Raw genomic sequence first — 222733 nt, forward strand, 5'->3', positions numbered from 1 at the left:
AGTGCAACGTACCGATAACACTACACTGTCAGGACATCAACAAGAAATCGGTACACTGTCACGATGCTAGCTGTGCAATGCAAGATGGCCCGGTCCGCGATTGGCTGGGGGGTTCGGGATCTGGCGCGGGAAGCGTCTGTCTCGGTCGATACGATTTCGCGCCTGGAACGAGGCGAAGAATTGATGCCCCGCACGGTTGAAGCGATCCGCGCGGCCCTCGAATCCGCCGGCGTCGAGTTCATCCCTGAGAATGGTGGCGGCGCCGGTGTGAGGCTGCGGAAGACCTAATCGTCGCTTGCTGGGTACGCCCTTCTCTTGCCAAATATTGAATATTAGCAGATGCTCTCACTCTGCCTTGTGGGAGGGGCTGGGGGATGAGTAAAACGGCGTTTACGACCATTCTCGGTCTAGCAATACTTGCCGGTTGCCAGTCAGCTCCGCAACAGCAATCTGTCCAGGCACCTGCCGCTCCTCAGTCGTACCCGCAGCCGCAAGGCTTTCCGACGCCACCCCCGGCCCCGCCGGGCACACCTATGCAACTCACGGCTCAACAGGTAGCCAGCGTTCAAGACGGTGTCCGCGCTGCTATGAAGGACCCGGCAAGCGCGATCTTCACCGGCCCGACCTTCGCTGCCCAACGGGCAGACGGCGAGATCACCGCATGCGGGACGGTGAACGCCAAGAATAGCTACGGCGGCTATGTCGGTGCCAGTCCCTACATCGCCAAGCTGCGAGGCGGGGTCGTGGTCGACTCGGCGTCCGGCGGGGATGGGCAGATCCTGGTCCAGATGTGCCGCGAAAGTGGCGTTGCGATCTGATCGATCGTGAAGCAGTCAATCCCAAGGGGTTGTCTGGCTTCGCGCGTTCCGACCGATGCGGTAGCGCCCGGAAGGCTTGCTCGACGTCGGAGACATCACAGACGAGGCGACCCTCGATCACCCTGGCGTCAGGCATCCGCGCGTTCGAACAGGGTTGCGCTGATACCAACCAATGCGGTTCGCCAGCCGCTCGCGCGCTGCTCGACCGCTTCAAGTCCTGATTGCCCAGCCGCACGCGCCGATTGAGGCGCAAGCGACGCGCAAGCCCTATATGTGATAGGCCTGCCTTGGCAAAGTATGTCACGGGGGGCCGAAGTTGGACGAGATGAGCAAGTCGCGGTTTACGATCGCCTATGACGGCACGGCACTTCGCGAGGGCACGATGGACGTCCGCGACCTCGCGCCCGCTCTGCTTGCTGTAGGCACGCTGTTTGAAGCCGCCAATCGAACGCTGAATGGTCCGGACGCCCCGAAGATATCGGTGAACGTCGTCGCAACGGCGCCGGGATCCTTCGAGATCGTGCTCGACGTCATCCAATCTTTCTACGAGCAGGCGAGATCCTTGCTGGTCGGTAATGATGTCGCTGCGGCACTCAACCTCACCAGTCTGATTTTTCTTGGAGGCACTGCCGGCGGCAGCCTGATCCTGGTCATCAAGAAACTGCGCGGCCGCAAGCCTGACCGGATTGAGCGGCTAAGCCCCGACACCGTCCGCCTGACGATCGATGGGGAATCCATAGATATCCCGATGCAGTTGCTTCGTCTCTACCAGGACATCGCTGTCAGGAAAGCACTCGAGGGTGTCGTCAGTGATCCACTGAAGAAAGAAGGTATCCAGAGGTTCAAGGTGCTTGAAGCCAAAAAGGTCGAGGCCGAGATCTCGTCTGGTGAAGCGACATGGTTTGTGGCGCCGGAGCCCGAGGGAACCGTCGTTTTGGACGACACCCGAAAAGCGGCCTTCTCTATCGTGTCCCTTGCGTTCAAGGACGACAACAAATGGCGGCTTCATGACGGCAATAGCCAGATCAGCGCGACCATCGCCGACGACGACTTCAAGCGGCGTGTCGACAACAATGAGATCGCGTTTTCAAAGGGCGATGTCCTGGTATGTGAAGTCAAGGTCACTCAGACGCAAACCGCCTCGGGATTGAAGACAGAATATACGGTGGTGAAAGTGCTCGATCATATCCCGGCCATGAAGCAGCTCAATCTGCCGATCGAGGAGCCGAAAAGGCTGGAAGACGATGACGACGACGAGCGGGTCCCCACTAGATAAGCCCTCGGCAGCTTGTGTGGATTTCCAGCCGAACTGGCCCGCTTAGATCGTAGCTGGTGCAGAGCCGCCAGAACTGTCATGAAGCGATAAGTGGAGAAGTTGATGCCGCGTGTGCTCATCAGCCGATAAGTTCAAAGCGCATATTAGGTTCCGCTACTTGACCCGTGAGACGGCCGCGCCAGACTCCAGTGCATGGCTGGTGGTCTCAAGATCGGCGATGAGGTGGCGATCGACGCCACCATTATTCGACGCGTCACTGACGACAGGATCAGCGTGTCGATCCCGACCTATGGCTTCCCGCATTCCGTTCGGGATAGCACCACGAAGGTGTTCAAAGGCCAGACTATGGAATTGATCGGCAGCGTCACAAGGGTCGAGAAGGACGCCGTTACTGTCAGCCTGGGTGGCCCGGTGGTGACGGTCGCGCTTGATGTTGTGCGGCTGGTGACGCCCAGAGTTGAGTAGGAACAAACGGCAGGAACACTTTACAGGGAAGCCCGCCAGCGCGCGTTCCCGCTGGCCGCAATCCCTACGCCGCCGAAGGGCCCCGCGCGTCCTGGCGCCCGCGTGATCGACCTCTCTGCAAAAACAGCTCTGCCGTGATTTCGTCTCTGTCTCCACTATGCCTGGCGATCAGATCCAGCGCTTCCTGGCGGCCCAAGTTGCCGAGCTTCATGAGGTACGGAACCTCAAACGTTCTCCTTTTGAGGCGCCATTCTGGCACGCGGCGTGTTGCTGCTTTTCGTACTGTTGTTCCATCTTGACGCATCATTCGATTGCTCTTTCCCGATACGATGGTGCAGTCGCAAATTCCGTGCCTCGTCCCGGTTGGCCCTAGCAGGCGCGCTCTGCAGCTTGCCTTGTAGCCAGCGCCATGCATTGCGAAGCCATGTGCCGGGAAAGGCCTTCCTGCTTGTCGAGCCATGGCCCGAAGTGACCGTGCGGCAACTCTGCCTTGATGTGCAGCAGCCAGCGACCGATAGCGAGCTTCTGGTCAATCGACAGATGCCCGCGCGGGATCACTCGAGTATCGGCCGGCCCCGGATCCGCGGGCACCACGACATTGCTCGGCGACATCAATGTCAAATAGGCGCGATGCACCTCGGCTTGCTTGTCCGCGGGCAGCTGATTGAACTGGCGGACAGTCATACCGCAACCGATCGCCAGAACGGCCGTGTGCCGCTGATCGCCGCGGAGGCGCTTGAGGCGATGCCCCTGCCATTGGTTGGGCAGGCGATAGGTGCCAACGCCGTCGATCTCGACTTCGGTGAAGGGAGTTCTCGCAAGCATGCCGCGCCTCGCTGTGAACGTGGCGGATATTGCATAAGTCGCGGCTTATAGGCAAGGCTGGAACGAAGCCCGCCCCAGACAGTTTTGCCCCCGTCCGAGGCGGGCTGGTTGGAAGCTGGAGGGGACAGCTTCCTTGCCTTGGAGCGAAGGGAACAACGGGGAAACCAAGGCAAGTGCCAAACTTCACCCGGCGAAGAATGTTCCAGCGGTGGGATTCACGGATTCGCCGGTTCGACCTGACGATCTCACGAGCCCTCAGAGCGCCCCGCACAGACGTTTGGCGCCCCTGTCCGCCTCATCGCCCTAGACTTTGCCGGCAAGCTGCTTATGGGCGTTGCTATCGGTCTTGGCGTTGGCATTGGAATGGCGATCGCCGGTGCTGCCCTTTGCCTTGCAATAGGCGTTCGGGCTGGTGTCAGCGTATAGATCAGCCCGACTTTCTTCCCGCCACACTTGGCGCATTTCAGCTTGGGAATGAAGTTCGACGCGCGCCGGTGCTAGGGGTCAACGGGCTGCCCACAGGAGCAGCGCGACACCCATCCCGTAAGAAATGAACACAGCCCCCAACGCGACCCAGATGCCCGGATCGGCGAACACCTGCGTCATCTCCCTGAAAAGCTGCTCCATCGCACCCAACCACAAAACGCCCGCTGTGTTCCCCGCAAAAGCCCGCTTCGCGCTTTGGTGGTAGGCGCGGCCAATATGGACACGGGGACTGGCCTTGGGAGGTGGGAGCTATTCGGCGGGTTGACGCCTCCAGATTCGTCAATTTACCAATTGCTAATGCACCACTTGCCGCCGCTCACCGCCCCGCCTATGCTTTGCGGCACGAGGAACTATAAGCGGCTGGCCTAGAGGGAGGGGCTGCGATGTTTCGTGTCTTGCGTAAATTCTGGGATGACCAGCGCGGCATCGCGTTGATCCTGCTCTCGATCTTATTGCCGGTGCTCATCGGCTTTTCGGTCTTGGCGGTCGACATGAGCCGGGCCAACAACCTCCACAACGATATTCAAAAGGGCTCCGATGCCATGGCCCTCGCCGCCGGGGCCGAGCTTGACGGCCGCGCCGATTCCATAACGCGCGCCGATCGCGCGCTGGCGACCCTGGTGTCGAACGACTATGTCTTCTCCGGTGCTACCGGCGTTCCTCAGACGCTTAGAGCCGCCGGTGTGACAAGGCGCTATCTGCGCTCCCTGCCCGCCTCGGACGATTTGCCGATCGCAGCCGCGAACGTCATCACCGATGAAGTGGCTGGCGCCATTGCAGCCAGATACATCGAGGTCACGGTAACGCCGGTCGGCTTCTCGTCGCTGTTTCCGGTCTCGTTCATCACAAACAATGACAGCGACAATTCTTTCAACATCGCAGCAGACTCTGTCGCTGGCTTCAATCGCGGGGTCTGCGATTTCACGCCGGTCTACATCTGCAACCCATACGAGACTACGACGGACAGCATCTACGATGTCGCGGCCGACCCGGCAAAGCGCCGCCGCATGATTGAACTGCGTCAGCAGGGCGGCAACACGGCACAGAATTCGCCGGGCAACTACGGATTTCTCCAACCACCAGACAGTTCCGGCGGTGCAAACGCGATCAGGGATATGATCGCCAAGACGAAATCGCAGGCATGCTATAATTCACGCGGCGTTTCCCTACGCCCTGGCTTTCTCGCGACTGTTCGGGATGCCCTGAACGTCCGGTTCGACGTCTACAATGGACCGATGAACGGCAACAAGAACGATCCCAACTATGCGCCGGGCGAAAATGTGCGCAAGGGTTACCAGGCTTCCGGAAAGGGCAGTGGCAGCGCATGCAATGCTGATATCGCTAGCCCGGTCGACCCGACCCAATTCGACGCCTTCCCGCACGATGACTGCTCGACCGGCGGGTGCACCAACACCAACCGCATTGGGAACGGCAATTGGAATTTCGATCAATATTGGAGCACCAACTTCGCTACCACCACGAACCCGGTGTCTGTTCCTAAGCCCATTGGGGCGGATGGCATCAACCCAGCCAGCAACACAAACCAGCCGACCCGGTATAGTACCTATCGCTATGAGATCGCGCAGGGCATCGTCAACCATCCTTCGAACGGTGGCGAGGTCGGCGCGCCAGCCTGCTCGTCGAACAAGGTTTCAAACCCGGACCGGCGCATCCTCTACGGCGCCATATTGAACTGCCAGGCATTGGCCGCAGCAGGATTGATGGCTGGCGGCAACTCATCGCCGCCTCTGCCAGTCGAAGCCTTCGGCAGCTTCTTCATCACCGAGACAGTCGAAAGCGGCCCGGATCAGACCATCCGGGTCGAGTTGGTCGACGTCACCGGACGAGGGGGCCAGGGCACGCTTGATCGTTTCCTTCGTGACGAGGTACAACTCTATCGATGATGAGAGCCATAGCCTTCGCCAGTATCCTGATCGCAACGCCAGCGTCAGCCGCCATGTCGCCATCGGCCTGTGATGCTCTTGGCGATGCTGCCAGCAACGCCGCGCAAAACATGGCTGGCGTCATCGACCAGATGAAGGGTGAAGCATTTCGCGCGGCGATGCCGGTTATGCCGGATCACGCGAAGGCCACGGCCGCCGACGTCGAAGACGCAAGGATGGCGGCAAAGACAGCCCTCCAGAACTATCAGCAAGCACTGAGGATGTTCTCCACGGCCATCCAGAACTGCGGCCAGTAGAAACACACACCTCGAACACGGGGCAATATCGCCGAATGGGGCGGGGCAGACTTTACGGACTGGATGCTTTGCGCGGCGTCGCGGCTTTAGCCGTGGCTACCTTCCATTTGGCGTACACGTACAAGCTCCCGCCCGTTCCCATCGGCTTTTCGGTGGCTGTCGACCTGTTCTTCATCGTGTCCGGTTTCGTCATGACCAGGACCTACGAGGATCGCTTGCGAGACGGGCTGACGACGCTTGGCTTCATCGGTCTACGATATCGCCGACTGTTCCTTCCGCTCGCCATCGGCTCGACGATCGGCCTGGCTGTGACGGCCGCCATGCTTGGCCCGTCAATCCCGATGGCGGTGGCCTATCTGCTCATCCTGTTGTTTCTGCCGGGCGGCGGTCCACATGCATTCGCCTTGAACGTCCCGGCGTGGTCGCTGTTTGTGGAGATCGTTGCCAACGCGCTTCACGGCGCCATCTTCGCGAGGCTGTCCAATGCGCGGCTTCTCGTGCTGGCAGGTCTGTTCGGCGTTGTCGCCGCCGGCGCCGCTGAAGGCCATATGAGTTGGGGTGCCGATATCAAGGCGATCGTGTGGCTGATCCCGCGCGAACTGACCTGCTACCTCGTCGGCATCTGGATGTTCCGCCGCTATGGCGATGCGCCGCTCGGACACCATCCTGTTGCAGCGGTCGTTGCCTTGGCGGTCCTGCTCAGTGTCGCGTCGACCAATGCAGTATTCGAAATCGCGGCGTTGGTCGCCTGCCCCTTCATCGTTCGGGCGTCTCTCGGCTTGCCGCGCACCCAATGGGCTGTCTGGGCCGGCGCACTGTCCTACCCGCTTTATGCCACGCACACTCCGGTTATACTGGTCTCGTTTTGGACCGGCTTTCATCCTGCTGTTGGTGCCGCCATGGTAGCCGTGGTCGCGATTGCGGTGACGCTGGTCTTCGAAATCCCGCGCAGGCCCCATGTTTTTGGAGCCGAGCGGTCCTCAGCCCCAGGCGCTGAAGCCTGATGGTAATACGGCCGTGCAGAAGCGCCGTCGCCATGGTTTGTTTGCGTCGTGCAGCCCGGTTTCACGGCCTGGGCCCAGGTCGGCGTGGATCTCGACGAGACCGGGAGATCACCACCACGCACCTTCATACCGAAGACCTCGAAAATGCTGCCGTCGGCACAGCAAACCCGGCATCCGAGCCATAGGGCGTGTAGCCCTTGATCACGCGCAGTTCATCGATGTTGCCGTTGAGATCGGCGAAGCCGGGAAAATCCGGGACCAGCCCGATACCCATGCGAGAGCCTGTGCCAGAGTGGTTCTGCATCGTCTGGGCATAGGTCTGGCTGGCAACCATGGTGCCGTCAATGTAGATGCGAAATTTATTGCTGGCGTCGCGGTCGGCCGCGAGGTGATACCAGACGTTCTGCGTCGGGGCCCAGGCAACTTGCGTGTCGCGCAAAGCCGCCGTTGTATCGTTCATGCGAAAGATGAGATTGCCACTCGCGAGGTAGAAAAACCACGATGGAAGGACACCCCACTGGCCGCAAATCGCCCCCGAGGTTGCACCGACCGTCGCGAACCTGACCCAAGCCTCGACGCAGAACGGTCCAGCTACGAAGTCGAAGTCGTTAGCCCCAGCTCCCGGTTGCTGGCAAGAAACCTCATCCCCCGAACCGTCGAACAGCGCCGAAGAACTGCCGAATTTGAATTGAGCCGTGCTGATCTTGGCGTTCGATCCACCGCCGTTCATCGTCATGGCATTGGCGGAATTGCTCTCGTCGGTAGTCGTGGTGGCGTTGTTCGCGCCCTCGAAACCGAGCAGAAGCTTGACGGCCGAGAAGGGGAGGCCGCCAGCGGCCGCTTCGAACCCGCCGATGGTCGCGCCAATGCCGGGGATCATGCGACGGCCTTCACGAGGTTGGCATAGGTCTTGCCAGTCGAAAGCACCTGGTAGAACAGCAAGTCCTTGGTGCCGGCCACCATCGAAAGGACCGGATCGCTGCCGCCGGCAAACAGCCAGTCGGCGTGGTAGGCGAGCGTGCGGGTGCCGGTGCCGTCCTGAATGATCTCGATGCACCCGCTCTGGCCGTTCTTGGGATTGGACGGTGCGCCAAGGGTGCGATTGCCGCCGAGCGTCACCTTGGCGTTGAGGAAGGTCCCCATGTCGACGGCGATGGTCGAGGCATCGGTAAGCGTAACCGGATCGGCCGCTGCAAAGATTTGGTCCGGAGCGGTCGCCTTTGCGGCCTCGGTGCCCGTGCGGATTTCGGCGGCCGACGCGAAGGTGATGCCACCGCCGAAGGTGAACGACACCCAATCTGCGCCGTCATAGTATTTCAAGGAATTCGAGGTCTGATCCCAGGCGAACATGCCTTCAATCGGCGTGAAGAACAGCCATGCGGCGTTGTAATAGATCGCCACATTCTCATTGTGGCCGCTCCACGCCCCGGAACCGGCCGTGCCGACGACATAGAGCTCGCCCTCCGCAGGCGAGCCGGGAGGCGCGTTGAGCAAAACCTGCACGGCCGGGAAGAACATGGCCCCCGCCTCCAGTTTGGCAATCGCCTCGTTGATGGTGACGGAACGGTTGTTCTGCGTCTCGGCGAGCTCGGTGATGCCGAGCCGGTTTGAAGTCGTCATCGGCTCGCCTCCCGCTCGCTCAGAGCCGGAAACCAGGTCGGCGCGGCCCGCATTGAAGTCGCAATCGCTTCATCCGTAAAACCAAGTTCAAGGCAGCGCTCGCGTACCTTGAAGAGTTCGGCGAGGATTTTGCCTTCGACCATCGGAGGCAATTCGGAGGGCTGTGGCACCGTGTTTTCCTTCTCGTTTGTCATGAACGCGTGCGCGGCGATCTCGTCGGGCGTCATCCGAGCGTGCGCGGCGGCGAGCAGTTGGCGGGCCGATGTCATCGTCTCTGCCTTTCCAAGGTGGATTTTTGCCGATCGTGAAGTTGAAGGGCGTGCTCGAGCCGTTGGGCTTTGTCGACGGTGGCGTTGATCTGGCCGTTCAGAGAAATGGCGAGGCTGACGTCCTTCTCACGCATTGCCGCCCGCATCATCTTGCGGAGGCCATCGATCCTGGTGCGGAGGTCGAGGTAATCAGCAATTCGTGCTTTATCGACGCCCGTGGCGTACCCTTTCCATCCGTTTTCCAGCACTAGAATCGCCGAAAACGTCCGTTTCTGCGCGGAATTCATCCATGCTGGCGCGTCGGAAATCGCGGTTTTCTGCGGCTTTGCGGGCGCTTTGGTCATTCAGCGGCCCTCAAAACCCGTTTCGATCGGCAAAAAAAATCGAACGGCAGAAAAAAATTCTGCGCATGACCCCGGAGCGGTGTGTCGGGGGTAGGCCGGCCAAACATTCGAGACCCGCCCCCCCTGTCAGTCATCAATGCACCGTCGTCTCGGCTGCGCGAGCTTTCAGCCAGCGATTGATCTCGATGATGATGATGTCCATCTCGTTGTCCGCGAGCTTGCGGCTGATCGCGTCCTCTACCTGCAGGAGGGCCAGGAGCATCGCTGTTTTGGTGGCTTCGGACACAACCATGATCAAGGCTTCAACTGGCGCCTGCCAGCGGGCATCCGAACGCGCGGACGGTCCGCTGACATGATCTTCGCAGTGGATAGAGCGCGAAGCTCAACGGCCCCGACCCGCTCCTCGAGCTCGTAGCGCTTGAGATACTGGCCGGCGCCTCGCGATGCCATCTCGCCAAGCAGGAAACCGACCGCCGTCTTGAGGGCGACGATCGGATTGCTCGCCTCTTCGTCGATCCTTTTGAGCAGATCCTCGAGCGACTGGAGGGCTTGCTCTCGATTGACTCTGGTTGCCTGGTCCGGCGTAAGCCGTTCGCCGTGCTGATGTCGGGTTATGAGCGAGCGGGCTTCCATCCGGACCATCTCTTCCTTCGGGACATAGCGCGTCGTGTCTGGCGCGTTGATCGAGGTCATGGCGCCGTCGAAGGCGTGGATGGCTTTGCTCATCAGATTCTCCCGTCCTGTGGCTTCGATTGTGGCCAGCCGACTATCGGCACGGGTCGCGATGCTCCCCTGAGGTAGTAGCGTGCCTGCTCAACGCCGGCTTTGATGATAGCGCCACAGTCGCCAGGCAGTCGGGTTGGAAGTTTTACGCCGGCAGCTACTGAAGCCGCGTGCAAGGCGCTTCCGTAACCGAGCAGAGTTTCCAACTCGGATATCTTTTCGGCGATCGCGATCGCGTATTTCTCCAGAGCCGCTGATAGTGTCGCGTTGGTGTCTTCTTCGTACCGAGCCCGCAGTCTGGCTCGATCCCCAGTCGCGATCTTCTCGGCGTTGAGTAAGGGCACGAGCGCAAGTCCAAGTTCCTCGACTTCACGCATCGTGATCGTCGGCGGCTGGCCTGGAATCTGTGCCTGCAACTGGCGTGTCGCCTCTATGTGCCGCGCTTGGCCAGCCTCTCGATCTGAGACCGCATTTCGCCAAGCTGCATCGGCTTCAGCGATCGCGGCCGGCTTCGGCGGGATCGTTAGAATGTTGGCGAAGTCGATCTCAGTCGTCTTTGGTGTCCGCGCGAGCATGACGCTCCTCCTGTTCGACTGATAATTTACGCCCAGAAGCAACGGCTGTGACTAACGCGTTATTCAGGATGCGCAGGATCGCGTCGCCCAGCCGCTTGCGGTTGCGGCTGCCAACTTCATCCACGGCGCCGGTTTCGAGCATCAAGCTAACCGTGACATGGTTGATCAGGAGATCCGCCAAGTAGCTGGTGGCATCTTGGCGTGCCTTGAGGCGATTTTGCCTCTCTCGGCCAAGCCGACGACGACGCTCGATGCGCTCTTCCGGCGTTCCGATCGGTGGGCGCCCGCGAGCCATCAGGCGATTCCGAAAATCACGGCCAAAATGGTGGCGAAGGCCAATGCGACCAGGATGCCGGAGGCGATCATCAGCCGCCTCTCGATGCCGAGGCATGCGGGGGGCCACCCGCCACGACTGCAGCGGGAACGAAAGTCGTTGAGCAAGGTTTACTCAGCGAAGGGCGTCTCAGTTTCTTGGAGAATTCGAAATGAAAACCGCAATCGTTCTTAGCGCCTTGGCGCTTTCCCTGGCAGCACCTGCGATCGCGTCCGCACAGAACGTCGTCATCCAGACCCACCGACATCACCGCCATCACTGGAACGACGACAACGCCGTGATCATCAACCGGGACGGGCAGCGTCTCCATCACCGCCATCATGGTCAGGTGACCTTCTACGATCAGGGGCGCCGTCACCACCGGTCCAGCGACGTTGTGGTCACCGGATCGGTCGACCGTCCAATGCATCGTCACCGTCACGTCGTCATCCAGCAAGACGACAACAACGATAGCGATACCGACTATTGATCTCTGACTGCCCGGCTTCTGCACCGGGAGCCGGGCATCATCGGAGCGAAAGGTTTCGCCATGATGATGCTGTTTCAACCTTTGGACTCTAATGGTCGCAAGCGCAGCGGCCTTTATCATGCCGCGCGATTGTCGATGCTTCATGATCGAATGATGATGCGCTTTGACAAGGTCGACGAAGCGGCCGACAAGGTTGAAGCCGCGGCGGCCGTGCTGGTCGATGTCACCCATGGCTCTGCCGTCGACGCGTTCCAGGACGCGGTTTACAGAAATCCTTCGGCGGGTTTCCTTCAGTTGGAAACGGGCCAGACGCTCGGTTTGTGAGCACCAAGTCAACTTCCCGTCACGCCGTTTCGGCCGATTGTCGCGTCGGCCACATGGGGTTAGGGCTGTTTTCCGGCGACATCCCCCCATCCGAAATTTCGTCGCACCGCGAACGGCGGGGCATGGCGGTTCCAACGCCGTTCGTTGAGCATCGCTTAGACCCGCTCGGCGCGGCGCTATGTCAAACTTTAATGCCGGCGGGCTCGAGGCCGTGCTATGGATAATCTGCGGGCGGGCGTTTCTCGGGGGGAGACGCCTATGGAAGTTAGAGACCTTGTGGCCAAGATGTCGGCGGCTTTGCTGAAGCGGCGGGCTGCCACGCCAACCATTCCAATTAAGCCAATCGCCAACTCTATGGGACGCTCCGTCGCACCCAACTGGCCGACGCGCCGGACGACACCGCACAAGCCGAGACCGCCGGTGCCGCCCTGCAGCAATATGTAGGACGCCGGTCATCAGTCGCGGCCTTCTGGGTAGCGCCGCCACCATTCCCGCTCGAGCACCGTGGCCACCATGTCGACAGACGGCGAGCGCGGCGCGTCGTGTGCGGCCTGATGCTCGGCCAAGAACGTGGCGTCCGGCATGCGTTCGACGGCTTCGGCGAGGTGGCCCAACGCCTGGTCGATCCATGTTGCGGCGGAGCGATAGGCGGTCATGCGGCGCTGCCTCCGTGGTGGCCGCCCATGGGCACGCAGCAGAACACAGCATCGGCGAAGACGCGCAGTTCACGATCGATCACGTCGACGTCGATGCCGGCCTGCATCATCTGGCGACGCATGACCATGACTTGCTGTCGCCAGTAGCGGTCTGCATCAAGCCCGTGCTTGCGCCGAAGGATGGCTGCAACGTGCCGAATGCGGCCCTTGCGGAAGGCTGCCGGGAATGGGATCACCTGGGCTGTCATCGGCCGAACCCTCCCGAGATATAAGAGATCATGCCCATATGGGCACTAGTGACACTGCAGGAATGGGCACTGGCAACGCCCTTTTGTCTGCAGGAATGGGCACTGGTTTTTGCAGGAATGGGCACTGGGAAGCTGTTTTTCATGCCGCCCTCTTTTGTCTGGATTTCCTCGATTGCACCTCGGCTCGCTCGGTGTTGTGGAAAGCGTCGATCAGTTTCGTTGCGCGGTCCTCGTCGATCTTTTTCCATTCGTCCGTTGGCACCGAGGCGCCCTTCGCGGGTACATATGTCAGCCTGTAGGCGTTCGGCCCTCGGAGGTCTCCCGACGGCTCCTGAGGCCGGATCGTTTCCATCAGGCCTAGAACTGCCCCAAGCGCCTGGGTGGCAGTTATCTTGCGGCGGGAGATGTTGGCAGCTTCGAACTGGCCGAACGAGACGAATAGCTCGCCGTTGTTCATGCCACCGTGGCGCATGTGCTCGATCTCTAAACGCTCAAGCATCCGCCTAAGCGGGACCGGCGCCAGGTGCCAGGAGGGGCTGATCAAAAGCTCAAGTCGATGCGGCACCCAAGACGTGAGCCAAGCACGTTTTCTGCTCATGAGGCGCGCGCCCGGATCTCATGCGATAGGCGAATGGCCTGGCAAGTCTCGACGGCGCTGAGGCCGAACATCGCGCGTAGGCCTGGCACCAATGGCCGAGGTCTCGCGTTGGGTTCGGTGATGGCAAGGAAACGCGCGGCCTCGTCGATCGCCGACGTGCTTTCGTGGCACAGGCCAGTGCTGCCGCCGACGGGCAACTCCGGGGTGGACACCGGGGATAATTCCGAAAGGGATTCAATGCCGGGATTTGGAGAGGTTGGACGAGCTAAGCGGTTGATTTCAGAAGATACCGCTACGCCCCTTGGGCGTACCAGATTTTTTAACGGCTTAGCTCGAGTGAGCTTGGTTTCCGTCCAATTTCTGGCCAATTCCCCCCTTGAAAAAGCTGCTTCGAAGCCAAATCGCAAGCGAGGAGCAATCGGTCCCTGATGCCCATTGAAGTGAGTAACAACGCTTGAGATTTCGCACTTCCCGTCTGCGATGTGGGTCACGATGGGCAAGGAAAAGCTGTTCGAGATCGTTCCCGTCTGATCGGTACGTGCTTTTTGATCGGAATGCGCGGATACGCGCTTACGGCAGCACACGTCTTGCACAATCGAACCAGAACCTTGCTAGCGTTATTGTGCGAGATTGCGAAGGATGGGCCTGACTTCAATCGGTCCGCGGTTTACTTTCGCGGATATATAAGGCGGAAATTGCCCTATTCACCCAACCCGAGTTTCAGGAGCTGCGTCGGCACTTCTTTTTATAAGGTCAGCGAAATTGCTGGGGCCTGCTGCTCGGGCGCCCCACTTTCCACTATGGATCAAGTGCCGCGAGTTTTTGCAATTTATGTAGGTGAAGAGAGCACGTCCAGGCGGTGCGGCTACGCGGTTAACTTGACCCGCTTCGTGAATTGGGTCCCCAAATGCCTAGTAAAGGCGATGTCGTCAGAGACAGTCGGCCCTTGGGATGACGTATAGACGGAATTTAGGCCCGGAAGCCAAAGCCGCCGGGCCAATCTCAATACCTGTGGCGGTAATAGTGCCTGTGGTGGTGCCTATGGTGGTGCCTGTGGTGGTAGAAATATCTGGGATAATACCTGTGGTGGTATCTGTAGTAGGGCCGGTATGGTCCCTCGTAATACGGGTCGCCATAGTAAGGCCCGACGTAACGGTGGGGGAACGGGAATCCTCCGAGCCCACCGCCATAATAGCCGCCAAAGGGGCCGCCAAAAGGTGAGAAGAGAAATTGCGCCTGGGTCGGCGAGGAGACAGCGGCAGTAGTGGCAAGCGCAAGAACGGATGCGAATATCAGCTTCCTCACGGTTACCTCCATCGGTTTGATGGACAATAACGCTACCGCTGGCCGACTCGTTCCTTGCGCCACACGCAAAGCCCACCACCGTGAGGCAGCGGCACCGGCTCAGACGTTCCGCCGCGCATATCCATACCCAACATAGTTAGGAACGCATGTGAAGAACACCGGCCATGGTCCCTGGCGGCCGACTTGCATCGCAATCCCTAGATGCGCGTGGTGCTATTCTCCCGGCTACCAAAATGTCGCGTCGGCGCCGGCGGCCGATCGGAGCTTCGCTCTTGGTCCGATCCTTCGCCTACAACCTCAATGATTCCAACCAGTGCGCGAACAAACTGAACCATATTGTTTGCCGTGATGGCTGCCTCGTCAGGACTTTGCCCGATGTGCTCGGCGGCTGCGCAACATGACAGGCGGAGGAGGTCGTAGTGTGAATCCCTTTCATCCTCCGGCAACGCCGCTATTTTAAGGGCTCGGCGATGAATCAACTGCAGCAATCGTTCGAGAGTTGCTCTGACGACACTCATGCGTTTGCTCCGCTCCGCATTGGTCGAGCGGCGCTCCAGGTGCGCGCGCGTTGTAACGTCGATGAGGGAGATGCTTTCCCGTCTTCATTATGTGGAAGGGTGCGTCACAGTCCTTAATATATCGTTGCTTGCTAATATAAGGACACATCGCAAGAAAGCCGCCCTGCGCACCAGGCTGGGCGCTTGAGCGCTAGGCTGAGCAGCCCTGCCTGGATAAGAAAAGCGCCCAAACCACGTTTTCCGCACCGGGCGCTAGTTGGGGAGGTATGAACCGCGTCGCGGTCAGGGGGCATCCCCTTTGCCCGATGGTGACGGTACGCCTCGCTTAGCTGGACAATAAGCGCTCGCAGGTTGAATCCCCGCATTTCAAAGTTGCGTGACTTTTCCGCCACATCACGTTCTTCAATGATCAGCACCGGCGCGCTTACCGGGACACCCATCTGAAACTGCCGATGCGAGAAATTCACACCTACTTCCCCGGACTACCGCAGCGATGCCGAATGGCAAGCGACCCTCGAAAAGACTAAACCGACGTGAGTTCCTGGTTTCTACCGCTGTGTTTCCTGCAGCTAGGATGATGATGTGGCCTGCGGAGCAGCCGTGCTCACGCCGCCCTTTTCCGGCAAACGTAAGCGTAGGTTCGCTTCCCGCCCCTTATTTCGGTGACACGCAGCCAGTCTTCCTCCTGGTGCCTCAATGTGACCCGCTGGCCGACGTGTAATTCTGCCGCCTTGAATGGCACCTGGGCCATCACGACCTGCGAAGACACAACCGACCCGCCGGCCATAATATCAACTCGATACTCCAACACTCACGCCCTCCCGATTGTTACCCAACCGCGATTCAATTAGTTCGAGCTAAAATAGTTCCGGAACATTTGGCATGGTCGGATGTTGCAGCCCGCATGATGAAGCTATCTGACCTTGGCCCTCCGATTCCCGGCAAACTGCATGGAGGGCAGCATATTGAGGAGCATCTTCACTTCTATAACTGCCCTAGATGTGGCCAGCGGGTCGACCAACGCGATCTGCGCCAAGTCTTCTGGCATGACCGGGCTGGTCATGAACCGCTGGAGCCGGAGCCTGAGGCGAAGGTGATCGAATTTCCAAGGCGGAAATAACAGAGTACAGGAGGTTAGGTCCCGGTGTCGCGCGGACCGGTACCCAACCTGAAAATCTCAAGCTTTTCGCTGTAAGACAGCCGTACCCTTTGACCGCATCGCTTACAGGTGAACGTCGTTACCGACTTGATCCAGGAGCCTTTCCTGACCAGTGGGGTTTTGCAGCCCGGACACTGAAAGGTCAGGTTTTTGTCGAGCAGTTGATTGGATAAAGCCATTCTGTCTTCTCCCACGACAAAATGGCGTTGCAAGACGAATGCCACAGCGGCGTGTGCTGGATCGACACAGTGGCGCTGCCGAGCATGCCCAGTTTGCCCAATGCTTATCCAGCCGCCGAAGGGCGGCCTGCGCGGATTTCAGGTTTTCGAATGAGCTCACGAACAGCCGCTCGCCTTGGGCACCGTACGCCTTTGGAGGCAGATAGTCCCGAGCGATCACATTGACGGCGTGACGAAATTCTGGCTTGTGGGCGCACGGCGGACCTGTAAGGTCGCCTGGCCGCACGGTAGCTCTCAGGCAATGCGTCGGCCTTCACTTCCGCTTGAACCGGTGCTGGATCGCTTTTCGAGAGCCGCCTGCAACCTTGCAGCGGCCAAGAGAATGCTGTCCGGGATCGGTTCTGGAGGATCGGCCTTTTCCATAAACGCCCCAACAAATGTTAATGCCGATTGTTCCGCACCGTACAATTGCAAAAGCCCGCCAGCCGGAGCCAGCGCGCTTGATTGTTGCACTAAATTGGTCAGACGTCGCTCGGGCCGGATACAGGGACGATCTGAGCCGAGATTGACGCAAGCTTCTCTCGCTTGATCAGCGCTGGTTTCTGATAGGTTTTCTTCGCAGTGGTGCTCACCCGTCTGTAATCGGGCCGGATATGATGACCAACAGGGCCACGATCCTTCAGCTAATCGCAGCGGTCATCACGATCTGCCTGATGGCCGTACTGCATGACTGGCTGGGCTGGTATCTGCACAGGTTGGACCCAAAATTCTTGCAGGGGTTGGCCGTTGGCATATGCCTAACAATCGTCATCGTCCTTATGGCGCTCTGGTACGATCATCGCAAATCAGTGGCGCTGACCAACGTGAGCAGCAGCGCACGCGCAACATTATCGATCTCTGAAGTCTGTAGCCGAGAGCCGGCATTGGCCGTCAGAAGCGCGCACCGCGCTGTTGTTGCTGGTCAAAGTCCGCGCGATATCGGCCCTTGACGCCTCCGTCTTCAGGCCTTTCAAGGCACCTATCACAGCATTCGTGCCCTTCAGTCCGCTGGCCCGAACCGCCCCTGTACGTCGGCGCACAATGGCGGGAGCAATTTCCTCAACATCTTTGTTTAATATGGACAATCGCGAACAACAGCGCGGACTGATTCTTGGGCATACCAGACTTTTTTCAGGCCTCGATCTCTCCTTCCCGATTCTACACAGCGAGTGCCCGGCAGATTTGGCAGGGCGGCACCGCATCGACAATTTGAGGATCACGGCGTCCGTTGCGGCCGATGCTCAAGCCCGTTGCGGTGACCGTTCGGATTCTCGATCTTGTCGAGCAAACGGGCCGGTGGTTAAATGGACCGTAAGGGAGCGCTCATATGGCAGTTCACCTTTCGGCGGATACACGCGCTCCTGCGGCAACGCCTCCAAAATATCTCTTTGGTCCGCTCACGGACTTTCTGATGCTTGGCGGCAGCGCATTCCTGATTTTGCCGGTGCTGTATTTCGTGCCGCTGAGATACGAAGGGCTCGTTGCGGCGACGATGCTTTTCCTGGCTTATCTGATCAACTATCCGCACTTCGCCCACTCCTACCAACTCTTCTACCGCAATTTTGGGCGGAAGCTACGCGGCGACGGATACGACAGGAACCTGCAGATCCGCTACATCTTCGCCGGCATCGTCGTTCCCCTGCTCATGGGCGCATTTTTCGCTTATGGCTCGATAACGGCTAACGCCCGGCTCTTGGGGAACGCAACCAACGCGATGTTCTTTTTCGTGGGTTGGCATTACGTCAAGCAAGGCTACGGCATGTTGATGGTTGATGCCGTTCTGAAGCGCCGGTTCTTCACCGATCCGGACAAGAAAATCCTGCTGGTCAACAGCTATGCCGTTTGGCTGTTCGCATGGCTTCAGACGAACACGGCGGTCAGCCAGGGAAAATATCTGGGGCTGGAATATTATACGTTTGCCACTCCTGCATGGCTCAATGCGATTGCACTCTCGGCCGCGGCCGCTTCCACGGCTGCCACCGTTGTGATGCTGATCAATCGCTGGACCAGGAATGGCGGCAGCCTGCCATATAACGGCATCATCGCCTACAGCGCGTCGCTTTATCTTTGGATTCTGATCGTAAGGATAAATCCGCTCTGGCTGCTCGTGGTGCCGGCGCTCCATTCCTTGCAGTACTTGGCGGTGGTCTGGCGCTACCAGAGCAATGTCGAGCGTGATGAGCGCGATGCCGAAAAAATTCCGCAATCCAGAATCCTGTCGATCCTTGGTCCGGCCTACAGAGTGCGGCTCCTGGAGTTCATCAGTGCTGGCCTCCTCCTCGGCGGTCTGGGTTTCTGGCTGATTCCGACCGCGCTGACTGCCATTGTCCCCTATGACCGGGAGGTCCTTGGATCGTCGCTGTTCTTCTTTATCGGGTTGATTTTCATCAACGTACACCACTACTTCCTCGATAACGTGATGTGGCGCCGCGGCAACCCCGAGGTGTCGAGATATCTGTTCCGTTAGAGCTTTTTGCACCCAAGCGGAACCGCTTGGCGTAATGCGGAATGGAACCAGCCGCATCGGAATTTGGAGGCCTCGCCTCGGAATCGAACCGAGGCTTCCGAGATTTGCAGTCTCTAGCGTAGCCGCTCCGCCACGAGGCCATACGTGCTTTCGTAAAGGGCAGACGTTTAAGGATTCTTGATAGCTTGGGTAAAAATTTCGGCAATCCCGCCCTGGCAAAAGAGTCCGTTACTGGGCGGGAATGGAACAGTTCCAAGACTCCTTCGCCGACATGGCAGGGATAGCCTACGTGTCTAACTGCCGACCAGCGGCACGGTAACCGTCGTCGCGTAGTTGATCGGGAAGACGTTGAAATAAGGAAAGTCTATGACGAAGGCATAGGTGGCGGTCAGATGCGCCATGCGAAAGCCGCCGCTCACGGGATCGATAGCGATGGTGACGTTGACATCCTTCAGGCCCAGGGCCTGCAGTTTCTGCGTCGCGATCGATTGCAGGGCGGCTTGGGACAACGTGTTCTGGAGTTGCAGCGAACGCGACGTCGTCTCCAGCGTATAGCGAACGCTGGAGACGGCGTTCATCGACCAACCAAAGGCAAAGATTCCGAACAACAGCATGACAAGGAACGGCGCTATGAGCGCGAATTCCAACCCGGCCCCGCCGGACCGATCCCACCTGAACGCGCTTGCTCCCGAGTTGCCTATCGACGCAATTCCGAAAGGAAACCCACCAGGCACCTTTCCTGCACTACCCCTAGCGGACACGGATCACCTCCAGGTGGCCGATGGTGCTGGAGGCGGAAAAGACGCCGAAGGTGACGGGCGGCTCCCAGGTGGCGGACGCCTGGATCTGAACAAAGACCGAGGGCGCCTTCGGCCCGCTGCACAAAGTGGACGCGTCGACAACGGTCGTCCCGCACATATAGATCCGACTTAGGGCGACCTGGCCGTCCGCCGGCCGCTTTTCCCAGCTCGCAATGGCAACGGCCTGGGTCGCCGTATCATTGGTCGACCCAGCCATGATCAGGTTCGCGGCGGTCTTCACGCCGGCGCGCATCGACAGCGAGCTGGTCACATAGGACCAACCGTCCAGGATACCAAGCAACGCCACGCACAGGAAAGGGAGCACTAGTGCGAACTCGACCGCGGCGACGCCGGCATCATCGCTCAGGATCGGCACGGATGGTCGTTCCATGGAAGGCTACTCGACCAGCGCTACGGATTGCGTGGCGGGAATGTCGCGCATTCCGAGACTTGTGCAGTCCTGATTGATGGTCGAGTTGCCGGACCATTGGATCATATCGGCGACAACCTGCGTGCATCCGTTCTGGCCAGAGAAATTGCCGAGATAATTGACCTGCTGCTTGGGAAAATAGAGCGCGCCCGTCAGCAGCGAGGTTGCCGTGCCGTTGAAGGTGCTCTGTCCGCCGGTGGCCGTTCTGTCGCCATACATCAGCACGCCCGAGTAGATGCCGGATGTCGCCGCGCTCAGATTGACCGTGGCGTTGCCATTCATCGACACACGCGATCCAGCGGCGAGGTAAATGAGTACGCCATTGCCGGCTATGTTGGCGTTGGCGTTCACTTTGAAATCGCCACCCTGGATGACATAAACGCCAGGCTGCAGCGTCACGCTGCCGCTCAAGCTCAGTCCATTGCAATATGTACCCGGTCCCAGCGCTGATTTGTTGGCATTCTGACAGGGGTTCGAGGCCGCCGGGGCCGGCAGGCCGGCAAATGGATCCGCGGCAGGCAGCGCCTGTGTGATCGGGGCCGCGCAAACGGTGGTGACGGGGTTGCTGAGGGAGATGCCGCCCGCCGTTATCAGGCAATCGGCCTGGAGACCCGCCGATCCCTGAAGCTTGATGGCATCCGAGGCGATCGAATTGGCCATCACCGAGCAGCCTGTGACCTTCACGCTGGTGTTGCCTGAAAAGAGGGCAGCCTGCGAGGCGGTCGGATCGAGCGCCAGCATGCAGGCCTTCGAAGCATTGGTGATCAGGGCCACCGCCCTCGCCTGTTCTGGAACCTGGGTCTGAGTGAAGATCAGAGTGAACATCCGATTGAGCTTTTGGCCGACGATCACTTCAACCGCTTTCTTGGCCGTGTTCGGTCCGGATGCGGGCGGCGTGTTGACAACGATGGTGCCCACGCCAAGCCCATTCGTCGCTGCCGACTGGGTCGCCGCCGCGACGATCGTCGGCGTGTCGGAACCCGAGATCTGCTCCAGCGCGCCGGCATAGGCCGCGGCATCCGCCGTGGCCTGCAGTCTCAAGCTATTATAGTACCAATAGGAGGTTTCCACACCAAAACCCGCCGCGCCGACAACGATCGGCAGGGTGAGGGCAAAGATGGTGGCGACGTTCGCGGCTCTGCTGCGACCTATGCCGGCCGCCGTCAGCCGTATCCGGGTGAAGCAGTTGAACACCATGATCAATTAGAAAGCACGCATATATGAACGAAAGGCTAAAAACTTAGGCTCATTTTCGATCAGGGGTGCCATTGTTTGATTGGCGGCCGCCGCCAAACTGGAAGAACGGGAAGCCAACGGCCGGCAGGCAGGAATGGTTTACCGTTGCCTGATGACAGACACCGCGAATGACATGCCCCGATGGGCACGAGACATTCCCTGGGCACAGTGTTCTTGTTTGCCCGTCTCGGCCATTTGTCCAAGACTCCGGCGCAAGGCCTGAATGGCATGCGCGTCAACAAGGGGATTGCACGAGCCTCTTCGCTTCTCCCGTACCGTTGCCTACTAGTTCACCTTGAAGCCGACATTGCCGCCATAGGTCTGCACGCCGTCGCCGAACTTGCCATCGAACGTGGCAAACATCCTGGTGTTGTTGCTCCAGTTCATCTTCAGGCCGGCGTTGACGGCGACCGCGTCCTCGGCTGCCGCGGCGCCCTGGACCACGAAGGAATAGCCCGGCGCTGCCTGGAAGCTCGGCCTGACGGAACGGTCAGGTTCGAACTCGTGGACCCATGCCGACCCCAGGCCTGCAGCGACTGGTCGCCGCCGATGGCGATCGTCGTGTCGAGTTGCAGGCCGAGGGAGACCGGCAGCGAGGTGACGACGCGGTGGTCGAAGCTCAAGCCGAGCGCGCCGGTGCCAAGCGACGTTTGCTGGCAGGCGTCGCCGGCGTGATCGTTCACCGCGCTGGATCATTACTGCTGCAGGTGTAGTGCTGCACGCCCGCACTTGGATCAGCGGGGGCAGCGCCTGTCCCGGTAAGCGATATCCGGCTGGATTGATCGTCAGCTTCTTCAGGCAGAAAGAACTGGCACGGACTCGCCGTTCGACTCAGCCAACAATTCTCTTTGCACTGCCAGGAAGAACCTGCGTACTTCGTCGCTGGCTGCCGTTCTGTCCCTGCCCGTCCCGACAACGAGATCGAGCAACTCCGTCGCTTTTGCCTTCCAGAACGAAGTGGCGGTCTCGCCATGCAGATTGCCGAGCTTGGCGGCAACTTCCCTGACCAAGAATAGCTGACGATCGATCGGGAACGCACGGACTTTTTCTGGGTACATCTTCCGAACCATGAAACTGACGCAACGAATCAACCATTGCCGAACAAGCAATGGCTAAACCCGAAGGTGGAAACGGAAGCTTAACGGTGACCGGCCGATACGTCGCGCACGCGAATTGTCATGTACTCTCGAAGCCGGACTGATTCACCCGGCCATTCGCTGCGGCCCTCAGGCCTCCAATGCTCTCGCCTCGCCGCCGCGCTTGCGCGGCACCATCATGTCGCCGGCCATCAGTCCGGTGACACGGCAGAACGCCATGAATGCCCGGAAGGCGTCTTCGGTCTCGACCACATCCACCGTGGCACCGAAGCAGGCGTTGAAGGCTTTCTGATACACTGGCCCCTGCCGGCGTGCCGGCCAATCCTGCAGAAAATCGAGCGCCTGCTCGACGCTGTAGATTTCCTCGACGGGCAAGCCAGGGCCTGGTGCGATGCGCACCGGCACCTCGAATTGCAATCTGTCCATTCGACATCTCCCGAACCGGCATCGCCCAAGCAACGCCGTTCGTGGTCAAAAGTTGCTTTGTCCGTTTTGTGCCACGGAAATGTGTCGTCACTGCGGAAAGCCGCCGCTTTGCTGCAGCGGGCAAAGGCCAAGCCTGCCCGCACCAGGCGGCCCGGCAGTGCTTTCCTTCGCCCCTGCAGCGATTACTGGTTTGCCGGATCGGTCTCCGCGTCGAAGGCCATGCGTACCGCCATCAGCAGAACGTAGGTCGACGGCAAGGCAAACAGCACGCCAAGGACGAGCGCTCCGGCTCCCGACAAATAGAGCGTTTCCGCGATTGCCCAATAAACGGTTCCGATGCCGATGAAAGCCTGGACGGAAAGAAATGAAGCAGCCGAGGCCGCGCCTGACAGGCTTTTGAATGTCTTGATACGCTGTTGCATTGCAATGATCCCAAAATGACGCGCTTCGCCACCAATGCGCGGCTCTCGGCCGCCGCACGGGTCCCGACGCGAATGGTTTGGAATGAAGGTGAACGTGCGGTCCCGGACCGCTCAGGGTCGTATGGACGGTGGCCGCACGCGGCTGGTTGGTGCTCACGCCAGGCGCGGAGACCGGCCCACGGCCGGCAACACACATCTCCCGCGACGTCGGGGCCAACCGACGGAAGACAGCCTGCGGAACCGACAGGGTCGGATGGCCGCCGGCGAACTTGGCGATCACCGGCCGGGCGCCGCGAACCTCCAGCGCCTGGGCCTTGCTGGTGACACGCAGCAGCGCTGCCACCTCCCCCGACCGTTCCAGGCCGATGCTGGCACCGCCTTGCGCACGATCCCAGGAAATGGGCGTGTGCGGCCGGCCGAGGCACAGCATCGCCAGCAGCACAAGGCCCATCAGACATGAGCAGGCTGGCGTCAGTGGCGCTTCAAGCGACTTGAAGCGCCTGGTCGCCGCGAACGGAAGCGATCTCCAAAACATTAACCCGCCCTAACGCACGATTGCCTCAAAGGAAAGCAACGCCGCGAAAAACGGGAAAAAGTATAGCCTCGGCAAGCGAATATCCGGGCGGCTGGGGCCGCATCAGGCAGTTCTTCCTTGAACCATTCGCCCCCAAGTGCCAAATCTGGTGGGATCCACGCGCCTGCACTCCTGCCGCGCGCCACCTTCAATATGGACAAAATGGTCACCTATCTCGACGCCGCCACGGCACCGCTCAGAAACACCGGCCAGATCCGCCTCTATGGCGAGGAAGGCTTTGCCGGCATGCGCAAGGCATGCGACCTCACCGCGCGCTGCCTGGACGAGCTGGTGCCAATGGTCGGTCCCGGCGTCACCACGGACACGATCGACCGTTTCGTCTTCGAGTTCGGCATGGACAACGGTGCGCTGCCGGCCACACTCAACTATCGCGGTTACACGAAATCCTCCTGCACCTCGATCAATCATGTCGTCTGTCACGGCATTCCCGACAACAAGCCGCTGAAGGATGGCGATATCGTCAACATCGACGTGACCTATATCCTCGATGGCTGGCACGGCGATTCCTCGCGCATGTATCCGGTCGGCACGATCAAGCGCGCCGCCGAACGCCTTCTCGAGGTCACCCATGAGTGCCTGATGCGCGGCATCGCCGCGGTCAGGCCGGGCGCGCGCACCGGCGCCATCGGCGCCGCCATCCAGACCTACGCCGAAGCGGAGCGCTGCTCCGTGGTGCGCGATTTCTGCGGCCACGGCGTCGGCCAGCTGTTCCATGACGCCCCCAACATCCTGCATTATGGCAGCGCCAATGAAGGTGTGGAAATGCGCGCCGGCATGATCTTTACCATCGAACCGATGATCAATCTTGGCCGGCCGCATGTGAAGGTGTTGTCGGATGGTTGGACGGCGGTGACGCGCGATCGCTCGCTGTCGGCGCAGTACGAGCACACGATCGGCGTGACCGACACCGGTTGCGAGATTTTCACGCTGTCGCCCAAAAAGCTCGACCGTCCGGGCTTGCCGGCTTAGGACGACGTGGCGAGGTTCTTTTTATAGCGGCCTATTCCCAGTGCTTGCGTGGCCGCCTGTCTTCATCCTCGTCCATATCTCGTAGCCAGCGCATTATTTCCTGGCAACTGCGCGGTCGGCCATCGCTGACCCTGCCATCGGTGCAGGGATCGTAGCGTTCGCGCGGGTAATTGTCGTGCCGTTCCCGATAACGATCCCGGCGGTCCAGTAGGCGCAAGAGCTCCCGGCAGCTATGCGGCTTGCCGTCGCTGTAACGCCCGTCCGTGCAGGGATCATCGTATTGGATGAAATGGATCGGGAGGTTCTGATGAGAGCGGCTACCGGCGGGTACGGCATCGATCACCGGGGCAGCCATTGCAGGACCGAAGCCTAGAAACAGTCCGACGTATAGCAGGATACGAACGAGGCTGGGCATCTTGGTTCTCCGATGCGGGCCATTAATGGCAATGCGGTGAGCTTGCGCGACCCCCATTGCCGCAACATTGCGTCGAGGTCGGAGGCTACTCATTCCTTGCCGCCGAAAAGACCTCGACCGCACCCTGCCCGCCGTCCTAGTATTTCGCGGGGATCAGCGATCATTGCTCGGGCTGGATGGGCGGCACATGGCGACACAAGGCGATGACGACGAACGGAGTTTCTTCTCCGAGGCGCCGGTGCGGCAAGCCACGAAGGCCAGACAGGCTCCTACCGAAAAGCCTCACTATCTCGGCCATCGCGATCGTCTGCGCGAGCGCTTTGCCTCGGCCGGCCCAGATGCCTTGCCCGATTATGAACTTCTGGAACTCCTGCTCTTCCGCCTGATCCCGCGCGCCGACACCAAACCGGTCGCGAAGGCGCTGCTGGCCCGCTTCGGCACGTTGGCCGAAGTGCTCGGCGCGCCCGTCGGCCTGTTGCAGGAGGTCAAGGGCATCGGACCGGCCGTGGCGATCGAGCTGAAGGTCGTCGCGGCGACCGCCCAGCGCATGGCGCGCGGCGAGATTCAGGGCCGCGAAATCCTCTCGTCGTGGCAGCAGCTTCTCGACTATTGCCGCTCGGCAATGGCGTTCGAGGCGCGCGAGCAGTTCCGCATCCTATTCCTCGACAAGAAGAACGCGCTGATATCAGATGAGGTGCAGCAGACAGGCACGGTCGACCACACGCCCGTCTATCCCAGGGAAGTGGTCAAGCGCGCGCTCGAACTGTCGGCTACCGCGATCATTCTGGTCCACAATCACCCCTCCGGCGACCCGACTCCGTCGCGTGCCGATATCGAGATGACGAAAGAGATCATCGACGCCGCCAAGCGGCTGGGCATTTCCGTGCATGACCACATCATAATCGGGCGCAAGGGCTATTCCAGCATGAAGGGCCTGCTGCTGATCTAGGTCTTGTATTCGCGAGACGGCAACGCCACGGCGCCGGTGTTTATCCTGGCCGGAATTTGAGTTCAATCGTTGAAAGAACGATGCTGATACCGCGCATTTCGCGGATCAATCTTCCAGCGGCGACAGCCCAAAAGATCGCCACTATTCTAAAATCAAGGCCGATCGGTCTTGCAGCTGCCGGCAATCTGGCTGACCGCCTCGTCGAAGCCGGCGAGGTCGAAATCGGCTTGGCCCCGCCCGGACAACAATCCGAAGCGCCATGACAGCAGCAGGCGGTTTGCCGGAACGAGGCGCTTGATGCCATCGGCGCCGTCGCGCATCAGCTGCCTGCCGCGCGTGCCGACGGACCAGCTCTCGTCGAATTTGCCGGCGCCGTCGATGGTAACCGACATGGTGATTTTCCGGCTGGCGGAGACCGCGTCATTCAATTGCAGCCATTCGGTCCAGGCCGGCTCCCCGTCAGCCCGGCAAGCGATGGTCAGCACCGGGCTGTAGCTCAGCGCGCCGCCTCCGGTGATGAGCTTGTTGGTGGCATAGACCGAGGCAGTGACAAGGCCGTCATTGGCGGTGTCAAAAAGCCAATTGTCCGTACCGGCCCCCGCAGCGCCGCAGGCCCAGGCAAGGAAAAGCACCGTGGCGGCAGCGCGCCTCATTCCCACGAACACCCCAACGACATCACCAATTACCTCTGGTCTTCCAACCAACCAGATAATGATCAAGGCTTCGTATCGCCACCGGTGCCATCAGGAAGGAATCCGATGTTGCAGTTTGGCAACGAAAAAGGCCGCCCAGAGGCGGCCTATCGGAATTCGCTGCAATGAGCGACCTATTCGGCGTCCTTGGCGGCCTTCTTTTTCGGCGCGGCCTTTTTCTTCGGCTCTTCCGCCTCGTCAGCGGCATCGCTTGCCTTGGCTTCGCCCTTCTTCGACGCGGCCTTCTTGGCCGGCTTCGCCTTGCCCTTGGTGTCGTCTTCCTCGTCGTCGGCCATCAGCTCTTCCTTGCTGACCTTGACGTCGGTGACCGAGATCTGTTCGAGCAGGTGGTCGACAACCTTCTCCTCGAACATCGGCGCCCTCAGCGCGTTGAGCGCCTCGGGATTGCTGCGGTAGAACTCGAAGGCTTCCTGCTGCTGGTTGGCCGGGAAGCGACGAACCTGCTCGAACAGGCCGCGCTGCAGTTCCTCGTCCGAAACCGTGACGCCCGCCTTCTCGCCGATCTCGGCCAGCACCAAGCCAAGGCGCACGCGGCGCTCGGCAAGGCGCATGTATTCGGCGCGCGCTTCTTCCTCGGTGGTCTCTTCGTCGGCGAAGGTGCGGCCAGCGGCTTCCAGGTCGCGGTTGACCTGCGCCCAGATGTTGTTGAACTCGGCTTCGACGAGCTTCGACGGCGCTTCGAACGAATAGGCCGCATCGAGCTGGTCGAGCAGCTGGCGCTTGACCTTCTGGCGCGTCATCGAGCCGAACTGGTTCTCGATCTGGCCGCGCACGATGTCACGCAAGCGCTCGAGCGATTCCAGGCCAAGGTTCTTGGCGGTCTCGTCGTTGATTTCGAGGTCGCCGGGCTTCGATACGTCCTTGACGGTTACCTCGAAGGTCGCTTCCTTGCCGGCCAGATGCGCCGCCTGGTAGTTTTCCGGGAAGGTCACCGTGACCTGCTTCTCGTCACCGGCCTTGGCGCCGATCAGTTGATCCTCGAAGCCCGGAATGAACTCCTTGGAACCCAGCACCAGCGGCTGGTCAGTGCCGGCGCCGCCAGCGAAAGCCTCGCCGTCGATCTTGCCGACATAGTCGATCGTGACGCGGTCGCCTTCGGCGGCCTTGCCGGTCTTCGGCTCGTAGCTGCGCGCCGATTCGGCGACGCGCTTGACCTGGTCGTCGATTTCCGAATCCGGCACGTCGAACACCTGGCGCGTCACCTTGATGTCGGAGAAATCCTTGATCTCGATCGCCGGAATGACCTCGTAGTTGAGGCGGAACTCGAAGTCGGCGCCGCCGGCCAGGATCTTCTCGGCTTCCTTCTCGTCCTCGGTCATGATGACCTCGGGCTGCATGGCGGCCTTTTCGCCGCGCCCGGTGATGATCGAGCGGGTCGAGTCGTTGAGGATCTCGTTGACCACTTCGGCCATGAACGACTTGCCATAGACCTTGCGCAGGTGCTGCACCGGCACCTTGCCCGGACGGAAGCCGTTGATGCGGACCTTGTTGCGGGCGTCCGACAGCCGCGCCATCAGCTTGGCTTCCATATCACCGGCCGGCACGGTGATCTTGATCTCGCGCTTGAGACCGGAATTGAGTGTTTCGGTGACCTGCATCGTAAAACCTTTGTTTTCACCAATGAGGCTGCCAAACGGCTCCCTGCCGTTCACAGCCTGCCGGTAATTCTTGCCGGGAATGGCTTTTGGTACGGAACCTGGCGATTTGACCGGAAATACGGCTCAAACTCTCCCAAACTGCGTTCCAAAATGTGAATAAGTTCTTGTTTTTCCTACTTCTTATCACATTTTGTAGAAGCGGATCGTCGCGTTCCGTCACATTTGACACGCCTTTTGTCACAGGCGAGCCGAATTTTCAACAGTCTTCGCGTTCAGGCGAATAACCAACATTTCGGCTCTGAGCCGACATCTTGTCTCCGACATTGACAGAATGATGGCTACATGGGATTGCCGGGCCACGCGGGTATGGCGGAACTGGTAGACGCACCAGATTTAGGTTCTGGCGAGAGATCGTGGGGGTTCGAGTCCCTCTACCCGCACCACCCTTCGCGCTTCGAGCGTCGGGTGGCAGGCCACCCGACGCTCGCTAGACGAAGGACTGTGCTCCGAAGCCTGGCGAAGGAGGACCGGCCTCGTTATCGCGCGTCCCACGACCCTAATAAAGCGGCTCCTCGAAAAGCGTCTTGTCGCCATCCATCAGCGCCTTGATCTGCGCCGTGCCGTCGGCGGCGAGCGCCAGCTTGATCCCGAACGGGCGCACCCGCATGTCGCTCTGGACCGCCATCCCCTCGCCTTCGGGCAGATAGAAGCGCTCGATGCCGTAATCCGGGGCGATCGTCATGCCTTCGCCGCGAAGGTCCCAACCTGCGGCGACATGGCCCGAAATGTCGGCTTCGTCCGCGGCGGCCGGCGTCGGCGCCGTGCCGAACCAGGCGGCGGTCGGCGTCCAGTAGCCGTCGGCGCCCTTCTTTAGCCGGACCACGATCGAGGTGTCGTCGCTGGACTGTTTGTCCGGCGCAATGTTGGCGATCATTTTCACCGGTATGCGCGAGATGTCATAGCCAAGGACGATATAGTCGCCGCGCAGTAAGTCGCGCGGATCGACTGGTTCGATCTTCAGCAGCACTTCCTTGCCGTTACGCAGGATCGCCGCCCGGCTGGCGATGATCCAACTGAGAAAACCGAGCTGGGCGAACGCCAGCACCAGCGCCGAGATGACAAGCCTCTTCCCGGTCATCATGCCGTGGCTCCCCCAATGGCAGGACCCTTCATGCGTTTTTCGACGCGGATGATGACGATAGCAAGCACCCCAAGCAGCAGCGCCGCGGCAAGGAAGAAGCCGGCGGTGTCTAGCATCGACTGAAGCGTCACGACATAAATCATGGCGAGTTCGAAGGCGAAGCCGAGATAGGCCAGCCAGCGCAGGCCACGGCTCTCACGGCCTGCGAACACGATTGCCGCGACGATACCAGCCAATGCGACGACCGAAGCGGTCGCGAAACCGCTGTTGTAGGTGCTCTCGTCAGCCAGTTCGAACTGGATGATGGCCAGGCCGGTGAGAAAGCCAAGCAGCGCGTGCAGGGGCAAACGGCCGCCAAGTTGCACGATCCTGTCGACCGGTTCCGGCGCAAGGACGGCAGCAGCGAAAAGCACGACAGAGACGATGACCAGAGGGATCGCCACTGGCAGGGTCGCGTGATCCATGGCCAACAGCACGAGATAGAAGAGCAGCGACAGGATGATCAGGTGCCTTGCCGACTGGCTGCGGGTCCAGAACGAAACGGCAAACAGCACCACCGCCATGACGACGAAGGCGTGCGGAAACTCGCTGCGGCTGTAATAGTCGAACCCTTTCAGGAACAGCCAGGCATCGGCGATACCGACCGCTGCCACGGTCAGCGCGTTGGAGCGCAGCGCCACCGCGGCCAACGCCGTTCCGGCGCCCCAGGTGACCAGGGCGGAAGCCTGGTCGCCGGACAAATGGTACATCTGCCCGATCAGGGCGATCGAACCGCCGAACGCGGCAGCAGCCACGATCCACAGGGCTTCGCCGATCGCCGCATGGTCGCGCGTCTTCAGCACCGCGCCGCCGACATAGCCGCCAAGGATAACCGCGAACAGCGCGGCCACCCGCGCCAGTCTTGGGATCGCTTCCCAATTGGCTGCGACGAAGATCAGGATCGCCGCGCCAAAGAGCAGGGCCGCCATCATCGCGAGGATCGAGCCAAAGCTGAGCGACCGGCGGGCGTTTGCGTCGACGTCACGGGTCAGGGAATCGGCTGTGGCGGCGTCGATCAGGCCTGCCTGCCGCCACCGCGCGATATCGGACTTTAGTCGTGATGAATAGCCCGCCATTCCCCTTCCTCCCCCAGCTGGTTTTTTTTCAGCCGATCAGGCCAAACCGTTGACGTTACGGCACTTTCTGATTCCGACTTCCTTGCGTCGGGTCGGTGAAGCCGCGTTAATGCTGCATTGCACAATTTGCATTGCTGCCATGCAGCTATAGCGCTTTTAAATCGATATGGGTCCCCCTACTTATGGTTCGTACACAAACGGAATGATCCGCAAGAAAGACGAAACGAGAACTACCATGAACCTGATCCGCAACTACCGCAACTGGCGCCGCTACCGGGACACCGTCTCCGAGCTGAGCCGCCTGAGCAACCGTGAACTGACCGACCTCGGCATTAGCCGCAGCGACATTCCTTACGTCGCTCGCAAGGCGGTCTAATTCTTCGGACCGCGAATGGTCCGAACAAGTTTCTGAAAAGAGAACGACAATGAACTTGATCCGCAACTATCGTAACTGGCGCGTTTATCGCGAGACGGTTACCGAGCTGGGTCGCCTTTCGAACCGCCAGCTGCATGATCTCGGTATCGTCCGCGACGAAATCAAGATCGTCGCCCGCCGGGCGATCTAACCAAGGAATTTCGCTGGGGTCGACCTCCTCCCCGACCCAGGCGAATACGGTCAGCCCTTACCTCCTCCCAAGGGTTGACCACCAAAACGGCGCCCGCCGCACCTCCTCCCGCGGCGGGCGTTGTTCCCCCCGGGCAAACGGATTTTGCCCCAGAGGTTTCGCCCTCTCTAAAAATGCGAAGAGAATTTCGTCTGAGCCGACCTCCTCCCCGGCGATGACGAATAGGCCCAACCTTCACCTCCTCCCGAAGGTTGGCCACCCAAACGGCGCCCGCCGCACCTCCTCCCGCGGCGGGCGCTGTTTCCCCGGGGCAAACGAATTTGCCCCAGAGGTTTCGCCCTCTCTAAAAATGCGGAGAGAATTTCGCCTGAGCCGACCTCCTCCCCGGCGATGGCGAATACGGTCGGCCTTCACCTCCTCCCGAGGGTCGACCCCCAAAACGACACCCGCCGGACCTCCTCCCCCGGCGGGTGTTGTTGTATTCAGGGGCAGATGTTCCCGACCCGGCGTTTCGCGTTACCGCCACGCGACAATTGCAATCGCGGCGGCAAGCGATTATTCCGGCGACCATGAGCAAAAATCCAATCCATATCATCGGCGGCGGCCTCGCCGGTTCCGAAGCGGCATGGCAGGCGGCCGAGGCCGGCGTTCCCGTCATCCTGCATGAAATGCGGCCGGTTCGCGGCACCGATGCCCACAAGACCGACGGCCTGGCCGAACTCGTCTGTTCCAATTCCTTCCGCTCCGACGACGCCGAAAACAACGCCGTCGGCCTGCTGCATGCCGAAATGCGGCTGGCCGGCTCGCTGATCATGAGCGCCGGCGACGCCAACCAGGTGCCGGCAGGCGGCGCGCTTGCCGTCGACCGCGATGGTTTTTCCGACGCGGTGACGAAAAAGCTCGAGGCACACCCGCTGATCACTATCGAGCGCGAGGAAGTTCCCGGCCTGCCGCCGGCGGAGTGGGACCAGACGATCATCGCCACCGGGCCGCTGACCGCGCCATCGCTTGCCCAGTCGATCGCCGAAGCGACCGGCGCCGATGCGCTCGCCTTCTTCGATGCCATCGCGCCGATCATCCATTTCGACACGATCGACATGGATACCTGCTGGTTCCAGTCGCGCTACGACAAGGTGGGGCCTGGCGGCACCGGCAAGGACTACATCAACTGTCCGATGGACAAGGATCAGTATCTCGCCTTCGTGCAGGCGCTGGTCGACGGCCAGAAGACCGAGTTCAAGCAATGGGAAGGCACGCCCTATTTCGACGGTTGCCTGCCGATCGAGATCATGGCCGAACGCGGCGCCGAGACGCTGCGCTACGGACCGATGAAGCCGATGGGCCTCACCAATGCGCACAATCCGACGGTGAAGGCCTATGCGGTCGTCCAGTTGCGGCAGGACAATGCGCTGGGCACGCTCTACAACATGGTCGGCTTCCAGACCAAGCTAAAGCATGCCGAACAGGTGCGCGTGTTCCGCACGATTCCGGGCCTCGAAAACGCCGACTTCGCGCGCCTGGGCGGCCTGCACCGCAACACCTACATCAATTCGCCGACCTTGCTCGACGGCTCGCTGCAGCTGAAGTCGCATCCCGGCCTACGCTTCGCCGGCCAGATCACCGGTTGCGAGGGTTACGTCGAAAGCGCCGCCATCGGCCTGCTCGCCGGGCGCTTCGCCGCCGCCGAGCGCCTTGGGCACACACCATCGCTGCCGCCGCTCACCACGGCCTTCGGCGCCCTGCTCAACCACATCACCGGCGGCCACATCGTCTCCGACGATGAACCGGGAAAGCGTTCCTTCCAGCCCATGAACGTCAATTTCGGCCTGTTCCCACCGGTGGAAGCGGTGAAGATCGAAGGCAAGCGCCTGCGCGGCAAGGACAAGACCGTTGCCAAGCGCCACGCCATCACCTCGCGTGCCCTGCAAGACTGCCGTGAATGGCTGGGCGTGCCGGCGCAAACGGCTGAGGCTGCCGAATAACCTCGCGGTTCTGATTGGAACGCTCGGTGTAAAGTATACACGAGCGGAGCCGTTCCATGGAAGCAGCCGAGAAACTATCCGTCACCGTCACACCCGCGATGGCACGCATGATCCGCGAACGAGTCGAGGACAGTTCGTTCGGCTCGGCCAGCGAGGTTATCCGCGCGGCTCTTCACGCTTTCCAACGCGAAGAAGAGGAACACGCCGAACGCATGGCCTCGATCAGGGCGCGTGTGAAGGCGTCGATCGAGGATACGAGACCCGTCATTCCACTCAATGAGGCAATCGACAGAGTTAAGCACCGCATTTCGCAACTGGCGCGAGACAATGATAAGTCAGCGTCTCGCCGTCGTTCTTAGTGAAGGAATATCCGAACCTGACCAGGTTGAAACCGAAGGTGAAGGCAATCACGGGCAAGCTCATGAACGGGATCTCCTCCGGGCCAGCCTGTCGTCTTCGGCGACAGTTCTCGGCAGGCGGACTTCCATCACGATTGACGTTTACGTCAATGTTGGCCAGCCCTTGCCCGCACGGCGCAACAGCAGCCAGTGCCGGCGCAACGCCGACAGCCGCGCCACGTCCCTGATCGGACCTTGGCGCGAGCCTTCCATCTTGTCGAGATAAGCGCGTGACAGCACCAGCGGCAGGAATGCCGGACGCAACGGCCCCGGCAGCGCGGCAGCACCCCGCTCGAAGGCGGAAAGATGTTCGCGCGCCAGCGAAATCATCGCGGCCACGGCGCGCTGCGCACCAGGGCCGCCATCGCCGGCAACGAATTCTTCCGGTGACGAGCCTGCCGCCGCCAGGATGTCAGCCGGCACAAAACACTGCCCGCGCCTGCGGTGCAGCGGCAACAGAAGCAAAAGGCCCGTCATTGCCTGCGCGCAGCCCGCCCTGCCCGCCAGTTCGGCGAACCTTGGCGCCTCGACAGGATCGAGCACCATTGCCGCAAGCTGGATCAGCGCGGCTGCCGTCTCGCCGCAATAGCCTTCCAGATCGGTGCGCGACGGCATCGGATCGTCGTAGAGGTCGAAGATGCGGGCTTCGAGCATGTTCTCGAAAGCTAATTTCGGCAGCTTGAACGCCGCAATGGTGGCGTTCAAGGCTTCGGCAGTGGGATGGCCCGCGCCCGTCTCGCCGCCGGCGGCGATGACATCGCGCCACCATTGCAGCCGCACTTCGCCGGGCAGCGGCTCGTGGATGCGGTCGCGAATGCCCGCGATCTCGGCATTGAAGGCGTACAGCGAAAACAGCGCGTCGCGCTTGTCGGCTGGCGCGTAGAGCGCGGTGAGATACCGATCATGATCGGCGACGCGCACCGCATCCATGACGATTTCAGTATTCTGCGACATATCAATCGACGGCGATGAGCGCGGCCGCCACGGCGCGGTTTTCGGCCAGAAGGACATTGTAGGTCCGCACTGCTGCCCCAGTCGACATCGGGTCGGACGCTATGCCGGCATCCTTCAGCGCCGCCCGCAGCACCGCCGGCAGCGGCCTGAGATCCCGCCCCATGCCAACCAGCAGGATCTCGACCTTGTCGGCCTCGGCGAGCAGCCTGTCGAAATCCGCCACCGTCAGCGCCAGCGGATTTGCCGGCTCCCAGCCATGGATGCCTGTGGGCAGGCACATGAGAGAGCCGCGATGCGACATGTCGGCAAAGCGGAAGCCGCCGTTGCCATAGGCCTCGATCGGCGCGCGGCCGGGGAAATGCGCCTCGCGGATGATGATGCCTTTGCCGCCCATCACTCTGCCACCCCTCGGGGCCGCGCGTCAGGTCGCGACGGCCTTGCCGCCGCTGACCGGCTTTTCCTCGTCGGCCGAAGCCTGCGGCCGCAGCTTGAACAGGATCAGCAACGGCGCCGCGATGAAGATCGACGAATACGTGCCGAACACGACGCCGAACAGCATCGCCAGCGTGAAGGAGCGGATCACTTCGCCGCCGAACAGCACCAGCGCCAGCAGCGCCAAGCTGGTCGTCACGGACGTCAGCGTCGTTCTCGACAACGTCTCGTTGATGGCGTTGTTCAACAGCTGCGGCAACGGCATTCGCTTGTATTTTCGCAGATCCTCGCGGACGCGGTCATAGACCACGATCGTGTCGTTCAGCGAATAACCGATAATGGTCAGGATCGCCGCCAGCGACGACTGGTTGAATTCGAGCCCGGTGATGACGAAGAAACCGAGCGTCATGACCACATCATGAACCGTCGCGACGATGGCGCCAACCGCGAACTGCCATTCGAAGCGGAACCAGACATAGATCAGGATGCCGGCCAGCGCGACGATCATGGCGATCGTGCCTTGCTTGGCCAACTCGCCGGAAACCGTCGGACCCACCACTTCGACGCGGCGGAAATTATACTGATCCTGCAGCTCGCCGCGCACCTTGTCGATCACGGTCTGCTCGGCATTTTCACCGGCATCCTGCGTGCCGACGCGGATCAACACGTCGTTGGGTGCACCGAACTGCTGCACCTGCACTTCGCCGATGTTCAGTTCCGTCAATCGGCTGCGGATGTCACCAATATTGGCATCGCCGCTCTTCGACTGCACCTCGATCAGGGAACCGCCCTTGAAGTCGATGCCGTAATTGATGCCGACGCTCATGAACAACACGACGGACAATATCGACAATGTGCTCGACAGCGCGAACGTCCACCGGCGGATACCCATGAACGGAATTTTCGTGCCGGGTGGAACGAAGGTCACCGGTGCGCGCGGCAGTTCCTTCGGACGTGCGCGGCGCAGCCAGATCGACACCAGCAGGCGGGTGAAGGTGAAAGCGGTGAAGACCGTGGTCAGGATGCCGATGGCATAGGTGATGGCAAAGCCCTTCACCGGTCCGGTACCGAGATAGAACAGCACCACCGTGGCAATCAGCGAGGTGACGTTGGAATCGACGATGGTCGCCAGCGCCTTCGAGAAGCCGGTGTCGATCGCCTGGATCACCGAGCGACCGGCGCGTCGCTCCTCGCGGATACGCTCGTAGATCAGCACGTTGGAATCGACCGCCATGCCTATGGTCAGCACGATACCGGCAATACCGGGCAAGGTCAGGGTCGCGCCGAGCAGCGACAGCAGTCCGACGATCATCGCCACGTGCACAGCCAGCGCGATATTGGCGAGGAAGCCGAGGAAACCGTAGGCGACGAACATGAATGCCACGACGAGGATCGAACCGATGATGCCGGCGACCTTGCCGGCATGGATCGAATCCTGGCCGAGGCCCGGACCCACGGTACGCTCTTCGATCACCGTCAATGTCGCGGGCAGCGCGCCGGCGCGCAGCAGCACGGCGAGGTCGTTGGCGCTTTGCGCGGTGAAATTACCGGAGATCTGGCCGGTGCCGCCAAGGATCGGTTCACGGATCTGCGGTGCCGATATCACCTGGTTGTCGAGGATGATGGCAAACAGCTTGCCGACATTCTGCGCGGTGGCCTGGCCGAAGCGGGCGGCACCCTTGGAATCGAAGCGGAACGAAACCACCGGCTCGTTGTTCTGCGAATTGTACGTCGCCTGTGCGTCGACGAGGTTTTCACCCGACACGATAACGCGGTTCTCGATCAGGTACGGAACCGGCGGATCGTCCTGGGAATAGAGCACCGACGAACCGGCTGGCGGGCGCGCCTTGAGCGCGTCCTGCACCGGCATCGACTGGTCGACCATCTGGAAGGTCAGCTTCGCGGTCTGGCCGAGAATTTCCTTAAGCCGCTGCGGATCCTGCAGGCCAGGCACCTGGACGAGGATGCGGTCCTCGCCTTGCCGCTGCACGATAGGCTCGGTCGTGCCGAGTTCGTTGACGCGGCGCTCGACCACCTCGATCGACTGCGCCAATGCGGTTGACGTACGGTATTTGATGCCGGCGTCGGTGACGGTGAACTTGAGCAGGCCCGGCTCGGAATCATCGAGCGCCATTTCCTGGATGGAACCGCCGGTGAACAAGCCAGCGGCGACAGGATCGGTCAAAGTCTTCAATGCCTTCTTGGCGGCATCGAGCTGGGCGGGATCGGTGATGCGGACCTGCAGGGTCTTGCCGCTGCCGGCAAGACCGGTATAGCCGATCTTGGCATCGCGCAGCAGTGTACGGATTTCGTCGCGCGTCGTCTCCAACCGATCCTTGATCAGATCGTTCTGGTTCATCTCCAGCAGGATATGCGAACCGCCCTGCAGGTCGAGGCCGAGCGTCATCTGCCGCTTCGGCACCCAACTGGGCAGCAGAGCCAGCGTGCTGGCGGGGAACAGGTTGGGCGCGGCGAGGATCACTGTGGCGGCCACGGCCAGCCAGATCAGGATCATCTTGAAGCGCGAGAAATAAAGCATAGGGCGTCGTCCGTCAGAGCGTGTCCGCGGATCGCTCCGCCTTGAATCTGGTTATTTCTTGGCGTTCTGGTTGGCCACCGGTTCGCCCTTGACGCGCACATCGGCGATCGTCGAGCGCAGCGCCGTTACCTTGGTGCCGCCGCCAAGATCGATCTCCAGCTCGTTGTCGTCGATCACCTTCGTCACCTTGCCGACAAAGCCGCCGCCGGTGACGACAGTGTCGCCGCGACGAACCGCCGCCAGCATCTCGCCGCGCTTCTTCAGCTGCGTGCGCTGCGGACGGATGATCAGAAAATACATGATCACGAAAATCAGGACAAACGGCAAAATGCTGATGAACATATCGGGAGAGGCGCCGCCGATGCCTTGGGCGTATGCCGGTGTCACGAACATCGAGGTACTCCTGAATTTTGAAAAACAGCCACCAAACGATCAAGCGAGATTTGGCGGCCCCTAGAAATTTGGCCGGAATATAGTCGGTAAAGTTGTCAATGCAACTGCGCGGCCAGGCAAATCGGCTGCTTTTCCGGCCTGTTTAGCCGTGTTAGAGCAGGATCGCGAAAACCGCGAGCCGGTTTTCGGAAAAGATCACGCTCGAACAAATGGTTGCAGCCGGTTTCGCAACCGCCGAAATCGAACCGGGTCCACCTGCCGCCCCAAAAACCGAAGCAAAAGACCTGACATGACCGACACCAGCATCGACGCCCTGAACCAGAAACTCGACCGCCTGATCGAGGCGGTCAGCCGCCTCGCGCCGCCGCCGGTGCCTGAAACCGACCTCAACGTGGCCGACTGCTTCGTCTGGCAGGCCGATCCCGGTTATCTGGAGCCGGTGCGCAAGGTCAACCGCGTCGATATCGGCCTGATCCGCGGTGTCGACCGCGTCCGCGACATCCTCGTCGACAACACCGAGCGCTTCGCCGCCGGTTTCGCCGCCAACAACGTCCTGTTGTGGGGTGCGCGCGGCATGGGCAAATCGTCGCTGGTCAAGGCCGTACACGCGCGGGTAAATGCCAAGGCCAAGCCCGGCCTGCCGCTCAAGCTGATAGAAATCCACCGCGAGGACATCGACACGCTGCCGAAGCTGATGGGCCTGCTGAAGGCGGCCCCCTTCCGCGTCATCCTGTTTTGCGACGATCTGTCCTTTGACCATGACGATACGTCCTACAAGTCGCTGAAGGCAGCGCTTGAAGGCGGCGTCGAGGGCCGTCCGGCCAACGTCATCTTCTACGCGACCTCGAACCGCCGCCACCTGTTGCCGCGCGACATGATCGACAATGAGCGCTCGACCGCCATCAACCCGTCGGAAGCGGTCGAGGAAAAGGTCTCGCTATCCGACCGCTTCGGCCTGTGGCTCGGCTTCCACAAGTGCTCGCAGGACGAATATCTCGACATGGTCAACGGCTATGCCAGCCACCATGGCCTCGACATCGACCCCGAGCGGTTGCGCGCCGAAGCGCTGGAATGGGCAACCACACGCGGCAGCCGCTCGGGCCGCGTCGCCTGGCAGTTCACCCAGGATCTAGCCGGCAGGCTCGGCAAGCCATTGAAGGATTGAGCCATTGGATCGCGTCGCCATCCCGATCGACCGGCAACGTCATTTGGGCGGCGGCGTCGGTCGCAAATCGCGCGGCGTTTGACCGATCTCGCGGCGCATCCAATGCGCCAGGTGTGACTGGTGCGCGAAGCCTGTCATTTCAGCTACTTCGCTTGTGCTGAGGTCGCCTCGCCGCAGCAGAACGCGTGCGCGCTCAACGCGACGCCGTAACACATACCGGTGTAGGGTGACGCCCGTCGCCACTTTGAACCATGTCCGCAAATGCGAGCTGCTCGCGCCGGCAACTCGGCTTAGACGATGAATCGAAAGCGGCTCGTGAAGAGCCGCCTCGATGTGCTCCAGCACGCGTTTGAGCTGGGTATCCGACAAACGGTTCGTTCGACCGATATCAGGTTCACCAAGGCCGAGCAGCCTCACCGCCAGTGCGGCGCCAATGCTGTCGGCAAACAAGGGGCCGCTCGGCGAATCTGCATTCAGTTCGCTCTCGAGCGCCCGGGCGAGATGTTCGATGCGCTGGTCGCGAAGCAGGTGGCGCGTGTCGAGCCGCAATGCTTGGCCCTTGCCACCAAGCTCCGCCACCACCCTTTCCATCAGCGCTGGTTGCAACGCAATTTCGATCGTGTCGAACGGGGTTTCGGCCTCGAAGCCGCCCTCCTGGCCGGCTGGTACCAAGTCGATATCCCCGGCGCGCCTGACGAAATATCGCCCAACCTGATTGCAGTAGGAGCGTGTCGCCGCGCTGGCATGCACCATGATGCGATGGTGTGGCGCCCGGGACAGGCGGTGGACTCCGGCTTCGATATGCCGGGAGGCCATTGTTACGTCGGACACGGCTTGAGCCGGAGCGTATTGCGACCGCATGCTCTCTCTCGATTCATGGCAGAACCTGTCCGAGATTTGGCAATTCCCGCGCGATTTTCAATGCCGTCGACCTGTACTCACGCCTCTCCATCAAACTTGGACGAGAGGTTACACCATGAGTTTCTATGTTGTTGTCGGAGCGGGCCCGGTCGGTCGCGAAACCGCTCGCCTTCTTGGCGAGGAAGGACATGATGTCGTTCTCACCAGCCGAAGCGTCGGCTCGAACGCATTGCGGAACGTGCGGGCCATGCAGGCCGACGCTACCGATGCGTCGGAACTCGCGCGCGTCTGCCAAGGCGCCGATGCCATCTTCATGTGCGCCATGGCTACGTATCACAGGTGGCCAACCGATTTTTTCCCCATCATCGACGGCACCGTGCGCGCGGCCGAAGCGGTCGGCGCGAAACTCATCGTGTTGGGAAACCTGTATGGCTATGGGGAAAATGCCGATAGCCCGCTTCGTTCCGACCTGTCTCTGAATCCGACTTCGAAGAAGGGGACGGCCAGGACGATCATGTGGCAGCGAGCCGCCCGTGCCGACGTACCGGCAATCGAAGTGCGGTCCAGCGACTATCTCGGCCATGGCGCGATCAGCTACTTCTCGCTGGTCGCTCTGCCATCCATCATCGAAGGGAAGCCTACCGCTTTCATTGGAAACCTCGATGCGACGCATGCCTGGGCCTTCACCAACGACGTCGCCAGGACGCTTGTCGCGGCTTCCCGCTACACGGGCGAATGGGGACGGGCGTTTCACGTCCCCTCGCAATACGCCTCACCCCGGGAGCTCATCCAAAAAACCGCTGCAATGCTTCGACAGGAGATCTCAGAAATCCGTTCCTATTCCATTGCCGAGATGGAAGCACTGGGCATGCATGAGCTTATCGAGATGAGCTATCTTTTCGAGAACCCCTTGCTGGTGGACTCTTCCGACGCCGAGGTCCTTCTCGGTATCAAGGCCAGCAGCCTTGAGGTCATGATCGCCGACACGCTGCGTGATCATCGCCGCGCTTGAGGGCCAGCATTCGGGAAAACTGAAAAAGCCCGCTCCTTGCGGAACGGGCTGAGCCGGCGGGCTGGACTGGAGGTCAGGCGGCCCGCATATCGCTTTTTTCTTCTATTCGAGATAGCCTGACGGATCGACCGGAGCCGAATTCTTGCGCACTTCGAAGTGCAGCTTCGGCGAATCCGTGGTGCCGCTCATGCCGGACAGCGCGATCTCCTGGCCGCGCTTGACCTTCTGGCCGCGCTGGACCTCGATCGAGCTGGCGTGGCCATAGACGGTGACCAGGCCGTTTTCGTGGCGCACCAGCACCGTGTTGCCGAATTCCTTGAGCCCGTCGCCGGCATAGATGACGACGCCGTTCTCGGCCGCCTTGACCGGCGTGCCCGTGGGCACGGCGATATCGACGCCGTCCTTGCCGGATCCGAAACCGGAGATCACCCGGCCGCGCACCGGCCAGCGCATCTTGCCGATGCCGGTGGCATCGGGTGCCACCGCGTCGTCGTCCTCGGCCTGCTGGATGACCTTGGCGTCCTTCTTCGGCGGCGTGTAGGAAGCCAGCGTTTCCGAAGGCGTGGCCTTTGCCGGGGCTTGCGTGGTTGCGGTGGTCACCGGATCGACCTTGGCCGGCTTGGCGCTGGCGACCGTCGCCGTTCCGCCGCCCGGCACCTTCAAGGTCTGGCCGATTTTCAATATGCCGTCCTTCATGCCATTGGCCTGCTTCAGCGCGACCACGCCGACGCCGGTCTTTCTGGCAATCGAGGACATCGTGTCACCCGACTGCACCGTATAGGTACCGGCGGCGCCCGTTGCCTTGGCCACCTGAGCCGGCTTGGGTTCCTTGGGCTGGTTCGCCGCGGCCGACGCATCGACCTGGGCGGCGGACTTACCCTCCTTCAGCTTAGGCTGCTGCGGCAGCACCGCCACCTTGTCCGGCGCGCTGGCCGGCAGGTCATGCTTGCCGTCCTTCGCCGGCTTCGCGTCGGCGACCTTCGTCTCGGCCTTGCTCGAATAGGCATAGGCTGGGATGACGATCTTCTGGCCGGTCTTCAGCCCCTTGGTCGGGCTCAGGCCATTCACTTTCATGATGACATCGGCCGGCACCTTATAATGCGCCGCCAGGCCGGAAATGGTTTCGCCGTCCCTGACGGTGATTTCGGTCGCGTGCGGCCTGCCTGCCTGGGCCATCCTCGGCTCGTCGGGCTGGGCATTCTTGAAAGGTTTGGCGGCCGGCGCGACAGTGCCGGTCGTCGTTCTGTCGACATGAGGGGCGGGCCGAACCAAGGCCGGCGCCGATGCGACGCGCACCGGATTGGCGGCAGGCGCGAGCGCTGGAGCCGGCTGCGCCTGCGCGGAGGCTGGCGGCGGCAACGGCCGGCTCGAAACCGGATCGAGGCTGGAACGGCTCACCGACTGCGTGTGGCTGCCATCAAGCGGAGCAGCCGAGACATCGCCTGGATAAGGCTGCACCGCATCCTGCTTGTTGATGATGGCGCGCTGATTGTTGGTCGAGGACGTGAAGACGTCGTCGACACTGTTGAACCGCGAAGCCTGGGAACTGCACCCGGCCGCCGCGCCCGCAATCATCAGAACAGCGCAGCCCCGCGCCAGATTGCGACTATTTGTCTTCAAAACACTGAGTTGCATCGCACTAACCCGCACAAACGCTGCACCAACTGGACAGGATTAAAGCGCGTTAATGTTACTGGCCGGTTAACCCATTAGAATCCGACGAAAATTTTCTTAAAACATTTGGGGACGATCAGCGGCACGATGGCGAGCCCGAAAGAGATCCTGCGACCGGCCGGAAACTAGATAACCGCTGCAATGCTGCGCAGGATCGGCTGCAGCCGCACGAGACCGATATCCTCGCGCTCGAAACGGCTGCCGACCTTGGTGAGCTTGGCCAGCACCTGCTCGCCCTCCTCCGCCCCGATCGGCGCGATGACGATGCCGCCGCTCGACAATTGGTCGAGCAGGAAGCGCGGCAGGCTGTCGAATGCCGCCCAAGCGACGATGCGGTCAAACGGCCCTTCATTGGGCAATCCGTTGGAACCATCGGCCTGCCGCACGATGGCATTGCCGATGCCGAGTGCCTCGAAACGCTGCCTGGCCTGCTCGACCAGCGTCTTGTAGCGATCCACGGTCACGACCCGCGCCGCCAGCCGCGACATGACAGCCGACGTGTAGCCGGAGCCGGTGCCGATCTCGAGCACGCGGTTTCCCGTTTCTATGGCGAGTGCGGCGATCACCGCCGCCTGCAGATCCGCCCCTTCGATCGCTTCGCCGCATTCGATCGGCAGCATGCGGTCCGACCAGGCGATCTGGTGATATTGCGCTGCCAGGAAGCCGCGCCGCGGCGTTGCCTCGAAAGCCGCGATCAGCGCCTTCGGCACCGTTCCCCTGCCGCGCAGGCGCAGCAGGAAGGCGGCAAATCCTTCGCGATCATCGATTGGAAAGCCCTGATTCATGCAAGCGCCTTGCTCAGCTGGTCGCGGATCTCATGCGCGGTAAGGTCAAGCTGCAGCGGCGTCACCGACACCAGCCTGTTGCGCAGGGCAAAGAGGTCGGTGCCCTGCTTGCCCTCGACCGGCTCGCGGCCGAAGCGCAGCCAGTAATAAGGCAGGCCGCGCCCGTCGCGGCGCTCGTCGACCCACAGGCTGTGCACCAGCTTGCCCTGCGTGGTGACCACCGTGCCGGCCACTTCCTCGGGAAGGCAGTTGGGAAAATTGACGTTGAGCAGGACGCCGTCCGGCAGCGGCGTCGCCACGAGCTTCCTCAGCAGTGCCGGCGCCAGCGCCTCAGTGGTCTCGTAAGGGACGACGCGGTCCTCGCCGACAGTGCTGTAGCCCTGGCTGAGCGCTATCGACCGGATACCGAGCAGCGCGCCTTCCATGGCGCCGGCGACGGTACCGGAATAGGTCACGTCGTCGGCGATGTTGGCGCCCGAATTGATACCGGACAGGATCAGGTCGGGCGCACCGGGCAGGATCTTCTTGACGCCCATGATGACGCAATCGGTTGGCGTGCCGCGCACGGCAAAATGCCTTTCGCCGATTTTCCGCAACCGCAGCGGCTCCGAGATCGACAGCGAATGCGCATAGCCGGACTGGTCCTGCTCCGGCGCCACCACCCAGACATCGTCTGACAGCGTGCGGGCGACGCGTTCGAGCGACGCCAGGCCCTCGGCATGAATGCCGTCGTCATTGGTCAGAAGAATGCGCATTATTTCGATTCGATCTTTTCCAGACCGCCCATGTAAGGCCGCAGCACTTCAGGAATGGTTACGCTGCCATCCTCATTCTGGTAGTTTTCGATGACAGCTATGAGCGCGCGGCCGACAGCGGTGCCCGAACCGTTCAGCGTATGGACGAAGCGGTTGCCCTTGCCATCCTTGTCCTTGTAACGGGCATCCATGCGGCGCGCCTGGAAATCGCCGCAGACCGAGCAGGAAGAGATTTCGCGATAGGCGTTCTGTCCCGGCAGCCAGACCTCGATGTCGTAGGTCTTGCGCGCGCCAAACCCCATGTCGCCGGTGCACAGCACCATGGTGCGGAACGGCAATTCCAGCCGCCTCAGCACCTCTTCGGCGCATTGCGTCATCCGCTCATGTTCGGCAAGCGAAGACTCCTGGTCGGTGATCGACACCAGCTCGACCTTGTAAAACTGGTGCTGGCGCAACATGCCGCGCGTATCGCGTCCCGCCGAGCCTGCCTCCGAACGGAAGCAGGGCGTCAGCGCCGTGAATCGCAGCGGCAGCTTATCATGCGCCGTGATTTCTTCGCGCACGAGGTTGGTGAGCGGCACCTCGGCGGTCGGGATCAGGCCAAGCCTGCCCTCCCCATGTGGCGTGAAGAACAGATCGTCCTCGAACTTCGGCAACTGGTTGGTGCCGAACAGAACGTCGTCCTTCACCATCAGCGGCGGGATCACTTCCTCATAGCCATGCTCGGTCGTGTGCAGGTCGAGCATGAACTGGCCGATCGCGCGTTCCATCCGCGCCAGGCCACTCCTGAGCACGGTGAAGCGCGATCCCGAAAGTTTCGCCGCGCGCTCGAAATCCATCATGCCGAGCGCTTCGCCGATTTCGAAATGCTCCTTCACCCAGTTTGGCCGCGTCGGCGCCTTGCCGACAAGATGCTTGACGACATTGTCGTGCTCGTCCTTGCCGACCGGCACGTCGTCGAAGGGCACATTGGGCAGCACCGCCAGCGCATCGTTCAGCGCCTTGTCGAGCTCGCGCTCGCGCGCCTCGCCGTTCTGGATGAAGGTCTTGATCTCGCCGACTTCGGCCTTGAGTTTCTCGGCAAGCGCGGCATCGCCCGAACGCATGGCGTTGCCGATCTCCTTCGAGGCGGCGTTGCGGCGCTCCTGCCTGGTCTGCAGCTCGGTGAGATGTTCGCGCCGCGCCTCGTCCTTGGCGATCAGCCCGTCGACCGTGGACTGCGCTTCATCCGCCGACCACGAGCGCTTGGTGAGCGCCTCGACAAGGGCCTTCGGGTTGTCGCGAATCCATTTGATGTCAAGCATGGTTGTCCGTCCTCAAGCTAGGTTTGAGGGGCGTAAACCGCATCCTTGATCAATGCAAGATGGGCAGGGCGGCGGTTGTCGTTTTCCGCCGCCGATGCCCTACGAGGCTGCCGGCGCTGGCGGCTCGTCCGGCGCCTTGTCGGCCACGGTCTCGCCGGCTTCCTGCTTCTCGCGCGCAAGCCGCTGTTTCTCCTGGTCGCGCTCGATCCACCGCGCGGCCCAGATGGAAACCTCGTAGAGAAGGATGGTCGGAATGGCCAGGCCGATCTGGCTCATCGGATCTGGAGGTGTCAGCACCGCGGCAACGATAAAGGCGATGACGATCGCCCATTTGCGTTTTTCGGCCAGCGCCTTGGACGACAGCATGCCGACGCGCGTCATCAGGCTGGTTACCACCGGCAGCTGGAACACCAGGCCGAAGGAGAAGATCAGCGTCATGATCAGGCTGAGATATTCCGACACTTTCGGCAGCAGCGAAATCTGTACCTGGTCGTCGGTGCCGACCTGCTGCATGGCGAGGAAGAACCACATCACCATCGGCGTGAAGAAGAAATAGACCAGCGAGGCGCCCATCAGGAACAGGATGGGCGATGCGATCAGGAACGGCAGGAAGGCATTGCGCTCGTTCTTGTAGAGGCCGGGCGCAATGAATTTGTAGATTTGCGTGGCGATCAGCGGAAAGGCGATGACCATGCCGCCGAACATGGCGAGCTTGACCTGCGTAAAGAAGAATTCCTGCGGCGCGGTATAGATCAGCTCGACCTTGTGCGGGTCGAGCCCTGCCCATTTCGTCGCCCATTTGAAGGGAACAACCAGAAGGTTGAACAGCCGCTTGGCGAAGAAGAAGCAAACCAGGAAGGCTACGAAGAAGCCGCCAAGAGACCAGATCAGGCGTCTGCGCAGCTCGATCAGATGCTCCATCAGAGGCGCCGACGATTTTTCGATCTCGTCCTTTTCCTTGTCCGAAACGCTCACTTGGCGGCTCCAGCCGTCTTTTTGGCTGCCGGCTTCTTGGCCACAGCAGGTTTCGGTTCGGTTTTCGCGGACGCCTTGGCAGCAGGCTCCTTGGCCACGGCAGGCTTCGTCACAGCCGCGGTTTCAGGCGCTGCCGGTGTCGTGGCCCTTGTCGAGGCCCTGGCCACGGGTGCGGTTTTTGCCGCCCCCGTGGGTAAAGCTTTTGCCGCCACCGCCTTCATGGATGCCGAGGCCTTGGACGGCGCTTTTGCGGCCGATACCGCCTTGGCGGTTTTCTTGGATGCCTTCGGTTCCGTGGAAGCCGCCACCACCGATTCATCAGTCATCGCCGGGAAAATCGATCCCGGTGTCGTGGCTTCCGGGCCATTGACGCCAGGCATGGTCGTTGCACCGTTCTTCAACGGCTCGGCCGCCTGTGGCGTCGCCGCGGCAGGGGCCGACGGATCGGCGGCCGGCTTCGGCTTCATCGCCGCGTCGACGCCGGCGCGCACATCGACCGCCGCCTGCTCGAACGGATTGAGCTGCTTCTTGATCTCGGCGACTGGACTGAGACCCCGGAGTTCGTCGACCGACTTTTTGACCTCGTCGAGCTCGGCTTCCTTCAAAGCCTCGTTGAATTGCTTCTGGAAATCGGCGGCCATGGCGCGCAGCTTCGCCGTCGTGCGGCCGAATGTGCGCAGCATGTTGGGCAAATCCTTCGGCCCGACGACCACGATCATGACGATCGCGATCACCAGCATTTCGGTCCAGCCGACTTCAAACATGGCAATCTGTTCCGACTAGAACTTCTGGCTCAGCTCTTGCTGGCCTTTTCCTTCGCGGCCGAAACGGTCTCGTCGGCACGGTGTTCGACGGTGCGCTTGTCGTCGGCAACGTCGTCGTCGGCCATGCCCTTCTTGAAGCTCTTGATGCCCTTGGCCATGTCACCCATCAGCTCGGGAATCTTGCCGCGGCCGAACACCAGCAGCACGATCACCAGCACGATCATCCAGTGCCAAATCGAAAATGAACCCATAGCCAAATCTCTCTCGAATGTTTTCCCTGGCGATGATCTATGCGTTTTCGCTTTGGGATTCAAACACAACCGCGACAGAGTTTATGAAAGGCCGACGGATGTCACGCATTTTCGCCGATGCGGCCCGCTACCAAACGGCGCATGTAAAGCCGGAAAGCAGCTTTTGAAAGGCGCTCGTGGTCAATCTTCCGTGACGCGCGGCGTCAGCAGACCGAGCTCCTCGAGGTCGATGTCGGTCAGCGGATCCTCGTCCTCGGTCAGCGCGTCGGGATCGGCCGGCGGTTGCGGGATGGAGAAATTCGACGGCATGCGGCCTGAAAGCAGGCCGGCGCCCTTCAGTTCCTCCATGCCTGGAAGATCACGGATTTCCTCAAGCGCAAAATGGTCGAGGAAGGTTTCGGTGGTGCCATAGGTGACGGGGCGGCCGGGCGTCTTTCGGCGGCCGCGCATGCGCACCCATTCCGTCTCGAGCAGCGTGTCCAGCGTCCCCTTCGAGGTCTCGACGCCTCTGATGTCCTCGATCTCGGCGCGCGTCACCGGCTGGTGGTAGGCTATGATCGCCAGCACCTCGAGCGCCGCCCGTGACAGCTTGCGCTGCTGCACCGTATCGCGGCTCATCAGGAAGGCCAGGTCGCCGGCGGTTCGGAAGGCCCAGGCATCGCCGACCCGCACCAGATTGACGCCGCGCCGGGCGTAGATCCGCTGCAGCTCCCTCATGGCTAGCGCGACATTGATGCCATCGGGAAGGCGTGCGGCAAGCTGCTTTTCGCTGACGGGTTCGGCGCTGGCGAACACGATCGCCTCCGCCATGCGCACGGCTTCCGCCATATGCGGACGCTCGGCCGGGTTTTGCACCTGCTCGGCCAAATCCTCGGAGAACGACTCCTGCCCAGGCTCGTCCTCGACGTTGAACGGGATAACCGAAGCGTTGGCGCGTTCGCTCATGGTGCCACCTCGACTGCCTTGATTGCTTGCGTGCGGCCGCGCAAATAGATCGGGGCAAATGTCTGATCCTGCCGCACGTCCATCGTGCCGTCGCGCACCAGTTCCAATGTTGCCGCGAAGGAACTGGCGATCGCCGTGCGCCTTTCCTCGGGGCTGGTCATGTACACGATCAGGAAACTTTCCAGTGTCATCCAGTCGCTTACAGCCCCGACAAGGCGGGTCAGGATGTCGCGCGCGTCCTTGAGCGACCAGACACCGCGCCTGGCGATCGTCACGTTGTTGATCGCCTGCTTCTGCCGCTGCTGGGCATAGGCCGTCAGCAAGTCGTAGAGCGACGCTGAATAGGCGTTGCGCTTCTCGATGATCACCATTTCAGGCATGCCGCGCGCGAACACGTCGCGACCGAGCCGGTTGCGGTTGACCAGACGCGCCGACGCGTCGCGCATGGCTTCGAGCCGCTTCAGCCGGAACTGCAGCACCGCCGCCAGTTCCTCACCGCTTTCGCCCTCCTCCCCCGGCTGCTTGGGGATCAGCAGCTTCGACTTGAGGAAGGCCAGCCAAGCCGCCATCACCAGATAGTCGGCGGCAAGTTCGAGCCGGAGCGCCCTCGCCGTCTCGACAAAGGTCAGATATTGCTCGACCAGTGCCACGATCGAAATGCGCGCCAGATCGACCTTCTGGGTACGGGCAAGGTGCAGGAGAAGGTCGAGCGGGCCTTCGAAGCCGGCCACGTCGACGACCAGCGACGGATCGCCGGTGACGCGTGAATCGTCATTCTCGGCCCACAGGCGGTCCATCGGTGCGGCCTTCGGAGCCTTGCTTTCCAATGCTTCCGCCACTGCCCTGTCGCTTCCCCTGGTTATGCCACCGCGTCGAAATAGGTGGCGAATTCAGCGCGTATCTCGGTTTCTTCTACCGTGTCGCTTTTCTTTATATAGGTCATTGCCCGCTTGGCACGCTCCAGCGACTTGCCTTCAAGCCCTTTGGTGCGCGATGCGATCCCCGCCATCTCCTCGAAAACGCCGTTGCAGTGAAGGACCAGATCACAGCCCGCCGCAAGGATCGAGGCGGCCTTTGTCGGGAAATCCCCAGAAAGTGCCTTCATCGAGGTGTCGTCGCTCATCAAGAGCCCGTCGAAGCCGATCTCGCGGCGGATGATCTCGTCGATGACCTTGCCGGAAGTGGTCGCCGGGTTCTTGGGATCGATGGCGCTGTAGACGACATGCGCGGTCATCGCCATCGGCAGATGGTTGAGTTCGCGGAACGGGGCAAAGTCGTGCCGTTGCAGATCGCTGAGCGACGCGTCGACGACAGGCAGCTCGAAATGGGTGTCCGCAAACGCCCGGCCGTGCCCCGGAACATGCTTCATCACGGGCAGCACGCCGCCCGACATCAGGCCTTCGGCCGCGGCGCGACCGAGTTCGATGACCGGACGCGGATCCTTGCCATAGGCACGCGCACCGATGACATCGCTGGCCCCTTCGATCGGGACGTCGAGCACCGGCAGGCAATCCGCCGATATGCCGTAGCGCAGAAGATCGAAGGCATGCAGCCGCGCCATCAGCCAGGCGGCGCGCGCGCCGGCGTCGTGATCGTCGCGCCAAAGCGCCCCCAGCGCGCCACCGGCCGGATAGTTCGGCGCCAGCGGCGGTCGCAGGCGTTGCACCCTGCCGCCTTCCTGGTCGATGAACACCAGCGCGTCCGGGCGCCCGATACAATCGCGCATCTCGGCGACCAGGTCGCGGATCTGTTCGGCCTCGCCGATGTTACGGGCAAACAGGATGAAGGCCCACGGGCACTCATTGCGATAGAAACGGATTTCTTCGCGGGTGAGCGTTTTCCCGGCACAGCCGAGGATCATGGATTTTGATTCGGTCATTTCAGGAGTCTAGGGCTTCGCGCGTTCAAAGGGAATCATCCCTGACCGCATGGCCGGCTGCAAAACAAGCTTCCCCATGAAAAAGTCGGCGCGGCCTTGGGGCCGCGCCGACTTTGAGAGATTCGATCGACGTCTAGCGCGAGACGAAGCAGTTGCCGCCCGCGGTCTTGTAGCTGGTGCACAAATTGATCGCATCGTTGCGCGACTGAGCCGGAACGCGCACGCGGTAGAACGTGCCCTTGCCGGCGATCTCGGCCTTGACGATGTTGGCCGTGCGGCCGGAAAGCACGCTTCCGTAGCGGCGCTGCAGGTCCTGATAGGTCGACTGGGCACTCTCTACCGTCGGCTGAGAAGCGATCTGCATCGACCACGAACCGCTGCCGGTCGCGGTCGAGGCGGGATCGATGGAAGCGACCTGATCTGGCTTGACCTCGCCGACCACGTCGACCGGCTGGTCGGACGGACGCTGCGGCGCGATAGCAACCTTGGCCGGCGTGTTGGCAGACTGCGCCTTGGCTTCAGCCTTGGCAGGCTTGGCCGCGGGCTTCAGAGCCGGCTCATCGTCGGCCTGCGCGGCGGCGGGCGCCACCGTGCCAGTCTGGTCGGTGCCAGCCTGGGCGGTACCGGTCTGGGCGGTGCCAGTCTGGGCGGAACCGGTCTGGTCGGCGCCAGTCAGGTCGGCGCCAGTCTGATCAGCGCCAGTCTGGTCGGCATTGGCCTGCGCGGCAGGCGCCACATGCTGTGGTGCCGGATCGGTCGGCTCCGCCGCGGCGACCTGGGGTGCCGCCGGCGTCGGATCCTCACGCGCCACCAGCGAGCCGTCGGACTTGACCACCATGGTCCTGACCTTGCGCGGCGCAACGGCAACGACGTCGTTGCTGGTGCCCTTGTCGGCTTCCTGCAGGACCTGCGCGATGCGATCCTCCGACTTCGGCGTGGGCGCTGCTATATTGGCGGGGGCCGCACCAGCGGTCGAGACGTCGCCTCCACCATCCGTGCCAGCAGCAGCGTTCTGGTCGGGAGAAAGATCGACAGCGCGGGCCGGGTCCTTCGCCTGCACATCCACCGGCTCCTCGGCGTTGGTGACGAGCTTCTGCTGGACCGGCTCGGCCGGCTTCACGCCCTTGACCACCGCGTCATAGACCTTGTTGTCCTGGTTCGGCACCACGGTGCCGCCCGGATTTTCCGGCTTGATCTTGATTGGTGAATTGTCGGCCTTGACGATCACCGGAGCCTCACTGCCGCCCTTGCCGCCGAAAGACAGCGCAAAGGCGCCGAGACCGCCCGCGACCGCCACGGCACCGACAATCGCCGCGATGAAGAGGCCCCGCCGGCCGGACGACCTGGCGGCTTCGCGCTCGCCGAGACCCGGAACCGACATCGCTTCGTCCAGTTCGGGATCGTAGTCGAGTTCATCGACGGTGAAGTCGTCCGCCTGCGAGATCGGCTGGCTGCCGGGCAGATCGTCGAACCCTTCAGCAGCGTCGGCATAGGTCGACGCCGCCGCCGCGCGGGCAGGCGTTTCCGCCGGCCGTGCCGCATAGGTCCGCGCTTCCGGTTGATAGGCCGGCCTGGATTCTTCATATCCCGGATTGACCGCGTCATATCCCGGAGTGGCGTTGCCGTATCCCGGAGTGGCGTTACCATATCCCGGATTGGCCGCACCGTATCCCGGATTGAACCCGGCATTATAGGATTCATCCGCATAGGCGGCGCTGCTGGCGGAAGCTGGCGCGACCTCCACCGAATTCATTTCAGTCAGAAGGCTGGCGAATTCAGCGTCGAGATCGTCATAACCGGATGCTACCGGCTCATCGTCCTCGAAATGCAACTCTGGAATGTCGAGATCGTCGGCCAGCGCCACGACGCGCTCCGGCACATCGACCGTCTCGACATCGGGCATCTCTTCGTAACGGGAGGACTGCTGCGCCTGCGGTGCCGATGGAGCCACGTAGGGAGCGGCCGCAACCGGCTCGGCCGGACGGTAGGACGGCACCGCGGCCATTTCCGGTGCTGCCGTCCAGGCCGCCATCGAGGCGGCAGGCTGCGCGGTAAATGCCGGCTGCTGGGGAACCGGTGTCACGCGGCTCCACGAACGGGCCGGCTCCGACGGCGCGGAGCGTTCCGCCAGCCAATCGAGCGAATCGGCTTGATCCTGCAGGGAAGCTGTTTCCTCATGCGGGTCGATGCCCTTGGCCCGGGTTGCGTCGGAGACGCCATTGTCGAAATCGACCTCGCCCTGTTCAGCGGCCTCCGAGCCGAAATCCTGATCCCGAAGCTCGTCGAGCAGCAGGTCATCGAGGTCAACATCGGCGGCCTGGGCGGAACCGGACTGATGCACATCCTGGGACGCTGCTTCATCGAGATCCCAGTCGAGATCACCAACAAGATCGACAGGTTCCTCCGCGGCCTTTGCAGTCGTAACGAGTGGCGGCTGAACAGGCGCGGCGGCCGGCTGGGTCACGACCGGCTGAGCCATGGCCGGCTCCTTGGCCGACGGCAGCGTGCGCGCGGTCATGGCGCCAAGAAGCGCGTTCAACTCGTCTTCGAGGCTTCGTTCGTCCGTGATGGGCGCCTGCACTGGCGACGCGATGGCTGCCGCGGGCGCCATCGGCAGCGCGGGAGCCGCTGCAATTCCGGCGACGGGCTCTTCGGCGGGCTCTGCAAACGCCTCGTCCAAATCCAGGTCGAAAGCGTCATTCGAAATGGCTTCAGCGCCTGGAATCTCGTCCTTCGTGCCGATGACATCGGCAAGCAACTCATGCGCTCGCGGCTCCTCAAAAGCCTCTGGCTCATCGGCCTGAACGTCAAAATCCACGTCGACATCGGCCATGGCGTCGTCGAACTGACCAACAAAATCGTCGCCGGAGATCGAGTGGGTCTCATTCGCGGCGGCCGGCGCCGGCTCTGGATATTCGGCAGCAGCCACTTGGCGCTGATCCGCCGAATGGTCGTCGAGCATCAGCTCGTCTTCGAGCGAGATCGCAACGGCATCGTCGTATTCTTGATGGAAAGCCGGCTCGGCCGCCGCCGGCACTTCCGCAACCGGCGATTCAACGGCATACAGGGGCTCGGCGGCCTCGTCCTCGATATGGAAATCCCGGTCGAGGGAAGCGGCAAGCTCGTCTTCCATCGGCAGATCGTCGTCAGAGGCCGAAACGTCTTCGAGCGAGCTGGCCACTGCATTGTCGAAATCGGCGTCGACGGCAGGCTCGACGGACGGCACGGCTTCCGCGGCGCCGGCATGGCTGGCGGCCACCGTCCGGTCATCGACCTCAGCCATGTCCAGGTGAAAATCGTCATCAAGCGACAGCGCGAGATCGTCATCCGACACATCGATTGGCTCGAATGCCGGCTCATGAGCCTCGACAAGCGGAGCGGCGACGCTATCGGCAGCGTCGAATTCGCCCATCAGTTCCTTCTCGAGATCGATGTCGAAATCGCCCTCTCCCGCAGCCTGATCGGCGACCGCGGCTTTCGGCTCCGCCGGCGCCTGCGGCTTGACCGGCTGGCGGGGGTCGAATCCCATGATCCTGGTCAGTTCCGCGAACGGATCATCGGCGGCGATGTCGTTGTTGTCGGCTACTCTCAGCTGGGTTCTGTCTGCCATTATTGTTCCCGAACTCGCACTCATTCGGACGCCATGGACGTCGCGCAGGGTTGGCCCTTACCAGCGCAATGTGGGCAAAAGGTGACAGGTTTTTTAGTCAAACCTAACGCATCTCGGTTGGCGCGGCGGCCCCGATCAACGTCAGGCCGGACGTCAGAACATCCGAAACAGCCTGCACCAGCCCTAGTCTGGCATGCGTCAATTGTCGGTTGTTAACCTTAACAAAACGTAAGTCCGGATTATCCGTACCCCGGTTCCAGTGTCCATGGAAACTGGAAGCAAGATCATAAAGATAAAATGCCAGCCGATGCGGCTCGAGCGCAAGAGCGGCGGACTCGATCAGGCGCGGATATTCGGCAAGCTTCCTGATCAAGCCGATTTCACCTTCGTCGGTCAACGACGTTGACGCTGCCGCCAGGCCGTTGCGGTCGAAATTCGCCTCACCCAATTGTTCGCTCGCCTGCCGGAACACCGAATGGCAGCGCGCCGAGGCGTACTGCACGTAAAACACCGGATTGTCCTTGGACTGTTCGGTCACCTTGGCGAAGTCGAAATCGAGCGGCGCATCGTTCTTGCGATAAAGCATCATGAAGCGGATCGGATCGCGTCCGACTTCTTCCACCACCTCGCGCAGCGTCACGAAGTCACCGGACCGCTTCGACATCCGCACCGGCTCGCCATCGCGAAACAGCTTGACGAGATTGCACAGGAGAACGGTGAGCTTGACATCGTCGCCGGCAATGGCCCGCGCCAAGGCTTCCAGGCGCTTGACGTAGCCGCCATGGTCGGCGCCGAGAACATAGATCAGATCGACGAAGCCGCGGTCGACTTTGTCCTTGAGATAAGCCACGTCAGCCGCGAAATAGGTGAACGAGCCGTCGGACTTGACCAGCGCCCGATCCATGTCATCGCCGACGGCGGTCGAGCGGAACAGCGTCTGTTCGCGGTCTTCCCAGTCGTCCGGCTTCTCGCCCTTGGGCGGCGGCAGCTTGCCCTTGTAGATGTGGCCCTTCAGCGTCAGGTCGTTGATCGCCGAGCGGATCTTCCTGGCACTGTCGGCATGCAGCGTGCGTTCGGAGAAGAACACGTCGTGATGCACGTTGAGCAGAGCAAGGTCCTCGCGGATCATCACCATCATCGCATCTATGGTGCGATCCTTGACGATGGCCAATGCCTCGTCATCGGGCATCTGCAGCAAGGAACGGCCAAACTCCCTGACCAGAGCCTCGCCCACGGAGACCAGATAGTCACCGGGATAAAGTCCTGCCGGAATCTCGCCTATATCGTCGCCAAGCGCCTCGCGATAGCGCAACATCGCCGAGCGCCCGAGCACGTCGATCTGCGAGCCGGCGTCGTTGATGACATATTCCTTGGTCACGTCGTAACCGGCGAACGCCATCAGGTTGGCGAGCGCATCCCCGACGACGGCGCCGCGGCAATGGCCGACATGCATAGGCCCGGTCGGATTGGCCGAGACATATTCGACATTGGTTTTCCGGCCGGCGCCGACCATCGAGCGGCCATAGTTGGGACCCTCGCCCAAAAGCGCCGACAGATGCGCCTGCCAAAAACCGTCCTGGAGCCTGAGATTGACGAAGCCGGGACCGGCGACCTCGGCGGCGGCGACATCCTTGTCGGCCCGCAGGGCGTCTGCCAATCTTTCGGCCAGCGCGCGCGGGTTCTGTCCGGTTGGCTTGGCCAGCACCATCGCCGCATTGGTCGCGAGATCGCCATGGCTGGCGTCGCGGGGCGGCTCGACGGCAATACGCGACAGATCAGGCGAAACGCCGTCCTGGTCCCTCAGATCAAGCGCTTGGACAGCCTTTGTGACTCGCGCGGTGAAATCGGCGAAGATGTTCATGGTGTATGCTCGGTGGCTTATGACGAATCCGGCCCTTTGGCCGGCAAATCGAGCCCGCCCTAGCTCAAATCCGGGGTGCGGTCAAACAAACGCCTATGTTCCTTGAGCGCGTAGGTGTCGGTCATGCCGGCCAGGAAATCGGCGACGCTGCGCGCTTTGATGCGATCCTCGGCGCGGTCCAGCCCTTCGCGCCAGCCGTCCGGCATGGCGCGCGGGTCGGCGAAATAGACGTCGAACAGGTCCCGGACGATCTGCTCGGCGTCCGCACGCACCCGCATGACCTCCTCGTGCCGGTAGAGATGTTTGTAGAGGAAGGCCTTCAGTTCCTTCTCGGCTTCCGCCATCTCTATCGAAAAGGTTACCATCGTTTCGCCAGCCGCCCTCACCGCGTCGGCGCTCAGCGGCCTGATCCGCTCCAGATTAGCGGTGGTCGACTTGATCACATCCTCGACCATGGCCGTGATCTGGCGTCGCATCAATTCGTGGCCGGTGCGCACGTCATCAAGCCTGGGATAGCGCTCGCGCACACTCTTCAGGATCGTCCCAGGCAGCGAAACGGCCTTCAGCATGTCAAGCGTCAGCAGCCCTGACCGCAGCCCATCGTCGATATCATGCGTGTTGTAGGCGATATCGTCGGCAATCGCCGCGCACTGCGCTTCGATGCCGGCGAACCGGTCGAGTTCGAGATCCTGCAATTGCGAGTAGTCGCGGATCGCCTGCGGCACCGGCCCTTTCAGGCCTTGGCCGTTACTGTCGGTGAGCGGACCATTGTGCTTGACCAGGCCTTCCAGCGTCTCCCAGCTCAGATTGAGCCCGTCGAATTCAGCATAGCGCGCCTCCAGCCTCGTCACGATGCGCAGCGATTGTGCGTTGTGATCGAAGCCGCCCCAGGCCGCCATCTTTTCGTTCAGCGCGTCCTCGCCTGTGTGGCCAAAAGGCGTGTGGCCGAAATCATGCACCAGCGCCACCGCCTCGGCGAGATCCTCGTCGCCGCGCAGCGCCCGCGCCAAGGCACGTGCGATCTGTGCCACTTCGATCGAATGGGTCAGCCTTGTGCGGTAGTGGTCGCCTTCGTGGGCGATGAAGACTTGCGTCTTGTGCTTGAGCCGCCGAAACGCCGTCGAATGGATGATCCGGTCGCGGTCACGCTGAAACGGCGTGCGGGTCGGACTTTCCAGCTCGTCGAACAGCCGGCCGCGCGACCGTGCGGGATCGGTGGCGTAGGCCGCGCGCGGCCGATAGCCAAAACCGATGTCGCCAAGCTCATTTGTCATGGCTGATGCTGCCGCAGTTGACTTGCCCCGTCGCGCTTCATACCTATCATGTGAAACCGAAAGCAAGGTGACGCCCATGGGCGCGGATGCCAAAACTGCCATGAAAGTCGACATGACCGAGGCCGCGGCCAAGCGGATCGCCAGGATTGTTTCGGCCGAAGCCGGCAAGACGGCGCTGCGTGTCTCCGTCGAAGGTGGCGGCTGCTCCGGCTTTTCCTACAAATTCGATCTGGTCGACACACGCAATGACGACGACATCGCCATCGAGAAGGATGGTGCCACGGTGCTGATCGACGATTTGTCGCTGGTCTATATGGGTGGTTCGGTGATCGACTTCGTCGACGATCTTATGGGTCAATCGTTCCAGATCAGGAACCCGAATGCGGTCGCCTCCTGCGGCTGCGGCACCAGCTTCTCCATCTAGGACCGAGATGCCCGCAACTGGCGCGGTTCGTCAGGTTGCGCTCTCGGCCGGTCGCGACCTTGACGCGACGCTGGCCTTTTGGCGCGACGTCCTCGGTATGAGCATTCATGCCCGCTACGATCCGCCCGGCATCGCCTTCATCATGGCCGGCGATGTCAGGTTGTTGTTCACCGATGGCATCCCCGCCGGCACCCTCTATCTCGACATGTCAGGCCTTGAAGCCTTCCACGCCGAGGCCAAGGCAGCCGGCATTCCCTTCACCGCGCCACCGGCGCTCGTCCATCGCGACACCGAAGGCCAGTTCGGCCCGGCGGGGGAAAGCGAATGGATGGCCTTTATAAAGGACCCGGCAGGCAATACGATCGGTTTGGTCGAACGCCTTCCGTCGCAAGAACAATGAGACCGTCATGAAAATCGTCACCTGGAACATCAACGGCGTGCGCGCACGCATCGGCAACCTGACCCATTGGCTGACCGAGAGCGCGCCCGACATTGTCTGCCTGCAGGAGATCAAGACTGTCGACGAGCAGTTCCCGCGCGCCGAGATCGAGGCGCTTGGCTATAATGTCGAAACCCATGGCCAGAAAGGCTTCAACGGCGTCGCCCTGCTGTCGAAGCTTCCTTTCGACGAGGTCATTAGGGGCCTGCCGGGCGATGACATCGACGAGCAGGCACGTTTCATCGAAGGTGTTTTTTCGACCGACAAGGGCGCGCTTCGTGTCGCCTCGCTCTATCTGCCCAACGGCAATCCGATCGATGACGAGAAGAAGTTCCCCTACAAGCTGTCGTGGATGGCGCGGCTGGAGCGGTGGGCGCAGGAGCGCCTGACGCTGGAAGAGGCGCTGGTGCTGGCCGGCGACTACAATGTGATCCCCGAGCCGATCGACGCACGGTTTCCGGAGAACTGGCTGGGCGACGCGCTGTTCCAGCCGCGGACGCGGCAGGCCTTCCGCCGGTTGCTGAACCTCGGCTTTACCGAAGCGGTGCGTGCGGTCACCGATGCGCCTGAAACCTACACGTTCTGGGATTATCAGGCCGGCGCCTGGCAGAAGAACAACGGCATCCGCATCGACCATCTGCTGTTGTCGCCGGAAGCAGCGAACCGGTTCTCATCGGCTTCGATCGAAAAGCATGTGCGCGCCTGGGAAAAACCGTCCGATCACGTCCCGGTAGCGATCAACCTCGCGCTGCAGCCGGCCGGATAACCAGAGAAACCCTCATATCGCCACATTCCGACGCATGATGGGAGATCATCATGGCGGCTGGGGTTCCCATGACCATTCGATCTGCTCTTTGTCCGATCGGCTTGGCATTCGCCACGGCCGCGATCGTGCCGGCCTTCGCCGCGCAGGAATGTCTTGCCAATGGAAAATCCTATCCGGTCGGCCAGGTCGCTTGTCTGACGGTCGCCGATCAGAGTCATTTGGCTCGCTGCGACATGGTGCTCAACAACACGTCGTGGACAAAGGTCGGCGATAGTTGCCCCGCAAACACGATGGCGCCGCACCCGCCCGTCACGCCGATCTCCACACCCGCGCCAAGCATGGTGCCGACGGAGCCAAGCGAAAACTGATTTTCTGGTTCTCGTAAGAACCTTACTGATCGGCGTTGCTGCCCTTGGTCAGGATATCGTCCGCCAGCGAGATCGCGGTGCGGCGGTCCGCTTCGCCGGCAGCGGCGAAGGCCTCTTCCTGCATGCCGCGGATCCAGGGCTGATCGGCCGGGGAAGCACGCTCGAGGGCCGCTGTCATCATCGCTAGGCCGCGCACGACCTTGCCGCTCTGGAACAAGAGATGGCCAAGCGTCGCCTGCGCGCCGGCATGGCCCTTCTCGGCGGCGAGTTGGAACCAGCGCCCGGCCTGCCTGACGCTGGCCTTCACGCCGCCCTCGCCCTTCAGGAACATCTGTCCCATCTCGAACTGGGCGTTCGGATTGCGGTAATTGGCGGCGGCGCGCATGTAGTATTCCTGCGCCGCCACCTCGTTCTCGCTGACCGGGCTGCCGGGAATGCCCTTGCGCAGATAGTCGCCCAGCGCCACCAGCGCGTCGGAGACGTAGCTTTCTTCAGGAGAGCCGGGCTCGACATCCTGGTCGACAATCTCCGAGAAGAACTTGAACGCCTCATAATCGTCGCGGGCCACGCCGTCGCCTTCGGCATACATGCGGGCAAGCTTCCAGGTGGCGCCGATCTGGCCGTTCTCGGCGGCGTATTTATAGGCCTCGGCTGCCTGTTCCTTGTGGCCGTTCTTGTAGGCGGAGAAGCCGAACTGGAACACCGCCCAGGGGCTCGACTGCGGCTTCACTCCGGTCTTGTCGTCGAACACCTTGTCGTCGAAAGCCATGGCCTGGCCCACGGCGCCAAAGATCGCAACCGCGACCAGTGCCGGAAGAACAGATGACCTCAGCAACTCTGGTGTTGACTTCAACAACTCAGATATCCGCATAGCAGTGTGTTTCTTTCGCACCGCCCGGATGGGTGACCGCGCCATCCCGGGCGGATCCCACCGTCTGTGCGTATTTCCATATCGCGCCCGACTGATAGTCGGTCGTACGCGCCTTCCATGTCTTCGCCCGAGCCGCCAGCTCGCTATCGGACAGCGCCACCTCTATCGTGCCGTTCACCGCGTCGATCGTGATCACGTCGCCATCCTTGACGAGACCGATCGGACCGCCAACGGCCGCTTCTGGCCCGACATGGCCGATGCAGAAGCCGCGTGTGGCGCCCGAGAAGCGACCGTCGGTGATCAATGCCACCTTGCCGCCCATGCCCTGGCCGTAGAGTGCCGCCGTCGTCGACAGCATCTCGCGCATGCCAGGGCCGCCGCGCGGTCCCTCATAGCGGATGACCAGAACCTCGCCTTCCCGGTAGTTGCGATGCGTCACCGCTTCGAAACATTCCTCTTCCGAATCGAAGCAGCGCGCCGGACCGCAGAATTTCAACTCCGCCATGCCCGCGACCTTCACGATCGCGCCTTCGGGGGCTAGGTTTCCCCTCAAGCCCACGACGCCACCGGTTTGGGTAATTGGTCTGTCGGCCGGGCGGACCACATCCTGGTGTTCATTCCAGACAACGTGCTCCATATTTTCGGCCAAAGTGCGGCCAGTGACCGTCAGGCAATCGCCATGCAGATAGCCATGGTCGAGCAGCGTCTTCATCAGCAGCGGAATGCCGCCGGCCTCGAACATGTCCTTGGCGACATATTTGCCGCCCGGCTTGAGGTCGGCGATATAAGGCGTCTTCTCGAAGATGCGCGCCACGTCGAACAGGTCGAACTTGATCCCAGCCTCATGCGCGATCGCCGGCAGGTGCAGGGCCGCATTGGTCGAGCCGCCGGTGGCCGAGACCACGGTCGCCGCGTTTTCCAGCGCCTTCAACGTGACGATGTCGCGCGGGCGGATGTTTTTGGCGATCAGCTCCATGATTTTTTCGCCGGAAGCGAAATTGAAGCGGTCGCGCATTTCGTAGGGTGCCGGCGCTCCGCAGGAATAAGGCAGCGCGAGACCGATTGCCTCCGCGACGGTGGCCATGGTGTTGGCGGTGAACTGGGCACCGCAGGAGCCGGCCGAGGGACAGGCGGCCTGCTCGATTTCGAGCAGCTCGGCATCGCCGATGGTGCCGACCGAGTGCTGCCCGACAGCCTCGAACACATCCTGCACGGTGATCTGGCGGCCGCGATAGCTGCCGGGCAGGATCGAACCGCCATAGATGAAAATCGACGGCACGTTGAGCCGCACCATGGCCATCATCATGCCGGGCAGCGACTTGTCGCAGCCGGCGAGCCCGACCAGCGCATCGTAGCAATGGCCGCGCATGGTGAGCTCGACCGAATCGGCGATGACCTCGCGCGACACCAGCGACGACTTCATGCCCTGGTGGCCCATGGCGATGCCGTCGGTGACTGTGATGGTGCAGAATTCGCGCGGCGTACCGTTGGCGGCCGCGACGCCCTTCTTGACCACCTGCGCCTGGCGCATCAGCGAAATATTGCAGGGTGCCGCTTCGTTCCAGCAGGATGCGACGCCGACCAGCGGCTGCGCGATCTCTGCCGAAGAGAGGCCCATGGCATACAGATAGGACCGGTGCGGTGCACGCGCCGGACCGACAGTCACATGGCGGCTAGGGAGCTTAGCCTTTGAGATGACCTTGGCGTCCATTCTCTTCCTTGCCGCGGGCGGTGCGGCCTGTCCCATCGCCGAGCCTTTTGGCGCGTGTCCCGAGACGAGGTTCGAGGTGCGCCGGGTTTATGGCGGGAAATGGGCAATTTCCTCGGCCTGACTTCTAGCGCAGGGGTTGTTCAGAAAGTGTTGCCAAAACGTCACAATTGCGGGAGGGGGTCTACAGCGCGGCCATATGCAACGCGCTTGCATAAATGGATTACCGAAAAAGCGGAGCTAAACGTAGAAGGCCGGACAGAGCCCGACCTTTTACTATTATTTTCAAAGACTTAGAACTTGATCTTGAGGCCACCGGAAATCGCGGTGACCAGGTCGTTGCCGAAGTCATAGCTGACCTCTTTGCCGGCAACGTAGCCGTTCTCACCGGCCACTGTGCCCGAATGGCCGCTGGTCAGGACGCCAATCGCGCCAGCCAGACGAACCTCGATATTGGGCTTGGGTGTGTAGGCGACGCCACCGCCCAGCGTCCAGGTATCGGTTTGCGAACCATAGCCGTGCGAGGTGCCGCGATCCCAGGAAAGCTGACCGGCCGCGCTCCAGGCGTCGTTGAATTTATGGCCGATACCGCCGGTCACCGTCCAGCCGTCACGGTACATCAGATCCAGCGAGGTGATCTGGCCTGAATGCAGAGCATCTCCTGTAACGCATGCCGCAGCGGGAGTGCCTTGGACGCAAATCGGAACGCTCTGCAACAGGCTCCAGTTGACCCACTTGAGCGATCCAAAGGCGAGCCAACCTGGCGCTATGCCTGACTGCAACTTCAATTCTACCGTATCCGGCATGTACTCGGTCGCGCCGTAGATCGGGAGCACGACGCTGCCAACATGTGTCAAATCCAGTGTGCCCGTGATGTTGTCGAGCTTGACCCGCGAATTATAGACGAGGCTCGCGCGCAGCGCGATCTCAGGAATTTCATAGGCCAAGCCGGCGCGCCAGCCCCAGCCCGTGCCTTTGAGATCAACACGGCCGGTGCCCTGGAAACCAGGCACCAGCGCCGATACCAGATCTTGCTTGAAGCCATAGACTTCTTGATAGTAGACGCCTCCGATAAAGCGGATCTGGCCCTTGCCGGCGTCCATCTTGTAAGAGCAAGTACCAGCATAGTTGTTGCTCTTGATGTCGGTTTCCATATTGGACTCGGCACCGGCCCACAGGCCTGGATTGGTGTGTGCACCCCAGGGCTGCGAATAGTCGAACATACAGTCGACGCCCTGGACGACCTGCGCCTTAACGCCGATGCGAGGCACCCAATAGCTCTCGCTGTCATTCGCCGTGCTGCCCAAGAACGTCACGTTTCCATCACTTGGATCTGTATCCACCGCATTCTTGAGCTTGCGTTGCGGCATCACATAAGTCGCTTCCGCTTCTGTCGCGAACGGCGCCGGATCGAAAAGCAGATCGATGTCGTAGCCGCCGCGCTCAATGCCGCCGGCATGCGCCGGGTTCATCGCCGCACCCACCAAAGCCAGCGAAAAGCATCCTGCTCCCAGCAGCGCTTTCAGACGCGAATTGTTCATGGATGTCCTCCCCGAATAACTAGTGCATCAAGCTAGAACCAATTCGGGTTAACGGTGCAATAACGAAATCTTGGGGCGTACATGTACATGCTTGCCAAACGCATTTCCGACAAAATGCTGAGGGCAACCGCAGGGCGGAAAAACGGCCCTAGGCGCACTTGTCCGACCACGAAATGAAGAAAAGCCGCCTCAAAAGGCTCAAAAACAGCCATTTCCAGGGGGTCTCGGCCCCATTGTTACATTATGGCAACAATGGGGCTAAAACTTCCGTTTACGTCAACATTCACGCAACGGAATGCCTGCTTTCGAGGCCGAAGCACTGCCATTTTAGACGGGGCTAAAGTCCTCGAATCTAGCCCTCAACCTGCGTCGCGAACCCTAGTCAGCGCCACCAAAAGCTTGTCCTGCGCGTCGCGATATTCGGCGAGCTTTTCCCGCTCGCCTTCGACGATCTCGGCCGGCGCGCTGGCGACGAACTTCTCGTTCGACAGCTTCTTGTGCAGGCGCGCGATTTCCTCGGTGACCTTGGCCAGTTCCTTCCGCAGCCGCGCGGCCTCCGCGGTGAGGTCGATCAGGCTGCCGAGCGGCAGGCAGATCGTCGCCTCGTTTAGCACGATCTGTGCCGACCCCTTGGGTGCCGCATCGGCGAGCGAGATGTCGCCGACACGCGCCAGCCGTTTGATCGCGGACTCTTCGCGAACCAGCCGCTCGCGCGTCACCTCGTTGGCGCCGACCACCACCAGCGGACCAATGGCTGCCGGCGGCACGTTCATCTCCGAGCGCACCGAGCGGATGCCGGAGACGAGATCGACCAGCCAGTTGATGTCGCCAGCCGCTTCATGGTCCTCGAAATCCGGCGACGGCCATGCGGCATGGCACAGCAGCGAGCCCCGATCCCTGCCCTCGCCCGCCGTCTGCGCCCAGAGCTCCTCGGTCATGAACGGCATCATCGGATGCAGGAGCTTGTAGATCTCGTCGAGCACAAAGGCGACGCAGGCGCGGCTTTCGGCCTTGGCGGCCCCGTCCGAGCCCATGAACACCGGCTTCAAGAGTTCCAGATACCAGTCGCAGAACAGGTTCCAGACGAAGCGGTAGGCGGCTCCAGCCGCCTCGTTGAAGCGATATGAGGTGATGCCGTCGGTGATCTCGCGCGCGGCGCGCGTCAGTTCGGTCAGGATCCAGCGGTTGACCGCGAGCTTGGCGTCGTTCAGCCAAAAATCGTCGTTGCGGGCGACCTCGTTCATCTCGGCGAAGCGCGTCGCGTTCCACAGCTTGGTACCGAAATTGCGGTAGCCGGCGATACGCGCCGGATCGAGCTTCACGTCGCGCCCCTGTGCCGCCATCACCGTCAGCGTGAAGCGCAGCGCATCGGCGCCATATTCGTCGATCAGGTCGAGCGGATCGATGACGTTGCCTTTCGACTTCGACATCTTGGCCCCGTTCTTGTCGCGCACCAGCGCATGCACATAGACGGTGTGGAAAGGCTCCTCATCCATGAAGTGCAGGCCCATCATCATCATGCGGGCAACCCAGAAGAAGATGATGTCGAAGCCGGTCACCAACACGTCGGTCTGGTAATAGGTTTTCAGTTCCGGCGTCTGGTCCGGCCATCCCAAAGTCGAGAACGGCCACAGTGCCGACGAGAACCAGGTGTCGAGCACGTCCTCGTCACGGGTCAGGATTTCGCCCGGCTTGAAGTTTTCCAGCTTGTCCTCGACCCAGGCCTTCCAGGGGCCTTCGAGCGCCAGATAATATTCGATCGCCGCACTCAGCGCCTCTTCCTCGGTCTTCTCGACGAAGACATGCCCGTCCGGCCCGTACCAGGCAGGGATCTGGTGGCCCCACCAGAGCTGGCGCGAAATGCACCAGGGCTGGATGTTCTCCATCCAGTCGAAATAGGTTTTTTCCCAGTTCTTCGGCACGAAGTTGGTGCGCCCCTCGCGCACCGAGGCGATCGCCGGCTTGGCGAGTTCGGCCGCGTTGGCGTACCACTGCTCGGTCAGGAACGGTTCGATCGGCACGCCGCCGCGGTCGCCATGGGGCACCGCGTGGCGGTGCGGCTCGACCTTGTCGAGGAAGCCGCCGGCCTCCATCAGCTCGACGATCTTCTTACGCGCAACGAAACGGTCGAGGCCGTCGAGCTGGTCCCAGACGGCCTGGCGCTCCGGTGTCACCTCGACGCCGGCGAGGAAGTCCTCATTATCCCTGAGCTTGATGGCGGCCTCGACGGTCAGGATGTTGATCGCCGGCAGCTTGTGGCGCTTGCCGACCTCGAAGTCGTTGAAATCATGCGCCGGCGTGATCTTGACCGCTCCGGACCCCTTTTCCGGATCGGAATACTCGTCGGCCACGACAGGGATCTTGCGCCCGACGATCGGCAGGACGACGTTCTTGCCGACGAGATGTCGGAACCGGTCGTCCTCTGGATTCACCGCGACAGCAGTGTCGCCCAGCATTGTCTCGGGACGAGTCGTCGCCACGATGACGAAGCTTTTTGGATTCTCGGGATCGAACGTCCCGCCTTCGACCGGATAGCGGAAGTGCCAGAGATTGCCGTTGACCTCCTGCTGCTCGACCTCGAGATCGGAGATCGCGGTCAACAGCTTCGGGTCCCAGTTCACAAGGCGCTTGTCCTTGTAGATCAGCCCTTCCTTGTAGAGCGTGACGAAGACTTCGAGCACGGCCCTGGACAGGCCCTCGTCCATGGTGAAGCGTTCGCGCGACCAATCGGCGGAAGCGCCGAGACGTTTCAGTTGATTGAAGATCGCGCCGCCCGATTCGGCCTTCCACTCCCACACTTTCTCGATGAATTCCTCGCGCGTGAGATCGCGGCGATGGATCTGCTTTTCCATCAATTGCCGTTCGACCACCATCTGCGTGGCGATGCCTGCATGGTCCATGCCGGGCTGCCACAGGACATTCTTGCCGCGCATGCGCTCGAAGCGGACCAGAATGTCCTGCAGTGTGTTGTTGAGCGCATGGCCCATATGCAGCGAGCCGGTGACGTTGGGCGGCGGAATGACGATGGTAAAGGCCTCCGCCCCCTCCTCCGCCCCAGCGCCCGCGCGGAAGGCGTCCGCCTCTTCCCATACTTTGGCGATCTTCGGCTCTACGGTCTTTGCGTCGTAGGTCTTTTCAAGCATGGGAAAACGGTCCGCGCTGTCGGGATTTTTGCTGGTTCGGTGTAAACCGGAAGGTCTTGGCCAAGTCAACCGCAAGGGCCGCCTCGGTTCATGAGAAGCAAATAGGTGTGTCCACGGTCATTTCAACGTAAGGTCGTGGCGCGTGGCATTCGCACCTTGACCGGCGTCGCAGCCATACCGTGCGGGCGCTGCAGTAGGGCGCATCGGCTTCCAGCCGGAGGGGCATTGCCCGCCTACGCCACCTCAACCCCACAATGCGTCCATGCCGACCCTCGAACACCACAAGAAACAGGCCAAGCTCTATCTGAAATGGCATCGCGAACGGTATTATCCCGTCGCCGCTGTGATTGGATGGCTCTTGCCGCGTTTCCACCATCTCAGCGACAGCCAGATCCTCGATCACGGCTTCAAGCTTACCGACGCCCAGGAACTCGTCGCCAGGAAGTCAGGATTCGAGAGCTGGCAGGCGCTGAAGGAAGGCCTTCAAACCGTGACCGATCATGGAGCAACAGACGCCGCAAAACCGCATCTCGCCTTTGCCGAGCCACAGCTCTTTGTCTGCGACATCGTAGCGGCCTGTAATTTCTACCGGCAAAAGCTCGGCTTCGAGACGCGCTTCACCTATGGCGAGCCGCCCTTCTACGCCCAAATCATCCGCGATGGCGCACGGCTCAACCTGCGCCATGTCGACAAGCCTCCACTCGCCGCCAATTCGACCGATGACCTACTGGCGGGGACGATCGTTATCGACAACATCAAGGCTCTGTTTCTGGAGTATCAGGCGGCCACGGCCCCATTCCACCAGACATTGCGTACCGAACCCTGGGGCGCCCGCACCTTCATCATCAAAGACCCCGACGGCAACCTCATCTGCTTCGCGACCAGCGCGGGCTGACCTCATCGACAAAAACGCCGCCTCATGGGCGGCGTTTCGAGAGTGGTCATTGGAGGAGATTATTGCGCGCCGCGCGCAACGCGCTCGATCTCCTCGCGCACCAGGCGCTCGACCAGCGTCGGCAGATTGTTGTCCAGCCAATCCTGCAGCATCGGCCGCAGCATTTCTTCGGCCATCTCGTCGAATGTCTTCTTGCTGCGGCTGGCAAAGGCGTCGGACAGCTCGCCGAAGGCGGCCGCGACCTGGCGGCCGGTATGTTCGGATAGAATCGCGGGACGCACCGCGGGCGTTTCGTTCGCCCCCGCGCGCGCCTCAGCCGTACCCGTTGGAGCATCGCTTGAAGGAGCCCGGTCGACCGCAGCTTCCGCCACCACTGGTTTGCTTGCCGAAACCTCCGGCTGTGCCGCTGGCTTGCGGATGCTACGATCCGGCATCGCCTTGGCTTGCTCGCCAACCGCCGCGATCTCGCGCCGCCAATCGGCGACGATGGCTTCACTTGTCCCAATCTCCGGGGGAGCCGCTGGCGCGTCCGCGGCAGGCTCGGCAGCAACCCGGGCGCCGACCTCGGCCAGTGTCATCGGCGTCCTGTCCGGCGCCGGATCGGCACGCGGCGGCGCGTCCATGCGCGCGATCGCCGGCTGCGCCTGGATTTTTTCGGCCGTAGCGACCGGATTCCTGACCTCGGGCACAGCATGCAATTCGGCGCGGAACGCATCGATGTCGGCGGCCGCGACAGCGCTCGGCGCCGGTTCCAGGTCCTGCTGCAATTCGTCGGCCTCGCCGGGCTGCTTGCGGCCATTGTCGCTGTCTTCGATGATCCTCCTGATGGAAGCCAGTATCTCTTCCATGGAAGGTTCGCGCTGCGCGCTGCTTGCCGTTGCCATCGTCACATCCGCCGCCCTTGTGACCCGTTGCAGATTTTCCGCTCCGGCAAAGCCGGATTCGAATCATGGCGACAGCGTAACTGACGGATCGCCGCACGAGAATCCCCAATCTGGGGACATGTGGGATTTCAACAGATTAGAGCAATTCCGCCAAAGCCGTGTGACGGTCCCCGTTAGCAACCGGCAAAAGGACAACGACGATTGTCGATCGAATCGCCCAGCCAGGAAACGCCGATCGAACGAACGGCCTAGCGGCCGTCCGGCGTGCGCAGGCCGAACCACTTGTCCTTGACGGCATTGTAGTGCTCTTCAGGCCTGTACTTCGTCACCTGCAGCGCAAGCCGGTCGACAGACAGGCGGCCGATCGCCTGAAGGATGGCATAGCTTGCCACGACCACATCGTGTTCGGAATTGGCCTGGTTGATCTTGGCGGTAATCACGGTGGCCTGCGCATTGAGCACGTCAAGCGTCGTGCGCTGGCCGACATTGCGTTCCTCGATGACGCCGTTCAGCGCCAATTGTGCGGCGTCGATAACCTGCCTGTTGGCGGATACGCTTTGCTGCGCGGCGGTGTATTGAGACCATGCCGTGGCGACGGCCTGGCGTACCTGGTCGCGGGTGACGTCGACCTGGATGCGCGCTTGCCCCAGCGATTCCTTGTTCTGCCGCACGACCGCCGACGTCCGGCCGCCGGAATAGATCGGGATGGTCAGCGTCGCGCCAATATTGGCCGAGGTCGAATTGCCGTTGGAACCCGTCACGTCGGGGATGGCGTTGCGGTAGTTTTCCGAAACGCCGGCCGAAGCAGACAACTGCGGCAACAGCGCGCCCTCTGACGATTTAACCGAGAAGGCCGCGGCGTCGACCAGATGCTGAGTGGCGAGGATGGCCGGGTGCTCGGCCGAGCCGACGGCGATCGCCGCGTCGAGGCTCGACGGCAGCAACCGACCCAATGGCGAAGCGGGCTTGAGCTTGCCAGGCTCGTCGCCGACGACCTGGTGATAGGTTGCAGCGCTGGCCAGCGCCTGTGCGCGGGCGGCACTGAGCGATGCCACCGCCGAAGCGCGTGACGCATCGGCCTGCGCGACGTCGGTGCGGGTGCCTTCGCCGACCTCGAAACGCGAGCGCGCGGCGCGCGCCTGCTCGCTCAAAAACTGCAGGTTCTGCTCGGTCAACACTGCGATCTGCCGGTCGCGAATCACGTCCATATAGGCCATGGCCGCGTTGAACAGCGTGTTTTCCTCGGTGTTGCGCAGGCTTTCTACCGACGCCTTGACCTGGGATTCGGCGGCCGCGACATTGTTCCTCGTCTGAAAGCCGTCGAACAGCGATTGATTGATTTGAATGCCGTAGCTGCCGCTTGTCAGCTTCGAACTGCCACCGCCATTTGCCTGGCGTGTGTTCGTATAATCGATGTTGGCTGAACCTGTAACCGTCGGGCGCCAGCCCGACTTGGCGATGGCCACACTCTCGTCGGTGACACGCACGCCAGCGCGCGATGCATTCAGCGTGGAATTGTACTGATAGGCTTTTGAAAGCGCGCCGGTGATGGTTTCAGCCGAAGCAGCCAGTGGGGATAGCGCGGTCGCCGAAACAAGGACGGCGGTGAAAAGTGACTTACGTACTGACGGCACGGTATATCCCTCATTCGTTTTCCATGGGAACCGCGCCGCGCCGGCTTCTCCTTCCAGAGCAGGCGGCGTGGCGTGTGTATGTTCCCTGTCGCTCAACCCAAAGTGCCCCCAGTCTGGGATCAACAACGATCGTTCGAACGCAAGCGACCATGACAAGGTCCTTGCTGCAAGGCAAATCATTCAGAATTCGAAAGCATGCTCACGTTCGAACCCGGGTAGTGGCTTAATTGCCGCATTAAACGCCCTTCTCCCGGTTACAACCCCCCCGGCTTTGACAAAAAGTCGCGCCACGCCCGAATTGCCCTGGCCCTCGACCGCCACCAGGCGGCCGCCTTCGGCGAGCTGGTCGAGCAGCGCCGACGGCACTTTGCTGACACTGCCGCCGATGAAGATGACCTCGTAAGGCGCCTGCGCGGCATGGCCTTGCGCCAGGGCGCCCTGAACCACGGTCACATTGCCGCAGCCAAGTCCAGACAGGGTCGACGCGGCGGTTTGCGCCAGTGCCGAATCGCTTTCGAGCGCCACGACGTATCTCGCCAGGCGAGACAGGATGGCCGAGGCGTAACCGGTGCCGCACCCCACATCGAGTGCCGAATCGGTCGGGTTGATCTCGGCCAGTTGCATCAGCTTGGCCAGCGGCGAAGCTTCCATCAGGTAACGCGGGCCATCGGCGCTATCGGCGATGCGGATGTCCTCGTCGATATAGGCCAGATCGCGCTGGCGATCGCCGACGAAAACCTCGCGCGGCACGGAAAGCATCGCGTCGAGCAGCGGCGCGCTGGTCACGTCGGTGGTGCGAACCTGACCATCGACCATCTTGACGCGAAGTTCGGAAAAATCAGCGCTCATGCTCCAACCAATCTGCTTGCCGCGTCAGAATCGCGGTTCATTTCGACCGGAACTTCAGGCTCCGGCGCCGACGCGCTGGAGCCCGGGTATTGGAGGCCTCGCCCGGAATCGAACCGGGGTGCAAGGATTTGCAGTCCTCTGCGTAACCACTCCGCCACGAGGCCTCATTGCTCCCGGCGTTCCACCCGGTTCCAATAGGTTGCGGCGAAAATGCCGTCAAGCGGCCACGCGCATTCCGAAACGGTTTCCTTGCGCCGCCTCCGCCCCCCTCGGATCGCCGTCAGAGCCGCCCATTCACATTGGCAAACCGTTAAGCATGGCGGATGATCGCGCGAAACTCCGCGCGCCGGCTTGCGTTGACAAACGGGAGGACTGCGCCATGGCCCTGGCCAAACCGAAGGACGAAACGCACGAAACCGAGAGCGTGCCGCTGCTGGGGTGCGAAGAATTGGTGCGCTACGCCATCGAGTGCCTGAGAATAGAAGACACAGGCAGGCTTTCCCCCGTGACCGGGCGCGCCTCGCCTCGGCTTCAGCCGTCCTGAAGGAGATCAGCGAAGACTTGGAGGCAGGCCAGCAACAGGACTCGGAAGAATCCAGCGACACCGAGGGACAGCGCGACGATTGATTCTGGTCGGAGGCCACCGCCGTGCGACATGCATCGGTATCAGCCGCTCAGTTCGGCCGGCGTCGCCGCTCCCACCAGACGACCAGGCGGCGCCGGTGGCGGCGCACCATGGCAAATTCGTAGGAGAGCACAAGCAGTCCGAGCGGCACCATCCAGAAGCCGAGGATCGGCAAGAACCCGAGAATGCCGCCAAGGGTCAATAGCACGCCGATCGTGATCCTGAGGCCGCGCGACTGCGGCATGGTGAATTCGCGCCCGAACACCGAGATCTTTCGTGCGGGTATCGGGTTTTCTTCCGCTGCCGTCATCGCGAAGAACTGCCTTTGTCAGGGCTCGACAATCTCATTTTACGAAAGCCGCGACCGCCCTTTCGGTTCCGCGCCCCGTTGCCAAGACGGCTAATATGAGGGTGGGCAAGACCGATTGCGAGAAACGCCTGAGCGAAAAAGTCTCGGAAAAATGCGAAATGCTTCTTTGCAAAGCCGAAACGGGTTTGCTATAGGCTGCGCCACTTGCTCAAAGAGCCTCCGTTCCCCGGTAGCTCAGTGGTAGAGCAACCGGCTGTTAACCGGTTGGTCGCTGGTTCGAATCCGGCCCGGGGAGCCAAAATCTTTTTATCGACTTAACGCCTTTCCTTATCCTGGAAATGCGATGCCCTGCCGCTAGGGCTACATATTGGGCTACATCAGCGGAATCTATAACCTTCGTGTTCTTTCCTTTTCCGTGCGATAAGCCTTTCCTTTTCCGTGCGATAAGGTAGCGCTGGCCGCACTTATTGTGGCCCTGACAGCACTCGTTGTGTCCGTCTACTTCTGGAGGCGGCAATTCAGAACGATCGTAACGGCGATGGTGAAGACCCATCATGGCGGCAACACCGGAATCACCTACAATCTCGTCTTGCTCAACTCGGGCACAATCCCAGCCAAGAATATCAAAGCTGACGGCCGCCGATCACGCGGCATTAGAAGCTGCTCTCGGGACAGGCGCCCATGATGAGACTAGAAACTCTGGCTAGCCTGTTTTGATCCGGGCACAAAAAAATTGATCCTACACAACGGCGAAAAAGCTTCTTGTCAGTTTGGCACGACGATGGGGATCAGAAACAAAGCTTCTGAAGGCCGATGGCGCAATTTCCCATCCGTATCGACCACGAAGGCTGGTTCGGAGCGGAGTACCATCAACTTCAGACTTTACAGATTGCCGACTCCGACAGCTTCACCGGAGGAATGTGGGCGCCAGTCAAATAGAAGCCCGGGCAGGCAGTCCGCTCAGCCGTTCCGCCGCGCATCCACCCCAAATAAGTCCTCCGTTCCATATTGCCATATTAGCAAAAGCGCATATACATTGCCATGCGGCGCCTAGATTGGAGTTCCAGATGGGCGGGCATAAGGGCTGGCATGATGCTATTCACGACCATCAGGTCGAATGTTTCGCTTCGGAGAACGGTTTGACAGCGGACGTGGTCTGGGAGTTGATCCTAAAACACGGTAACAACCGCAAGGCGGTGATCAAAGCCGCGCAGGGCTTAAAAGGTGATGTCAGGCTACACGGCCGATCAACACCCCGCTCCCCTGTGGAGCCGACGTCGACCCTGACGATGAGCGTGGGCCGACGAAAACAATAGCCGGCTTGCCGAAAGCAGGGCGCGGCGGCTGCTGCTGATGCTAGGCCAATGACAGATGAGCCCGCCACCGTAGCGGGGTTTGCCATGGCTGTGATTCGACCAGTATGAGACTTCGGCAGCGACACCCCTAGGCAGTGCCGCTGCCGTTGTCTCGGTTAGGCGGCCACCCCACCGCGGCCTGATTTGGTGCCGCTCATCCAGGGCAGCGGAGCAAGCGGCTCCTGCAGCATCTTGACGGATCTCGCGAACCCAGCGACGGCATCGCGCGCGACCGACAGTGGTATCTGGCCATCGTAAGCACGCTGGCAAGCCCGGAAGGCCGTTTCGAAAATCGGGCCTCGACGCTCCCGCGGCCACTCGTCCAGAAAATCGAATGCATCCTCAAGGCTTCCTATTTCTTGGATGAACTGGCCATCCTTGACCAGCACCGGCCGATCGAATGTCCTGTCGCTCATATAGTCCTCCATTCAGTTGAGCGAGTTGGTTTGTTTCAGCTTTTCACGCGACGGCATGCTCAGCCACCGCGAACATGCCGCCATCCCCACATCTGGGTGCGACTCCGGCATGCCGGAACCGGTGGCGGATCGTCGTCATCGTCATCTCGCCAGGGGTACCGCAGCCAGTAGCGCCTCGTTTTGTTGCGACGCCGGTCCGAGGATTGATTGCGATCAAACGGTGCCCTGGCGGGCGGCTTGCGCGCAATCTCGTCCAAGGTGTGGAGCGCACGAAGAATCTCGCTGACCTGCGCAGTCGCACCGTTGTCCAATTGACGTAGGGTTGGTTTGTCAGGAACCGCATGGGCGTCCGAGGCCCAGAAGGCGAGCAGAGCCCTCTTCTCGCCAATCGCCATGTTCTCGTTCAGGACGTCCTCGGGCGTACGCAGCGCAGCGAATTCCGCTGCGTAATCCGTCGGTTTGGATTCATGAAAACTGTAAGCTTGCGATCTCATCTCCGTTCTCCGCGATCTGTGCCTCCCGGCCGAGCCGGGAGGCGGACCACAGACTGAGGTTTCCTGTATCAGGCCACCTTGCGTTGCGGCCCGGCATCCACATCTATGGACTGCTTGTTGCCGCCATCCTGAAGCGGAACCGCTGCGGCGTTGGAACCGATCTCGATGCGCCGGGGCTTGAGTTCCTCGGGCACTTCGCGGACGAGGTCCACCGACAGCAGGCCATTATGGATATTGGCCGCCTTGACCTTGACGTGGTCTGCAAGTTTGAACACCTGCTTGAAGTTACCCATCGCCAGGCCCCGGTGGAGGATTTCCCGATGTTGCTGATCGGGCTTTCTCTGTCCGATGACCGACAATTCAGGGCCGTTCTGCACAAGTTCCACTTCGTCGAGACCGAAGCCGGCGACGGCCATCGTGATACGATAGTCGTTGTCGCCATTCTTCTCTATATTGTAGGGCGGCCAGTCGGAGCGCACGCTGTTTTCGAGCATGTCGAAGAGCCGATCGAAGCCCACCGTGGTGCGGTAAAGAGGCGAATAATCAAAGCTTCTCATAGCCATATCCTCCGTGAAGCAACATGGTTTACGGGTCGCCGCAGCGTCGCCGCGACGCGGTATGTCGAGCCGAAGCCTCGACGGAAAACGATCTGGGAATCACGATTTTTTTGTTCAAGAGGTCGCCCGAAATTTTTTTGAAGCGGCACCACGGCCATTCATGACCGGGCATGCATCACACCTTGCGGCGACAGCCTTCCGGTTAGAAGCGGGTGAGGAATATGGCCCGGGTGGATCAACTGCCGGTGCAAATGCACGCCAGTTCGGCCTCTGGTCACGAGCGACCTTGCACGCTGCCGCCGCCGCGCGATAGATGCGTCGGTCAAGGGAGGACATCGTGCGAAAAATCCTGGCATCAGCATTGCTGCTCACGGCAGCATCGTTCGCGACCGGCGCTCATGCGCTGGACAGCAGCGGAACCCCGGTCGTCGTGACGCCACTCGCATCACGCACCACCACTGCATCGGGGCAGCCGATCACGCTGCCACGGAAGAACGTGCAGGTGTTGGTCTCGGCCTATGACATCGCGCCCGGCGCGACCTTGCCGGTCCATCGCCATCCGTTCGCGCGCTACGCCTATGTCGAGGCTGGAACGCTGAAGGTTACCAATGTCGAAACCGGCAACAGCAACACCTACAAGACTGGTGATTTCATCATTGAAATGATCGGGCAGTGGCACCAGGCCACCAACATTGGCGAGGGGCCGGTCAAGCTCCTGGTGATCGATCAGGTCGAGGAAGGCGCCAAGAATACCGAATTGCGACAGTAGCCACCAAGTTGCATAGGTGTTTGCAGCGGGCGGGAAGGCAATGCGCCGCCCGCCCCTCGCCTCGTGGACCAGCCCCATTTGAACCAGGCGCTCAGCCCCAGGCGCCAACCGGCTGCCGGGTCGTCGCGTTCAGTCTATTGAAGGCGTTGATCACGGCGATCTGGATGACCAGTGCGGCAAGCGCCTTCTCGTCATAGCGCCGGGCCGCCTCCTCCCAGACATCGTCCGGCACCGCGTCCGGCCGGTCGGCGAGCCTTGTGCCGGCTTCTGCCAGCGCCAATGCCGCGCGTTCGGCGTCGGTGAAATAAGGCGTTTCCCTCCAGGCCGCGAGGGCAAAGATGCGCTCGTCCTTCTCGCCGGCTTTCTTGAGTTCGCGCGCGTGCATGTCGACGCAGACGCTGCAGCTGTTGATCTGACTGGCGCGCAGATGCACGAGCTTGCGTGTCGCATAGGGCAGGTCCGCTGCCTCGGTCGACTTGTCCAGCGCCAGAAACGCCTGCAGGGCGCCTGGGATGAGCATCACCGGGTTCTTGATTCTCGCTTGCATGTGTCTTCTCCTTTTGAACTGTTCTCCGGGCGTGTTTTCCCGGCCCGGACGCCCTCGCATCCAGGGATTCGACTTGATGAAACTGTTAGCTGCCTGCCGCGTGTCAGGTCTGTTTTGAGGTAACCTGTTCGAGCCGTTCGAGAATGCGCGGCCAGCCACTTCCCATGCCGATATAGCCACGCTCGTCGGCGGGCCGGAATCCCGACTGCTCCATTCGCACCCGGGTCGCCATCCCCTCGGGTGTCAGTGACCACGTCACCACGGTTTTCAACCCACTGTCCGATTCCGTCCCATCGCCCCAGCTATAAGCCAGCAGCCGCGGCGCCTCGACTTTCAGCACCACGCAGTTCGTCACCCCGGACCATCCGGGAACTGGCGTCGCACGGAATGAAGCGATGCCCCTCTTGGGCAGCGAAGTCATTCTGCATGAACCATTCGCCGACGAGTGCCGGCACGGTCAGTGCTCGCCATATCTTTTCGGCCGAATATGGAATCAGCCTCTCGACGACGATCGATTTGGTTTCCATCATGCCTTGATCCTCTCGTTGCTGTCGTGGTGCCATGCGCAAAATCATAACCCGCCAGCTATGTATCATCCATAACCCTGCAGTTATGCGACTGTCAAGAATGGAATCTGCCGTCTGGTCCAGTGGCGGCGTAGCGTTCACGCTTCCGCGCCCGGCGCCCGGGTGCTAGGGCTTGCGTAACACCATGGATTGGATCGCCCCTTGACCCCAAAAATTCGCCCGCCGCTTATCGAAATCTGTGTCGAGGGCATTGATGGCCTGCTCGCCGCGCAGGCTGCCGGAGCCGACCGGGTCGAACTCTGCGCCAGCCTTGTCGAAGGCGGCACTACGCCGAGCCTCGGCACCGTGCGCGCCGCTCTCGACCGGGCGACCGTGCCGTTTCATGTGATGGTACGGCCGCGCGGCGGAGATTTTCTCTACAGCGAGACCGAATACCGCTCCATGCTCGCCGACGTCGCCGCGCTCCGCGAACTGGGCGTGCCCGGCGTGGTGTTCGGCTGCCTGAACCCCGACGGCGCGATCGACGAGCAGCGCATGCGCGAATTGACCGAGGCCGCAGGCCCCTTGAACGTCACCTGCCACCGCGCCTTCGATATGGCGCGCGATCCGGCCGAAGCCCTGGAAGCGCTGATCCGCTGCAGGGTCGGTCGCGTGCTGACCAGCGGCCAGCGCGACACGGCGATCGAAGGCCTGGCATTGCTGCAAGAGCTGGTCCGGCTGGCCGGCGAGCGCATCATCATCCTCGGTTGCGGCGGGCTCGATCTCGGCAATATCGCCGAGGTGCGCGCAAGGACCGGCCTGGCCGAAATGCACTTCGCCGCCCTCAAGGACGTGTCGAGCGCCATGCGCTACCGCAATCCGAAGGTCGGCATGGGCGGCTCCGATCTCGACCGCGAGTATCGCAACACGCTGACCGATACAGCGCTGGTGGCGGCGACAATAGCGGCGGCCAAGGAATGACCTCGCCCATAAACCGCATTGCGCAGGCCGACGAAGCGGCCATACTGGCGCTCAACAACGAGCACGCCGCCGAATTGTCCTGGCTTGAAGCCGAACGGCTGTCGTTCCTGCTCGGCGAGGCCTTTTACGCGCGCCGCATCGGCGATCTCGAAGCCTTCATCATGACCTTCGACCAGGATGCGAATTACGACAGCCCGAACTTCGTCTGGTTCCGCGAGCGCTACATCAGCTTCATCTATGTCGACCGCGTCGTCGTGGCGGCGCACGCAAGAGGCCGCGGCCATGCTCGCCGGCTTTATCGGGACCTGTTCGACCACGCGCGGAGCGCTGGCCACGCGCTGGTCACCTGCGAGGTCAACACCGACCCGCCCAACCCCGCCTCGGACGCTTTCCACGCCGCACTCGGCTTCGCCGAAGTCGGCGACGCGGTGATCCACGGCGGTAAGAAGGCGGTGCGCTATTACGTCAGGCAGATAGCCACCTGATCGGGCGGCAACCGCCGACTCGCCTGGACGTTGCGCCAACCCGGAAAACAGCTAAGCGCTTTCTGGAGAAAAGGACCTCGCGTTCGTGCGGCTATCGTCTGGCCACTACCAAAACAATCGGGCGGCTCACCAATTGCGGTTGAGCCATTCGCGTGCCGGGCGCTCGATGAGGTAGTAGCTGCAGAGCGCGCAGGCAAAAACCCCGGCCAGCATCGGCCATGGATTGCTGCCCTGCTCGTAGACGAATTTGTAGAAGGGCTGCTGCCACAGATAGAGCGAATATGACCATAGACCCAGCGTCGTCATCGGCAGGGACGACAGCCATCCGGACAAGAACCGCGTGCTGAAATCCAGCGCGTTGACGGCAATCGCCAGCAATGGCACCGCGAGCAGGTAGTGGATCGGTGTCGGTACCGAGTCCATGAACAGGCAAACCGCGCCGACGGCCGCCGCAACGGCGACATAAGGCCCCTTCAGCAAGGTCGGCAGCTTGCCGTCCGCTTTGAGCAGGCAGATCGCGGCCGACAGCAGGATCGAGGCGATGTGCACGTCGGTGCGCCAGTACGTGGTTTCATAATCCATGTGCAGGACCCAGTAGGAAACCGCGCCATTGATCATGGCCAGCAGAGCCAGCACCAGCAGCAGCGGGATGACACGGCTGCGGCTGGCAACGACTGCGCTGATCGCCGCCAGGATGATGTAGGCATGCTCTTCGATGCAGAGCGACCAGATGTGGTCGAGCGCGCCGGCCCGATTCAAGAGAATTCCGGCATAGTTGTAGGTGAAGGTCAGCGCCGTCAGGGCCGCCTTCCATTTGAAGGCGATGAACGTGCCTGAGAGCGCGATCATGGCGACGACGACAAAGACCAGAAGCGCCGGATAGATGCGCGAGAACCGGCGTTTGAAAAATTTCTTCAGCGGATAGCGTTCGATAAATAGGATTTCGGCCATCAGCCGGCCGCTGAGCACGAAGAAGAATTCGACGCCCAGCACGCCCAGATTGATCCCGGGAACGGGAAAAAAATGCCCGATTAGCACCAGCGCGATCGACATACCGCGCCAGCCATCGAGATAGGCCAGTCTTGTCCTGGCCGTTCGCTCGACGATCGCTCGGGGCGGAACCAGATGGGTCGCGGAAATTTCGGACATGCCGATCCCTTCGCATTGTAATGCGAGCCGATCCCTTCGCATTGTAATGCGAAAGGCACGGCCAATTCCCGAACCCGGCTCGCATTCCCGCCCTGATCTATACTGCTGTGCAATATAAGTTTGTGCAAGTGCGAGATTGTCGCTGATGCATATCCCCGGCGGCATGGGCCGGAATTGCTTCAAGCAAGGATGGGCACGGCCGCCGGGAACCGAGCAACTACAGTCGCCGGGAATGAAAACGGGGCCGTGACAGCCCGTTGCCTCGTCCGTAATCGATCTTGCGTCAGGAGTTCGCTGCCGCCACCGCGCGCTTGGCCATGACCGTGATCAGATCGGCACGGTAGTCCGATGAAGCGTGAATGTCGCTCATCAGGTTCTTTGCCGGCACTTTCACACCATTGAGCGAAGCGGCATCGAAGCTTTTGGCAAGTGCTGCCTCGATCTCCTTCGAGCGGAAGACGCCGTCGTCGCCGGCGCCGGTGACGGCAACACTGACGCCGTCCTTGCCCTTGGCCACGAACACGCCGACGATCGCGTAGCGCGAGGCCGGATTGCGGAATTTTTGGTACGCTGCCTTCGCCGGTGCCGTAAAGGAGACCGCCGTGACGATCTCGCCGTCCTTCAAGGACGTTTCGAACAGCCCCTTGAAGAACTTGTCGGCCGACATCTCGCGCTTGTTGGAGATGATAGTGGCGCCGAGCGCCAGAAGTGCCGCCGGGTAGTCCGCCGCCGGATCGTTATTGGCGATCGAACCGCCAATCGTGCCCTTGTGGCGTACCGCCGGATCGCCGATCAGCGACGCCAGCTGAACAAGTGCCGGGCAGGCCTTGCGCAGCTTCTCGTCATTGGCGACGTCGAAATGCGTGGTGGCGGCGCCGATCGTGACCGTCTTGCCTGATACGTTGACCCCCTGCAGTTCCTTGATGCGGGACAGGTCAACGAGATCGGACGGCGCCGCCAGCCGCGTCTTCATGGCGGGGATCAAGGTCATGCCGCCCGAGAGCAGCTTGGCGTCGCCGTTCTTCACGAGCTTGGCGGCTTCAGTGAGCGAGGCGGCACGGTGGTAGTTGACTGCGTACATGGGATCCTCCCCCTAAGTGGTTAGTCAGCAGTGAGTAGTCAGTAGGGAGCAGGGAATGGCCGCTGCCGGAGGTGGCACGCTGCCCGTATCCGTAACTCCTACTTCCCTACTCACTCATTTCGCGGCGCGGATCGCGGCCCACACGGTGGACGGTGTGGCCGGCATGGCTATATCGACGATGCCGATGGCGTCGGTAATGGCATTGATCACTGCCGGCGGCGAGCCGATGGCACCGGCCTCTCCGCAGCCTTTGATCCCGAGTGGGTTGCTCGGACATGGCGTGTTCGACGTCGAGACCTTGAACGACGGCAGGTCGCCGGCACGCGGCATGGTGTAATCCATGTAGCTTGCCGTCAGCAGTTGCCCGCTGGCATCGTAGTGAGCGCCTTCCAGCAGCGCCTGGCCGACGCCCTGGGCGATGCCGCCGTGCACCTGGCCTTCGACGATCATCGGATTGATGATGTTGCCGAAATCGTCCGCAGCCACGAACTGGACGATCTCGGTCGTTCCGGTTTCCGGATCGATCTCGACCTCGCAGATATAGCAGCCCGCCGGGAAGGTGAAGTTCGCCGGATCGTAGAACGCCGTTTCCTTCAGGCCTGGCTCCATGCCGGCCGGCAAATTGTGCGCGGTATAGGCGGCCAAAGCCACCTGGAACCACGGCAGGCTCTTGTCGGTGCCGGCGACCTTGACTTCGCCGTTCTCGATGACGATATCGCCCTCGTCGGCTTCGAGCAGGTGGGCGGCGATCTTCTTGGCCTTGGCCTCGACCTTGTCGAGCGCCTTGGCAATCGCCGACATGCCGACCGCGCCCGAGCGCGAGCCGTAAGTACCCATGCCCATCTGCACCTTGTCGGTGTCGCCGTGGACGATCGACACCGAATCGATCGGCACCCCGAAACGCTGGTTGACCAGTTGCGCGAAGGTCGTCTCGTGCCCCTGGCCATGGCTGTGCGAGCCGGTCAGCACCTCTATCGTGCCGACGGCGTTGACCCTTACCTCAGCCGATTCCCACAGGCCCACGCCGGCGCCGAGCGAACCGACAGCCGCCGACGGTGCGATGCCGCAGGCCTCGATGTAGCAGCTCATGCCAATGCCGCGTAGCTTGCCATTCCTGACCGAATCCGCCTTGCGCCCGGCAAAGCCGGTATAGTCAGCGGTCTTCATCGCCGCATCGAGCGAAGCGCCATAGTCCCCGGCGTCATAGTTCATGATCACCGGTGTCTGGTGTGGAAACGTGGTGATGAAATTCTTGCGCCTAAGGTCTGCCGGAGAGACGCCGAGCTCGCGTGCCGCCGCTTCCATGGTGCGTTCCAGAAGATAGGTGGCTTCCGGACGCCCTGCCCCGCGATAGGCATCGACGGGTGCCGTGTTGGTATAGACAGTGCGCACATTGGCGTGGATGGCCGGGATGTCATATTGGCCCGACAGCAGCGTTGCATAGAGATAGGTTGGCACACAGGACGAGAACAGCGACATATAGGCGCCGAGATTGGCGATCGTATCGACCTTGAGACCGGTAATCCTGTTGTTCTTGTCGAACGCCATTTCCACCGTCGAGACGTGGTCTCGGCCATGCGCGTCGGTGAGGAAGCTCTCGGTGCGATCGGCGACCCATTTGACCGGCACGCCGGTCTTCTTCGAGGCCCACAGGCAGACGATCTCTTCCGGGTAGATATAGATCTTGGAACCGAAGCCGCCGCCGACATCCGGCGCGATCACGCGCAGCTTGTTTTCAGGTGCGACATTGTAGAAGGCGCTCATCACCAGCCGCGCGACATGCGGGTTTTGCGATGTCGTCCAGCAGGTGTAATGATCCTCGGCCCTGTCGTAATGGCCAAGTGCGGCGCGCGGCTCCATGGCGTTCGGCACCAGCCGGTTGTTGACGATCTTCATGCGCGTGACATGCGCCGCCGCCCCGATGGCGGCGTCCGTGGCTTTGGCATCGCCGATCTCCCAGTCGAAGATCAGGTTGTTCTCGGCCTCGGCATGGACCTGCGGGGCGCCCTTTTCGAGCGCCTTGGTCGCATCGACGACCGCCTTCAATTCCTTGTAGGTGATCTCGACCGCCTCGGCCGCATCGCGTGCCTGGCCCTTGGTTTCCGCCACCACCACGACGACCGCATCGCCGACATAACGGACCTTGTCGACGGCCAGCGGCGACCATGCGCCCATCTTCATGGGCGTGCCGTCCTTGGAATGGATCATCCAGCCGCAGATGAGATTGCCGATGCCGTCGGCCTTGAGTTCCTTGCCGGTCAAGACGCCGATGACGCCCGGCATGCCTTGAGCCGCTTTCACGTCGATCTTCTTGATCTGCGCATGAGCGTGCGGGCTGCGAACGAAGGCCGCATGCTTCATGCCGGGCACCACCATGTCGTCGACATAGCGGCCGGCGCCGGTGATGAACCTTTTGTCTTCCTTGCGCGCGACCCGAGCGCCGACACCTTCGATACCCATGCAGAGATTCCTCCCGAAAAGTGAATAGGAAGTGTGAATAGGAAGTGTGAATAGGAAGTAGTGAGGACAGCCGCCGGTTCAGAACGATTACTGACTCCCGACTACTCCACTCCTCTTTTCCCTCACGCCGCTTGCTTCGCCTTGCCCCTGGCCCCCTTCGACATCGTCGTCGATGCGGCGAGGATGGCTTTCACGATGTTGTGGTAACCTGTGCAGCGGCAGATATTGCCTTCGAGTTCTGCCCGCACCGTGGCCTCGTCGAGGCCTTCGGGGTGGCGGTTGATCATGTCGGTCGCGGCCATGATCATGCCCGGCGTGCAAAAGCCGCATTGCAGACCATGATGTTCCTTGAAGGCTGCCTGGACGGGATGGAGGTCGGCGCCGTTGGCCAGGCCTTCGATCGTAACCACGCTCGACCCCGAGGCCTGGGCCGCGAGCATGGTACAGGACTTCACCGCCTTGCCGTCGACATGGACGACGCAGGCGCCGCATTGGGAGGTATCGCAACCGACATGAGTTCCGGTCAGGCCGAGATTCTCCCGCAGGAAATGGACGAGCAGCGTTCGATCCTCGACAGCACCGCCGACCCGCTTGCCGTTCACCATCAACGAAACGTCCGACATAGCCCCTCCCTGGGTGTCAACCTTGGTCATTACGCTGCCGACGCGCCGCTGGCACTTCGGCCTTGCTAGTCGTACACCGCACAACGCACAAACAACAGCACGACGGAAAAGGCGGATCATTGTACTTTCGGTCATGGCCAGAGCACCAAAGCGCATTCCTCGGCCCCATTGCCAAAACGCCTCCTGGCGGCAACAATGCCCTCGTCGCCCGCGCGCCAGAAGCACTTGAAAAGCCGCGCACAAGAAGGCGTCGGAGGAAATGCGGGAGGACGCCGCTGACAAGCTCACGGACGCGCTACGCATGCGGCTTGTCGGTGCTGACCACGGACGAGCCCGACCCGGATGTCTTCGCACGAGCGGTAGCCGCCGAGGCCGCCGCCATCAATGCCGGCTTTGCCCTCGTGTTCTTTTCCCAGAGCCTGATCGAGGCCGGCGCCCTCTCACGGGCACTCTCGGCCCACGCGCCGTGTCTCCACCATGCAGGCTGTTCCACCGCCGGCGAGATCACGCCGCAGGGGCTCGAGGAAGGCCATATGCTGGCGATGCTGCTGCCCTCGGCGTCGTTCACGGCGGTCAGCACGATGGTCGACAATCTATCGACGTCGGGCATGGACAGGATCACCGAAGAGGTCGAGGCCCTGCGGCGCACACTGCGCGCCCGGCTCGGCGGCGAGCAGACCCGCAACACCTTCGCGCTCTGCTTGATCGACGGGCTGTCCTATGCCGAGGAAGCTGTGAGTTCGGCCATCCACTGGGGTCTCGACGACATACCGCTTCTTGGCGGCTCGGCCGGCGACGATTTGAAATTCGAGACGACGCGCCTGATCTCGAACGGCAGGGTCACTTCGGACAGCGCCATCATCGTGCTGGTCGCCACGGAAATTCCGTTCCACGTCTTCAAGACCGACAATTTCGTTCCCACCGACGAAAAGCTGGTGGTGACCGCGTCCGACCCGGATCACCGTGTCGTGCGGGAATTCAACGCCACAAATGCAGCGGAGGAATATGCCGCTTCGGTCGGGATCCTCCCACAGACCCTGACACCGTTGAGCTTCGCCTCGCATCCGGTGGTGGTGAAGGTGGGCGGAGAATATTACTGCCGCTCGATCCAGAAGATGCACGCGGATGGCTCGCTGTCGTTCTTCTGCGCCATCGACGACGGTGTAGTGCTGTCGATCGCCCAGCCCAAGGACATGGTGGACGCGACACGAGCGGCATTGCGCGAGGTCGAGGAAAGGCTTGGCGGCATCGATATGATCCTTGGCTTCGACTGCGTGCTGCGCCGGCTGGACGCACGCAACAGGCAGGTCTTTCGCGACATTTCGGAACTCTACCAGGTCAACAATGTCATCGGCTTCGGCACCTACGGCGAACAATATCGGTCGATGCACCTCAACCAGACTTTCACCGGCATCGCTTTCGGCGACCGCCAGGCGGCTGAATAGAGCGGCGCAACAGCATGCCGCTCAGGGACATAAACGATCTCGACAGGCTGAAGAAGATCAACGCCGCCCTGGTCAGCCGCGTCGAGCGCTCGATTGACCAGCAAGGCAATGCCTTTTCGCTGTTCCAGACCGCGATCTCGCTGGAAAGCCGAGTGCGTACGCGCACCGAGGAACTGCATTCGACGTTGCGGCGGCTGGAGCAGTCGAACATCGACCTCAGCGCCGCCAAGGAAAACGCCGAACAGGCGAACCTGTCCAAGACACGGTTCCTCGCCGCGGCCAGCCACGACGTACTGCAGCCGCTGAACGCCGCCCATCTCTCCGTCTCCGCCCTTGCCGAGGTGCAGACCAGCGATGAGGGAAAGAAGCTCGTGCGGCAGGTCGAGCGCTCGCTGGAAACGATGGAAGACCTGCTGCGCACCTTGCTCGACATCTCCAAGCTCGACGCCGGCGTGGTCCAGCCCGACATTGGCGACGTCAGCCTGGAGGCGCTGTTCTCGTCGCTGCGCTCGGATTTCCAGCCCGTGGCGGAATTGAAGGCACTGTCGCTGAAATTCCGGCCGGTCAACGCCGTAGTCCGCTCGGACCGAACTCTTCTGCGCCGCATCCTCCAGAATATTCTCTCCAATGCGCTGGGCTATACGCGCTCGGGCGGCGTCCTTGTCGGCACACGCCATCGCGGCGACACCATCCGCATCGATGTCGCCGACACGGGCTGCGGCATTCCCGAGGATCAGCGCGAAGCGGTGTTCGAGGAGTTCCACCGCGGCACCTTGCCGGCTACTGCCGAACTCGACGGCGGCGGTCTTGGGCTGGGGCTCGCCATCGTGCGCCGCATGGCCGGCGCACTCGGCCATCCCGTGACGTTTTCATCCAAGGTCGGCCGCGGCACCATCTTCCACATCGATGTCCCCGTCGGCCTCGGCGCGCCCGCCGATGCCATCGCCAGCGCCGCTAGCATGGAGCGGCCGCGCGGCTACGGCCTGTTCGGCAGCAAGGTGCTGCTGGTCGAAAACGACGCCGAAGTGCTGGAAGCCATGACCTTCCTGCTCGAACGCTGGCAGTGCCTGGTGCGCGCCGCGACCTCGACCGCCGATGCGCTGGACATGCTTGGCGACACCGACTGGGTGCCCGACATCGTCATCGCCGACCAGCATCTCGACGGCGGCGATCTCGGCACTGCTACCATATCGGAGGTCCGCGACTATCTCGGCCGCGCCGTGCCGGCGCTGATCGTCACCGCCGACAGCTCCGAAGCCGTGGCCAAGGCAGCACGGGCCGGCGGCATCGAACTGATGCGCAAGCCGGTGAAGCCGGCGCAGCTAAGGGCACTGTTGGCGCATCTGCTGGCTTAGCGGGAGGGTTTGGTTCAAAACCCTACCTGATCCCGAAACAGCTCGGCACTGTCCAGTTTCGAGACCTCGATCACCGCTTGCGTCCGGCTATACACATTGAGCTTGCGCAGGATCTCAGACACATGCGCCTTGACCGTGGTCTCGCCGACCTGCAGCTCGTAGGCGATCTGCTTGTTGAGCAGGCCCTGGCGCAGCATCTGCAGCACGCGCAATTGCTGCGGCGTCAGCTTGGAAAGCCGCTGCACCATATCGGCGCGATCGGTGCTGTCCGCCCCCGGCGGCAGGCCCTCATAGGTTTCAGGCACATAGATCGCGCCGTCCATCACCGAGCGAATGGCGGCGGCGAGATCGCTCTTGCGCGCCGATTTCGGAATGAAGCCGGCAGCGCCGTAGGACAAGGCCTCGGAAATGATTCTCGGCTCCTCATGACCCGACACGATCACCACCGGCAGGCGCGGATAGCGGGTCCTGAGCTGCAACAACCCCTCGAAGCCGTGCACGTCGGGCATGCTGAGGTCCAGAAGCGCAAGGTCGAAAGGCTTTGCGTCGGCCAGCAAGTCCAGCGCCTCGGCGATCGAGCGCGCCTCGACCGTATCGACCTCGGGATAAGCCATTTGAACGGCGCTGTGCAGCGCCTCGCGAAACAGCGGATGATCGTCGATGATAAGGAACCGGGCGCGATCGGTAGGGGCTGTCATGGGGCTCGTTCCGGTTTACCGGGCACACCATAGTCTCCTGACCATGGCCGGATTATTGGCAAATAGTCTATCGCCGTTGAACAGGATTCATCGCTGCAAAAATGATCGGAAGCCTGGATTCCTTATACAGCCACGGCGAAGGCCACGCTTTATGAAAAGCGACGCCTTGCCCGCCTCCGGAAATCGGCCGAATGTGCCGCCAACTCCCCATCAAACGCAGAGACCGTCATGACCGCCTTTGTCCTTCCCGCCCCGCCAACGCCTTCTGTCGCCATTGCGGGTTCCGGCGAACGCTTTGCCGTGCGGCGCATTTTCTGCGTCGGGCGCAACTATGCGGCGCATGCGCGCGAGTTCGGCAATGACGATCGCGATCCGCCCTTCTTCTTCACCAAGCCGGCCGACGCGGTGGTCGATTCCGGCACTGATATCCCCTACCCGCCGCTGACGGAAAACCTACACTTCGAGATCGAGCTGGTGGTGGCGATCGGCAACTCAGGCTTTCGCATTGCCCGCGGCAAGGCGCTGGATCATGTCTGGGGCTACGGCGTCGGCATCGACCTCACCCGCCGCGACCTCCAGGATGCCGCCAAGAAGGCGGCGCGGCCCTGGGACTGGTCGAAGGCCTTCGACCGTTCCGCGCCCTGCGGCCCGCTGGTTGCCGCGGAGAAATCCGGTCACCCGGCGAAGGGGCGCATCTGGCTCGCCGTCGACGGTGTGGTGAAACAGGATGCCGACCTCGCCGAACTGATCTGGCCGGTATCGGACATCGTCTCGATCTGCAGCGAAGGCGTGGAATTGCAGGCCGGCGACCTGATCTTCACCGGCACGCCCGCCGGTGTCGGCGCGATCAAGCCGGGTGAAACGATATCAGGCGGTGTCGATGGCATCGGCACGATCGAAGTGACGATCGGCCAACGGAAGTGACCGTATGAGCGCCATTGTCCTGCACAACTACTTCCGCTCCTCCACCTCGCACCGGGTGCGGATTGCCCTGGAGATGAAAGGTGTGGGCTATGACTACATCCCGCATCACCTGCGCCATGGCGAGCATCTCGAAGCAGCCTATCTCGCGGTCAATCCGCAGGGGCTGGTGCCGGCACTGATCTGGAGCGACGGCATGCTCCTGACGCAATCGCTGGCGATCATCGAGTTTCTCGACGAGACCATACCTGAACCCCCGCTATTGCCGAAGGATCCGCCGAGCCGGGCACGAGTGAGAATGCTGGCGCAGATGATCGCCTGCGACATCCACCCGGTGAACAATCTGCGCGTGCTGACTTCGCTGCGCACCCTGTTCGGCGCCGGCGACCAGGATGTCGCCAACTGGTTCCGGCATTGGGTCAATGAAGGATTTGGACCGCTCGAAAAATTGCTCACGGCGTCGCCCGAAACCGGCGCATTCTGTCATGGCGAGGCGGCGGGGCTGGCCGACATCTGCCTCGCCGCGCAAGTCACCAGCAACGCCCGCTTTGGCGTTGATTTGACGCCCTACCCGACAATCGCTCGTATCAATGCCGCCTGCATGGCGCTACCCGCCTTCCAGAAAGCCGCGCCACAAAACCAGATCGACGCCGAATAGAGTTGTCACCGACCCCGCATTCAAGGCGCGCCGGGCACACATACGCGGTCCAAACGCCGCGCTCGAATCGATTTCCGCTTGACCAGACAGGGAATCGGCTATCGTTTCCCTGAGTCCGTGCAAGGGTGGAGTTGCCGATGAAAGCCGTCGTCTTTGAACAGTTCGGCGAAGCGCCGACGATCCAGACCGTGCCAGACCCGAAGCCGGCGGCCGATGGCGTCGTCATCAAGGTCGAGGCGACCGGGCTTTGCCGCAGCGACTGGCACGGCTGGATGGGCCATGACGCCGATATCCGCCTGCCGCATGTGCCGGGCCACGAACTGGCCGGCGTCGTGGTTGCTGCCGGCAAGCACGTCACCCGCTGGAAGGCGGGCGAACGCGTAACCGTGCCGTTTGCCGTCGGCTGCGGCCACTGCTTCGAATGCACATCTGGCAATCACCAGGTCTGCGAACATCAGTCCCAGCCTGGCTTCAACGCCTGGGGCTCATTCGCCGAATATGTCGCTATCGAACACGCCGACACCAATCTCGTGCGCCTGCCCGATGAAATGGAGTTCGCGACGGCCGCCAGCCTCGGCTGCCGCTTCGTCACATCGTTCCGCGCCATTGTCGATCAGGGCCGGGTAAAGCCCGGCGAATGGGTGGCGGTGCATGGCTGCGGCGGCGTCGGCCTGTCGGCAATCATGATCGCCAGTTCGATGGGCGCCAATGTCATCGCCATCGACCTCACCGAGGAGAAGCTGGACTTCGCCAAACAGATCGGCGCCGTGGCGACCATCAACGCTTCGACGACACCGAACGTCGTTAAGGCCGTCAAGCAGATCACCGATGGTGGCGCTCACATGTCGATGGACGCGCTCGGCCATCCGACGACGTCCTTCAACTCGATCGCCAACCTCCGCCGGCGCGGCCGTCACGTGCAGGTCGGCTTGATGCTGGGCGAACACGCCCGCCCGCAGGTGCCGATGGACAAGGTGATCGCCTTCGAACTCGAAATCCTCGGCACTCACGGCATGCAGGCCTATCGCTACCCCGCGATGATGGAGATGATCCGCCACGGCAAGCTCAAACCCGAACTGTTGGTCGGCAAGAAGATCAGCCTCGACGAAGCGCCAGCGGCCTTGATGGCGATGGGCGGCTTCGAGGGTATCGGCATTGGGGTGGTGACGAAGTTCTCGTGAGGGTCGGGATCGCTATGCAGCCGCACGGCGCGGCAAATCCTGCTTGGCAAACTTCTTCGCGCCGAAAACGCAAAGCACCACGCCGAGCGTGACGACGATCATCATCGGACTGACCTGTTCATGCAGCAGCGTCGCCGCTAGTGCGAGCCCGAAGAATGGCTGCAGAAGCTGCAACTGCCCCACCGCCGCAATGCCGCCTTGCGCCAGGCCGCGATACCAGAACACGAAGCCGATGAGCATGCTGAACAGCGAAACATAGCCAAGACCGATCCAGGCATTGGAGCCGACGCTGGCGAAGGATGGCGGCAAGGTCGCAAAGGTCAGCACCAGCATGACCGGCAGGGACAGCACCAGCGCCCAGCAGATCACTTGCCAGCCACCGAGCCTGCGCGACAGCGCGGCACCCTCGGCGTAGCCAAGGCCGCAGGCGATGATGGCCGCCAGCATCAGTCCGTCGCCGGCCGGCGAAGCCGTCACGCCTTGCGCAAGCGCAAAGCCCGCCACCAGGGCACTGCCCAGGCATGAGAACAGCCAGAAGGCCGGCCGGGGCCGTTCACCGCCGCGCAGCACGCCGAAGATCGCGGTCGCCAGCGGCAGCAGGCCGACGAAGATGATCGACTGGGCCGAGGTGACATGCTTCAGCGCCAATGCCGTCAGCAAGGGAAAGCCGACGACCACGCCAAGCGCAACGATGATGAGCGACAGCAAGTCTTGACGCCCGGGGCGCTTCTCACGAAACACAAGCAGCAGCGCGAGACCGAGCAGGCCGGCAATGACCGCGCGGGCCGATGTCAGGAATATCGGATCGAGATCCATCACCGCCACGCGCGTCGCGGGCAACGAACCGCTGAAAATCAGCACGCCGATAAATCCGCTCACCCAGCCGCTCGCCGTCTTGTCCATCGCAGGCTCCGTTTGTCTCGCCCTCTATTGGGCCTGCAGCTATGGCGCCACCAGAGACAATGCAGTACAATTCGACAAAACTGTCATGGTTTTCTGGACGGTACAGATGGATGAAGCAGTCAGGCTCGACAGCGGCGGAACTCTCGTCGAAGGGGTCATGGCCGCCATCCGGCAGCGCATTGCCGCGCGCAGCCTGACGCCTGGAGCAAGGCTGCCCTCGATCCGCGCTTTCGCCAAATCCATGCAGGTGTCGAAATCCACGGTGGTCGAGGCCTACGAACGGCTTGCCGCCGAAGGCGCGATCCGTTCGCGGCCCGGTTCCGGTTTCTATGCCGCCGGGGCGCTGGCACCGCTGTCGCTCGCTGAGATCGGTCCCCGGCTCGACCGTGCCGTCGATCCGCTCTGGGTCTCGCGCCAATCCCTGGAGGCTGGCGACGAGGTCCTGAAACCCGGCTGCGGCTGGTTGCCGGCTTCATGGATGCCGCAGGCCGGGCTGCGCCGGGCATTGCGCACGGTCGCGCGTGCCGAAGATGTCGCGCTTGCCGATTACGGCACGCCGCTCGGGCTGCCGCCGCTGCGGCAATTGCTGGCGCGGCGCATGGCCGGGCACGGCATAGAAGCCACCCCCGACCAGATCATGCTGACGGAATCGGGCACCCAGGCCATCGACCTCTTGTGCCGGTTCCTGATCGAGCCCGGCGACACCGTGCTGGTCGACGATCCCTGCTACTTTAATTTCCACGCTCTGCTGCGCGCCCACCGCGCCAAGGTCGTCAGCGTGCCCTACACGCCGTCAGGGCCGGACATCGAGCTGTTCGCCCAGGCGCTCGCCGAACACCGGCCGCGCCTCTACATCACCAACTCGGGCATCCATAACCCGACCGGCGCGATCCTGTCTCCGGTGACGGCCCATCGTTTGCTCAAACTGGCCGACCAGTCGGATCTGACCATCGTCGAGGATGATATCTTCGCCGACTTCGAGCACATTCCTGCCCCAAGGCTGGCGGCGTTCGATGGCCTTAGTCGCGTCGTCCAGATCGGCAGTTTCTCCAAGACACTGTCGGCGTCGGTTCGCTGCGGTTTCATCGCCGCGCCCCGTGACTGGATCGAGGGCCTGACCGATCTTAAGATCGCCACGACTTTCGGCGGCGGACGGCTGGCGGCCGAACTTGTGCTGATGCTGCTGAAGGACGGCAGCTACCGTAAGCACATGGACTTGCTTCGCGCCCGCCTTTCGCGGGCCATGGGCGAGACCAGCGCCCGGCTGAAAGCGATCGGCATCACACCCTGGATCGAGCAGCCGGCCGGACTGTTCCTGTGGTGCACCCTGCCGGAAGGCGTGGATGCGGCCGAAATCGCCCGCCGTGCGCTCGCTGACAACATCGTGCTGGCGCCCGGCAATGCGTTCAGCCTGTCGCGGTCCGCCAGCCGCTTCCTGCGCTTCAACATCGCCCAGTGCGCGGACGAGCGGATTTTCAAGGTGCTCGAAACGGCGATGGCTCGCTGACATCGCACGCGCCTCCCGTTGCCTGGAAAACTTCAGGCTGCTAGTCGACTGCTCGCACATTCGAGGGAATGTCGGCGCAATCATTTTTCGGGACGGCGGTATGGCCTGGCGGGTCGCCGTTCAGGCCCCTGCCCGTTTGCGGCGCTCGTAGAGCATGACGAGTGTTTCAGCCATCAGCGCCGGCTTTTCCTCGCCTTCGATCTCGACCGTGTTGTCTGCCTTCATCAGATACTGGCCCGGGCCTTTGTCTTCCATGGAAAGCAGTGTCGTGCGCAGGCGAATGCGTGCACCGACCTTGACCGGCGCCAGAAAACGCACCTTGTCGAAACCATAGTTGAAGGCTGCCTGCGTATTCTCGGGCACGATCCCCATTTCGAGGGCCAGCGCGCCGATGATCGACAGCGTCAGATATCCATGCGCGATCGTGGTGCGGAACGGGCTTTGCCGCCGCGCCCGTTCAGGATCGACGTGGATCCATTGATGGTCGCCGGTGCATTCGGCGAACTGGTTGATACGGTTCTGGTCGACCGTGGTCCATTCCGAGACGCCGAGCTCCTGTCCGGACATCGTTCTCAGCTGCTCGTAGGTTGGCGGCGTTTTAGGCCGTACTTCCGTCATTCCTGCTTTCCCGATCGCTTCCAAAGCTTCCGGACCACGAACCGGCGGCCTCTGTCAATTCGTCCCGCGCAAAATCCGTTCCGGCGGATTCGCGCTCACTCGTGGCATGTCTTGCCAGGCGATGGCAGGCGAATTGGGTCTTTTCCGACCTTTTCGGACTGGCGGGAGCTTATGGCGTGGCGCTAATGCAACTGTGCGAAAGGTTGCGGTATCGGGAACGGGGTGTGCCCGGCCGAGAGCGGAACGACAGCCCATGAGAACCTACTTCTCCCCGTAACCGGCGCGGACCTCCTCCATCGCCTCCTTGATGCGCGCGCGCAGGATGTCGATCGATTCTGTGCCTGATTTCCTGGCCAGCTCAGCCACTTCCCCGGCGTTCTTGAGCGCAGCCTCGAAGGATTTTCTAGCAAACTCCGTCTGCCTGGCCATCAACTCCTGCGGATTGCCCGATGCGCGGTAGCTCTGCGCCATGTCGGCGATTTCACGCAGCGTGTCCTGCAGCATTTCGCGTTGCCTAGACAACAGCGAGGACGTCCCAGCCGCCCCGGCACGCGCGAATTTCTCCAAAGCTTCGAGATTCTTGCGGTGATGCGCAAGAATCGCTTCGACATCCACATTCGGCACCTTCAGGTCACGGCCGAACCTGCCGAACATTTCCATGAAGGAATCGGATTCCGATTGTCTGGCCATGATTCTCATCTCCCCTTTGCCGCGGTCGCGGTCGCCCTCATCGAGGAGAATAGCACTCGAACGCCTCGTGTCCATTTCGAACACGGGCCTAGGCGATCGATAGGGATCAATTGACTGGGAGCAGCAACTCGATCGTGTAAAGTACGATGCCCGCCAGCCCGCCGATGATCATGCCGTTGAAGCGGATATATTGCAGGTCCCTGCCGATGTTAATCTCGATCAGGCGGGTCAGTTGGGCGAGGTCCCAGCGGTTGACCTGGTCGGCGATGAATTTCGACACACCGCTCTTCTGGCTCTCGACAAAAGAGGCGAGCGCCATCACGAATCCTTGGTTCATGTCGGCCCGGATCTGCGCGTCTCCGGCAAGATGGCGGCCGACTTCGACGAACATGTTGGCTAGATGCTCCCTGATCAACGAATTCGCCGCCCTGGCGTCCTGCTCGATGAACAGGCTGAGGCTCTCCCACATGTCGCCGGCCAGCGCCCTGATTTCGGGTCTGGCGAGGAAGTCGCGCTTCATTTTCTCCGCTCGCCTGGCATATTGCTTGGACGTGCGCAGCTGCTCGACGAAACCTTGCGCGAAACGGTCGAACTCGGCACGCATCGAGTGGTCGGGATCGGCACGCACCTCGTCCAGCAAGGAGCCGGCCGAAGCGACGATCTTCTTCAGGAGATAGGCGTCGGCCCGGAACAGGTTGAACAGCGACGGCAGTTCCTCGCGGATCTTGTCGCGCATCGTCGCCAGCGCCTGTTCGTCGTTGAGAAACCGGCCGATGACCTTGATGAACTCGTCAAACAGCTTCTGGTGGCGGCGGTCGTCGGTGAGCGCCGACAGAAGTTCGGCCGCAAGCGGTGCCAGCGGCACCTTTTCGATCTGTTCGAGCATGCGGCTGGTGACGAAGCCGCGCAGACCGGATTGTTCGACGGCGGCAAGCGTCCGCGGAACCAGCCGCACGACGAAACGCGACAGCCCGGCGGCACGTTCGGCATCGGCCAGCCAATCGGCCACGAGCGCCGAAAAATCAACTTCGCCGAGTTTTTCACGCACCGGTTCCGGCGCCAGGAAATTGACCTCGATGAAACGGCCGAGATTGTCGGCGATGCGGTCCTGGTTTTCCGGGATGATGGCCGTGTGCGGGATCGGCAGCCCGAGCGGCCGTTTGAACAGCGCCACCACCGCATACCAGTCGGCGAGGCCACCGATCGTTGCCGCCTCGGCAAAGGCGGCGACGAAGCCGAGCCATGGATAGCTGCTTTGGAAAGACTTGGCCAAGGCAAAGACCACCACGCAGAGTGCCAATGCCGCCGTGGCGACGAACTTTGTCCGCCGTAGCGCGGAAAGCTTGTCGCCAGCGTCGGCATCGAACCGCACTGGCGCCAGGGGTTGGTCGGACTGAGCCATGGATGGGCCGCTCCTCGTCTATTTCAGGCCTATCTAGTGCCGCGGCCGGAATGCCCGTGGCAGCCGGTTTGTCTGTCCCGGCTTTTGCCCGGTGACGCACGTAAAGTTGACGAGCCTATTCATCTATGATGCCCGGCTAGTCTGGAATTATTCCAAGGTATAGGCCATATTCCGTCGAAACCAGTGCAGCGATCCGGATTCCGGACGAGGGCCGCGCCAGCAAAGTTTAGAATCTGGCGTGGTTGCATCAGATCAGCGCCGAGTGAGGACAAGATGCGGCTTACGCGCCAAACCAACTATGCCATGCGCATTCTGATGTATTGCGCCGCCAACAATGACCGGTTGAGCCGCATCCCGGAGATCGCGGCCGCCTATTCGGTGTCGGAACTGTTCCTGTTCAAAATCCTGCAGCCTCTGGTCGAGAACGGCATGGTAGAGACCGTGCGCGGGCGGAACGGAGGGGTACGGCTCGGTCGTGCCGCCGAATCGATCAGCCTGTTCGACGTCGTGCGCGTGACCGAGGAAAGCTTTGCCATGGCGGAGTGCTTCGAGAACGATGCCGCCGAATGCCCCCTGATCGACAGCTGCGCGCTGAACTCCGCATTGCGCGAAGCGCTCAACGCCTTCTTCGATGTGCTTGCCCGCTACACGATCGCCGACCTTGTGGCGGCACGGCCGAATGTGCGCGCCCTTCTCGGCATCGACATGCTGACGGAGCGCCGCGCCCCGGCGGCTTGATCACTGCCGCGTCGCGCGAGGATCGGCTGAATATCAGCTGACGGACGATTGCGGGAGCACGAACGGCATGTTGCCGGGCGGCAGCACGCCGACCTTGAGCCGGCAATCGAACACCTTCTCGATCAGCTCATCACTCAGCACGTCGTGGGGCGAGCCGCTCGCGGCCAACTGGCCGCGATGCATCACGAAGATGCGGTCGGCGTACACGGCCGTCAGATTGAGGTCGTGCAGGATCGCAACCACGCCCCCGCCCCTTCTGGCGAAGTCGCGGGCGATGTTCATGATGATCAGCTGGTGCTTGATGTCGAGGCTGGACACCGGCTCGTCCAGGAACAGATAGCGCGGCTTGCCGTCGAGCACCGGTGCCCAGACCTGGCACAGCACGCGCGCAAGCTGGACACGCTGCTGCTCGCCACCGGAAAGCTCCTGGTAGAAGCGGCCGGCAAAACCGTCGAGATCGACCCGAGCCAACGCCCGTTCCGGTAGGCGTCCGTCCTCGCCCGGCAGCACGCCCGAACGGCCACCGACCAGGCCAAGCGTGACGACCTCCCGCACAGTGAAAGGAAACGACAGAGTCGTCGCTTGCGGCAGCACGGCCCGCTGGACGGCGACCTCCACCGGCTTCATTGCCGCGAGGTCGCGGCCGTTGAGAACGATGCTTCCGATATAGGCGAGGTCCCCCGACAACGCCTTCAGGAAGGTCGTCTTGCCCGAACCATTAGGGCCGACGATTGCCGCCACCTCGCCCGGCCGCGCATCGAAATCGACACCGGCAACGATTCTCTTGCCGGCGATGTCAATCGAAACATCCCTCGCCTCGATCATTCCAGCCTCACAAATCGATCACGCCGCGCTTGCGCAGCAATATCCACAGGAAGAACGGCGCACCTGATATCGCGGTAACGATGCCGATCGGCAGCTCGGCCGGCGCCACGATGGTGCGGGCGACCGCATCGGCGAGCAGCAACAACGAGGCGCCGAGCAGCGCCGATGCCGGCAGCAGGTAGCGATTGTCGGGCCCGATCAGCAGGCGCAGCAGATGCGGCACGACGATGCCGACGAAGCCGATGCCGCCGCAGACGGCGACGGAGGCGCCGACCGCCGCCGAAACGCCGATGATGGCGGTGTATTTCAGCCGCTGCACCGGAATGCCGAGATGGCCCGCGGTCGCTTCGCCCAGCGCCAGCGCGTTAAGGCCGCGTGCCAGGAACGGCATCGCCGCCAGTGCCAGGACGATTATGGGTCCGACGGAAGCGATCTTGGCCCATGTCGCACCGCCGAGCGATCCCAGTGACCAGAAGGTCAGGTCGCGCAGCTGGCGATCGTCGGCCATGAATATCAGTGTTCCGGTCAGCGCCATGGCAAGTGCCGCCAGGGCTATGCCGGCGAGCAGCATGGTGGCGACCGAGGTTTGGCCCCGTCGCGTGGCGACCTGATAAAGCGCCAATGTGGTGACGAGACCGCCGACGAACGCCGCAAGTGGCAGTGCAAGCGTCCCGAGCAAGGCGGTCACTGGGGCCAGCGCGGTCCCGCCAAGCACGATGATCACCACCGCGCCAAGGCTGGACCCTGCGGAAACGCCGATCAGTCCGGGGTCGGCAAGCGGATTGCGGAACAGCCCTTGCATGACGGCGCCACAAACCGCGAGCGCCGCACCCACCAACATGCCGAGGATGATGCGTGGCATGCGGATGTAATAGACGATCAAGCTGTCGCGGGCGTTGGGCACCGCATCGCCGGGGGCGGAGCCAAAGAGCCAATACCTGAAGACGGTCACGGCGGATGCATCCGACGCCCCGGATGTGAGCGACAGCAAGACGGCGATCGCCAAGCACACGCACAGCAGAAGGATGACGGCACGGGCGCGGCCGGAACGATCCCCTTCGGATGCCCTCGTCGCCTTCACCGGACCGGCGATCGACTGGTCGGCCATGATGCTCGGTCCGTGACCTGTGCGCCATAGAGAGAAACGGCGAGATCGTGGATCGCGTCGGCCGTGCGCGGCCCGAAGCCGAGTAGATAGGCGCCATCGATTCGGATCAGCTTGCGCGCCGTTCCGGCCGGCGTTGAGGCGATGGATGGATTGCCGAACACTTCGTCGTCCGAGACCGGCGGCCCGGCATTGCTCATCATCAGGATCACGTCCGGCCTGGCGGTGATGATCGCTTCGTCCGACATTTGCTTGTAGCCGGAAAAGCCTTCCACCGCATTGACCCCGCCCGCCAGCTTGACCATGCCGTCGGCAGCGGTTTCGCTACCGGCCGCCAGGATCTTGCCACCCTGCGTCGAGAGAATAAACAACACGCGCTTGCGCTCCCTGATGGAGGCTGTCTGCTTTTCGGCGGCTGTGAGTTTCGCATCGAGCGCCTTGGCCAGCACCTCGGCCTTGGCCTCGACCCCGATCGCCTTGCCGACAATGCGAACCTTCTGGAGGATGCCTTCGCGGTTGTACTGCTCGGGCACTTCGATGAAAGGAATGCTCGTCTTCTTCAGCACGTCGACGGCTTCCCTGGGGCCGCTGCCGTGCAATGCCACTATGCCTGTCGGATTGACCGACAAGACGCTTTCCGGCGACAGCTGGCGCATGTAACCGACATCAGGCAGGTCGAGCGCGGCCTCTGGATAGAGGCTGGTGGAATCACGCGCCACCAAATGTCTCTCCTCGCCAAGCGCATAGACGATCTCGGTGATGGACCCGCCAATGGCGACGATCTTCGAAGGATCGGGAAACACCGAAACGCCTTCGCTTGCGCCAGCTGGTTGCAGCGCGGCGAAAGCCATGGAAAGGCCGATTGCACAACCGATCATCGATCCGCGCAGGGCGGACGGTCTCGAAACAAAACGCATCACACTTTCCTCAGGCTGCCGTCGGGTTCGGAATGCGCGGCAGGTGCTCGGCCAGAAAACGCCAGTCGTCGCGCTCGCTTTCGCCTTCATGGCGCTTGCCGAAGAACTGGATGATCATATCGCCATTGGCGGCATAGACCTCGAGCGATGTGACATGGCCGTCCTTGGTCGGCTTGCGCACTGCCCAGACTTCATGGATGTGGTCGGTGCGCAGGTGCAGGTGGAAGGTCTCGTCGAGCACGTTGATCCACGGGCCCATGGACTTGATCGATTTGATCGGACCGGAGTGGATCTGGATGCAGCCGCTGTTGCCCACGAAGCACATGATCGGCATCTCGCTTTCGGCGGCGTGATGGAACATGGCGCGCACCGCGTCATTGTCGAGCGGCCAGGCGTAGTCCTGGCCAACCATGCGCACCGCCTGGCGGCGGCTGAGCTTCAGCGTCTTCAGCATGCCGAAGAATTGGTGCACGTCCGTCAGCCGGCTCCAGCGGTCACGCAGGTCACGCAGGCTCGCCGTCGATGCTTCGGCCCCGCTTTCCTCATCGAGAACCGGCCCTGAAATGTCTATCGTCGGCTCCTGGTTCGGCGGTTCCAGCGAGGCGACCAGTTTCTGGTAGGCATAAAGGCTGGAGGCCGGGCGCAGATGCACCTTGTGCACGGCGTCGCCGGCCGCATCGAAGAACTGCAGGCTGCGGCGGATGTCGTCGCCGTCGCGCTTCTCCACGGCAAAGCCATGCGCCCAGACTTTCGGAAAGATGCGCAGGTCGATGTTCTCGCCGAGCACCATGGCATTATTGTTGCCGGTGACAACCTTGTCATAGACGCCGATCTTCTCGTGTACGGCGCTTTCGTTGCGGGTCAGCGCCATCACCTCACCAACAGCCTCGAGACCGGTCAGAAGGTCGTTGACGCGGGGTTCGACGCGCACGACGCCGTCGCCGCAATGCGCCGCCACCAGCTCGGCCTCCGAAATGCCGAGCTGCGCGGCAAGGTCACGCTCGCGCGCTTTCGGATTCTCGGTCCGGGCCCGCCGGATTTCATGCGGAGCGGGTTTTAGGCGCTGATCCATGTCTTTACCCCTGATGCCTTGCGTTACTTGTTGAGAATGAGCTTGCCCTGGCGGGTGATCTTCAGCCGGTAGAGCGCGCCATGATGCTCGATGCCGATTTCGTGCTCGCCCTGGAACAGCGTGTTGCTGGACAGTGTCCGCACCGCCAGCGAGACCCGATCGAAACGGGTGGAGGTGTCGTCGGAACGGCGGACACGATGGCGAAACTCGTTGGGATTGTGCGTGTTCATCTGGGTCGATCCCTTTCCTGTGCCGGGCATCTGGCTAGGCGTTGCGAACTGCCGATTAATTTCTTGACTCGATTAATCATGTTTACTAGTCAGTGCAATACCGGACTAAATGAGTCAACATTTAAGATGCCGGATACGATCAAAAATGCCAGCAAGCCCCGGGCCAGCCAGCATGGAACCTGGGATTTGGAGTTGGGGCATGGGGTTGATAGTTAGGGAATGGCGCGGCCGGTCGGCGGCGAACGGTGCGGCGGCTTTGCTCGCAAGCGTGGCGGCGATCGCTCTATCCGCGCCATCGGCGCACGCGCAACAGGTGACGCACCCCACTGATCAATCGAAAGAGGCTGAACAGCAAAGGGCAGCCCTAGCGGGCGCTACGCTTCTCGACAAGATCCTGGTGCTCAGCCGCACAGGCGAAACGGCGATTCAGTCGCTGGCCTCGGCCAGCCATGTCGACCAGGAACAGCTCGATCGCCGAATGGCGACGACGCCGAACGAGATGCTTCTCGGTGTGCCTGGTGTCGCTGCACAGGCCGACGCCAGGCGCGTCAGCACCAGCATCAACATCCGCGGCCTGCAGGATTTCGGCCGCGTCGCGGTGATCGTCGATGGCGCGCGTCAGAATTTCCAGCGTTCCGACCACGGCACCCAGTCGACCTTCTACATCGATCCCGAGCTCGTCAAATCCGTCGACGTGATCCGTGGTCCTGTCGCCAACACCTATGGCTCCGGCGCCATTGGCGGCGTCGTCTTCTTCGACACCAAGGATGCGGTCGATTTCCTCAAGCCCGACGAGACCTGGGCCGGTTCCGTCACCGGACGATACGAGAGCAACGGCAAGGGCTGGACCACCAGCGCCACCGGTGCCTATCGCATCAATGAGAACTGGGACGTGTTGGGCAACATCGTTTACCGCGACTACGACAACTACAAGGACGGCGACGGCGACAGCGTCAACGGCACCGGCTTCGACGTGCTGAGCGGCCTGCTCAAGACGACCGTCCGGCCAACCGAGAACAGTGAGCTCAAGCTCGGCTGGGTCGGTTCGAGCGACGACTGGGACGAGACCAGCGGCGGCGTGCCGGTCAACGATGTCGACCTGAAGTCGAACACCTTCACGGCCCGCTACATCATCACGGACGAAGACAAGAGCTGGCTCGATCTCCATATTAACACGTCCTACAACAAGACCAATCTCGACCTGACCAGTCTCGCGCCGCAGAACCGGTTCGATCCGGTGACCGGTCTTCCCGTGGTGCTGCCGGCAGGATCACTGTCGACATTCGATGTCGGCACGACCGGCATCGATATCTGGAACACGTCGCGGTTCGAAACGAACGGCATCGCGCATGAACTGACCTATGGCGGCGATTGGGTCGGCGACAACGTCAAGACGGGTGGCGCGGCCGGGGGCGACAGTTTCTACACGCCGTCGGGCAAGCGCAACGTGTCCGGCGCCTATGTCCAGGACAAGCTCACCTGGGACTGGCTCGAAGTCATCGCTGGCCTGCGCTACGACAGCTACAGCCTGAAGGATGACACGCATGATATTTCCGGCGACAGGCTATCCCCGCGCGTCACCGTCGGTGTCTCGCCATTCAACAGCGGCGGGCTTGCCGGCCTGCAATTCTACGGCACTTATGCGGAAGGCTACCGCTCTCCCTCGATCACGGAAACGCTGATCAGCGGCAATCATCCGGCCGGCGTCAGCTTCCCATTCCTGCCCAATCCAAATCTGCGGCCCGAGACCGGCAAGACGACCGAGCTCGGCGTCAACTACAAGCAGAACGATATCTTCGAGCCGGGCGACGCCTTGCGCCTGAAAGCAGCCTATTTCAACAACGATGTCGACGACTATATCGACGGCGTAACGCTGTCGCCGTTCGCTCCAGGCAGTGGCTGCCCCTTCGGCCCCGGAATCCCGATCTGCTTCCAGTATCAAAATTTCGCCAAGGCCAAGATCAACGGTTTCGAGCTGGAAGGCGTCTATGACGCGGCATGGGGCTATGCCGGCCTCTCGGCCTCGATCACGGATGGCCACACCGTTTCCTACAAGGGTGTGGAAGCCGACCTCGCCACTATTCCCTCCTCTCAGGTCACCGCTCAGCTAGGCCTGCGTTTCCTCGAGGACAAGCTGACCGTCGGCGGTGAGGTGCAGTATAACGGCAAGCCGAAGGGCAATGCCGTCGCGGCGGACTACACACTGGTAAATGCTTTCGCCAGCTATCAGGCGACCGACGATCTGAAAGTCGATTTCCGCGCCGACAATCTGTTCGACGTCAATTACGCCAATCCGCTGAACGGCAGCACCACAATTGCGGTCTACGAACCCGGTATCACGCTGAAGCTGGCGGCAACCATGCGCTTTGGAGGCTGACCATGACGCGCTTGACGACATCCCTTCGTCCGCTGACCTCGACGCTGGCGATGTCGCTGACGACAGTTCCGTGGCTGAGCAGTCCGCGCCGGTCCTGACCCTCGAACTTTAATGCCGCGCAGCCTTCCGACAAGGGCTGCCGGCTGACCTTCCTGGTCAGCAACAATCTCGGCGCCGACCTGACCAAGGCGGCGTTCGAGATCGCCCTGTTCAACGAGGCCGGCGTCGTCGACCGGCTGACCGTGCTCGACTTCAAGGACCTGCCGCACGGCAAGACCAAGGTGACGCGCTTAGACCTGGCCGGCACCGACTGCACCAGGGTGGGCCGCGTACTGATCAACAGCGCGACGGATTGCGCTGGCACGGGCGTCGAACCAACTGCCTGCGCGCGCAAGCTGAGGACGGACACCAAGACCCGCCTCGCTTTCGGCGCCTGAGGCGGGACCGCATCCCGCATTCCCAGGAAAAAGTGGCAGGGCCGCCGGCTTCGATTGGTTACCGGTTGAGGCAACCGATCTTGATTTGACAAGTCTAGGCGCATCGCTGCAGTTTCGCGCCCGCGACATGCAGGAAATCAGTCCTTCCCCCGACGCTGGCAACGAGCTGGCAATAGCGCCGGCAGAGCGACTTGCCCAGGCGCGAGCGCAAGCCAGCAACGGCAAGTGGCAGGCTGCGATCGCCATCTCCTGCCTGCTCCATGCCGGCGTGGCGGCGGTTTTTCTGATCTCGTCCGCCGGCAGGTTCGATTCCAGGGAGGCAGAGCAGTCGGAAGGCGGCGATCACAAAGGTGACAAGGTCGCAGGCAGTGCATTGGACAAGGACCCGGCGGCAATGAATGTCACGCTGGTGCCGCCCCTGCCGACGGCCAAGCCTCATCCGGCAAAGGCGGCCGGGCCGGCGCCGACCCAACCTTCTCAGCCCGCGGAGGAACCGATGACACACGCTCCCGAGCCTGCCCGGGACGCCGCGAAGCAGACTTCGGAGCCCTCGGCGGAACCGGTCAAACAGCCCGTGGCCACGCCGGACATACTGGTGGCGGCAACCCCGCGCCCGGATGACCAGAGCGTGGCTGCCAGGACAGAAACGCCGGCACAGCCGAACGCCCAGGCCGAAACCAGCGAAATGCCTGTCACCGTTCCGGACCAACCGCCGATCCCCGTTGCAAGGCCAACTCCAACGGCTGCCCCTGCGACTGCTCGAGCGGAGGAACGGAGCGGCACGGCCGATGGCCAGGACCGGCTGGCGGAAGCGGCCAGCAAGGGCAAAAGGCAAAAAGACCCGGGCGGCGCCGCGGAAGACAGTTACCGCGGCAACGTCTTTCGAAAGCTCGGCAGCGTCAATCGTACTCTCCCGCCTTCGCTGCAACTGGCCGCCCGTAACAATGCGGTTGTGGCATTCGCCATAGGCAGGAAGGGCAACATAGACCAGTTGCGCATTCTGGAAAGCTCGGGATCGCCGACTTTCGACGAGGCCGCGCTTGGCATCGTGCGCAAGGCCGCTCCCTTCCCTCCAATTCCGTCACAGGAATCGAACCCGAGCTTGGAGTTCGAGGTCGGGATCGGCCCGTTTTGACCAGGCCCGGAACAGACGTTGCGGCGCAACCATCAACATCCGCATGAAAGAGACCCCATGTACATCGCCATGAACCGCTTCAAGGTCCAGACCGGCTCGGAGCGCGCCTTCGAAGCCGTGTGGAAGAACCGCGACTCCAGCCTGGCCGACATGAAGGGTTTTCGCGAGTTCCACCTGCTGCGCGGTCCGGTCAACGAGACCGAGGGCTACACGCTGTTTGCGTCGCACACGGTGTGGGCAACTCACGATGATTTCGTCGCCTGGACCAAGTCGGAGAATTTCCGCGCCGCCCACCGGAATGTCGGCATGACGAAAGTCCACTATCTCGGCCACCCGCAATTCGAGGGTTTTTCCGTCGTCGAGGGCGCGTAGATATCGACCTATGCGGCGGCCAACAAGCTGGCATTGCCGCCCGCGGCGGTCGTGTCGACGCAGACCGCTCGCTCATGCGCATAGGCCGCGGGATAAAGCACCTCGCTGACCAGCGGGATGATCGGCCCGCTGCGCTCGGCGATGACCTTGCGCACGATGCGCGCCGCCTCGGGCGTGCCTGAAAAAGCAACCACATCGACGCGCAGCGAGCGCGCCTCGACAGGATCGGGGCGGCCGTCGATGGCCGCCAGCGGCAGGCCTTTGCCGGTCAATGCCGAGAGCACCGCCGGTGCACCAGGCGCAACGGCCAGCACCGCATTGCCGGCTGCGAGCGCCTGGATGGTCTGCGCCAGCAGCGTGTCGCCGTCCGGCCCCAGGCACAGCACCCGGCCGCGCGGCGACAGCGACAGCGTGTTGGCCTCGCCGGTCGGCCCGGGCAGATCGACCTGGCCGAAATCAATGCCGGCGGCGGCACCGATCGCGGCCGCGCCCTTGCCGCGCAGATGCTTCCTCAGGATGGCGACCCGGTCCGGCCGCGTCGCCCAGCCGCCTAGAGCGGGATCGGGCAGATTGTCGGCCAGTTCGGTCGCCGTCACCTTATGGCCTTCGCCGACTTCCGTGCCCGCTTCGGGCCCCTTGCGGAAACGCCTGAGATAGTGCGGCCCGCCGGCCTTCGGCCCGGTGCCGGACAGGCCCTCGCCGCCAAATGGCTGCGAACCGACGACTGCGCCGATCTGGTTGCGGTTGACATAGATGTTGCCGGCATGAATGCCGTCGACGAAATGCTGCACCCGGCCCTCGATACGGGTGTGCAGGCCGAAGGTCAGGCCGTAGCCCTTGCGGTTGATGGCGGCGATGACGCTGTCGATCTGGTCGGCGTCGAAGGTCGCGACGTGCAGCACCGGCCCGAACACTTCGCGCTCCATCTCCTCGATGCCCTTGACCCGGAAGACATGCGGCGCGACGAAGCGGCCATCCTTGGGCGCCTCAAGTTTAGCGATCAGCCGGCCCTGCAGGCCCATCGTCGTGCAATAATCGCGGATCGAACTTTGCGCTTCATCGTCGATCACCGGACCGACATCGGTCGAAATCCGCCAGGGATCGCCGACGTTGAGCGCCTCCATGGCGCCTTTCAGCATCTCCAACATCTTCTTCTCGACGTCTTTCTGGACATAGAGCACGCGCAACGCCGAGCAGCGCTGGCCGGCACTCTGGAAAGCCGACGCGAGGATGTCACGCACCGCCTGCTCGGGAAGTGCCGTGGAATCGACGATCATGGCGTTGAGGCCGCCGGTCTCGGCGATCAGCATGGCGTCCGGCGCCGCGGTCTCGGCCAATTGCTTTTCGATCAGCTTGGCGACCTCGGTCGAGCCGGTGAAGCAGACGCCGGCAATACGCGGGTCCGCTGTCAGCGGGCCACCGACCGTCGGGCCGTCCCCCGGCAGGAGTTGGATAACGTCTTCCGGCACGCCGGCCTCGCGAAGCATCTCGACGGCGCGGAAGGCGATCAGCGGGGTCTGCTCCGCTGGCTTGGCGATCACTGAATTGCCGGTGACGAGTGCTGCCGCGATCTGGCCGGTGAAGATGGCGAGTGGGAAATTCCACGGCGAGATGCAGACGATGGCGCCGCGCGCTTGAGTGCCCGTTTCAGCGTTCGCCGCCTCGGTGGCGTAATAACGCAGGAAGTCGACCGCCTCGCGCACTTCAGCGACGCCGTCGGCCAGCGATTTGCCGGCCTCGCGCGTGGCGAGCGCGAAGAACTCGACGGCATTGGCCTCGTAAAGATCGGCGGCGCGGTTGAGGATAGCGGCACGCTCGGCGACGCGGCGTTTAGCCCAGGCCGGCTGCGCCTCGACAGCGATGCGCACGGCGATCGCGACTTGCTTGGCGGCCGCCTCGTGAACCGTGCCGACCACCTCGGAAGGCTTTGCCGGATTGAGGATCGGGCGCTGCTTGCCGTAGCCGGCGGCGCGCGTGATCGGCTTGGCGTGCCAGCGATCGGGACCCGCGAATGCCGCTCTGGCCTGCTCGATCGCCGCCAGCGTCACCGTGTCGGTGATGTCGAACCCCTTCGAGTTGCGGCGCCCGATCCCAAATATCCGCGAAGGCCGGGCAATCGCCGGATTGATGGCGGACCCCTGGCTTTCGATCGTTTCCAGCGGATCGCGCGCGATATCCTCCGGCTCGACCTCCTCGTCGGTCAATTGGTGCACGAAGGAGGAGTTGGCGCCGTTTTCCAGGAGCCGGCGGACCAGGTAGGCCAGCAGGTCCGAATGCGCGCCGACCGGCGCATAGATACGGCAACGCGTGCCTTCGGCCTTGCGCACCGTTTCGTGCAAGGCCTCGCCCATGCCATGCAGGCGCTGGAATTCGAAGGTGTCACGATTGTCAGCCATCGACAGGATGGCAGCGACGGTGTGCGCGTTATGAGTGGCGAACTGCGGATAGATGCGGTCGGTCATGCCAAGCAGCTTTTTCGCGCAAGCCATGTAGGAGACGTCGGTGTTGGCCTTGCGCGTGAACACGGGATAGCCGGCAAGCCCGAGTGTCTGCGCCCGCTTGATCTCCGTGTCCCAATAGGCACCCTTGACCAGCCGGACCATGATGTTGCGATTATGCTTCTTGGCCAGGGCATACAGCCAATCGATGGTGAAAGCCGCGCGCGGACCATAGGCCTGCACGACGACGCCAAAGCCGTTCCAGCCGGCAAGTTCCGGCTCGGCCAGCACCCGCTCGATCACGTCGAGCGACAGGTCGAGACGATCCGCCTCCTCGGCGTCGATGTTGAGGCCCATCCGCGAATGCCGTGCGGCCAGGGCCAGCGACAACAGCCGCTCGGCCATCACAGGCAGCATCTCTTCCTTTTGCGCTTCTTCGTAGCGTGGATGCAGCGCCGAAAGCTTGACGGAGATGCCATGGTTCTGGCGGATATCTGGCCCGTTCGAGCCGGCATCGAGCGAGGAAATGGCGTCGGCATAGGCCTTGTGATAGCGCAGCGCGTCCGCCTCGGTGCGGGCCGCCTCGCCCAGCATGTCGAAGGAGTAGAGATAACCCTTCTGCGTCATCGGCCGGCCGCGCTTGACGGCTTCCGCGATCGTGCGGCCAAGCACGAACTGCTCGCCCATCTCGCGCATGGCGGCGGCCACCGCCTTGCGGATGACCGGTTCGCCCAGCCGGCGCACCATCGAGCGCAGCGTGCCTTCGATACCGCCCTCACCTTCCTCGAGCACGCGGCCGGTCAGCATCAGCGCCCAGGTCGAGGCGTTGACGAAGATCGAACTCGAACCGCCCGAATGCGCCGACCAGTCGTGCGGCGCGATCTTGTCGGCGATGAGATCGTCCATCGTCTCTGTGTCGGGCACGCGCAACAGCGCCTCGGCCAGGCACATGAGCGCCACGCCTTCCTTGGTGGAGAGGCCGTAGGCCGAGAGGAAGACTTCCATCAGCCGTGGATCGGACGAACCCCGCACCGCTCGCACCAGGTCGGCCGCCCGCGCCGAGATCGCCTTACGGTCTCCGGCCGAAAGCCCGGCCGCCTCGGCCAATCGCTTAACCGCTGCCTCTTCGTCGGGCAAATAATTGGCGCGGATCTGCTGGCGGATGGCGTCGAGCGGCATGGCGGTCCTATGAGCAAGCACAAGGGAACGGGCCGGCGGTCACCGGACCGAATGGCGCAAGCTAGCACAAGTACCAGTTTTCAGGCGGTCTGAAAAAATCGACAGGGCAGCTCAATTGACCTATGGTGTTGCCAAAAATTGCTCTTTCAGGCTGCTGTTTCGATGACAGAAGATCAATTGGACCGCATTGACAGGAACATCCTGTCGGCACTGGCCGGCAACGGCCGGCTTTCGATGTCGGAACTGGCGGCCAAGGTCGGCCTGTCGAAGACACCGGTGCAGGCGCGGGTAAAGCGGCTGGAGAAGGACGGCTATATCAGGGGGTACCAGGCGATCATCGACCGCGAGCGCATGGGCGAAGGCCATGTCGCTTTCGTTCAGGTGAAATTATCGGACACCCGATCCGCCGCGCTCGACGCTTTCAACCGGTCTGTCCAGGCCGTGCCGGAGATCGAGCAGTGCCACATGATGGCGTCGAGCTTCGACTATCTCCTGAAGGTCCGCACGAAGGACATCGCCGCCTATCGCCGCGTGCTCGGTGAGCGCATCTCCGCCCTGCCCCACGTCGCCCAGACCTCGACCTTCGTGGCGATGGAGACGGTCAAGGACAGGTAACCTATTCCGATAGCGTCTTCAGGAACGCCACCAGTGCGGCGCGCTCGCGGTCCGAGAGCTCCAGCGGGTGAATTTCAGAAGTGCCCTCGACGCTTGGCCCAGCCTTGGCATAGTGAGCGACGACTTCGTTGAGCGATGAAAATTGCCCGGCGTGCATGTAAGGCGGCCGCGTCGCCGCACCGCGCAGCGACGGCGTCTTGTAGGCGCGCACAAGTTCCGGCGCATCCTTGACCATGAAGCGCAGCTCGCCGCAGGCACTGGCCTCGCCATCGCGATAGGCGCCGAAGCAGTTGAACGGGTCGGCCTCGACCTGAGCCACCGCATCGACGCGCCCACGGTCCGCCGGCAGGTCGGCAACAGGCGGCACACCCGTGTTGTGAAAGCCGTTGTCGCTGAAGCGCGGGCCGTTGTGGCAGGTCACGCAATTGGCCTTGCCGACGAACAGTTTCAACCCAAGGATTTCCTCCGTGGAAAAGACGGCATCGCCTTTCGGCTCGGCACCTGTCGCAAGGTCCAGCGCAAAGCGGTCGAAGCGTGTCGGTGCCGGCTCAATCGAGCGTTCGAAAGCGGCGATCGCCTTGCCGATGTTGGCATAGACGCCGTTGATTGCATCACGCTGCGCGTCGCTCATCGCGTTCCAGGCGGTTTTTTCGGCATCGCTTCCAAGCGGGCTGGCATTTGGCGGAATGCTGGATAAATCAGGCAATGGCCCGAAGATGCGCTCATAGCGTTCGCCGAAACGCGCCTTCATGTAATGCGCGTAGGCAGCACGGTTTCCTGCCTGTTCCAACGGGTTTTCGAGCGGTGTCAGCGCCTGCGCCCACAGGCTGTCGCGCCGTCCGTCCCAGAAAAACCAGGGGTCGCGCGCCACGCCGGCCAGCGGCATGGTGCGCCGGTTGGTGTGGCCGACCCCGACCGCCTGCGGCAGGTCGTCCTGGAACTGCCGGTCGATCTTGTGGCAGGTCGAGCAGGACACCGTACCGTCGCGGCTCATCCCGACGTCGAAGAACAGCGTCGAGCCGAGCGCCGCCGCGGCCGGCTCATCGGCGAAGCGGTTGGTGGTATCAAGCTTCAGCGCCGGCAGCGTATTCAGCGCGAGCGATGCAATCGTCTTCTTCTCGGCATCCGAAAAATCCGGCTTGCCGCAACCGGCAAGGATGGCTGCCACCGTCAGTGCCAAAAAGCAGAAAAAGCGCTTCATCGACCGCTCACAGCACCACGTTGAACAGCACAGTGTCGGAGCCCGCGCCGGATGATATGGCGAAACGCAGTTGCCACCAGCCGCTCATCGTGAATTTCACCCCTTCGATGCGGTAGCGTCCTTCGCCTAGATAGTCGGTCGCCTGCGGGCTGGTCGGCAGACCGTGATTGTGTTGCGGCATGCCGCCGGAGATGGCAATCGCGGCTCGTTCCACCGAGGCCCCTGTCTTCGTCTTCAGCGTCAGCAGCCAGGATTCCAGTTCGCCCTGCCGCACGACGCCTCGTTCCGGCACGAAACTCGCTACGTACAGCCCGTTGTCGGTTTTTTTCGTCCGCGAGACATCCGGGCCGACGGGCTGTGCCGAATGCGGCGCGGTCAGATAGACGGCCGCGAGAACGCCGACCAGCAAAGCAGCCAGACCAAGACCTGCCAGGAGATAACGCCATAATGATGCCAAACCGGTTCCTCTTTCGCGGATAACGTCCTGCCGGGCGGATCGCATCCCGCCGGCCTGTGGGAAAACGCTGTGGCGGAAAAAAGCCTGCTTGCCAAGCATGGCGCCGCGTCCGGCAAAAAGCTACAGCACCGAAATCACTGGAGGATTGCAGATGGTGGGAAACGGCGTCGCCTCGATCGGCGAATGCATGCTGGAACTGTCGGGCCAGACCGGGCCGAACTGGCGCATGGGCTTTGCCGGCGACACGTTCAACACGCTGTGGGCCTTGCATGCGCTAAGCGCTGGCCGGCCGGCAACCTATGTCTCGGCCTTCGGCGACGACCCTTTCTCGCAGGGTCAGATCGACTTCTTCGCCGAAAACGGCATCGGCATCGGCTCCAGTCCGGTCATACCGGGCGCGCGCCCTGGCCTCTATTCCATCACGCTGACCGGCGCCGAGCGCTCCTTCACCTACTGGCGCGGTGACGCCGCCGCCAGGCAGCTCGCGTCGGACCCGGCGGCACTGGCGAAAAATCTGGAAAATCAGGCGCTTGTGTACTTTTCCGGAATCACTTTGGCAATTCTCGATGAGACCGCGCGCAAGACGCTGCTGGCCGCCGTGGCAAAGGCGCGCGCGGCGGGCTCGCTGATTGCCTTCGATCCAAATTATCGGCCACGGCTCTGGCGCAACCGCAAGGACGCGCAAACAGCGGTTGCCGAGGCGCTTGCGGTTACCGACATCGCGCTGCCGACGTTCCCCGACGAGCAGATGCTGTTCGGCGATGATACACCGCAGGCGACCGCCGAGCGCCTCGGGCAATTGGTCAAGGAGGTCGTGGTCAAGAACGGCGAGGCACCGGCGTTGATTGGCAAGGGTGGAGCGCCGCGGGAGATCGCCGCAATCCACGTGGCTGCGCCCGTGGACACGACAGGTGCGGGCGATTCCTTCAACGGCGGCTATCTCGCCGCACGGCTTGGCGGGATTGACCCGGCGGACGCTGTCCAGCGTGCGCACCGCGTCGCCGCCGCCGTCGTGCAGGTCCGGGGCGCGCTGGCGCCGTTCGAGACGCTACGGGCGGCGTTCGAGCAATCCTGAAAAAGTTAGCCCTGCCGGAAGCGATATTCCGTCACGTGGTGGTAGATCGCGCCAGGCCATAGCGTCGCCTGCGGGAAATAGGGCCGGTTCGGCGCGTCGGGCCATATCTGCGGCTCCAGACAGAAGCCGCTGAAGGCCTTGTAACCCCGTCCGTCCAGGCCGCTGCGTGGCGTCACATACTGCCCGGTATAAAGCTGAACACCGGGCTCGGTGGTCCAGACTTCCATCTCGACGCCGGAACTCGCCCCTTGCACCCAGGCTGCCTGCTTAAGCGGACCGCGCGCCGCGGCCAGGCAGAAATTCTGGTCGTAGGGCAACTGTTCGCCCTCGGTCTCCATGCGCAGCGGTCGCGCCTGGCGAAAATCGAAGGGCGTGCCGTCGACCGGCTTGACCACGCCCGTCGGGATCATGTCGCCGTCGACAGGCAGATAGGCGCCAGCGTTCAGCATCATCCTGTGGTCGAGAATGTCGCCCGTGCCGCCATCGTCGAGGTTGAAATAGGAATGCTGGGTGAGATTGCACGGCGTCGGCTCCTCGCAGGTCGCCGTCAGTTCGACGCTGAGCGTGCCGGGAATTTTCAGCCGGTAGGTGCAGGTAACGTCGAGCGCGCCGGGAAAGCCCATAGCGCCATCGGGATCATGCAGCGTCAGCGTGACGAAGTCCCTGCCATGCAGCGAAACCGTCCATGGCCGGTGGGAATAGCCTTGCGAGCCGCCATGCAGCGTATGCTTGTCCAGGAAGTTGCGCTCAGTCTGATAGCGGTTGCCGCCAATTGTAAAACGAGCGTCGCCGATGCGGTTGGCGTAGCGCCCAACCACCGCCCCGAAGAAGCCAGTATCGGTCTCATACGCTTCCAGAGTGCCGTAGCCGAGAACCAGCGGCGCATCATGCCCGGCCAGGCGCAGGTCCTGGACGATGGCGCCGAGCCCGATGATGTTGGCGGTGAGGCCACCGCCCGTGATCGTGAAGCGGCGGACCGGTTCGCCTGCCTGCGTCGTGCCGAAAACCTCGCCGTCCTTCATCATCATGCCCGCAAAACGTCAGTGGATCCAAAGGACTTCGGCTGGTTCTTCAGCCTTGAGGCAGGTTTACGAGCCTGCCTCAGGACTAGCCTATCAGAGGCCGAGGCCGCCGATGCACACATATTTCGTATCGAGGTAATCCTCGATGCCCTGATGTCCGCCCTCCTTGCCAAGTCCGGATTCCTTGACGCCGCCGAACGGTGCTTCAGGTGTCGTGATCAGCCCTTCATTGACGCCGACCATGCCGTATTTCAGGCCTTCCATGACCCGGAAGGCGCGGCCGAGGTCGCCGGTGTAGAAGTAGCAGGCAAGGCCGAACTCTGTGTCGTTGGCGAGCGCCACGGCCTCTTCCTCGGTCTCGAACTTAAACACAGGTGCGACCGGGCCGAAGATCTCTTCCTTCATGAAGCGCATTTTCGGCGTCGCGTTGGCGATGACCGTCGGCTGGAAGAACGAACCGCCGAGCGCGTGGCGCTTGCCCCCGGCGACGACCTTGCCGCCCTTGGCCGTGGCGTCGGCGATCAGCTCCTCGACCTTCTCGACCGCCTTCTCGTCGATCAGGGGCCCCTGCTGGACGCCCTCTTCCAGGCCGGAACCGACCTTCAGCCCGTTGCTGGCCGCGGCGAGTTTCTCGACGAACTTGTCATAGACGCCGGCCTGGACCAGGAAGCGGTTGGTGCAGACGCAGGTCTGGCCGGAGTTGCGATATTTGGCGGTGATCGCGCCGGCCACGGCACGCTCGATATCGGCGTCGTCGAAGACGATGAAGGGCGCGTTGCCGCCGAGTTCCATCGATACCTTCTTGACGGTCACCGACGATTTCTGGATCAGGATCTTGCCGACCTCGGTGGAGCCGGTAAAGGTGATCTTCTTGACCAACGGATTGGCGCAAATCTCGTCGCCGATCTCACCGGCGGCGCCGGTCAGGATGTTGACGACGCCCTTGGGAAAGCCGACTTCCTCGGCAAGCGCCCCCCAGGCAAGGCCGGAATATGGCGTCTGCGAGGCCGGCTTGACGACAGCGGTGCAGCCCGCGGCAAGTGCGGGACCGAGCTTGCGGGCCAGCATCGAGGACGGGAAATTCCATGGCGTGATGGCGGCGATGACACCGACAGGTTCTTTCGTCACCAGGATGCGGCGGTCCGCCCACGGCGAGGGCACGACATCGCCATAAGTGCGGCGGCCTTCTTCGGCGAACCACAGGATGTAGGCGGCAGCCGAACCGATCTCGCCCTTGGACTCGAACAGCGACTTGCCCTGCTCGATGGTGAGCAGTTCGGCGAGCACGTCCTGATTGTCCATCATCGCGTCATGCAGCTTGCGCAGCAGCTTCGAGCGCTCGAGCGCGGTCGTCTTGCGCCAGGTTTTGAAAGCTTCATCGGCGGCCTCGATGGCGCGGCGAGTTTCTGCCTTGCCCGACTTCGGTACGGTGCCGATCTTGAGACCTGTAGCCGGGTTGTTCACATCGACCGTCTGGCCGCTGTCGGCCTGCACCCATTCCCCGTTGATGAGATTGGCCTGCCGCATGAAATGGCTGGTTTTCTGAAGCATGGTCTAGCCTCCGTTCGGCGCTCACGGGCCGCTATCTGGATGTCTTCGGTAAAGCGCAGGCAGGACCGCGCGCTGGAGCCATTGCTCTTAACCTAGGGAAAGCCCCGCAAGCAATCGCAAGATGGCATATAGGGGTTGGACCAGCACAAGACGAGAGCGCGTTGCGTACGCCGTCGCCAACCTTATCCGAAAACATGCAGGACAACCGTCAGCCAGAAAGCGGTTGTGATCGCCGCGCAGGCCGTGGCGATGGTCATCTGGTTCGATGCCAGCGCCTGGCCGGTGTTGAACTGCACCGCGATGAGATAGGAATTGATGCCGGAGGGCAGCGCCGCCACCACGACCGCCACCTTGGCGGTCAGGGGCGGCAGGCCGAGCAGCCAGACGAAGGCAAGAACCAGTGCCGGCATCAGGAACAGTTTGAGCGCCGAAAGCGCCAGCGCCGGCCGGACATTGCCTGATATCCCGAAGCGGCGCAGGCTGAGCCCCATGGCAAACAGCGCCACCGGCCCGGCCGTATCTGCCAATGCATCCACCAGGCGCATGGCGAGACCAGGCAGCGGCACGCCGCTGAGCCGCCATGCCAGCCCCAGCACAATGCCGATGATCAGCGGATTGATGAACAGCCGCCTGAGGAAACTTCTGATAACACGCAAGGGATGGACGTGTTCGCCGCTGCCGCGCCCGAACATCTCGAACAGCACGATCGAAGCCATCATCATGATCGGCAGATGCACCGAGACCAGCAGCGACAGCACTTCGAAGCCGCTCGGACCGAATATGCCAAGGATGAAGGGAGCGCCGAGCAGCACGACGTTGGAATAGGCAGACGACACCCCGCCGACGACCCCGGCGCGCGCATCGCGACCGAAGACCCGCGTGGTGACGACATGGCCGGCGGCCCAGGTGATCGCCACGGCGGTGAAATAGGCACCCCATAGCGGCCATGGCGCCACGCCATGAAAATCGGCATTGACCATGGTCTGGAACAAGAGCAGCGGCATTGCCACCGAAACCGCGAAGTCGGATATCCCCTCGCCGCTCGCCGGTCTCAAATAGCCCGTGAGCCCGGCGAGATAGCCGAGCGCGACAAGACTGAAGACGAACAGGACGGTTTCGGTAAGCGGAGACATTTTTCAGGGATAGGCGAGCCACGGTCGCGGCGCAATCGCGCCCGAATTTGATCATCGTCGGCTGGCGGAGTTATAGATGGCTTGGATCATCAGGGCGGAACGACAAATGACCTTTGTCGAAACCTCGAAACCTCGTCTTTTCCTGCGTGCGTGGCTGACGTTGTTAGTCGCCATGCTTGTCTGCGTTGCCGCGTCGATGCTTCGGCCTGTCGAGGCAAAGGACCTCAAGGGCGTGGCGCTGATCGTTGGCCAGTCCAGATACGAACACCTCGCCGCCCTGCCCAACCCGGCCAATGATGCTCGCGACATGGCCAAGATGTTGACGGATCTCGGCTTCGACGCCCGCAACGTCACCGACCGCGATGCGAGTAAACTGAAGCGCGACCTCGAACGCTTCGTCGAGGATGCCGAGGGCGCCGACGTCGCCCTCGTCTATTATTCGGGTCACGGATCGAAGCCGGCGGCGAGAATTATCTGGTCCCGGTCGATGCCGATGTTGCGTCGCTCAAGGATGCCAATCAGGCACTGGTGCCGATTTCCGACGTCGTGGACGAATTGAGGAAAACCGTGCCGGTGACGATCATGCTGCTCGATGCCTGCCGGACCAATCCGTTTCCAGCCGATGCCATGGTGCGGCGCGCGCCAACCGCCTCGGCCGAGCCGATCGGAGCTGGCGGGCTGGAACCGGTGCGCGGCGCCAAGGCCCTCGGCAACGCGCCGGCGGCCGATGCGAGCCTCGGCACGGTGATCGGCTTCGCCGCGGAACCCGGCCGTCCGGCGCTCGATGGCGCCGCTGGTGAAAACAGCCCCTACGCGGCGGCTTTGCTGCGCCACCTCGCGGCGATGAAAGGCACCGAGTTCGGCTCGGTGATGCGCATGGTGACGGAGGAGGTCTATCTCGACACCAAGACCAAGCAGCGCCCCTGGGTCAACGAAAGCCTGCGCCGCCTACTCTATTTCGGTGTCGCGCCGCCGGAGCCGACCGGCGATGACGGGCTGATCACCGGCGAGCGGCGGCAGTTGCTGCTGACCATTTCCGATCTGCCCGACCCCAAGCGGGCACAGGTGGAGCTGGCATCGCTGCAGGAAGGCGTCCCGCTCGACGCGCTCTACGGCGTGCTGAAGGCGCTCGGCACCGAGAAAATCCCCGAAGATCCGACCGACCTGCGGAAAGTGCTCGATGCGCAGGCCGAGCGCCTGAAGAAGATGATGTCCGAGCGCGCCGCGTTGCGCACCGACGACCCGGATATCAAACGTCTGGTCGCCTCCGCCGACAAGGCAATCGGCCAGGGTGCGATCGCCACGGCGCGAAAATTCCTCGACGATGCCGTGGGGCGGGTCGAGGAGACCAACGACACGGTCGATCAGTCTGAGGAATTGATCAAGCGGAAGCGCATCGCCGATGCCGCGATCTACGCCAAGCGGGCCGACGCCTCGGCGCTGGTCTTCGACTACAGATCGGCCGCCAGCGACTACGCCAAGGCGATCTCGCTGGCCGAGAAATGGGATGACAAGCTTCGCTGGAACTACAAGAACCAGGAGGCGGAGGCGCTTAATTCCTATGGCTACGCCACCGGCGACCTGGATGCACTTCAGCACGCGATCGAAGCTTATCGCGCCATCTTGAACTTCGTTCCCAATGGCGAACAGAATCGCGACTGGGCCATCACCCGCAATAACATGGCCGTGGTGCTGCAGAACATCGGCGAGCGCGAGACCGAAACCGCGCATCTTGAAGAGGCCGCGCAGATTTTTCGCGATTCGCTTGCCGTGTTCGAACGTGTGAAAGACGATCTCAACTGGGCCGCCGCGCAGAACAATCTCGGCAACGTGCTGTTGAAGATCGGCGAACGCGAGAGCGACCCGAAGCGCTTGAACGAGGCGGTGGCGGCGATGCGCGCCACACTGGAGAAGCGCCCGCGCGACAAGGTTCCCCTCGACTGGGCTTCCTCGCAGAACAATCTTGGCCTCGCGCTCTATGCACTCTCCGAACGTGAACCCGGCGGCGAGCATCTGGCGCAGGCGGAAGCGGCCTACCGGCTGGCGCTCGAGGAATACACGCGCCAGAAAACGCCGGTCGAATGGGCGATGGTCGAGAACAATCTCGGCAATACGCTTGTGACCTTCGGCATCCAGCTCAACGACAAGGCCAGGATCAACCAGGCCGCCGACGCCTTCCGCGCCGCGCTCGAAGTGCGAACCCGCGACACATTCCCCGTCTCGTGGGCCACCAGCCGGCTCAACCTCGGCAATGCGCTGAGTGGTATCGCCCGTTTCGACATGGGCACCGGCACGCTCGAAGAGGCCGCGGCAGCCTACGACGATGCGCTGACGGTGTTCACCAGGCAGCGCTTTCCGATGGACTGGGCGTCGGCGCAGAACAATCTCGGCTCGATTTACCAGACACTTGGCCAGCGCACCCGCGATGCAGCCAGGCTGGAGCAGTCGGCGGCGGCGTTCCAGGCAGCCCGGCAGGTGTATGTCAGGCGAAAATTCCCGCTAGACTGGGCGATGAGTTACTACAATCTCGGCAACACGTTGCAGCTTCTTGGCGGCGTGTCGGACAAACCCGAGCACTACAGCGAGGCGATCGCCGCCTACCGCGACGCATTGCGCGAGTACAAACGCGACACCAACCCGCGGCAATGGGCGCTGAGCCAGGCCGGCCTCGGCTCGACGCTGCACTGGTTGAGCATGAGTAATGCCGACGCCGGGACCATGCGGGATTCGATCGCCGCACGGCGATCGGCACTTGAGGTGCTGACCCTCGAGACGGCCCCCGTCGACTGGGCCAACGCCCAGAACGGCATCGGCATGAGCCTGTTCAACCTCGGCAACATCGAACGGACCGGCAAATATCTCGATAAGGCCGAGGCGGCGTTCACGGCGACGCTGAAAGTGTTCACCAGGCAAAGCCAGCCCTTGCAGTGGGCCTTCGAACAGAACAATCTTGGCGATGTCAGCTGGAACCGCGCCAGCCATGGCGGCGGCAAGCCCGAATATCTCAAGGCGATTGCATTCTTCGAGAACGCCAAACAGGGCTTTGCCGAAGCCAGCTACACGATCCCCATCCCGCTCACCGATCAGAAGATCGATCTGGTGAAGCAGCAGCTCGCCAAAATGTGAGGCGTGAGACGCGGCTGACGCCCGGCTTGTCTTTGTGCCCGCTTTCCAATCCCTATATGCGAATGGTTGGAGCCCGATACGGACTCACGGAAGGGTGGCGATGATCCGGTTAGCCTTGGCGTTGTTCCTGCTTGTCGTCCCCGCTGCCGCGCACGCGACGGACGCTGGCTGGGCGCTGCTGCGCGATGGCGGCCATGTCGTGCTGCTGCGCCACGCCATGGTCACCGGCACCACCGACCCGGCCAATTTCGACATCGGCAATTGCGCCACCCAGGTCAATCTGTCGGCGCGCGGCAAGCAGCAGGCAAGCAAGATCGGCGCCCTGTTTGCCGCGCGCGCGGCTCCCATCGAGCGCATCCTGTCCAGCCGCTATTGCCGCTGCCTCGACACCGCGCGCACCGCCTTCGAGGCCGAGCCGGAGCTGTTCGCGCCGCTCGATCTCTTGAAAGGTGACGACGCGCGGAAAGCAGCGCAGATCGCCGCCATCATGAAGGAAATTCGCGCCTATTCCGGCTCCGACAACCTGGTCCTGGTCACCCATCTCGAAAACATCGTGGCGCTGACCGGCGTGTCGCCCCGCGAAGGCGAAGCCGTGGTGGTCGAGCCGCAAGGCGACGGCTTGCGCGTACTTGGCCGCGTCACCTTCTGAGGCCGCTGCTCCCGATCGCGGGCGCGGCAAATGAGTGTTGCCGAAATGCCACCCCGAAAGAAGCGGCGAATTCGAAACGACAATGTCGCTTGCGACAACCAGTCGCAGGGGCTATAGGCGCGCTCCCGGTCACGAAAACCGAAGCGAGCACAACGGTTGGAGCTTTCGTCTCCGCTCGTGCAGGCTGCTTTGCAGTCCTGTATACGGCGCCGTCTCGGGGATTGGGATTGAGGATGTAGCTCAGAGGTGAGAGCGCCGGATTTGGGTCCGGAGGTCGAGGGTTCGAGTCCCTTCATCCACACCACGGATAGCTCAGTTGGGTAGAGCATCAGATCGTTAATCTGATTGTCGAAGGTTCGAATCCTTCTCCATTGGCCTGATAAGCCAGCACCCTGCCAGGTGTTATCTGAACCGGTCCGGGGACTGCAATGCTGAAGACGTGACAGACGGCCGAAGCCTTCGGGCCAGGACGTATCGAAAGGTCCGATGCCATCGGCTCGCGGCCAGGCTCGCGGTAATGGTCAAGGCGCATCGATGCCGGCAAGGGAGGCTCGCTCCGGCGCCCGCTTCGCTGCCCCGCGATCCGCTCCCACAGGCCCGCCGCGCATCGATGCCAGTCCCCGGACCATTCGTGTCCGGAATTGGAAGTGAACGAGAAACGAAGGGAAGATCGACGCATGACGTGACGCCCGCATGGGCCATGCCCGACAGGAGTAAGACAATGACTATTCTCGATACAGTTCTTGAGCGCGAGCGCGTCCTGGTTAAGGAAAACGAACGTGCCCTCACTCTCTACAAGGGAGAGATCAAGGCTGTCCTGCTGCCGGGTGAGCACTGGCTCGCCAACCGGAACCAGAGCCTTGAGGTGTCCCGGCACGATCTGAAGAGCCCGGAATTCGTTTCGGCGTACGAGAAGGCGTTGTTCGACAAGCTCCCGGACGTGGCCGCGCGTCATTTCACCGTCGTGCGCACCGGGCGCACGGAAGTTGCGGTCATCGAGCGTGATGGCAACCTGCATTCCGTGCAGGCCCCCGACCGTAAGCTGGTGCTGTGGACGGACGCCGGACCGTGGAAGGTGACGGTGGTCGACACCTCGGCCGATCTTGGCATCGATCCAGCGGTCATGCGCCGGCTCGGCCAGGCTCGGAAGACGGAATTGATGTCCGTTCACCCGGTTGTCGACGGCCAAGCCGGGCTGCTGTTCATCGACGGTGTCCTTGTGCGGACGCTTGCCGCTGGCGTGCACGGCTTCTGGAACGTCGGACGGATGGTGCAGATCAAGGTCGTCGACCTCAAGCGTCAGTCGCTCGATGTCGCCGGGCAGGAAGTGCTGACCAGGGATCGCGTCACGATCCGCGTCAACATCGCGGCCGAATACCGGGTCGTCGATCCGGTCAAGGCGGTGAGCGCGGTGAAGGACTTCTCCGAGGCCCTCTACCGCGCCCTGCAGTACGCGTTCCGCAAGACGCTGGGCGCGCTCACCCTCGACCAGATCCTCGAAAAGAAGGTGACGGTCGACGAGGAAGCGGCGGCCAAGGTCCGTGCCGACATGGCCGAGATCGGGGTCGAGGTCAGCGACATCGCGCTCAAGGATGTCATCCTGCCGGGTGAGATGCGCGAGATCCTCAACCAGGTGGTTTCGGCCGAAAAGCAGGCCGAGGCCAACGTCATCCGCCGCCGCGAAGAGACGAACGCCACGCGTTCCCTGCTCAACACGGCCAAGGTCATGGCGGAGAACCCGGTGATGCTGCGGCTGAAGGAGCTCGAGGCTCTGGAAACCATCGCCGGCAAGGTCGAGCGGCTGACCGTCCACAACGGAACGGGCGGGCTGCTGAACGACCTGGTCAAGCTCCGCGACGGTTGAGCTTACGTTGCGTCAACGGAAGGGCCGCCGGGTCGACCGGCGGCCCTTCTTGCGTTTCCTGGGCATCCCACCCATCTGCGCCCGGCTTAACAGGCCTTTTCCTGCCGGGAAAAACCGATTAGACAGCGCCCAAACGAATGCGGACAGATTCCGCCCGCAAAGAAGGAAAAGCCCCTTGTCCACCACGAACTCCACCACGTTCGACAAAGTCGCCAAGATCATTGCCGACACCAGCGAGATCGATATCGACACCATCACGCCCGAGAGCCACACCATTGACGATCTCGGTATCGACAGCCTCGACTTCCTGGACATCGTGTTCGCCATCGACAAGGAATTCGGCATCAAGGTGCCGCTGGAAAAGTGGACCCAGGAAGTCAATGACGGCAAGGCTTCGACCGATGATTACTTCGTCATGAAGAACCTGTGCGCCAAGATCGACGCGCTGGTTGCCGCCAAGACCGTCTGAGGTCATCAGGGCGCGTGACTTGACGCGCTCCGTCACCTGACCCACAAAGCCGCTCATGAGCAGCCCCCACGACGTCGTCATCACAGGGATCGGCCTAGTTTCCTCGCTGGGGGAAGGTCCTGAAGCCCATTGGCAGAAGCTGGCGCAACCCGGCCCGGAGCCGGTGCTCGAGCCCGCGCGCTTCGCGCCCTACACGGTTCATCCACTGCCCGAGATCGACTGGAACCTGCAGATCGCCAAGCGCGGCGATCAGCGGCAGATGGAGACATGGCAGAGGCTCGGCACCTATGCGGCGGGCCTCGCGCTCGACGACGCCGGCATCAAGGGCAATGACGAACTCTGCACCACAATGGACATGGTTGTGGCGGCCGGCGGCGGCGAGCGCGACGAAGCGGTCGACGCCGACATTCTAGCCGCTTCGGAAAACCGCAACGACCGCGACGTGCTGCTTAACGAGAAGCTGACCACCGAATTGCGGCCGACGCTTTTCCTGGCGCAGCTTTCCAATCTGCTCGCCGGCAACATCTCCATCGTCCACAAGGTCACCGGCTCGTCCAGGACCTTCATGGGTGAGGAAGGCGCTGGCGTCGCCGCCGTCGAGACGGCCGCCGCGCGCATCCGCTCCGGCCAGTCGACGCACATCCTGGTCGGCGGCGCCTTCCAGACGGAACATTCCGACATGCTGCTGGGCTACGAGCTGGCCGGTTATCTGCATCGCGGCCCGTGGAAGCCTGTCTGGCAAAGGCAGGGCGCCGAGGGCGGCGGCGTGGTCTCTGGTTCCGGCGGAGCCTTCCTGGTGCTTGAGCAGCGCGAACACGCGGCAAGTCGCGGACGCAAGATCTATGCTGAACTCGGCCCCGTCGTCTCCGGCCGCGCCAGGCGCGCGCGCGGAGAACTCGACACCGAGATCGCTCTCCTCCTCAAACAGGCGCTGCCGAACGGCAAAATGCTCGCCATGTCGGGAGCATCAGGCGCGCATGCGGCAACAGGGGCCGAAAAGGCGGCGCTCGACGCCAATCCGGCGATATCGGCGCGCGGTTTTGCAACGTTGACCGGGCACATGAAGGAAGCGCAGTTTCCCTTCGCCGTGGCGCTGGCGGCACTCGCGGTCGACCGCAAGGCCGCCTACCCTGTCTTTGACGCCACGGCCGAAAAGCCATTTGAAGGCATTCCCGTGAGCGTCCTTGCAACGGCGATCGGCTATCACCAATTCGAGGGCATGGCGCTCGTCAACGCCGCTTGAGGCGGCGTTTGGCGAACGCACTGCAGAGATAAGAGGGCTCCCGGATGGCCAATTTCAGAGATCACATGGGCAGGCCCGTGGTTGCCGTCACCGGTATCGGGGTGGTGACCTCGCTCGGCGTCGGCAAATCAGACAACTGGGCCGCGCTGACCTCGGGCAAGTCGGGCATCCACCCGATCACTCGCTTTCCGGTCGACCACCTCAACACACGGATCTCCGGCATGGTCGATTTCCTGCCGTCGAGCTCAAAGGGAGCAAGCCTCCTCACCTATGAACTGGCGGAAACCGCGGCGCAGGAGGCTGTTGGCGAAGCCGGCCTGACTTCCGGCGATTTCGGCGGCCCTCTCTTCCTCGCCTCGCCGCCGGTCGAGCTCGACTGGCACGACCGCTTTTCGCTCTACAATTCCGACAAGCACGATTCCGGCGCCGAAAGGTTGCTGCGCGTGGCGCGCGGCCTGAAGGAATTCGATCTCTTCGAAACCACCCAGTTCGGCTCGATCGCCGACCGGCTCGCCGACCGGTTCGGCACACGTGGCCTGCCGATCACGCTTTCGACGGCTTGCGCCTCCGGCGCCACCGCCATCCAGCTCGGCGTCGAGGCGATCCGCCGTGGCGAATGCGATCGGGCGCTGTCGATCGGCGCCGACGGCTCGGCGACCGCCGAGGCGCTGATCCGCTTCTCGCTGCTGTCGGCGCTCTCCACCCACAACGACAATCCGGAAAAGGCTTCCAAGCCGTTTTCCAAGGACCGTGACGGCTTCGTGTTGGCCGAGGGATCTGGCGCTCTGGTGCTGGAATCGCTGGAGGCGGCGCTTGCCCGTGGGGCCGCCGTTCTCGGCATCCTCAGCGGCTGTGGCGAAAAGGCCGACGATTTCCATCGCACGCGCTCCAAGCCGGATGGATCGCCGGCGATCGCCGCCGTCCGGGCCGCACTTGCCGATGCGGGTCTCGGCGAAGACGAGATCGACTATGTCAACGCACACGGCACCTCGACGCCGGAAAACGACAAGATGGAACACCTGTCGCTGTCGACGGTGTTTGGCGAGCGCATCGGCTCGATGCCGATCTCGTCCAACAAGTCGATGATCGGCCACACGCTGTCGGCGGCGGGCGCTGTCGAAGCGGCGTTTTCGCTGATGACGATGCGCGAAAGCGTCATTCCTCCGACCATCAATTATGACAATCCTGACCCGGCGATCGTGCTCGACGTCGTGCCGAACAAGAAGCGCGATGCGCAGGTTCGCTCCGTTCTGTCGAACTCCTTCGGCTTTGGCGGCCAGAACACTTGCCTTGTCATGGCGCGGGAACCGGTCTAAGCGAGCCCTTTCCGCTTAACAGAACCGACAGGCTCCATGCGCGCACTGCAACTTATCGAGGACCGCCGCCTTGAAACGGTGGACCTGCCACTCCCGCCGCCTCCCGCGCTTGGCGAAGTGACGCTGCGCATCAAGGCGGTGGCGCTGAACCATATCGACGTCTGGGGCTGGCGTGGCATGGCCTTCGCCAAGCGCAAGCTGCCGCTGGTCGTCGGCGCGGAGGCCTCCGGCGAGGTGGAGGCGGTCGGTCCCGGCGTTTCCAGCCTGCTGCCCGGACAATTGGTATCGATCTACGGCGCGCGCACCTGCGGCCTCTGTCGTGCCTGCCGCGAAGGTCGCGACAACCTGTGCGAGCATGTTTCGGGCGTTCACGGCTTCCATCTCGACGGTTTCGCGCAGGAGAAGATCAACCTGCCGGCGCGCCTGCTGGTCCCCGCCCCGCCCGGTGTGACCGATATCGGGGCCGCGGTCGCGCCCGTTACCTTCGGCACCGTCGAGCACATGCTGTTCGACAATGCCAGGCTGCAGCCCGGTGAGACGATCCTCGTTCATGCCGGCGGGTCCGGCATCGGCTCGGCGGCCATCCAGTTGGCCAAGCGGATGGGCTGCACGATCATCACAACGGTCGGCTCGAACGACAAGATCGACAAGGCCCAGGCTCTCGGCGCCGACCATGTCATCAACTACCGCGACGATCGCTTCGAGGGCGTCGTGCGCAAGCTGACGAAGAAGAAAGGCGTCGACGTGGTGTTCGAGCATGTCGGCACCGACACCTTTGCCGGCTCGATGCTGTGCCTGAAGCGCGGCGGTCGCCTGGTGACCTGTGGTTCGACCTCCGGCGTGTCGGCACAGATCAACCTGATGCAGCTCTTCCAGCAGCAGTTGAAACTGCTCGGATCCTTCGGTTGCCGCATGGAGAACATGGCCAACGCCATGCAAAAGATGGCCGCGGGACAGGTCGCCCCGGTAATCGACACCGAGGTCGGCTTCGACGATATCGATGCCGCGCTGAAGCGCATGGAAGGCCGCGACGTTTTCGGCAAGATCATCCTGCGCGTCGCCTAGAGTCGGATGATTTCAGGTCGAATCGACTGAAATCTGAATCCGCCTCTAAATCAAGGAATAGAGCATGATGTCATCCGAAAACCGCTTCACACTTTTCGGCATCATGCTCTAGGGCCTCGATGTCCGTGCTCAAGAAGCTTCGCCGCGATCTGAAATTTCGCCATGGCAGACAATTGCGCCAGGTGAATTACTGGTTTGTTGCGCGTCTCGCGATGGTCATCATGTCGCTGCTGCGCCTGCTGCCGGTCGACAGCGCGCTGAATTTTGCCGACCGCACCGCACGCCTCATCGGTCCAAGGGTCGGGCGCCACCAGGTCGCCCTCGACAATCTGCGCAAGGCGTATCCGGAAAAGAGCGAGGACGAAATCCGAGCCATCGCGTCCGACATGTGGGGCAACATGGCCCGCCTTGCCGCCGAATACATCTTCCTCGACGCCCTCTTCGACTATGACCCAGCCGCCGGCAAGCCCGGCCGTATCGAGGTCAAGGGAACAGAGCATTTCGTTGAGATCGCGGCCGAGAAGCAGCCGCACATCGTCTTCACCGGCCATCTCGGCAATTTCGAGCTGCTGCCGGTGGCGGCCGCGACCTTCGGCATGAACATCACGGCGCTGTTTCGGCCGCCCAACAACCCTTACCTCGCCGACTATATCCTTTCGACAAGGCGATCGACCATGGGAGGCTTGCTGCCTTCGATGGCCGGCGCCTCGTTCGCGCTGGCGGGAGTGTTGGACAATGGCGGCAATATCGGCGTTCTCGTCGACCAGAAGTTCTCCAACGGCCTGGACACGACCTTCTTCGGCCGCCCCTGCCAGAGCAACCGCGTGCTCGGCACCCTTGCCCGCCACTATGACTGCGACGTCTATCCGGCGCGTTGTATCAGGTTGCCGGGCAACCGCTTCCGGCTCGATATCGAGGACAAGCTGGTCCTGCCGCGCACCGCCGACGGCAGCGTCGATGTCCACGCCACCACCCAGATGCTGAACGACGTTGTCGAGCGCTGGGTCCGAGAGGATCCAGGCCAATGGATGTGGTTCCACAAAAGGTGGGAGATCAGCAACTGGCGGCGAAAAAACCGCACCAAGCCGGCTCCCGCCTCAAACAGCTGAGCAGGCGGCTGGCGGGAACGTGCGTTCCTCCGCCAGCAAACAAAGCCGTATCAACAAACCGCCAATTGCCTAATTGGTGACGACAATGCGCGTATTGCCGAAGCCCACTTCGCGGACCATCGAATAGAAGGCCGCGGCATTGGCCGTATGCAGCCTTACGCAGCCATGCGAGGCCGGACGGCCGAGTTGCCTGACGGCGCCCGTTCCATGGATGGCATAGCCGCCACGGAAGAACACCGAGTACGGCATCGGCGACATCTCGTACTTGCGCGAATACCACATCCGCGCCGTGCGCTGCGGCCGGTAGGTCCCGCGCGGCGTGAAATAGCCCGGACGGGCGGTGGAGACGGCCCACCGATAGACAGAATCGCCATAACGAACGGTCATCGTCTGCGACGACACGTCGATGTTCGCCACCAATGTGGCCGCCTGACTTGCTGCCGATGCGCCAAACAGCGCAACGACCAATACTGCTGCCTTGAGAAATGACGTATTCATGCGATCAAACCCCTCTGATTGCCCATGCCTGCTCGCCATCACGTTGTTTTTCACCTCTTTAATGGCGGTGAACAGATAGCACACAGTCTTTGACCAATTCGCCAATCCGAAGCAGTGAATTTGAACGATTTCCCGCGATAGTTGCCACAACGACACGTTGCACGGTTTGATCGACGGGCTTGCAAAACCACTGGGATCGCTGCTCAACTCGCGGCATGAACGGGCGACTCCTCAAGGCAATCGACATCAGGCGCGACGAGTTGGTGGCGCTGACCGCCGACCTAATCCGCTTTCCGACCATAAATCCACCCGGCGAAGCTTACGGACCGTGCGCCCACTATATCGGTGAGCGGCTAAGGAAGAGCGGCTTCGAGACCGAGTTCATCCGCGCCGAAGGCACGCCCGGCGACACCGATCGCTATCCGCGCATCAATGTCGTGGCGCGGCTTGATGGACGGTCACCTGGTGCCTGCGTCCATTTCAATTCGCATATCGACGTTGTCGAAGCCGGCGACGGCTGGACCGTCGATCCCTTCGCTGGCACCGTCAGGGACGGCAAGGTCTATGGACGCGGCGCCTGCGACATGAAGGGCGGCCTCGCTGCCTCTATCATCGCTGTCGAAGCCTTTGTGGAAGTCTTTCCCGACTTTCCCGGCGCCATCGAGATCTCGGGGACGGTCGATGAGGAATCCGGCGGCTTCGGCGGCGTCGCCCATCTGGCCGGCCTCGGCTATTTCTCGAAACCCAGGGTCGATCACGTCATCATTCCCGAGCCTCTCAACAAGGACCGCATCTGCCTCGGCCATCGCGGCGTCTGGTGGGCGGAGATCGAGACCAAGGGTGAGATCGCGCACGGCTCGATGCCGTTTCTCGGCGACAATGCGGTGCGCCATATGGGCGCGGTGCTGCAGGCATTCGAGGACGAACTGTTCCCGGCACTCGACCGAAAGATCACCCGCATGCCGGTGGTGCCGGAAGGCGCCAGGCGCTCGACCATGAACATCAATTCCATTCATGGCGGCCAGACCGAGGATTTCCGCCCCGGTCTGCCCTCGCCCAACGTGCCCGATTCCTGCCGTCTGACCATCGACCGCCGTTTCCTCCTCGAGGAGGATCTGGCCACGGTCAAAGCCGAAGTGACCGGCGTTCTCGACCGGCTGAAACGCGAGCGCAAAAAATTCGACTACGAGATCCGCGATCTGATGGAAGTACTGCCCCTGATGACCGAGCGCGACGCCCCCGTTGTCAAGGCGGTGGCGCAAGGCATTCATGCGATCTTCGACCGCGAGCCCGACTACGTCATTTCGCCCGGCACCTACGACCAGAAGCACATCGCCCGCATCGGGCATATCTACGACTGCATCGCCTATGGCCCGGGCATTCTGGATCTCGCCCATCGGCCGGACGAGTGGGTTGGCATATCGGACATGGTGGAATCGGCCAAGGTGATGGCGATCGGGCTCAACGTGCTGCTGCGCGGCACGGCCACGGGATGATCCTGCATCGCGATAAGCTTCGGCCCGCCGACAGGGCTGGCACGGCAAAAAACATTCCCGGCCACCCTGCCTGGCAGCACGAAACGCAATTTACTCCCACGCGAAATCACGCTTCTATCGCCCGGCTTGAGCACGTATCCTGAACGCATGGGGAGTTGCACGATGAGATTGTGGAAAACCATTCTGGCCGCCGCGGTTCTCGCATTGGCCGCTGGAACCTCCGCCTTTGCGGCCCGAACCGACCTGGTCATCGGCATTCCGCTCGAACCGCCGCATCTCGACCCAACCGCTGGTGCCGCTGCGGCGATCAAGGAAGTGCTCTACGCCAATGTCTTCGAGGGGCTGACCCGGATCGGACCCAATGGCGAGGTGCTGCCGGATCTGGCGGAAAGCTGGACCATTTCCGATGACGGCAAGGTCTACACCTTCAAGCTGCACGCCGGCGTCAAATTCCACGACGGCGCCGATTTCAGCGCCGATGACGTGAAATTCTCGCTCGACCGTGCCCGCGCCGACAATTCGGTCAACGCGCAGAAGGGCCTGTTCGCGGCCATCGACAAGGTCGACGTCATCGATCCGGCGACGGTGAAAATCACGCTGAAAAACCCGCAAGGATCCTTCCTTTACAATTTGGGCTGGGGCGACGCGGTGATGGTGTCGCCGAAATCCGCCGACACCAACAAGGAAAACCCGGTTGGCACCGGCCCGTTCAAGTTCCAGAACTGGGCCAAGGGATCATCGATCACGCTGGTCAAATCTGACCATTACTGGGGCTCTCCGGTGTTCCTCGACAAGGTCGAGTTCCGCATCGTGCCGGATGCCGCGGCCTATGTGCCTGCCCTTTTGTCCGGCGACATCCAAGCCTTTCCCTTCTTCGATCCCGACAGCCTCGCACAGATCAAGGACGATCCGCGTTTCAAGGTGGTGATCGGTTCGACCGAAGGCGAAACCATCCTCTCGATCAACAACAAGAAGCCACCTTTCGACAAGCTGCAGGTCAGGCAGGCGATCTCCTATGCGCTCGACCGCAAGGCGATCATCGACGGCGCCTCGGCCGGCCTTGGCCTGCCGATCGGCTCGCATATGTCGCCGGCGAACAAGGACTATGTCGACCTCACCGGCCTCTATCCGCACAATGTCGACAAGGCCAAGGAACTGCTGAAGGAGGCCGGGCTGGAGAACGGCTTCAAGGCAACGCTGAAACTGCCGCCGCCCAGCTATGCACGGCTCGGTGGCGAGATCATCGCCTCGCAACTTCGCGATGTCGGCATCAACCTGGAGATCATCCCGGTCGAATGGGCGCAGTGGCTGGACCAGGTGTTCACCAAGAAGGATTACGACCTGACCATCGTCTCCCATACCGAGCCCAACGACATCGATATCTATTCGCGCAGGGACTACTACTTCAACTACGACAATCCGACCTTCGACAAAGTGATCGCCGACCTCAACCTCACCTCCGACGAGACCAAGCGCAAGGAACTGCTTGGCGAGGCGCAGAAGATCCTGGCCGACGACGCCGTGGTCGGCTTCCTCTACGAATTGCCCAAGGTCGGTGTCTGGGACGCCAAGCTACAGGGCCTGTGGGAAAATGCGCCGATCCAGGCCAACGACCTGACCAAGGTGAAGTGGAGCGAGTGAGGTTCTTGGTGCGCGCGGCACCCCCTTGCCTTCCATGAGCGCCTACCTCCTCAAGCGTCTCGCCGTCGCTTTAGCAACGCTGGTACTTGCCTCGATGGTGGTGTTCGCCGTGCTGGAGATCCTCCCCGGCGATCCGGCGCGGCTGATGCTGGGCATGAACGCCAGTGCCGACCAAGTGGAACTCTTGCGCAACCAGATGGGCCTCAACGCGCCGATCGTCCTGCGCTATCTGCACTGGGCCGGGGGCTTGCTCACCCTCGATTTCGGCCGCTCCTATACCTACTCGGTCCCGGTCATCGATCTCGTGCGCGAACGGCTGGCCGTCTCGCTGCCGCTGGCGCTGATCGCGCTCGCGCTCTCCACCTTGATCGCCATTCCGGTCGGCCTGTTTTCCGCCAGCCGGCGCGGACGGGCCGGCGATACGATTTCAATGGGCATCGCGCAGCTTGGCGTTGCCGTGCCCAATTTCTGGTTCGCGCTGATGCTGATCTATATCTTCGCGGTCTGGCTGCGTCTGGTCCCGGCCGGTGGTTTTCCCGGTTGGGGCGCCGGCGCCTGGCCGGCACTGAAATCGCTGCTGTTGCCGGCGGTGGCGCTTGCCTTGCCGCAAGCGGCAATCCTGGCACGCGTCACCCGCTCGGCGCTGATCGAGGTGCTCGATGAGGATTACATCCGCACCGCCCGCGCCAAGGGCCTGCCCTATCGGGCCGTGCTGTGGCGGCACGCGCTACGCAACGCCATGATCCCGGTGCTGACAATCCTTGGCCTGCAGTTCGCCTTCCTGCTCGCCGGCACCATCATCATCGAAAATGTCTTCTATTTGCCCGGGCTCGGCCGGCTGGTGTTCCAGGCGATCACCCAGCGCGACCTGATCGTCGTCGAGAGCGTCATCATGCTGCTGGTCGCCGCCGTCATCGCCGTCAACCTCGTCGTCGACCTTTCCTATGCGGTGGTCGATCCACGCCTGAGGACCCGGCAATGACGCTGCGCATCGACATCCCCGACGAGACGTTCCGCAGCATCCTGGCCAAGGCGTTTGGGAATACCGCTTTCGTTACCGGTTTCGTCATCACCGTGCTGATCCTGGCGATGGCCGTCGTGTCCTATGTCTGGACGCCCTTTGATGTAACGAAGCTCGTTATAGCGGACAAGACGCAAGGTCCCTCGCTAGCGCACTGGTTCGGCACCGACCATTTCGGCCGCGATATCCTGTCGATGATCATGGTTGGCGCCCGCAACTCGATCGCCGTGGCGCTGGTCGCCGTCGGGATCGGCATGGGTGTCGGCGTGCCGCTTGGCGCCTTCGCCGCCGCGCGCGGCGGCCTCGTCGACGAGGCGTTGATGCGCATCAACGACCTCGTCTTCGCCTTCCCCGCACTGCTGTCGGCCATCATGATAACAGCCATTTTCGGGCCGGGCGCCGTCAATGCGATCATCGCCATCGGTATCTTCAACATTCCGGTGTTCGCCCGCGTCACCCGCGCCGGCGCGCTGGCCATCTGGCCGCGTGAATTCATCCTTGCAGCGCGCGCCGCCGGCAAGAGCAGCACGCAGATATCGATCGAACACGTGCTGCCCAACATCGCCACGCTGCTGATGGTGCAGGGCACAATCCAGTTCGCGCTGGGCATCCTGGCCGAAGCCGGGCTCTCCTATCTCGGCCTCGGCGCTCAGCCGCCAATGCCGAGTTGGGGCCGCATGCTGTTCGACGCCCAGACGCGCATGGTGGTGGCGCCGTGGATGGCGATCTTCCCCGGCATGGCGATCGTCGTCACCGTGCTCGGCCTGAATCTTCTGGGCGACGGCATCGCCGACATTCTCGACCCGAAATCGCGGCGGCTGCGATGAGCCTGCTCGAAATCGATAATCTGTCGCTGGTCATCGGCGACACACAGATCCTGAAAAATATGGAGCTCTCCGTCGCGCCCGGCGAAGTGATGGGGCTGGTCGGCGAATCGGGCTCCGGCAAATCGATGACCGCGCTCACGGTGACGCGGCTCCTGCCCCATGCCGCACGCGCCACCGGGCGCATCACATTCGACGGCATCGATCTTCTGGGAGCGACCGAGGACCAGATGTGTGCCTTGCGCGGCGACGACATCGGTATGGTGTTCCAGGAGCCGATGACGGCGCTCAACCCGGTCAAGACAATCGGCGAACAAGTCGCCGAAGGCATACGCTGGCACACCGGGGCGAGCCGTGCCGACGCCGAGGAGCGGGCGCGAAAAATGCTCGACCGCGTCGGCCTGCCCGAAGCAAAATTCCCGCTGTCGCGCTATCCGCACGAATTGTCGGGCGGCCAGCGCCAACGCGTCGTCATCGCCATCGCCTGCGCGCTGAAGCCGAAGCTGCTGATCGCCGACGAGCCGACGACGGCGCTCGACGTGGTGCTGCAGGCACAGATCCTCGACCTCCTGCGCGATCTCGTGGCGGAGAACCGCATGGGCCTGCTGCTGATCTCGCATGATCTCGCTGTCGTGACAGAGATGGCCGACCGCATCACCATCCTGCGCCATGGCGAAGTGATGGACGCCGGCGACACGGCGCGCACGCTCTCCGAACAGTTCCATCCCTATACGCGCCAGTTGGCGCGGGCCTCGATGCATGTTCCGCCGCGCTCCAAACCTCATCGTGTCGGGATGGACCAACCCTTGCTGCAGGTTGAGGGCGTCAGCCGCGACTACCCCGGACGCCGCATCTCGCTGTTCCGGCGCGCGCCAGACATACGTGCGGTCGACGATGTCTCCCTGTCGATGGCGCCGGGGCAGTCGGTGGCGCTGGTCGGCCGCTCCGGCTGCGGCAAGTCGACCCTTGCCCGCATGATCCTGGCGTTGGACCGGCCGAGTTCGGGAACGATCCGGTTTCGCGGCGAACCCATCATCGGCAGGAGCGAGGCCGAGCTGAAGCCGGCCAGACGCGATATGCAGGTTGTCTTTCAGGATCCCTACGGCTCCTTCGATCCGCGCCAGAAGGTCGAAAAACTGGTCGCCGAACCCCTGCATGTCCTGGAAAAAAAACCGACGCGCGCCGAGCGCCGCGAGATGGTGGCGCATGCGCTCCACGAGGTCGGCCTCGACCAACGCGACATGGACAAATACCCGCACGAATTTTCCGGCGGCCAGCGCCAACGCCTGTCGATCGCCCGCGCCATCATCACGCGCCCCAAGCTTGTCGTCGCCGACGAGCCAGTCTCGGCACTCGATGTCTCGATCCGTGCACAGATCCTGGACCTGTTCGCCGGATTGAACCAGAAACTCGGCATCGCTTATCTCTTCATCACCCATGACCTGACCGTCGCCCGCGCCATCACCGACGACGTGCTGGTCATGCATGACGGCAAGATCGTCGAGCGCGGCAGGACGAGCGAAGTGCTCGACCATCCGCAATCAGAGGCGGCGCAAGCGCTGGTCGCCGCAGCGCCGGATCTTCGCCGGGCGATCGCGAAACGGATTCAGGAACAAGGGTAAGCTGCCGATCCGCCCGCTACTCTTCCGGCTTCACCACATCGACCGGGCTGATGTCGAGCAAATCGAGCGTGCGGCGCAACAGACGCACCTCGGTCTCGGCCAGTTGCGAATCCGCCTTGGCGATTTCCGCCATGTGCTGCGCCAATTGCTTGCGCCGCCCGACGTCGAGGTCGCGAAACAGCGCGATCGCCTGCGAGCCGTTGGTCTCATAGCCGTATTCGTTGAGATATTCGATGACCGCGTCGATGCTGGCCTCCGGAATGCCGAAAGCATCCTTACAGATGCGCCGGAAGGCAACCATCTCGCTCTCGCTCACCGTGCCATCGGCCAGGATCATCCGGAACAGCATCAGCAGTTCCGCCGACAGGACGGGATCGTCCGCGACCTTGCGCACGCCCGGGTCGCCGTCGAAGATCGAGCGTATCTGGTCAAGCAATGCGAATGCCATGAACGGGCCCTTTCCGATTCTTCTTCAACAGAATTAGCGCGGAATCGGCCTTGCGCAAACCGGGTCGGCGTGGTCGAACGCGCGCTACAGCCGACGGACATCTCGACATATCAGATGATCGACCTCACCGCCCAGACAATCGCCATGCTCGCTTTCGCCGCCTTTGCCGGGGGGTTTGTCGATTCGATTGCCGGCGGCGGCGGGCTGATCACCATTCCGGCGCTGCTGCTCGCCGGTTTTTCGCCGGTCGAGGCGCTTGGAACCAACAAGCTGCAAGGCATGTTCGGCTCCGGGTCGGCGACGATCCACTATGCCTCGAAAGGCCATGTCGACCTGCGCCGGCAGCTGCCATCGGCGCTGCTTGCCCTCGCCGGCGGCGCCATCGGCGCATTGCTGGCCACGATCGTGCCCGGCGACCTGTTGCGAGCGGCCCTGCCGCTGGTACTGATTGCCATTGCGCTCTACTTCGCGCTCAAGCCCAACATGAACGATGTCGACCGGGCCGAGCGCCTGTCGCCCTTCCTGTTCGGCGTGACCCTGGTGCCGGCTATCGGCTTCTATGACGGCGTATTCGGGCCGGGCGCCGGTTCCTTCTACATGCTGGCCTTCGTGACGCTCGCCGGCTACGGCGTGCTCAAGGCAACGGCGCACACCAAACTGCTCAATTTCGCCTCCAACATCGGCGGCTTCATCATCTTCGCCGCCGTCGGCGTCATCTCGTGGAAGATTGGCCTGGTGATGGGCGTCGCCCAGTTCCTCGGTGCCCGCGTCGGCGCGAGCTTGGCCATGCGCATCGGCGCCAAGCTGATCAAGCCGCTGCTGGTCATCGTCTGCATGGCTCTGGCGGTGAAGCTGCTGGCCGATCCGGCCAACCCGTTGCGCGTCATGATTGGTGTGTAATCACGCGCCTGTTACAATGCCGCTGTTCGAATCATGTTGGAGGAGCCAGACATGAATCTCAGCGCGCCTACCCAGATTGTTTTCATCGTCTCCGTTGTCATCGCCATCATCGGCATTCTTGCCGCGCTTGGCGTCCTTGCGTTCATTCCGATCGCATCGGTGTGGATCGTGCTTATCGCCTATATCGTGCTCGCCGCCGGCTGCCTGATGCGCGGCGCCTGACAAGTTTCCGTCGACAAGCGGGGACCGAGAGCGCCCGGCCAAAGCCGGGCGTTTTTGATTATGATGCGGGCTCTGCTAGATTCGCTTGGCGGAAGGACGGCCAATGCCAATCGAGATGCAGCGCCGGAAAGAACAGGATCGCTCCATATCGGGGCTTTTCGAAATGCGTCGACGGCTTCCCAATGCCGCGCTTGACGGCGTTGTCACCGATATCTGCGGTTATCGCGAAACCGCGCCCGGCTATTTCCATAACATCGAATATGCCTCGCTGACCGTGCCGCTGGTGATCAGCTTTGCCGAACCATTCGCTATCGGGCTTGGCCGAACCCCCGGCGATAACGACCGTTTCGCCAGCTTCGCCGCCGGCCTTTATGCCGGACCGGTGATGATCCAGTCTTTCGGTGGCGCCTGCTGCGTCCAGGTCAACTTCACCCCGCTGGGCGCACGCCGGTTTTTCGGCCGGCCGATGAGTGAACTGGCCGATCGCATGGTAGCCCTCGACGACGTGCTCGGTCTCGAAGGCATCGCCCTGCGCGAAAAACTTGGCAACGCGCCGGATTGGAACATGCGTTTCGACTTGGCGGAAATGTTCGTCGCCGGCCCGGCTGGCCGCTGCCCACGAGACCCGGGCCGAGATCGCCTGGGCTTATGACAGGATCATCTTTTCGGGCGGCCGCACGCGCATCGCCTCTCTTGCGGAAAAGCTGGGCTGGAGCCGCAAGCATCTTGCCGAGAGATTCACCGACGCCACCGGCATCGGTCCGAAAACCCTGTCGCGCATCGTGCGCTTCAACCGAGCCCTCGGCCTGTCCAGGCAACAGGCGAGCGGGTGGGCCGACATCGCCGCCGATTGCGGCTATGCTGACCAGGCGCATCTGGCCCGCGAGTTCCGCGACCTGGCCGGCGAAACGCCGACGACACTGTCGTTGGGGGTGTAGTTCCGAACAAGCCGCGGCGCACTGGCCGGCAGGTAACATTTCTTCAAGACGCCGGAACGGCCTTCGAACAGAGTGGGTTATCGACCAATCCGGATGAAGGAGGCAGCCATGCCCACAACCAATGAAGCACCACGGCTCTACCCTGCCCTGCGCTACAGAAACGCGGCGAAGATGATCGACTGGCTGGGCGAAGCCTTCGGCTTCAGCGTCCGCGCCCGCTACGGCGAAGGCGATGTCGTGCACCATGCCGAACTGGTCGTCGGCTCTTCGATGATCATGCTGGGCTCGGTCCGCGACGACGATTACGGCAAGATGGTAGGCGAACCCGGTTCAGGCGGCGGCAAGTCGATCTATGTCGCCGTCGACGATGCCGATGCCGCGTATAAGAGAGCCAGGAAGGCCGGCGCCGTCATCATCCAGGAATTGACCGACCGCGACTACGGCAGCCGTGAGTTCGTCTGCCGTGACCCGGAAGGCAATGTCTGGTCGTTCGGCACCTACTGGCCGAAGGCCAGTGAGAAGGTCTGACCTTCAACGCGCCAGCGAAAAAATCGCGTCGCAGTCGAGATGGGTCTCCAGCTCGGCCGCGACTTCGTCCAGCGCCCGCTCGACTTCGGAACGATAGTCGAGGCCACCGCCCTTGATGCCGAGGCTTTCGAGGAATTTTCCGCGAAAGCCGTCGGCGCCGAACAGGCCGTGCATGTAGGTGCCGATCACCTTGCCGTCGGCGGAGATCGCGCCATCCTCGGCGCCGTTGATGATCGCCGACGGGCGCCTGGTGTCGGGGCCCGTCGTGCGGCCGAGGTGGATCTCGTAGCCTTCAAGCGGCAGGCCGAACGGCACTGACCGGGCGCTGACATTTCGCACCGTCTTTTCCGGCTCCATCACCGTCTCGACATCGAGCAGGCCGAGCCCCTCGGCTTCTATGACGGAGCCTTCGATGCCGTCGGGATCGCGCACCATGCGGCCGAGCATCTGGAACCCGCCGCAAATGCCGACGACATGGCCACCGCGCTTGCGATGCGCCGCAAGATCCCGATCCCAACCATTCTCGCGAAACTTCAGGAGATCGCCGATTGTCGACTTGGAGCCGGGAATGACCACCAGCCCAGCATCGGCCGGCAGCTTCTTTCCCGGCGGCACGAACACCACCTCGACCTGCGGTTCGGCCTTGAGCGGGTCGAGATCGTCGAAATTCGCGATACGGCCGAGCATCGGCACCGCCACTTTGAGCGCGCGCGCCTCGCCGGATGCCAGCCGCTCCAGCACCACGGAATCCTCCGACGGCAGCCGTGCCGCGGCCTTCAGCCACGGCACGACGCCGAAACAGCGCCATCCGGTGAATTTCTCGATCGCCCTCAGGCCATCATCGAACAGGGAGACGTCTCCCCGGAACTTGTTGATGAGATAGCCGACGATCATGCGCCGGTCTTCTTCCGGCAGGATCAGATGCGTGCCGGCGAGCGAGGCGATGACGCCGCCGCGATCGATGTCGCCGACCAGCACCACCGGCACATCGGCGCGCGTGGCAAAGCCCATATTGGCGATGTCGCGGCTCCTAAGGTTGATTTCGGCCGGCGAGCCGGCACCCTCGACGATGACGAGATCGGCACCCTCGCCGACCCTGCCCCAGGACTCCAGCACCGCATCCATCAGCCGGCCCTTCAACGCCTGGTAGTCGCGCGCCCGTGCTTCGCCGAACACCTTGCCCTGGACGATGACCTGCGCGCCGACATCTGTCTGCGGTTTGAGCAGCACCGGGTTCATATGCACCGATGGCGGCACGCCGCAGGCGATCGCCTGCAGCCATTGCGCGCGGCCGATCTCGCCGCCGCCATGGTTGTTGTCGCCGGGAATTTCGGCGACGGCGGCATTGTTCGACATGTTCTGCGGCTTAAACGGCCGCACCTTCAGACCGCGCTTTTTCGCGACGCGACAAAGGCCCGCGACCAGCACCGTCTTGCCGACGTCCGACCCTGTGCCTTGCAGCATGATTGCCCTGGCCATCAGCCTCTGCCCTGCGTCGCCGTGCCGGTGATCGTGGATTTTTGCGCCAACGGCCCGCCGCGCCAGATGTAGAGCGCCAGCAGCGGCTCAATACCCGTACGCATGGCGTGGTTGACATTGGAGGCATGGTGGACGACCTCGCCGGCCTCCCGCCTGCGAAAACCGCCCTCGCCCATGCGCCACTCCGTGCCGCCGGTCAGCGGAATATAGATTTCCTCGGCGACATGATGATGGTCGGGGTAGACGATCCCGGGTCCGAGAATCAGCAGCCCCGCGGCAACCTCTTCGTTGACGAAGTGCCCACGCGTGCCGAACATTTCCAGCCAGCCGTAATTGTCGATGAAGGCCCTGCCGAAATCGGCCTCGGTGTAGGTCTGCCCCCAATGCAGTTCGTTGCGCTGCTCGGCCAGCAATCGCACCAGCGGCCTCGCATCCGGCGGCGCCAGTTTGGCCGCGCGATCGAGATGGCGCAGGCAACCAAGCCGGTGCGGCTCCAAATTTCGGGCTGGCATAACCCAGCCGATACGCGCCACCGCCTCGCGCACCGGAACGTCATCGACGGAAGCGAGATAGGCGTGGAACTTTTCCAGCAGTTCGTCGAATTTGGTCGTCACATCTTGCTCCGGGCATGCATCGATGCACAGCCGCTCCGCGATAGGTCGGGTTGCGCGGCGGCATCATTGGTCTAGATTGATGCGCGCGCAAAGCCAAAAACGACAGGCCAGCGGGCTAGCTGGCCAGCCTACAGGGAGCACGCCATGGACGCCGCGGTCGATGCGAGCACCAGCCAGTTCGAACTCAACGAGGAACAGCGTGCCATCCAGGAGATGGCCCAGGCCTTCGCCGCCGATCGCGTGGCGCCCAATGCGCTCGACTGGGACCGCAGGCGACATTTCCCCGCCGATGTGATCCGTGAAGCGGGGCCGCTCGGCCTCGGCGGCATCTATGTCAGGGACGATGTCGGCGGTTCCGCGCTCGGCCGGCTCGACGCCGTACTGATCTTCGAGGCGCTGTCGCACGCCGACCCGGCCTTTTCCTCCTTCATCTCGATCCACAATATGGTGGCCTCGATGATCGACCGCTTCGGCAATGATGAGCAGCGCCAGCGCTTCCTGCCGAAGCTCACCTCCATGGAATGGCTGGCGAGCTATTGCCTGACCGAGCCTGGCTCGGGTTCGGATGCGGCGGCGCTGAAGACGCGCGCGATGAAAATCGGCGGCGATTACATCCTCAACGGCGCCAAGCAGTTCATCTCCGGAGCCGGCGACAGCGATGTCTACGCCGTCATGGTGCGCACCGGCGCCGACGGCCCGAAAGGCATCTCCACCATTATCGTGCCCAGGGATGCGCCCGGCCTCTCCTTCGGCGCCAATGAGCACAAGATGGGCTGGCACATGCAATCGACCCGCCAGGTCATCTTCGAGGATTGCAAGGTGCCGGCGGAAAACCTCTTGTCGGGCGAAGGCGCCGGCTTCGGCATCGCCATGGCTGGGCTCGACGGCGGCCGCCTGAACATCGCCGCCTGTTCGCTGGGCGGCGCCCAGTCGGCGCTCGACAAGGCGCTCTCCTATACCGGAGAGCGCAAAGCCTTTGGCTCGAAGATCAACCAGTTCCAGGCGCTGCAGTTCAGGCTGGCCGACATGGAGACGGAGTTACAGGCAGCGCGCATCTTCCTCTATGCGGCGGCCTCCAAGCTCGACCGCAAGGCGCCGGACGCCGGCAAATGGTCGGCAATGGCCAAGCGCTTCGTCACCGACACCGGCTTCGACGTCGCCAACGATGCGCTGCAACTGCTCGGCGGCTACGGCTATTTGCATGATTACGGCATCGAGAAGCTGGTGCGCGATCTCAGGGTGCACCAGATCCTCGAAGGCACCAACGAAATCATGCGCGTCATCATCGCGCGCGCCCTGATCGGCCGCTGACGCCAGCAACTCCGGGAGAGAGACTATGACGACGATCGCCTTTATCGGCCTCGGCAATATGGGCAATCCGATGGCCGCAAACCTGGTCAAGGCTGGGCATGCCGTGCACGGTTTCGACCTGATGCCGGAAAACCTCGCGGTCGCGCGCGAACATGGCGTCGTCGTCATGGCCAATGCCGTCGCCGCCGTGAAGGACGCCGATGTGGTCATCACCATGCTGCCAGCCGGCAAGCATGTTTTGTCGGTCTATGGGGACATCGCTCCCAAGGCCAGGAACGGCGCGCTGTTCATCGATTCCTCGACGATCGACGTCGAATCGGCGCGCAAGGCGCATACGATCGCGGCAAAGCACGGCCTGCTGTCGATCGACGCGCCGGTTTCGGGCGGCACCGGCGGCGCCACGGCTGGCACATTGACCTTCATGGCCGGGGGAGCCGACGATGCCTTCTCGGCCGCCGAGCCGATCCTGAAGCCGATGGCCGGTCGCATCGTCCATTGCGGCGGTGACGGCGCCGGACAGGCGGCGAAGATCTGCAACAACATGATCCTCGGCATTTCGATGATCGGCGTCGCCGAGGCGTTCGTGCTGGCGGAAAAACTCGGCCTGTCGCATCAGGCGCTGTTCGACGTCGCCTCGACCTCGTCGGGCCAGTGCTGGTCGCTGACCACCTATTGCCCGGTGCCGGGCCCGGTTCCCACTTCGCCCGCCAACAGGGATTACAAGCCGGGATTTGCGGCGGCTCTTATGCTGAAAGACCTCAAATTGTCCCAGGAAGCAGCGCTTGGCGCGGGCGCGGTGACGCCGCTTGGCGCCGAAGCGGCGCAGCTCTATGCCCTGTTCAACGCCCAGGGCCATGGCGGCGCCGATTTCTCCGGCATAATTAATTTTCTGCGCGGCAACTCGGCGTAAGCAGTTAGTTTTTTCAGGTTCTTCCGGACTAAGGACCGCAAATTTAGATTTGCTTAAGCTCTCGATAACTCGGCGGTAACGATGTTCCTATAAAACGGATTGCGAGGCGGACATATCGCATCCGCCCGGCGCTCCGGATCAGGTCTCGCGTACCGGAGCCCGTAAGTTTCGCAAGTGTCTTGGTAGCGAAACGCCATGCGTATCTGGCAAAGCCGCGTTCCCGATGGGGCGCGGTTTTTGCATTTCCAGCCCTTTATTACCGACGATCCGTCTATATTCCGATCGCCGCACCCGGGATCGGCACATGGTCTTCATTGGTCAGCACCATCGGTGCATCGACGCCGTCCACGCGGACGACGAGCAGGCGCGTGCTCCATGTGCCGGCATTGCGAACCAGGTGGGAATAAACGGTGCCCTTACCCTTGGCGCCGTGGACGGGAATGCTGAACTGGGCGTCGCCCGCGCCATTCGCATTGACGTTGAGATGACCGCCGACCCAGAAATTGTCGGCCAAATCGTCGCCGATGGCGGCCTTGACCCGAACATCGGCGCGGACGACGTCCATGGTCATGCGGTAGGCGTCGCTGCCTTTGAGCACGAAAGGGATGCTGCCGACCATCGTCGCACAACCGCCGATACTGACCACCCATACGGCAAGGCCGGCAATCGCCCAATTGCGCTGCGTCTTGCGGAACTGCTCGGCGTCGCGCCAGGCCCGGTTCTGCCAGGCCCAGCGGCTGCCGCGCGCGCCGAGCACGAAGATCATGATGAAGTTGACGACCGGGATCAGCGCCAGCAGCGCGATGAAGGTCCTGTTGCCGATACCCCAAATCCAGTTGAGGAAGAAGGCGCCCCAGTTCCAGCGATCGAGTTCGGCTGGAATTTCAGCCGGTTGGTTGAGCGGTTGTCCGGCCATGTTGTTCCCCATCGGCGTGTATGCCGATTGGTTTTAGCGCAAGACTTCGACGATGCGCAAAAAAGTTCCGGGGCTTCCGCTTCAACCCTTTGTGGAAAGTCGGCGAAAATTTGCCCTCACCGCGCGGCCGGCCGGCTTCAGCGCTGCGCTGATCGACCGTTCGGCCGCGACGCCGTTGAACAGCGACGGCGTTCGACCCGAGAGAACCTCCGGCCAGAAACGCGACGCCGATTGCAGGAAAGACATTTGCGCCGCAAGCGCGCCCTCGGCCATGGCGACGGTCTTCTCGCTGACCGCCATTGCCGTCTCCGCGCTCCAGGGCTCGCCGCTTCGCGCCTCCACGGCCATCAGCGGCAGCCGCATCATCACCACCAGCGGCGCCAGCATCAGGTCCGCGCCAAGGCTGGCCGCCTCTTGCACGCGTCGGCTTTTGCCGGTCTTTCTCATGTGGGCAATCCCCTGTCGCGGCCGGATCGGCCGCCTCTTACACTACGCGCCGAAGGCGAAATTCGTTCCCGCTCAAAGAGCATTATTTCCGGGGATTGGGCGTTTCTTCGCAGAAACGCCCAATCGAGGGTTGCTCCTATCGCTTGCGCAGGTCCGCCTGAGCCAGGTCGAGCGCCTTGCCGATGCGCTCGCAAGCCATGTCGATCGTATCGCGGGTCCAGATCAGCGGCGGCGACAGGATCATCGTATCGCCGGTGGCGCGCAGCATCATGCCGTTGGCGATCGCGTGGTCGCGCACCGTCACCGCGGCACTTCCCGACGGCAGGAAGCGCTCCTTCGTCGCCTTGTCCTTGACGATCTCGATCGCGCCCATCAGGCCGATCGAGCGCACTTCGCCCACCAGATCATGCCCGGCTATACGCTCCTGCAATGCGCTAGCGAAATAAGGTCCGGTGTCGTTCCTGACACGGTCGACCAGCCCTTCCCTCTCGATGATCTCCAGGTTCTTCAAGGCCACGGCGCAAGCCACTGGGTGCCCTGAATAGGTGTAGCCATGGTTGAATTCGCCGCCCTTCTCCACCAGCGTCGAGGCAATGCGGTCGCCAACCAGCAGCGCCGAAAGAGGCTGATAGCCCGAGGTCAGCGCCTTGGCCGTGGTGATGGTGTCCGCTTCGATGCCGAAGGTCTGCGCCGCGAACCACTCACCTGTGCGGCCATAGCCGGTGATGACCTCGTCCAGCATCAAAAGCACATCGTATTTGCGGCAGATGCGCTGCACTTCGGGCCAGTAGCTCGCCGGCGGTATCTTGACGCCGCCCGCGCCCATCACCGGCTCGCCGATGAAGGCCGCGACCTTGTCGACGCCGGCCTCGAGGATGGCATCCTCGACGGACTTTGCCGCGCGCAGGCCGAAATCGTGGTCGCTTTCGCCCGGCAGAGCCAGCTCATAGGCATAGGGCATCATCACATGGACGATGTTGGGCACCGCACCGTTGAGCTGCTTGTGCATGGCATCCATGCCGCCGAGCGAAGTGCCGGCAATGGTCGAGCCGTGATAGGCCATCTTGCGCGAGATGACGCGGTTCTTCTCCGGCTTGCCCTCAAGCACCCAGTAATGGCGCACAAGGCGCAAGGCGGTGTCGTTGGCCTCCGAACCGGAGGAGCCATAAAACACCTGGTTCACGTTGCGTGGTGCGATCTCGGCCAGCTTCTTCGACAACAGCACCGGCGCCGGCGTCGAGCATTTGAAGAAGGAATTGTAGTAAGGCAGTTCCTTCATCTGTGCATAGGCGGCCTCGGCCAGCTCGTCGCGGCCGTAGCCGATATTGACGCACCACAGGCCGGCCATGCCGTCCAACAGTTCCGTCCCTTCGGAATCGTAGATGAACGGGCCATTGGCGCGGGTGATGACGCGCGCGCCTGCCTCACGCAGCTCCTTATGGTCGGTGAAGGGATGCAGGTGATGCGCGGCGTCGATCTGCTGAAGCTGCTTCAGCGAATAGTTCTGGTACGTCATTGATTTGGTCTTTCCTCTGAAATCATTCCGGCGGTGCCGGGGCGAATTCTTCAGAGGACGGCAGGCGGCGAATAGCCGATGCGGGCACACAGCCGCAAAAGCTCGGCGCGCAGCGTGCGTGACGACGGTGTCACCGCGACCCGGAATGCGCGAGCTGATAGTCTAGCGAGAGCCATGAAGGTACCTTAGAGCAAAGGCCGGTCGAGGTGAACCACCCTTTGCTCAGGGGTGCCATGGGGATGAGGTCAGGCTTTTCCGCTCAGTGCCCGCTGCAGGAAGACATATTTCATCGCCGTCTGCGCCGCCTGCGGCCGGCGGTCGCCGCGCCCGCCATGTCCGCCTTCGGTCTCCTCGAAGAACAGCGTCTTGCCGTGTCCTGCCTGCTGCAGGCGGGCCGCCATCTTGCGCGCATGGCCGGGGTGGACCCGGTCGTCGGCGGTCGAGGTCGTCAAGAGCACCGGCGGATAGGCGGCGTCGGCCTTGACATGTTGATAGGGCGAATAGGCGGAAAGCCACTTGGCGTCTTCCGGCTTTGACGGATCGCCATATTCGGCCATCCACGAAGCGCCCGGCGGCAATTCGGTGTAGCGCAGCATGTCGAGCAGCGGCACCTCGATGATGACGGCGCCGAAAAGCTCGGGATGCTGCGTCAGCGAAGCGCCGGTCAGCAGGCCGCCATTGGAGCCGCCCTGGATGCCGAGCGATTGAGCCGTGGCGATACCGCGCCTGACGACATCTTCGGCCACCGCCGAAAAGTCGTCGAAGCCGTTCTGGCGCTTGCCTTTCAGCGCCGCCTGGTGCCAGGCCGGTCCGAACTCGCCGCCGCCGCGAATGCAGGCCTGCACATATGCATTGCCTTTCTCCAGCCACAGCCTGCCGCGCACGCCGGCATAGCCGGGCAACAGCGGCACCTCGAAACCGCCATAGCCGTAGAGTAGCGTCGGCACCGGACCGTTCTGGTCGCGCCGCCGGACGACGAAATAAGGGATCATCGTGCCGTCCTTCGAGCGCGCCTCGAACTGCTCCGAGATCAGCGGCGAGGCATCGAAGCGGGCCGGTTGCGATTTCACGGTCGCCAGCGTCTCGCCATTGTCATCGGACCAGATGATCGAGCTTGGCGTCAGGAAATCGGTGAAGGAAAAGGAGACCGTGGAACCGAAATGCTCGGCATGGCTGATGCCGACAGTGCCGTTTTCAGGCAGCACGACTGACTTCAGCGACCAGGCGCCGCGCTCGCGCTCGCAGACGAGAACCTTGCCGCGCACATTGTCCATCAAGCTGATGAACAAGCGGTCCTGTGTTCTAGCCAGCCCGGCAATGGAAACCCGATGCGCCGGCGCCAACAAGGTTTCGATGGCGCCAAAACCGCCGGTTTCGATCCAATGCGCGAAGTCGAAGGAGTAAAGCCCGTCCGGCTGGCATGCGGTGCCGTCCGGCGCCGTCCATGGCGTGCGCACCCCGAACACCAGTTGATCCCGAAAGAGCGAGGTGTCGGTGACGTCGTCGGGCAGCGGGATGCGACGGTTCTCTCCCGAAGGCAGGCGCAGGAAACTGTGCGATGCGAAGAAGTTGAGTGTCCGCGCCAGAAACAGGTGACGCTTCTCGCCGTCGAACTCGACACCGGCGCCAACTGCAAGATCCTCGGTCTTTCCCTCGAAGATCGGGGTCGCCTCTTCCAGCCTTGTGCCGCGCTTCCAGAGCTTGACCACGCGCGGATATCCGGACTCTGTCTTGTCGGCCTCTTCGAAAGCGGCCGAGACGATGATCGTATCCTCGTCCAGCCAGCCGAAGCCCGATTTCGAGGCCGGCGCCTGAAAACCGCCTTTCACGAAGGACTTGGCAGCAATGTCGAACTCGCGCATCGCGCTGGCATCACCGCCATCGGGCGACATCGAGACCAGGCAGCGGTTGAAATCGGGATAGAGCCTGACGGCGCCGCCGAACACCCATTTTATCCCCTCCTTCGCAGCCAGCTGGTCGAAGTCGATGATTGTCTCCCAGTCGGGCTTGTCGGTCTTGTAGGAGGTGACCGTCGTGCGGCGCCACAGGCCGAGCGCATTGGTCTTGTCCTGCCAGAAATTGTAGACATGACCGGCGATCGCCGCGCCAACCGCGATATTGTCCTCGGCCGTCATCAGGTCGAGAGCCGTCTGGAATGACGCCTCATAGGATGGATCGCCCTGCAATTCCGCCACAGTGACCTCGTTCTGGCGATGCACCCAGTCGAGCGATTCCTTGCTTGTCCTGTCCTCCAGCCAGAGGAAGGGGTCCTGCATCTCGCCAACTGAATGTAGCTGCGTTTGTGCGATCGAATTGGTCATGTGGTCTCCGAAAAATTCGTCAAGCTCGGTGCCACAAACATCGGCACGACGCTACCGACATTCAACAGGAACACGTAAAACCAGCAGACTTAGTAGCCGCGATAGATCGGCCTACGGCGCAGCCCGCGAGGACACCCATGCAACAACTTTACATTGCGATGGAAAAGTTTGGCCCATCCGGGAGCGGATGGAATGAGTATATCGAGTGGTCGGGCCTCACTCAGTTAACCGAGGTGGTCACACTCGACGGGATACTTTGCCCGTTTGCACTCCCACAAATCAAGGATCACTACTGGCCTCACATCGTCTGCGAAGACAACATGCTCAATTTCTTCGTCGACCTGGATTTCCTCCTCTCGGAACTGCCCGATACCGGCAACCTCAATATCCTTGGGGTTATCCGCGGACCCACGGTGGACGTGCGCTCACTCGGTTGGGATGAGTTCGCCTTCATGGGCTATGACTTGCTGGACAAGGATGTCGGCACCAGCGCATTGAGCAATTGCGGCGGATTCGCCGACGTATTTGCAAACGCAGAGCTATCAAGCGTCGGACTGATTGATGACTTCCATCGAGCCGTGAACATTCGGAATTTGCTACATGAGATGTACCCCGAAGAGCATCATGCCGATTGTGACCTTTGGGCTATTTTCAGGCGGCAGAGCAGCTCGGGAGCATCCCGATAGTTCAGGCAACGGCTACACAACTCGTCTTCGCACGACGGTGGCGCCTGCGAGCATGGCGCAGATCGCACCAAGCGTGGCCGGCAGGCCACCCGCGCCGAGCACATCCATCACGCCGCCGGTGAGCGGCGGGACCAGAATGCCGCCGACACCCCACATCAGGGAGAATGCCGCATTGCCGGCAACCAGCGCCGAACCGGTGAAGCGCTCGCCAAGTTCGATGATCGACATCGTGTAGATGCCGTAGGACACAGCCCCCCAGACGAAGACGCAAGGCCAGATCAGCGGCGTTTCGATCAGCATCGGCAAAAGCACGCAGCCAAACAGCGTCAGCAGTACGCAGATGAAGCGTACGAGACGGGCCGTCAGCCGCTCGGCCAGCAGGCCAAGCGGAACCTGCATGGCGATGTTGCCGGCGATCATGACCGACAGCAGCGCCGACATGCGAGCCTCCGCGATGCCATGATGCGTGCCGTAGACGGGCAGCAGCGCCAGCACCGCCTGCTCGAAGCCGGCGGCCACGACCACCGCCGACAGGAGCAGCCAGGCGAGAGGCATGAAACCCATTACCGAAACCTGGTGCCCGGCCTCGTCCACCCTGGGCAGGCGCCTGACCACCAACGCCAGGCAGAAGCCGCAGAGCACGAAGGCGGCAATGCCGACGAGGAACGGGCGCCAGCCCTGCGTGCCGACGGCGAGCAGGCAGAGCGGGCCGGCGGCGAAGCCGGCCGAAATGATCGTTGAATAGAGGCCCATGATGCGGCCGCGCCGGGCCGGCGGCGCCAGGGCGATCACCCAGATTTCGCTCAGCACATAGAGCGGGTTGGTCACGGCGCCGATCAGCAAGCGCAGCGGAAACCAGAGATAGACGTTCTGCGTCCAGCCGATCAGCGCCAGCACGACAGCCGAAAGCGCCGCGCAAGTGAGAGCCGTGCGCCCTGCTCCGAACCGCCTCGCCAGCGCTGGAATGATTGGCGACGAGACGATGAACCCGATCGGCGTCATGGCAGCCGACAGTCCGATCATCGCCGGCGAGACGCCCTGGCGCTGCAGGATGAAGCTCAGCAGCGGATAGGAAAGGCCCTGCGCGATGGCGAAAACGGACACGGTCGCGATCACACCGGTGATCGCCGCCCATTGCATCGTCTCGTCGCTTCTCGTGTCCACCAGTTCAAGATCCATACTGCTGTCGCGGTTGCAGACTTACCGGTTCGGCCCGGCGGCGGTAAGCCCCGCGGCCCGAACGGATGCCCGGCTCCAGCCAAACCCTGTCAGGAGCCTCAGCGGTTGGCCGATCTATAGAGCGCGAAGGCGACCAGCAAAGCGTCGAGGCCAATGATCACGGTTGGCAACCCCACCGGCCCGATCGCCTGCATCAGCAGGCCCGCGCCCGGCGGACCAACGATACCGCCGACGCCCCATAGCAAGGCGAACGCCGCATTGCCGGTGACCAGCAGCGAACCCTTGAAGCGGCTGCCGAGTTCGACCAGTGCCATCGTGTAGACACCGTAGCCGACCGCGCCCATCACCAGAAGCACGCCCCAGATCAGTGGTGTGGTGATCAGCAGTGGGAGCAGAACAGCGCATATGGTCGTCGCGACGGCGCAGGCCAGGATCATCGGTCGGCCACCGAAGCGTTCGGCGAGCAGGCCGAGCGGAATCTGCAGAAGGATGTTGCCCAGCGACAGCGACATCACCAGCGCGGCGAGCACCGCCTCCGGCAAGCCATAGCCGGCCCCAAACACAGGAACCAGGGCATAGGTGCTTTGCTGGACGGCGGCCGAGACCAGCACCGCCAGCAACAGCGCCGGCGCCAGCCGAGCAAAACCGACAAAGCTGCCGGCAGGCTGGCCGTCATCCTCGAAACCGGCGAGCTTCGAGGAGACAAGGCGCAAAATGATGGCACAGAGCAGGAAACCAACGATGCCGACGCTGAAGGGAGCCCAGCCCTCGATGCCGACCAGAGTGAGCGTAAAGGGGCCGGCGGCATAGCCGGCGCCCATTAGTGTGTTGAACACGCCCATCACTCGCCCGCGCCGCGACGGCGACGCCAGCGACAGCGCCCAGACTTCGCCCAGCACATAGAGCGGGTTGATGACGATGCCGATGATGAATCGGATGACGTACCAGGCCACCCAATTCTGGAGGTAACCGATGCCCAGGAAGCACATCGCCCCGATCAGCGAGCAGCCAACCGCCAGATTTCGCGCCCCGAACAGCCGCACGGCAGCCGGGACGAAAGAGGCCGAAAGGATGAGGCCAACCGGCATCATCGCGGCCGACAGGCCGATCAGGGCGGGCGACATGGCTTGCTTCTGCATCAGGAGCGTGAACAGCGGCGAGCTCAACCCTTGCGCCGCTCCGAACATGGCCAACGCGGCGGTGACGCCCGCGAGCGCCGCCCATTGCGTTCCCGCTTCGCCTTCGCTCGAGCCGGTCGCGACCATGCCGTCATCCATGTGAGTGCGGCCATCGGCCAGCAAGCAAGACTAGCTACTGGTTCGACCGGAGAAAGAGAAGAGCCGGACCGGAGATCCGCTTGCACCAAGGAAATCGACCGACCGACCGACGCCAATCGGTCCCGAATGAACGAATCTTTGATGCAGACGCGATGGCTACGGGAAGTAGCGGGCGATTGCGCCTTTCTTGCCGTCCGCATAAGGCTTCAGCCACTTGTCGTCGATGGCAATCCCATCAGCATCGGACGGCCCCTTGCCGATCGTCCTGCGCCAAGCCCGGAACTTATAGTGGTCGAAGACGTCGAGCATGTGCACGGCATAGGCCGCGGCAAAGGTCTTGTCGCCTTCCACGATGACCAAATTCTCGTCGTTTTCGTAGGACGCCTTGTAACCGAGGTTGTGGCTGCCGGTAATGACGGTGGCGTTGTCCTCCATCGGATCGATGACAACGATCTTGTCGTGCACGATCGCGTGGCCCACGGTGAGCACTTCGGCCTGGAAATCCGTGGCAATCGTGGCGCCGGTCAGGTTCGCCGCCCTTACGATGGAGACATTCGGGGCCTCCCAGACCTTCTCCGGATAGACAAAGGGCGACTTGCCGTCCTTGTTCGACTTGTGGGTGACCGGATCCTTGGTCGGAGCGACATAGTTGGGCATGGCCGTCTCGTCGCTGATCGCGCCCTGCACGATGAGGTTCGGATCCGCTTTCGCCGCCGCAACCGCCTGGTCTACGATCGAACTTTCGCCGAGCAGCGAAGGGTTGAACACCAGGAACAGCACGGCCCGCTTCGCCGCTTTGATGCGGGCAAAGACGTCCTGGAGGTCAACCGGACGCACCGAAATGTCCTTTTTGTTGCGGGTCGGGTCGTTGGGCGAAAACCACACTGTCATGCCGTCCAACACCACCGAGGCGCCGTTGAGCGGGTTTGGCATGTGGTTCTCCTTGCGGAACGGCACGCCCTGCGTCTGCACGACGTGGCCGGCAGCACTTTCCGAAGCCGGTGGCGGAAACACATCGGCTTTCATGCGTTCCCAATAGGCATCGAATACCTCCGCCATCGCCGGATCGTCGCGGACAAAAGCGTTGTTGGACTGGCCGCATATGCCAGTCGACGTCCAGTTGGTACTGCCGGTCATAACCGCTTGCGGATTGCCCTGGGTGTCGCGGTAGACGGCGAACTTGTTGTGGCCGATATGGTTGTTGTTGAACAGGCGGTCCGTCACCACGACCCCAGCATTGTGCAAACGCTTCCTGTAGGGTGCGTTGCCGGCATCCCAGGCCTTGGTCTGGTCATCCCTGCCCGAATTGGACAGGATGACTTCAACTACATCCCTGGCCGCGATAATGGCGTCGCACAATTCGTCGTCGCCGAGCTCATAGAGCGCAAGCCTGACGGTGCCGCCTTCGGCCTTGGCCCGTTTCAACAGGCTGGTCAGCACGTCAGGCACGTCGCCATGCAGATAGGCGCGGATCTTGCTGGTCGGGTCTTGCAGCACCGCCCTGATCTTGTCGCGCTGGCCGACCTTGATGCCGGCTTCCGCCAGCGCATGAGACATCCATTGCGTCGAAAGCACGCCGTTGGTGAAGGCAACGCGTGCCTTGCCGAACATTTGGCCCAGGAAGATTGGCGGACTGACCGCGCCCTGCCCGAGATAGCCAAGGGGTCGCGCCGGTCCGGTATAGGCGGGTTTGCCGCCGACGACCTGATCGGGGCGCACCGGCACGGGATCGAGGCCCGGCTTCATGCCCCCGACGGGACGCACGCGGTAGGCGATCATTTCGCCGTCCGGCCTGACGTCTATGTTGTCGCGGCGGCGTCTGACAGTCAAATCGCGCCAGAATGTCTTCTGTACCGGCCAGACACCCGTATCCTGCGGAATCCATCGGGCATTGCGCTGACCCTTGAAGGGCACCCAGGACGCAAGGCAACGCTCCTCGCCTGTATCGGGATAGAGGCGCACGATCTCGAAACCGAGGCAGCCTGGGATCATCCCGTCAAGATCCCAGGAAAGGAACGCGACTTCGTTGTTTGTCGCGGCACGCACTTTGACGACGTCAGGCATGGCTGTCCCTCCAAAACAGTTCAACGCGCAAGTATGTCAGAAGTAAAAGACGGTACTGTAACGTCTTTTTAAATCTGCACCATCCGACGGCCTCATTCAGGCGCCTGCCGGCGCGCCGGTGTGGCCAGGGCGAATGTCGCGGCCACCTGGCTGCCGTTCCGGCATGTCGCTTCCCTCGCTCTAGTGGTCGCCGCCTCCGCAATGGCCGGAGGGGCGCCGGTCCATTATGCCGCCCGTTATCGCATCCTACGAGGACCATCATGACCGCCGCCCTACAACCCTCAGAACCGGCATTGGCGCCCGACCGTGCCCGCCGTGGCGGTCGCGCCGGCAAACGCGCCGGTGGCTCGGCCGCGTTCGAGCAGCCGGCTTTCCGCCAACTGAAGAATCCGCTGACGCCGACCAAGCTGGTGTCCGAGGATGAGCTGGAATCGATCCACCTCGCCTCCTTGCGGGTGTTGCGCGAGATTGGCGTGGACGTCCTGCACGACGAAGCACGCAGCATCATGAAGGCGCATGGCGCCGACGTACGCGAGGGCTCGGAGCGGGTGCGCTTCGACAGCGACATGATCCTGGAACTGGTGTCGAACTGCCCGTCCGAATTCACCATCCATGCCCGCAACCCCGCGCACAATGTGCGCTTCGGCGGTGACAATCTGATCATCTCGATGATGGCTTCGGCGCCCAATTGCTCCGACATCGATCGTGGCCGCCGGCCCGGCAACCAGCAGGATTATCGCAATTTCCTGCGGCTGGCGCAGATGCACAACATCCTGAATTGCACGGGCGGCTATCCGGTCGAGCCGACCGACATCCACCCATCGGTTCGTCACCTCGAATGCATCCGCGACCTCGCCACGCTGACCGACAAGGTGTTCCACATCTATTCGCTCGGCAAGGAGCGCAATGTCGACGGCATCGAGATCACCCGCATCGCGCGCGGCATCAGCCATGAGCAATTGCTCGCGGAACCATCCGTCTTCACCATCATCAACACCAATTCGCCGCTCAAGCTCGACGTTCCGATGATGGAAGGCATCATCCAGATGTCGAGCAAGGGCCAGGTTGTCATCGTGACACCCTTCACCCTCTCGGGAGCGATGGCGCCCGTAACCATCGCCGGGGCGCTGGTGCAGCAGAATGCCGAGGCGCTGTCCGGCATTGCCTTCGCCCAGATGGTGCGCAAGGGCGCACCGGTCGGGTATGGCGGCTTTACCTCCAATGTCGACATGAAGTCCGGCTCACCGGCCTTCGGCACGCCCGAATACATGAAGGCGCAACTGGTCGGGGGCCAGCTCGCCCGCCGCTACAAGATCCCCTACCGCACCTCCAACACCTGCGCCGCCAACACCGTCGACGCGCAGGCAGCTTATGAGAGCGTCTTTTCGCTGTGGGGCGCGGTCCAGGGCGGCGGCAACCTGATGATGCATGCGGCCGGCTGGCTAGAAGGCGGCCTGCGCTGCTCCTACGAGAAGACCATTCTGGATATCGACCTGTTGCAGATGGTGGCCGAATTCCTGACCCCGCTTGACCTTTCCGATGAAGCGCTCGGCTTCGACGCCATCCAGTCGGTCGGCCCCGGCGGCCACTTCTTCGGCACCCAGCACACGCAAGACCGCTACAAGACCGCGTTTTATTCGCCCATCCTTTCGGACTGGCGCAATTTCGAAACCTGGGCGGAAGCCGGCTCGCCAACGGCAATGGAAAAGGCCAACAAGGTGTGGAAAGAGCGGCTGGCCTCCTATGACGAGCCTTACATGGATCCCGCCATCCGCGAGGAGCTCAACGCCTTTGTTGCGAAGCGCACGACCGAAGGCGGCGCGCCGACCGATTTCTAGACAGACCATTCTCCGGGCCGTTCGGTTTCGCTGCAAAGCGGGTCGGGGTCTTCAAAATATCTGATTCAGTTTACACGAAAACGGAACTATCCTCATGAAATCCCACGTTAAAGCGGTTGTCATTGGCGGCGGCGTCGTCGGCTGCTCGGTGCTCTACCACCTGGCCAAGGCCGGCTGGACCGACATCATGCTGATCGAGCGCTCGGAGCTAACCTCCGGCTCGTCCTGGCATGCGGCCGGCGGCTTCCATACGCTGAACGGCGATCCGAACGTCGCCAAGCTGCAGGCCTATACGGTCCAGCTTTACAAGGAGATCGAGGAGATTTCGGGCCAGTCCTGCTCGCTGCACCTGACCGGCGGCGTGATGTTGGCCGATACGCCCGAACGCATGGACTTCCTGCGCCTTGCCCACGCCAAAGGCCGCTATCTCGGCATGGACACCGAACTGATCACGCCGTCCGAGGCCAAGGCGATGTTCCCGCTGATGGATGAGACCAATTTCGTCGGCGCCATGTGGGATCCGGTCGAAGGCCATCTCGACCCCTCCGGGACCACCATTGCATATTCCAAGGCGGCCAAAAAACTCGGCGCCGAAATCGTGCTGCGCAACCGCGTGGTCGACCTGACACAGCAGCCGGACGGCACCTGGAACGTCGTCACCGAACAGGGCACGGTTCACGCCGAACACGTCGTCAACTGCGGCGGTCTGTGGGCGCGCGAGATCGGCCGCATGGTCGGCGTCGAGCTGCCGGTACTGGCCATGGAGCACATGTATCTCTTGACCGAGCCGATGCCGGAAGTCGAGGAGTTCAACAAGTCGACCGGTCGCGAAATGATCGGTGTGCTTGACTTCAAGGGCGAGATCTACACCCGCCAGGAGCGCAACGGGATCCTGCTCGGCACCTATGAAAAGGCTTGCAAGCCGTGGTCGCCGGTCAACACGCCGTGGGACTTCGGCCATGAACTGCTGCCGCCCGATCTCGACCGCATCGCGCCGTCGCTGGAAATCGGCTTCAAGCATTTCCCTGGCATCGAAAAGGCCGGTATCAAGCAGATCATCAACGGCCCCTTTACCTTCGCGCTCGACGGCAATCCTCTGGTCGGCCCTGTGCAAGGCCTGACCAATTTCTGGTGCGCCTGCGCCGTCATGGCCGGCTTCAGCCAGGGCGGCGGCGTCGGCCTTGCTCTATCCAACTGGATGGTGCATGGCGATCCGGGCTTCGACGTCTGGGGCATGGATGTCGCCCGCTTCGGCGAATGGGCTGGGCTGCGCTACACTAACGCCAAGGTGCGCGAAAACTATTCGCGCCGCTTCTCCATCCGATTCCCCAACGAGGAGCTGCCGGCGGCTCGTCCCGCACAGACGACGCCGCTCTACGACACGATGCTCGCCAACAATGCCGTGATGGGCGACTCCTGGGGTCTCGAAACCCCGCTCTGGTTCGCGCCGAAGGGCAGCGAGCCGAAAGACGTCGTCTCCTTCCACCGCTCCAACGACTTTGGACCGATCGGCGAGGAAGTGCGCGCCACGCGGGAGCGCGTCGGCGTCACCGAGATCGCCAACTTCGCCAAATACGAAGTGTCGGGATCCGGCGCGGAAGAGTTCCTCAACCGGCTGATGACCAACCGCATGCCGAAGACCGGCCGCATCGTGCTGACACCGATGATCAACGAGTTCGGCAAGCTGATCGGCGACTTCACCATCGCCAAGGCCGGTGAAGACCGCTTCATGATCTGGGGCTCGTCGGCCGCGCAGAAATACCACATGCGCTGGTTCGAAAAGCACCTGCCCAAGGATGGTTCGGTGCGCATCCACCGTTTCGACCAGACACTGGTCGGCCTGTCGATCGCCGGCCCGAAGTCGCGCGACCTCCTGCAGAAGCTGGTCGATGTCGACATCTCGACCAAGGCCTTCCGCTTCATGGATTTCCGCGAGATGGCGGTCGGCGGCGCGCCCTGCCTAGTCAACCGCATCACCTATACCGGAGACCTCGGCTACGAGATCTGGATGGCGCCAGCCTATGAGCGCCTTGTCTATAAGGCGATCAAGGACGCCGGCGAGGAATTCGGGATCGTCGATTTCGGCATGCGCGCCTTGCTGTCGATGCGCCTGGAAAAAAATTTCCCGACCTGGTTCCGTGAGTTGCGGCCGATCTATGGGCCGTTCGAAGGCTCCATGGACCGCTTCATCAAGCTCGAGAAGAACGATTTCATCGGCCGTGAAGCCGCAGCCAAGGAACAGGCGCAAGGGCCTAAACTGCGCCGTGTCTCCTTCATCGTCGAGGCCGCCGATGCCGACGTGATGGGCGACGAGCCTATCTGGGCCAAGGTCGGCAAGGATTACGGCACGGTTGAAAAGCCGCATGGCTATGGCGCGCCGCGCTTCGACACATCAGGCAAGGAAATACGTGGCTCGAAGGCCGCGGAAGGCGCGTCCGCCGTGCGCGGCATCGTCGACGGCGACTGGCTCGTGGTCGGCTGGGTGACGTCGGGCGGCTATGCGCATTACGTGCAAAAGTCGATGGCGCAAGGCTATGTGCCGGGCGCCCTTGCCGAGGATGAAAGCGCGGGCCTGTTCGAGATCGAGATTCTTGGGTCTCGGCGCCCGGCCCGCATCAATGTCGAGGCGCCCTTCGACCCAAGCGGCGAGAAGATGCGGACCTGAGGGCCCGATGGACAGCGGGGCGCCAAAGGGAAGCTTCGGCCGCCATCGCAAGATCATGCCGTTTGTATCAGGCTCGATCGAGGCGTTGCGCGATGCCTCCCGCGAAAAGGCGGCTTCGCTCAACCAGCATGTGCTGGGCTATGGCGCGCAAGCCGAAGCGGAATGGGCGGCGGCGGGTATTGCCGCGCCCGACCTGCCGGCAATGCGAAAATACCGGCTCGAGCGCATCCGCGCCGAGCTGAAGCGCCGCGGCTATGCCGGCGCCTTGCTCTATGATCCCGTCAACATCCGATATGCGACCGACTCGACCAACATGCAGCTCTGGGTCGCGCACAATCCGACGCGGCATTGCTTCGTGGCCAGCGAGGGTCCGGTGGTGCTGTTCGACTACTTTTCCTGTGAGCACCTGTCCGATCATTCCGGCATCGTCGACGAAGTGCGGCCGGCGGTGTCGTGGATGTACCTCTATGGTGGGGAACTGACCGAGCAGAAAGTCCGCCGCTGGGCCGCCGGTATCGCCGATTTGGTCAGGGCACATGGCGGCGGCAACAACCGCATCGCCGTCGACCACATCAATCCGGAAGGTGTTGAAGAACTCCACCGCCTTGGCATTTCCATCGGCAATGGCGAGGCGGTGATGGAAAACGCGCGGCTGATCAAATCGCCGGATGAAATCCTTGCCATGCGCCGCGCCGTCGTCGCTTGCGAGGCAGCGATGGGCGAGATGGAACAGGCGCTCAAGCCCGGTATCTCCGAGAACGATTTGTGGGCGCAACTCCATCGCGGCAACATCGCGCGCGGCGGCGAATGGATCGAGACCCGGCTGCTGACGTCGGGACCGCGCACCAATCCATGGTTCCAGGAATGCTCGTCGCGGATCATGGAGGCGGGCGATCTCGTCGCCTTCGATACCGATTTGATCGGCCCCTACGGCTTCTGCGCCGATCTCTCGCGCACCTGGCTCTGTGGCGACACAAAGCCGACCAACGAACAGCGCGACCTGTTCCGCATCGCCGCCGACCAGATCGAGTACAACACCGCTTTGATGCAGCCCTGCGTCTCGTTCCGCGATCTGGTCGAACGCTCGGCTGTACCGCCTCGAGACTGCTTCCCAACTCGCTACGGCGTGCTCTACCACGGCGTCGGACTGGCCGACGAATATCCGACCTTGCCGCATGCCAGCGACTGGACATCCGATACACCCGACGGCGTGCTGGAACCGGGCATGGTGCTGTGTGTGGAGAGCTATATCGGCCGGCTTGGCGGTCGAGAGGGTGTCAAGATCGAGGAACAGATCCTGATCACCGACACCGGCAACGAAAAGCTTTCAACCTACCCGTTGGATCGGAGGCTGCTCGGCTAGCCCGGCAAGGGCTTCACGCATCGCGCGCACGTTTTTTTCCGGCGTCGTCCTGGCGGTGATGAACGGCAAGCCTTTGCGCCTTCCCGTCCAGCCGACGATCCTTACAGTTTGCGCCGCCGGCTCGAAACGTTGTGCCAGCGCCCAGCTTTCGCAATCTATCGCGGCAACATCCGCTTTGCCTTCGGCGACCGCCACGATCGAGTCGCGATGACCGCCGCTTTCGCTGCGCGACGAAAATATGTTCAGGTTTTCGCCGGCCGCTTTCAGGTCGCGTGTCAGCGCGATGATGCCCGACATGGAATCGAGGCTGTTGAAGGTGAAGCGCCTGTCCCGGATGAGGTCGAGCGGCAGCAAGGCCTTGCCATCGGCGGGCGAACGAACCTCCGGCCCCTCGCCCGAACGCATCACCAGCGCGCTCGAATAAAGTTCGCCCTGGCCGCCTTCATAGGCATCATAGCTTGGCTGGCCGACCACCTGCACATGCCGGGACAGACCGAGTTCCATCGGCCCCCAGCAGGTCTGCGCGAACAGCAGCGCCGGATGCATCCAGAGCTTGTGGAAATCGAGTTCGTCCGGCGGCAGGGTCGTCGGATTGGGCGCGACGAGTTTACCTTCGCCGTCCCGAATGCCGCCCGGCACCGGCGGCAGGTCGCCATTGCGGCGCACGATGGATTGCGGCGCATCGATACCCTTTCGCCGGAAGGCATCGCGCAACGACGCCCATTGGGCATCGACCTCGTCGCGCGCCTCCGGCCAGTCATACATCGGCAACGCCGCAATCAATTCGCTCATGCGATATCAAACCACCATGCCGGGATAAAGGATCGCAAAAACGCGGCGCCCAATCAGAATTGGCCGACACGGTATCCACTCTACACGCGGATACTATTCCTTGGGCGGTTCGGCGGGAACCGGCGCGCTGCCAAGCCCACTGATGCTGCGCGCCCTGACGCGCGGCTTGAACGCCCTGCCCGGCTCGGGCGCGCGCCGCAGAACCGGATGCACGATCGGCTCCTTGGCCTTGAAGGCATAGGATCTGAGCAGCGCGAAATAGTTCGGATAGGCATAGCCATTGTTCATCCGCAGCCATTCCTCCCGCCGGTCACGAAACAGCTTCGGCAGCCGGTACCAGGCGATGGTCGGGCTCTTGTGATGGACGAAGTGCAGATTGTTGTTGAGGAACAGGAATGACAGCGGCGAGCGCTCCACAATCACCGTGCGGCCTTCCGGATGCTCCGACCATTGGTGCTCGGCATAGGTGCGAATCGAGATCAGCGACTGGCCGAGCCAGACCGGCACCAACACATAGAGCCAAACCGGCATGTCAAAGCCGAACTGCACGACCGGCAGCACCACGGCAAGGCCGATCGCATGCAGCAGCCAGGCCTTGCGGATCGCCTTGTCTCCGGCAATCACATGCTTGGCGTCATCGATGAAGAAGCCGATGCAGGACAGCCATGGCCCCAGGACGAGGCGACCTGCCATGGTGTTGTTGACCTTCAGCACGAATTTCATCAGCGGCGGCATTTCTTCGTGCATCCAGAGCGCCTGATAATAGCTCTCGGGATCGTCGAGAGGATCGGTCAGCCGCTCGTCCGCATGGTGGCGCAGGTGAATAGTCTTGAAACGGCGAAACGGCCAGGCGAGGCCGATCGGCAAGAAGACGAAAGCTTCATTGACGAGGCCGTTGCGGGTCGGGTGCCCATGCAGCACCTCATGCATGATAGAGGATTGCAATGCCAGCGTGACGGCCATGACGATCAGCGCTGCTGTGGGATACGATGGCCAGAGGAAGAAGCCGGCGGCGAACCATGTCCCGTAGCAGAAGAGAGCGAGAACCACCGTCGGCCATTCGATGGCCGGTCTGCTGCTTCGACGGATGCTCTTGCCAGCCATGCTATCGACCACTGTCCCTCAGTCGCCGGAACCCCAACTGGTTCCTGACAGCATTGTGTCAGGAGAGATGATTCCACTCAACGCGACAAAGTGCACAAAATGTTGCGACTGCGCATTCTGGACCGCATATGTTGCACATTGTAAACAATCTTAGGGATTCATTTACGCCTCGGGCACCAATTAGCTTAACTCCGGCGCAAATTTTTCCTACGGAGGATAAGGGCGAGGCCATGGACAAGCGCGATCTGTCGACGATCTTCCGGGAGCGTCTGAAGCTCCTCCTGACACGATCCGACCTCAACCAGTCGGCTTTTGCGTCAGCAGTCGGCATCGACAGGTCGGCGTTGTCGCAACTGATGTCGGGTGCCTCGACCCGCCTGCCACGTGCCGAAACGCTTCTGAACATCGCCGCCGAATTCAAAGTGTCGCTAGACTGGCTGCTTGGCCTCAGCCAGGATGAAGGCGTGACCGGCGAAATCCGCGAGAGCCTTGAGATCGAGGAAGCGCCCGACGGTTTCGACCGCACGCTGCTCGCCAAATGGTTCGCGGAAGCGGCGGGCACCAAGATCCGCTATGTGCCTGCCGGCATTCCCGATCTCCTGCGCACCCGCGCGCTCGTCGACTATGAGGCCAACATCACCAACAGGAGCCGACTGGCGCAGGCCAGCGAAACGCAATACCGCATCGAGTACAACCGGCGGCCGGAAACCGACATGGAAGTCTGCATGCCGCGCCACACGCTGGAGATCTTCGCCCGCGGTCTCGGCGTGTGGGACCGTTTCCCGGCGGCCGACCGCCAGCAGCAGCTTGCCCATATGGCGACGCTGCTCGACGACCTCTATCCGACCTTCCGCCTGTTCCTCTATGACGGCCGCATGCGCTATTCCATCCCGCTGACCATATTCGGCCCCTATCGCGCCGCCATCTATGTCGGCGACATGTATGTGGTGCTGAACGCCACTCAGCCGGTCCAGGCCTTGACCCGACATTTCGACAATCTGATCCGCGCCGCCGACATTAATCCGCACGAAGCGGCAGCCTTTGCACGCAACCTCGCCGGTATGTCGTTCGCATCAGGCTCTGCCTGAGCACTCAGCGCCGCATTTTCATTGACTAGACATAAAGACTTCTTTATATCCTTATTCGAATTTCCAGACATGTTCGAATTCCAAGACACGAAAGCCAATCCGATGACGAGCAATCCGATCGATGCGTTGCTGGCTGAAAAGGGCGTGCTGCTGGCCGATGGCGCCACGGGCACCAATTTGTTCGCCATGGGTCTGGAGGCCGGTGAGGCGCCGGAACTGCTGAACGAAACCGCGCCCGACACCATCACCAGCCTGCACCAGAATTTCGTCGACGCAGGCGCCGACATCATCCTGACCAACTCGTTCGGCGGCACCCGCCACCGGCTGAAACTGCACCATGCGCAGGACCGCGTGCATGCGCTGAACAAGCGCGCAGCCGAGATCGCCCGCGCCGTCGCCGACAAGGCCGGCCGCAAGGTGATCGTCGCCGGCTCGGTCGGTCCGACAGGGGAATTGCTCGTGCCACTTGGCGCCATGACCTATGACGAGGCGGTTGACGCCTTTGCCGAGCAGATCGAGGGTCTCAAGGAGGGTGGCGCCGAAGTCGCCTGGATCGAGACGATGTCGGCGCCCGACGAGATCCGCGCGGCAGCCGAAGCCGCCATACGCGTCGGCCTGCCCTACACCTATACCGGCTCGTTCGACACCGCCGGTCGCACCATGATGGGCCTGCTGCCGAAAGACATCCACGGCGTCGCCGACGGCCTGTCGCAAGCACCGCTCGGGGTTGGCGCCAATTGCGGCGTCGGCGCTTCCGACATCCTGGCCTCGCTGCTCGACATGACCGAGGCCAAGCCGGAGGCGACTGTCATCGTCAAGGGCAATTGCGGCATTCCCGAATTCCGTGGCACCGAGATCCACTATTCCGGTACGCCGGAACTGATGGCCGATTATGTCAGGCTCGCCGTGGATGGCGGAGCCAAGATCATCGGTGGCTGCTGCGGCACCTCGTTCCAGCATCTGGCCGCGATGCGCAAGGCGCTCGACGCCCACACCAGGGCGGATCGCCCGACGGTCGAAAAAATCGTCGAGCGCATCGGCCCGATGCGCAACAAGGTGGCGACGGCAAACACCGCCGAGACCAGCGAAGCCCGCCGCGAGCGGCGGCGCAGCCGCGCCTGACGCGATTTCCTTTGCGGTTATTCGCTGTTGTCGGCGTAGCTTGACAGGGCCGACTTGAAATCAACCACGTTGTCGCCGCGCATTGTTGCCAGCGCGCCGGATGCGCTCGGATCGGAAATCTGCTCCAGCATGGCGCGGAAGCGGTCATTGGTCAGCGCCGACATAGCGGTGTGGCGCGCCTGCGCGACATCGTCGCTGATGCGTCTGGATTCGGCTGACGGTGATAAACCCGCCGAAGCATCACGTGCCGGCGGAGTCGGGTTGGCGGTGGTTGTGATTTTCAATTCCGGCTCCCTCAAGCCTTAGACATGACCGGTGTAGCGAGAGGAAATTGCGATCCGGTACCGGAAATGCCGAGCAATTTAACGATCCCGTGCGGATCGCTCCAACTTGCGGCAGTATCGTCGTCGACCAATCAGATCAAAGGCGGAAAAAGTTTACGCAGGAACCCGTTAAACCAGGAGGCCTGCGCTGCACCATGCAGGCTTATAAGACGATCCTGTTCTTCACGCGTCTGCGCGCCCGGCTTGTCATAGTTCGCGGTCGGGCGGTCCTGCACACGTCGAAATCCTGTAGGCGTGACTTCCGGATGGAACTGCAGTCCGTAGATCTTATCACCAATGCAAAAAGCCTGGTTGGGAAACGAGGCGCTCGAAGCAAGGTGCCGAGCGCCTTCAGGCAATTCAAAGCCGTGCCAGTGTGATTGCGTGACATGGATCGGCTCGGACAGAAAATCCTCCGCTCCCTCTGTCGGGTAGAGTGGATAGCAGCCAAATTCGTGCACGCCGCTCACCGGCGGACCGACATGAGCACCGCGATGCCAGGCGATCTGCTGCGCGCCCTGGCAGATGCCGAGCAAGGGGATATCGGAGCTCATGCAGAAGTCGATAAATCGGTACTCGTTCAGCAAGAATGGATGCAGTGACGTGTCGTAGACATTGTACATTCCGCCGTAGACCACGCCGCCCGCGACATCCTCATCAACGTCCAGCACCTCTCCGGCATAGGCTCGACGCAAGACGGGCTCGTAGCCGCTTTGCTGGAGGTAGGCGAACACACGGTCGTCGGCAGGTTCGTCGCTGTGCCGCACCAGGATAATACGTCTCTTCATTGCTCTCTGCCTCCCGCTCGCCAGAATGGGTGGCGGACAAGCATGGCGCAACGAAAAAAAGGCCGGCAAGGGCAAAGATCCCTAGCCGGCCTGCCTCACCCGCCCGTCGGCCGGTGATCACAACGATCCCGTCATCTGAAAGAAACCGGCCGTCATCGCCACTACCGGTTGCCGCCCAGCGCCGAGGCAAGGCGCACAAGCGAAAGGAACTCGGACCTGTACCCAAACGGGTCGGCTCCTCGGGCGGCGGTGGCAATCTCCATGATCTTGTCGTAGCCGAACTTCCCGGTCGCATCCTCGTCGCGCAGCTTCTGGCCGAAGGCCGCGACCGCGACGGAGAAACGCTGGTCGGTACTCGCCCGGTCGAAGGACGCGACCTCGTTGGCCGAGGTCACCGGCGTGGTGATCAGCTTCGAGACATCCTCGTTGGGCAGCTTGTAGCGGATCTTGACGAAGGCATATTCGTCCGCATTGGCAACGCCGCCATTGTTGACCGTCGCCTGGCCGTAGCGTAGCGGATCGATTTGCTCACCACCACCGCCTTTGGGCGTGATCTCGTAGATCGCGGTGCCCGAATGCCCCGAGCCGATATCGCCGGCATCGACGCGGTCATTGTTGAAATCCTCGCGGTTAAGCGCCCGGGTCTCGTAGCCGATAAGACGATATTCGGAGACCTTGTCCGGGTTGAACTCGACCTGGATCTTCACGTCCTTGGCGATGGTGAACAGCGTCGAGGACGCGTCCTCGACCAGCACCTTCTCTGCCTCGGCCAGCGTGTCGATATAGGCGGCGGTGCCGTTGCCGTTCTGGGCAATGGTCTGCATCATTTCATCGTTCAGATTGCCGCGGCCGAAGCCGAACACCGACAGGAACACGCCGGTCTTGCGTTCGCTCTCGATCAGCCGCTTCAGGTCGTCGTCATCGGTCTGGCCGACATTGAAGTCGCCGTCAGTGGCAAGCATCACCCGGTTGACGCCGTCCTTGATGAAGGACTGCTGGGCAAGCTTGTAGGCTTCCTTGATGCCGGCCTCGCCTGCCGTCGAGCCGCCGGGCCGCAGATTGTCGATGGCATTGAGGATCTTGTCCTTCTCGGCAACCTTTGTCGGCATCAGCACGGTGCCGGCATCGCCCGCATAGGTGACGATCGAGATGGTGTCGTCGGCCTTCAGCTTGCTGACCAGCAGCCGGAACGCCGACTTGAGCAGCGGCAGCTTGTCCGGTTCGTCCATCGAGCCCGACACGTCGATCAGGAAGACCAGATTGGCCTTCGGCTGCTCGGTCGGCTTGATGTCGAAACCCTTGATGGCGACGTGCATCAGCTTGGTGTGCGCGTTCCACGGGGTCGGCATGACGCTGACGGTCGAGTTGAACGGCGTTGATACCGAGTCCGGCCCCTTCCAGTCATAGGGGAAGTAATTGATCATCTCCTCGACGCGAACCGTGTCGGCTTGCGGCAGGTAGCCCTGCTTCAGCGAGCCGCGCACGAAGGAATAGGACGCGGTGTCCACATCGATCGAAAAGGTCGAGACCGGCTCCTCCAATGCGGCGTGCACCGGATTGGTCTTGAAATCCTGGACGCGGTCGCGGTTTTCCTCCTGCGGCGCCACCTGGTCGGCCGGGATGGCCGCCGGCTGCTGCGGGGACATAAGCTTGGGCTCGGCAGCCGGCATGCGAGCAACTCGCGACGGCGCGCTTGTCGTGCCATCCAGTGCGAATTCACCTTTGGGGGCCGGTGCTGGCTTGTAAGCCCGCAAGGTGGCCGACTGAGATTCGTTAACTGTTGCCGGGGCGTCAGCATTCGGCGTCACGTTTTGCGTACGTCCATCCTGCGGTGCCAAGCCCCCGACGGCAGTCGTCTGCGACTGTGGCGGAGAAGCTGGTGGCGCAAGCGCGTCGCCGCTGGCATCGCGGCTTTCCACGTCCAAGTCTGCCTTTTTGTCCTTCTCCAGCGCCGCGGCAGCCTGTTTCGGCTCGGCGGTGGTTGTCTTCAGCGTCGCCGGCTTGTCGGCCAGCGTCTCGGTGATCTTCTCGTCGCCGCCGACCGGCGACGGCTGTTCCCTCAGCATATGGAAGGTGGCGTAGCCGGCGATCGGCAGGGCGACGAGGCCGGCAAGGGCCGGCGTGGCAATGAGTTTCTTTTGCATGATCTCGCTCCAGAGCTTTTGTGCTCGCTCCGTGAGACGAAGGCCGCCAGCCGATCCTTGGGTGACGGGGGAAATATTTTCTTGATCGTAGGCGCGCAGGGCGGCTTCGAAGGCTCGTGCCTTCGCGCTCTCGCCCGGCGCCGGTACCGCTGTATTGCTCAGCTTTCTGAGTTCGTTGTCGTCGACCATGGTCACACTTCCCCGGCTGAACGCATCAACGTCTTCAGCCGTTTCTTCGCTTCATGGATGTGCCAGGAAACCGTCGTCTCCGAGATCGCCATCGCCTCGGCGGCGGCCGCGTGGCTCAAGCCTTCGCCATGGACAAGCATTACCGCATCGCGCTGCTTGTCCGGCAATTGCCGCACCGCCGCCCACAACGCCTCGGTCGGGTCTTCACCCTCGGCCGGGCCTTCGCCCGATATCAACGCATGGATGCCATAGGCCTCGGTCTTGACGGTCTCGCGCTGGGTCTTGCGCATCGTGTCGCGCGCCGCGTTCATCGTCATGGTGTAGAGCCATGTCGTGAACGCGCCGCCGCCGCGATAATCGCGGATTGCCTTGCCCAGCCTGACACAGACTTCCTGGGCGATGTCTTCGGCATCGGCCTTCCTGCCGCACCAGCGATAGGCGGCGCGATAGACGAAGTCGTAGTGACGCTCCAGCAATTTGCCGAAGGCCCCCCTGTCTCCGCCCTTCGCCCGCCCGATCAGTTCGGCGTCGGAGGCTTCGCTCTCATCCAGCATCATCGCCATCATTTGCCTGTTGGACGAAGGCTAATGGCTAATCCTTGGGGGGATGGAAAGATTTTTCTCGAATTGGACGTTTGTGTCTGGGGCGTGTCGAGTCAGGCAGGCCGGCCTCGCCTGAACGTCAACACGCCTGGCCCGCCGCCCAGCCCGACGACCACGCCCATTGGAAATTATAGCCGCCGAGCCAGCCGGTGACGTCGACGACCTCGCCGATGAAGAACAGGCCCGGCATCAACTTCGCCTGCATCGTCTTCTGGTCGAGGCTGTTGGTGTCTACCCCGCCGAGCGTCACTTCGGCCGTCCGGTAGCCCTCCGAACCGGCTGGCTTGATGCGCCAGTCGTTGACCGCGACCTCGACTGTTTTGATCTGGGCCTCGGAAAGGTCGGCGAGGTTGCCGTCTAGCCCGGTTCGCTCGGCTATCGCCTGAGCCAGCCGTTTCGGCAGATGATTCGCCAGCACGGTCTGCACCGCTTGCCGGCCATTGCCACGCCTGGCGGCGCGGACGAGCTCAGCCACATCAGTGCCCGGCAGCATGGCGATGCGGATCTCATCGCCCTCGCGCCAATAGGAGGATATCTGCAGGATGGATGGCCCACTGACGCCGCGATGCGTGAACAGCATCGCTTCGGAAAACCGCGTCTTGCCGCAGGCAATCTCGGCGTCGACCGCGTTTCCGGCCAGGGGCGAAAGCCGCTCAAGCGTTTTTGCGTCAAAGGTCAACGGCACCAGTGCAGGCCGTGTTTCGACGACTGCAAGGCCAAACCGCTCGGCAAGCTCGTAGCCGAAGCCCGTCGCGCCCATCTTGGGGATCGACTTGCCGCCACAGGCCACGACGAGGGACTGGCAGGAAACCGAGCCCGTGGAGAGGGTGAGTTCAAACCCTTCCGGGGTTTTGCCGATAGTCTCGACGCGGGTCGACAATACCAGCTCGGCGCCCCTGCCCCGCATTTCCGAGACTAGCATATCGATGATCTGGCGCGCGGAGCCGTCACAAAACAGCTGCCCCAATGTCTTCTCGTGATAGGCAATACCGTGGCGTTCGACCAGCGCAATGAAATCGCGCTGCGTATAGCGGCTGAGCGCCGAGATGCAGAAATGCGGATTCCTCGAGATGAAATTCTTCGGGCTCGCATGGATGTTGGTGAAATTGCATCGGCCGCCGCCGGAGATGCGGATCTTTTCGCCAGGTGCCGCCGCATGATCGAGGATCAGCACCGAACGGCCGCGCTTGGCCGCTTCCACGGCGCACATCATTCCGGCGGCGCCGGCGCCGATGATCACGACATCATAGGATTGCATAAGGTTGATCGTTCCCGCGCGGCTCCCGCTCATTCAGCGAGACGCCCTGATACCGCGAACGGATTGGGCAGCCAACAGGCGAGAACAGACGCGAGACTCAGGTCAATGTCTCGGCAAACAGCGCCGTCAGCCGCTTCCAGTGACGCTCGGCTCCAGCTTCGTCGTAGACGCTGTGGTCGGGCACGCACCAGCCATGCGCCATGCCGACATAGTTCTCCAGCAGATGGTCGACTTCCGCCGCCCTCAGCGCCGCGGCCAGCTTGGTCGACTGCTCCGGTGGAAAACTCCGGTCGACGCCTGCCATGCCGACATAGACGCGCGCCTTGATGGAAGCCGCCTTGCGGTGCGGGCTGTCGGCGGCATCGCTGGCTAGGTTGCCGCCATGAAAACTGGCGGCGGCCTTGACCCTGTCGGGGTAGGTCGCGGCCGCGTTGAGCGCCCGTGCCCCGCCCATGCAATAGCCCACAGTGCCGATCGGTCCCGTGACGCCTTCGCCGGCGAGCGCGTCGACAAAGGCGGCGCTGTCGCTGATGGTCATTTCCTGCGTCGTACCGGTGACCAGCGCCATCAGCGGCGCCTTTGTCTTTTCTTCGACAAAGGCGGTCTTGGCGTCGAACGGCCCATAGGGAGCATTGCGATAGAATTGATCGGGCACCAGCACCGCATAGCCCTCGACCGCCAGCCGTTCCGCCATCTGGTCAAGCGCCGGGCGAGGACCGAAGGCATCCTGGTAGAGAATGACACCGGCCTTGGCTGAAGAGACCTTGGCCGAGCGGAACAGGCCCGCCTTCGCCACGCCGTCACGGGTCTTGATGTGAAGGTCCTGCTTCGTCATTGCCTGCTCCGTTTGCCAGATGCGCGATACATATCCGCGCAAGCCGCCACGGCAAGGCGTTCCCTGAGCCCGATAGTCAACATTTCGTGCGGAATCGCGTGATGCGCTTGCAGGCTGCCTGCGGAAAGTTTCGATCAGCTTTGGCCCTCGAGGCGTATGGTCCTGGCTCCGACATGCTGCGCACGGCCGGCGCCGCACCCCATGATGGCAGCGCCAAGACCGAGCGCGACGAACACAAAGCCGATACCGAAAAACTGCCGGTCCAGCCACGGATCAGTCGGACCAGAAGCGGACCGGTCGCGGTCAAGGCGCCCATCGGCGTAGCCTGCTTGGCGGGGGCAAAAATCAGGTGGCGGCCCGTGCAAAACTAGCCATGTGAAACGCCTGAACCTCCGGCGGATAGCGATAGGAGCAGCCATAGGGGCAGGCGTTGCGATCGAGGCAACCGCCACTGCGGCACGGCTCGCCATTCGCCCCCCGCACATGCGCAAGGCAGGCCTGGTAGGCGAAACCATCCGTCGAATAAGCGTCGACCGGACAGGATTTCAGACAAGGTTTGTCGACGCATGTGTCGCAAAGATGGATCGTCTCCCGAAATTCCGGAAGCGTTATCTCCTCCTCGAACAGCAACGCGCCGCGATAAGCATGCCAAAGCCCGTATTGCGGGTGCATGAGGATGCCGAGCGGGGACGGCTTCAGCCCTTCCGCCCTAACAGCCCATTGCTGGAACGGCAGGTAAGGCTTGTCCGACGGCGAAACGACGCGGGCACCAAACTCTTGCGCCACGTCGCCGATGACCTGCCGCGACCAGGTGTCGAGCGGATCGGCGATCGCCTGTGGCTGTTGCTGCCGCCAGCGCAGGAAATGCGGCCAAGGCGCGGCACCCGCCTGCCCTACCAGCAGGACAGACTTTGCCGGCTCACCCGAGGCGCCATCAGGAATACTGTCGTCATCGCGAAAAAGAAGACCGCCACGCAGGATGAGGCCGTTGGCGCCAAGCGCGGCCGTGATCTCGTCGATCATGCCGCGCATGCAATCATCCCTTCTTGTCCGGATCGGAGAAGGCGCTCCGCCAGACTTCCTTGTGAATGATGTTGGCGACTTTAGCCCCGCCTGACTCGGGCTCCTTTCAGGTGAAGGCGTCGGGCATCGACCCCTTCTTCTTGGCGATGAAATCCTTCAAGGCTTCGTCGATGCCTTCATCAAGGTGCGGCGCTTCGTAAACCTCCAGCCAGCGCCGCGCCAGATCGTTGGCGCGCTGCGGTGCGGTCTTCTGGCCCTCGGCCAGCCACTGCTCGTAGGAGTTGTTGTCGGCGATCGACGAGCGGTAGAATGCGGTCTGGAAATTGGCCTGCGTATGGTCGCAGCCGAGATAGTGGCTACCCGGGCCGACCTGGCGGATGGCGTCCATCGCCTGGCCGTTTTCCGACAGGTCGACGCCCTCGGAGAATTTCTGGGTCATACCGAGCTGGTCGATATCCATCATGAATTTTTCGTAGCAGGAGGCCAGTCCACCTTCGAGCCAGCCTGCCGAATGCAGGACGAAATTGGTGCCGGCGAGAATGGTCGAGTTCAGCGTGTTGGCGCTCTCATAGGCTGCCTGTGCGTCCGGAACTTTCGAAGCACAGAGCGACCCTCCGGTACGGAACGGCAAGCCGAGCCGGCGGGCGAGTTGTGCCGCGCCATAGGAGACCAGCGACGGCTCCGGCGTGCCGAAGGTCGGCGCGCCCGACTGCATCGAGATCGACGAGGCGAAGGTGCCGAACAGCACCGGCGCGCCCGGACGGATCAGCTGCGTGAACGAGGCGCCGGCCAGCACTTCGGCCAGGACCTGCGTCAGCGTGCCGGCGACCGTCACCGGGCTCATCGCGCCGGCCAGGATGAACGGCGTGACGATGCAGGCCTGGTTATGCCGCGAATAGACTTTCAAGGCGCCGAGCATGGTTTCGTCGAACACCATCGGCGAGTTGGCGTTGATCAGGCTCGTCAGCACCGTGTTGTTCTCGACGAAGTCGTCGCCGAAGACGAGCTTGGCCATCGCCACCGTGTCCTCGGCGCGCTCCGGTGCGGTCACCGAACCCATGAACGGCTTGTCGGAATATTTGATGTGCGCGTAGACCATGTCGAGATGGCGCTTGTTGACCGGCACGTCGACCGGCTCGCATACCGTGCCGCCCGAATGGTGGATCGACGGCGCCATGTAGGCAAGCTTCACGAAATTCTGGAAATCCTCGATCGTCGCGTAGCGCCTGACGCCGTCGAGATCGCGCACGAAGGGCGGACCATAGACCGGTGCGAATACCGTCGCATTGCCACCGATCTGCACCGAGCGTTCTGAATTGCGGGCATGCTGGGTGTAGATGGGGGGGGCGGTCTTCAAGAGCGAACGGCAGAGTCCCTTGGGAAAATGCACGCGCTCGCCCTTGACGTCGGCGCCGGCCTCTTTCCAGAGCTGCAGCGCTTCCGCGTCATCGCGAAAAATGATGCCGATCTCTTCCAGCACCGTGTCGGTGTTCTTCTCGATCAGCGCCAGGCCTTCCTCGTTCAGCACCTCGTAGACGTTGATCTTGCGCTTGATGTAGGTGAGCTGGGTGCCGGGGCCGCCGCCGGAGCGCGCCGCACGCCTGGCCGCTGCTCCGCCGCTGGCGCCCCGCCCACGCCGCGCGTTTGACGCTTCCTGGTCGACTGCCGCGTGTTCGCTCATGATCGCTCTTCCCTGAATATGGCCTGCCTGACTATGGCTGGTCCGTAACCGTTGCAGCCGCATGACGCGGCTTTGCCCGGATCGTAGCCATGCACCCTATTCGAAACGGCCCGTCCGCGCCAACGCCTGTCGCAAAATCGACAAGAAAACCGATAGATTTTCCAGTCGCTTTCCTTTTGCGGGAAGTCGCAAATCAGCTATGGATACCCGCCCGTTGCGGGTTAGGTATGAACACCAATATTTTGTGCCTTGCGACACAGTCGCGATGCCGTGAGGAGCTGGATAAAAATGTCCGACGACGAGATCATCCTTTCCGAGCTTTCCGACGACGAGCTGGTGCAGCAGATGCACGACGATCTCTATGACGGGCTGAAGGAAGAGATCGAGGAAGGCACCAACATCCTCCTCGAGCGCGGCTGGGCGCCCTACAAGGTGCTTACCGAGGCGCTGGTCGAAGGCATGCGTATCGTCGGCGAGGATTTTCGCGACGGCATCCTGTTCGTGCCGGAAGTGCTGTTGTCCGCCAACGCCATGAAGGCCGGCATGTTCATCCTGCGTCCGCTGCTCGCCGCCACCGGCGCGCCGAAACAGGGCAAGATGGTGATCGGCACCGTCAAGGGCGACATCCACGACATCGGCAAGAACCTCGTCGGCATGATGATGGAGGGTGCGGGCTTCGACGTCATCGATCTCGGCATCAACAACGCGGTCGAGAAGTATCTCGACGCGATCGAAAAGCACCAGCCCGACATCATCGGCATGTCGGCGCTGCTCACCACCACCATGCCCTACATGAAGGTCGTCATCGACACGATGAAGGAAAAGGGCATTCGCGACGACTACGTCGTGCTGGTCGGCGGCGCGCCGCTCAACGAGGAATTCGGCAAGGCCGTCGGCGCCGACGCTTATTGCCGCGACGCGGCGGTGGCGGTCGAGACCGCCAAGGATTTCATGAAGCGCAAGCACAACGTGCGTGCTTCGGCCTGATCCAAGGCATCAGGGCGACGAAAGAGAAGCCGCGCCTTGCAGCGCGGCTTTTTTGTCCCCAGATGAGAGACGGCCGCCGATCAATTGGCGACGGTGTCTTTGACCGCCCTGGCCGTCGACTTGACATCCTTGCCGACACCCCGAACGGTGTTGGCGCAGGCCGTAAGTGCAAGAGCGCAGGCAAGGATAGCCATCGGCGCTATGCGTAGCAGTTTCATGGACGGTGTCTCCCTCGAAAGATAAATTAGCCCCGCAGCGAAAAGCCGGCTCGACTTGGTCAAGACGAAAAAAACAAAACCGAATCAGACAGACAGGCTGCTCGTCATCGCCTGCGGGATGATTGCGCGCGAGGTGTTGGCCGTCAAGGAACAGCTCGGGCTGGATCACCTCGAATTGACGTGTTTGCCGGCGGAGTTTCATTTCCATCCCGACCGCATCGCGCCGGCCATGGACAAGGCGATCGAAAAGGCCAGGGCGGAAGGCTATGAACACATCTTCGTTGGCTATGCCGATTGCGGCACTGGCGGGCTGCTTGACCGCGTGTTGGAGAAGCATGGCGTCGAACGCATGGCCGGCCCGCATTGCTTCGCCTTCTATCAAGGCATGGAAGCCTATGCGAAGGTCGCCGACGACGACATGATGTCCTTCTACATGACGGACTTCCTGTGCCGCCAGTTCGATGCCTTTTTCATGAAGCCGCTCGGGCTGGACAAGCATCCGGAGCTGATCAAGGACTATTTCGGCAACTACGAGAAGCTGATCTATCTGGCGCAGACCGATGATCCGGAGCTCGACAAGGTCGCGGAAAAGGCCGCCGCCCTGCTCGGCCTCGCCTACGAGCGCCGTTCCACCGGTTTTGGCGACCTGACGCCAGGCCTGGCGCGGGCGGCCGCGAACGCCTGACGGCTTCAGGCCGGGTCTTCGGCTGCCAGCGCCGCCAGCACGTCGGCAAAGCGCGTCCTGCAGGCAAAACCCAGCCTGTCCCGCGCCCGCGACGCGTCATAGATCCGGTCGATCGAGGAAAACATCGTCCAGCCCTTCCTCGCGTAGAGAGCGGGAAATTCAGGAAAGTACCGCGCCACCACGGACGGCGCGTCCCTGATCAACGCCTCGCAATCTTCGGGTTGGAACGGCGTCGTCGCACAGACTATGAAGATGTCGAAGCCGAGCTCCGGTGCCTTCTCCAAGGCCACGACATGCGCCTGCGCCGCGTCCTCCACCGTCAGCCGCCGAAACAGCAGTTCGTTTGCTTTGGTGTTGGCGTCCGATTGCTCGATGGCATGCGCCATGTCGTCGGCCTCGGGGAAGAAACGTGCCGTGCGCAGCACCACCACCGGCAGCCCGTGCTGGAGATGGTAGAGACGGCAGAGATGCTCGGCGGATAGCTTGGTGACACCGTAGATATTGCGCGGCTCGGGCGACATCGCTTCCGTCAGCCACGCCGCCTTGCGCGCACCGCCCTTGAAGCCGTCGCGTATCGCCTGCGAAATCATCAGTGAGGTCGTTGACGTGAAGACGAACCGTTGCACATTGGCAGCCACCGCCGCGTCGAGCAGGTTTAGCGTGCCTTGCACGTTGGCCGCGATGAAATCGCTGTTGGCATGGCTGTCTATGTTGGGCTTGTGCAGCGCGCCGCTGTGAATAATGGCCTCTGTCCGGTTTTCTCCGACGGCGCGCATGACGAGGTCACGGTCGGCGATCGAACCGACGATCCGCGTTTCGGCCGAAGGAACGGGATCGAGGCCGGTGACGTCGTGTCCAAGTCTACGCAGGAGCGGCGCCAACGCGCTGCCCAGCCAACCCGACGATCCCGTAAGCAAGATTCGCATGCGTCACCATAAGTTTTGACCGAGACGCTGTTAAGCACGATGACAGGCGCCAGCGACCCGGTAAGTTATGCGCCAGGCGGCAGCAGCGCCGTTCCAGACAAACAGGGAATCCTTTGATGATCCTTCGCCCATTGATCGCCGCCCTTGGTCTCCTCTGCTGCAGTTTGCCCGCCCTTGCCGACGGTCAAGTGCAAAAACTGATCACGCCTGCCGATAAGGCGCGGCTCGACAAATATGGCGACACCCGCAAGGCGGCGCTCGCCGAAGCAAAGGCGGCCAACCCCGCCGAGCTCAAGCAACTCGACACGCTGTTGGCCAAGCCGCTGGTCGCCTTCTCCGACAAGGATCTCACCGGCAAGTGGCGGTGCCGCACGATCAAGGTCGGCGGACTGAGCCCGCTCGTTGTCTATGGCTGGTTCAAATGCAGGGTCACCGATGATGGCTCCGGTTGGCGACTGGAAAAGACCAGCGGTTCTCAGCGCACCCAGGGCCGCTTCTTCGACGACGGCGACAAGCGCTCGATCTATCTTGGCTCCGGCTCCGTCAACGACGATCGGGCAAAGCCCTATGGCAGCGGCCCGCAAACCGACCAGGTCGGCTACGCCTTCCGAAACAGTGCCAAGGAATGGCGTATCGAGTTCCCCGCGCCCTATTATGAATCGAAGCTCGACATCGTGGAGTTAAAGCGCTGACTGGGGTCTTCATGCGTTGGTAAGGCTTCGGCATACCAAGGATTAACCTGCCCGCCCTAAGGTCCGGCCACGTCAGCCGGTCCTTGGAGCACGGAAAGATCAATGGCAGCGTCGCAACCAAATCCGCGACCTATTGTCGTCGTCACCGGTGGCGGCGCGCACGTCTGGGCCATGATCAACGACCTCGCCGACCGCGTCGGCCCTGTCAGCGTCGTTCTCGAAATCCCTGAATCGAAAAAGCAATTGCTGCGCGGCCGAGCCCGACGCCAGGGCTGGATCTCTGCCATCGGCCAGCTCGGCACGATGGTGCTGAGCAGGCTCGGCAAACGGCTTAACGTCAAACACGCCGCCCGGTTGATTGCCGAGGAGAAGCTTGAAACGGAACCGCGGCAAGGCCAGGTCATCGTCCATGTGGCATCCGCCAACGGGCCGGAATGTCTGCAGGCAATCCAGACGATCAAGCCCGGCGTCGTGCTGCTGAACGGCTGTCGGCTGATTTCCAGGGAGATGCTGGCCAAAATGCCGTGTCCGGTGCTCAACTATCATGCCGGCATCACCCCGAAATATCGCGGCATGAATGGCGGCTATTGGGCGTTGACGTCAGGCGATCCGCAGAATTTCGGCACCACCGTCCATCTGGTCGATGCGGGTGTCGACACTGGTGGCGTGCTGAAGCAGGTGCGCGGCAAGCCGAAACAAGGTGACACCATCTCAAGCTATGCGCTGCGCCAGGCGGCGTTTTCGCGCGACATCTGCGTCGAGGCGGTCAGCGACGCGTTGGCCGGTAAACTTGCAACGTTCGATCCAGGGCTGCCATCGAAGCAGTGGTACCACCCGACGATCTGGTTCTACGTCTGGACAGGGCTGAGAACCGGCATTTGGTAACGCATCCGGTGTCCGGAACGGTGCAAACTCCGCCGCCTTTATCGCTGCAGTGACCCCGTCGCGGCATGGGTCGCAAACGAATAAACGCACCTTTCATTTTACGACATCCAAATGCGTCGCTTTTGAATGCGCGCGCGTCGTCCCATAACAAGCGGGTCAACTGCGCTTGCGGCAATGCTCGGGGATCGAGGAGCGAGAATTCATGGCCGATCTTATCGTCGTCTACTGGCGCGACATTCCTGCCCAGGTCATCGTCAAGAAGGGCCGGCAGAACGCCAAGCGCGAACTGCCGTTGCGCTTCACCGAAGCGATCGACATGTGCGCCATGCGCACCGGCGCCGGCGGCACGGACGACTATCTGGCCGAGTGGCGCAAGGCTGATCCAGTTCCGGTCGGTGACGATCTCGAAGCCGAGGTCGAAAAGGCCTTCAACGAGATCGACGCGAAATATGACCGCGAGCGGCTGGTCGCTCTGGTCAAGGCCGGCGGCAAAGAAAATGTCTGAAACCACTCCCGTGAGCAAGGAAGGGGTGGCCATTACGCAGGCCACTCAGGTCAAGAAGGCGGCGCCGAAGTCCGACTACAAGCCGGCCGATGTCTCGCCGCAGCGGCGCGTACAGCGCTCCTTCGCGATACGGCTGTGGTCGATCAGGCATTCGCGCTTGCTCGAATGGTTCTACGCCCGCTTCGCCGACACGTTCTTGCTGCTGCACCCCTTGTGGAAGGGTATCGGCTATGGCCGCGTCGAGGCTCCAATCAAGTTCGTCGAAAAGCGGGTAAAGGGCTTCATGTTCGACTGCCGCATGTGCGGTCAGTGCATCCTGTCCTCGACCGGCATGTCTTGCCCGATGAACTGCCCCAAGCAGTTGCGCAACGGCCCTTGCGGCGGCGTGCGCGCCAACGGCAATTGCGAGGTCGAACCCGACATGCCCTGCGTCTGGGTCAAGGCCTGGGAAGGTTCGCGGAACATGGTCAACTCCGACAGGATCCTCACAGTGCAGAAGCCGGTCGATCAGTCGTTGCGCGAAACCTCTGCCTGGCTGCGGGTAACCGCGCAGGCCGCGGCAGCCCGTGAAGCCGCCGCTGCGGCGAAGACCGGAGCCTCCTCGTGACCGGCCGCCAGCTCGACGAAAATCCGGCCGGCATCCATTTGCCGCTCGATCCCCTGCCCGGCCACACCTCGCGCGGCCGCCTGGAGCGCGTGCTCAGGCGCGGCGAGTTCGCGGTGACGACCGAACTGAACCCGCCCGACAGCGCCGATCCGGAGGATGTCTACAACCGTGCAAAGATCTTCGACGGCTGGGTCGACGCCATCAACGCCGTCGATGCGTCCGGCGCCAATTGCCATATGTCGTCGGTCGGCATCTGTGCGCTTCTGACCCGCATGGGCTACGCCCCGATCATGCAGATCGCCTGCCGCGACAAGAACCGCATCGCCATCCAGGGCGACGTGCTGGGCGGCGCCGCGATGGGCGTCGCCAACATGCTGTGCCTGACCGGCGACGGTGTGCAGGCCGGCGACCAGCCGGGCGCCAAGCCGGTGTTCGACCTCGATTCCATGTCGCTGTTGGAGACCTGCCGCATCATGCGAGACAACGGCAAGTTTCTGTCCGGCCGCAAGCTGACGACGCCGCCGCAGCTGTTCCTGGGCGCTGCCGTCAATCCGTTCGCGCCGCCCTTCGACTTTCGCCCGATCCATCTCGGCAAGAAGATCGCCGCCGGCGCGCAGTTCGTGCAAACGCAGTATTGCTTCGACGTGCCGATGTTCAAGACCTTCATGCAGAAGGCACGTGATCTCGGCCACACCGAGAAAGTGTTCATCCTGTGTGGCGTCGGCCCTCTCGCTTCCGCCAAGACGGCAAAATGGATCCGCTCCAACGTGCCGGGCATCCATATCCCCGACGCTATCATCAAGCGGCTGGAAGGCGCCCAGGACCAGAAGAAGGAAGGCAAGCAGCTCTGCACCGACATCATCAACGAGGTGAAGGAAATTCCCGGTGTCTCCGGCATCCATGTGATGGCCTATCGCCAGGAGGAATATGTCGCCGAGATCGTCGATGAATCGGGCGTGCTGAAGGGCCGCCAGCCGTGGAAGCGCGAGATCCGCCGCGACGACCAGATGGTCGCCGACCGGCTGGACCACATCCTGCACGACGACATTACCGAAACCCAGGTGGACATGGTGAAGACCGCGCATTGACTTGCGCGGAGAGCGACCATTCGCTTGATCGACAAGAGATAACGATATAAAGAACTCTTTATATCACGACGGAGAGATTTCATGACCCGGACCATCGTCGCCTCGGCGACACGAGAAATCATCATCGGCTTCGACCAGCCTTTCTGCGTGATTGGCGAACGCATCAACCCGACCGGCCGCAAGAAGCTCGCCGCCGAGATGGTGGTCGGCAATTTCGAGACCGTCATCAAGGACGCGCTGGAGCAGGCCGCCTGCGGCGCCACCATGCTCGACGTCAATGCCGGCGTCACCTCGGTAAACCCGAACGAAACCGAACCTGGCCTTCTGGTGCAGACGCTGGAGATCGTCCAGGGCTTGGTCGATCTGCCGCTGTCGATCGACAGTTCCGTCACCGCCGCGATCGAGGCCGCGCTGAAAGTCGCCAAGGGCCGGCCGTTGGTCAATTCCGTAACCGGCGAGGAGGAAAAGCTCGAGGCCATCCTGCCGCTGATCAAGAAATACAATGTGCCGGTCGTCGCCATCTCCAACGACGAGACCGGCATTTCGATGGATCCGGACGTGCGCTTTGCCGTCGCCAAGAAGATCGTGCAGCGCTGCGCCGATTTCGGCATCCCGGCGCATGACGTCGTCGTCGATCCGCTGGTGATGCCTATCGGCGCGCTGGGCGATGCCGGCCGCCAGGTGTTCGCTCTGCTGCGTCGGCTCCGCGAAGAGCTCAAGGTCAACACCACCTGCGGCCTGTCCAACATCTCCTTCGGCCTGCCGCACCGCCACGGCATCAACGCCGCCTTCATCCCGATGGTGATCGGCGCCGGCATGACCTCGGCGATCATGAACCCGGTGCGGCCGCAGGAAATGGAAGCCGTGCGCGGCGCCAACGTGCTGAACGGCACCGACGAGAACTGCACCAAATGGATCAAGACCTACAAGGATTACAAGCCGGCCGAAGGCGGCCACGCGGTGGCGGCGCCGACAGCGGTCAATGCGCCGGGCGAAGGGGGCGGCAATGGCGGCCGCCGACGCGGTGGCCGTGAAGCCCGCATGGGCCGGGGATAAGCGCGTAATCGTGAACTCGCCTGCAAACATAACCGATCCGCTCGTGCTGTTCATGCCGTCAGGCAAGCGCGGGCGGTTCCCTGTCGGCACGCCCGTGCTCGACGCCGCGCGCCAGCTCGGCGTCTATGTGGAGAGCGTGTGCGGCGGACGCGCCACTTGCGGGCGCTGCCAGATCGAGGTGCAGGAAGGCAATTTCGCCAAGCACAAGATCACCTCCTCCAACGATCACATTTCGCCCAAGGGCCCTAAGGAAGAGCGCTATGAACGCGTACGCGGCCTGCCCGAACGGCGCCGCCTGTCCTGCTCCGCCCAGATCCTCGGCGATCTCGTCATCGACGTGCCGCAGGACACGGTCATCAACGCCCAGACCATCCGCAAGGATGCCGACACCAGGGTCATCGCCCGCGATTCCGCGATCCGCATGTGCTACGTCGAGATCGAAGAACCAGACATGCACAAGCCGCTTGGCGATCTCGACCGCCTGAAGATCGCCCTGATGAAGGACTGGAACCTCAAAAGCCTGGACTTCGATTTTTATCTGCTGCCGCAGGTGCAAGGTATTTTGCGCAAGGGCAACTGGACGGCGACCGCCGCCATCTACAAGGATACGGACACCGAGACAGCGCGCGTCATCGCGCTGTGGCCGGGCCTCAAGAACGAGGCCTATGGCCTGGCTTGCGATATCGGCTCGACCACCATCGCCATGCATCTGGTGTCGCTGCTGTCGGGCCGCGTCGCCGCCTCGTCCGGAACGTCGAACCCGCAGATCCGCTTCGGCGAGGATCTGATGAGCCGCGTCTCCTATGTGATGATGAACCCGGATGGCCGCGAAGGCATGACGGTTGCTGTCCGCGAGGCAATCTCCGGCCTCGTCGACAAGGTTTGCGCGGAAGGCAATGTCCAGCGCAACGACATCCTGGATTCCGTCTTCGTCGGCAATCCGATCATGCATCACCTGTTCCTCGGCATCGATCCGACCGAACTCGGCGGCGCGCCCTTCGCGCTTGCCGTCTCGGGCGCCGTTCGCATCAAGGCATCCGACATCGGGCTGAAGCTCAACCAGGGCGCACGGCTCTATATGTTGCCTTGCATCGCCGGCCATGTCGGCGCCGACGCGGCGGCCGTGACCCTGTCCGAAGGTCCGCACCGCCAGGACGAGATGATGCTGATCGTGGACGTCGGCACCAATGCCGAGATCGTACTCGGAAACCGTACACGGGTCGTCGCTGCCTCCTCGCCGACCGGTCCGGCCTTCGAAGGCGCCGAAATCTCCGGTGGCCAGCGGGCCGCGCCCGGCGCCATCGAGCGCGTGCGCATCGATCCAGACACGCTGGAGCCGAAATACCGTGTCATCGGCTCGGAACTGTGGTCCGACGAGCCCAACTTCCTCGACAGCGTGCAGGCTACCGGCGTCACCGGCATTTGCGGCTCCGGCATCATCGAGATCGTTGCCGAGATGTATCTCACCGGCATCATCTCCGAGGATGGCGTCGTCGACGGATCGCTTGCCGCGCGCTCGCCGCGCGTCGTCGCCAATGGCCGCACCTTCTCCTACGTGCTGAAGGAAGGCGAACCCAAGATCACCATCACCCAGACCGACGTGCGTGCCATTCAGTTGGCCAAGGCGGCGCTCTATGCCGGCACCAAGCTGTTGATGGAAAAACAGAACACCGAGCATGTCGACCGTATCCACTTCGCCGGTGCCTTCGGCTCCTTCATCGATCCGAAATACGCCATGGTGCTAGGTCTCATACCCGATTGCGACCTCGACAAGGTCTCGGCCGTGGGCAACGCCGCCGGCGCGGGTGCTCGCATGGCGCTGCTCAATCGCGGCTATCGCCGCGAAATCGAGGAGACGGTGAGCCAGATCGAAAAGATCGAGACGGCGCTCGAGCCGAAATTCCAGGAGCACTTCGTCTACGCCATGGCGCTGCCCAACAAGGTCGATCCGTTCCCGAAACTGTCGGCGGCGGTGAAGCTGCCGCCGCGCAAGACGGTGAGCGAGGATGGCATCGCCGGAGATGCAGCACCGCGCCGACGCTCCCGCGAAGGCCATGCTGCTCGGCGCAGCCGCGAATAGACGCGCCGGCCACTCCCTCGATTTATTCGTATGCAAATGTTTCCGGATCGTCCGATCCGGAAACCGAAATGCTGTTTTCGCGAAATCCAGCAGATACATGCACAGCGCATTTACCCGCACATCGAACGGCGGCCAAGGACAGTCCTTTGGCCATCGCCGTTCTTCAGGGGAGATGAAAATGTCGATGTTCGAAAATTTCGGCCGCTTGGGTGTGACCATCAGGCAAGCCCACGCCAGGAACAAATCAATCCGAGCGCTGAACAGCTTGCCGGCCCATGTCCAGAAGGACATCGGCTGGCCGGCATCGCCGCCGAACGATCCGCAGGCCACACTCGCCTCGCTGCTGCTAGGCTCCACGCGGTGACGACGTTCGCAGACAAATACAAATTGCGCGGCGTCCACCGGGGATCCCACACATCCCCGATGGCCACCAGCAACCGATTGCCCGCGGCACTTTTGCCGCGTCGCGGACGACGCGCGGATCACACCAGCGTGTGGGCACAGCGTAAATCTTGACATTCTCGGCCAAGGCACGATCTCGTTACAAGGGGAGTTCTCTTAGTCGGCTGCAGCCGAAGTTCGTGTATCCGCATGCCAAGTTTGAAAAGCCACGTTGTGTCCTTCGTGCTCAGGCACAGCCGCAAGCAAGCCTTTTCCAGCCCGGAAAACCTGCAGCGCTGGATCGTCGCCGCGCGCAAGACGGAGGATCACCATCCGCCGGCCGCGCTGCATCAGCGTTTCGAAATCCAGACGCGCAGCGTGGGCGGTTTTCCGGTCTACGAAATCGCCCCCAGGGCCGGAGAGCACAAGCGGATACTCTACCTGCATGGCGGCGCTTATGTCTTTGAGATCACGCCCTATCACTGGTATCTGATCGCCGACATGGCCGACCGGCTGGGCTACGGCATCACCGTGCCGATCTACCCTATCGCCCCGGAACACGATTTCCACGCCATGTTCGGCATGGTCGGCGCTGTCTACCGCCAGATGCTCGATGAGACAGAGGCGGAAGATATCGTCTTCATGGGCGATTCCGCGGGCGGCAACATGGCCGTGGTGCTGACCATGATGGCGGCGGAAGAGGGTTTGCCGGTGCCGTCGCGCCATGTGCTGATTTCACCCGGCCTCGACGTCTCGCTCGCAAACCCCGAAGTGTTCGAGGCGGAGCGGAAAGATCCATGGTTGGGCATCGCCGGCGGGCGCGAGGCAATCCGGCTCTATAGTGCCGGTATGGATCCGACAGACTGGCGCATCAGCCCGGTCTATGGCGATCTGTCGGTGCTGCCGAAGACACTGCTCCTGACGGGCTCCCGCGATCTTCTCACGCCCGACAATCTGATTTTTGCACAAAAAGCCAGCGCCGCCGGTGTCGAGGTGGAGCTGGTTTACGAGGAAGGCATGTTCCACGTCTGGCCGCTGATCGACATGCCGGAAGCGCGGCGCGCGCGCCAACACATCGTCGCGTTTCTCACGGACGACGCCTCCACTCGGGCTGAAAGGAAAACGGCCAAGTCGTCGACCGAAACTTCATCCCAGCACACCAACCATTTCGGCCAGACGATCAATCGGCTCGGCGAACGTGACGAGATCGCCGAGCGCTGAAACTCGGCTCCACGACATCGATCAGAACTTGCCGGTTTCCCTAAACACTTCGAAGGTCGCGCGGATGTGGTCGGCGACGGCCTTGACCGGCGCGCTGGCGTCCGGCGCCACCACCATGGCAAGATTGTAAGTGCCGATATCGGGCATCCCGTCCTTAGGACAGAGTTCAACCATGTCGTTGCCGAGGAACGATCTAGGCAGCGGCGCGACCGCGAGGTCGGCCATGATCGCGGCACGCTGGCCTGCGGTATGGGCACTCATATAAGCGACGCGATAGTTGCGGCCCTCGCGGCCCAATGCCTCGAGCGCGCCGGCCCGCCAGGCGCAGCCTTCTTCCCAAAGCGAAACCGGCAGCGGTTCGCGCAGATGCGCGCAGCCGCCCTTGGCGCCGGCCCACACGATCGGCTCGGTCAACAGCACCTCGGCGCCGAGCGCGCTGGTCTTGTACGAATTGGTCAACAGCGTGATGTCGAGCGCCCGGTCATCCATGCGCCGGCGAAGATTGCTGCTCTGGTCGATGGTGACGTCGACGGCGATCGAGGGATGCGACTGCGCGAAACGCTTCAACACATGCGGCAGCACGCGCTCGCCATAGTCGTCAGGTGAGCCGAGCCGCACCACGCCGACAATATCGGGGATGATGAATTTCGACACCACCTCACGGTTGATCGACAAAAGCCGCCGGGCATAGCCGAGCAGCATTTCGCCGTCCGTGGTCAGCGTCACCGAACGCGCGTCGCGCGCGAACACCGAGCGGCCGAGAATATCCTCCAGCTTCTTGATCTGCATGGAGACGGCCGACGGCGTCCGGAACACCGCATTGGCGGCGGTGGTGAAGCTGCCGGTCTCGGCAATCGCCACGAAGGTGCGCAAAACATCGAGATCGAGCAGCGGCAGCGGGTGATTGAGTGGGGCGTTCATGACGATCGACCTTCAATTTTTCTGATACAAAACATCATTCCATTTCGTTTGATTGAACATCAGATCAGGAGCATAGTCAACTCCATCGAAGCAGCATGCTGCCAAAAGCGGCCATGAAACGACCCCGGCGCAGACCTGCATTCGACGTGAAATGAAGCTGAAACCGACCTGACGTAACGCATTGCCGGCGCCTGCCGCGCCGCAGCAAAGGAGATCGAAATGTCTATCCTATCGTCCCTCGGCCGCATCGCGACCGAATTCAACGCGGCCCGCGCCCGCTACCAGACCGAACGCGCCATCCGTTCGCTGCCGATCGAGCTGCAGAAGGATATCGGCTGGCCGGAAGCTTCCGACGCCAAGACCGGCATTCGCAGCGGCGTCGGATCCTGGGCTGGAGCAAAGTAAATCGTGTGTACCCCGCGCTGAAGGCCTGCCGCGCAACCCGCCCGGCAGGCCTTCTCTATTTATTTGTATTCAAACGAATTCACGAGCCATGTCGCCGCTGCATGGCGCATATGAGCAAGCCGCATAGCAGCTCGATTTTCAGGCTAAATCGCTGTAGATATTCATGAATCCTAGGCATCTTGCTCATCGCTTGCCAAAATATGTCGCATCCGGTGTCGCTTTTCATATCAAGCGCTTCGCTTTTGCGATTTAGTTCCTGCTCACACAAGCCTATATCACCGTCAGCAAACGAGCTGCCCCACTCCATCAAGCGAAGGCGACCCGTTTAGAGCGACGTGCGTCCAATTGGACGCACAAAATGCGCTCTAACACTTTGAGTCTGCGCATCGTGCTTTCCGAAAATCAATTCGATTTTCGGGCTGATGCGCGAGCAACCGATTGGAGATGATCATGAAGCTTTTTGCCCGCCTCTTCGCCCGCCGCGAAATGAACCTGACCACCGCTCTCGAGCGTCAGCGTCTTGCCAACACCATGCCCGGCCAGGCCGGCGCCATGGCCGCGGCGCGTCTCGGCTTCGTCGCCTGAACGAGCGCGGTTCCAGGAAAACCGTGTTTTCCCGGCCGGAACTGCGTAGAAATCGAAAATACAAGACACCCCCCTGAGCCGCGCCCCTGCCAGCGGCTTCAGGGTTGACCGCCGCCGCCTTGGTCCGCCGAGGCGGCGTTTATTTGTTGCACTTCCATCGCTCTCACAAGCCGACGGGGGCCTAGTTCGAGTAGGCACCGCGCGGCGATTGCCCATTTGCGACTCATGTCGCAAATTTAATCTTGCCAAAGCCGACTAGCCAATTGACAGGAATGGTTTTTCCTGATGACGCTATGCTATTCGCGACATCCTGTTCGCGTCATGGCCAGATGAGGTTCCCCGTGAACGCCGTCAAGCATCCGATCAAGCGATCGTTTGTGTTCTTCCTTGTTCCCGATTTCACCATGATCGCTTTTGCGACCGCGCTGGACCCGCTGCGCTCCGCCAATCGGATGCTCGGCTACGAGGCCTATCGCTGGCGCCTTGCCAGCATCGACGGCAAGCCGGTGCGCGCCTCGAACGGCGTCGAGTGTGCGGTCAACACCTCGCTGGAGGAGGAACGCAAGAAGATGGCAGGGCCGGATCGCCCCAACATGGCCATCGTCTGCAGCGGCACCAATGTCGAGCGCTACCAGAACAAGTCGGCCTTTGCCTGGCTGCGCGAGGAATACAATCGCGGCGTCGCGGTCGGCGGCCTGTGCACCGGTGCGCATATCCTCGCCGCAGCCGGGCTCCTGTCCAACAAGCGCTGTGCCATCCATTGGGAAAACCTGCCCGGTTTTTCCGAAGCGTTTCCGAAGGCCAATGTCTTTGCCGACCTGTTCGAGATCGACCAGAACATCTACACCTGCGCCGGCGGCACCGCCGCGCTCGACATGATGCTGAAGCTGATCGGCGACGATTTCGACGAGAACCTCGTCAACCGCGTGTGCGAGCAGGTACTAACCGATCGTGTGCGCAGTCCGACCGACCGCCAGCGCCTGCCGCTGCGCGCCCGCCTCGGCGTGCAGAACTCGAAAGTACTGACCATCATCGAGCTGATGGAGGCCAATCTGTCCGAGCCGCTGTCGCTGATCGAGATCGCCGACCATGTCGACCTGTCGCGCCGCCAGATCGAGCGCCTGTTCCGCACCGAGATGGGACGGTCGCCCGCCCGCTACTACCTCGAAATCCGCCTCGACCGCGCCCGGCATCTCTTGATCCAGTCGTCGCTGCCGGTGGTCGAGGTGGCGGTCGCCTGCGGCTTCGTCTCGGCCTCGCATTTCTCGAAATGTTACCGCGAGCTCTACGCCCGCTCGCCGCAGCAGGAACGCGTCGACCGCAAGCAATTGCTGGCGGCCTGATCCCGCATCAGGTCTCGGCCGACCGCACTTGCGCCGTCCGCATCGCCTCGACGCGGATGTCCTCGGTCAGTCGCGCCTTCAACGCCGAGAATTCGGGACTGGTCTTCAGCGTGTAGTGCCTGGGATGCGGCAGGTCGATGGCGACATCCGACTTGATGCGGCCGGGCCGCGCCGTCATCACGATTACGCGCGAGGCCATGAAGATCGCCTCCTCGATGTCGTGGGTGACGAACAGCACCGTCTTCTTGCGCCGTTCCCATATGCCGAGCAGCAATTCCTGCATCAGCCCGCGTGTCTGGTTATCCAGCGCCCCGAACGGCTCGTCCAGCAACAGGATTTCGGGATCGTTGGCCAGCGCCCGGGCGATCGCCGTGCGCTGCTGCATGCCACCGGACAGCTGCTTCGGCCAATGGTTCTCGAACCCCCTCAGCCCGACGAGATCGACATAGGAAGCGACGATGTCGTCCCACTCCTTTTCGGCCGTGCGGCGTTCGCGCAGGCCGAAGCCGATGTTTTCGGCGACCGTCAGCCATGGAAACAGCGTGTAGGACTGGAAGACCATGCCGCGGTCCGGCCCGGGCCGTGTCACCGTCCTGCCGTCTAGCAGAACACGGCCTTCGCTCGGCGCCTCCAAGCCGGCGACGATCCTCAACAGTGTCGACTTTCCGCAACCGGACGGTCCCAAAACGGTGATGAAGTCGTTGGCCGCCACCGCCAGAACGATTGGTAACAGCGCCTTGACGGGTTCCCCACCCCGCACGCCGGCAAAGGTTCGCGAGACACCCTCGATAAGAAGCTTGCTCACGCCAGGCTCCATGGAAAGAGCCAGCGGTTGAACGCCTTGAACGCGAAATCGGACAACAGCCCGATCAGGCCGATGATGATGATGCCGAAGATGATCTGCCCGGTCGCCAGCCGCGACTGGCTGTTGATGATCATGTACCCGATGCCCGACGATGAGCCGATCAATTCGGCCACGATGACATAGGTCCAGGCCCAGCCGAGCACCAGCCGTAGCGTCTCGGCGATCTCGGGCGCATTGGCCGGCATGATGACCCGCCTGACGATGCCGTTGTTGGTCGAGCCCAGCGTATAGGCGGCCTCGACCAGGTCGCGCCGCGTGGCCCCAACCTTGACGGCAATGATCAGGATGATCTGGAACACCGAGCCGACGAAGATGACAAGCAGTTTTTCCAGCTCGCCAATGCCGGCCCAAAGGATGAGCAGCGGAATGAAGGCCGACGCCGGCAGGTAGCGGGCGAAGGAGACGAAGGGTTCCAGAAACGCTTCCACCGGCTTCCAGGCGCCCATGGCGATGCCGAGCGGCACCGCGACGACCGAGGCCAGTACAAAGCCGCCGAAGACCCGCCAGATGGTGATCAGTATGTCGAGCCAGAAACGATCCTCGACCAGCAGCCGCCAGCCGTCCCGCAGCATCGACAGCGGATCGGCGAGGAAGATGCGGTTGACGTGGCCGCCAAACGTGATCCAAGCCCAGAAGGCCACGAACAGCACGAAGAAAGAGATACCGAGCACGCTTCGCAGGCTCGGAGAGACAGGATGCAAGGGGCGCATCTTCGTCCTTTGTCAGCGGCGAGGCGGCGGCGCTCTGCGCCACCGCACGGTGCCCAGGGGTTGAACCGTCAATTCGCCACGGCGCTGGTGTCGGCCAGTGTGGCGACGTCGGGTGCCTCCTTGATCAGCCCCATCTGCAGCAGCAGATCGCCGGCGGTCTTGGAAAAGTCCTGGAATTCCTTGGTGAAGAACTGCTTGTTCTCGGCCTTGTCGGCCCATTTCAGGTACTTTGCCGAATCCTCGAATTCCTTGGCCGACTGTTTCACGTCGGCGCCCATGATCTCGTAGGATTTCTGCGGCTCCTTCTTGATCATGTCGAGGGCGTCGAAATAGCTGTCGGCAAGCGCCTTGGCGGCGTCGGGATTGGCCTTCAGGAATTCGGGCGTACAGCCGACCGTGTCGAGAACCATCGGATAGTCGAGCGTGGTCGCCAGGATATGGCCCTGGTCGGCCTTGTCGCGCACGGCCGAGATGAAGGGCTCATAGGTGACGGCCGCATCGTTCTGGCCGGCGAGGAAGGCCTGCGCCGCCGCGTCGGGTTCGAGATTGACGACCGTGACATCCTTGGTCGACATGCCGTTCTTGTTCAGCACCCAGGCCAGCAGGAAGTAGGGAGACGTTCCAGGCGCCGAGGAAGCGACGGTCTTGCCCTTGAGATCGGCGACTGTCTTGATGTCGTTGCGCACCACGATGCCATCGGCGCCATAGGATTTGTCGAGCTGGAAAATCTGCTTGGTGGTCACCCCGCTGGCGTTCCAGACCAGCCAGGTCTCGACCGTGGTGGCGGCGCATTGCAGGTCGCCGCTGGCGATGGCGAGCGGACGGCTGGCCTGCGGCACCTTCTTCAAGGTCACGTCGAGCCCATGCTTCTCGAACAGCCCTGCCTGCTTGGCAAGTGTCAGCGGCGCGAATCCGGTCCATCCACTGATGCCGATGGTGAGCGATGTGGCGGCCTTCGCCGGCGCGGACAAGCCCGCGGCAAGCGTCAACGTCGCGGCAAGGACGGTTATTCTGTTCATATCGGTTCCCCTTTTGTTTTTCTGCGGGAAATTGTTCACAGAGCCGATGGGCTTGTCAATCAACAGGACCGTGTTCGCGCGGAAAGCAGCCGGCAACCGGTTTGGTATTGCGCTATCTGGTGTCGGGCATCCAGTTGCGGTTGCGCCACATTTTCTCGCCGACCTGGCAGTCGGCGGCGGGTTTGTCCCGCGCCAGCACCACTGGCGGATGATCCGCCTCCGCCGCCGCCCATTGCCGTGACGCCGGGCCGGCGAGCTCCAGCACCAGCTTGCGGCGGATGGCTTCGGGAAATTGCGTCCAGTCGTTGACCGGGATCATGAAGGCGCCGGGACCGCCGATGACGCAGTCGCTGTAGTAGCGATCGAGATCGTTGACGTCATAGACGCCGGAAAAGCCGCCTCGGGTCATCAGCGGCAGGCCGTTGATGACTATGCCTTGCCTGACCACCCCGTCGCGGGCGAGATTGACCGGCGCGCCCTGGTTGTTTGGCCCGTCGCCCGAAATGTCGATGACGCGCTTGGTTCCCTGGTAGCCGCTTTCGGCGAAAAGGTCGCTGCCGAACTCCAGCGCGCCGGAGATCGAGGTGCGCCGCGCGCTGTTGGGCGGCTGAGCCGACAATTGCGCCACCACCCGCTCCGCGTCGGCCCGGGTCGCGATCGCTGTCCACGGCACGATGACGCGTTGCCAGTTGGTGCCGGCCCATTCGACATAGGTGACGGCGATCTTGCCATAGGCGCCATCGGCAATCGCCTGCAGCACATTGTCGTGCGTCAGCGCCGCCGCGTAGCCATGACGCTGGATCTCGAGCTCGTCGGCCGACATTGACAGCGACACGTCCACCGCCAGCACCAACTCGACATCGACCGGCTCGTCGGCGCGGGCCGTTGGCGCCAGCCAGAACGTAACCGCCAGCGCAACGGCGCTCGAAAGCAGATGTCTTGCAGTGCCAAAACCAGACATGCCGCAAGGGTAAGCCAGAATCGACAGCTGAAAAAGAGAAAAGCCCGACCTGGGCCGGGCTCATCCAAACACGCGCGAAATTCTTGGCGAAGGCTCAGCTCCGCGGCTTGAGATTCTCCGGGTCGTAAAGCGGCTTGTAGCCGACACTGGCGACTTCAACCGGATAGGTCTCACCGAAATACTCGACCTTGAGCTTGCGGCCCTCCTGGGCATAGGCCCAGGGCAGATAGGCGAGCGCGATGTTCTTGCCGATCGTCGGGCCATAGGCGACCGATGTCGTGAAGGAGCGGCGACCGAGTTCGTCGACCAGCGTTTCCCCGCTCTCGGGGTCCATCACCGGCATGATGCCGACGGGATAACGGGCGACACCCCTGGAATCCTTGTTCTCGGTCATCACCAACGTGCATAGCATCGCCGGCTGGTGCGCGCGCTCACGATACTCCAAATGCTTGGCCTTGCCGCAGAAATCGTTCTCCTTGACCCTCGGGCGGGCGAGATCGGCTTCCAGCAGATTATACTCGGTCAAGAGGTCGGCATTCTGCAGCCGCAGGCTCTTCTCCATGCGGCGCGTATTGGCGTAGGTCTCGACGCCGAATGGCATGACACCGGTCGAGCGCAGCGCGTCCCAGACGGCGAGACCATCCTCGTAGCGCATATGCAGTTCCCAGCCCTGCTCGCCGACATAGGAGATACGGAACGCCGTAACGTCCTTGCCGCCGATCCGGACCGGCTTGATCGCCGCGAACGGAAAATTCTCCGGCGAAAGCCCATCCGGGCTCTCGACCACCTTTTGCAACGTCGTGCGGGCATTCGGCCCCCAGATGCCGATGGTGACGTACTTCTCGGTCACGTCGGTGATGGTGACGTCGAACCCTTTGTCCTGAGCCGTGCGGCGCATGTACTGGAAGTCGCGCGGGCCGGCGTCGGCGCCGTCGATCAGCCGGCAGCGGTCGGCCATGCGGATCACCGTGAAGTCGGCGCGCACCCTGCCTTCCTCATCGAGGAAGTGGGTATAGATGCCCTTGCCGATGTTGTTGTCGCCGCCGATCTTGGCCGCGCACAGCCATTCCAGCAGCGCGACATGGTCGGGCCCTTCGATGTCATACATCGAGAAATGCGAGAGGTTCACGATGCCGCAATCTTCGCTCATCGCCAGATGCTCGGCGTTGGAGACACGCCAGAAATGGCGGTTGTCCCATTCGTTCTCGCGCACCGGCACGCGGTTGCCATACTTCTCAAGCAGTTGCTCGTTGGCGGCATAGCCATGCGCACGCTCCCATCCGCCCAGCTCCATGAAATAACCGCCGAGTTCCTTTTCACGCTCCCAGAACGGCGAGCGCCTGATGTTGCGGGCCTTGGAGAAGGGTTCACGCGGATGCACCGCCGGGTTGTAAACCTTCATCGCCGTCTCGGTGCAGCGATCCCAGATGAATTGTTCCTCGGTCTGGTGCGGATAGAAGCGCGCATAGTCGATGGCGTGGTGGTCGATCGCGGTGCGGCCGTCCGTCATCCAGTCGGCGATCAGCTTGCCCATGCCAGGGCCGTCCTTGACCCAGATGGCGACAGCGTACCACAGGCCCCTCACCTTCTGGCTCTCGCCCATGGAAGGGCCGCCATCGGCCGTCACCTGCAGCAGGCCGTTGAAGGAATGGCTTTCATTATAGCCGAGTTCGCCCAGGATCGGCGTCAGTTCCATGGCGCGCTCGAGCGGCGCCAGGATCTGCTCCATATCGAGATCACGCTGCGACGGCGACAGCCGTGCCTGGTCCTTCTCCAGCAGGTCGCGCGGATGGCAGAGGCGCGGATTGGTCTCTTCGTAGTAACCCCATTCTATCTGGCCCCCCTCGGCGGTCTTGGGATCGCCGGTGTCGCGCATATAGGCCGAGTTGCCTTGGTCGCGCAGCAGGGGCCAACCGATCTCCTTGCCGGTGCCGGCGAACTCGGTATATGGGCCGAAGAAGGTCAGCGGATGGTCGATCGGCATGACCGGCAGGTCCTCGCCGACCATCTCGGCGATCAGCCGGCCCCAGATGCCGGCGCAGACGATGACATAGTCGGCCTCGATCGTGCCGCGGTCGGTCACCACGGCACTGATGCGGCCGTCCTTGACCACGAGCGACTTCGCCGGCGTGTTGGCGAAGGATTTGAGCTTGCCGGACGCTTCCGCCTGGTCGACCAGCTTGCCGGCAACGGTCTGCGAGCGCGGAATAACGAGGCCGGCATCCGGATCCCATAGGCCGCCCTGCACCAGATCCTGTTCGATGAGCGGGAATTTTTCCTTGATCTCGGCGGGATCGATCAAACGGGCGCGTGTGCCGAACGCCTTGGCCGAGGCGATCTTGCGTTTGATCTCGTCCATGCGTCCGTCGTCGCCGACACGGGCGACCTCGAGGCCGCCGACGCGCGCGTAATGACCCATTTTCTCGTAGAAGTCGATGGAATAGAGCGTCGTCCAGCACGACAGGAAATCGTGGCTGGTGGTGTAGCAGAAATCGGAAGCGTGCGCGGTCGAGCCGATATCGGTGGGAATGCCCGACTTGTCGATGCCGACAATGTCGTCCCAGCCGCGCTCGATCAGGTGATGGGCGATCGATGCGCCGACAATGCCGCCGAGGCCAATGATGACGACCTTCGCCTTTTTCGGAAACTCTGCCATTGCCCGCGACTCCAGAATGCTGTTGCGGGCGGCGTCGGCGCCCGTCTGATCGGGGCACAATATGCAGGCGACGGGGACGGCGCTACCGCCTGTTTGCGACACGCCTCGGATGCGGCGCGACCCCTCCGCAAATCAGGAAAAACATCTACTCGTCAGGCGAAAGCCCAGACGTCCTCGGCCTGGAAGCCGACCTGGTAGCCCGCTGTCTTCAGCTTGACCACCACCTGTCCGATCTCCGGCGCGGGCAGCGCACCAACCTCGACCTTGATCATGCCGGGACGATAGCGCTTGAGGTCGAGTTGCTCGAACACGATCCAGTCGGCGCCTTCGCAATCGACGAGGAAGGCGTCGATATGGGTGACGCCGTTGCGGTCGAGCAATGTCTGCAAGGTCTCCGACGGCACCTCAATGTCTTTCAGATGCGGCGCGAACTTGTTGAAGTTGGCGTCGGCCTCGCCCCAGGCATTCTTGCCCGACATCAAATTGGTGTCGGTCACCGACGAGCAGCCGATGAACTCGATCGGCAGCGTGCCGGCTTCCAGTGCGGCAGCGTCAAAGGTGTGGACGGTGATCGTGCCTTTTGTTCGCGTCACCGCGACGGGTTCGATGACGAAGCGGTCCGTGTCAGGGTAATTGGCGCGCAGCCGTTTCTGGTTGTACGGGATCGGCTCGACCAGCATGGCGCGGGCCCTTGGAATGCGGTGCAGCCACGGCGTCACGTCATCGAACAGTGCGCCATCGCAGGCGCCGACATTGACCATCTGGAATGGCCGGCCGGTATCACCGAAGCGTGCCTTCAGCGCCGCCTTGGCCAAAAACTTGGTGCCGCGCAGCGAAGGCCCGCGATCGAGCAGGCCGGCGGGAAGGCCGAGCGACAGGGCAATGCGCGCCAGGTTGGAAACTGAACTCATGATTTGTCTCCTGGTATGATGTGCAGGGCGGCGCGGTGCTGGACGCCGGCGACCTCCGCCCACAACGCCATGAAAGGCGGTGCCAGCAGCAGGAATGGCGGGATCAGATGCGGGAAATAGATGCGCGTGTCGTGAATCGGGAAGACGCTGAATTTGGCCAGCGCACCGAGCACCAGCGCGGCAAACAGAATGCCCGCGCGGCGACCGAGCCTGAAGCCGGCGCGGTGGGCCGCGAACCACCCGGCCAGCGCCAGAACCGAGACTCCGACCCAGCTGTTAAGGTTGATGGCGCGCAGCAGCGAGGCGGCAAACGCCCGGAGATAGGCAGTGGCGGAAAAAGCCGGCTCGAACCCGTCCATATTGTAGTGTTGCCCGATACTGGAAAACCACAGATGCGGCCACCAGCCGGGATGATGGGCCCAGTGCGAAATGGCGAAATACGCGGCGAGCGAAGCGGCAAACCCGACCAGCGCGCCCCAGGCCCTCTGCCGGAACAGGACCAGCAGCACAGCGAAAACGGCGAGAAAAACTATGTTGTCCGGCCGCACCATGAAGGCGAGGAAGAGCAGGATCGCCGTCGCCGCCTCGCGGCCTCGGACATAAGCGAAGAGACCGCCGAGCAACAGCGCCGAGGTAAGCAGGTCCGGTGTCGAAGCGCGCGCGGCGTCGCCGAAATCGGCCATGATCAGCACCGCGCCGACCACCGGTGCCAACGCCAATGCCTTTTCCCCGCGCAGCCAAAGCAGCGTGATCGCGCCGAACAGCAGGACCGAAAACACCTGCACCAGTCGCATCGCTTCGACTGGCGACATTACGGAACTCAGCGTCGACAGGATTTCGGCATAGAGGAACTTGATCCGGTACATGCTGAGCAACGAATGGAAGTCGGCGGCGTTCTGCGCCATGTGGCTGCGGAAACCGCCGCCATCGTCGGTCAGCGCCTTGTAGTCGCCCGCCGAGACACCCGATTTGACGGTGTTGTAGGCGTAGTCATGCAGCGCCTGCGCATCCGGGTAGGTGCCCTCCTCCGATATTGCGAGATAGGGCAGCATGTCCCAGTTGGCGTCGGGCATCACCCAGGCCGTGAACGCCGTCAAAAGCATATAGAGGGCGAAGGCAGCCGCACCGATCGGAGCCGCCAGCCGCGCATAGGTCCCCTCGCCCCACGCCAGACCGGCCTCGGCGAGCCGGTCGAGTGGATTTTGCGGAGCGGGCAACTTGGTCAGCATGTCTTCTCAGCGACGTTCGTTTCAGCGGACTTGGCTTTTGACGAAATCCTTCACGATCGCCACGATGCCGCGCGACAAGAGACCGTCGAAGGCATCGACGAAGCGGTCGACATGCTCGCGCCGGCAGATCAGCGGCGGCTCGAGCCGGATGACATTGCGGTTGTATTCGGTGAAGGCGACGAGCACGTCGTAGTCGCGCAGCAGCAGCGCGCCGACGAAACCGGACAGCGAACCCTTCAGCTTGTCGTCGAGCACGCTGACGATGGGGCGCAGCACCATCGGCAAGGTCTGCGAGAAGTCGTGGAACTCCAGCCCCACCATGAAACCCTTGCCGCGCACGTCCTTGATGATCTTCGGGTATTTTTCCCTGAGTGTCTGCAGCCGCTGCAGCAGGTACTCGCCGGTGACGGCGGCGTTGTCGATCAGCCCCTCGTCGTAAAGCACGTTGATGCCCTCGATCGCAGTGGCACACGCCTCGCCCATGCCGCCGAAAGTGGCCATGGCGTGGATCATCGCCGTCTTCGGCGTGCCGTAGGCCTTCATGTAGATTTCGCGGCGCGCAATCATCGCGCCGACAGCGGCCTTGCCGGCGCCCAGCGATTTGGCCAGTGCCGTCACATCGGGCACGACACCATGATGCTCGAAGGCATAGAAGCGGCCCGAGCGGCCATAGCCGCACTGCACTTCGTCGGCGACCCACAGCACACCATGCTGGTCGCACAGCGCCCGCAGCTTCTGCCAGTATTCAGTCGGCGCCTGGATGATGCCACCGCCGCCCTGGATGGTTTCCAGCACGATGACGCCGATCTCCGGATCGGAGCGGAACAGGCGCTCTACGGCCTCGATATCGGCGAAGGGAATGCGGACGGTGTTGTCGGCCATCCTGAAGTCGGCGCGATAGAGCTGGCCGTCGGTGATGCCCAGTACACCCTTGGTCTTGCCGTGGAATGAATTCTCGGCATAGACGATTTTCGGTCGCTTCGGGCCGGCGGCACGCTCGGCAAGCTTCACCGCCGCTTCCATCGCTTCCGAGCCGGACGAGCCCAAAAACACCATGTCGAGATCGCCAGGCGAACATTTGGCGATGTTGTGCGCCAACGCGGCCGCATATTGCGACATGAAGGCGATGGCGATTTCCTGCCGCTTTTCCTCCTGGAATTTTTTGCGTACTTCCAGAATGCGCGGATGGTTGTGGCCAAAGGCCAGCGACCCGAAGCCGCCGAAGAAATCGAGGATCTTGCGGCCCTTCTGGTCGATGTAGAACATGCCCTCAGCACGTTCGATCTTGATCTTGTGGAAGCCGAGCAGCTTCATGAAATGCAGCTGGCCGGGGTTGAGATGCGCCTTGAACAGGTCGGTCATCCCTGCGATATCCATCGACTTGGCCTGCTCGACGCTGATCAGATCGGGCTTGGCGGTGGTGGCGGGCGACAGTGTCGGCGCGCTGACCAGGGTGCGCGTATTCGTCTGTTCCGGCTTGGCCATGACGGTCATTTCAATCTCCTGTTCGCGCCCGAGACTGGCGTCGTGCGCAATAAACTTTTTGGGCGCGCCCCTATTCGGCGGGCACATGTTTGGTGGCGACGGCGGGCCCGGCCTTCTTGGCGCGGTATTCGCTGTAGGCGGCGATCAGCATGTCCTCGTCGCGGTACCGCGGCACCCAGCCGAGCTGCCGCTCGGCCTTGGACACGTCGAGCACGCAGTCCTCGTCGGCGATGAGATATTGCTCCGGATCCATGATCGGCATGTTTACGAGGTCGAGCAGGTCGAGCGTGCGCTTGACCGCCCAGCCGGGTGTAGGCAGCAGGATCGACTTCGATCCGGCATGCCGGATCAGGTCGCCAAGCAATTTCTTCACCGGCGGCGGATTGAGCGACCCGAGATTATAGGCCTCGTTGGGCACACCGGCCTTCCACGCGGCGCGCGCCGCCTCGGCGCAGTCGAACACCGAGATGAACTGATAAGGGTTGCGGCCCGAACCGATCATCGGCACGGGAAAGTTCCAGTCGATCAGCTTGAACAGCTTTTCGAGGATGCCGAGCCGGCCGGGGCCGATGATAAGGCGCGGGCGAAACAGCGAGATCGACATGCCGCGCTTGCGCCATTCGGCGGCCAGTTCCTCGGTCTTCTGCTTCGACCAGCCATATTCGCCGAGCGGCGCGACCGGGTGCTCCTCGGTCATCGGCTGGGTAACGGTGTGACCATAGATCATGTCGGTCGTATAGTGGACGAGCCTGGGGGCACCAGCCTTGTCCATGGCCTGCAGGATGTGCTCGGTGCCGTGGAAATTGACCGGAAAGAAGAAGTCGTGTCGCTTCGCCCGCACCTGGATCGGCGACAGCATCTTGGCCGATAAATTGTAGACCATGTCGTCGGCCTTCAGCCCGACCGCGGCAACCGAGCCTTGGTCGGTGACGTCGCACTTGATGAAGCGGACAGTGCGGTAATGCGCAAGGTCGCTCCTGGCGATGTCGGCGACGACAACCTCTTCACCGTCGGCCACAAGCTTCGGCGCCAGGTGACGGCCAACAAAGCCGTCACCCCCGAAAATCACATGTCTCATCGAACGATCTCGTTTGCTTGTATCTTGTCGGGCGTAATGGAAGCGCTCTGGTCTTCATGCCCTCGCCCACTTTGCGCGATCAGCACCGTGCCTACGCAGATCAAGGCAATGCCGGCGATGCGCCAACCATTCAGGTCCTCCCGGAAGACGAAATAGGCAAAGATCGCGACCGCGACGTAAGCCAGGCTCAGAAACGGATAGGCGAAGGAAAGCTCGACCTTGGAAAGCACGTAGAGGTGCGAGGCCATCGAAATGACGAAGGTGCACAGGCCAAGGAAGACCCAGGGGCTGAAGACGATCTGCAACAGCTTGATCAGCGGATTGGTGCCCTCGAATGAAATCGGTCCGAGCGACATCATGCCTTGCTTCAGCATCAGCTGCGCAGCAGCATTTGTCATGACCGTAAACAAAATGAAGAAGATATATTTCATGTAGTCCGCCGCCCCTGTGATATTATGTAATACAAATCTGAAAAATTTCGTGAACCCGCAAGACATTTTTTTGGTTAAATGTTGAGGTTAAGCATTCGTAAACCACAATTCATTCTAAGTTTACCTATTCGGCCGCCTCTGCATCGCGCCACCGCAGGTCGATACTCCCGGCCGTGCGCGCCCAGAAGCCGGACATGAAGGCGGGATCGCGCAGCGCTTCCAGCCTCGGCCACTCCGGGAACGAAGCGACGAAGGTTGCAGCACTCATGCGCGCATCCTTGTAAGGATTGACCGCCCCACCAGCCGCGATCGTCATGCGATCGAGTTCGCCGAGCAGGGCAAGCGTCGCCGCTCCCCTGTTGGGGAAGTCCAGCGTCAGCGTGTAACCCGGACGAGGGAACGACAGCAGTGCCGGCGAGCGGACCCCGCCGAAGCGCTTCAAGACGGTGAGGAACGACCCCTGCCCAGCCTGCCTGGCCGCCGTGAGCAGTGCCGGCACGATTGCGCGCGCGGCCTCTTCCGGGACCACGCTCTGATGCTGGAACAGACCTTTCGGGCCATAGAGCCTGTTCCAGTCGCGCACACCGTCGAGCGGGAAGAAGAAGCCCTGGTATCCGACCCGGCGCGGCGCGTTGGACTGCCCCTTTTTCCACCTGTAGGCTGCGTTGAAAGCGGTCAGGAACGGTCGGCCGAGCACGTTGAAAGGCGGCTGGAGCGGAACGGAGAATTTCGCGCTCGCACGCGCGGCCGCGTGCGAGCCGTGCTCGGCGTGGTTGCCGGTAAACAGCAGCCCCCGTCCGCTGTTGCGGCCACCGGCGAGCTGGTCGATCCAGGCGACGGCATATTCATTGGCCTGGTCCGCCGCTTCGGCAAGATCGAAATATTCGCGGAGGTCGCGAAAACGCGTCGTCTTTTCCACGATATCGAGCGACGAAACCCGCATCAGGCGGATCGAAGCCGACAGGATCAGGCCGGTGAGGCCCATGCCGCCGATGGTCGCCCGAAACAGGCGCGGATTGTCGGTCGCAGAGCAGCGATAGCTGTGTCCATCCGACCGAAGCAGCGTGAAGCTTTCCACATGGCAACCGAACGTGCCGCGCCGGTGATGGTTCTTGCCATGGACATCGTTGGCAATGGCGCCGCCGAGCGTGACGAATTGTGTGCCGGGCACCACCGCCGGGAAGAAGCCATGAGGCGCGGCATGTGCAATGACATCCGCGAGCAGCACCCCGGCATCCGCTTCGAGCAGACCGCTCTCGGCGTTGAAGCCGCGAATGCGGTTCAGGGGCCGCATGTCGACGACAGTGCCGAGCTGGTTCTGGCAGGAATCGCCGTAGGATCGGCCGTTGCCATAGGCAAGCAGCGACGCTTGCCTGGCCTGGCCGCCCTTCAGCAGCGCAATGGCGTCATCGGCGTGGATCGCCCTTGCCGCTGGCGGCGTGGCCAGGCCAAAGCTCTGGAGGCGTTCCGCCATGCCTACCAGCCCCCGATGACCAGCAGCACCGCGCCGATCGCCACCACGATCTGGCTGCGCCAGTCGCGAATGATGAAGACGACCGGATCGTCGTGCATTTCGTCGCGGCGCGCCAGGATCCAGACACGCATGGTGAGATAAAGCACGATCGGCGCCAGCGGCCAGATCAGCCAGGGATGCGGATAGAGTTCGCGCACCGCGACGCTGTCCATGTAGAGCGCCAGCACCAGCGCCGAGGAGAACGCCGAAGCCATGCCGGCCTGGGCGACAATCTCCTGGTCTTCGGTGCGATAGCCGCGGCCGGCAATGCGTTCGCCGGGCGGAATGGCTGTGGTGCGCAATTCGACAAAGCGCTTCACCAGTGCCAGCGACAGGAAGAAGAAGATCGAGAAGGCGAGCAGCCAGAACGAGACGTCGACGCCTGTGGCGGCCGCGCCGGCGAGCACACGAATGGTGTAGAGACCGGCAAGCGTCAGCACGTCGACCAGAAGCATGCGCTTGAACGATAGCGAATAGGCCGTGGTGACGACCATGTAGCCACCGAGCACAGCCAGGAATTCAAGCGACAGGAACAGCCCGGTGCCGACGCCGATCGCCAGCAGCACCGCGATTGCGCCAAGGCCGAACGGAATAGACAGCGCACCGCTGGCGAACGGCCTGTTGCGCTTGGTCAGATGCTTGCGGTCGAGCGCAAGGTCGAAGAAATCATTGAGGATATAGATCGCCGACGCCACCGCGCTGAACGAGATGACCGCCAGCAGGCATTCCCAGATCATGTTTGAATTGAAGTATTCGTGCGACAGCATCATCGGCACGGCGATCAGCGAATTCTTCAGCCACTGGTGGACGCGCAGCATCTTGACGATGGTCCGCAATGTCGGCTTGGGCGCCGGCATCGTTTCGGCACCATGCGCCGCCTGCCAGCGCGCGGCATGACGGTCCGGCGCCACCACGATCGCGCTGCGCGCCGCGTCGAAGACCTGGAGGTCATGGCGGCTGTTGCCGGCATAGTCGAAACCGGCATCGCCATAGGCCGCAAGGAGCGAGGCTCGCTTCTTTCCCGAAGTGAGATTGTCGAGGCCCTCGGTGGCCAGTACCCGGTCGAAAATGCCGAGATGGACAGCAATGGCGTCGGCGAACTTGCGCGGCGTGCCGGTGGCCAGTACGAGCTTGCGGCCTTCGGCGTGCTCGGTGCGGAGCCGGTCGAGCAGTGGCGCCCGATAGGGCAGCGTGGCGGGGTCGATGTCGATGCGTTGGGCGATCGCCTGCTTCAGCCGCGCCGGTCCGCCGGCAACCCAGAAAGGCACCAGGAAGAAATAGAGCGGGTTCTTCTTGAGGAGGATGAACAATCCTTCCCATAAAAGGTCCGTCGCGATCAGCGTGCCGTCGAGATCGACCGCAAGCGGTATTGCGTTCCTGTCCGACCGCGCGTCCATGCCCGTCCTGCCCTGCCAGCGTCCGATCCGGAAACCGGAACCCGTTGAGCGCCGTGTTTCGGCGTCTTGATGCTGGTATAGCGGGGGATCGCCTAGCGAACATTAAAACGTACGGTTGCAAAGGGCTGCCGCTGCCGTATTTCCATCGTCATTGTTAAACAACAGCTACCGGAAACGATAAAAGGCCGAGCAAACGCCCGGCCTTTCCAATCATGCGACCGAGATTACTTGATGCGGGCGACGCCGCCTGAAATCTCCACGGTTTCCGAACCGGTCAGCGCTTCAAGGTCGCCATTGGGCAAGGTGACAAAACAGCCACTCTGACAGAACTCGACGGTTTCACCGCCAGCCAGCGCAAGCTCGGTCTTGCTGCCGCCCTCGGTCACGACCAGCGTGCGTGTCTCGGCGTCCTTGTTGACCGCGCTAGCGGCATGGGCCGAGCCGCTCACCGCGAGCAAGGCCACGGCAGCGACGAGAGACTTCCACATTTGCAATATCGGTGTTCCCACCGCCTCTGTTGCATTTCCACAAGGCATTCTCGCCTTTGCATGGGAACTTATATGAGATGGAAGCTGAACCGCAACTGAATGCCGCATTCATGCCGCAATTGGCTTTGGCTTTCGCACATACCCCCGTCAACCTGGCCGCGCGGCAATGCGGTGTTGTCGGCAATGGCAGCCCGGCAGGAGGATCCAGAGCCTAATCCGGATCGGGTTTCTTCGACTTGCGCTGCTTCGGCAGCTTTTTCGCTTCGGCCTCGGCTTGCGCCTTGGCCTCTTCCCGTTCGGCGAAATCGGCCTCGATCTTGTCGTCGTCGGTCGGCCATGCCACGTGCTTCTTGGCCTCGACGACCGCGCGCGGCGTGGACGGGATTTCGATGTGCTGGTCGTCGAATCTTTCCAGCACGGTGAAGCGGACGTCGTTCTGCACGATGTTGCCGTTCATCACATCGGCCAGGAACACGCGGATCTCGAATTCGAGTGCGGCGGGTCCAAAATTGGAAAACAAGACGAAAGGCTCGGGGTTCTTCAGCACCAGCGGATGGCTGCGCGCGATATCCAGCAGCACCGCGTGGACCTGCTTGACGTCGCTGCCATAGGCGACGCCCACCTTGATGTCGATGCGACCGAGCTTGTTGCGGTGCGTCCAGTTGCCGACGGCGTTGTTGATCAGGTTCGAATTGGGCAGGATCACCGACTGCCGCTGGAAAGTCTCGATCTCCGTGGCACGCACGCTGATCTTCTTGACCGTGCCGCTGACGTCGCCGGCCACGATCCAGTCGCCGACCTTGAACGGCCGCTCGGCCAAAAGGATCAGGCCGGAGACGAAATTCGACACCACATTCTGCAGGCCAAAGCCGATACCGAGGGAAAGAGCACCCGCGACCAGCGCCAGGCTGGAAAGGTCGATGCCGGCCGCCGAGATGCCGACCAGCGCGGCGAGTGCCACGCCGGCATAGCCGACCGCCAGCCGGATCGAGTTGCGCACACCGGCGTCGACCTTGCCGCGCGCCATGACCGAGCCGTCAAGCCAGCCCTGGAACCAGCGCGTCAGGAAATAGCCGATGACGAAGACGACGATGCCCGACAGGATGCCGGTGACCGAAATGGTCACCGAACCGATATTGATTCCGGTGGCGAGCTTGTACGCCCACGCCTCGATATCGCCGGGCTGGAAGCCCCACATCAAAAGGATCAGCGGCAGAAACACCAGCACTATCATCACGTTGATGGCAATGCTGACGACAAGGCCGAGCTGGTCGAGTGCGGTATCTTCATAGCTGGAATTGGCCGACAGCCAACGCCCGACCGAGGTGTTGGCGAAAGCACCCTCCTCGCCGATCGCCTGCGCCGACAGGAAGCCGATATAGGCCGTTATCAACGCGGTGCCTGTGACCACGACTTGTAGCGAGACGAACAGAGCAAGGCCGATATACCCGAGCAGCGCCGCGATGATGGTGAAAAGCCCCAGCCCGAGCGAGGTGTAGCGCAGCCAAGCCGGCCATGGGCGCCAGCTTCCGTCACGCGCCCTGAACGGCCTCAGCATTGCCATCAGGATCAGGATAACGCCGACGATGATGGTGGCGACGAAACTGCGCGCGATGGTCAGCGACAGCGGCGACCCCATCTTGTCGTTCACGACCGACAGGAAGGTGTTGAAGCTGATCACCACGGCCATGGCGGTGGTCAGGCGGACCAGCCAGCGCGCCGGCCCGGTTTCGACGGGGATGAGCCGCCAGTTGGGCAAACGCGGTTCGAGTGCCGCGTTGGTCAGCCGATTGACACAGAACACCACGCCGATGACGGTGGCCAACGCATTGAGGAAGAGGCCAATATCGCCGCGCAACACGTTGTAGTAATTGAAGAAGAAGATCGTCGAGCCGAGAAAGGCGGCCACCGCCAGCGTCGGCAGCAAGGTCGACCAGAAGGCCACCGACAGGCGGCTGAGATAGGATGGGTCCTCATTGGTCGGATCGGCCTCGAACACCCGCCCGAACAGGCGCCTCCCGCCGACCAGCAGCACCAGCGCCAGGCCGAGCGCCACGAAAGTCGCCGCCAGGATAGCCTGGAACTTGAACTTGATGGCGAAGCTCAGCCAGGACGACACCGCCTTGTAGAAATTGCCGAACTCGTCGCGCGCATCGGAAAACACCTGCGGGCTCAACGCGTCCGAGAGCACGTAGCGCTTGGTCAAAAGATTGCGGAACAGCGCGCTGCGCATGTTGCCGATCTTGTCGATCAGCCCGCTGACGCGGATCGACAGGGATTGAGCTTGCGCGATGACCGCGTTGATCTCGGCCTTTTCGGATGTCAGCCCCTCGCGTTCGGCGCTGACGATGCCGGGTTCAGCCGGTTGGCCGGAGGCGGGCGGCGGCCCGAGCTGTTCGAGCCTGCTGTTGATTTCGCCCAGCCGTGTGCGGAACGCCAGCGCGCTGGTCAGCGATTGCCGTGACAATTCCTCGAGCTGCAGGCGGATGTCGACGAGGTTGCTGTCGTCCTCGCCATCCTGCTGTATCTGCTTCTCGAAATTGTCGGCCTTTGTCGCCAGGCCCTGAATGATCTTTTGCTGGTCGGCGACCAGTCCGGCGGGCGCCTGGCCAACGCCTTGCGCCGCCGCCTCGAACGACAGCGGCGCCGAAACGACAAGCGCCAGGACCAGGATGAGGCGAAGCAATCGAAAAAACATGATGAATAGGCGACTCGCGGGCGGCAAAGGCATCAAAAAGCCTGTCCTTGATAAAGACGGCCATATCATGGGGCAAGTCACCGCGACGATCGCGCTCCTCAAGCGTCGGCCAGTCGAAAGGCGATGGCGCAATATTGGCTTTGCATCAGCCCCCTGCTCTATAGTCTGCCGCATCGCCCGCAACGGACATCATACACATGGCAGAGTACTCGGCCCTTTCGCTGCTCGCGAACGCGCTCAAGGGAAACAAGGACTGGAAGCCGGCCTGGCGCAAGCCGGATCCGAAGGCCTCCTACGACGTCATCATCATCGGCGGCGGCGGGCATGGGCTGGCGACCGCCTACTATCTAGCCAAGGAACACGGCATCACCAATGTCGCGGTGCTGGAGAAAGGCTGGCTGGGGTCCGGCAATGTCGGCCGCAACACCACGGCCGTTCGCTCGAATTACCTGCTGCCCGCCAACACCCGCTTCTACGAACATTCTATGAAGCTGTGGGAAAACCTGTCGCACGAGCTCAATTACAATGTCATGTTCTCGCAGCGCGGCTGCCTGAATCTGGCGCACACGCCGGCTCAGTTCGACGACTACGCAAGACGCGGCAACGCGATGTGCCATCTCGGCGTCGATGCGGAATTGATGACACCAGCCGAGATCAAGCGCCTGATCCCGGCGCTTGACATCTCCAATGATGCACGCTTTCCCGTGGTCGGCGGCCTGATGCAGCGGCGGGCCGGCACCGCCCGGCACGATGCCGTCGCCTGGGGCTATGCGCGCGGCGCAGACCGGCGCGGCGTCGACATCATCGAGAATTGCGAGGTCACCGGTTTCCTGCGCGACGGCGACCGGGTTACCGGCGTTGCCACCTCGCGCGGCGATATCAGGGCCAAGAAGGTAGCGGTCGCGGTGGCTGGCAGCACCGGACGGGTCATGCAACTCGCCGGCGTCGAGACGATGCCGATCGAAAGCCATGTGCTGCAGGCCTTCGTCACCGAATCGCTGAAACCCTTCATCGACACGGTCGTGACCTTCGGCATGGGCCATTTCTACATGTCGCAGTCCGACAAGGGCGGCCTTGTCTATGGCGGCGACATCGACGGCTACAACAGCTACGCTCAGCGCGGCAACCTGCCCATCGTTGACGAGGTGATGAGCGAGATGCTGGCCCTTTTCCCGGGCCTTCCGCGTGTGCGCATGCTGCGCTCCTGGGGCGGCGTCTGCGACATGTCGATGGACGGCTCGCCGATCATCACCATGGGGCCCCTGCCCGGCATGTATCTCAATTGCGGCTGGTGCTATGGCGGCTTCAAGGCAACGCCCGCTTCCGGCTGGTGCTTTGCCTGGACCATCGCCAAGGATCAACCGCACGATTTCAACGCCCCGTTCACGCTGGACCGCTTTCATCGCGGGCTGGTGATCGACGACAAGGGCCAGGGTGCAAACCCGAGGCTTCACTAGACAAGGCTTCATTAGGAACATTCCGTGCTGATCACTTGCCCCTATTGCGGCCCGCGCGATGTCATCGAGTTCACCTATCAGGGTGACGGCAACCGCGAACGTCCCGACCCCGCTTCGCAGAATTTCGAGGCCTGGAATGCCTATGTCTACGACCGGCTGAACCCGGCCGGCGACCACAATGAGATCTGGCAACATTCCGGTGGCTGCCGGGCTCACCTGAGGGTCGTGCGCAACACGCTGACGCACGAGATTTCCAGTGTCGCCTTCGCGCGTGGCGATCACAGCTCGGCCGCTCGCCGCAAGGCGGAGGACAAGCCATGAGCCCGCGCCGCACCGACACCGGCGGCCGCATAGACCGGCTGAAGACGATCCGCTTCACCTTCGACGGCGTTGCCTATACCGGGCATGGCGGCGACACTCTGGCGTCCGCGCTGCTGGCCAATGGCGTCACCCTGTTAGGACGTTCTTTCAAATACCATCGGCCGCGCGGCCTGCTGAGCGCGGGCGTCGAGGAGCCCAACGCGCTGGTGACGGTGCTGAAGGGCGAGGTGCGCGAACCCAACATTCCGGCGACAATGGTCGAGATCCATGACGGGCTGGTCGCCGTCAGCCAGAACCGTTTCCCCTCGCTTGCCTTCGACATCCATGCCGTCAACCAGCTCGGCGGCAAACTGCTGTCGGCCGGGTTCTACTATAAGACCTTCATGGGACCGGTTGTCGGCCCGTTGAAAGGCACGCGCTTCTGGATGTTCTGCGAACAGTTCATCCGCCGCGCCGCCGGCCTCGGCAGCGCCGGATCGGCGAAGGACCCGGCCCGCTACGAGCGCATGAACGCCTTTTGCGATGTGCTTGTGGTCGGCTCCGGCCCGGCCGGGCTAATGGCCGCCAAGGCAGCCGCCGATCAGGGCGCCCGTGTGATCCTGACCGATCTCGAGCCGCGCTTCGGCGGATCGGCCAACTGGTCCGGCGAAACCATCGATGGCGCCCCCGCCGCTGATTGGGTGCGGCGTACCGTGGCCCAGCTTGAAGCGCGAGACAATGTCCGGCTTCTGCCGCGCACCACCGTCTGGGGCTACTACGACAACAATACGCTTGCCGCGCTCGAGCGGGTCAGCGACCACAAGGCGCAGCCCGCCAAGGGTGAGCCGCGCCATCGATACTGGGCGATCCGCGCCGGATCCGTGGTGCTGGCCACCGGCGCCTTCGAAAGGCCGCTGGTGTTTCCGGGCAATGACCGGCCCGGCGTGATGCTGGCGCATGCGGCGGCGCGCTACGCCAACGAATTCGGCGTGCTGCCGGGGCAGCGGATCGTGCTGTTCACCAACAATGACAGCGCCTACCGTTCGGCGCTGGCGCTGAAGCAGGCAGGTGCGGCGATCGTTGCCATCGTCGACGTGCGCGCGCAACCATCCACCGAGATGGGCGCCCTGGCCGGCGAAGCCGAGGCGGAACTGCTTTCCGGCCATGCGGTGGTCGGCACGGAAGGCGGCAAGGCCTTGTCCGGCCTCAAGGTTCAGCGCTTTGACATGGTCGCGGGTGCGCTGAGCGGCGATGCGCGCAGCATCCACGCCGATTGCGTGCTGATGTCCGGCGGCTGGTCGCCGACCATCCATCTGGCCAGCCAGGCCGGCGCCAAGGCTGAATGGAACGCGGCCCGGCAGGCCTTCCTGCCGCCCAAGCCGACGCAAAGCTGGATCGGCGCCGGCGCGTTCACCGGCAGCTTTTCGACGGTAGAGGCGATGGCCGAAGGGCGCGCCGCGGGCCTTGCCGCGAGTGGCGGGACCCCAACGCCGGCGGCGCTGCCCACTGTCGAGGCACCTCCCGGAGATCCAAATCCCGCGCCGGTGTTCGAAATCAAGGGCAGCGGCAAGAGCTTTGTCGACTTTCAGCACGACGTCACGGCGGAGGATGTCCGCCTGGCGCATCGCGAAGGCTTCGTCTCTGTCGAGCACCTGAAGCGCTACACCACACTCGGCATGGCCACCGACCAGGGCAAGAGCTCCAACGTCCCCGGCCTTGCCATCATGGCGGAAGCACTCGGCAAACCGATCCCAGAAGTCGGCACCACCCGTTTCCGGCCACCCTTCGCGCCGGTTTCGATCGGCTCGCTGGCAGCCGAGCGCTTCGGCGACCTCAAGCCCGAGCGGCTGACGCCGATGCATGATTGGCATGTCGACAATGGCGCGACCATGTACTCCGCCGGCCTCTGGTACCGCCCGATGATCTATGGGCTTTCGGGCGAAACTGTCGAACAGGCCTATGTGCGCGAAGCCAAGGCGACGCGCGAAAGCGCGGGCATCGTCGATGTCTCGACGCTGGGCAAGATCGCCGTGCAGGGTCCCGACGCCGCCGCGTTCCTCGACCGTGTCTACACCAACATGTTCTCGACGCTCGCCGTCGGCAAGGCGCGCTATGGGCTGATGCTGCGCGAGGACGGCTTTGCCTTCGACGACGGCACCACCTGGCGGCTGGGCGAACAGGATTTCCTGATGACCACCACCACGGCCAATGCCGGCAAGGTGATGCAGCATCTGGAATATTTCCTCGACGTGATCTGGCCGGAACTCAAGGTCCACGTCACCTCGGTGACCGACCAATGGGCGGGAGCCGCGATCGGGGGCCCGAAAGCGCGGCAGATTTTGGCAGCCTGCGTCACCGGCACTGCCGTGGACAACGCCACCTTGCCCTTCATGGGCATCGTGCACGGCGAGATCGCAGGCGTTCCGGTGATGATTTGCCGGCTTTCCTTCTCCGGCGAAATGGCCTTCGAGGTCTATTCCGGCGCCGGCCATGGCACCCATGTCTGGGAAGCGCTGGTCGAGGCCGGCAAGCCATTCGGGCTGGTCACCTACGGCCTCGAGGCGCTGGGCACGATGCGCATCGAGAAAGGCCATGTCACCGGCGCCGAGATCGATGGCCGCACCACCGCGCGCGACCTGCATCTCGACTGGATGCTGTCGAAGAAAAAGCCGTTCATCGGCTCCGCGATGATGGATCGGGAAGGTCTCGTCGCGTCCGAGCGGCTGGATCTGGTCGGCCTGATCGCGCTCGACAACCGGCCGCTCAATGGCGGCGCGCACATTGTCGAGGACGTCGACGAAGCCAATCCGCACGGCTCGATCGGGCACATCACCGCTTGCTGCTATTCGCCGGCGCTCGGCAAGCATATCGCGCTGGCGCTGGTCAAGGGCGGCAAGGCCAGGCACGGCACGCGTGCGCATGTCTCCGATCCCTTGCGCAACCGCTTCGGACCCGTGGAGATCGTCTCCACCCACTTCTACGATCCGGAAGGAACCCGCATGCATGGCTGAGCGTCAATCGCCCCTCGAGCCGGAGTTCCATGTCGGCTCGCACGGCAATTTCGAACGTGGCGTCGAGATCCTGCTCACCGAAACCAGGCCGGGCTCGATCGTGCAACTCGCGGCATGGCCCGGCGAGGAAAAGAAACTGATGGAGGCCATCCGCACCGTGACCGGGCTTGCTCTGCCCGATGGCGCCGGCGGCGGCTCGAGCGACGGCGTGAAAGCGGTATTCGGTTTCGCGCCGGGAAAATTCACGGTGACCGATGAAGCCGAAGGACTGGCCGTAGCATTGACCAAGGCGGTGACGCCGGCCATCGGCACGGTGACGGACCTGTCGCATGGCCGCACCGCGATCCGCATTGCCGGGCCGAAAGCCGAATGGGTGCTGTCGAAATTCTTCGCCATCGACTTCGCCCTGCCTGCCTTTCCGGTCGGCTCCGGCCGCTCGACAATGCATCACGATGTTTTCGCCCAGATCCAGCGCACCGGCACCGACCAGTTCGACATCTATGTCTTTCGCTCCTTCGCCCGCTCGTTCTGGAAGGCGCTGTGCCACGCAAGCGAGGAAGTCGGCTACGAGGTGCAGTAGGCATGCGGCCTTAGAGCCGCGGCCTCTGGCCTCAATGCCGGCTGGTTCTGCCGCTAGAGAATCCTGCCGAGCGCGCCCATGATAGAAAAGGTGGCCGCCCAACCGGTCCAAAGGGGATGAAAATCCCCTCTCAGAGTCGGCATATTTGGTTCTAACATCCCCATGACCGCTGAACTATCCGCCGGCGCTACCGATCGCGCCGATGTGCCGGCCAGAGCCTTGCTCCTGTTGCCACTGACAGTCGCCTGCGGCGTGTTCATGACCAGCCTCGACCAGAACGTCGTGGTGACGGCGCTGCCGGGCATCGGCCAAAGCCTTGGCCGTCCGCCTAGCCAGCTCGGCCTGCTGATCACCGTCTACGTCGCCAGCCTGATCATCTCGATGCCGCTCGGCGGCTGGGCGGCCGACCGTTTCGGGCTGCGCAACGTCTATTGCTTTGCCTTGCTGGTGTTTGCCGCTGCTTCGGCCATGTGCGGGCTCTCGAACGACCTCTGGATGCTGGTCGGCGCCCGCGCGCTGCAGGGCTTCGGCGGCGCGCTGATGGGAACGCTTGGCCAGGTCGTAATCCTGTCGACCTTCCCGCGCAGCCGGACCTTGAAGATCAACATGTACATATCGCTGGCCGGCCAGTCCGGACCGCTGGTCGGTCCGCTCGTCGGCGGCGCGCTGACTACCTACATCTCCTGGCGCTGGATCTTCTTCATCAACGTGCCGTTCGCGCTCGCGGCCGCGATCCTTGCCGCCTCGCTGTTCCCGACGATGACCAAGCCGGTGCGCACGCGGTTCGATTTTCAAGGCTTTGCGCTGGTCGGCAGCGGCATGCTGCTGCTGGTCTTCGGCATGGACTCGCTGGCGTCGAAAGACGCCGCCGGCGGCATGATCGCGGCCGAGCTTGCGCTGGCGCTCATCATCCTGACGGCAGCCTCCTTCTACTGCCTGCGCGTGCGCAATCCGCTGCTCGATCTCAAGCTCCTGCGCATCCGCACCTTCCGCATCTCGTTTCTTACCGGCGGCGGCCTGGACACGATCGGCCTCAGCTCCGTCGTCTTCCTGCTGCCGCTGATGTTCCAGCTCGGCTTCGGCATGAGCGCGGTGCAGGCGGGATCGCTGACCTTCGTGGCGGCGGTCGGTTCGGTGGGTATGCGTGTCTTCATACCACGCCTCCTCAACCGTTTCGGTTTTCGCCGCGTGCTGGTCTTCAACACGCCCGTGGTTGCCGCCATGGTCGCGGGCTTCGCCTTGGTGCAGGCAACAACCCCGGTCTGGATCACGCTCACCTACATCTTCGTCTTCGGCGTCTTCCGCTCGGTGCAATGGGCCTCAACCGGCAACCTCGCCTATTCCGACATCGCGCCGGAGCAGCTCGCCCGTTTCAGCGCGCTCTACTATATCCTGTGGCAACTGGCGGTCGCCATCAGCGTCGGCCTGGCGGCTGCGATGCTGTCGTTTCTCGCCGGCGGCGGGCCTGCCGTCGCCAGCGACTTCCGGATCCTGTTCGTGATCGAAGGCGTCATCACGCTCTGCGCGCTATCAGCCTATCTCAAGCTGACGCCGCAGGACGGCGCCCATGTGAGTGGCCACGGCGCGCACATGAATACGGAATAGCGGGCTTGCGGCGGACGCAGCCTATTCGCTGAACCTCACCCATTCCTCGAGCGGCTCACGTTCGGTGCGGAAGGCGTTCTCGGGCTTGGATGTGTCTTCATACCCGAGCGCCATGCCGCAGACGACGATCTCCTCGTCGGGAATGCCGAGCACCGGCCGGATCTGGCGGTGATAGGGCGCGAAGGCCGCTTGCGGACAGGTATGCAGACCCCTGCCCCGCGCCGCGACCATGATGTTTTGCAGGAACATGCCGTAATCGATCCACGAACCCTGGTTGAGCCGGCGGTCGATGGTGAAGATCATGCCGACCGGCGCGTCGAAGAAGACGAAGTTGCGGTCGTGCTGGGCACGCATCTTGTCGACTTCCCTACGTCCTATGCCGAGCGCGCCATAGAGGCCGAACCCGTTGGCACGGCGGCGGGTGAGGTAAGGCTCGAAGAACTGGGTCGGATAATAGCGATATTCGTCCCAGTCGGCTTTTTCGGCACGGATGCCGGAATTCATGATGGCATCCGTGATCCGCTGCTTGGTCCCGCCCTTGGTAACGTAGACCCGCCAAGGCTGCATGTTGGTGCCGGAAGGAGCGCGCGCCGCAACAGTCAGTATGTCACGGATCGTCTCGTCGTCGATCATGTCGGGCAGAAATGCGCGCACCGAACGGCGCGACATGATCGCATCGTCGACGATTTCGGCGTCAACCGCGATTCGAGCCTTCTTTTCCAGCATGGGCCGTCCCTTAGCCATGTTCGCGATCGGACGTACCCACTCGCCGCTCGCCGCGGAGGCTTTGCATGAACCGTCAAAATCCTGCAAGCAAATCTTGAGCATTGGTGAAAATCTACTTGATTTTTTCATGAGCTTCATTTCTCATGAAATTCGCCTGAAAATTTTCATAAAGTGAGCGATTTGGCCTCCCCTACCGCACGAACATTGCAGGGACCTGACGAGCGAGTGCTGGCCGGCGACATCAGGGCGTTGCGCCGGGTGCGCGGGCTTACGCTGGCCGAGATCGCGCTGAAGCTCGGCCGTTCGGTCGGCTGGGTCAGCCAGGTCGAACGCGGGCTGTCGACGCCGTCGCTCAGCGATCTCAGGGCCTTCGCGGAGTTGTTCGGCGTGCCGATCAGCCTCTTCTTCAGCCATGACGTGCCCGTGGAAAGCGAGCGCGGCGTCGTGGTACGCGCCGGCAAGCGCCGCACGCTTGGCACCAGCGAATCCGGCCTCGTGGAGGAGCTTCTGTCACCGGACCTCGGTGGTACCTTCGAGATGTTGCGGTCTGTCTTCGCGCCGGGCGCGGAGTTGAAGAACGAGGCCCGCCGGCCGACCGAGGAGGCCGGATACATCGCGTCGGGGCAGTTCGACATCGAGATTGCGGGCGTCTGGCACCGGCTTGGCGAAGGCGACTCCTTCCGCTTCGAAGGCAAGCCTTACCGCTGGCGCAATCCGGGCAGCGAACCGGCGGTTGTCATCTGGGTGGTTTCGCCGCCGGTCTATTGAGCGCATATCGCCCAAACTGAGCAGCGGTTTGGGATAACGACAGGCATCAAACAAAAATAACGGCGCAGCGCGCTTGAGATTGGGAGAAGAAGATGGCGGGTTTGCCGAGCACGGCGCGCGTGGTGATCATCGGAGGCGGCGTTGTGGGCACCTCGTCGCTCTATCATCTGGCTAAAGCCGGCTGGACGGACTGCGTGCTCCTGGAAAAGAATGAGCTGACCTCCGGCTCGACCTGGCATGCGGCCGGCAATGTGCCTACCTTCTCCTCCTCCTGGTCGCTGATGAACATGCAGCGCTATTCGACCGAGCTCTATCGCGGCCTCGCCGACGCCGTCGACTATCCCATGAATTACCATGTCACCGGCTCGCTCAGGCTAGCCCACACCAAGGAGCGCATCCAGGAATTCCAGCGCGCCAAGGGCATGGGCCGTTACCAAGGCATGGACATGGACGTGATCGGGCTCGACGAAATCAAGCGCCGCTACCCCTTCCTCGAAACACATGAGTTGAAGGGCGCGCTGTACGATCCGAGCGACGGCGACATCGACCCGGCACAGCTGACGCAGGCGCTGGCCAAGGGCGCGCGCGACATGGGTGCGAAAATCATCCGGTTCTGCTCCGTGACAGGTGTGCGCTGCGAAAAGGACGAGTGGGTGGTCGAGACGCCGCAAGGCGAGATCCGCTGCGAGATCGTCGTCAATGCTGCCGGCTACCGTGCCGCCGAAGTCGGCAGGATGTTCGGCCGCGAAGTGCCGATGATGGTGATGAGCCACCAGTACATTTTGTTCGAGGAAATCCCCGAACTCGCCGCCTGGTCGAAGGAGCAGGGCAAGAAGCTGCCGCTGCTGCGCGACGTGGATACCTCCTATTATCTGCGCCAGGAAAAGGCTGGCATGAATCTCGGCCCCTATGAGCGCAATTGCCGCGCGCACTGGGCCACCCACAACGATCCCATGCCGGACGATTTTTCCTTCCAGCTCTTCCCCGACGACCTCGACCGGCTGGAACATTACCTGGCCGACGCCGTCGCCCGTGTGCCGATCCTCGGCACCGCCGGCCTGTCGAAGGTCATCAACGGTCCGATCCCTTATGCGCCGGACGGCAATCCGCTGATCGGGCCGATGCCCGGCGTTCCCAACGCCTTCGAGGCTTGCGTCTTCACCTTCGGCATCGCCCAGGGCGGCGGTGCCGGCAAGGTGCTGGCCGAATGGGTGACGCAAGGCCAGACCGAATGGGACATGTGGTCGTGCGATCCGCGCCGCTTCACCTCCTTTGCTTCCGCGCCGGACTATTGCGTGGCCAAGGGCATGGAGATCTACGGCAACGAATACGCGATCCAGTTCCCGCGCCATGCCTGGCCGGAAGGACGTGACAGGAAACTGTCGCCGATCCACGATCGGATCAAGGCGCTGGGTGCCCGTTTCGACGCCTATAATGGCTGGGAACGCGCCACCTGGTACGCGCAGGACGGCGACGACGTCTCCGAGGAAGCCACGCTGACCTTCCGTCGCGACGGTCCCTGGCAGCAGCGCGTGCGCGAAGAGTGCCTGGCTGTCCGCGACACCGCCGGCATCCTCGACCTGCCCGGCTTCTCGCGCTTCAATCTCGAGGGCCCTGGTGCCGCCGAATGGCTGAGCCGGCAGGTGACCGGCCTTGTGCCGAAACCCGGCCGCATCGGCCTTGTCTATTTCTCCGATGACAAGGGCCGCATCGTCACCGAAATGTCGGTGGTGCGTCATGGCGAGGAGTCCATGACGCTGATCACCGCGGCAGTGGCACAGTGGCATGACTTCGAATGGCTGAAATCGCACATGCCCGGGGATGCGGTGTTCAAGCTGATCGACCGGACGGAAGAATTCTCCACGCAGATCCTGGCCGGTCCCAACTCGCGAAAAATCCTTGCGGACGTCTGTGACGCCGACCTGACCTTGCCTTGGCTGACGCATCAGGAGACCAGGATTGCCGGGCGATGGGCCAAGCTGGTCCGCGTCTCCTTCGCCGGCGAGCTAGGCTGGGAAATCCACACCAGGGTCGACGACACTGCCGCGATCTTCGATGCGATCTGCGCTGCCGGGCAGAATCATGGGCTGAAGCCATTTGGCATGTACGCGCTGGATTCGCTGCGGCTCGAAAAAGGCTACCGGACCTGGAAGGGTGATCTGTCTACCGACTATTCGATCCTGCAGGGCGGGCTAGAGCGCTTTGTCAAATGGGAAAAGCCCGATTTCCGTGGCAAGGTGGCCCTCCAGAACGAAAAACAGCAAGGCGTGAAGAAACGCTTCGTCACGCTGGTCGTCGAAGATCCCGGCGACTGCGACGCACCTTACATGTCGACGCTCTGGCATGACGGCCAGATCGTCGGCGAGACGACATCGGCGGGCTGGGGCCATCGCATCGACAAGGCGATCGCGCTCGGCATGCTGCGCGCCGACCTGACCGAACCCGGCACATCAGTTGAGGTCGAGATCTTCGGCGATCGCTTCAAGGCGATCGTGCAACAGGGCGAGCCCTTGTGGGATCCCAGGAACGAAAGACTGCGCGCATGAAGAACGTTATCCTAACCGATGGCGGCATGGGCCAGGAGTTGGTGCAGCGCAGCCGGTCCGAGCCGACGCCGCTGTGGTCGGCCAGGGTGCTGATCGACGAACCGGACCTTGTGCGAGGCCTGCATGCCGAATTCATCCGTGCCGGCGCCCGCGTCATCACCATCAACACCTATTCTGCGACCCCCGAACGCCTGGCGCGCGAAGGCGCGGAAGACCTGTTCAAGCCATTGCAGAAGCTTGGCATCGAGCTCGCCAGGCAAGCGCGCGACGAGGCCGGCGATGCGGCGATCGCCGGCTGCCTGTCGCCGCTCTTCGGCAGCTACGCACCGGCGCTGACGATCTCCTACCAGGATACGCTCGACATCTACCGCCGCATCGTCGCCGAGCAGGCGGACGGTGTCGACCTGTTCCTTTGCGAGACCATGGCGTCGTCGGAGGAAGCGCGCGCGGCGGTCACCGCCGCATCGGAAAGCGGCAAGCCTGCCTGGGTGTCATGGACGCTGGCCGATCACGGCACGCCGCGCTTGCGCAGCGGCGAGACGATTGCGTCGGCGGCCAATGCGCTCGGGAATCTGCCGGTGGCGGCGCGGCTGCTCAACTGCTGCCGCCCCGAAGCGATCGCGGCGGCCTTGCCTGAACTGATCGAGCTCGGCGGCCCGGTCGGTGCCTATGCCAATGGCTTCACTTCCACCGAAGCGCTCAAGCATGGCGGCACGGTGGATGTACTGCATGCCCGCCACGACCTCGGTCCGGATGCCTACGCCGACCAGGCTGTCGGCTGGGTGAAAGCGGGTGCGGACATCGTCGGCGGTTGCTGCGAGGTCGGTCCTGCCCATATCGCCGCCTTGCGCGACCGGCTGCAACAGGGCGGCTACGCGATCTCGGGAGTCTCACATGCCTAAACCATCATCGCGCATCACCGGCATCGTGCCATCGGGCAAGGACGGCTGGGAAGTTCATTTCGCCGCCTGGGCTCGCAAGGAAGCCGGCGAGGACATTATCATGCTGTCGGTCGGCGACCACGATTTCGACACGCCGTCGGAGACGATCGAAGCCTGCGTTGCGGCGGTTCGCGGCAGCAACCATCACTACACGCCGCTGCCCGGTCTGCCGCGCCTGCGCAAGGCGATGGCGGCGGCCTCCAGCGCCTGCACCGGTGTCGAGACGACGCCGGAAGAAGTCATCGCCACGCCCGGCGGCCAAGCAGCACTTTACGCGGCCGTGCAGGCCGTTCTCGACCCGGGCGACCACGCCATCGTGGTTGCCCCCTACTATGCCACCTATCCCAACACCTTCAGTGCCGCCGGTGCCAGTTTCACCGTCGTCGAAACACCGGCCGAGGATGGGTTCCAACCGCGCGCGGACATGATCCGTGCGGCAATCAAGCCCAACACGCGCGCCATACTGATCAACACACCGAACAACCCGACCGGTGCCGTTTATTCGCGCGAGCCGCTGGAACAGCTGGCCGAAATCTGCCGCGAGCACGATCTCTGGCTGCTGTCCGATGAGGTCTATTGGACGCTGGGCGGCGGCGAGCATGTCTCGCCGCGCTCGCTGCCCGGTATGGCCGAGCGCACGCTGGTGATCAATTCGATGTCCAAGAGCCACGGCATGACCGGCTGGCGCATGGGCTGGCTGACCGGTCCGGAAAAAATGATCACGCTGCTGATCAATCTCAACCTGGTGACGACCTACGGCCTGCCGGCCTTCATCTCGATCGCTTGCACCGAGGCGCTGGAGCAGCACTATGGCGTCAAGGACATCGCCGAACGCTACGCGGCACGCCGCACCGTCCTGCTCGATGCGGTACGCGGCATGAACGATGTCACCGTGCGCGGTTCCGAAGGCGGCATGTATGTCATGCTCGACATATCTGATGTCGAACCCGACGACGAGAAGTTCGCCTTCGCCTTCCTCGACAAGGAGAAGGTTGGCGTCATGCCGGGCTCGAGCTTCGGCGAAGCCGCCGCCGGCCATATCAGAGTCAGCCTGTGCCAGCCCGAACCCGTGCTCAGGGAAGCAGCCGCCCGGCTGCGCCGTTTCGTTTCCAGCTACCGTCGTGAGGCCGCATGACCGCCAGGAGCCTTCCCACGAAAGCCATTCCCGCCAAGGCAAGGGCCGTCATCATCGGCGGCGGCGTCTCCGGCTGCTCGGTGGCCTACCACCTGGCCAAGCTTGGCTGGACCGACATCGTGCTTCTGGAGCGCAAGCAGCTGACCTCGGGCACGACATGGCACGCCGCCGGGCTGATCGGACAGTTGCGCGGCTCGCAGAACATGACCCGGCTGGCGAAATATTCGGCCGATCTCTACGTCAAGCTGGAAGCCGAGACCGAGGTCGGCACCGGCATGCGCCAGGTCGGCTCGATCACCGTGGCGCTGACGGAAGAGCGCAAGCACGAGATCTACCGGCAGGCATCGCTCGCTCGCGCCTTCGACGTCGATGTGCGCGAGATTTCTCCCAGTGAAGTCAAGGAGATGTACCCGCATCTCAACGTCTCGGACGTGGTCGGCGCCGTGCATCTGCCGCTCGACGGCCAGTGCGACCCGGCCAACATCGCCATGGCGCTGGCCAAGGGTGCCCGCCAACGCGGCGCCACAATCGCCGAGAATGTGAAGGTCACCAAGGTCCATACTAAAAACGGCCGCGTCTCCGGCGTGTCCTGGGCGCAAGGCGAAGGCCAGGGCACGATCGAGACCGACATCGTCATCAACTGCGCCGGCATGTGGGCGCGCGACCTCGGCGCCCAGAACGGCGTGAACATCCCGCTGCACGCCTGCGAGCACTTTTATTTGGTCACCGAGCCGATCCCCGGCCTTGGCCGCCTGCCTGTGCTGCGCGTGCCGGACGAGTGCGCCTACTATAAGGAAGACGCCGGCAAGATGATGCTCGGCGCTTTCGAGCCGGTAGCCAAGCCATGGGGCATGGACGGCATCCGCGAGGATTTCTGCTTCGACCAGTTGCCGGAGGACATGGACCATTTCGAACCGATCCTCGAAATGGGCGTTAGCCGCATGCCGATGCTGGCGACCGCCGGCATCCACACTTTCTTCAACGGCCCTGAAAGCTTCACCCCTGACGATCGCTACTATCTCGGCGAGGCGCCGGAGTTGCGCGGCTACTGGATGGCGACCGGCTACAATTCGATCGGCATCGTCTCGTCGGGCGGCGCTGGCATGGCGCTGGCGCAGTGGATCAACGATGGCGAAGCCCCGTTCGACCTGTGGGAAGTCGACATCCGCCGCACTCAGCCGTTCCAGAAGAACCGCCGCTATCTCAAGGAACGCGTCTCCGAAACGCTCGGCCTGCTTTATGCCGACCATTTCCCCTATCGCCAGATGGCAACCTCGCGTGGCGTGCGCCGCTCGCCCCTGCACGAGCATCTGAAGGCGCGCGGCGCAGTGTTCGGCGAAGTCGCCGGCTGGGAGCGTGCCAACTGGTTCGCCCGCGAAGGCCAGGAGCGCGAATATCGCTATTCCTGGAAGCGGCAGAACTGGTTCGACAACCAGCGCGAGGAGCATCTGGCGGTCCGCAACACGGTCGGTCTGTTCGACATGACGTCGTTCGGCAAGATCCGCGTCGAGGGGCGCGACGCCTGTACCTTCCTGCAAAGGCTCTGCGCCAACGACATGGATGTCGCGCCGGGCAAGATCGTCTACACGCAGATGCTCAACCAGCGCGGCGGCATCGAGAGCGACCTCACCGTGTCGCGGCTTTCGGATACGGCTTATTTCCTCGTCGTGCCGGGCGCCACGCTGCAGCGCGACCTCGCTTGGCTGCGCCGGCACATCGGCGACCAGTTCGTCGTCATCACGGACGTAACCGCCGCTGAAAGCGTGCTCTGCGTGATGGGCCCGGATGCGCGAAAACTGATCCAGAAGGTCAGCCCCAACGACTTCTCCAACGAGAACAATCCCTTCGGCACGTTCCAGGAGATCGAAATCGGCATGGGCCTCGCCCGGGCGCATCGCGTCACCTATGTCGGCGAACTCGGCTGGGAGCTTTACATCTCGACCGAACAGGCCGCCCATGTCTTCGAGGCGATCGACGAGGCCGGCGCCGATGTCGGCCTCAAACTCTGCGGACTGCACACGCTGGATTCCTGCCGCATCGAAAAGGCTTTCCGCCATTTCGGCCACGACATCACCGACGAGGACAATGTGCTGGAGGCGGGCCTCGGCTTCGCGGTGAAGACGGCCAAGGGCGATTTCATCGGCCGAGATGCCGTGCTGAAGAAGAAGGAGGCCGGATTGAACCGCCGCCTGGTCCAGTTCCGCCTCAAGGACCCGCAGCCCCTGCTCTTCCACAACGAGGCGATCCTGCGCGATGGCAAGATCATCGGTCCGATCACTTCGGGCAATTACGGCCACCATCTCGGCGGAGCGATCGGGCTGGGCTATGTGCCGTGCCAAGGGCAGAGCGAGGCGGATGTGCTCGCCTCGACTTATGAAATCGAGATCGCCGGCGAACGGTTTGCGGCTGAGGCATCGGTGAAACCGATGTACGATCCGAGGTCGGAACGGACGAAGATGTAGCGCGGCGCCTCTTCCTTCTCCCCGTTCACGGGCAGAAGGTGGCCCGAAGGGCCGGATGAGGGGCGGCGCGAACGTCTCGAACTGAGGCAAACGCTGACGCTGCCCCTCATCTGCCTGCCCGCATCTTCTGCCCGTAAACGGACAAGGGCGCTAATTGCTCAAAACCGCTCCAGCTTCGCCCGCACCTTGACCAGAAACGCCGCTCGCGTCCGCGGCGTCGAGGCGTCCATCAAGTAATGCGCCAGGAAGAACGTCTTGCAGCGCCTGGCGCACAGGGCCCGCATGCCGCGCAACAAGGTCTTTCGCCCGGGCTGGCCGACGACGACGCTCCACCAGGTCGGTGCACCGCAAGTGGTGATGACGCCGACCTTGGTGACATGCGTCATCAGCGACTTGATCCCTCCCTTGCCCGCCGGCAGCTTGAAGGCGACATCGGTCGCCCACACCCGGTCGAGCCAGCCCTTCAGCATCGCCGGCAGCCCGTACCACCAGGTCGGGTAGACGAACAGGATCGCTTCGGCCCAGTTGAGCAGTTCGAAATGCGGTTTCAGCGCCGGATCCTGCGGCGCCTGACTATTGTAGGTACGCCGCTCCTCGCAACTCATCACCGGATCGAACTTTTCGGCATAGAGATCGAGCAGCCGCACGTCCCAGCCTCGCCGCGTCAGCACATCCACGGCGGTGTCGCGAATGGCAGCGCAGAAGCTCTCCGGCACCGGATGGCAATAGACGACAAGCGCACGCATCAGAATGCATCCATGCTGGCCGCGACCTTCGCCGTGAAGGACTTCCGGGTTTCATCGGTCGACAGGTTCATTGAATAATGCGCGAGGTAGGTCACCGGTGCGCCCGGCTTGACAGTGGCGCGCAGCATGCGCTTGATCAGTTTTCGCGGCGGATCCCCCATCAGAAAGGCGCGGAACCGGCTGCCGCCATAGGAGGTGACCGCCGCGACCTTTCTTATGTTGTGCAGCGACGGCTGCACCTTGCCGTCGACCAGCTTGAACGACACGTCCGGCAGGAAGACGCGATCAAAGAACCCTTTCAGGATTGCGGGAAAGCCGTAATTCCAGACTGGATAGGAAAGCACCAGCGCATCGGCCCGCAACAGGCGTTCGACATAGGGTGCCGCAGGGTCGGCGGAGCCGCGCGGATTGTGATAGTCCAGCCGTTCCTGGCGGGTGAGCCGCGGTTCGAAATCCTCGGCGTAGAGATCGCAGTCATCGACCGAATGGCCAGCCATCGTGAGCCGCTCGACGATCATCCGGTGCAGGCCGGCATTGAAGCTGGTCTCGACCGGATGGGCATAGAGGACGAGGATGTTCATTACCCTGCCTTTTGCAGTCCCTTGAACAGGAACGTCCGGCCCGAACGGTAGTCATAGTCCGGGTTTTCCCAGGCGATCATCTTGCCGGGGTTTAGCAGGCCTTGCGGGTCGGTCTCGCGCTTGAAGGCGAGTTGCACCGCGTCGGTCTGCTTCATGCCGCCCTCTTCCAGCGTATAGCGGTGCGGGTTGAAGATCGGGCAGCCATTTTCCTCATGCAGGCGGATGATCTCGTTAAGCCGCGCCTCGGTGGTGAACTTGACCAGCGGCAGGCCGAAGCAGGTGATGTTGCCATCCAGCCGCACGAATTCGAGATGCGAGAACACTTCGCCGGGAAACATCCCATCCATTTTCTCGACCAGCGCCAGCTGGTTGGGAAAGGGATAGAGCGACTGCAGGTAGGTGATGGCGGGGTCGACGCGCAGCGCCCGGAGCGTCGTGTGGTTCCAGGCCAGTTCATAGGTTGGCGGCAGGCCCTTTTTCTCCTCCGGCGTCGCCGTGGTGGCGTTGTAGATCACCTCACCCCCGGCGCGGCGCGTAAAGGCCAGAAAAGCATCTAGCCCATGTTGCGCCACCATGATGACGCAGATGCTTTGACCTTCCCTGAATAATTTCTGGTGCCGCTTGAAATAAAGCTGAGGCACGGGTGCTGATATCGGCGTGATCAGCTTGGTCAGGATGCCGTCCTGGCAGGCCAGCGCATTGCCATAGTGCGCCGCATCCATGAATTGGTCGAAGCCGACGATGACGTCGATCCAGTCATAGGCCGCCGTCAGCGGCATCTCGACCTCGGAGATGATGCCATTGGTGCCATAGGCATGGGTCACCTTGTGCAGGTCCTCGCCGGTGAGTTCGAGCACCCTCGGCTCGGCCTCCATCGTCACCACACGCAGGCGCAGCACATTGCCGAAATCACGCAATCCGCCGAAATTGATCGAGCCGACGCCGCCTGAGCCGCCAGCGATGAAACCGCCGATCGAGGCGGTGTTGTAGGTGGAGGGCGATAGCCGCAGCTCCTGCCCGGAATGCGCGCGCGTCGCCTTGTCGATGTCGGCCAGGACCGCGCCCGGCCCGGTCACCACGCGCCCCGGCGCGATCGACTTGATCTCGTTCATCTCGGCGAGATTAAGCACCACACCGCCCGAAAGCGGCATTGCCTGGCCATAATTGCCGGTGCCGCTGCCGCGCGGCGTCACCGGCACGCCATGGCGATGACAGGCGGCAAGCACGCGGATCAGTTCGGCCTCGTTCCTGGGCGTCACGATGAGGTCGCCGGTGACATGGTCGAGCTGTTGTTTCAGCACCGGACTGTACCAGTAGAAGTCGCGGCTCTTCTGCTGGACGATGGCTGGATTGTCGTCGAGTTTTATCCCGTCGAGATCACGTTTGAGCGCCGAAAGATCCATCATTCCACCATCAGTCCGTCGAGTTCGGCATAGTCGGGCAATTGCCGATCTATCGCTCGCCCCGCACGCACGACGATGCGATCCGATTCGGGGCGCGACAGCAATTCCGTCCAGCTTCTACCTTTGAACAGCATGAAGTCGGCATCGCCTCCGGCGGCGAGCGTGCCGAAGCCATCGAGCCGCATCACCTCGGCCGGCGTCGCGGTGACCGCCTGCGGCCAGTCGCCGACCGGATGATCGAAATGCAGGGTGCGCGTTGCCATGCGGTAGACCTCCAGCATGTCGAGATCGCCATAGGCATAGAAGGGATCGCGCGTGTTGTCCGAAGCGACGGCCACGGGAACGCCCCTCGCCTTCATCTCATGCAGCAGCGTCACGCCACGCCAGCGCGGTGTGGTTTGGTCAGCGCGACGGTCCTGCAAATAGAGATTACACATCGGCAGCGACACGATTGCCAGCCCGGCCTTCGCCACCTTGTCCAGCGTGTCCAGCACCTCGAGATCGGGTTGACGCGCCAGCGAGCAGCAATGGCCGACTAGGATGTTGCCCTCGAAGCCGTTCCACAGCGCCGCCTCGGCGATTTTCTTCAGCGAAATTGCCGCGATGTCGTCGGTCTCGTCGGCGTGAAAATCGAGGTCGAGCCCGTGCTTGATCGCTTGCGCGAAGACATGATCGAGCAGCTCTTCCAGGTCCGGCACCATGTAGGTGACGACGCCAAGCACGCCCTTGGCGGCGGCCACGCGTTTGGCCAGCCCGTCGAACCATTTCGTGTCGCGCACGCCCTCGATGCCGAGCAGGCAGGCACCCTGCAATTCCATGCGGCCACGCCATGCGTCGCGCATCGTCTCGAACACAGGCCAGGAGATTTCCTCCTGCGGCGCGACGCTATCGATATGAGTTCTAAGCGCCCTGGTCCCATGCGCGTAGGCCGAGCGCAGCGAGAAATCCATGCGGCGCGCCACATCCTCGGCGGTCCAGCGCGCCACGCGGTCGGCACCGGCGGCATTGAGCGCGCCCATGAAGGTGCCATCAGGATTGGGCTTTCGCGGCCAGATATGCCCTTTGTCGATATGCGTGTGGCAATCGACGAAGCAGGGCAGCACGATACGGCCGGCGAGATCGACGGCACCGCTGGATATGGCTGCACGATCGTGCGCTGCGATGGCGGAAATCCTGCCTTCTGCGACAGCGATATCGGCGAGCGCAAAGCCGTCGCTGTCATAGGTCGCGGCGAGCCCTGGTGTCAGGGACGCGTGAAGCCGGGCGTTGGCGAGCCGGTATGAACCTGCGTTGGGAATCAAAGGCCTAACGCTCCTGCTTCAGCGCGCTCTCGTGCCAGCGCCGCAAAATGAGATGCGAAATCAGCGACAGCACGAGGAAGATCAGGATGCCGGTGAGCGAGATCAGGAACAGCGCCGCGAACAGCCTTGGCGCGTTGAGCCGGTTAACCCGCTTCGATGATGCGCGAGGCAAGCCCGGACGACTGGCCAGTGGCGCCGGCGACGAACTCGGCCACCACGGCGCCGATCAGCGACAGGCCGCCGGCGATCTTCAGCCCGCCGAGGAAATACGGCATCGCCGCCGGCAGTCTGAGATAGCGCAACTGCTGCCAGCGCGTCGCGCCGTTGAGTTTGAACAGGTCGCGCAAATTGCGGTCGACCGAGTTGAGGCCGAGCGTGGTGTTGGACAGGATCGGGAAGAAGGCGACGATCCAGGCGCAGAGCAGGAGCTTGGTCATCTGATTGTCGACATAGATGTTGATCAGCGGAAAGATCGCCACGATCGGTGTAACCTGCAGCACGATGGCGAAGGGGAAGAACGACATCTCCACCCACTTCGACTGGGCGAACAAGACCGCCAGGCCGACGCCACCGACAACCGCCAGCAGCAGGCTGAGGAAGGTGATGCGCAAGGTGACCAGCAGTGCGGAAAACAGCAGGCCGGCATCGTTGTAGAGCGTCCTCAGCACAACGCCGGGGCGCGGCAGGATGTATTGCGGGATCTCGTTCCACACGCAGATGCGGTCCCACAGCCAGATCGCCAGGATCATGATCGCCAGCGGCAGAACCCAGCGGCCGATCCGCTCAAACCGCTCCTGGCGCACACGGCGCGCTTCCTCGGGGTCGAGTTTCAACGTGCCGTCAATGGCTGTCATGATGCGAGCCCACTGTTGAATTGATGGCATTGACCAACACATCCGAGGCTTGCCGGCAAAGGGCCGCATAGTCAGGCGAGGTGCGAAACGCCTCATCGCGCGGATAGGAGGCCTCGATCGCGAGTTCGTCGAATACCCTGCCCGGCCGAGCCGCCATGACCACGACGCGGTTGGAGAGAAACACGCTTTCGAACACACTGTGAGTGACGAAGACGACGGTGAAGCGTTCGTCTTGCCACAGTTCCAGCAGGTCGTTGTTGAGCTTGAAGCGGGTGATCTCGTCGAGTGCCGCGAACGGCTCGTCCATCAACAGCACGCGTGGCTTGGTCACCATGGCGCGCGCGATCGAGACGCGCATCTTCATGCCGCCGGAGAGTTCGCGCGGCACGGCGTCCTCGAAGCCGGTGAGGTGCACCCGCGCCAGCATCTCCGTTATCGCCGGGGCGGCTTTGGCGCGGGAGATGCCTTTCAGCCTGAGCGGCAGCCAGACATTGTCGAAGACGCTGGCCCAGGGCAGCAGCGTCGGCTCCTGGAAGACGAAGCCGATATTGGCGCGGTCGAGCGAACCGCCGCCGCGCCAGTCGAGCACGCCGGATGTCGGCGTCGACAGGCCGGCGATCAGCCGCAGCGCCGTTGACTTGCCGCAGCCTGACGGCCCGAGCAGGCTGAGGAAATCGCCTTCCCGGATCGTCAGGTCGACAGAGTTCAGCGCCGTCACGCCGTTCGAAAACACCTTGCCGACGCCGCGCAGCGCCAGCAAGGTCGGAGCGACTTCCAAGGCTGGCGCTTGCGCCACCTGTTCGCGCATCATGCCGGGCCGGCCTATTTCTTCAGCTCGAGCCCGACACCCTTGTTGATGAAGGCCAGCGTGTAGGCTTTCGTGATGTCGATGCCTTCTGGCGTGACCTTGGCCTTGACCATCTTGTCGTAGAAGCTCTTGATACGTTCTTCCTTCATGGCGCCGATGCCGAGCTTCTCGGTGTCGCCGGAATCGGCCAGGCCGAACTTCTTCATCTGCTCGATCGAGAAGGCGATCTGCTCGTCGCTCATGTCAGGATTGTCTTTCTTGATCATGTCGTTAGCGGCCTTGTTGTCACCGTAGAGGTATTTGTACCAGCCCTTGGCCGAGCCATCGACGAAGCACTGGACCACCTCAGGCTTCTTGTCGATCGTCTCCTGCATCACCTCGATCGTGGTCGAATAGGTGTCCCAGCCATAGTCGGCGAGCAGGAACTGGTTCGGCACGAAGCCGCCTTCCTTCTTGACCGCGAACGGCTCCGAGGTGACGTAGCCCTGCTGGATCGACTTCTTGTTGGCGAGGAAAGGCGCGGTGTTGTAGGTGTAGGGCACGCGCTTTGAAGCGTCGAAACCGAGCTCTATGACCATCCACTGGAAGAAGGTCTGCACACCTTCGTCGCCCAGTATGTATTGCTCGGCGTTCTTGAGGTCTTCCC

211 protein-coding genes, 6 tRNA genes and 5 pseudogenes (1 of these 222 only partly in view) are annotated in these 222733 nt (G+C 62.5%); 96 read left to right on the forward strand and 126 right to left on the reverse strand.

Annotated elements, in window-relative coordinates:
• Positions 1 to 63 precede the first annotated feature (63 nt).
• The 4 genes from ACVWWD_RS22965 to ACVWWD_RS22980 all read left to right on the forward strand — a co-directional run bounded on the left by ACVWWD_RS22965 (position 64) and on the right by ACVWWD_RS22980 (position 2559).
• A complete protein-coding gene (locus ACVWWD_RS22965) occupies positions 64 to 288 on the forward strand; it encodes a helix-turn-helix domain-containing protein (protein ID WP_457103409.1) in 225 nt (74 codons plus the stop codon).
• A gap of 299 nt (positions 289 to 587) precedes the next feature.
• A complete protein-coding gene (locus tag ACVWWD_RS22970) occupies positions 588 to 818 on the forward strand; it encodes a hypothetical protein (protein WP_457103410.1) in 231 nt (76 codons plus the stop codon).
• 382 nt (positions 819 to 1200) lie between these two features.
• A complete protein-coding gene (locus tag ACVWWD_RS22975) occupies positions 1201 to 2094 on the forward strand; it encodes a hypothetical protein (RefSeq protein ID WP_457103411.1) in 894 nt (297 codons plus the stop codon).
• A 192-nt stretch (positions 2095 to 2286) separates the two neighbouring features.
• The gene (locus ACVWWD_RS22980; protein ID WP_457103412.1) at positions 2287 to 2559 is read left to right on the forward strand and encodes a hypothetical protein; all 273 of its coding nucleotides are present in this window, start codon (positions 2287 to 2289) and stop codon (positions 2557 to 2559) included.
• 369 nt (positions 2560 to 2928) lie between these two features.
• On the opposite strand, the gene ACVWWD_RS22985 is transcribed toward ACVWWD_RS22980, so the two are convergent.
• The gene (locus ACVWWD_RS22985) at positions 2929 to 3384 is read right to left on the reverse strand and encodes a hypothetical protein (protein ID WP_457103413.1); all 456 of its coding nucleotides are present in this window, start codon (positions 3382 to 3384) and stop codon (positions 2929 to 2931) included.
• A gap of 504 nt (positions 3385 to 3888) precedes the next feature.
• Positions 3889 to 4011 carry a hypothetical protein gene (locus tag ACVWWD_RS22990; protein WP_457103414.1) on the reverse strand — a complete coding sequence of 41 codons (123 nt, stop codon included), beginning with the start codon at positions 4009 to 4011 and terminating at the stop codon, positions 3889 to 3891.
• A gap of 242 nt (positions 4012 to 4253) precedes the next feature.
• Here ACVWWD_RS22990 and ACVWWD_RS22995 point away from each other — a divergent pair, with 242 nt between their 5' ends.
• The 3 genes from ACVWWD_RS22995 to ACVWWD_RS23005 are packed head-to-tail and all read left to right on the forward strand — an operon-like array spanning position 4254 to position 7074.
• Entirely contained in the window at positions 4254 to 5774 is a 1521-nt protein-coding gene (locus ACVWWD_RS22995) for a TadE/TadG family type IV pilus assembly protein (RefSeq protein ID WP_457103415.1), read from the forward strand.
• 53 nt (positions 5775 to 5827) lie between these two features.
• Positions 5828 to 6070, forward strand: a complete 243-nt coding sequence (locus ACVWWD_RS23000) for a hypothetical protein (protein ID WP_457103416.1) — start codon at positions 5828 to 5830, stop codon at positions 6068 to 6070.
• A 35-nt stretch (positions 6071 to 6105) separates the two neighbouring features.
• Positions 6106 to 7074, forward strand: coding sequence for an acyltransferase family protein (locus ACVWWD_RS23005; RefSeq protein WP_457103417.1), 969 nt, complete (start codon positions 6106 to 6108; stop codon positions 7072 to 7074).
• 124 nt (positions 7075 to 7198) lie between these two features.
• Here the strand turns inward: ACVWWD_RS23005 and ACVWWD_RS23010 are convergent, their stop codons facing one another.
• The 8 genes from ACVWWD_RS23010 to ACVWWD_RS23045 form a co-directional block, all read right to left on the reverse strand.
• Positions 7199 to 7954, reverse strand: a complete 756-nt coding sequence (locus ACVWWD_RS23010) for a LamG domain-containing protein (protein ID WP_457103418.1) — start codon at positions 7952 to 7954, stop codon at positions 7199 to 7201.
• Complete coding sequence (locus ACVWWD_RS23015) at positions 7951 to 8694, reverse strand: DUF2793 domain-containing protein (protein WP_457103419.1); 744 nt, start codon at positions 8692 to 8694, stop codon at positions 7951 to 7953. The genes ACVWWD_RS23010 and ACVWWD_RS23015 overlap by 4 nt, the downstream gene beginning before the upstream one ends.
• Positions 8691 to 8963: a hypothetical protein gene (locus ACVWWD_RS23020; protein WP_457103420.1), complete on the reverse strand. Its 273-nt coding sequence runs from the start codon at positions 8961 to 8963 to the stop codon at positions 8691 to 8693. The genes ACVWWD_RS23015 and ACVWWD_RS23020 overlap by 4 nt, the downstream gene beginning before the upstream one ends.
• On the reverse strand, positions 8960 to 9307 hold the full coding sequence (locus tag ACVWWD_RS23025) for a hypothetical protein (protein ID WP_457103421.1): 348 nt from the start codon (positions 9305 to 9307) through the stop codon (positions 8960 to 8962). Before ACVWWD_RS23025 ends, ACVWWD_RS23020 begins: the two co-directional genes overlap by 4 nt.
• 133 nt (positions 9308 to 9440) lie before the next feature.
• Positions 9441 to 9599 carry a hypothetical protein gene (locus tag ACVWWD_RS23030; RefSeq protein WP_457103422.1) on the reverse strand — a complete coding sequence of 53 codons (159 nt, stop codon included), beginning with the start codon at positions 9597 to 9599 and terminating at the stop codon, positions 9441 to 9443.
• A 2-nt stretch (positions 9600 to 9601) separates the two neighbouring features.
• Positions 9602 to 10033: a hypothetical protein gene (locus tag ACVWWD_RS23035; protein ID WP_457103423.1), complete on the reverse strand. Its 432-nt coding sequence runs from the start codon at positions 10031 to 10033 to the stop codon at positions 9602 to 9604.
• Entirely contained in the window at positions 10033 to 10605 is a 573-nt protein-coding gene (locus ACVWWD_RS23040; protein WP_457103424.1) for a hypothetical protein, read from the reverse strand. The genes ACVWWD_RS23035 and ACVWWD_RS23040 overlap by 1 nt, the downstream gene beginning before the upstream one ends.
• Positions 10577 to 10900: a hypothetical protein gene (locus tag ACVWWD_RS23045; protein WP_457103425.1), complete on the reverse strand. Its 324-nt coding sequence runs from the start codon at positions 10898 to 10900 to the stop codon at positions 10577 to 10579. Before ACVWWD_RS23045 ends, ACVWWD_RS23040 begins: the two co-directional genes overlap by 29 nt.
• A gap of 190 nt (positions 10901 to 11090) precedes the next feature.
• On the opposite strand from ACVWWD_RS23045, the gene ACVWWD_RS23050 reads away from it, so the two are divergent.
• Both ACVWWD_RS23050 and ACVWWD_RS23055 read left to right on the forward strand, forming a co-directional pair.
• Positions 11091 to 11408: a hypothetical protein gene (locus ACVWWD_RS23050; protein ID WP_457103426.1), complete on the forward strand. Its 318-nt coding sequence runs from the start codon at positions 11091 to 11093 to the stop codon at positions 11406 to 11408.
• Between the two features lie 60 nt (positions 11409 to 11468).
• A complete protein-coding gene (locus tag ACVWWD_RS23055) occupies positions 11469 to 11732 on the forward strand; it encodes a hypothetical protein (RefSeq protein WP_457103427.1) in 264 nt (87 codons plus the stop codon).
• Positions 11733 to 12187: 455 nt separating this feature from the next.
• Here the strand turns inward: ACVWWD_RS23055 and ACVWWD_RS23060 are convergent, their stop codons facing one another.
• From ACVWWD_RS23060 to ACVWWD_RS23070, 3 genes are all read right to left on the reverse strand, one after another.
• On the reverse strand, positions 12188 to 12388 hold the full coding sequence (locus ACVWWD_RS23060) for a hypothetical protein (RefSeq protein WP_457103428.1): 201 nt from the start codon (positions 12386 to 12388) through the stop codon (positions 12188 to 12190).
• Entirely contained in the window at positions 12385 to 12636 is a 252-nt protein-coding gene (locus tag ACVWWD_RS23065) for a DUF6074 family protein (protein ID WP_457103429.1), read from the reverse strand. The genes ACVWWD_RS23060 and ACVWWD_RS23065 overlap by 4 nt, the downstream gene beginning before the upstream one ends.
• Before the next feature lie 139 nt (positions 12637 to 12775).
• Positions 12776 to 13234, reverse strand: coding sequence for a hypothetical protein (locus ACVWWD_RS23070; protein ID WP_457103430.1), 459 nt, complete (start codon positions 13232 to 13234; stop codon positions 12776 to 12778).
• A gap of 3814 nt (positions 13235 to 17048) precedes the next feature.
• Here ACVWWD_RS23070 and ACVWWD_RS23075 point away from each other — a divergent pair.
• Both ACVWWD_RS23075 and ACVWWD_RS23080 read left to right on the forward strand, forming a co-directional pair.
• The gene (locus tag ACVWWD_RS23075) at positions 17049 to 17384 is read left to right on the forward strand and encodes a hypothetical protein (RefSeq protein ID WP_352549744.1); all 336 of its coding nucleotides are present in this window, start codon (positions 17049 to 17051) and stop codon (positions 17382 to 17384) included.
• Positions 17385 to 17761: 377 nt separating this feature from the next.
• Positions 17762 to 18901, forward strand: coding sequence for a hypothetical protein (locus ACVWWD_RS23080; RefSeq protein WP_352549742.1), 1140 nt, complete (start codon positions 17762 to 17764; stop codon positions 18899 to 18901).
• Positions 18902 to 18965: 64 nt separating this feature from the next.
• Here ACVWWD_RS23080 and ACVWWD_RS23085 read toward each other — a convergent pair.
• From ACVWWD_RS23085 to ACVWWD_RS23105, 5 genes are all read right to left on the reverse strand, one after another.
• Positions 18966 to 19041, reverse strand: a tRNA-Cys gene (locus ACVWWD_RS23085).
• A gap of 153 nt (positions 19042 to 19194) precedes the next feature.
• Entirely contained in the window at positions 19195 to 19548 is a 354-nt protein-coding gene (locus ACVWWD_RS23090) for a TadE/TadG family type IV pilus assembly protein (RefSeq protein ID WP_245273761.1), read from the reverse strand.
• Positions 19549 to 19651: 103 nt separating this feature from the next.
• On the reverse strand, positions 19652 to 20092 hold the full coding sequence (locus ACVWWD_RS23095) for a TadE/TadG family type IV pilus assembly protein (protein WP_352549740.1): 441 nt from the start codon (positions 20090 to 20092) through the stop codon (positions 19652 to 19654).
• A 6-nt stretch (positions 20093 to 20098) separates the two neighbouring features.
• Positions 20099 to 21328 carry a pilus assembly protein TadG-related protein gene (locus tag ACVWWD_RS23100; protein ID WP_023769990.1) on the reverse strand — a complete coding sequence of 410 codons (1230 nt, stop codon included), beginning with the start codon at positions 21326 to 21328 and terminating at the stop codon, positions 20099 to 20101.
• 324 nt (positions 21329 to 21652) lie between these two features.
• Positions 21653 to 21892 (reverse strand): autotransporter outer membrane beta-barrel domain-containing protein, encoded by a 240-nt coding sequence (locus tag ACVWWD_RS23105; RefSeq protein ID WP_352549801.1) that lies wholly within the window; start codon positions 21890 to 21892, stop codon positions 21653 to 21655.
• Here ACVWWD_RS23105 and ACVWWD_RS23110 point away from each other — a divergent pair.
• Positions 21880 to 22080, forward strand: coding sequence for a hypothetical protein (locus tag ACVWWD_RS23110; protein WP_352549805.1), 201 nt, complete (start codon positions 21880 to 21882; stop codon positions 22078 to 22080). The genes ACVWWD_RS23105 and ACVWWD_RS23110 overlap by 13 nt on opposite strands.
• An 81-nt stretch (positions 22081 to 22161) precedes the next feature.
• Here ACVWWD_RS23110 and ACVWWD_RS23115 read toward each other — a convergent pair whose 3' ends face one another.
• The 3 genes from ACVWWD_RS23115 to ACVWWD_RS23125 all read right to left on the reverse strand — a co-directional run bounded on the left by ACVWWD_RS23115 (position 22162) and on the right by ACVWWD_RS23125 (position 23312).
• Positions 22162 to 22425: a DUF6074 family protein gene (locus ACVWWD_RS23115; RefSeq protein ID WP_023769988.1), complete on the reverse strand. Its 264-nt coding sequence runs from the start codon at positions 22423 to 22425 to the stop codon at positions 22162 to 22164.
• Positions 22426 to 22593: 168 nt separating this feature from the next.
• Positions 22594 to 22890 (reverse strand): DUF982 domain-containing protein, encoded by a 297-nt coding sequence (locus ACVWWD_RS23120; protein ID WP_352549737.1) that lies wholly within the window; start codon positions 22888 to 22890, stop codon positions 22594 to 22596.
• A gap of 182 nt (positions 22891 to 23072) precedes the next feature.
• Complete coding sequence (locus tag ACVWWD_RS23125) at positions 23073 to 23312, reverse strand: hypothetical protein (RefSeq protein ID WP_352549735.1); 240 nt, start codon at positions 23310 to 23312, stop codon at positions 23073 to 23075.
• 736 nt (positions 23313 to 24048) lie between these two features.
• Between ACVWWD_RS23125 and map the strand changes: the two genes are divergently transcribed.
• Positions 24049 to 24876 (forward strand): type I methionyl aminopeptidase, encoded by an 828-nt coding sequence (gene map, locus ACVWWD_RS23130; RefSeq protein WP_023783196.1) that lies wholly within the window; start codon positions 24049 to 24051, stop codon positions 24874 to 24876.
• Between the two features lie 31 nt (positions 24877 to 24907).
• Here map and ACVWWD_RS23135 read toward each other — a convergent pair whose 3' ends face one another.
• Positions 24908 to 25291, reverse strand: a complete 384-nt coding sequence (locus tag ACVWWD_RS23135) for a hypothetical protein (RefSeq protein WP_457103431.1) — start codon at positions 25289 to 25291, stop codon at positions 24908 to 24910.
• A gap of 187 nt (positions 25292 to 25478) precedes the next feature.
• Between ACVWWD_RS23135 and radC the strand changes: the two genes are divergently transcribed.
• Positions 25479 to 26240, forward strand: a complete 762-nt coding sequence (radC, locus tag ACVWWD_RS23140; RefSeq protein WP_352549729.1) for a RadC family protein — start codon at positions 25479 to 25481, stop codon at positions 26238 to 26240.
• Positions 26241 to 26392: 152 nt separating this feature from the next.
• Here the strand turns inward: radC and ACVWWD_RS23145 are convergent, their stop codons facing one another.
• Together ACVWWD_RS23145 and tig are read right to left on the reverse strand one after the other, a co-directional pair.
• Positions 26393 to 26893, reverse strand: a complete 501-nt coding sequence (locus ACVWWD_RS23145) for a hypothetical protein (protein WP_352549727.1) — start codon at positions 26891 to 26893, stop codon at positions 26393 to 26395.
• Between the two features lie 173 nt (positions 26894 to 27066).
• Positions 27067 to 28551, reverse strand: a complete 1485-nt coding sequence (gene tig / locus ACVWWD_RS23150) for a trigger factor (RefSeq protein WP_352549725.1) — start codon at positions 28549 to 28551, stop codon at positions 27067 to 27069.
• A 360-nt stretch (positions 28552 to 28911) separates the two neighbouring features.
• Here tig and ACVWWD_RS23155 point away from each other — a divergent pair.
• A tRNA-Leu gene (locus ACVWWD_RS23155) sits at positions 28912 to 28994 on the forward strand.
• A gap of 113 nt (positions 28995 to 29107) precedes the next feature.
• On the opposite strand, the gene ACVWWD_RS23160 is transcribed toward ACVWWD_RS23155, so the two are convergent.
• On the reverse strand, positions 29108 to 29692 hold the full coding sequence (locus tag ACVWWD_RS23160; RefSeq protein WP_352549723.1) for a GDYXXLXY domain-containing protein: 585 nt from the start codon (positions 29690 to 29692) through the stop codon (positions 29108 to 29110).
• Positions 29689 to 30807, reverse strand: coding sequence for a DUF2157 domain-containing protein (locus tag ACVWWD_RS23165; protein WP_352549721.1), 1119 nt, complete (start codon positions 30805 to 30807; stop codon positions 29689 to 29691). The genes ACVWWD_RS23160 and ACVWWD_RS23165 overlap by 4 nt, the downstream gene beginning before the upstream one ends.
• A 235-nt stretch (positions 30808 to 31042) precedes the next feature.
• Between ACVWWD_RS23165 and ACVWWD_RS23170 the strand changes: the two genes are divergently transcribed.
• The 4 genes from ACVWWD_RS23170 (at position 31043) to ACVWWD_RS23185 (ending at position 33714) form a co-directional block, all read left to right on the forward strand.
• Complete coding sequence (locus ACVWWD_RS23170) at positions 31043 to 31183, forward strand: DUF1127 domain-containing protein (RefSeq protein WP_013531315.1); 141 nt, start codon at positions 31043 to 31045, stop codon at positions 31181 to 31183.
• 49 nt (positions 31184 to 31232) lie between these two features.
• Positions 31233 to 31373 carry a DUF1127 domain-containing protein gene (locus ACVWWD_RS23175; protein ID WP_013895120.1) on the forward strand — a complete coding sequence of 47 codons (141 nt, stop codon included), beginning with the start codon at positions 31233 to 31235 and terminating at the stop codon, positions 31371 to 31373.
• A gap of 569 nt (positions 31374 to 31942) precedes the next feature.
• A complete protein-coding gene (trmFO, locus tag ACVWWD_RS23180; protein WP_457103432.1) occupies positions 31943 to 33355 on the forward strand; it encodes a methylenetetrahydrofolate--tRNA-(uracil(54)-C(5))-methyltransferase (FADH(2)-oxidizing) TrmFO in 1413 nt (470 codons plus the stop codon).
• A 56-nt stretch (positions 33356 to 33411) separates the two neighbouring features.
• On the forward strand, positions 33412 to 33714 hold the full coding sequence (locus tag ACVWWD_RS23185) for a ribbon-helix-helix domain-containing protein (protein ID WP_352553082.1): 303 nt from the start codon (positions 33412 to 33414) through the stop codon (positions 33712 to 33714).
• A gap of 141 nt (positions 33715 to 33855) precedes the next feature.
• Here the strand turns inward: ACVWWD_RS23185 and ACVWWD_RS23190 are convergent, their stop codons facing one another.
• Genes ACVWWD_RS23190 through yajC form a run of 4 tightly spaced genes read right to left on the reverse strand, consistent with a single transcriptional unit; the run spans position 33856 to position 38071 of the window.
• Complete coding sequence (locus ACVWWD_RS23190; RefSeq protein ID WP_031247612.1) at positions 33856 to 34707, reverse strand: phytoene/squalene synthase family protein; 852 nt, start codon at positions 34705 to 34707, stop codon at positions 33856 to 33858.
• 1 nt (position 34708) lies between these two features.
• The gene (locus tag ACVWWD_RS23195; RefSeq protein WP_023769974.1) at positions 34709 to 35101 is read right to left on the reverse strand and encodes an Mth938-like domain-containing protein; all 393 of its coding nucleotides are present in this window, start codon (positions 35099 to 35101) and stop codon (positions 34709 to 34711) included.
• Between the two features lie 27 nt (positions 35102 to 35128).
• On the reverse strand, positions 35129 to 37678 hold the full coding sequence (gene secDF, locus ACVWWD_RS23200) for a protein translocase subunit SecDF (protein WP_457103433.1): 2550 nt from the start codon (positions 37676 to 37678) through the stop codon (positions 35129 to 35131).
• 51 nt (positions 37679 to 37729) lie between these two features.
• Positions 37730 to 38071 (reverse strand): preprotein translocase subunit YajC, encoded by a 342-nt coding sequence (gene yajC / locus ACVWWD_RS23205; protein ID WP_010909882.1) that lies wholly within the window; start codon positions 38069 to 38071, stop codon positions 37730 to 37732.
• Positions 38072 to 38360: 289 nt separating this feature from the next.
• On the opposite strand from yajC, the gene ACVWWD_RS23210 reads away from it, so the two are divergent.
• Positions 38361 to 39236 (forward strand): ATP-binding protein, encoded by an 876-nt coding sequence (locus ACVWWD_RS23210; protein ID WP_352553084.1) that lies wholly within the window; start codon positions 38361 to 38363, stop codon positions 39234 to 39236.
• A gap of 39 nt (positions 39237 to 39275) precedes the next feature.
• On the opposite strand, the gene ACVWWD_RS23215 is transcribed toward ACVWWD_RS23210, so the two are convergent.
• The gene (locus tag ACVWWD_RS23215; protein ID WP_023769971.1) at positions 39276 to 40097 is read right to left on the reverse strand and encodes a helix-turn-helix transcriptional regulator; all 822 of its coding nucleotides are present in this window, start codon (positions 40095 to 40097) and stop codon (positions 39276 to 39278) included.
• Positions 40098 to 40212: 115 nt separating this feature from the next.
• On the opposite strand from ACVWWD_RS23215, the gene ACVWWD_RS23220 reads away from it, so the two are divergent.
• A complete protein-coding gene (locus ACVWWD_RS23220) occupies positions 40213 to 41109 on the forward strand; it encodes an NAD-dependent epimerase/dehydratase family protein (RefSeq protein ID WP_023769970.1) in 897 nt (298 codons plus the stop codon).
• Between the two features lie 102 nt (positions 41110 to 41211).
• On the opposite strand, the gene ACVWWD_RS23225 is transcribed toward ACVWWD_RS23220, so the two are convergent.
• From ACVWWD_RS23225 to ACVWWD_RS23285, 13 genes are all read right to left on the reverse strand, one after another.
• The gene (locus ACVWWD_RS23225; protein WP_352553087.1) at positions 41212 to 42744 is read right to left on the reverse strand and encodes a peptidoglycan DD-metalloendopeptidase family protein; all 1533 of its coding nucleotides are present in this window, start codon (positions 42742 to 42744) and stop codon (positions 41212 to 41214) included.
• 164 nt (positions 42745 to 42908) lie between these two features.
• On the reverse strand, positions 42909 to 43568 hold the full coding sequence (locus ACVWWD_RS23230) for a protein-L-isoaspartate(D-aspartate) O-methyltransferase (protein WP_352553089.1): 660 nt from the start codon (positions 43566 to 43568) through the stop codon (positions 42909 to 42911).
• Positions 43565 to 44323, reverse strand: a complete 759-nt coding sequence (surE, locus tag ACVWWD_RS23235; RefSeq protein WP_023769967.1) for a 5'/3'-nucleotidase SurE — start codon at positions 44321 to 44323, stop codon at positions 43565 to 43567. Before surE ends, ACVWWD_RS23230 begins: the two co-directional genes overlap by 4 nt.
• The gene (gene serS, locus ACVWWD_RS23240) at positions 44323 to 45627 is read right to left on the reverse strand and encodes a serine--tRNA ligase (RefSeq protein WP_352553091.1); all 1305 of its coding nucleotides are present in this window, start codon (positions 45625 to 45627) and stop codon (positions 44323 to 44325) included. The genes surE and serS overlap by 1 nt, the downstream gene beginning before the upstream one ends.
• Before the next feature lie 99 nt (positions 45628 to 45726).
• On the reverse strand, positions 45727 to 46602 hold the full coding sequence (gene tatC, locus ACVWWD_RS23245; RefSeq protein WP_023769965.1) for a twin-arginine translocase subunit TatC: 876 nt from the start codon (positions 46600 to 46602) through the stop codon (positions 45727 to 45729).
• The gene (gene tatB / locus ACVWWD_RS23250; protein ID WP_457103434.1) at positions 46599 to 47366 is read right to left on the reverse strand and encodes a Sec-independent protein translocase protein TatB; all 768 of its coding nucleotides are present in this window, start codon (positions 47364 to 47366) and stop codon (positions 46599 to 46601) included. Before tatB ends, tatC begins: the two co-directional genes overlap by 4 nt.
• A gap of 29 nt (positions 47367 to 47395) precedes the next feature.
• Positions 47396 to 47617, reverse strand: a complete 222-nt coding sequence (locus ACVWWD_RS23255) for a twin-arginine translocase TatA/TatE family subunit (protein ID WP_015317533.1) — start codon at positions 47615 to 47617, stop codon at positions 47396 to 47398.
• A 180-nt stretch (positions 47618 to 47797) separates the two neighbouring features.
• A complete protein-coding gene (gene scpB, locus ACVWWD_RS23260) occupies positions 47798 to 48562 on the reverse strand; it encodes an SMC-Scp complex subunit ScpB (RefSeq protein ID WP_023783180.1) in 765 nt (254 codons plus the stop codon).
• On the reverse strand, positions 48559 to 49359 hold the full coding sequence (locus tag ACVWWD_RS23265; protein WP_023769961.1) for a segregation and condensation protein A: 801 nt from the start codon (positions 49357 to 49359) through the stop codon (positions 48559 to 48561). Before ACVWWD_RS23265 ends, scpB begins: the two co-directional genes overlap by 4 nt.
• 62 nt (positions 49360 to 49421) lie before the next feature.
• Positions 49422 to 50441 carry a beta-N-acetylhexosaminidase gene (nagZ, locus tag ACVWWD_RS23270; protein WP_023783178.1) on the reverse strand — a complete coding sequence of 340 codons (1020 nt, stop codon included), beginning with the start codon at positions 50439 to 50441 and terminating at the stop codon, positions 49422 to 49424.
• 133 nt (positions 50442 to 50574) lie between these two features.
• Positions 50575 to 54051 carry an SPOR domain-containing protein gene (locus ACVWWD_RS23275; RefSeq protein WP_457103435.1) on the reverse strand — a complete coding sequence of 1159 codons (3477 nt, stop codon included), beginning with the start codon at positions 54049 to 54051 and terminating at the stop codon, positions 50575 to 50577.
• Positions 54052 to 54154: 103 nt separating this feature from the next.
• A complete protein-coding gene (gene argS / locus ACVWWD_RS23280; protein ID WP_352549056.1) occupies positions 54155 to 55912 on the reverse strand; it encodes an arginine--tRNA ligase in 1758 nt (585 codons plus the stop codon).
• A 59-nt stretch (positions 55913 to 55971) separates the two neighbouring features.
• Entirely contained in the window at positions 55972 to 57186 is a 1215-nt protein-coding gene (locus ACVWWD_RS23285; RefSeq protein WP_023769957.1) for a deoxyguanosinetriphosphate triphosphohydrolase, read from the reverse strand.
• A gap of 76 nt (positions 57187 to 57262) precedes the next feature.
• Between ACVWWD_RS23285 and erpA the strand changes: the two genes are divergently transcribed.
• From erpA to ACVWWD_RS23305, 4 genes are read left to right on the forward strand one after another with little or no spacing between them, the layout of a single operon-like run.
• On the forward strand, positions 57263 to 57610 hold the full coding sequence (gene erpA / locus ACVWWD_RS23290) for an iron-sulfur cluster insertion protein ErpA (protein WP_031240935.1): 348 nt from the start codon (positions 57263 to 57265) through the stop codon (positions 57608 to 57610).
• A 7-nt stretch (positions 57611 to 57617) separates the two neighbouring features.
• The gene (locus ACVWWD_RS23295) at positions 57618 to 58010 is read left to right on the forward strand and encodes a VOC family protein (protein WP_023769955.1); all 393 of its coding nucleotides are present in this window, start codon (positions 57618 to 57620) and stop codon (positions 58008 to 58010) included.
• Between the two features lie 7 nt (positions 58011 to 58017).
• Positions 58018 to 58815, forward strand: coding sequence for an exodeoxyribonuclease III (gene xth, locus ACVWWD_RS23300; RefSeq protein WP_023769954.1), 798 nt, complete (start codon positions 58018 to 58020; stop codon positions 58813 to 58815).
• Between the two features lie 50 nt (positions 58816 to 58865).
• Positions 58866 to 59183: a hypothetical protein gene (locus ACVWWD_RS23305; RefSeq protein WP_352549049.1), complete on the forward strand. Its 318-nt coding sequence runs from the start codon at positions 58866 to 58868 to the stop codon at positions 59181 to 59183.
• Positions 59184 to 59205: 22 nt separating this feature from the next.
• On the opposite strand, the gene ACVWWD_RS23310 is transcribed toward ACVWWD_RS23305, so the two are convergent.
• The 4 genes from ACVWWD_RS23310 to ACVWWD_RS23325 all read right to left on the reverse strand — a co-directional run bounded on the left by ACVWWD_RS23310 (position 59206) and on the right by ACVWWD_RS23325 (position 66446).
• Positions 59206 to 60054, reverse strand: coding sequence for a tetratricopeptide repeat protein (locus ACVWWD_RS23310; protein ID WP_031240932.1), 849 nt, complete (start codon positions 60052 to 60054; stop codon positions 59206 to 59208).
• A complete protein-coding gene (gene ilvD / locus ACVWWD_RS23315) occupies positions 60041 to 61765 on the reverse strand; it encodes a dihydroxy-acid dehydratase (protein ID WP_352549047.1) in 1725 nt (574 codons plus the stop codon). Before ilvD ends, ACVWWD_RS23310 begins: the two co-directional genes overlap by 14 nt.
• A gap of 290 nt (positions 61766 to 62055) precedes the next feature.
• Positions 62056 to 63303, reverse strand: a complete 1248-nt coding sequence (locus ACVWWD_RS23320) for an OmpP1/FadL family transporter (RefSeq protein ID WP_352549045.1) — start codon at positions 63301 to 63303, stop codon at positions 62056 to 62058.
• A gap of 359 nt (positions 63304 to 63662) precedes the next feature.
• Positions 63663 to 66446 (reverse strand): valine--tRNA ligase, encoded by a 2784-nt coding sequence (locus ACVWWD_RS23325; RefSeq protein ID WP_352549043.1) that lies wholly within the window; start codon positions 66444 to 66446, stop codon positions 63663 to 63665.
• A gap of 262 nt (positions 66447 to 66708) precedes the next feature.
• Between ACVWWD_RS23325 and ACVWWD_RS23330 the strand changes: the two genes are divergently transcribed.
• Positions 66709 to 67341 (forward strand): bleomycin resistance protein, encoded by a 633-nt coding sequence (locus ACVWWD_RS23330; RefSeq protein WP_352549041.1) that lies wholly within the window; start codon positions 66709 to 66711, stop codon positions 67339 to 67341.
• Positions 67342 to 67400: 59 nt separating this feature from the next.
• Here ACVWWD_RS23330 and ACVWWD_RS23335 read toward each other — a convergent pair whose 3' ends face one another.
• The 4 genes from ACVWWD_RS23335 to ACVWWD_RS23350 form a co-directional block, all read right to left on the reverse strand.
• On the reverse strand, positions 67401 to 68225 hold the full coding sequence (locus ACVWWD_RS23335; protein ID WP_023783169.1) for a PopZ family protein: 825 nt from the start codon (positions 68223 to 68225) through the stop codon (positions 67401 to 67403).
• A 248-nt stretch (positions 68226 to 68473) separates the two neighbouring features.
• Entirely contained in the window at positions 68474 to 69859 is a 1386-nt protein-coding gene (locus tag ACVWWD_RS23340) for a TolC family outer membrane protein (protein WP_023769946.1), read from the reverse strand.
• A gap of 180 nt (positions 69860 to 70039) precedes the next feature.
• Positions 70040 to 70708 (reverse strand): protein-L-isoaspartate O-methyltransferase family protein, encoded by a 669-nt coding sequence (locus ACVWWD_RS23345; protein ID WP_352549038.1) that lies wholly within the window; start codon positions 70706 to 70708, stop codon positions 70040 to 70042.
• Between the two features lie 90 nt (positions 70709 to 70798).
• Positions 70799 to 70872, reverse strand: a tRNA-Cys gene (locus tag ACVWWD_RS23350).
• 215 nt (positions 70873 to 71087) lie between these two features.
• Between ACVWWD_RS23350 and ACVWWD_RS23355 the strand changes: the two genes are divergently transcribed.
• Positions 71088 to 71252 (forward strand): hypothetical protein, encoded by a 165-nt coding sequence (locus tag ACVWWD_RS23355; protein WP_352549036.1) that lies wholly within the window; start codon positions 71088 to 71090, stop codon positions 71250 to 71252.
• Positions 71253 to 71382: 130 nt separating this feature from the next.
• On the opposite strand, the gene ACVWWD_RS23360 is transcribed toward ACVWWD_RS23355, so the two are convergent.
• Positions 71383 to 71643 carry a hypothetical protein gene (locus ACVWWD_RS23360; protein WP_352549034.1) on the reverse strand — a complete coding sequence of 87 codons (261 nt, stop codon included), beginning with the start codon at positions 71641 to 71643 and terminating at the stop codon, positions 71383 to 71385.
• Positions 71644 to 71866: 223 nt separating this feature from the next.
• Here ACVWWD_RS23360 and ACVWWD_RS23365 point away from each other — a divergent pair.
• Positions 71867 to 71941, forward strand: a tRNA-Asn gene (locus ACVWWD_RS23365).
• A gap of 769 nt (positions 71942 to 72710) precedes the next feature.
• On the forward strand, positions 72711 to 72959 hold the full coding sequence (locus ACVWWD_RS23370) for a hypothetical protein (RefSeq protein ID WP_031251909.1): 249 nt from the start codon (positions 72711 to 72713) through the stop codon (positions 72957 to 72959).
• A gap of 155 nt (positions 72960 to 73114) precedes the next feature.
• Here ACVWWD_RS23370 and ACVWWD_RS23375 read toward each other — a convergent pair whose 3' ends face one another.
• The 3 genes from ACVWWD_RS23375 to ACVWWD_RS23385 form a co-directional block, all read right to left on the reverse strand.
• Positions 73115 to 73414 (reverse strand): DUF982 domain-containing protein, encoded by a 300-nt coding sequence (locus tag ACVWWD_RS23375; protein WP_023791605.1) that lies wholly within the window; start codon positions 73412 to 73414, stop codon positions 73115 to 73117.
• Between the two features lie 59 nt (positions 73415 to 73473).
• Positions 73474 to 73908, reverse strand: a complete 435-nt coding sequence (locus tag ACVWWD_RS23380) for a hypothetical protein (protein ID WP_457103436.1) — start codon at positions 73906 to 73908, stop codon at positions 73474 to 73476.
• A gap of 68 nt (positions 73909 to 73976) precedes the next feature.
• A complete protein-coding gene (locus ACVWWD_RS23385) occupies positions 73977 to 74465 on the reverse strand; it encodes an Hsp20 family protein (protein WP_023783163.1) in 489 nt (162 codons plus the stop codon).
• 337 nt (positions 74466 to 74802) lie between these two features.
• Between ACVWWD_RS23385 and ACVWWD_RS23390 the strand changes: the two genes are divergently transcribed.
• A complete protein-coding gene (locus ACVWWD_RS23390; protein WP_352548999.1) occupies positions 74803 to 75234 on the forward strand; it encodes a cupin domain-containing protein in 432 nt (143 codons plus the stop codon).
• A 91-nt stretch (positions 75235 to 75325) separates the two neighbouring features.
• Here the strand turns inward: ACVWWD_RS23390 and ACVWWD_RS23395 are convergent, their stop codons facing one another.
• The 3 genes from ACVWWD_RS23395 to ACVWWD_RS23405 all read right to left on the reverse strand — a co-directional run bounded on the left by ACVWWD_RS23395 (position 75326) and on the right by ACVWWD_RS23405 (position 76311).
• On the reverse strand, positions 75326 to 75781 hold the full coding sequence (locus ACVWWD_RS23395; RefSeq protein ID WP_023769937.1) for a carboxymuconolactone decarboxylase family protein: 456 nt from the start codon (positions 75779 to 75781) through the stop codon (positions 75326 to 75328).
• Positions 75782 to 75884: 103 nt separating this feature from the next.
• Positions 75885 to 76124 (reverse strand): SRPBCC family protein, encoded by a 240-nt coding sequence (locus ACVWWD_RS23400; protein WP_352548997.1) that lies wholly within the window; start codon positions 76122 to 76124, stop codon positions 75885 to 75887.
• The gene (locus ACVWWD_RS23405) at positions 76084 to 76311 is read right to left on the reverse strand and encodes an SRPBCC family protein (RefSeq protein ID WP_352548996.1); all 228 of its coding nucleotides are present in this window, start codon (positions 76309 to 76311) and stop codon (positions 76084 to 76086) included. Before ACVWWD_RS23405 ends, ACVWWD_RS23400 begins: the two co-directional genes overlap by 41 nt.
• A 198-nt stretch (positions 76312 to 76509) precedes the next feature.
• Between ACVWWD_RS23405 and ACVWWD_RS23410 the strand changes: the two genes are divergently transcribed.
• Positions 76510 to 77268: a copper homeostasis protein CutC gene (locus ACVWWD_RS23410; protein ID WP_023769935.1), complete on the forward strand. Its 759-nt coding sequence runs from the start codon at positions 76510 to 76512 to the stop codon at positions 77266 to 77268.
• Entirely contained in the window at positions 77265 to 77753 is a 489-nt protein-coding gene (locus tag ACVWWD_RS23415; protein ID WP_023769934.1) for a GNAT family N-acetyltransferase, read from the forward strand. The genes ACVWWD_RS23410 and ACVWWD_RS23415 overlap by 4 nt, the downstream gene beginning before the upstream one ends.
• A gap of 126 nt (positions 77754 to 77879) precedes the next feature.
• On the opposite strand, the gene ACVWWD_RS23420 is transcribed toward ACVWWD_RS23415, so the two are convergent.
• The 4 genes from ACVWWD_RS23420 to ACVWWD_RS23435 form a co-directional block, all read right to left on the reverse strand.
• Entirely contained in the window at positions 77880 to 78902 is a 1023-nt protein-coding gene (locus ACVWWD_RS23420; RefSeq protein ID WP_023769933.1) for an acyltransferase family protein, read from the reverse strand.
• A 283-nt stretch (positions 78903 to 79185) separates the two neighbouring features.
• Positions 79186 to 79983: an FAD binding domain-containing protein gene (locus tag ACVWWD_RS23425; protein WP_457103437.1), complete on the reverse strand. Its 798-nt coding sequence runs from the start codon at positions 79981 to 79983 to the stop codon at positions 79186 to 79188.
• 114 nt (positions 79984 to 80097) lie between these two features.
• Positions 80098 to 82443 carry a xanthine dehydrogenase family protein molybdopterin-binding subunit gene (locus tag ACVWWD_RS23430; protein ID WP_023769932.1) on the reverse strand — a complete coding sequence of 782 codons (2346 nt, stop codon included), beginning with the start codon at positions 82441 to 82443 and terminating at the stop codon, positions 80098 to 80100.
• Between the two features lie 122 nt (positions 82444 to 82565).
• Positions 82566 to 83066 (reverse strand): (2Fe-2S)-binding protein, encoded by a 501-nt coding sequence (locus ACVWWD_RS23435; RefSeq protein WP_023769931.1) that lies wholly within the window; start codon positions 83064 to 83066, stop codon positions 82566 to 82568.
• 308 nt (positions 83067 to 83374) lie between these two features.
• Here ACVWWD_RS23435 and ACVWWD_RS23440 point away from each other — a divergent pair, with 308 nt between their 5' ends.
• Together ACVWWD_RS23440 and ACVWWD_RS23445 are read left to right on the forward strand one after the other, a co-directional pair.
• Entirely contained in the window at positions 83375 to 84511 is a 1137-nt protein-coding gene (locus ACVWWD_RS23440; RefSeq protein ID WP_352548993.1) for an FIST signal transduction protein, read from the forward strand.
• A 14-nt stretch (positions 84512 to 84525) separates the two neighbouring features.
• Positions 84526 to 85866: a hybrid sensor histidine kinase/response regulator gene (locus ACVWWD_RS23445; protein ID WP_352548992.1), complete on the forward strand. Its 1341-nt coding sequence runs from the start codon at positions 84526 to 84528 to the stop codon at positions 85864 to 85866.
• 14 nt (positions 85867 to 85880) lie between these two features.
• Here the strand turns inward: ACVWWD_RS23445 and ACVWWD_RS23450 are convergent, their stop codons facing one another.
• Positions 85881 to 86564 (reverse strand): response regulator, encoded by a 684-nt coding sequence (locus ACVWWD_RS23450; protein WP_023769928.1) that lies wholly within the window; start codon positions 86562 to 86564, stop codon positions 85881 to 85883.
• 228 nt (positions 86565 to 86792) lie between these two features.
• Between ACVWWD_RS23450 and ACVWWD_RS23455 the strand changes: the two genes are divergently transcribed.
• From ACVWWD_RS23455 to ACVWWD_RS23465, 3 genes are all read left to right on the forward strand, one after another.
• A complete protein-coding gene (locus ACVWWD_RS23455) occupies positions 86793 to 87488 on the forward strand; it encodes a fumarylacetoacetate hydrolase family protein (protein ID WP_352548990.1) in 696 nt (231 codons plus the stop codon).
• Positions 87489 to 87492: 4 nt separating this feature from the next.
• On the forward strand, positions 87493 to 88143 hold the full coding sequence (gene maiA / locus ACVWWD_RS23460; protein ID WP_352548989.1) for a maleylacetoacetate isomerase: 651 nt from the start codon (positions 87493 to 87495) through the stop codon (positions 88141 to 88143).
• A 137-nt stretch (positions 88144 to 88280) separates the two neighbouring features.
• Positions 88281 to 89324 carry a zinc-dependent alcohol dehydrogenase family protein gene (locus ACVWWD_RS23465; RefSeq protein ID WP_023769925.1) on the forward strand — a complete coding sequence of 348 codons (1044 nt, stop codon included), beginning with the start codon at positions 88281 to 88283 and terminating at the stop codon, positions 89322 to 89324.
• A 12-nt stretch (positions 89325 to 89336) separates the two neighbouring features.
• Here ACVWWD_RS23465 and ACVWWD_RS23470 read toward each other — a convergent pair whose 3' ends face one another.
• A complete protein-coding gene (locus ACVWWD_RS23470; RefSeq protein ID WP_352548987.1) occupies positions 89337 to 90227 on the reverse strand; it encodes a DMT family transporter in 891 nt (296 codons plus the stop codon).
• A 106-nt stretch (positions 90228 to 90333) separates the two neighbouring features.
• Here ACVWWD_RS23470 and ACVWWD_RS23475 point away from each other — a divergent pair, with 106 nt between their 5' ends.
• A complete protein-coding gene (locus tag ACVWWD_RS23475) occupies positions 90334 to 91734 on the forward strand; it encodes an aminotransferase-like domain-containing protein (RefSeq protein ID WP_457103438.1) in 1401 nt (466 codons plus the stop codon).
• Positions 91735 to 91854: 120 nt separating this feature from the next.
• Here ACVWWD_RS23475 and ACVWWD_RS23480 read toward each other — a convergent pair whose 3' ends face one another.
• The 3 genes from ACVWWD_RS23480 to ACVWWD_RS23490 form a co-directional block, all read right to left on the reverse strand.
• A complete protein-coding gene (locus ACVWWD_RS23480; protein ID WP_352548986.1) occupies positions 91855 to 92352 on the reverse strand; it encodes a MaoC family dehydratase in 498 nt (165 codons plus the stop codon).
• A gap of 261 nt (positions 92353 to 92613) precedes the next feature.
• Positions 92614 to 93042: a phasin family protein gene (locus ACVWWD_RS23485; protein ID WP_352548984.1), complete on the reverse strand. Its 429-nt coding sequence runs from the start codon at positions 93040 to 93042 to the stop codon at positions 92614 to 92616.
• Between the two features lie 106 nt (positions 93043 to 93148).
• Complete coding sequence (locus tag ACVWWD_RS23490) at positions 93149 to 94444, reverse strand: DUF445 domain-containing protein (RefSeq protein WP_457103439.1); 1296 nt, start codon at positions 94442 to 94444, stop codon at positions 93149 to 93151.
• A gap of 273 nt (positions 94445 to 94717) precedes the next feature.
• Here ACVWWD_RS23490 and rirA point away from each other — a divergent pair, with 273 nt between their 5' ends.
• The gene (gene rirA / locus ACVWWD_RS23495; RefSeq protein ID WP_023783150.1) at positions 94718 to 95182 is read left to right on the forward strand and encodes an iron-responsive transcriptional regulator RirA; all 465 of its coding nucleotides are present in this window, start codon (positions 94718 to 94720) and stop codon (positions 95180 to 95182) included.
• A gap of 33 nt (positions 95183 to 95215) precedes the next feature.
• Here rirA and ACVWWD_RS23500 read toward each other — a convergent pair whose 3' ends face one another.
• The 5 genes from ACVWWD_RS23500 to hemP are packed head-to-tail and all read right to left on the reverse strand — an operon-like array spanning position 95216 to position 99331.
• Positions 95216 to 96007 (reverse strand): heme ABC transporter ATP-binding protein, encoded by a 792-nt coding sequence (locus tag ACVWWD_RS23500; RefSeq protein ID WP_023783149.1) that lies wholly within the window; start codon positions 96005 to 96007, stop codon positions 95216 to 95218.
• 7 nt (positions 96008 to 96014) lie between these two features.
• Entirely contained in the window at positions 96015 to 97115 is a 1101-nt protein-coding gene (locus ACVWWD_RS23505; RefSeq protein WP_457103440.1) for a FecCD family ABC transporter permease, read from the reverse strand.
• A complete protein-coding gene (locus ACVWWD_RS23510) occupies positions 97085 to 98029 on the reverse strand; it encodes a heme/hemin ABC transporter substrate-binding protein (protein WP_352548980.1) in 945 nt (314 codons plus the stop codon). The genes ACVWWD_RS23505 and ACVWWD_RS23510 overlap by 31 nt, the downstream gene beginning before the upstream one ends.
• 10 nt (positions 98030 to 98039) lie before the next feature.
• Positions 98040 to 99101 carry a hemin-degrading factor gene (locus ACVWWD_RS23515; RefSeq protein WP_352548979.1) on the reverse strand — a complete coding sequence of 354 codons (1062 nt, stop codon included), beginning with the start codon at positions 99099 to 99101 and terminating at the stop codon, positions 98040 to 98042.
• Positions 99102 to 99124: 23 nt separating this feature from the next.
• Positions 99125 to 99331 (reverse strand): hemin uptake protein HemP, encoded by a 207-nt coding sequence (gene hemP / locus ACVWWD_RS23520; protein WP_457103441.1) that lies wholly within the window; start codon positions 99329 to 99331, stop codon positions 99125 to 99127.
• 199 nt (positions 99332 to 99530) lie between these two features.
• Here hemP and ACVWWD_RS23525 point away from each other — a divergent pair, with 199 nt between their 5' ends.
• The 4 genes and pseudogenes from ACVWWD_RS23525 to ACVWWD_RS23540 all read left to right on the forward strand — a co-directional run bounded on the left by ACVWWD_RS23525 (position 99531) and on the right by ACVWWD_RS23540 (position 103652).
• On the forward strand, positions 99531 to 101708 hold the full coding sequence (locus tag ACVWWD_RS23525) for a TonB-dependent hemoglobin/transferrin/lactoferrin family receptor (RefSeq protein WP_352548977.1): 2178 nt from the start codon (positions 99531 to 99533) through the stop codon (positions 101706 to 101708).
• 2 nt (positions 101709 to 101710) lie between these two features.
• Positions 101711 to 102145, forward strand: a pseudogene (locus ACVWWD_RS23530) (hypothetical protein).
• Positions 102146 to 102230: 85 nt separating this feature from the next.
• Positions 102231 to 103280: an energy transducer TonB gene (locus tag ACVWWD_RS23535; RefSeq protein WP_352548976.1), complete on the forward strand. Its 1050-nt coding sequence runs from the start codon at positions 102231 to 102233 to the stop codon at positions 103278 to 103280.
• 57 nt (positions 103281 to 103337) lie between these two features.
• The gene (locus ACVWWD_RS23540) at positions 103338 to 103652 is read left to right on the forward strand and encodes an antibiotic biosynthesis monooxygenase family protein (RefSeq protein ID WP_023783144.1); all 315 of its coding nucleotides are present in this window, start codon (positions 103338 to 103340) and stop codon (positions 103650 to 103652) included.
• 8 nt (positions 103653 to 103660) lie between these two features.
• On the opposite strand, the gene putA is transcribed toward ACVWWD_RS23540, so the two are convergent.
• Entirely contained in the window at positions 103661 to 107269 is a 3609-nt protein-coding gene (gene putA / locus ACVWWD_RS23545) for a bifunctional proline dehydrogenase/L-glutamate gamma-semialdehyde dehydrogenase PutA (protein WP_457103442.1), read from the reverse strand.
• A 162-nt stretch (positions 107270 to 107431) separates the two neighbouring features.
• Here putA and ACVWWD_RS23550 point away from each other — a divergent pair, with 162 nt between their 5' ends.
• Positions 107432 to 107884, forward strand: coding sequence for an Lrp/AsnC family transcriptional regulator (locus ACVWWD_RS23550; protein ID WP_023769910.1), 453 nt, complete (start codon positions 107432 to 107434; stop codon positions 107882 to 107884).
• Position 107885: 1 nt separating this feature from the next.
• Here the strand turns inward: ACVWWD_RS23550 and ACVWWD_RS23555 are convergent, their stop codons facing one another.
• Positions 107886 to 109085 carry a cytochrome-c peroxidase gene (locus ACVWWD_RS23555; RefSeq protein ID WP_352548972.1) on the reverse strand — a complete coding sequence of 400 codons (1200 nt, stop codon included), beginning with the start codon at positions 109083 to 109085 and terminating at the stop codon, positions 107886 to 107888.
• Positions 109086 to 109092: 7 nt separating this feature from the next.
• Positions 109093 to 109542 carry a FixH family protein gene (locus ACVWWD_RS23560; protein ID WP_023791673.1) on the reverse strand — a complete coding sequence of 150 codons (450 nt, stop codon included), beginning with the start codon at positions 109540 to 109542 and terminating at the stop codon, positions 109093 to 109095.
• 151 nt (positions 109543 to 109693) lie between these two features.
• Between ACVWWD_RS23560 and ACVWWD_RS23565 the strand changes: the two genes are divergently transcribed.
• Positions 109694 to 110617, forward strand: coding sequence for a sugar kinase (locus ACVWWD_RS23565; RefSeq protein ID WP_352548970.1), 924 nt, complete (start codon positions 109694 to 109696; stop codon positions 110615 to 110617).
• Positions 110618 to 110622: 5 nt separating this feature from the next.
• Here ACVWWD_RS23565 and ACVWWD_RS23570 read toward each other — a convergent pair whose 3' ends face one another.
• From ACVWWD_RS23570 to ACVWWD_RS23580, 3 genes are all read right to left on the reverse strand, one after another.
• Positions 110623 to 111645 (reverse strand): aldose epimerase family protein, encoded by a 1023-nt coding sequence (locus ACVWWD_RS23570; protein WP_352548969.1) that lies wholly within the window; start codon positions 111643 to 111645, stop codon positions 110623 to 110625.
• Positions 111646 to 111732: 87 nt separating this feature from the next.
• Complete coding sequence (locus ACVWWD_RS23575) at positions 111733 to 113190, reverse strand: NAD-dependent succinate-semialdehyde dehydrogenase (protein WP_140661079.1); 1458 nt, start codon at positions 113188 to 113190, stop codon at positions 111733 to 111735.
• Between the two features lie 182 nt (positions 113191 to 113372).
• Complete coding sequence (locus tag ACVWWD_RS23580; protein WP_023769905.1) at positions 113373 to 114323, reverse strand: AEC family transporter; 951 nt, start codon at positions 114321 to 114323, stop codon at positions 113373 to 113375.
• Positions 114324 to 114519: 196 nt separating this feature from the next.
• Between ACVWWD_RS23580 and ACVWWD_RS23585 the strand changes: the two are divergent.
• The 10 genes and pseudogenes from ACVWWD_RS23585 (at position 114520) to ACVWWD_RS23630 (ending at position 125164) form a co-directional block, all read left to right on the forward strand.
• A pseudogene (locus tag ACVWWD_RS23585) lies at positions 114520 to 117449 on the forward strand (caspase family protein).
• 100 nt (positions 117450 to 117549) lie between these two features.
• Positions 117550 to 118098, forward strand: a complete 549-nt coding sequence (locus ACVWWD_RS23590; RefSeq protein ID WP_023791678.1) for a histidine phosphatase family protein — start codon at positions 117550 to 117552, stop codon at positions 118096 to 118098.
• 229 nt (positions 118099 to 118327) lie between these two features.
• Positions 118328 to 118402 (forward strand) — tRNA-OTHER (locus ACVWWD_RS23595).
• Positions 118403 to 118404: 2 nt separating this feature from the next.
• Positions 118405 to 118473: transfer RNA gene (locus ACVWWD_RS23600), tRNA-Asn, on the forward strand.
• A gap of 346 nt (positions 118474 to 118819) precedes the next feature.
• Positions 118820 to 119962 carry a slipin family protein gene (locus ACVWWD_RS23605; protein ID WP_457103443.1) on the forward strand — a complete coding sequence of 381 codons (1143 nt, stop codon included), beginning with the start codon at positions 118820 to 118822 and terminating at the stop codon, positions 119960 to 119962.
• A gap of 175 nt (positions 119963 to 120137) precedes the next feature.
• Complete coding sequence (locus tag ACVWWD_RS23610) at positions 120138 to 120431, forward strand: acyl carrier protein (RefSeq protein WP_023769901.1); 294 nt, start codon at positions 120138 to 120140, stop codon at positions 120429 to 120431.
• A 55-nt stretch (positions 120432 to 120486) separates the two neighbouring features.
• Positions 120487 to 121674, forward strand: coding sequence for a beta-ketoacyl-ACP synthase (locus ACVWWD_RS23615; protein ID WP_352553277.1), 1188 nt, complete (start codon positions 120487 to 120489; stop codon positions 121672 to 121674).
• A gap of 44 nt (positions 121675 to 121718) precedes the next feature.
• Complete coding sequence (locus tag ACVWWD_RS23620; RefSeq protein WP_023783136.1) at positions 121719 to 122990, forward strand: beta-ketoacyl-ACP synthase; 1272 nt, start codon at positions 121719 to 121721, stop codon at positions 122988 to 122990.
• A gap of 36 nt (positions 122991 to 123026) precedes the next feature.
• The gene (locus ACVWWD_RS23625; RefSeq protein WP_023791690.1) at positions 123027 to 124055 is read left to right on the forward strand and encodes a zinc-binding dehydrogenase; all 1029 of its coding nucleotides are present in this window, start codon (positions 123027 to 123029) and stop codon (positions 124053 to 124055) included.
• Positions 124056 to 124174: 119 nt separating this feature from the next.
• Positions 124175 to 125164, forward strand: a complete 990-nt coding sequence (locus ACVWWD_RS23630; RefSeq protein WP_352553279.1) for a lipid A biosynthesis lauroyl acyltransferase — start codon at positions 124175 to 124177, stop codon at positions 125162 to 125164.
• Positions 125165 to 125233: 69 nt separating this feature from the next.
• Here ACVWWD_RS23630 and ACVWWD_RS23635 read toward each other — a convergent pair whose 3' ends face one another.
• The gene (locus tag ACVWWD_RS23635; protein WP_023783134.1) at positions 125234 to 125662 is read right to left on the reverse strand and encodes a L,D-transpeptidase; all 429 of its coding nucleotides are present in this window, start codon (positions 125660 to 125662) and stop codon (positions 125234 to 125236) included.
• 215 nt (positions 125663 to 125877) lie between these two features.
• Between ACVWWD_RS23635 and ACVWWD_RS23640 the strand changes: the two genes are divergently transcribed.
• From ACVWWD_RS23640 to ACVWWD_RS23660, 5 genes are all read left to right on the forward strand, one after another.
• Positions 125878 to 127158: an acetylornithine deacetylase/succinyl-diaminopimelate desuccinylase family protein gene (locus ACVWWD_RS23640; protein WP_352553281.1), complete on the forward strand. Its 1281-nt coding sequence runs from the start codon at positions 125878 to 125880 to the stop codon at positions 127156 to 127158.
• 162 nt (positions 127159 to 127320) lie between these two features.
• Positions 127321 to 128799, forward strand: coding sequence for an ABC transporter substrate-binding protein (locus ACVWWD_RS23645; RefSeq protein ID WP_352553283.1), 1479 nt, complete (start codon positions 127321 to 127323; stop codon positions 128797 to 128799).
• A 34-nt stretch (positions 128800 to 128833) separates the two neighbouring features.
• Entirely contained in the window at positions 128834 to 129781 is a 948-nt protein-coding gene (locus ACVWWD_RS23650) for an ABC transporter permease (RefSeq protein WP_023769893.1), read from the forward strand.
• The gene (locus ACVWWD_RS23655) at positions 129778 to 130647 is read left to right on the forward strand and encodes an ABC transporter permease (RefSeq protein ID WP_457103444.1); all 870 of its coding nucleotides are present in this window, start codon (positions 129778 to 129780) and stop codon (positions 130645 to 130647) included. Before ACVWWD_RS23650 ends, ACVWWD_RS23655 begins: the two co-directional genes overlap by 4 nt.
• Positions 130644 to 132266 carry an ABC transporter ATP-binding protein gene (locus ACVWWD_RS23660; protein WP_352553288.1) on the forward strand — a complete coding sequence of 541 codons (1623 nt, stop codon included), beginning with the start codon at positions 130644 to 130646 and terminating at the stop codon, positions 132264 to 132266. The genes ACVWWD_RS23655 and ACVWWD_RS23660 overlap by 4 nt, the downstream gene beginning before the upstream one ends.
• 16 nt (positions 132267 to 132282) lie before the next feature.
• Here the strand turns inward: ACVWWD_RS23660 and ACVWWD_RS23665 are convergent, their stop codons facing one another.
• Entirely contained in the window at positions 132283 to 132714 is a 432-nt protein-coding gene (locus ACVWWD_RS23665; protein ID WP_023783128.1) for a TerB family tellurite resistance protein, read from the reverse strand.
• A gap of 114 nt (positions 132715 to 132828) precedes the next feature.
• Between ACVWWD_RS23665 and ACVWWD_RS23670 the strand changes: the two genes are divergently transcribed.
• The 4 genes and pseudogenes from ACVWWD_RS23670 (at position 132829) to ACVWWD_RS23685 (ending at position 135302) form a co-directional block, all read left to right on the forward strand.
• Positions 132829 to 133614: a TSUP family transporter gene (locus ACVWWD_RS23670; protein WP_352553290.1), complete on the forward strand. Its 786-nt coding sequence runs from the start codon at positions 132829 to 132831 to the stop codon at positions 133612 to 133614.
• 51 nt (positions 133615 to 133665) lie between these two features.
• A complete protein-coding gene (locus tag ACVWWD_RS23675) occupies positions 133666 to 133836 on the forward strand; it encodes a hypothetical protein (RefSeq protein ID WP_352553292.1) in 171 nt (56 codons plus the stop codon).
• 103 nt (positions 133837 to 133939) lie between these two features.
• Positions 133940 to 134774, forward strand: a pseudogene (locus ACVWWD_RS23680) (helix-turn-helix domain-containing protein).
• Between the two features lie 108 nt (positions 134775 to 134882).
• Positions 134883 to 135302, forward strand: coding sequence for a VOC family protein (locus ACVWWD_RS23685; RefSeq protein ID WP_023769886.1), 420 nt, complete (start codon positions 134883 to 134885; stop codon positions 135300 to 135302).
• Positions 135303 to 135305: 3 nt separating this feature from the next.
• Here the strand turns inward: ACVWWD_RS23685 and ACVWWD_RS23690 are convergent, their stop codons facing one another.
• Positions 135306 to 136781 (reverse strand): cobyric acid synthase, encoded by a 1476-nt coding sequence (locus tag ACVWWD_RS23690; RefSeq protein WP_457103445.1) that lies wholly within the window; start codon positions 136779 to 136781, stop codon positions 135306 to 135308.
• Complete coding sequence (locus ACVWWD_RS23695; protein ID WP_352548471.1) at positions 136781 to 137395, reverse strand: dimethylsulfonioproprionate lyase family protein; 615 nt, start codon at positions 137393 to 137395, stop codon at positions 136781 to 136783. The genes ACVWWD_RS23690 and ACVWWD_RS23695 overlap by 1 nt, the downstream gene beginning before the upstream one ends.
• A 144-nt stretch (positions 137396 to 137539) precedes the next feature.
• On the opposite strand from ACVWWD_RS23695, the gene ACVWWD_RS23700 reads away from it, so the two are divergent.
• The gene (locus ACVWWD_RS23700) at positions 137540 to 138706 is read left to right on the forward strand and encodes an isobutyryl-CoA dehydrogenase (RefSeq protein WP_352548473.1); all 1167 of its coding nucleotides are present in this window, start codon (positions 137540 to 137542) and stop codon (positions 138704 to 138706) included.
• A 25-nt stretch (positions 138707 to 138731) separates the two neighbouring features.
• Positions 138732 to 139616 carry a 3-hydroxyisobutyrate dehydrogenase gene (mmsB, locus tag ACVWWD_RS23705; RefSeq protein WP_023783122.1) on the forward strand — a complete coding sequence of 295 codons (885 nt, stop codon included), beginning with the start codon at positions 138732 to 138734 and terminating at the stop codon, positions 139614 to 139616.
• A 271-nt stretch (positions 139617 to 139887) separates the two neighbouring features.
• Here the strand turns inward: mmsB and ACVWWD_RS23710 are convergent, their stop codons facing one another.
• The 4 genes from ACVWWD_RS23710 to ACVWWD_RS23725 form a co-directional block, all read right to left on the reverse strand.
• On the reverse strand, positions 139888 to 140532 hold the full coding sequence (locus ACVWWD_RS23710) for a cytochrome c oxidase assembly factor Coa1 family protein (RefSeq protein WP_457103446.1): 645 nt from the start codon (positions 140530 to 140532) through the stop codon (positions 139888 to 139890).
• A gap of 81 nt (positions 140533 to 140613) precedes the next feature.
• Complete coding sequence (locus ACVWWD_RS23715) at positions 140614 to 140979, reverse strand: hypothetical protein (protein WP_023769880.1); 366 nt, start codon at positions 140977 to 140979, stop codon at positions 140614 to 140616.
• A 136-nt stretch (positions 140980 to 141115) separates the two neighbouring features.
• Entirely contained in the window at positions 141116 to 142495 is a 1380-nt protein-coding gene (locus ACVWWD_RS23720; protein WP_352548478.1) for an aspartate aminotransferase family protein, read from the reverse strand.
• 245 nt (positions 142496 to 142740) lie between these two features.
• Positions 142741 to 144816 carry a prolyl oligopeptidase family serine peptidase gene (locus ACVWWD_RS23725; protein ID WP_352548480.1) on the reverse strand — a complete coding sequence of 692 codons (2076 nt, stop codon included), beginning with the start codon at positions 144814 to 144816 and terminating at the stop codon, positions 142741 to 142743.
• A gap of 137 nt (positions 144817 to 144953) precedes the next feature.
• Here ACVWWD_RS23725 and ACVWWD_RS23730 point away from each other — a divergent pair, with 137 nt between their 5' ends.
• A complete protein-coding gene (locus ACVWWD_RS23730) occupies positions 144954 to 145502 on the forward strand; it encodes a hypothetical protein (protein WP_352574377.1) in 549 nt (182 codons plus the stop codon).
• A gap of 12 nt (positions 145503 to 145514) precedes the next feature.
• On the opposite strand, the gene ACVWWD_RS23735 is transcribed toward ACVWWD_RS23730, so the two are convergent.
• The 3 genes from ACVWWD_RS23735 to ACVWWD_RS23745 form a co-directional block, all read right to left on the reverse strand.
• Positions 145515 to 146642 carry an MFS transporter gene (locus ACVWWD_RS23735; protein WP_245273774.1) on the reverse strand — a complete coding sequence of 376 codons (1128 nt, stop codon included), beginning with the start codon at positions 146640 to 146642 and terminating at the stop codon, positions 145515 to 145517.
• Positions 146643 to 146779: 137 nt separating this feature from the next.
• Positions 146780 to 147946: an MFS transporter gene (locus ACVWWD_RS23740; protein WP_023791725.1), complete on the reverse strand. Its 1167-nt coding sequence runs from the start codon at positions 147944 to 147946 to the stop codon at positions 146780 to 146782.
• 168 nt (positions 147947 to 148114) lie between these two features.
• Positions 148115 to 150022 (reverse strand): phospholipase D-like domain-containing protein, encoded by a 1908-nt coding sequence (locus tag ACVWWD_RS23745; RefSeq protein WP_457103447.1) that lies wholly within the window; start codon positions 150020 to 150022, stop codon positions 148115 to 148117.
• Between the two features lie 260 nt (positions 150023 to 150282).
• Between ACVWWD_RS23745 and ACVWWD_RS23750 the strand changes: the two genes are divergently transcribed.
• From ACVWWD_RS23750 to ACVWWD_RS23760, 3 genes are all read left to right on the forward strand, one after another.
• On the forward strand, positions 150283 to 151860 hold the full coding sequence (locus ACVWWD_RS23750; RefSeq protein ID WP_023783115.1) for a trimethylamine methyltransferase family protein: 1578 nt from the start codon (positions 150283 to 150285) through the stop codon (positions 151858 to 151860).
• 94 nt (positions 151861 to 151954) lie between these two features.
• Complete coding sequence (locus ACVWWD_RS23755) at positions 151955 to 154525, forward strand: GcvT family protein (RefSeq protein WP_352548487.1); 2571 nt, start codon at positions 151955 to 151957, stop codon at positions 154523 to 154525.
• Between the two features lie 7 nt (positions 154526 to 154532).
• Positions 154533 to 155888, forward strand: a complete 1356-nt coding sequence (locus tag ACVWWD_RS23760; RefSeq protein WP_352548489.1) for a M24 family metallopeptidase — start codon at positions 154533 to 154535, stop codon at positions 155886 to 155888.
• Here ACVWWD_RS23760 and ACVWWD_RS23765 read toward each other — a convergent pair.
• Both ACVWWD_RS23765 and ACVWWD_RS23770 read right to left on the reverse strand, forming a co-directional pair.
• Positions 155853 to 156680 (reverse strand): phosphate/phosphite/phosphonate ABC transporter substrate-binding protein, encoded by an 828-nt coding sequence (locus tag ACVWWD_RS23765; RefSeq protein WP_352548491.1) that lies wholly within the window; start codon positions 156678 to 156680, stop codon positions 155853 to 155855. The genes ACVWWD_RS23760 and ACVWWD_RS23765 overlap by 36 nt on opposite strands.
• Positions 156681 to 156773: 93 nt before the next feature.
• Positions 156774 to 157784 (reverse strand): fatty acid desaturase, encoded by a 1011-nt coding sequence (locus ACVWWD_RS23770; protein ID WP_352548493.1) that lies wholly within the window; start codon positions 157782 to 157784, stop codon positions 156774 to 156776.
• A gap of 230 nt (positions 157785 to 158014) precedes the next feature.
• On the opposite strand from ACVWWD_RS23770, the gene ACVWWD_RS23775 reads away from it, so the two are divergent.
• On the forward strand, positions 158015 to 158872 hold the full coding sequence (locus tag ACVWWD_RS23775) for a helix-turn-helix domain-containing protein (RefSeq protein WP_352548496.1): 858 nt from the start codon (positions 158015 to 158017) through the stop codon (positions 158870 to 158872).
• A gap of 69 nt (positions 158873 to 158941) precedes the next feature.
• Positions 158942 to 159994, forward strand: coding sequence for a betaine--homocysteine S-methyltransferase (gene bmt / locus ACVWWD_RS23780; RefSeq protein ID WP_352548498.1), 1053 nt, complete (start codon positions 158942 to 158944; stop codon positions 159992 to 159994).
• 17 nt (positions 159995 to 160011) lie between these two features.
• On the opposite strand, the gene ACVWWD_RS23785 is transcribed toward bmt, so the two are convergent.
• The 9 genes and pseudogenes from ACVWWD_RS23785 to ACVWWD_RS23825 form a co-directional block, all read right to left on the reverse strand.
• Positions 160012 to 160293: a hypothetical protein gene (locus ACVWWD_RS23785; protein ID WP_084056048.1), complete on the reverse strand. Its 282-nt coding sequence runs from the start codon at positions 160291 to 160293 to the stop codon at positions 160012 to 160014.
• 116 nt (positions 160294 to 160409) lie between these two features.
• Positions 160410 to 161105: a glutamine amidotransferase-related protein gene (locus tag ACVWWD_RS23790; protein WP_457103448.1), complete on the reverse strand. Its 696-nt coding sequence runs from the start codon at positions 161103 to 161105 to the stop codon at positions 160410 to 160412.
• A 161-nt stretch (positions 161106 to 161266) separates the two neighbouring features.
• The gene (locus tag ACVWWD_RS23795) at positions 161267 to 163438 is read right to left on the reverse strand and encodes a YfbK domain-containing protein (RefSeq protein ID WP_352548502.1); all 2172 of its coding nucleotides are present in this window, start codon (positions 163436 to 163438) and stop codon (positions 161267 to 161269) included.
• A 2-nt stretch (positions 163439 to 163440) separates the two neighbouring features.
• A complete protein-coding gene (locus tag ACVWWD_RS23800) occupies positions 163441 to 164001 on the reverse strand; it encodes an RNA polymerase sigma factor (protein ID WP_352548560.1) in 561 nt (186 codons plus the stop codon).
• Positions 164002 to 164119: 118 nt separating this feature from the next.
• A complete protein-coding gene (locus ACVWWD_RS23805; protein ID WP_352548562.1) occupies positions 164120 to 165298 on the reverse strand; it encodes a BaiN/RdsA family NAD(P)/FAD-dependent oxidoreductase in 1179 nt (392 codons plus the stop codon).
• 97 nt (positions 165299 to 165395) lie between these two features.
• Positions 165396 to 166133 carry a dienelactone hydrolase family protein gene (locus ACVWWD_RS23810; RefSeq protein WP_352548504.1) on the reverse strand — a complete coding sequence of 246 codons (738 nt, stop codon included), beginning with the start codon at positions 166131 to 166133 and terminating at the stop codon, positions 165396 to 165398.
• Positions 166134 to 166267: 134 nt separating this feature from the next.
• A pseudogene (locus ACVWWD_RS23815) lies at positions 166268 to 166440 on the reverse strand (cyanate transporter); the annotation flags it as partial.
• 38 nt (positions 166441 to 166478) lie between these two features.
• Complete coding sequence (locus ACVWWD_RS23820) at positions 166479 to 167165, reverse strand: 4Fe-4S dicluster domain-containing protein (protein WP_352548506.1); 687 nt, start codon at positions 167163 to 167165, stop codon at positions 166479 to 166481.
• A gap of 97 nt (positions 167166 to 167262) precedes the next feature.
• A complete protein-coding gene (locus ACVWWD_RS23825) occupies positions 167263 to 168837 on the reverse strand; it encodes a trimethylamine methyltransferase family protein (RefSeq protein ID WP_023791780.1) in 1575 nt (524 codons plus the stop codon).
• A gap of 288 nt (positions 168838 to 169125) precedes the next feature.
• Here ACVWWD_RS23825 and ACVWWD_RS23830 point away from each other — a divergent pair, with 288 nt between their 5' ends.
• Positions 169126 to 169824 carry a corrinoid protein gene (locus tag ACVWWD_RS23830; protein WP_015317429.1) on the forward strand — a complete coding sequence of 233 codons (699 nt, stop codon included), beginning with the start codon at positions 169126 to 169128 and terminating at the stop codon, positions 169822 to 169824.
• An 80-nt stretch (positions 169825 to 169904) separates the two neighbouring features.
• Here ACVWWD_RS23830 and ACVWWD_RS23835 read toward each other — a convergent pair whose 3' ends face one another.
• Positions 169905 to 170042, reverse strand: coding sequence for an entericidin A/B family lipoprotein (locus ACVWWD_RS23835; protein ID WP_015317428.1), 138 nt, complete (start codon positions 170040 to 170042; stop codon positions 169905 to 169907).
• A gap of 55 nt (positions 170043 to 170097) precedes the next feature.
• Between ACVWWD_RS23835 and ACVWWD_RS23840 the strand changes: the two genes are divergently transcribed.
• The gene (locus ACVWWD_RS23840; RefSeq protein WP_023769859.1) at positions 170098 to 170727 is read left to right on the forward strand and encodes a DUF1638 domain-containing protein; all 630 of its coding nucleotides are present in this window, start codon (positions 170098 to 170100) and stop codon (positions 170725 to 170727) included.
• A gap of 5 nt (positions 170728 to 170732) precedes the next feature.
• On the opposite strand, the gene ACVWWD_RS23845 is transcribed toward ACVWWD_RS23840, so the two are convergent.
• Positions 170733 to 171653: an NAD-dependent epimerase/dehydratase family protein gene (locus tag ACVWWD_RS23845; protein WP_352548510.1), complete on the reverse strand. Its 921-nt coding sequence runs from the start codon at positions 171651 to 171653 to the stop codon at positions 170733 to 170735.
• A 116-nt stretch (positions 171654 to 171769) separates the two neighbouring features.
• Here ACVWWD_RS23845 and ACVWWD_RS23850 point away from each other — a divergent pair, with 116 nt between their 5' ends.
• The 9 genes from ACVWWD_RS23850 to ACVWWD_RS23890 all read left to right on the forward strand — a co-directional run bounded on the left by ACVWWD_RS23850 (position 171770) and on the right by ACVWWD_RS23890 (position 180168).
• On the forward strand, positions 171770 to 172345 hold the full coding sequence (locus ACVWWD_RS23850) for a DUF4893 domain-containing protein (protein ID WP_352548512.1): 576 nt from the start codon (positions 171770 to 171772) through the stop codon (positions 172343 to 172345).
• A 102-nt stretch (positions 172346 to 172447) separates the two neighbouring features.
• Complete coding sequence (locus tag ACVWWD_RS23855) at positions 172448 to 173230, forward strand: formyl transferase (RefSeq protein WP_023791788.1); 783 nt, start codon at positions 172448 to 172450, stop codon at positions 173228 to 173230.
• Positions 173231 to 173432: 202 nt separating this feature from the next.
• Positions 173433 to 173735 (forward strand): virulence factor, encoded by a 303-nt coding sequence (locus tag ACVWWD_RS23860; RefSeq protein ID WP_015317423.1) that lies wholly within the window; start codon positions 173433 to 173435, stop codon positions 173733 to 173735.
• Positions 173728 to 174342, forward strand: coding sequence for a methylenetetrahydrofolate reductase C-terminal domain-containing protein (locus ACVWWD_RS23865; protein WP_023769855.1), 615 nt, complete (start codon positions 173728 to 173730; stop codon positions 174340 to 174342). The genes ACVWWD_RS23860 and ACVWWD_RS23865 overlap by 8 nt, the downstream gene beginning before the upstream one ends.
• Entirely contained in the window at positions 174339 to 175430 is a 1092-nt protein-coding gene (locus ACVWWD_RS23870) for a methylenetetrahydrofolate reductase (protein WP_023783098.1), read from the forward strand. The genes ACVWWD_RS23865 and ACVWWD_RS23870 overlap by 4 nt, the downstream gene beginning before the upstream one ends.
• Positions 175431 to 175511: 81 nt before the next feature.
• The gene (locus tag ACVWWD_RS23875; protein WP_023769853.1) at positions 175512 to 176486 is read left to right on the forward strand and encodes a methyltetrahydrofolate cobalamin methyltransferase; all 975 of its coding nucleotides are present in this window, start codon (positions 175512 to 175514) and stop codon (positions 176484 to 176486) included.
• Positions 176437 to 178566 (forward strand): ASKHA domain-containing protein, encoded by a 2130-nt coding sequence (locus ACVWWD_RS23880; RefSeq protein ID WP_352548515.1) that lies wholly within the window; start codon positions 176437 to 176439, stop codon positions 178564 to 178566. The genes ACVWWD_RS23875 and ACVWWD_RS23880 overlap by 50 nt, the downstream gene beginning before the upstream one ends.
• Positions 178567 to 178744: 178 nt before the next feature.
• Positions 178745 to 178930, forward strand: coding sequence for a hypothetical protein (locus tag ACVWWD_RS23885; protein ID WP_023769851.1), 186 nt, complete (start codon positions 178745 to 178747; stop codon positions 178928 to 178930).
• 227 nt (positions 178931 to 179157) lie between these two features.
• Positions 179158 to 180168, forward strand: a complete 1011-nt coding sequence (locus tag ACVWWD_RS23890; RefSeq protein WP_352548516.1) for an alpha/beta hydrolase — start codon at positions 179158 to 179160, stop codon at positions 180166 to 180168.
• 21 nt (positions 180169 to 180189) lie between these two features.
• Here the strand turns inward: ACVWWD_RS23890 and ACVWWD_RS23895 are convergent, their stop codons facing one another.
• Positions 180190 to 181089 carry a LysR substrate-binding domain-containing protein gene (locus ACVWWD_RS23895; RefSeq protein WP_015317416.1) on the reverse strand — a complete coding sequence of 300 codons (900 nt, stop codon included), beginning with the start codon at positions 181087 to 181089 and terminating at the stop codon, positions 180190 to 180192.
• A gap of 219 nt (positions 181090 to 181308) precedes the next feature.
• Between ACVWWD_RS23895 and ACVWWD_RS23900 the strand changes: the two genes are divergently transcribed.
• The 3 genes from ACVWWD_RS23900 to ACVWWD_RS23910 all read left to right on the forward strand — a co-directional run bounded on the left by ACVWWD_RS23900 (position 181309) and on the right by ACVWWD_RS23910 (position 183422).
• Positions 181309 to 181494 (forward strand): hypothetical protein, encoded by a 186-nt coding sequence (locus tag ACVWWD_RS23900; RefSeq protein ID WP_023769849.1) that lies wholly within the window; start codon positions 181309 to 181311, stop codon positions 181492 to 181494.
• Positions 181495 to 181944: 450 nt separating this feature from the next.
• The gene (locus tag ACVWWD_RS23905; RefSeq protein WP_457103449.1) at positions 181945 to 182079 is read left to right on the forward strand and encodes a hypothetical protein; all 135 of its coding nucleotides are present in this window, start codon (positions 181945 to 181947) and stop codon (positions 182077 to 182079) included.
• A 329-nt stretch (positions 182080 to 182408) separates the two neighbouring features.
• Complete coding sequence (locus tag ACVWWD_RS23910) at positions 182409 to 183422, forward strand: GlxA family transcriptional regulator (RefSeq protein ID WP_348625742.1); 1014 nt, start codon at positions 182409 to 182411, stop codon at positions 183420 to 183422.
• 7 nt (positions 183423 to 183429) lie between these two features.
• Here ACVWWD_RS23910 and ACVWWD_RS23915 read toward each other — a convergent pair whose 3' ends face one another.
• The 14 genes from ACVWWD_RS23915 to ACVWWD_RS23980 all read right to left on the reverse strand — a co-directional run bounded on the left by ACVWWD_RS23915 (position 183430) and on the right by ACVWWD_RS23980 (position 200863).
• A complete protein-coding gene (locus tag ACVWWD_RS23915; protein ID WP_352548519.1) occupies positions 183430 to 184227 on the reverse strand; it encodes an ABC transporter ATP-binding protein in 798 nt (265 codons plus the stop codon).
• The gene (locus ACVWWD_RS23920) at positions 184224 to 184997 is read right to left on the reverse strand and encodes an ABC transporter permease (RefSeq protein ID WP_023769845.1); all 774 of its coding nucleotides are present in this window, start codon (positions 184995 to 184997) and stop codon (positions 184224 to 184226) included. Before ACVWWD_RS23920 ends, ACVWWD_RS23915 begins: the two co-directional genes overlap by 4 nt.
• Positions 184998 to 185065: 68 nt before the next feature.
• Positions 185066 to 186016 (reverse strand): ABC transporter substrate-binding protein, encoded by a 951-nt coding sequence (locus tag ACVWWD_RS23925; RefSeq protein ID WP_023769844.1) that lies wholly within the window; start codon positions 186014 to 186016, stop codon positions 185066 to 185068.
• 112 nt (positions 186017 to 186128) lie between these two features.
• On the reverse strand, positions 186129 to 186977 hold the full coding sequence (locus ACVWWD_RS23930) for a DUF1194 domain-containing protein (RefSeq protein ID WP_352548520.1): 849 nt from the start codon (positions 186975 to 186977) through the stop codon (positions 186129 to 186131).
• A 94-nt stretch (positions 186978 to 187071) separates the two neighbouring features.
• Positions 187072 to 189633 (reverse strand): GcvT family protein, encoded by a 2562-nt coding sequence (locus tag ACVWWD_RS23935; protein WP_352548522.1) that lies wholly within the window; start codon positions 189631 to 189633, stop codon positions 187072 to 187074.
• Positions 189634 to 189785: 152 nt separating this feature from the next.
• Complete coding sequence (locus tag ACVWWD_RS23940) at positions 189786 to 190544, reverse strand: FkbM family methyltransferase (protein ID WP_023783092.1); 759 nt, start codon at positions 190542 to 190544, stop codon at positions 189786 to 189788.
• Entirely contained in the window at positions 190541 to 191773 is a 1233-nt protein-coding gene (locus tag ACVWWD_RS23945) for a hypothetical protein (RefSeq protein ID WP_352548523.1), read from the reverse strand. The genes ACVWWD_RS23940 and ACVWWD_RS23945 overlap by 4 nt, the downstream gene beginning before the upstream one ends.
• A gap of 21 nt (positions 191774 to 191794) precedes the next feature.
• Positions 191795 to 193267 carry an aspartate aminotransferase family protein gene (locus ACVWWD_RS23950; RefSeq protein ID WP_352548525.1) on the reverse strand — a complete coding sequence of 491 codons (1473 nt, stop codon included), beginning with the start codon at positions 193265 to 193267 and terminating at the stop codon, positions 191795 to 191797.
• A gap of 61 nt (positions 193268 to 193328) precedes the next feature.
• On the reverse strand, positions 193329 to 194336 hold the full coding sequence (locus tag ACVWWD_RS23955) for an NAD-dependent epimerase/dehydratase family protein (RefSeq protein ID WP_352548527.1): 1008 nt from the start codon (positions 194334 to 194336) through the stop codon (positions 193329 to 193331).
• Complete coding sequence (locus ACVWWD_RS23960) at positions 194333 to 194767, reverse strand: EamA family transporter (RefSeq protein ID WP_352548529.1); 435 nt, start codon at positions 194765 to 194767, stop codon at positions 194333 to 194335. The genes ACVWWD_RS23955 and ACVWWD_RS23960 overlap by 4 nt, the downstream gene beginning before the upstream one ends.
• A 124-nt stretch (positions 194768 to 194891) precedes the next feature.
• Positions 194892 to 196241 carry an FAD-binding oxidoreductase gene (locus tag ACVWWD_RS23965; protein ID WP_352548530.1) on the reverse strand — a complete coding sequence of 450 codons (1350 nt, stop codon included), beginning with the start codon at positions 196239 to 196241 and terminating at the stop codon, positions 194892 to 194894.
• Between the two features lie 2 nt (positions 196242 to 196243).
• On the reverse strand, positions 196244 to 197677 hold the full coding sequence (locus ACVWWD_RS23970; protein ID WP_023783086.1) for a UbiA family prenyltransferase: 1434 nt from the start codon (positions 197675 to 197677) through the stop codon (positions 196244 to 196246).
• A 224-nt stretch (positions 197678 to 197901) separates the two neighbouring features.
• Positions 197902 to 198165 carry a hypothetical protein gene (locus tag ACVWWD_RS23975; RefSeq protein ID WP_015317401.1) on the reverse strand — a complete coding sequence of 88 codons (264 nt, stop codon included), beginning with the start codon at positions 198163 to 198165 and terminating at the stop codon, positions 197902 to 197904.
• 211 nt (positions 198166 to 198376) lie between these two features.
• Positions 198377 to 200863 (reverse strand): mechanosensitive ion channel domain-containing protein, encoded by a 2487-nt coding sequence (locus ACVWWD_RS23980; protein WP_457103450.1) that lies wholly within the window; start codon positions 200861 to 200863, stop codon positions 198377 to 198379.
• A gap of 197 nt (positions 200864 to 201060) precedes the next feature.
• On the opposite strand from ACVWWD_RS23980, the gene ACVWWD_RS23985 reads away from it, so the two are divergent.
• The 5 genes from ACVWWD_RS23985 (at position 201061) to ACVWWD_RS24005 (ending at position 207816) form a co-directional block, all read left to right on the forward strand.
• Positions 201061 to 202320 carry a sarcosine oxidase subunit beta gene (locus ACVWWD_RS23985; RefSeq protein ID WP_457103451.1) on the forward strand — a complete coding sequence of 420 codons (1260 nt, stop codon included), beginning with the start codon at positions 201061 to 201063 and terminating at the stop codon, positions 202318 to 202320.
• Positions 202321 to 202344: 24 nt separating this feature from the next.
• Positions 202345 to 202641 carry a sarcosine oxidase subunit delta gene (locus ACVWWD_RS23990; protein ID WP_015317398.1) on the forward strand — a complete coding sequence of 99 codons (297 nt, stop codon included), beginning with the start codon at positions 202345 to 202347 and terminating at the stop codon, positions 202639 to 202641.
• A complete protein-coding gene (locus tag ACVWWD_RS23995) occupies positions 202638 to 205631 on the forward strand; it encodes a sarcosine oxidase subunit alpha (protein ID WP_457103452.1) in 2994 nt (997 codons plus the stop codon). Before ACVWWD_RS23990 ends, ACVWWD_RS23995 begins: the two co-directional genes overlap by 4 nt.
• Positions 205624 to 206211, forward strand: coding sequence for a sarcosine oxidase subunit gamma (locus ACVWWD_RS24000; RefSeq protein WP_352548535.1), 588 nt, complete (start codon positions 205624 to 205626; stop codon positions 206209 to 206211). Before ACVWWD_RS23995 ends, ACVWWD_RS24000 begins: the two co-directional genes overlap by 8 nt.
• Positions 206212 to 206373: 162 nt before the next feature.
• On the forward strand, positions 206374 to 207816 hold the full coding sequence (locus tag ACVWWD_RS24005; RefSeq protein WP_352548537.1) for an MFS transporter: 1443 nt from the start codon (positions 206374 to 206376) through the stop codon (positions 207814 to 207816).
• A gap of 21 nt (positions 207817 to 207837) precedes the next feature.
• Here the strand turns inward: ACVWWD_RS24005 and ACVWWD_RS24010 are convergent, their stop codons facing one another.
• Entirely contained in the window at positions 207838 to 208542 is a 705-nt protein-coding gene (locus tag ACVWWD_RS24010; protein WP_023791818.1) for a nitroreductase, read from the reverse strand.
• A gap of 171 nt (positions 208543 to 208713) precedes the next feature.
• On the opposite strand from ACVWWD_RS24010, the gene ACVWWD_RS24015 reads away from it, so the two are divergent.
• From ACVWWD_RS24015 to ACVWWD_RS24035, 5 genes are all read left to right on the forward strand, one after another.
• A complete protein-coding gene (locus ACVWWD_RS24015) occupies positions 208714 to 209310 on the forward strand; it encodes a helix-turn-helix domain-containing protein (RefSeq protein ID WP_352548538.1) in 597 nt (198 codons plus the stop codon).
• 92 nt (positions 209311 to 209402) lie between these two features.
• Positions 209403 to 211856: a GcvT family protein gene (locus tag ACVWWD_RS24020; RefSeq protein ID WP_352548539.1), complete on the forward strand. Its 2454-nt coding sequence runs from the start codon at positions 209403 to 209405 to the stop codon at positions 211854 to 211856.
• Positions 211853 to 212758, forward strand: coding sequence for a homocysteine S-methyltransferase family protein (locus ACVWWD_RS24025; protein WP_352548541.1), 906 nt, complete (start codon positions 211853 to 211855; stop codon positions 212756 to 212758). The genes ACVWWD_RS24020 and ACVWWD_RS24025 overlap by 4 nt, the downstream gene beginning before the upstream one ends.
• Positions 212751 to 213932, forward strand: coding sequence for a pyridoxal phosphate-dependent aminotransferase (locus ACVWWD_RS24030; protein ID WP_352548543.1), 1182 nt, complete (start codon positions 212751 to 212753; stop codon positions 213930 to 213932). Before ACVWWD_RS24025 ends, ACVWWD_RS24030 begins: the two co-directional genes overlap by 8 nt.
• Positions 213929 to 216394, forward strand: a complete 2466-nt coding sequence (locus ACVWWD_RS24035; RefSeq protein WP_352548544.1) for a GcvT family protein — start codon at positions 213929 to 213931, stop codon at positions 216392 to 216394. Before ACVWWD_RS24030 ends, ACVWWD_RS24035 begins: the two co-directional genes overlap by 4 nt.
• 158 nt (positions 216395 to 216552) lie before the next feature.
• Here the strand turns inward: ACVWWD_RS24035 and ACVWWD_RS24040 are convergent, their stop codons facing one another.
• From ACVWWD_RS24040 to ACVWWD_RS24070, 7 genes and pseudogenes are all read right to left on the reverse strand, one after another.
• Positions 216553 to 217140, reverse strand: a complete 588-nt coding sequence (locus tag ACVWWD_RS24040; RefSeq protein ID WP_023769823.1) for an NAD(P)H-dependent oxidoreductase — start codon at positions 217138 to 217140, stop codon at positions 216553 to 216555.
• Positions 217140 to 217721, reverse strand: coding sequence for an NAD(P)H-dependent oxidoreductase (locus tag ACVWWD_RS24045; RefSeq protein WP_023791830.1), 582 nt, complete (start codon positions 217719 to 217721; stop codon positions 217140 to 217142). Before ACVWWD_RS24045 ends, ACVWWD_RS24040 begins: the two co-directional genes overlap by 1 nt.
• On the reverse strand, positions 217721 to 219124 hold the full coding sequence (locus tag ACVWWD_RS24050) for an FAD-binding oxidoreductase (RefSeq protein WP_352548564.1): 1404 nt from the start codon (positions 219122 to 219124) through the stop codon (positions 217721 to 217723). Before ACVWWD_RS24050 ends, ACVWWD_RS24045 begins: the two co-directional genes overlap by 1 nt.
• Complete coding sequence (locus tag ACVWWD_RS24055) at positions 219124 to 220425, reverse strand: cytosine deaminase (protein ID WP_352548546.1); 1302 nt, start codon at positions 220423 to 220425, stop codon at positions 219124 to 219126. Before ACVWWD_RS24055 ends, ACVWWD_RS24050 begins: the two co-directional genes overlap by 1 nt.
• A 4-nt stretch (positions 220426 to 220429) precedes the next feature.
• Positions 220430 to 221279, reverse strand: a pseudogene (locus tag ACVWWD_RS24060) (ABC transporter permease).
• Positions 221266 to 222090 (reverse strand): ABC transporter ATP-binding protein, encoded by an 825-nt coding sequence (locus tag ACVWWD_RS24065; protein WP_352548548.1) that lies wholly within the window; start codon positions 222088 to 222090, stop codon positions 221266 to 221268. Before ACVWWD_RS24065 ends, ACVWWD_RS24060 begins: the two are co-directional and overlap by 14 nt.
• An 11-nt stretch (positions 222091 to 222101) precedes the next feature.
• Positions 222102 to 222733: the 3' portion of an ABC transporter substrate-binding protein gene (locus tag ACVWWD_RS24070; RefSeq protein WP_015317382.1), read on the reverse strand. 373 nt of this gene lie beyond the right edge of the window; the window shows 632 of its 1005 coding nt (coding positions 374–1005); the start codon falls outside the window, past its right edge; it ends in the stop codon at positions 222102 to 222104.

Source organism: Mesorhizobium sp. URHB0026 (assembly GCF_054059755.1).

Excerpts from the sequence above, each read along its gene's own strand:
- ACVWWD_RS22965 (WP_457103409.1), top strand. The coding sequence starts at position 64 with ATGCTAGCTGTGCAATGCAAGATGGCCCGGTCCGCGATTGGCTGGGGG.
- ACVWWD_RS22970 (WP_457103410.1), top strand. The coding sequence starts at position 588 with ATGAAGGACCCGGCAAGCGCGATCTTCACCGGCCCGACCTTCGCTGCC.
- ACVWWD_RS22975 (WP_457103411.1), top strand. The coding sequence starts at position 1,201 with ATGGACGTCCGCGACCTCGCGCCCGCTCTGCTTGCTGTAGGCACGCTG.
- ACVWWD_RS22980 (WP_457103412.1), top strand. The coding sequence starts at position 2,287 with ATGGCTGGTGGTCTCAAGATCGGCGATGAGGTGGCGATCGACGCCACC.
- ACVWWD_RS22985 (WP_457103413.1), bottom strand. The coding sequence starts at position 3,384 with ATGCTTGCGAGAACTCCCTTCACCGAAGTCGAGATCGACGGCGTTGGC.
- ACVWWD_RS22990 (WP_457103414.1), bottom strand. The coding sequence starts at position 4,011 with ATGGAGCAGCTTTTCAGGGAGATGACGCAGGTGTTCGCCGATCCGGGC.
- ACVWWD_RS22995 (WP_457103415.1), top strand. The coding sequence starts at position 4,254 with ATGTTTCGTGTCTTGCGTAAATTCTGGGATGACCAGCGCGGCATCGCG.
- ACVWWD_RS23000 (WP_457103416.1), top strand. The coding sequence starts at position 5,828 with ATGTCGCCATCGGCCTGTGATGCTCTTGGCGATGCTGCCAGCAACGCC.
- ACVWWD_RS23005 (WP_457103417.1), top strand. The coding sequence starts at position 6,106 with ATGGGGCGGGGCAGACTTTACGGACTGGATGCTTTGCGCGGCGTCGCG.
- ACVWWD_RS23010 (WP_457103418.1), bottom strand. The coding sequence starts at position 7,954 with ATGATCCCCGGCATTGGCGCGACCATCGGCGGGTTCGAAGCGGCCGCT.
- ACVWWD_RS23015 (WP_457103419.1), bottom strand. The coding sequence starts at position 8,694 with ATGACGACTTCAAACCGGCTCGGCATCACCGAGCTCGCCGAGACGCAG.
- ACVWWD_RS23020 (WP_457103420.1), bottom strand. The coding sequence starts at position 8,963 with ATGACATCGGCCCGCCAACTGCTCGCCGCCGCGCACGCTCGGATGACG.
- ACVWWD_RS23025 (WP_457103421.1), bottom strand. The coding sequence starts at position 9,307 with ATGACCAAAGCGCCCGCAAAGCCGCAGAAAACCGCGATTTCCGACGCG.
- ACVWWD_RS23030 (WP_457103422.1), bottom strand. The coding sequence starts at position 9,599 with ATGGTTGTGTCCGAAGCCACCAAAACAGCGATGCTCCTGGCCCTCCTG.
- ACVWWD_RS23035 (WP_457103423.1), bottom strand. The coding sequence starts at position 10,033 with ATGAGCAAAGCCATCCACGCCTTCGACGGCGCCATGACCTCGATCAAC.
- ACVWWD_RS23040 (WP_457103424.1), bottom strand. The coding sequence starts at position 10,605 with ATGCTCGCGCGGACACCAAAGACGACTGAGATCGACTTCGCCAACATT.
- ACVWWD_RS23045 (WP_457103425.1), bottom strand. The coding sequence starts at position 10,900 with ATGGCTCGCGGGCGCCCACCGATCGGAACGCCGGAAGAGCGCATCGAG.
- ACVWWD_RS23050 (WP_457103426.1), top strand. The coding sequence starts at position 11,091 with ATGAAAACCGCAATCGTTCTTAGCGCCTTGGCGCTTTCCCTGGCAGCA.
- ACVWWD_RS23055 (WP_457103427.1), top strand. The coding sequence starts at position 11,469 with ATGATGATGCTGTTTCAACCTTTGGACTCTAATGGTCGCAAGCGCAGC.
- ACVWWD_RS23060 (WP_457103428.1), bottom strand. The coding sequence starts at position 12,388 with ATGACCGCCTATCGCTCCGCCGCAACATGGATCGACCAGGCGTTGGGC.
- ACVWWD_RS23065 (WP_457103429.1), bottom strand. The coding sequence starts at position 12,636 with ATGACAGCCCAGGTGATCCCATTCCCGGCAGCCTTCCGCAAGGGCCGC.
- ACVWWD_RS23070 (WP_457103430.1), bottom strand. The coding sequence starts at position 13,234 with ATGAGCAGAAAACGTGCTTGGCTCACGTCTTGGGTGCCGCATCGACTT.
- ACVWWD_RS23075 (WP_352549744.1), top strand. The coding sequence starts at position 17,049 with ATGATGACCAACAGGGCCACGATCCTTCAGCTAATCGCAGCGGTCATC.
- ACVWWD_RS23080 (WP_352549742.1), top strand. The coding sequence starts at position 17,762 with ATGGCAGTTCACCTTTCGGCGGATACACGCGCTCCTGCGGCAACGCCT.
- ACVWWD_RS23095 (WP_352549740.1), bottom strand. The coding sequence starts at position 20,092 with ATGGAACGACCATCCGTGCCGATCCTGAGCGATGATGCCGGCGTCGCC.
- ACVWWD_RS23100 (WP_023769990.1), bottom strand. The coding sequence starts at position 21,328 with ATGGTGTTCAACTGCTTCACCCGGATACGGCTGACGGCGGCCGGCATA.
- ACVWWD_RS23110 (WP_352549805.1), top strand. The coding sequence starts at position 21,880 with ATGCCGACCCCAGGCCTGCAGCGACTGGTCGCCGCCGATGGCGATCGT.
- ACVWWD_RS23115 (WP_023769988.1), bottom strand. The coding sequence starts at position 22,425 with ATGTACCCAGAAAAAGTCCGTGCGTTCCCGATCGATCGTCAGCTATTC.
- ACVWWD_RS23120 (WP_352549737.1), bottom strand. The coding sequence starts at position 22,890 with ATGGACAGATTGCAATTCGAGGTGCCGGTGCGCATCGCACCAGGCCCT.
- ACVWWD_RS23125 (WP_352549735.1), bottom strand. The coding sequence starts at position 23,312 with ATGCAACAGCGTATCAAGACATTCAAAAGCCTGTCAGGCGCGGCCTCG.
- map (WP_023783196.1), top strand. The coding sequence starts at position 24,049 with ATGGTCACCTATCTCGACGCCGCCACGGCACCGCTCAGAAACACCGGC.
- ACVWWD_RS23135 (WP_457103431.1), bottom strand. The coding sequence starts at position 25,291 with ATGCCCAGCCTCGTTCGTATCCTGCTATACGTCGGACTGTTTCTAGGC.
- radC (WP_352549729.1), top strand. The coding sequence starts at position 25,479 with ATGGCGACACAAGGCGATGACGACGAACGGAGTTTCTTCTCCGAGGCG.
- ACVWWD_RS23145 (WP_352549727.1), bottom strand. The coding sequence starts at position 26,893 with ATGAGGCGCGCTGCCGCCACGGTGCTTTTCCTTGCCTGGGCCTGCGGC.
- tig (WP_352549725.1), bottom strand. The coding sequence starts at position 28,551 with ATGCAGGTCACCGAAACACTCAATTCCGGTCTCAAGCGCGAGATCAAG.
- ACVWWD_RS23160 (WP_352549723.1), bottom strand. The coding sequence starts at position 29,692 with ATGATGACCGGGAAGAGGCTTGTCATCTCGGCGCTGGTGCTGGCGTTC.
- ACVWWD_RS23165 (WP_352549721.1), bottom strand. The coding sequence starts at position 30,807 with ATGGCGGGCTATTCATCACGACTAAAGTCCGATATCGCGCGGTGGCGG.
- ACVWWD_RS23170 (WP_013531315.1), top strand. The coding sequence starts at position 31,043 with ATGAACCTGATCCGCAACTACCGCAACTGGCGCCGCTACCGGGACACC.
- ACVWWD_RS23175 (WP_013895120.1), top strand. The coding sequence starts at position 31,233 with ATGAACTTGATCCGCAACTATCGTAACTGGCGCGTTTATCGCGAGACG.
- trmFO (WP_457103432.1), top strand. The coding sequence starts at position 31,943 with ATGAGCAAAAATCCAATCCATATCATCGGCGGCGGCCTCGCCGGTTCC.
- ACVWWD_RS23185 (WP_352553082.1), top strand. The coding sequence starts at position 33,412 with ATGGAAGCAGCCGAGAAACTATCCGTCACCGTCACACCCGCGATGGCA.
- ACVWWD_RS23190 (WP_031247612.1), bottom strand. The coding sequence starts at position 34,707 with ATGTCGCAGAATACTGAAATCGTCATGGATGCGGTGCGCGTCGCCGAT.
- ACVWWD_RS23195 (WP_023769974.1), bottom strand. The coding sequence starts at position 35,101 with ATGGGCGGCAAAGGCATCATCATCCGCGAGGCGCATTTCCCCGGCCGC.
- secDF (WP_457103433.1), bottom strand. The coding sequence starts at position 37,678 with ATGCTTTATTTCTCGCGCTTCAAGATGATCCTGATCTGGCTGGCCGTG.
- yajC (WP_010909882.1), bottom strand. The coding sequence starts at position 38,071 with ATGTTCGTGACACCGGCATACGCCCAAGGCATCGGCGGCGCCTCTCCC.
- ACVWWD_RS23210 (WP_352553084.1), top strand. The coding sequence starts at position 38,361 with ATGACCGACACCAGCATCGACGCCCTGAACCAGAAACTCGACCGCCTG.
- ACVWWD_RS23215 (WP_023769971.1), bottom strand. The coding sequence starts at position 40,097 with ATGCGGTCGCAATACGCTCCGGCTCAAGCCGTGTCCGACGTAACAATG.
- ACVWWD_RS23220 (WP_023769970.1), top strand. The coding sequence starts at position 40,213 with ATGAGTTTCTATGTTGTTGTCGGAGCGGGCCCGGTCGGTCGCGAAACC.
- ACVWWD_RS23225 (WP_352553087.1), bottom strand. The coding sequence starts at position 42,744 with ATGCAACTCAGTGTTTTGAAGACAAATAGTCGCAATCTGGCGCGGGGC.
- ACVWWD_RS23230 (WP_352553089.1), bottom strand. The coding sequence starts at position 43,568 with ATGAATCAGGGCTTTCCAATCGATGATCGCGAAGGATTTGCCGCCTTC.
- surE (WP_023769967.1), bottom strand. The coding sequence starts at position 44,323 with ATGCGCATTCTTCTGACCAATGACGACGGCATTCATGCCGAGGGCCTG.
- serS (WP_352553091.1), bottom strand. The coding sequence starts at position 45,627 with ATGCTTGACATCAAATGGATTCGCGACAACCCGAAGGCCCTTGTCGAG.
- tatB (WP_457103434.1), bottom strand. The coding sequence starts at position 47,366 with ATGTTTGAAGTCGGCTGGACCGAAATGCTGGTGATCGCGATCGTCATG.
- ACVWWD_RS23255 (WP_015317533.1), bottom strand. The coding sequence starts at position 47,617 with ATGGGTTCATTTTCGATTTGGCACTGGATGATCGTGCTGGTGATCGTG.
- scpB (WP_023783180.1), bottom strand. The coding sequence starts at position 48,562 with ATGAGCGAACGCGCCAACGCTTCGGTTATCCCGTTCAACGTCGAGGAC.
- ACVWWD_RS23265 (WP_023769961.1), bottom strand. The coding sequence starts at position 49,359 with ATGGACCGCCTGTGGGCCGAGAATGACGATTCACGCGTCACCGGCGAT.
- nagZ (WP_023783178.1), bottom strand. The coding sequence starts at position 50,441 with ATGACCGAATCAAAATCCATGATCCTCGGCTGTGCCGGGAAAACGCTC.
- ACVWWD_RS23275 (WP_457103435.1), bottom strand. The coding sequence starts at position 54,051 with ATGGCAGACAGAACCCAGCTGAGAGTAGCCGACAACAACGACATCGCC.
- argS (WP_352549056.1), bottom strand. The coding sequence starts at position 55,912 with ATGAACATCTTCGCCGATTTCACCGCGCGAGTCACAAAGGCTGTCCAA.
- ACVWWD_RS23285 (WP_023769957.1), bottom strand. The coding sequence starts at position 57,186 with ATGACAAATGAGCTTGGCGACATCGGTTTTGGCTATCGGCCGCGCGCG.
- erpA (WP_031240935.1), top strand. The coding sequence starts at position 57,263 with ATGGGCGCGGATGCCAAAACTGCCATGAAAGTCGACATGACCGAGGCC.
- ACVWWD_RS23295 (WP_023769955.1), top strand. The coding sequence starts at position 57,618 with ATGCCCGCAACTGGCGCGGTTCGTCAGGTTGCGCTCTCGGCCGGTCGC.
- xth (WP_023769954.1), top strand. The coding sequence starts at position 58,018 with ATGAAAATCGTCACCTGGAACATCAACGGCGTGCGCGCACGCATCGGC.
- ACVWWD_RS23305 (WP_352549049.1), top strand. The coding sequence starts at position 58,866 with ATGGCGGCTGGGGTTCCCATGACCATTCGATCTGCTCTTTGTCCGATC.
- ACVWWD_RS23310 (WP_031240932.1), bottom strand. The coding sequence starts at position 60,054 with ATGCGGATATCTGAGTTGTTGAAGTCAACACCAGAGTTGCTGAGGTCA.
- ilvD (WP_352549047.1), bottom strand. The coding sequence starts at position 61,765 with ATGGACGCCAAGGTCATCTCAAAGGCTAAGCTCCCTAGCCGCCATGTG.
- ACVWWD_RS23320 (WP_352549045.1), bottom strand. The coding sequence starts at position 63,303 with ATGAACAATTCGCGTCTGAAAGCGCTGCTGGGAGCAGGATGCTTTTCG.
- ACVWWD_RS23325 (WP_352549043.1), bottom strand. The coding sequence starts at position 66,446 with ATGCTTGAAAAGACCTACGACGCAAAGACCGTAGAGCCGAAGATCGCC.
- ACVWWD_RS23330 (WP_352549041.1), top strand. The coding sequence starts at position 66,709 with ATGCCGACCCTCGAACACCACAAGAAACAGGCCAAGCTCTATCTGAAA.
- ACVWWD_RS23335 (WP_023783169.1), bottom strand. The coding sequence starts at position 68,225 with ATGGCAACGGCAAGCAGCGCGCAGCGCGAACCTTCCATGGAAGAGATA.
- ACVWWD_RS23345 (WP_352549038.1), bottom strand. The coding sequence starts at position 70,708 with ATGAGCGCTGATTTTTCCGAACTTCGCGTCAAGATGGTCGATGGTCAG.
- ACVWWD_RS23355 (WP_352549036.1), top strand. The coding sequence starts at position 71,088 with ATGGCCCTGGCCAAACCGAAGGACGAAACGCACGAAACCGAGAGCGTG.
- ACVWWD_RS23360 (WP_352549034.1), bottom strand. The coding sequence starts at position 71,643 with ATGACGGCAGCGGAAGAAAACCCGATACCCGCACGAAAGATCTCGGTG.
- ACVWWD_RS23370 (WP_031251909.1), top strand. The coding sequence starts at position 72,711 with ATGGGCGGGCATAAGGGCTGGCATGATGCTATTCACGACCATCAGGTC.
- ACVWWD_RS23375 (WP_023791605.1), bottom strand. The coding sequence starts at position 73,414 with ATGAGCGACAGGACATTCGATCGGCCGGTGCTGGTCAAGGATGGCCAG.
- ACVWWD_RS23380 (WP_457103436.1), bottom strand. The coding sequence starts at position 73,908 with ATGAGATCGCAAGCTTACAGTTTTCATGAATCCAAACCGACGGATTAC.
- ACVWWD_RS23385 (WP_023783163.1), bottom strand. The coding sequence starts at position 74,465 with ATGAGAAGCTTTGATTATTCGCCTCTTTACCGCACCACGGTGGGCTTC.
- ACVWWD_RS23395 (WP_023769937.1), bottom strand. The coding sequence starts at position 75,781 with ATGCAAGCGAGAATCAAGAACCCGGTGATGCTCATCCCAGGCGCCCTG.
- ACVWWD_RS23405 (WP_352548996.1), bottom strand. The coding sequence starts at position 76,311 with ATGATGGAAACCAAATCGATCGTCGTCGAGAGGCTGATTCCATATTCG.
- ACVWWD_RS23415 (WP_023769934.1), top strand. The coding sequence starts at position 77,265 with ATGACCTCGCCCATAAACCGCATTGCGCAGGCCGACGAAGCGGCCATA.
- ACVWWD_RS23420 (WP_023769933.1), bottom strand. The coding sequence starts at position 78,902 with ATGTCCGAAATTTCCGCGACCCATCTGGTTCCGCCCCGAGCGATCGTC.
- ACVWWD_RS23425 (WP_457103437.1), bottom strand. The coding sequence starts at position 79,983 with ATGTACGCAGTCAACTACCACCGTGCCGCCTCGCTCACTGAAGCCGCC.
- ACVWWD_RS23430 (WP_023769932.1), bottom strand. The coding sequence starts at position 82,443 with ATGGGTATCGAAGGTGTCGGCGCTCGGGTCGCGCGCAAGGAAGACAAA.
- ACVWWD_RS23435 (WP_023769931.1), bottom strand. The coding sequence starts at position 83,066 with ATGTCGGACGTTTCGTTGATGGTGAACGGCAAGCGGGTCGGCGGTGCT.
- ACVWWD_RS23445 (WP_352548992.1), top strand. The coding sequence starts at position 84,526 with ATGCCGCTCAGGGACATAAACGATCTCGACAGGCTGAAGAAGATCAAC.
- ACVWWD_RS23450 (WP_023769928.1), bottom strand. The coding sequence starts at position 86,564 with ATGACAGCCCCTACCGATCGCGCCCGGTTCCTTATCATCGACGATCAT.
- ACVWWD_RS23455 (WP_352548990.1), top strand. The coding sequence starts at position 86,793 with ATGACCGCCTTTGTCCTTCCCGCCCCGCCAACGCCTTCTGTCGCCATT.
- maiA (WP_352548989.1), top strand. The coding sequence starts at position 87,493 with ATGAGCGCCATTGTCCTGCACAACTACTTCCGCTCCTCCACCTCGCAC.
- ACVWWD_RS23465 (WP_023769925.1), top strand. The coding sequence starts at position 88,281 with ATGAAAGCCGTCGTCTTTGAACAGTTCGGCGAAGCGCCGACGATCCAG.
- ACVWWD_RS23470 (WP_352548987.1), bottom strand. The coding sequence starts at position 90,227 with ATGGACAAGACGGCGAGCGGCTGGGTGAGCGGATTTATCGGCGTGCTG.
- ACVWWD_RS23475 (WP_457103438.1), top strand. The coding sequence starts at position 90,334 with ATGGATGAAGCAGTCAGGCTCGACAGCGGCGGAACTCTCGTCGAAGGG.
- ACVWWD_RS23480 (WP_352548986.1), bottom strand. The coding sequence starts at position 92,352 with ATGACGGAAGTACGGCCTAAAACGCCGCCAACCTACGAGCAGCTGAGA.
- ACVWWD_RS23485 (WP_352548984.1), bottom strand. The coding sequence starts at position 93,042 with ATGGCCAGACAATCGGAATCCGATTCCTTCATGGAAATGTTCGGCAGG.
- ACVWWD_RS23490 (WP_457103439.1), bottom strand. The coding sequence starts at position 94,444 with ATGGCTCAGTCCGACCAACCCCTGGCGCCAGTGCGGTTCGATGCCGAC.
- rirA (WP_023783150.1), top strand. The coding sequence starts at position 94,718 with ATGCGGCTTACGCGCCAAACCAACTATGCCATGCGCATTCTGATGTAT.
- ACVWWD_RS23500 (WP_023783149.1), bottom strand. The coding sequence starts at position 96,007 with ATGATCGAGGCGAGGGATGTTTCGATTGACATCGCCGGCAAGAGAATC.
- ACVWWD_RS23505 (WP_457103440.1), bottom strand. The coding sequence starts at position 97,115 with ATGGCCGACCAGTCGATCGCCGGTCCGGTGAAGGCGACGAGGGCATCC.
- ACVWWD_RS23510 (WP_352548980.1), bottom strand. The coding sequence starts at position 98,029 with ATGCGTTTTGTTTCGAGACCGTCCGCCCTGCGCGGATCGATGATCGGT.
- ACVWWD_RS23515 (WP_352548979.1), bottom strand. The coding sequence starts at position 99,101 with ATGGATCAGCGCCTAAAACCCGCTCCGCATGAAATCCGGCGGGCCCGG.
- hemP (WP_457103441.1), bottom strand. The coding sequence starts at position 99,331 with ATGAACACGCACAATCCCAACGAGTTTCGCCATCGTGTCCGCCGTTCC.
- ACVWWD_RS23525 (WP_352548977.1), top strand. The coding sequence starts at position 99,531 with ATGGGGTTGATAGTTAGGGAATGGCGCGGCCGGTCGGCGGCGAACGGT.
- ACVWWD_RS23540 (WP_023783144.1), top strand. The coding sequence starts at position 103,338 with ATGTACATCGCCATGAACCGCTTCAAGGTCCAGACCGGCTCGGAGCGC.
- putA (WP_457103442.1), bottom strand. The coding sequence starts at position 107,269 with ATGCCGCTCGACGCCATCCGCCAGCAGATCCGCGCCAATTATTTGCCC.
- ACVWWD_RS23550 (WP_023769910.1), top strand. The coding sequence starts at position 107,432 with ATGACAGAAGATCAATTGGACCGCATTGACAGGAACATCCTGTCGGCA.
- ACVWWD_RS23555 (WP_352548972.1), bottom strand. The coding sequence starts at position 109,085 with ATGAAGCGCTTTTTCTGCTTTTTGGCACTGACGGTGGCAGCCATCCTT.
- ACVWWD_RS23565 (WP_352548970.1), top strand. The coding sequence starts at position 109,694 with ATGGTGGGAAACGGCGTCGCCTCGATCGGCGAATGCATGCTGGAACTG.
- ACVWWD_RS23570 (WP_352548969.1), bottom strand. The coding sequence starts at position 111,645 with ATGATGATGAAGGACGGCGAGGTTTTCGGCACGACGCAGGCAGGCGAA.
- ACVWWD_RS23575 (WP_140661079.1), bottom strand. The coding sequence starts at position 113,190 with ATGCTTCAGAAAACCAGCCATTTCATGCGGCAGGCCAATCTCATCAAC.
- ACVWWD_RS23580 (WP_023769905.1), bottom strand. The coding sequence starts at position 114,323 with ATGTCTCCGCTTACCGAAACCGTCCTGTTCGTCTTCAGTCTTGTCGCG.
- ACVWWD_RS23590 (WP_023791678.1), top strand. The coding sequence starts at position 117,550 with ATGATCCGGTTAGCCTTGGCGTTGTTCCTGCTTGTCGTCCCCGCTGCC.
- ACVWWD_RS23605 (WP_457103443.1), top strand. The coding sequence starts at position 118,820 with ATGACTATTCTCGATACAGTTCTTGAGCGCGAGCGCGTCCTGGTTAAG.
- ACVWWD_RS23615 (WP_352553277.1), top strand. The coding sequence starts at position 120,487 with ATGAGCAGCCCCCACGACGTCGTCATCACAGGGATCGGCCTAGTTTCC.
- ACVWWD_RS23620 (WP_023783136.1), top strand. The coding sequence starts at position 121,719 with ATGGCCAATTTCAGAGATCACATGGGCAGGCCCGTGGTTGCCGTCACC.
- ACVWWD_RS23625 (WP_023791690.1), top strand. The coding sequence starts at position 123,027 with ATGCGCGCACTGCAACTTATCGAGGACCGCCGCCTTGAAACGGTGGAC.
- ACVWWD_RS23630 (WP_352553279.1), top strand. The coding sequence starts at position 124,175 with ATGTCCGTGCTCAAGAAGCTTCGCCGCGATCTGAAATTTCGCCATGGC.
- ACVWWD_RS23635 (WP_023783134.1), bottom strand. The coding sequence starts at position 125,662 with ATGAATACGTCATTTCTCAAGGCAGCAGTATTGGTCGTTGCGCTGTTT.
- ACVWWD_RS23640 (WP_352553281.1), top strand. The coding sequence starts at position 125,878 with ATGAACGGGCGACTCCTCAAGGCAATCGACATCAGGCGCGACGAGTTG.
- ACVWWD_RS23645 (WP_352553283.1), top strand. The coding sequence starts at position 127,321 with ATGAGATTGTGGAAAACCATTCTGGCCGCCGCGGTTCTCGCATTGGCC.
- ACVWWD_RS23650 (WP_023769893.1), top strand. The coding sequence starts at position 128,834 with ATGAGCGCCTACCTCCTCAAGCGTCTCGCCGTCGCTTTAGCAACGCTG.
- ACVWWD_RS23655 (WP_457103444.1), top strand. The coding sequence starts at position 129,778 with ATGACGCTGCGCATCGACATCCCCGACGAGACGTTCCGCAGCATCCTG.
- ACVWWD_RS23660 (WP_352553288.1), top strand. The coding sequence starts at position 130,644 with ATGAGCCTGCTCGAAATCGATAATCTGTCGCTGGTCATCGGCGACACA.
- ACVWWD_RS23665 (WP_023783128.1), bottom strand. The coding sequence starts at position 132,714 with ATGGCATTCGCATTGCTTGACCAGATACGCTCGATCTTCGACGGCGAC.
- ACVWWD_RS23670 (WP_352553290.1), top strand. The coding sequence starts at position 132,829 with ATGATCGACCTCACCGCCCAGACAATCGCCATGCTCGCTTTCGCCGCC.
- ACVWWD_RS23675 (WP_352553292.1), top strand. The coding sequence starts at position 133,666 with ATGAATCTCAGCGCGCCTACCCAGATTGTTTTCATCGTCTCCGTTGTC.
- ACVWWD_RS23685 (WP_023769886.1), top strand. The coding sequence starts at position 134,883 with ATGCCCACAACCAATGAAGCACCACGGCTCTACCCTGCCCTGCGCTAC.
- ACVWWD_RS23690 (WP_457103445.1), bottom strand. The coding sequence starts at position 136,781 with ATGGCCAGGGCAATCATGCTGCAAGGCACAGGGTCGGACGTCGGCAAG.
- ACVWWD_RS23700 (WP_352548473.1), top strand. The coding sequence starts at position 137,540 with ATGGACGCCGCGGTCGATGCGAGCACCAGCCAGTTCGAACTCAACGAG.
- mmsB (WP_023783122.1), top strand. The coding sequence starts at position 138,732 with ATGACGACGATCGCCTTTATCGGCCTCGGCAATATGGGCAATCCGATG.
- ACVWWD_RS23710 (WP_457103446.1), bottom strand. The coding sequence starts at position 140,532 with ATGGCCGGACAACCGCTCAACCAACCGGCTGAAATTCCAGCCGAACTC.
- ACVWWD_RS23715 (WP_023769880.1), bottom strand. The coding sequence starts at position 140,979 with ATGAGAAAGACCGGCAAAAGCCGACGCGTGCAAGAGGCGGCCAGCCTT.
- ACVWWD_RS23720 (WP_352548478.1), bottom strand. The coding sequence starts at position 142,495 with ATGACGTACCAGAACTATTCGCTGAAGCAGCTTCAGCAGATCGACGCC.
- ACVWWD_RS23725 (WP_352548480.1), bottom strand. The coding sequence starts at position 144,816 with ATGACCAATTCGATCGCACAAACGCAGCTACATTCAGTTGGCGAGATG.
- ACVWWD_RS23730 (WP_352574377.1), top strand. The coding sequence starts at position 144,954 with ATGCAACAACTTTACATTGCGATGGAAAAGTTTGGCCCATCCGGGAGC.
- ACVWWD_RS23735 (WP_245273774.1), bottom strand. The coding sequence starts at position 146,642 with ATGCAATGGGCGGCGATCACCGGTGTGATCGCGACCGTGTCCGTTTTC.
- ACVWWD_RS23740 (WP_023791725.1), bottom strand. The coding sequence starts at position 147,946 with ATGGTCGCGACCGGCTCGAGCGAAGGCGAAGCGGGAACGCAATGGGCG.
- ACVWWD_RS23745 (WP_457103447.1), bottom strand. The coding sequence starts at position 150,022 with ATGCCTGACGTCGTCAAAGTGCGTGCCGCGACAAACAACGAAGTCGCG.
- ACVWWD_RS23750 (WP_023783115.1), top strand. The coding sequence starts at position 150,283 with ATGACCGCCGCCCTACAACCCTCAGAACCGGCATTGGCGCCCGACCGT.
- ACVWWD_RS23755 (WP_352548487.1), top strand. The coding sequence starts at position 151,955 with ATGAAATCCCACGTTAAAGCGGTTGTCATTGGCGGCGGCGTCGTCGGC.
- ACVWWD_RS23760 (WP_352548489.1), top strand. The coding sequence starts at position 154,533 with ATGGACAGCGGGGCGCCAAAGGGAAGCTTCGGCCGCCATCGCAAGATC.
- ACVWWD_RS23765 (WP_352548491.1), bottom strand. The coding sequence starts at position 156,680 with ATGAGCGAATTGATTGCGGCGTTGCCGATGTATGACTGGCCGGAGGCG.
- ACVWWD_RS23770 (WP_352548493.1), bottom strand. The coding sequence starts at position 157,784 with ATGGCTGGCAAGAGCATCCGTCGAAGCAGCAGACCGGCCATCGAATGG.
- ACVWWD_RS23775 (WP_352548496.1), top strand. The coding sequence starts at position 158,015 with ATGGACAAGCGCGATCTGTCGACGATCTTCCGGGAGCGTCTGAAGCTC.
- bmt (WP_352548498.1), top strand. The coding sequence starts at position 158,942 with ATGTTCGAATTCCAAGACACGAAAGCCAATCCGATGACGAGCAATCCG.
- ACVWWD_RS23790 (WP_457103448.1), bottom strand. The coding sequence starts at position 161,105 with ATGAAGAGACGTATTATCCTGGTGCGGCACAGCGACGAACCTGCCGAC.
- ACVWWD_RS23795 (WP_352548502.1), bottom strand. The coding sequence starts at position 163,438 with ATGGTCGACGACAACGAACTCAGAAAGCTGAGCAATACAGCGGTACCG.
- ACVWWD_RS23800 (WP_352548560.1), bottom strand. The coding sequence starts at position 164,001 with ATGGCGATGATGCTGGATGAGAGCGAAGCCTCCGACGCCGAACTGATC.
- ACVWWD_RS23805 (WP_352548562.1), bottom strand. The coding sequence starts at position 165,298 with ATGCAATCCTATGATGTCGTGATCATCGGCGCCGGCGCCGCCGGAATG.
- ACVWWD_RS23810 (WP_352548504.1), bottom strand. The coding sequence starts at position 166,133 with ATGACGAAGCAGGACCTTCACATCAAGACCCGTGACGGCGTGGCGAAG.
- ACVWWD_RS23820 (WP_352548506.1), bottom strand. The coding sequence starts at position 167,165 with ATGCGCGGCATGATCGACGAGATCACGGCCGCGCTTGGCGCCAACGGC.
- ACVWWD_RS23825 (WP_023791780.1), bottom strand. The coding sequence starts at position 168,837 with ATGAGCGAACACGCGGCAGTCGACCAGGAAGCGTCAAACGCGCGGCGT.
- ACVWWD_RS23830 (WP_015317429.1), top strand. The coding sequence starts at position 169,126 with ATGTCCGACGACGAGATCATCCTTTCCGAGCTTTCCGACGACGAGCTG.
- ACVWWD_RS23835 (WP_015317428.1), bottom strand. The coding sequence starts at position 170,042 with ATGAAACTGCTACGCATAGCGCCGATGGCTATCCTTGCCTGCGCTCTT.
- ACVWWD_RS23845 (WP_352548510.1), bottom strand. The coding sequence starts at position 171,653 with ATGCGAATCTTGCTTACGGGATCGTCGGGTTGGCTGGGCAGCGCGTTG.
- ACVWWD_RS23850 (WP_352548512.1), top strand. The coding sequence starts at position 171,770 with ATGATCCTTCGCCCATTGATCGCCGCCCTTGGTCTCCTCTGCTGCAGT.
- ACVWWD_RS23855 (WP_023791788.1), top strand. The coding sequence starts at position 172,448 with ATGGCAGCGTCGCAACCAAATCCGCGACCTATTGTCGTCGTCACCGGT.
- ACVWWD_RS23860 (WP_015317423.1), top strand. The coding sequence starts at position 173,433 with ATGGCCGATCTTATCGTCGTCTACTGGCGCGACATTCCTGCCCAGGTC.
- ACVWWD_RS23865 (WP_023769855.1), top strand. The coding sequence starts at position 173,728 with ATGTCTGAAACCACTCCCGTGAGCAAGGAAGGGGTGGCCATTACGCAG.
- ACVWWD_RS23875 (WP_023769853.1), top strand. The coding sequence starts at position 175,512 with ATGACCCGGACCATCGTCGCCTCGGCGACACGAGAAATCATCATCGGC.
- ACVWWD_RS23880 (WP_352548515.1), top strand. The coding sequence starts at position 176,437 with ATGGCGGCCGCCGACGCGGTGGCCGTGAAGCCCGCATGGGCCGGGGAT.
- ACVWWD_RS23885 (WP_023769851.1), top strand. The coding sequence starts at position 178,745 with ATGTCGATGTTCGAAAATTTCGGCCGCTTGGGTGTGACCATCAGGCAA.
- ACVWWD_RS23890 (WP_352548516.1), top strand. The coding sequence starts at position 179,158 with ATGCCAAGTTTGAAAAGCCACGTTGTGTCCTTCGTGCTCAGGCACAGC.
- ACVWWD_RS23895 (WP_015317416.1), bottom strand. The coding sequence starts at position 181,089 with ATGAACGCCCCACTCAATCACCCGCTGCCGCTGCTCGATCTCGATGTT.
- ACVWWD_RS23900 (WP_023769849.1), top strand. The coding sequence starts at position 181,309 with ATGTCTATCCTATCGTCCCTCGGCCGCATCGCGACCGAATTCAACGCG.
- ACVWWD_RS23905 (WP_457103449.1), top strand. The coding sequence starts at position 181,945 with ATGAAGCTTTTTGCCCGCCTCTTCGCCCGCCGCGAAATGAACCTGACC.
- ACVWWD_RS23910 (WP_348625742.1), top strand. The coding sequence starts at position 182,409 with ATGAGGTTCCCCGTGAACGCCGTCAAGCATCCGATCAAGCGATCGTTT.
- ACVWWD_RS23920 (WP_023769845.1), bottom strand. The coding sequence starts at position 184,997 with ATGCGCCCCTTGCATCCTGTCTCTCCGAGCCTGCGAAGCGTGCTCGGT.
- ACVWWD_RS23925 (WP_023769844.1), bottom strand. The coding sequence starts at position 186,016 with ATGAACAGAATAACCGTCCTTGCCGCGACGTTGACGCTTGCCGCGGGC.
- ACVWWD_RS23930 (WP_352548520.1), bottom strand. The coding sequence starts at position 186,977 with ATGTCTGGTTTTGGCACTGCAAGACATCTGCTTTCGAGCGCCGTTGCG.
- ACVWWD_RS23935 (WP_352548522.1), bottom strand. The coding sequence starts at position 189,633 with ATGGCAGAGTTTCCGAAAAAGGCGAAGGTCGTCATCATTGGCCTCGGC.
- ACVWWD_RS23940 (WP_023783092.1), bottom strand. The coding sequence starts at position 190,544 with ATGAGTTCAGTTTCCAACCTGGCGCGCATTGCCCTGTCGCTCGGCCTT.
- ACVWWD_RS23945 (WP_352548523.1), bottom strand. The coding sequence starts at position 191,773 with ATGCTGACCAAGTTGCCCGCTCCGCAAAATCCACTCGACCGGCTCGCC.
- ACVWWD_RS23950 (WP_352548525.1), bottom strand. The coding sequence starts at position 193,267 with ATGACCGTCATGGCCAAGCCGGAACAGACGAATACGCGCACCCTGGTC.
- ACVWWD_RS23955 (WP_352548527.1), bottom strand. The coding sequence starts at position 194,336 with ATGAGACATGTGATTTTCGGGGGTGACGGCTTTGTTGGCCGTCACCTG.
- ACVWWD_RS23960 (WP_352548529.1), bottom strand. The coding sequence starts at position 194,767 with ATGAAATATATCTTCTTCATTTTGTTTACGGTCATGACAAATGCTGCT.
- ACVWWD_RS23965 (WP_352548530.1), bottom strand. The coding sequence starts at position 196,241 with ATGGCGGAACGCCTCCAGAGCTTTGGCCTGGCCACGCCGCCAGCGGCA.
- ACVWWD_RS23970 (WP_023783086.1), bottom strand. The coding sequence starts at position 197,677 with ATGGACGCGCGGTCGGACAGGAACGCAATACCGCTTGCGGTCGATCTC.
- ACVWWD_RS23975 (WP_015317401.1), bottom strand. The coding sequence starts at position 198,165 with ATGTGGAAGTCTCTCGTCGCTGCCGTGGCCTTGCTCGCGGTGAGCGGC.
- ACVWWD_RS23980 (WP_457103450.1), bottom strand. The coding sequence starts at position 200,863 with ATGTTTTTTCGATTGCTTCGCCTCATCCTGGTCCTGGCGCTTGTCGTT.
- ACVWWD_RS23985 (WP_457103451.1), top strand. The coding sequence starts at position 201,061 with ATGGCAGAGTACTCGGCCCTTTCGCTGCTCGCGAACGCGCTCAAGGGA.
- ACVWWD_RS23995 (WP_457103452.1), top strand. The coding sequence starts at position 202,638 with ATGAGCCCGCGCCGCACCGACACCGGCGGCCGCATAGACCGGCTGAAG.
- ACVWWD_RS24000 (WP_352548535.1), top strand. The coding sequence starts at position 205,624 with ATGGCTGAGCGTCAATCGCCCCTCGAGCCGGAGTTCCATGTCGGCTCG.
- ACVWWD_RS24005 (WP_352548537.1), top strand. The coding sequence starts at position 206,374 with ATGACCGCTGAACTATCCGCCGGCGCTACCGATCGCGCCGATGTGCCG.
- ACVWWD_RS24010 (WP_023791818.1), bottom strand. The coding sequence starts at position 208,542 with ATGCTGGAAAAGAAGGCTCGAATCGCGGTTGACGCCGAAATCGTCGAC.
- ACVWWD_RS24020 (WP_352548539.1), top strand. The coding sequence starts at position 209,403 with ATGGCGGGTTTGCCGAGCACGGCGCGCGTGGTGATCATCGGAGGCGGC.
- ACVWWD_RS24025 (WP_352548541.1), top strand. The coding sequence starts at position 211,853 with ATGAAGAACGTTATCCTAACCGATGGCGGCATGGGCCAGGAGTTGGTG.
- ACVWWD_RS24030 (WP_352548543.1), top strand. The coding sequence starts at position 212,751 with ATGCCTAAACCATCATCGCGCATCACCGGCATCGTGCCATCGGGCAAG.
- ACVWWD_RS24035 (WP_352548544.1), top strand. The coding sequence starts at position 213,929 with ATGACCGCCAGGAGCCTTCCCACGAAAGCCATTCCCGCCAAGGCAAGG.
- ACVWWD_RS24040 (WP_023769823.1), bottom strand. The coding sequence starts at position 217,140 with ATGCGTGCGCTTGTCGTCTATTGCCATCCGGTGCCGGAGAGCTTCTGC.
- ACVWWD_RS24045 (WP_023791830.1), bottom strand. The coding sequence starts at position 217,721 with ATGAACATCCTCGTCCTCTATGCCCATCCGGTCGAGACCAGCTTCAAT.
- ACVWWD_RS24050 (WP_352548564.1), bottom strand. The coding sequence starts at position 219,124 with ATGGATCTTTCGGCGCTCAAACGTGATCTCGACGGGATAAAACTCGAC.
- ACVWWD_RS24065 (WP_352548548.1), bottom strand. The coding sequence starts at position 222,090 with ATGATGCGCGAACAGGTGGCGCAAGCGCCAGCCTTGGAAGTCGCTCCG.